Origin of the sequence: Lachnoanaerobaculum sanguinis (assembly GCF_033242365.1) — a bacterium.
Classification (GTDB): domain Bacteria; phylum Bacillota; class Clostridia; order Lachnospirales; family Lachnospiraceae; genus Lachnoanaerobaculum; species Lachnoanaerobaculum sanguinis.
Genome location: NZ_BTHK01000001.1, coordinates 57,672 through 243,122 on the forward strand (window position 1 = coordinate 57,672; position 185,451 = coordinate 243,122).

Annotated in this window: 190 protein-coding genes, 9 tRNA genes, 1 rRNA gene, 6 pseudogenes, 3 riboswitches and 1 other annotated feature; of the genes and pseudogenes, 21 read left to right on the plus strand and 185 right to left on the minus strand. The window is 35.4% G+C overall.

Annotated elements, in window-relative coordinates:
- Positions 1 to 91: 91 nt before the first annotated feature.
- From rplL to SBH76_RS00345, 18 genes are all read right to left on the minus strand, one after another.
- Positions 92 to 466 carry a 50S ribosomal protein L7/L12 gene (gene rplL, locus SBH76_RS00260; protein WP_007592057.1) on the minus strand — a complete coding sequence of 125 codons (375 nt, stop codon included), beginning with the start codon at positions 464 to 466 and terminating at the stop codon, positions 92 to 94.
- A gap of 26 nt (positions 467 to 492) precedes the next feature.
- Entirely contained in the window at positions 493 to 981 is a 489-nt protein-coding gene (rplJ, locus tag SBH76_RS00265; protein WP_007592058.1) for a 50S ribosomal protein L10, read from the minus strand.
- A 45-nt stretch (positions 982 to 1,026) separates the two neighbouring features.
- Positions 1,027 to 1,157 (minus strand) — a sequence feature (ribosomal protein L10 leader region).
- 102 nt (positions 1,158 to 1,259) lie between these two features.
- Entirely contained in the window at positions 1,260 to 1,457 is a 198-nt protein-coding gene (locus tag SBH76_RS00270) for a TraX family protein (protein WP_331678054.1), read from the minus strand.
- A 44-nt stretch (positions 1,458 to 1,501) separates the two neighbouring features.
- The gene (locus tag SBH76_RS00275; RefSeq protein WP_007592062.1) at positions 1,502 to 2,134 is read right to left on the minus strand and encodes a DUF421 domain-containing protein; all 633 of its coding nucleotides are present in this window, start codon (positions 2,132 to 2,134) and stop codon (positions 1,502 to 1,504) included.
- 108 nt (positions 2,135 to 2,242) lie between these two features.
- Entirely contained in the window at positions 2,243 to 3,502 is a 1,260-nt protein-coding gene (locus tag SBH76_RS00280; RefSeq protein WP_317976367.1) for a sensor histidine kinase, read from the minus strand.
- Between the two features lies 1 nt (position 3,503).
- Positions 3,504 to 4,175 (minus strand): response regulator transcription factor, encoded by a 672-nt coding sequence (locus SBH76_RS00285; protein ID WP_007592066.1) that lies wholly within the window; start codon positions 4,173 to 4,175, stop codon positions 3,504 to 3,506.
- Complete coding sequence (locus SBH76_RS00290) at positions 4,156 to 4,788, minus strand: GTP pyrophosphokinase (RefSeq protein ID WP_007592068.1); 633 nt, start codon at positions 4,786 to 4,788, stop codon at positions 4,156 to 4,158. Before SBH76_RS00290 ends, SBH76_RS00285 begins: the two co-directional genes overlap by 20 nt.
- A 107-nt stretch (positions 4,789 to 4,895) precedes the next feature.
- A complete protein-coding gene (gene mgtE / locus SBH76_RS00295; protein WP_317976368.1) occupies positions 4,896 to 6,245 on the minus strand; it encodes a magnesium transporter in 1,350 nt (449 codons plus the stop codon).
- Between the two features lie 29 nt (positions 6,246 to 6,274).
- Positions 6,275 to 8,377: a polyribonucleotide nucleotidyltransferase gene (locus tag SBH76_RS00300; protein ID WP_315035585.1), complete on the minus strand. Its 2,103-nt coding sequence runs from the start codon at positions 8,375 to 8,377 to the stop codon at positions 6,275 to 6,277.
- Between the two features lie 172 nt (positions 8,378 to 8,549).
- Positions 8,550 to 8,816: a 30S ribosomal protein S15 gene (rpsO, locus tag SBH76_RS00305; RefSeq protein ID WP_007592075.1), complete on the minus strand. Its 267-nt coding sequence runs from the start codon at positions 8,814 to 8,816 to the stop codon at positions 8,550 to 8,552.
- 144 nt (positions 8,817 to 8,960) lie between these two features.
- Positions 8,961 to 11,918 (minus strand): FMN-binding protein, encoded by a 2,958-nt coding sequence (locus SBH76_RS00310; protein WP_317976369.1) that lies wholly within the window; start codon positions 11,916 to 11,918, stop codon positions 8,961 to 8,963.
- A gap of 379 nt (positions 11,919 to 12,297) precedes the next feature.
- Positions 12,298 to 13,281, minus strand: a complete 984-nt coding sequence (locus SBH76_RS00315; RefSeq protein WP_317976494.1) for a diaminopimelate dehydrogenase — start codon at positions 13,279 to 13,281, stop codon at positions 12,298 to 12,300.
- Positions 13,282 to 13,509: 228 nt separating this feature from the next.
- Entirely contained in the window at positions 13,510 to 13,827 is a 318-nt protein-coding gene (locus SBH76_RS00320; protein ID WP_007592086.1) for an energy-coupling factor ABC transporter substrate-binding protein, read from the minus strand.
- Positions 13,827 to 14,579, minus strand: a complete 753-nt coding sequence (locus SBH76_RS00325; protein ID WP_317976370.1) for an energy-coupling factor ABC transporter permease — start codon at positions 14,577 to 14,579, stop codon at positions 13,827 to 13,829. The genes SBH76_RS00320 and SBH76_RS00325 overlap by 1 nt, the downstream gene beginning before the upstream one ends.
- 38 nt (positions 14,580 to 14,617) lie before the next feature.
- Complete coding sequence (locus SBH76_RS00330; protein ID WP_317976371.1) at positions 14,618 to 15,451, minus strand: energy-coupling factor ABC transporter ATP-binding protein; 834 nt, start codon at positions 15,449 to 15,451, stop codon at positions 14,618 to 14,620.
- 28 nt (positions 15,452 to 15,479) lie between these two features.
- Positions 15,480 to 16,280 (minus strand): cobalt ECF transporter T component CbiQ, encoded by an 801-nt coding sequence (gene cbiQ / locus SBH76_RS00335; protein ID WP_317976372.1) that lies wholly within the window; start codon positions 16,278 to 16,280, stop codon positions 15,480 to 15,482.
- Positions 16,281 to 16,509: 229 nt separating this feature from the next.
- Positions 16,510 to 16,693: riboswitch (cobalamin riboswitch) on the minus strand.
- Positions 16,694 to 16,779: 86 nt separating this feature from the next.
- Positions 16,780 to 18,120 (minus strand): FAD-dependent oxidoreductase, encoded by a 1,341-nt coding sequence (locus tag SBH76_RS00340; protein ID WP_317976373.1) that lies wholly within the window; start codon positions 18,118 to 18,120, stop codon positions 16,780 to 16,782.
- A 79-nt stretch (positions 18,121 to 18,199) separates the two neighbouring features.
- Positions 18,200 to 18,640, minus strand: a complete 441-nt coding sequence (locus tag SBH76_RS00345) for a hypothetical protein (protein WP_317976374.1) — start codon at positions 18,638 to 18,640, stop codon at positions 18,200 to 18,202.
- A gap of 174 nt (positions 18,641 to 18,814) precedes the next feature.
- On the opposite strand from SBH76_RS00345, the gene SBH76_RS00350 reads away from it, so the two are divergent.
- The 3 genes and pseudogenes from SBH76_RS00350 to SBH76_RS00360 form a co-directional block, all read left to right on the plus strand.
- Complete coding sequence (locus SBH76_RS00350) at positions 18,815 to 19,846, plus strand: DUF3137 domain-containing protein (protein WP_317976375.1); 1,032 nt, start codon at positions 18,815 to 18,817, stop codon at positions 19,844 to 19,846.
- A gap of 105 nt (positions 19,847 to 19,951) precedes the next feature.
- Positions 19,952 to 20,212, plus strand: coding sequence for a type II toxin-antitoxin system RelB/DinJ family antitoxin (locus SBH76_RS00355; RefSeq protein WP_317976376.1), 261 nt, complete (start codon positions 19,952 to 19,954; stop codon positions 20,210 to 20,212).
- A pseudogene (locus SBH76_RS00360) lies at positions 20,205 to 20,369 on the plus strand (type II toxin-antitoxin system YafQ family toxin); the annotation flags it as partial. The gene SBH76_RS00355 and the pseudogene SBH76_RS00360, both read left to right, overlap by 8 nt.
- A gap of 26 nt (positions 20,370 to 20,395) precedes the next feature.
- Here the strand turns inward: SBH76_RS00360 and SBH76_RS13715 are convergent.
- The 12 genes from SBH76_RS13715 to SBH76_RS00420 form a co-directional block, all read right to left on the minus strand.
- Positions 20,396 to 20,521, minus strand: coding sequence for a hypothetical protein (locus SBH76_RS13715; protein ID WP_331619616.1), 126 nt, complete (start codon positions 20,519 to 20,521; stop codon positions 20,396 to 20,398).
- Between the two features lie 212 nt (positions 20,522 to 20,733).
- Positions 20,734 to 21,189, minus strand: a complete 456-nt coding sequence (locus SBH76_RS00370) for a GNAT family N-acetyltransferase (RefSeq protein ID WP_317976495.1) — start codon at positions 21,187 to 21,189, stop codon at positions 20,734 to 20,736.
- 15 nt (positions 21,190 to 21,204) lie between these two features.
- Complete coding sequence (locus SBH76_RS00375; RefSeq protein WP_317976378.1) at positions 21,205 to 21,699, minus strand: imm68 putative immunity domain-containing protein; 495 nt, start codon at positions 21,697 to 21,699, stop codon at positions 21,205 to 21,207.
- A gap of 26 nt (positions 21,700 to 21,725) precedes the next feature.
- Positions 21,726 to 22,205 (minus strand): riboflavin biosynthesis intermediates N-glycosidase, encoded by a 480-nt coding sequence (gene ybiA, locus SBH76_RS00380; protein ID WP_317976379.1) that lies wholly within the window; start codon positions 22,203 to 22,205, stop codon positions 21,726 to 21,728.
- A gap of 101 nt (positions 22,206 to 22,306) precedes the next feature.
- Positions 22,307 to 23,422, minus strand: a complete 1,116-nt coding sequence (locus tag SBH76_RS00385) for a PDDEXK nuclease domain-containing protein (protein ID WP_317976380.1) — start codon at positions 23,420 to 23,422, stop codon at positions 22,307 to 22,309.
- 408 nt (positions 23,423 to 23,830) lie between these two features.
- On the minus strand, positions 23,831 to 25,297 hold the full coding sequence (gene malQ / locus SBH76_RS00390; RefSeq protein ID WP_317976381.1) for a 4-alpha-glucanotransferase: 1,467 nt from the start codon (positions 25,295 to 25,297) through the stop codon (positions 23,831 to 23,833).
- Between the two features lie 10 nt (positions 25,298 to 25,307).
- Positions 25,308 to 27,566 carry a glycogen/starch/alpha-glucan phosphorylase gene (locus SBH76_RS00395; protein ID WP_317976382.1) on the minus strand — a complete coding sequence of 753 codons (2,259 nt, stop codon included), beginning with the start codon at positions 27,564 to 27,566 and terminating at the stop codon, positions 25,308 to 25,310.
- A 17-nt stretch (positions 27,567 to 27,583) separates the two neighbouring features.
- Positions 27,584 to 29,338: a glycoside hydrolase family 13 protein gene (locus tag SBH76_RS00400; protein WP_317976383.1), complete on the minus strand. Its 1,755-nt coding sequence runs from the start codon at positions 29,336 to 29,338 to the stop codon at positions 27,584 to 27,586.
- The gene (pulA, locus tag SBH76_RS00405; protein ID WP_317976384.1) at positions 29,338 to 31,281 is read right to left on the minus strand and encodes a type I pullulanase; all 1,944 of its coding nucleotides are present in this window, start codon (positions 31,279 to 31,281) and stop codon (positions 29,338 to 29,340) included. Before pulA ends, SBH76_RS00400 begins: the two co-directional genes overlap by 1 nt.
- 2 nt (positions 31,282 to 31,283) lie before the next feature.
- On the minus strand, positions 31,284 to 32,153 hold the full coding sequence (locus SBH76_RS00410) for a sugar ABC transporter permease (protein ID WP_009663462.1): 870 nt from the start codon (positions 32,151 to 32,153) through the stop codon (positions 31,284 to 31,286).
- Positions 32,154 to 32,155: 2 nt separating this feature from the next.
- Positions 32,156 to 33,535 (minus strand): carbohydrate ABC transporter permease, encoded by a 1,380-nt coding sequence (locus SBH76_RS00415; protein WP_009663510.1) that lies wholly within the window; start codon positions 33,533 to 33,535, stop codon positions 32,156 to 32,158.
- Positions 33,536 to 33,547: 12 nt separating this feature from the next.
- Complete coding sequence (locus SBH76_RS00420; protein WP_317976385.1) at positions 33,548 to 34,786, minus strand: extracellular solute-binding protein; 1,239 nt, start codon at positions 34,784 to 34,786, stop codon at positions 33,548 to 33,550.
- A gap of 262 nt (positions 34,787 to 35,048) precedes the next feature.
- On the opposite strand from SBH76_RS00420, the gene SBH76_RS00425 reads away from it, so the two are divergent.
- A complete protein-coding gene (locus tag SBH76_RS00425) occupies positions 35,049 to 36,071 on the plus strand; it encodes a LacI family DNA-binding transcriptional regulator (protein WP_317976386.1) in 1,023 nt (340 codons plus the stop codon).
- Positions 36,072 to 36,096: 25 nt separating this feature from the next.
- Here SBH76_RS00425 and pflA read toward each other — a convergent pair whose 3' ends face one another.
- The 15 genes from pflA to SBH76_RS00500 form a co-directional block, all read right to left on the minus strand.
- Positions 36,097 to 36,837 (minus strand): pyruvate formate-lyase-activating protein, encoded by a 741-nt coding sequence (gene pflA, locus SBH76_RS00430; protein WP_317976387.1) that lies wholly within the window; start codon positions 36,835 to 36,837, stop codon positions 36,097 to 36,099.
- A 67-nt stretch (positions 36,838 to 36,904) separates the two neighbouring features.
- Positions 36,905 to 39,145: a formate C-acetyltransferase gene (pflB, locus tag SBH76_RS00435; protein WP_317976388.1), complete on the minus strand. Its 2,241-nt coding sequence runs from the start codon at positions 39,143 to 39,145 to the stop codon at positions 36,905 to 36,907.
- A gap of 193 nt (positions 39,146 to 39,338) precedes the next feature.
- On the minus strand, positions 39,339 to 40,505 hold the full coding sequence (gene cytX / locus SBH76_RS00440) for a putative hydroxymethylpyrimidine transporter CytX (RefSeq protein WP_317976389.1): 1,167 nt from the start codon (positions 40,503 to 40,505) through the stop codon (positions 39,339 to 39,341).
- A complete protein-coding gene (thiD, locus tag SBH76_RS00445; RefSeq protein WP_317976390.1) occupies positions 40,498 to 41,310 on the minus strand; it encodes a bifunctional hydroxymethylpyrimidine kinase/phosphomethylpyrimidine kinase in 813 nt (270 codons plus the stop codon). Before thiD ends, cytX begins: the two co-directional genes overlap by 8 nt.
- Before the next feature lies 1 nt (position 41,311).
- Positions 41,312 to 41,956 carry a thiamine phosphate synthase gene (gene thiE / locus SBH76_RS00450; RefSeq protein WP_317976391.1) on the minus strand — a complete coding sequence of 215 codons (645 nt, stop codon included), beginning with the start codon at positions 41,954 to 41,956 and terminating at the stop codon, positions 41,312 to 41,314.
- Positions 41,943 to 42,758 (minus strand): hydroxyethylthiazole kinase, encoded by an 816-nt coding sequence (thiM, locus tag SBH76_RS00455; protein WP_317976392.1) that lies wholly within the window; start codon positions 42,756 to 42,758, stop codon positions 41,943 to 41,945. The genes thiE and thiM overlap by 14 nt, the downstream gene beginning before the upstream one ends.
- Positions 42,759 to 42,938: 180 nt before the next feature.
- Positions 42,939 to 43,042: riboswitch (TPP riboswitch) on the minus strand.
- Positions 43,043 to 43,083: 41 nt separating this feature from the next.
- Entirely contained in the window at positions 43,084 to 43,377 is a 294-nt protein-coding gene (locus tag SBH76_RS00460) for a Dabb family protein (protein WP_317976393.1), read from the minus strand.
- A gap of 19 nt (positions 43,378 to 43,396) precedes the next feature.
- Complete coding sequence (gene uvrC, locus SBH76_RS00465) at positions 43,397 to 45,238, minus strand: excinuclease ABC subunit UvrC (RefSeq protein WP_317976394.1); 1,842 nt, start codon at positions 45,236 to 45,238, stop codon at positions 43,397 to 43,399.
- A gap of 3 nt (positions 45,239 to 45,241) precedes the next feature.
- Positions 45,242 to 45,784: a DUF1653 domain-containing protein gene (locus tag SBH76_RS00470; RefSeq protein WP_317976395.1), complete on the minus strand. Its 543-nt coding sequence runs from the start codon at positions 45,782 to 45,784 to the stop codon at positions 45,242 to 45,244.
- Between the two features lie 15 nt (positions 45,785 to 45,799).
- Entirely contained in the window at positions 45,800 to 46,405 is a 606-nt protein-coding gene (locus tag SBH76_RS00475) for an SMI1/KNR4 family protein (protein WP_317976396.1), read from the minus strand.
- Between the two features lie 171 nt (positions 46,406 to 46,576).
- Positions 46,577 to 47,989, minus strand: coding sequence for a glycoside hydrolase family 32 protein (locus tag SBH76_RS00480; RefSeq protein ID WP_432706857.1), 1,413 nt, complete (start codon positions 47,987 to 47,989; stop codon positions 46,577 to 46,579).
- Complete coding sequence (locus tag SBH76_RS00485) at positions 47,986 to 48,813, minus strand: carbohydrate ABC transporter permease (protein WP_315035103.1); 828 nt, start codon at positions 48,811 to 48,813, stop codon at positions 47,986 to 47,988. Before SBH76_RS00485 ends, SBH76_RS00480 begins: the two co-directional genes overlap by 4 nt.
- Before the next feature lie 8 nt (positions 48,814 to 48,821).
- Positions 48,822 to 49,691: a carbohydrate ABC transporter permease gene (locus tag SBH76_RS00490; protein WP_007592196.1), complete on the minus strand. Its 870-nt coding sequence runs from the start codon at positions 49,689 to 49,691 to the stop codon at positions 48,822 to 48,824.
- Positions 49,692 to 49,697: 6 nt separating this feature from the next.
- On the minus strand, positions 49,698 to 50,999 hold the full coding sequence (locus SBH76_RS00495; RefSeq protein WP_317976398.1) for an ABC transporter substrate-binding protein: 1,302 nt from the start codon (positions 50,997 to 50,999) through the stop codon (positions 49,698 to 49,700).
- Between the two features lie 12 nt (positions 51,000 to 51,011).
- On the minus strand, positions 51,012 to 52,457 hold the full coding sequence (locus tag SBH76_RS00500) for a glycoside hydrolase family 32 protein (RefSeq protein ID WP_317976399.1): 1,446 nt from the start codon (positions 52,455 to 52,457) through the stop codon (positions 51,012 to 51,014).
- A 230-nt stretch (positions 52,458 to 52,687) separates the two neighbouring features.
- Here SBH76_RS00500 and SBH76_RS00505 point away from each other — a divergent pair, with 230 nt between their 5' ends.
- A complete protein-coding gene (locus tag SBH76_RS00505; RefSeq protein ID WP_317976400.1) occupies positions 52,688 to 53,707 on the plus strand; it encodes a LacI family DNA-binding transcriptional regulator in 1,020 nt (339 codons plus the stop codon).
- A gap of 34 nt (positions 53,708 to 53,741) precedes the next feature.
- On the opposite strand, the gene SBH76_RS00510 is transcribed toward SBH76_RS00505, so the two are convergent.
- A complete protein-coding gene (locus tag SBH76_RS00510) occupies positions 53,742 to 54,461 on the minus strand; it encodes a DUF6882 domain-containing protein (protein ID WP_317976401.1) in 720 nt (239 codons plus the stop codon).
- A 61-nt stretch (positions 54,462 to 54,522) separates the two neighbouring features.
- Positions 54,523 to 55,488 (minus strand): DUF4300 family protein, encoded by a 966-nt coding sequence (locus SBH76_RS00515; protein ID WP_317976402.1) that lies wholly within the window; start codon positions 55,486 to 55,488, stop codon positions 54,523 to 54,525.
- A gap of 240 nt (positions 55,489 to 55,728) precedes the next feature.
- On the opposite strand from SBH76_RS00515, the gene SBH76_RS00520 reads away from it, so the two are divergent.
- Positions 55,729 to 57,204: a DUF1846 domain-containing protein gene (locus tag SBH76_RS00520; protein WP_317976403.1), complete on the plus strand. Its 1,476-nt coding sequence runs from the start codon at positions 55,729 to 55,731 to the stop codon at positions 57,202 to 57,204.
- Positions 57,205 to 57,251: 47 nt separating this feature from the next.
- On the opposite strand, the gene SBH76_RS00525 is transcribed toward SBH76_RS00520, so the two are convergent.
- The 7 genes from SBH76_RS00525 to SBH76_RS00555 all read right to left on the minus strand — a co-directional run bounded on the left by SBH76_RS00525 (position 57,252) and on the right by SBH76_RS00555 (position 64,715).
- The gene (locus SBH76_RS00525; protein ID WP_317976404.1) at positions 57,252 to 59,057 is read right to left on the minus strand and encodes a cadherin-like beta sandwich domain-containing protein; all 1,806 of its coding nucleotides are present in this window, start codon (positions 59,055 to 59,057) and stop codon (positions 57,252 to 57,254) included.
- Between the two features lie 44 nt (positions 59,058 to 59,101).
- The gene (locus SBH76_RS00530) at positions 59,102 to 61,033 is read right to left on the minus strand and encodes an SH3 domain-containing protein (RefSeq protein WP_317976405.1); all 1,932 of its coding nucleotides are present in this window, start codon (positions 61,031 to 61,033) and stop codon (positions 59,102 to 59,104) included.
- 43 nt (positions 61,034 to 61,076) lie between these two features.
- Positions 61,077 to 61,487 (minus strand): cytidine deaminase, encoded by a 411-nt coding sequence (cdd, locus tag SBH76_RS00535; protein ID WP_007592213.1) that lies wholly within the window; start codon positions 61,485 to 61,487, stop codon positions 61,077 to 61,079.
- A gap of 7 nt (positions 61,488 to 61,494) precedes the next feature.
- The gene (locus SBH76_RS00540; protein ID WP_007592215.1) at positions 61,495 to 62,436 is read right to left on the minus strand and encodes a TIGR03943 family putative permease subunit; all 942 of its coding nucleotides are present in this window, start codon (positions 62,434 to 62,436) and stop codon (positions 61,495 to 61,497) included.
- Positions 62,437 to 62,457: 21 nt separating this feature from the next.
- On the minus strand, positions 62,458 to 63,687 hold the full coding sequence (locus SBH76_RS00545; protein WP_317976406.1) for a CobW family GTP-binding protein: 1,230 nt from the start codon (positions 63,685 to 63,687) through the stop codon (positions 62,458 to 62,460).
- Positions 63,688 to 63,804: 117 nt separating this feature from the next.
- On the minus strand, positions 63,805 to 64,320 hold the full coding sequence (locus SBH76_RS00550) for a Gx transporter family protein (RefSeq protein WP_007592218.1): 516 nt from the start codon (positions 64,318 to 64,320) through the stop codon (positions 63,805 to 63,807).
- Positions 64,320 to 64,715, minus strand: coding sequence for an Asp23/Gls24 family envelope stress response protein (locus tag SBH76_RS00555; RefSeq protein ID WP_317976407.1), 396 nt, complete (start codon positions 64,713 to 64,715; stop codon positions 64,320 to 64,322). Before SBH76_RS00555 ends, SBH76_RS00550 begins: the two co-directional genes overlap by 1 nt.
- A 346-nt stretch (positions 64,716 to 65,061) precedes the next feature.
- Between SBH76_RS00555 and SBH76_RS00565 the strand changes: the two genes are divergently transcribed.
- Positions 65,062 to 65,373 (plus strand): hypothetical protein, encoded by a 312-nt coding sequence (locus SBH76_RS00565; protein ID WP_317976408.1) that lies wholly within the window; start codon positions 65,062 to 65,064, stop codon positions 65,371 to 65,373.
- 393 nt (positions 65,374 to 65,766) lie between these two features.
- Here the strand turns inward: SBH76_RS00565 and SBH76_RS00570 are convergent, their stop codons facing one another.
- The 6 genes from SBH76_RS00570 to SBH76_RS00595 form a co-directional block, all read right to left on the minus strand.
- On the minus strand, positions 65,767 to 66,255 hold the full coding sequence (locus tag SBH76_RS00570; protein ID WP_317976409.1) for a hypothetical protein: 489 nt from the start codon (positions 66,253 to 66,255) through the stop codon (positions 65,767 to 65,769).
- A 194-nt stretch (positions 66,256 to 66,449) separates the two neighbouring features.
- Positions 66,450 to 66,713 carry a Txe/YoeB family addiction module toxin gene (locus SBH76_RS00575; RefSeq protein WP_317976410.1) on the minus strand — a complete coding sequence of 88 codons (264 nt, stop codon included), beginning with the start codon at positions 66,711 to 66,713 and terminating at the stop codon, positions 66,450 to 66,452.
- Positions 66,713 to 66,850, minus strand: coding sequence for a hypothetical protein (locus tag SBH76_RS00580; RefSeq protein ID WP_317976411.1), 138 nt, complete (start codon positions 66,848 to 66,850; stop codon positions 66,713 to 66,715). Before SBH76_RS00580 ends, SBH76_RS00575 begins: the two co-directional genes overlap by 1 nt.
- A 71-nt stretch (positions 66,851 to 66,921) precedes the next feature.
- Positions 66,922 to 67,908 (minus strand): galactose/methyl galactoside ABC transporter permease MglC, encoded by a 987-nt coding sequence (locus SBH76_RS00585; protein WP_007592242.1) that lies wholly within the window; start codon positions 67,906 to 67,908, stop codon positions 66,922 to 66,924.
- 11 nt (positions 67,909 to 67,919) lie between these two features.
- Positions 67,920 to 69,428, minus strand: coding sequence for a sugar ABC transporter ATP-binding protein (locus SBH76_RS00590; protein ID WP_007592244.1), 1,509 nt, complete (start codon positions 69,426 to 69,428; stop codon positions 67,920 to 67,922).
- Between the two features lie 70 nt (positions 69,429 to 69,498).
- Complete coding sequence (locus SBH76_RS00595) at positions 69,499 to 70,608, minus strand: galactose ABC transporter substrate-binding protein (RefSeq protein WP_007592247.1); 1,110 nt, start codon at positions 70,606 to 70,608, stop codon at positions 69,499 to 69,501.
- A gap of 360 nt (positions 70,609 to 70,968) precedes the next feature.
- Here SBH76_RS00595 and SBH76_RS00600 point away from each other — a divergent pair, with 360 nt between their 5' ends.
- The gene (locus tag SBH76_RS00600; protein WP_317976412.1) at positions 70,969 to 72,327 is read left to right on the plus strand and encodes a citrate/2-methylcitrate synthase; all 1,359 of its coding nucleotides are present in this window, start codon (positions 70,969 to 70,971) and stop codon (positions 72,325 to 72,327) included.
- Positions 72,328 to 72,380: 53 nt separating this feature from the next.
- Here SBH76_RS00600 and SBH76_RS00605 read toward each other — a convergent pair whose 3' ends face one another.
- The 10 genes from SBH76_RS00605 to ung all read right to left on the minus strand — a co-directional run bounded on the left by SBH76_RS00605 (position 72,381) and on the right by ung (position 84,797).
- Positions 72,381 to 73,175 carry an SseB family protein gene (locus SBH76_RS00605; RefSeq protein WP_007592250.1) on the minus strand — a complete coding sequence of 265 codons (795 nt, stop codon included), beginning with the start codon at positions 73,173 to 73,175 and terminating at the stop codon, positions 72,381 to 72,383.
- An 86-nt stretch (positions 73,176 to 73,261) separates the two neighbouring features.
- The gene (locus SBH76_RS00610) at positions 73,262 to 74,329 is read right to left on the minus strand and encodes an FAD:protein FMN transferase (RefSeq protein WP_317976413.1); all 1,068 of its coding nucleotides are present in this window, start codon (positions 74,327 to 74,329) and stop codon (positions 73,262 to 73,264) included.
- A gap of 12 nt (positions 74,330 to 74,341) precedes the next feature.
- Positions 74,342 to 75,940 carry an MBL fold metallo-hydrolase RNA specificity domain-containing protein gene (locus tag SBH76_RS00615; RefSeq protein WP_317976414.1) on the minus strand — a complete coding sequence of 533 codons (1,599 nt, stop codon included), beginning with the start codon at positions 75,938 to 75,940 and terminating at the stop codon, positions 74,342 to 74,344.
- A 174-nt stretch (positions 75,941 to 76,114) separates the two neighbouring features.
- The gene (locus SBH76_RS00620) at positions 76,115 to 77,116 is read right to left on the minus strand and encodes a ribonuclease E/G (protein WP_317976415.1); all 1,002 of its coding nucleotides are present in this window, start codon (positions 77,114 to 77,116) and stop codon (positions 76,115 to 76,117) included.
- Entirely contained in the window at positions 77,097 to 77,831 is a 735-nt protein-coding gene (locus tag SBH76_RS00625; protein WP_317976496.1) for a TIGR03936 family radical SAM-associated protein, read from the minus strand. Before SBH76_RS00625 ends, SBH76_RS00620 begins: the two co-directional genes overlap by 20 nt.
- Entirely contained in the window at positions 77,806 to 79,671 is a 1,866-nt protein-coding gene (locus tag SBH76_RS00630; protein WP_317976416.1) for a TIGR03960 family B12-binding radical SAM protein, read from the minus strand. The genes SBH76_RS00625 and SBH76_RS00630 overlap by 26 nt, the downstream gene beginning before the upstream one ends.
- An 18-nt stretch (positions 79,672 to 79,689) precedes the next feature.
- Positions 79,690 to 81,420 carry an ABC transporter ATP-binding protein gene (locus SBH76_RS00635; RefSeq protein WP_317976417.1) on the minus strand — a complete coding sequence of 577 codons (1,731 nt, stop codon included), beginning with the start codon at positions 81,418 to 81,420 and terminating at the stop codon, positions 79,690 to 79,692.
- A 1-nt stretch (position 81,421) separates the two neighbouring features.
- Positions 81,422 to 83,146: an ABC transporter ATP-binding protein gene (locus SBH76_RS00640; protein WP_317976418.1), complete on the minus strand. Its 1,725-nt coding sequence runs from the start codon at positions 83,144 to 83,146 to the stop codon at positions 81,422 to 81,424.
- Positions 83,147 to 83,261: 115 nt separating this feature from the next.
- Positions 83,262 to 84,095, minus strand: a complete 834-nt coding sequence (locus tag SBH76_RS00645; RefSeq protein WP_317976497.1) for an undecaprenyl-diphosphate phosphatase — start codon at positions 84,093 to 84,095, stop codon at positions 83,262 to 83,264.
- Between the two features lie 24 nt (positions 84,096 to 84,119).
- Entirely contained in the window at positions 84,120 to 84,797 is a 678-nt protein-coding gene (gene ung, locus SBH76_RS00650) for a uracil-DNA glycosylase (RefSeq protein ID WP_317976419.1), read from the minus strand.
- Positions 84,798 to 85,041: 244 nt separating this feature from the next.
- Between ung and SBH76_RS00655 the strand changes: the two genes are divergently transcribed.
- Positions 85,042 to 85,893: a Rossmann-like domain-containing protein gene (locus SBH76_RS00655; RefSeq protein WP_317976420.1), complete on the plus strand. Its 852-nt coding sequence runs from the start codon at positions 85,042 to 85,044 to the stop codon at positions 85,891 to 85,893.
- Between the two features lie 46 nt (positions 85,894 to 85,939).
- Here the strand turns inward: SBH76_RS00655 and SBH76_RS00660 are convergent, their stop codons facing one another.
- The 4 genes from SBH76_RS00660 to SBH76_RS00675 are packed head-to-tail and all read right to left on the minus strand — an operon-like array spanning position 85,940 to position 88,729.
- Positions 85,940 to 86,701 carry an ABC transporter ATP-binding protein gene (locus SBH76_RS00660; RefSeq protein WP_317976421.1) on the minus strand — a complete coding sequence of 254 codons (762 nt, stop codon included), beginning with the start codon at positions 86,699 to 86,701 and terminating at the stop codon, positions 85,940 to 85,942.
- Complete coding sequence (locus tag SBH76_RS00665; protein ID WP_007592280.1) at positions 86,682 to 87,686, minus strand: ABC transporter substrate-binding protein; 1,005 nt, start codon at positions 87,684 to 87,686, stop codon at positions 86,682 to 86,684. The genes SBH76_RS00660 and SBH76_RS00665 overlap by 20 nt, the downstream gene beginning before the upstream one ends.
- The gene (locus tag SBH76_RS00670) at positions 87,670 to 88,434 is read right to left on the minus strand and encodes an ABC transporter permease (protein ID WP_317976422.1); all 765 of its coding nucleotides are present in this window, start codon (positions 88,432 to 88,434) and stop codon (positions 87,670 to 87,672) included. The genes SBH76_RS00665 and SBH76_RS00670 overlap by 17 nt, the downstream gene beginning before the upstream one ends.
- Positions 88,424 to 88,729: a thiamine-binding protein gene (locus SBH76_RS00675; protein ID WP_317976423.1), complete on the minus strand. Its 306-nt coding sequence runs from the start codon at positions 88,727 to 88,729 to the stop codon at positions 88,424 to 88,426. The genes SBH76_RS00670 and SBH76_RS00675 overlap by 11 nt, the downstream gene beginning before the upstream one ends.
- A gap of 25 nt (positions 88,730 to 88,754) precedes the next feature.
- A riboswitch (TPP riboswitch) is annotated at positions 88,755 to 88,854 on the minus strand.
- Between the two features lie 112 nt (positions 88,855 to 88,966).
- Here SBH76_RS00675 and SBH76_RS00680 point away from each other — a divergent pair.
- From SBH76_RS00680 to SBH76_RS00700, 5 genes are all read left to right on the plus strand, one after another.
- Positions 88,967 to 89,037, plus strand: a tRNA-Trp gene (locus SBH76_RS00680).
- Positions 89,038 to 89,047: 10 nt separating this feature from the next.
- Positions 89,048 to 89,121, plus strand: a tRNA-Pro gene (locus tag SBH76_RS00685).
- Between the two features lie 7 nt (positions 89,122 to 89,128).
- Positions 89,129 to 89,200: transfer RNA gene (locus tag SBH76_RS00690), tRNA-Glu, on the plus strand.
- Between the two features lie 25 nt (positions 89,201 to 89,225).
- Positions 89,226 to 89,297 (plus strand) — tRNA-Glu (locus tag SBH76_RS00695).
- A 39-nt stretch (positions 89,298 to 89,336) separates the two neighbouring features.
- Positions 89,337 to 89,409, plus strand: a tRNA-Thr gene (locus SBH76_RS00700).
- Positions 89,410 to 89,436: 27 nt separating this feature from the next.
- Here the strand turns inward: SBH76_RS00700 and rsfS are convergent.
- From rsfS to SBH76_RS00745, 9 genes are all read right to left on the minus strand, one after another.
- Complete coding sequence (gene rsfS / locus SBH76_RS00705) at positions 89,437 to 89,775, minus strand: ribosome silencing factor (protein ID WP_007592288.1); 339 nt, start codon at positions 89,773 to 89,775, stop codon at positions 89,437 to 89,439.
- Entirely contained in the window at positions 89,776 to 90,369 is a 594-nt protein-coding gene (yqeK, locus tag SBH76_RS00710; protein WP_007592291.1) for a bis(5'-nucleosyl)-tetraphosphatase (symmetrical) YqeK, read from the minus strand. It abuts the gene before it with no gap.
- A complete protein-coding gene (gene nadD / locus SBH76_RS00715) occupies positions 90,362 to 90,970 on the minus strand; it encodes a nicotinate-nucleotide adenylyltransferase (protein ID WP_317976424.1) in 609 nt (202 codons plus the stop codon). The genes yqeK and nadD overlap by 8 nt, the downstream gene beginning before the upstream one ends.
- Position 90,971: 1 nt before the next feature.
- Complete coding sequence (yhbY, locus tag SBH76_RS00720) at positions 90,972 to 91,268, minus strand: ribosome assembly RNA-binding protein YhbY (protein ID WP_009663480.1); 297 nt, start codon at positions 91,266 to 91,268, stop codon at positions 90,972 to 90,974.
- A gap of 11 nt (positions 91,269 to 91,279) precedes the next feature.
- Entirely contained in the window at positions 91,280 to 92,557 is a 1,278-nt protein-coding gene (gene obgE, locus SBH76_RS00725) for a GTPase ObgE (RefSeq protein WP_317976425.1), read from the minus strand.
- Between the two features lie 61 nt (positions 92,558 to 92,618).
- Positions 92,619 to 92,909, minus strand: coding sequence for a 50S ribosomal protein L27 (rpmA, locus tag SBH76_RS00730; protein ID WP_007592297.1), 291 nt, complete (start codon positions 92,907 to 92,909; stop codon positions 92,619 to 92,621).
- On the minus strand, positions 92,910 to 93,227 hold the full coding sequence (locus SBH76_RS00735) for a ribosomal-processing cysteine protease Prp (RefSeq protein WP_034213612.1): 318 nt from the start codon (positions 93,225 to 93,227) through the stop codon (positions 92,910 to 92,912). It abuts the gene before it with no gap.
- Between the two features lie 5 nt (positions 93,228 to 93,232).
- On the minus strand, positions 93,233 to 93,541 hold the full coding sequence (gene rplU / locus SBH76_RS00740; protein WP_007592302.1) for a 50S ribosomal protein L21: 309 nt from the start codon (positions 93,539 to 93,541) through the stop codon (positions 93,233 to 93,235).
- Positions 93,542 to 93,649: 108 nt separating this feature from the next.
- Positions 93,650 to 94,057, minus strand: a complete 408-nt coding sequence (locus SBH76_RS00745) for a GerW family sporulation protein (protein ID WP_034213615.1) — start codon at positions 94,055 to 94,057, stop codon at positions 93,650 to 93,652.
- Positions 94,058 to 94,303: 246 nt separating this feature from the next.
- On the opposite strand from SBH76_RS00745, the gene SBH76_RS00750 reads away from it, so the two are divergent.
- Positions 94,304 to 94,771 (plus strand): RrF2 family transcriptional regulator, encoded by a 468-nt coding sequence (locus tag SBH76_RS00750; protein ID WP_317976426.1) that lies wholly within the window; start codon positions 94,304 to 94,306, stop codon positions 94,769 to 94,771.
- 316 nt (positions 94,772 to 95,087) lie between these two features.
- Here the strand turns inward: SBH76_RS00750 and SBH76_RS00755 are convergent, their stop codons facing one another.
- Positions 95,088 to 95,354 carry a hypothetical protein gene (locus tag SBH76_RS00755; protein ID WP_317976427.1) on the minus strand — a complete coding sequence of 89 codons (267 nt, stop codon included), beginning with the start codon at positions 95,352 to 95,354 and terminating at the stop codon, positions 95,088 to 95,090.
- 700 nt (positions 95,355 to 96,054) lie between these two features.
- Here SBH76_RS00755 and ymfI point away from each other — a divergent pair.
- Positions 96,055 to 96,774, plus strand: a complete 720-nt coding sequence (gene ymfI / locus SBH76_RS00760) for an elongation factor P 5-aminopentanone reductase (RefSeq protein ID WP_317976428.1) — start codon at positions 96,055 to 96,057, stop codon at positions 96,772 to 96,774.
- A gap of 439 nt (positions 96,775 to 97,213) precedes the next feature.
- Here the strand turns inward: ymfI and SBH76_RS00765 are convergent, their stop codons facing one another.
- The 24 genes from SBH76_RS00765 to SBH76_RS00880 form a co-directional block, all read right to left on the minus strand.
- Entirely contained in the window at positions 97,214 to 98,395 is a 1,182-nt protein-coding gene (locus tag SBH76_RS00765) for an electron transfer flavoprotein subunit alpha (RefSeq protein ID WP_315084950.1), read from the minus strand.
- Between the two features lie 10 nt (positions 98,396 to 98,405).
- A complete protein-coding gene (etfB, locus tag SBH76_RS00770; RefSeq protein WP_009663490.1) occupies positions 98,406 to 99,194 on the minus strand; it encodes an electron transfer flavoprotein subunit beta in 789 nt (262 codons plus the stop codon).
- A 12-nt stretch (positions 99,195 to 99,206) separates the two neighbouring features.
- Positions 99,207 to 100,355 carry an acyl-CoA dehydrogenase family protein gene (locus tag SBH76_RS00775; protein WP_009663489.1) on the minus strand — a complete coding sequence of 383 codons (1,149 nt, stop codon included), beginning with the start codon at positions 100,353 to 100,355 and terminating at the stop codon, positions 99,207 to 99,209.
- Positions 100,319 to 101,866: a class I adenylate-forming enzyme family protein gene (locus SBH76_RS00780; protein WP_317976429.1), complete on the minus strand. Its 1,548-nt coding sequence runs from the start codon at positions 101,864 to 101,866 to the stop codon at positions 100,319 to 100,321. Before SBH76_RS00780 ends, SBH76_RS00775 begins: the two co-directional genes overlap by 37 nt.
- Before the next feature lie 83 nt (positions 101,867 to 101,949).
- Positions 101,950 to 103,182, minus strand: a complete 1,233-nt coding sequence (locus SBH76_RS00785; RefSeq protein WP_274969643.1) for a CaiB/BaiF CoA transferase family protein — start codon at positions 103,180 to 103,182, stop codon at positions 101,950 to 101,952.
- A gap of 19 nt (positions 103,183 to 103,201) precedes the next feature.
- Positions 103,202 to 104,356 (minus strand): YkvI family membrane protein, encoded by a 1,155-nt coding sequence (locus tag SBH76_RS00790; protein WP_317976430.1) that lies wholly within the window; start codon positions 104,354 to 104,356, stop codon positions 103,202 to 103,204.
- A 10-nt stretch (positions 104,357 to 104,366) separates the two neighbouring features.
- Positions 104,367 to 105,473 carry a 2-hydroxyacyl-CoA dehydratase subunit D gene (locus tag SBH76_RS00795; protein ID WP_317976431.1) on the minus strand — a complete coding sequence of 369 codons (1,107 nt, stop codon included), beginning with the start codon at positions 105,471 to 105,473 and terminating at the stop codon, positions 104,367 to 104,369.
- 10 nt (positions 105,474 to 105,483) lie between these two features.
- Complete coding sequence (locus tag SBH76_RS00800) at positions 105,484 to 106,713, minus strand: 2-hydroxyacyl-CoA dehydratase subunit D (protein WP_009663420.1); 1,230 nt, start codon at positions 106,711 to 106,713, stop codon at positions 105,484 to 105,486.
- Between the two features lie 30 nt (positions 106,714 to 106,743).
- Complete coding sequence (locus SBH76_RS00805) at positions 106,744 to 107,514, minus strand: acyl-CoA dehydratase activase (protein ID WP_009663496.1); 771 nt, start codon at positions 107,512 to 107,514, stop codon at positions 106,744 to 106,746.
- A 318-nt stretch (positions 107,515 to 107,832) separates the two neighbouring features.
- Positions 107,833 to 108,519 carry a GntR family transcriptional regulator gene (locus SBH76_RS00810; RefSeq protein WP_007592335.1) on the minus strand — a complete coding sequence of 229 codons (687 nt, stop codon included), beginning with the start codon at positions 108,517 to 108,519 and terminating at the stop codon, positions 107,833 to 107,835.
- A gap of 129 nt (positions 108,520 to 108,648) precedes the next feature.
- Positions 108,649 to 109,101, minus strand: coding sequence for a DUF5684 domain-containing protein (locus SBH76_RS00815; protein WP_009663534.1), 453 nt, complete (start codon positions 109,099 to 109,101; stop codon positions 108,649 to 108,651).
- A 179-nt stretch (positions 109,102 to 109,280) separates the two neighbouring features.
- Positions 109,281 to 110,210, minus strand: a complete 930-nt coding sequence (locus tag SBH76_RS00820) for a tRNA dihydrouridine synthase (protein ID WP_317976432.1) — start codon at positions 110,208 to 110,210, stop codon at positions 109,281 to 109,283.
- Positions 110,211 to 110,293: 83 nt separating this feature from the next.
- The gene (locus tag SBH76_RS00825) at positions 110,294 to 111,859 is read right to left on the minus strand and encodes a carbohydrate-binding domain-containing protein (RefSeq protein ID WP_317976433.1); all 1,566 of its coding nucleotides are present in this window, start codon (positions 111,857 to 111,859) and stop codon (positions 110,294 to 110,296) included.
- A 172-nt stretch (positions 111,860 to 112,031) separates the two neighbouring features.
- On the minus strand, positions 112,032 to 112,610 hold the full coding sequence (locus SBH76_RS00830; protein ID WP_317976434.1) for a cell wall-binding protein: 579 nt from the start codon (positions 112,608 to 112,610) through the stop codon (positions 112,032 to 112,034).
- Between the two features lie 243 nt (positions 112,611 to 112,853).
- Complete coding sequence (gene uxuA, locus SBH76_RS00835) at positions 112,854 to 113,921, minus strand: mannonate dehydratase (protein WP_317976435.1); 1,068 nt, start codon at positions 113,919 to 113,921, stop codon at positions 112,854 to 112,856.
- 53 nt (positions 113,922 to 113,974) lie between these two features.
- Entirely contained in the window at positions 113,975 to 115,585 is a 1,611-nt protein-coding gene (locus tag SBH76_RS00840) for a mannitol dehydrogenase family protein (protein WP_317976436.1), read from the minus strand.
- A gap of 198 nt (positions 115,586 to 115,783) precedes the next feature.
- Positions 115,784 to 117,394: an FAD-dependent oxidoreductase gene (locus SBH76_RS00845; RefSeq protein ID WP_314100199.1), complete on the minus strand. Its 1,611-nt coding sequence runs from the start codon at positions 117,392 to 117,394 to the stop codon at positions 115,784 to 115,786.
- A gap of 14 nt (positions 117,395 to 117,408) precedes the next feature.
- Positions 117,409 to 117,972 (minus strand): alkyl hydroperoxide reductase subunit C, encoded by a 564-nt coding sequence (ahpC, locus tag SBH76_RS00850; RefSeq protein WP_007592352.1) that lies wholly within the window; start codon positions 117,970 to 117,972, stop codon positions 117,409 to 117,411.
- A 412-nt stretch (positions 117,973 to 118,384) separates the two neighbouring features.
- Positions 118,385 to 119,122 carry a tRNA pseudouridine(38-40) synthase TruA gene (gene truA / locus SBH76_RS00855; RefSeq protein ID WP_317976437.1) on the minus strand — a complete coding sequence of 246 codons (738 nt, stop codon included), beginning with the start codon at positions 119,120 to 119,122 and terminating at the stop codon, positions 118,385 to 118,387.
- Between the two features lie 4 nt (positions 119,123 to 119,126).
- A complete protein-coding gene (locus tag SBH76_RS00860) occupies positions 119,127 to 119,933 on the minus strand; it encodes an energy-coupling factor transporter transmembrane component T family protein (protein ID WP_315051563.1) in 807 nt (268 codons plus the stop codon).
- Positions 119,926 to 120,801 (minus strand): energy-coupling factor transporter ATPase, encoded by an 876-nt coding sequence (locus tag SBH76_RS00865; protein WP_317976438.1) that lies wholly within the window; start codon positions 120,799 to 120,801, stop codon positions 119,926 to 119,928. The genes SBH76_RS00860 and SBH76_RS00865 overlap by 8 nt, the downstream gene beginning before the upstream one ends.
- 18 nt (positions 120,802 to 120,819) lie before the next feature.
- Positions 120,820 to 121,674, minus strand: coding sequence for an energy-coupling factor transporter ATPase (locus SBH76_RS00870; RefSeq protein WP_317976439.1), 855 nt, complete (start codon positions 121,672 to 121,674; stop codon positions 120,820 to 120,822).
- 63 nt (positions 121,675 to 121,737) lie between these two features.
- Positions 121,738 to 121,811: transfer RNA gene (locus tag SBH76_RS00875), tRNA-Arg, on the minus strand.
- 48 nt (positions 121,812 to 121,859) lie between these two features.
- A complete protein-coding gene (locus SBH76_RS00880; protein ID WP_317976440.1) occupies positions 121,860 to 122,591 on the minus strand; it encodes a TraX family protein in 732 nt (243 codons plus the stop codon).
- A gap of 194 nt (positions 122,592 to 122,785) precedes the next feature.
- On the opposite strand from SBH76_RS00880, the gene SBH76_RS00885 reads away from it, so the two are divergent.
- The gene (locus tag SBH76_RS00885; RefSeq protein WP_317976441.1) at positions 122,786 to 124,144 is read left to right on the plus strand and encodes an MATE family efflux transporter; all 1,359 of its coding nucleotides are present in this window, start codon (positions 122,786 to 122,788) and stop codon (positions 124,142 to 124,144) included.
- Positions 124,145 to 124,172: 28 nt separating this feature from the next.
- On the opposite strand, the gene SBH76_RS00890 is transcribed toward SBH76_RS00885, so the two are convergent.
- The 17 genes from SBH76_RS00890 to alaS form a co-directional block, all read right to left on the minus strand.
- Entirely contained in the window at positions 124,173 to 124,583 is a 411-nt protein-coding gene (locus tag SBH76_RS00890; protein WP_317976442.1) for a hypothetical protein, read from the minus strand.
- 17 nt (positions 124,584 to 124,600) lie between these two features.
- Complete coding sequence (locus tag SBH76_RS00895) at positions 124,601 to 125,092, minus strand: SF0329 family protein (RefSeq protein WP_317976443.1); 492 nt, start codon at positions 125,090 to 125,092, stop codon at positions 124,601 to 124,603.
- A 12-nt stretch (positions 125,093 to 125,104) separates the two neighbouring features.
- Complete coding sequence (locus SBH76_RS00900; protein WP_317976444.1) at positions 125,105 to 125,344, minus strand: phosphohydrolase; 240 nt, start codon at positions 125,342 to 125,344, stop codon at positions 125,105 to 125,107.
- Position 125,345: 1 nt separating this feature from the next.
- On the minus strand, positions 125,346 to 125,699 hold the full coding sequence (locus tag SBH76_RS00905; protein WP_009663478.1) for a hypothetical protein: 354 nt from the start codon (positions 125,697 to 125,699) through the stop codon (positions 125,346 to 125,348).
- 10 nt (positions 125,700 to 125,709) lie between these two features.
- Positions 125,710 to 126,270, minus strand: coding sequence for a hypothetical protein (locus SBH76_RS00910; protein ID WP_317976445.1), 561 nt, complete (start codon positions 126,268 to 126,270; stop codon positions 125,710 to 125,712).
- On the minus strand, positions 126,248 to 126,751 hold the full coding sequence (locus tag SBH76_RS00915; protein ID WP_317976446.1) for a YfbM family protein: 504 nt from the start codon (positions 126,749 to 126,751) through the stop codon (positions 126,248 to 126,250). The genes SBH76_RS00910 and SBH76_RS00915 overlap by 23 nt, the downstream gene beginning before the upstream one ends.
- Before the next feature lie 13 nt (positions 126,752 to 126,764).
- Positions 126,765 to 127,205 (minus strand): GNAT family N-acetyltransferase, encoded by a 441-nt coding sequence (locus SBH76_RS00920; protein WP_317976447.1) that lies wholly within the window; start codon positions 127,203 to 127,205, stop codon positions 126,765 to 126,767.
- A gap of 7 nt (positions 127,206 to 127,212) precedes the next feature.
- Positions 127,213 to 128,070: a DUF2262 domain-containing protein gene (locus tag SBH76_RS00925; protein WP_317976448.1), complete on the minus strand. Its 858-nt coding sequence runs from the start codon at positions 128,068 to 128,070 to the stop codon at positions 127,213 to 127,215.
- 5 nt (positions 128,071 to 128,075) lie between these two features.
- Positions 128,076 to 128,627: a hypothetical protein gene (locus tag SBH76_RS00930; RefSeq protein WP_317976449.1), complete on the minus strand. Its 552-nt coding sequence runs from the start codon at positions 128,625 to 128,627 to the stop codon at positions 128,076 to 128,078.
- 9 nt (positions 128,628 to 128,636) lie between these two features.
- On the minus strand, positions 128,637 to 129,086 hold the full coding sequence (locus SBH76_RS00935; protein ID WP_317976450.1) for a hypothetical protein: 450 nt from the start codon (positions 129,084 to 129,086) through the stop codon (positions 128,637 to 128,639).
- 54 nt (positions 129,087 to 129,140) lie between these two features.
- Positions 129,141 to 129,992: a CbrC family protein gene (locus SBH76_RS00940; protein ID WP_317976451.1), complete on the minus strand. Its 852-nt coding sequence runs from the start codon at positions 129,990 to 129,992 to the stop codon at positions 129,141 to 129,143.
- 26 nt (positions 129,993 to 130,018) lie between these two features.
- On the minus strand, positions 130,019 to 130,345 hold the full coding sequence (locus tag SBH76_RS00945) for a hypothetical protein (RefSeq protein ID WP_317976452.1): 327 nt from the start codon (positions 130,343 to 130,345) through the stop codon (positions 130,019 to 130,021).
- A 46-nt stretch (positions 130,346 to 130,391) separates the two neighbouring features.
- Positions 130,392 to 130,709, minus strand: a complete 318-nt coding sequence (locus SBH76_RS00950) for a hypothetical protein (protein WP_317976453.1) — start codon at positions 130,707 to 130,709, stop codon at positions 130,392 to 130,394.
- Between the two features lie 112 nt (positions 130,710 to 130,821).
- Positions 130,822 to 131,607 (minus strand): GTP-sensing pleiotropic transcriptional regulator CodY, encoded by a 786-nt coding sequence (codY, locus tag SBH76_RS00955; RefSeq protein ID WP_034213709.1) that lies wholly within the window; start codon positions 131,605 to 131,607, stop codon positions 130,822 to 130,824.
- Positions 131,608 to 131,861: 254 nt separating this feature from the next.
- On the minus strand, positions 131,862 to 133,013 hold the full coding sequence (gene nagA / locus SBH76_RS00960; RefSeq protein WP_315035891.1) for an N-acetylglucosamine-6-phosphate deacetylase: 1,152 nt from the start codon (positions 133,011 to 133,013) through the stop codon (positions 131,862 to 131,864).
- Complete coding sequence (gene nagB, locus SBH76_RS00965) at positions 133,004 to 133,729, minus strand: glucosamine-6-phosphate deaminase (protein WP_009663456.1); 726 nt, start codon at positions 133,727 to 133,729, stop codon at positions 133,004 to 133,006. The genes nagA and nagB overlap by 10 nt, the downstream gene beginning before the upstream one ends.
- Positions 133,730 to 133,741: 12 nt before the next feature.
- Positions 133,742 to 136,399 (minus strand): alanine--tRNA ligase, encoded by a 2,658-nt coding sequence (alaS, locus tag SBH76_RS00970; RefSeq protein WP_317976454.1) that lies wholly within the window; start codon positions 136,397 to 136,399, stop codon positions 133,742 to 133,744.
- 393 nt (positions 136,400 to 136,792) lie between these two features.
- Here alaS and SBH76_RS00975 point away from each other — a divergent pair, with 393 nt between their 5' ends.
- On the plus strand, positions 136,793 to 138,535 hold the full coding sequence (locus SBH76_RS00975) for an Rqc2 family fibronectin-binding protein (protein ID WP_317976455.1): 1,743 nt from the start codon (positions 136,793 to 136,795) through the stop codon (positions 138,533 to 138,535).
- A 22-nt stretch (positions 138,536 to 138,557) separates the two neighbouring features.
- Here the strand turns inward: SBH76_RS00975 and mgtA are convergent, their stop codons facing one another.
- From mgtA to SBH76_RS01005, 6 genes are all read right to left on the minus strand, one after another.
- Positions 138,558 to 141,251 carry a magnesium-translocating P-type ATPase gene (gene mgtA, locus SBH76_RS00980; RefSeq protein WP_317976456.1) on the minus strand — a complete coding sequence of 898 codons (2,694 nt, stop codon included), beginning with the start codon at positions 141,249 to 141,251 and terminating at the stop codon, positions 138,558 to 138,560.
- Between the two features lies 1 nt (position 141,252).
- Positions 141,253 to 142,251, minus strand: a complete 999-nt coding sequence (locus SBH76_RS00985; protein ID WP_009663973.1) for an NAD(P)H-dependent glycerol-3-phosphate dehydrogenase — start codon at positions 142,249 to 142,251, stop codon at positions 141,253 to 141,255.
- A gap of 2 nt (positions 142,252 to 142,253) precedes the next feature.
- Entirely contained in the window at positions 142,254 to 142,886 is a 633-nt protein-coding gene (gene plsY, locus SBH76_RS00990) for a glycerol-3-phosphate 1-O-acyltransferase PlsY (protein WP_317976457.1), read from the minus strand.
- On the minus strand, positions 142,886 to 144,217 hold the full coding sequence (gene der / locus SBH76_RS00995; RefSeq protein ID WP_009663943.1) for a ribosome biogenesis GTPase Der: 1,332 nt from the start codon (positions 144,215 to 144,217) through the stop codon (positions 142,886 to 142,888). Before der ends, plsY begins: the two co-directional genes overlap by 1 nt.
- Positions 144,210 to 145,580, minus strand: coding sequence for a DUF512 domain-containing protein (locus SBH76_RS01000; protein WP_317976458.1), 1,371 nt, complete (start codon positions 145,578 to 145,580; stop codon positions 144,210 to 144,212). The genes der and SBH76_RS01000 overlap by 8 nt, the downstream gene beginning before the upstream one ends.
- Before the next feature lie 134 nt (positions 145,581 to 145,714).
- Entirely contained in the window at positions 145,715 to 148,003 is a 2,289-nt protein-coding gene (locus SBH76_RS01005) for a glycoside hydrolase family 2 protein (RefSeq protein ID WP_317976459.1), read from the minus strand.
- A gap of 305 nt (positions 148,004 to 148,308) precedes the next feature.
- Here SBH76_RS01005 and SBH76_RS01010 point away from each other — a divergent pair, with 305 nt between their 5' ends.
- Positions 148,309 to 149,484: a ribose-phosphate pyrophosphokinase gene (locus tag SBH76_RS01010; protein WP_317976460.1), complete on the plus strand. Its 1,176-nt coding sequence runs from the start codon at positions 148,309 to 148,311 to the stop codon at positions 149,482 to 149,484.
- 61 nt (positions 149,485 to 149,545) lie between these two features.
- Here SBH76_RS01010 and SBH76_RS01015 read toward each other — a convergent pair whose 3' ends face one another.
- The 26 genes and pseudogenes from SBH76_RS01015 to SBH76_RS01140 all read right to left on the minus strand — a co-directional run bounded on the left by SBH76_RS01015 (position 149,546) and on the right by SBH76_RS01140 (position 166,243).
- On the minus strand, positions 149,546 to 151,201 hold the full coding sequence (locus tag SBH76_RS01015; protein WP_331678061.1) for a nucleoside kinase: 1,656 nt from the start codon (positions 151,199 to 151,201) through the stop codon (positions 149,546 to 149,548).
- Complete coding sequence (locus tag SBH76_RS01020) at positions 151,180 to 152,205, minus strand: branched-chain amino acid aminotransferase (protein WP_282670294.1); 1,026 nt, start codon at positions 152,203 to 152,205, stop codon at positions 151,180 to 151,182. The genes SBH76_RS01015 and SBH76_RS01020 overlap by 22 nt, the downstream gene beginning before the upstream one ends.
- A gap of 9 nt (positions 152,206 to 152,214) precedes the next feature.
- Positions 152,215 to 153,285 carry a peptide chain release factor 1 gene (prfA, locus tag SBH76_RS01025; RefSeq protein WP_034211643.1) on the minus strand — a complete coding sequence of 357 codons (1,071 nt, stop codon included), beginning with the start codon at positions 153,283 to 153,285 and terminating at the stop codon, positions 152,215 to 152,217.
- Between the two features lie 25 nt (positions 153,286 to 153,310).
- The gene (prmC, locus tag SBH76_RS01030) at positions 153,311 to 154,144 is read right to left on the minus strand and encodes a peptide chain release factor N(5)-glutamine methyltransferase (RefSeq protein ID WP_317976461.1); all 834 of its coding nucleotides are present in this window, start codon (positions 154,142 to 154,144) and stop codon (positions 153,311 to 153,313) included.
- Position 154,145: 1 nt separating this feature from the next.
- Positions 154,146 to 155,072, minus strand: a complete 927-nt coding sequence (locus SBH76_RS01035) for a DUF1385 domain-containing protein (protein WP_034211645.1) — start codon at positions 155,070 to 155,072, stop codon at positions 154,146 to 154,148.
- A gap of 76 nt (positions 155,073 to 155,148) precedes the next feature.
- Positions 155,149 to 155,355 carry a 50S ribosomal protein L31 gene (gene rpmE / locus SBH76_RS01040; protein WP_007592480.1) on the minus strand — a complete coding sequence of 69 codons (207 nt, stop codon included), beginning with the start codon at positions 155,353 to 155,355 and terminating at the stop codon, positions 155,149 to 155,151.
- 99 nt (positions 155,356 to 155,454) lie between these two features.
- Positions 155,455 to 155,940, minus strand: coding sequence for a hypothetical protein (locus tag SBH76_RS01045; RefSeq protein ID WP_317976499.1), 486 nt, complete (start codon positions 155,938 to 155,940; stop codon positions 155,455 to 155,457).
- Positions 155,941 to 156,080: 140 nt separating this feature from the next.
- A complete protein-coding gene (locus tag SBH76_RS01050) occupies positions 156,081 to 157,097 on the minus strand; it encodes an ORF6N domain-containing protein (protein WP_317976462.1) in 1,017 nt (338 codons plus the stop codon).
- A gap of 109 nt (positions 157,098 to 157,206) precedes the next feature.
- Positions 157,207 to 157,509, minus strand: coding sequence for a hypothetical protein (locus SBH76_RS01055; protein WP_317976463.1), 303 nt, complete (start codon positions 157,507 to 157,509; stop codon positions 157,207 to 157,209).
- Between the two features lie 37 nt (positions 157,510 to 157,546).
- Positions 157,547 to 157,850 (minus strand): annotated as a pseudogene (locus SBH76_RS13785) (RNA 2'-phosphotransferase); the annotation flags it as partial.
- Between the two features lie 109 nt (positions 157,851 to 157,959).
- The gene (locus SBH76_RS01065) at positions 157,960 to 158,451 is read right to left on the minus strand and encodes a hypothetical protein (RefSeq protein ID WP_317976464.1); all 492 of its coding nucleotides are present in this window, start codon (positions 158,449 to 158,451) and stop codon (positions 157,960 to 157,962) included.
- A 21-nt stretch (positions 158,452 to 158,472) separates the two neighbouring features.
- A pseudogene (locus SBH76_RS01070) lies at positions 158,473 to 158,673 on the minus strand (hypothetical protein); the annotation flags it as partial.
- A 10-nt stretch (positions 158,674 to 158,683) separates the two neighbouring features.
- Complete coding sequence (locus SBH76_RS01075; RefSeq protein ID WP_317976465.1) at positions 158,684 to 159,100, minus strand: hypothetical protein; 417 nt, start codon at positions 159,098 to 159,100, stop codon at positions 158,684 to 158,686.
- 49 nt (positions 159,101 to 159,149) lie between these two features.
- Entirely contained in the window at positions 159,150 to 159,635 is a 486-nt protein-coding gene (locus SBH76_RS01080) for a hypothetical protein (RefSeq protein WP_317976500.1), read from the minus strand.
- Between the two features lie 42 nt (positions 159,636 to 159,677).
- On the minus strand, positions 159,678 to 160,358 hold the full coding sequence (locus tag SBH76_RS01085; RefSeq protein WP_317976466.1) for a hypothetical protein: 681 nt from the start codon (positions 160,356 to 160,358) through the stop codon (positions 159,678 to 159,680).
- 12 nt (positions 160,359 to 160,370) lie between these two features.
- Positions 160,371 to 160,721 carry a hypothetical protein gene (locus SBH76_RS13720; RefSeq protein ID WP_331678065.1) on the minus strand — a complete coding sequence of 117 codons (351 nt, stop codon included), beginning with the start codon at positions 160,719 to 160,721 and terminating at the stop codon, positions 160,371 to 160,373.
- 176 nt (positions 160,722 to 160,897) lie between these two features.
- Positions 160,898 to 161,386, minus strand: coding sequence for a hypothetical protein (locus SBH76_RS01095; protein WP_317976467.1), 489 nt, complete (start codon positions 161,384 to 161,386; stop codon positions 160,898 to 160,900).
- Between the two features lie 36 nt (positions 161,387 to 161,422).
- Complete coding sequence (locus SBH76_RS01100) at positions 161,423 to 161,887, minus strand: hypothetical protein (RefSeq protein WP_317976468.1); 465 nt, start codon at positions 161,885 to 161,887, stop codon at positions 161,423 to 161,425.
- Between the two features lie 33 nt (positions 161,888 to 161,920).
- A pseudogene (locus tag SBH76_RS01105) lies at positions 161,921 to 162,247 on the minus strand (RNA 2'-phosphotransferase); the annotation flags it as partial.
- A 110-nt stretch (positions 162,248 to 162,357) separates the two neighbouring features.
- A complete protein-coding gene (locus tag SBH76_RS01110; RefSeq protein ID WP_317976469.1) occupies positions 162,358 to 162,849 on the minus strand; it encodes a hypothetical protein in 492 nt (163 codons plus the stop codon).
- A 24-nt stretch (positions 162,850 to 162,873) separates the two neighbouring features.
- On the minus strand, positions 162,874 to 163,350 hold the full coding sequence (locus SBH76_RS01115; protein WP_317976470.1) for a hypothetical protein: 477 nt from the start codon (positions 163,348 to 163,350) through the stop codon (positions 162,874 to 162,876).
- Positions 163,351 to 163,415: 65 nt separating this feature from the next.
- Complete coding sequence (locus tag SBH76_RS01120) at positions 163,416 to 163,883, minus strand: hypothetical protein (RefSeq protein WP_317976471.1); 468 nt, start codon at positions 163,881 to 163,883, stop codon at positions 163,416 to 163,418.
- A 41-nt stretch (positions 163,884 to 163,924) separates the two neighbouring features.
- Positions 163,925 to 164,389, minus strand: a complete 465-nt coding sequence (locus tag SBH76_RS01125) for a hypothetical protein (RefSeq protein WP_317976472.1) — start codon at positions 164,387 to 164,389, stop codon at positions 163,925 to 163,927.
- Between the two features lie 230 nt (positions 164,390 to 164,619).
- Positions 164,620 to 165,018 (minus strand): annotated as a pseudogene (locus SBH76_RS13790) (hypothetical protein); the annotation flags it as partial.
- 45 nt (positions 165,019 to 165,063) lie between these two features.
- Entirely contained in the window at positions 165,064 to 166,107 is a 1,044-nt protein-coding gene (locus tag SBH76_RS01135; protein ID WP_317976501.1) for an ORF6N domain-containing protein, read from the minus strand.
- The gene (locus SBH76_RS01140; protein WP_158609907.1) at positions 166,100 to 166,243 is read right to left on the minus strand and encodes a hypothetical protein; all 144 of its coding nucleotides are present in this window, start codon (positions 166,241 to 166,243) and stop codon (positions 166,100 to 166,102) included. Before SBH76_RS01140 ends, SBH76_RS01135 begins: the two co-directional genes overlap by 8 nt.
- Before the next feature lie 94 nt (positions 166,244 to 166,337).
- On the opposite strand from SBH76_RS01140, the gene SBH76_RS01145 reads away from it, so the two are divergent.
- Positions 166,338 to 166,637 (plus strand): transposase, encoded by a 300-nt coding sequence (locus SBH76_RS01145; protein WP_060930492.1) that lies wholly within the window; start codon positions 166,338 to 166,340, stop codon positions 166,635 to 166,637.
- Positions 166,638 to 166,714: 77 nt separating this feature from the next.
- A pseudogene (locus tag SBH76_RS13795) lies at positions 166,715 to 166,948 on the plus strand (IS3 family transposase); the annotation flags it as partial.
- Positions 166,949 to 167,031: 83 nt separating this feature from the next.
- On the opposite strand, the gene SBH76_RS01155 reads toward SBH76_RS13795, so the two are convergent.
- The 28 genes from SBH76_RS01155 to SBH76_RS01290 all read right to left on the minus strand — a co-directional run.
- Complete coding sequence (locus SBH76_RS01155) at positions 167,032 to 167,379, minus strand: hypothetical protein (protein ID WP_156431765.1); 348 nt, start codon at positions 167,377 to 167,379, stop codon at positions 167,032 to 167,034.
- A gap of 59 nt (positions 167,380 to 167,438) precedes the next feature.
- Entirely contained in the window at positions 167,439 to 167,861 is a 423-nt protein-coding gene (locus SBH76_RS01160) for a hypothetical protein (protein WP_317976473.1), read from the minus strand.
- 121 nt (positions 167,862 to 167,982) lie between these two features.
- Positions 167,983 to 168,216, minus strand: coding sequence for an Imm74 family immunity protein (locus SBH76_RS01165; RefSeq protein WP_317976474.1), 234 nt, complete (start codon positions 168,214 to 168,216; stop codon positions 167,983 to 167,985).
- 2 nt (positions 168,217 to 168,218) lie between these two features.
- On the minus strand, positions 168,219 to 168,452 hold the full coding sequence (locus SBH76_RS01170) for a hypothetical protein (RefSeq protein WP_060930491.1): 234 nt from the start codon (positions 168,450 to 168,452) through the stop codon (positions 168,219 to 168,221).
- Between the two features lie 110 nt (positions 168,453 to 168,562).
- Entirely contained in the window at positions 168,563 to 169,030 is a 468-nt protein-coding gene (locus SBH76_RS01175) for a hypothetical protein (protein WP_317976475.1), read from the minus strand.
- A gap of 42 nt (positions 169,031 to 169,072) precedes the next feature.
- On the minus strand, positions 169,073 to 169,537 hold the full coding sequence (locus SBH76_RS01180) for a hypothetical protein (RefSeq protein ID WP_317976476.1): 465 nt from the start codon (positions 169,535 to 169,537) through the stop codon (positions 169,073 to 169,075).
- 230 nt (positions 169,538 to 169,767) lie between these two features.
- Positions 169,768 to 170,259: a hypothetical protein gene (locus SBH76_RS01185; RefSeq protein WP_317976477.1), complete on the minus strand. Its 492-nt coding sequence runs from the start codon at positions 170,257 to 170,259 to the stop codon at positions 169,768 to 169,770.
- Between the two features lie 33 nt (positions 170,260 to 170,292).
- Positions 170,293 to 170,766 carry a hypothetical protein gene (locus SBH76_RS01190; protein ID WP_317976478.1) on the minus strand — a complete coding sequence of 158 codons (474 nt, stop codon included), beginning with the start codon at positions 170,764 to 170,766 and terminating at the stop codon, positions 170,293 to 170,295.
- 17 nt (positions 170,767 to 170,783) lie between these two features.
- Positions 170,784 to 171,248: a hypothetical protein gene (locus SBH76_RS01195; protein WP_208100715.1), complete on the minus strand. Its 465-nt coding sequence runs from the start codon at positions 171,246 to 171,248 to the stop codon at positions 170,784 to 170,786.
- Positions 171,249 to 171,285: 37 nt separating this feature from the next.
- Positions 171,286 to 171,771: a hypothetical protein gene (locus SBH76_RS01200; RefSeq protein WP_317976479.1), complete on the minus strand. Its 486-nt coding sequence runs from the start codon at positions 171,769 to 171,771 to the stop codon at positions 171,286 to 171,288.
- A gap of 21 nt (positions 171,772 to 171,792) precedes the next feature.
- The gene (locus SBH76_RS01205) at positions 171,793 to 172,275 is read right to left on the minus strand and encodes a hypothetical protein (protein WP_317976480.1); all 483 of its coding nucleotides are present in this window, start codon (positions 172,273 to 172,275) and stop codon (positions 171,793 to 171,795) included.
- A gap of 65 nt (positions 172,276 to 172,340) precedes the next feature.
- Complete coding sequence (locus tag SBH76_RS01210; RefSeq protein ID WP_317976481.1) at positions 172,341 to 172,808, minus strand: hypothetical protein; 468 nt, start codon at positions 172,806 to 172,808, stop codon at positions 172,341 to 172,343.
- Between the two features lie 41 nt (positions 172,809 to 172,849).
- Positions 172,850 to 173,314 carry a hypothetical protein gene (locus tag SBH76_RS01215; protein ID WP_317976482.1) on the minus strand — a complete coding sequence of 155 codons (465 nt, stop codon included), beginning with the start codon at positions 173,312 to 173,314 and terminating at the stop codon, positions 172,850 to 172,852.
- A gap of 226 nt (positions 173,315 to 173,540) precedes the next feature.
- A complete protein-coding gene (locus SBH76_RS01220; RefSeq protein ID WP_317976483.1) occupies positions 173,541 to 174,023 on the minus strand; it encodes a hypothetical protein in 483 nt (160 codons plus the stop codon).
- 192 nt (positions 174,024 to 174,215) lie between these two features.
- Complete coding sequence (locus SBH76_RS01225; protein WP_317976484.1) at positions 174,216 to 174,755, minus strand: RNA 2'-phosphotransferase; 540 nt, start codon at positions 174,753 to 174,755, stop codon at positions 174,216 to 174,218.
- A gap of 130 nt (positions 174,756 to 174,885) precedes the next feature.
- Positions 174,886 to 175,371 carry a hypothetical protein gene (locus tag SBH76_RS01230; protein WP_317976485.1) on the minus strand — a complete coding sequence of 162 codons (486 nt, stop codon included), beginning with the start codon at positions 175,369 to 175,371 and terminating at the stop codon, positions 174,886 to 174,888.
- 432 nt (positions 175,372 to 175,803) lie between these two features.
- Complete coding sequence (locus tag SBH76_RS01235; RefSeq protein WP_317976486.1) at positions 175,804 to 176,166, minus strand: SMI1/KNR4 family protein; 363 nt, start codon at positions 176,164 to 176,166, stop codon at positions 175,804 to 175,806.
- An 82-nt stretch (positions 176,167 to 176,248) separates the two neighbouring features.
- Entirely contained in the window at positions 176,249 to 177,133 is an 885-nt protein-coding gene (locus SBH76_RS01240) for a YitT family protein (protein ID WP_317976487.1), read from the minus strand.
- 18 nt (positions 177,134 to 177,151) lie between these two features.
- A complete protein-coding gene (locus SBH76_RS01245) occupies positions 177,152 to 178,102 on the minus strand; it encodes an ABC transporter ATP-binding protein (protein WP_317976488.1) in 951 nt (316 codons plus the stop codon).
- Positions 178,065 to 179,072 (minus strand): ABC transporter ATP-binding protein, encoded by a 1,008-nt coding sequence (locus SBH76_RS01250; protein ID WP_317976489.1) that lies wholly within the window; start codon positions 179,070 to 179,072, stop codon positions 178,065 to 178,067. The genes SBH76_RS01245 and SBH76_RS01250 overlap by 38 nt, the downstream gene beginning before the upstream one ends.
- A gap of 1 nt (position 179,073) precedes the next feature.
- Positions 179,074 to 179,970 carry an ABC transporter permease gene (locus SBH76_RS01255; RefSeq protein WP_034243365.1) on the minus strand — a complete coding sequence of 299 codons (897 nt, stop codon included), beginning with the start codon at positions 179,968 to 179,970 and terminating at the stop codon, positions 179,074 to 179,076.
- Positions 179,971 to 179,996: 26 nt separating this feature from the next.
- A complete protein-coding gene (locus SBH76_RS01260) occupies positions 179,997 to 180,920 on the minus strand; it encodes an ABC transporter permease (protein WP_007592534.1) in 924 nt (307 codons plus the stop codon).
- A gap of 83 nt (positions 180,921 to 181,003) precedes the next feature.
- The gene (locus SBH76_RS01265; protein WP_317976490.1) at positions 181,004 to 182,632 is read right to left on the minus strand and encodes an ABC transporter substrate-binding protein; all 1,629 of its coding nucleotides are present in this window, start codon (positions 182,630 to 182,632) and stop codon (positions 181,004 to 181,006) included.
- 127 nt (positions 182,633 to 182,759) lie between these two features.
- A complete protein-coding gene (locus tag SBH76_RS01270; RefSeq protein ID WP_317976491.1) occupies positions 182,760 to 184,805 on the minus strand; it encodes a C40 family peptidase in 2,046 nt (681 codons plus the stop codon).
- 176 nt (positions 184,806 to 184,981) lie between these two features.
- A tRNA-Leu gene (locus SBH76_RS01275) sits at positions 184,982 to 185,065 on the minus strand.
- Positions 185,066 to 185,087: 22 nt separating this feature from the next.
- Positions 185,088 to 185,158, minus strand: a tRNA-Cys gene (locus SBH76_RS01280).
- A 21-nt stretch (positions 185,159 to 185,179) separates the two neighbouring features.
- Positions 185,180 to 185,252, minus strand: a tRNA-Asn gene (locus SBH76_RS01285).
- Positions 185,253 to 185,366: 114 nt separating this feature from the next.
- Positions 185,367 to 185,451 (minus strand): 23S ribosomal RNA (locus SBH76_RS01290); the annotation flags it as partial.

Sequence of the window (185,451 nt, forward strand, 5' to 3'; positions counted from 1 at the left end):
CATATAAAAGATTTTGATGGAAATTTTATATAGAAATTTGTATTAAAAAAGGTGATTGCTTTCACAATCACCTACGAAAAGTTTAATTAAATTACTTAAGAGTAACCTGTGCTCCAACTTCTTCAAGCTGCTTCTTGATACCCTCAGCCTCTTCCTTAGAAACCTCTGCCTTAAGAACCTTAGGAGCTCCGTCAACAAGATCCTTTGCTTCCTTAAGTCCAAGTCCTGTAACCTCACGAACAACCTTGATAACCTTAACCTTCTGGTCACCTGCTGCTGTAAGCTCTACGTCGAACTCTGTCTTCTCCTCAGCTGCTGCTGCGCCTGCACCTGCTGCTGCAACTACAACACCTGCTGCTGCTGATACGCCAAACTCTTCCTCACAAGCCTTTACAAGCTCATTTAATTCAAGAACTGATAATTCCTTAATTGCATCGATAAACTCTGCAGTTGTTAACTTTGCCATTTAATAATCCTCCATTATTTGTTTATTTACGCTTCCTTGCTCTCAGCGATCTGATTAAGCACACGAGCGAAGTTTGTAATTGGTGACTGAATGCTTCCAAGGAGCTTTCCAATCAACTCGTCTCTTGATGGTATTGTAGCTATAAGCTTAATTCCATCCTGGTCATATGTTACACCGTCTACTACTCCTGCCTTTAACTCAAGCTTTGGAGCAGTCTTAGAGAAATTGTGTAAGATTCTTGCAGGTGCAGTTGCATCTTCCTTTGAAACTGCAATCGCTGTAGGTCCTTCAAGTGAGCTGTCAAGTGTCTCAAATGCAGTTCCCTTAGCTGCTAAACGAATCATTGTGTTCTTATAAACTTTATAAGTTACACCTGCTTCTCTAAGTTCCTTACGAAGCTTTGTATCCTGATCGGCTGTAAGACCACGGTAGTCAACGACTACGGCTGCCTGTGCGCCATCTAAAAGCTCGGCAATTTCCTTAACTATAGGCTGTTTTAATTCGATTTTTGCCATTTCTAACCTCCTTTATAGTTTCAGTAAAACCCGTAAAAGCAATAAGTGTAAATCTAAAAAACTCTCTGACATGCAGACAGAGAGTGAGAATACATCAACGTACTTAGTCACTTCCTCGGTAGGCATTACTTTAAGCCATAAGCACCTACTGTCTACGGTCGTTTTACCTTGCCTAGGATACCAAATAAAAAAACATTTGTCAAGCGACTTTTTACTTTTTATTAAAATATTTTATATCATTTCATCCGTTTTCCGGCTGTACTTTTATAAGCAGTTTCCTAATGTAATAAGCTTGCTACTATATACAATATATAAATATGTACAGGATAGAATATATAAAAGAAATTTTTATCTCCTCTTCCCTTTTCTCCGTTATAAAAATATATCGGAATAATTGCAAATACCTGAGTAAGTACAGGTGATATTTCACCTTCACCTCCAAGCATTGTGCCTAAAAGTAATACCGGTATTGACAATATAACCGGTAAAATAATAATTCCGAGCCCTATAAAAAATGCTTTTATTTGTCAATTGTAAGTATTAGAGAATTATTAACATATTCTCCTAAAAATACATCACTGTATTTTTCTATACCTTGCTTTTTCAGTTCTTCAAGAAGCCAATCCTCGTCCTTACCTATTACCTCGAGTATATCAGATTGTACCTGACCGTCTGTAATAACAGGGAACTTAGGGTTTTCCTCACCTGACTGAATTAAAATCAATTGTCCGTTTTGCTCAAGTACGGCCCTCTTTACATCCTTTGTTGAATAAATTCCGTTTGTACGCAATTTAAAAGAAACATCATGAGCGGATAAGCCTGCCTTTTTACAATTTTCAACAATTATTTTTCCGCCATCTATTATTGTTAAGGCCTTACCGTCTATTAACTGTTTAGCCTTTACATTATGTGTCTTTATCCATTTTAAGCCCAGCACCAGAATGCACCATATACATAATATTGCAATAAAATCAAGTATACGTACACTGCTGTTATATATAACACCACCGATAATGCCACCAAGCACATAATTTACAATCTGGTCACTTGCTGATGAAGGTGCCAAGTTACCCTTACCTGATATGTTTATTATTATTACCAATGCAAAAAAGCCTATTAAAAGCTTTACAGCTACCAACAAAAACGGATTCATAAAAACCTCCTGTTTGAAAATAAATCATAAAGCTGTATTATATTATATACATTTTATAAAATCAATTCAAAAGTCTAAACAATATACTCTTTAAATGATTAGTAAATTTTATTCTGTATTCGTTACCATATTAAAATATACATTAAAATAAATAATATCATTCTTATATGTGACATGTATTTTACCCTTGTGCCTGTTTATAATATTTCTTGCAATGGAGAGTCCTACCCCATAACCCGAAATACTGCTGTTATGTGACTGATCTTCTCTGTAAAATCTTTCAAAAAACTTCGAATAATCTATATTTTTTCCTTCTTTATAGGTATTATATATAACAAGTTTCGCCTTTTTAAATGTAATACCATGCTGTGACAACCTAACGCCTATAGTGCCACCTTCATCACAGTACTTATTTGCATTATCTATAAGTATATTTATAAGTTCATACAATGCACCTTCATCTCCGGATATAAATATATCTTTTTGTATATCCGATTCAAAGTTTTTTCCTCCCTTTATTGCAATAGATTTAAAAGACTTTGAAGACTTTTCAACAATATTTGAAAAATCTATATTTAAAGCGGTCACATTTGCCTGCTCCTCAAATCTTGCAAGTACTACAAGTCTATTGATAAGTTCAGTCAGACGCTGTATCTGTTCTTTACTGCTTTGCGTCCATTCATTTTCACCGTATAGCATTTCACAAAGCTCATTATTTGCCGATATAATAGCTATGGGTGTTTTCAGCTCGTGACTTGCATTTGTAATAAAAGCCCTTTGATTTCTATAGTTTTCCATAAAAGGCATCATTACCTTACCCGAGAATATAACAAATATTATTATAAAGAAGACAAGATTTGAAAAGAAAATAAAAACCGATGTCTCTATCAAATCCGCTCTGTCTTCCGAATACCTTGTAGTATCCAAAACCACGATAAGCTTGCTGTTATCTTTTTCATTAATATTAAATTTATATGCAAACTTTTGTCCTTCTGTTGTAGTAAAACTTCCATACGTTTTGCCTCCGGAAAGAATTTTCTTTACATAAAAGACAACATCGGTATCGGATAAATTTGCAATATGCTCGGTGTTCATAGTAATTACCTTATTACTGCTGTCCACCTGTGCACTGAAATATCTGTATTGAATTATAATATCCGAGTTTGTTTTTCTGCCGAGAATTTTCTCCACAATATCTTCATCCGGGAGGACTCCGTTATTATCAGATAATAAATCCAATATTTTATTTATTCTGTTTTCACTTGTTGCATATTTTGATGCATTCAAAATACCTATTATTGAAATAAGCATTACAACAACTGCAACTGTAGCAACTATAATAAATTGTATACGAAGTCTCCTAAACAAATCACACCTCAACTAATTCAAACTCACGATTTTCTTCTCCCGTTATTTCTATATTGGCATTGATTGCTTTCAGCTTTTGCTTTAAATATGATATATAAATCCATACATAACCGGCATCACATTCATCGTCTTTTGACCATACATGATTATATATATACTCGGTTGACAACTTTTTGTTCTTATTTTTCATAAGTACTTCCATAAGTTTGGTTTCCTTACCGGCCAGAATAATAGAATTCTTTGCTGAAAGCTCCTGCTCTGCAACATTTAACTTAACACTTCCGAATGTAAGTACGTTTTCATTAAAACTTGTATCAATTCTTCTTTCCAAAGAACGAATCCTGGCTACAAGTTCTTTTAGCAAGATAGGCTTTGTAAGATATTCATCAGCACCCATATCAAGTCCCGATATCTTATCGTCAACCTCACTCATGGCTGTAAGCATAATAACATATGTTGTATTACCTGATGATCTGAGTTCTTTTAAAACCTCAAGGCCGGATCTTTTCGGCATCATTATATCTAAAATCATCATATCAAATATTTCACTATTTGCAAGTTCAAGTGCTCTTTCTCCGTCAAATGCCTGTTTCACTTCATAGCCCTGCATTTCCAGTGCTGTGGCATATGCTCTTGAAAGTGCTATTTCATCTTCAGCTAATAATATTCTCATTATTGTCCGACTCCTCAATCAAATTCTTTATGGTTTGCATATTCAAATCACAGGATGCCAACTCATCCGCGCATCTTTTAAGCTCCTTTGTGATTCTTTCATGATTTCTTATATTTTTCTTATACTTCATTTGATGCTCAAGTGATGCCCATGAATCCATAGCTATAGTTCTTAACTGAACCTCTATATAATACTTTCCGTTTTCATTCCCTTCACAATCGGGAAAATTTGTAACAATTTCAAGTATCATATGATAAGAGCGGTATCCGTTTGGCTTCACATTAAGAATATAGTCCTTTTCTTCAACAACATTTATATTTGGCATTTTCTTAAACATGCCCACCAGAGCATATATATCATCTACAAATCCGCATACTATTCTTACACCTATGGCATCTTTAATTTCCTTTAAAGCATTATATGTTGTAGGCTCAAACTCTCTTCTCTTACATTTTTCAATCATACTTTCATTTGTCTTTATCCTTGAAATAAAATGTTCAAATAGTTTGTATCCGGTTTTATTCTTATACTCATCATTCAGCTTATATACCTCTTTTGATAATGTTTCTAAAATCAGTTCAAGGTATTTTTCATAGTCACCATATATATTCATCAAGTAAAATCCTTTTATCTTTTATATATAGTTTAGCATAAATAAGTGTATAAAGAATGAAAAAAGGCTAAACTTTTTTCAAGTTTAGCCTAAGAAAATATTCATATTTATTTGATATGTAAAAGCTCTACAGCAATCTGGAAGTAAATAACCAAAGACACCGCATCAACTATTGTTGTAATAAGCGGAGCCGCCATAATAGCCGGGTCAAGCTTCAATCTTTTTGCAAGTATAGGAAGTATTCCACCTATAACTTTAGCTAAAAATACTGTGGCAAACAATGCCAAAACAACTGTAAGTGCTACAAGAGGCTGTCCCGGATACTGAATAATAAGTCTTATAAAGTTTACAAGGCCGAGTATCAAACCTACTATGAAAGATACTCTAGTTTCTTTCCAAACAACCTTAAATATATCAGAACTTGCAATCTCACCTATTGTCATACCACGGATTATCATTGTAGATGACTGTGAACCTGCATTACCACCTGTATCTGTAAGCATTGGAACAAATGAGACAAGCAGAGGCATTACCTCAAAAGCTTTCTCATATTTTGTAAGTATTCCTCCGGTAAGCATAGAGCTTAACATAAGCACTAATAGCCAAGTAATTCTGTTCTTAGCAAGCTCCACTACACTGGTCTTTAAATAAGGCTTTTCTGAAGGAAGCATAGCCGCCATCTTCTCAAAGTCCTCTGTAGCCTCTTCTTCCATAACATCCACAGCATCGTCAATTGTAACAATACCTACAAGTCTGTTTTCATGGTCGACAACCGGCAAAGATAACAAATCATATTTATTGAATAAATCCGCAATCTCTTCTTTATCGTCTGTAGTTACGGCTTTGATAACATTTGTATCCATTATATCTTCAATTTTGACTTCATAGTCATTCATTAAAAGATCCTTAACCGTAACAACTCCTTCAAGCATTCGCTTCGCATCCATAACATAGCAGGTATATATGGTTTCCTTATCATAACCATGCTTTCTGATATAGGCAAAGGCCTCCTGCACTGTCATACTCTTCTTTAAACCTATATACTCTGCAGTCATTATAGATCCTGCGGAATTTTCAGGATACTTAAGAAACTCGTTTATCTGTAATCTTGTACTTGGAGCGGCATTTTGTAAAACTCTCTTTACAACGGTTGCCGGAAGCTCCTCAAGCATATCTACAGCGTCATCCACATATAATTCTTCAATAATATATGCCAGCTCTTTATCTGTAATACTGTTTATTATATGTTCCTGAGTCTCTACCTCTAAACAAGCAAATACATCACTTGCAAGCTCCTTAGGGAGCATTCTGAAAATAATAATCTGCTTTTCGGAATCAAGCTCCTCTAAGAAAGATGCAATATCAAACTCATTCATCTCGCAGAGCTCATCTTTTAATTGTCGGAACTGTTTTCTTGATACAAGATCAAATAATACTTCTTTTACATTCTCTTCCATAGTCCCACCTTTCTCTGCAAAAAATATTTTTATTCAAGGTCTGAAGTCTTCATAGAAAGATCGATTCTTCCCTTGATAGGATCAACCTTAACTACCTTTACAGTAACCTCATCTCCTATTTTTACAACATCTTCAACTTTCTCCACTCTCTTGTCTGAAAGCTTTGAAATATGAACCATACCGTCCTTACCCGGTGCAAGCTCTACAAAAGCACCGAACTCAAGCATACGAACAACCGTACCCCTCATAATCATTCCGGTTTCAATTTCTATTGTTATGCCTCTGATTATATCAATAGCTTTATCAATCATAGCCTGATCCGTACCTGCAACAGAAACAAGTCCTTCTTCGCTTATGTCGATTTTTACTCCTGTATCCTCAATAATCTTATTAATGGTCTTACCCTGCTTACCTACAACATCACCGATCTTTGTAGGATTAATCTGAATCTGTGAAATCTTAGGTGCATATGGACTGAGTTCTTTTCTAGGCTCTGATATACACGGCTTCATACATGTATCCATAATGAAATCTCTTGCTTCATGGCATCTTGCAATGGCACCCTTTACAATATCCTTTGTAAGTCCGTGAATCTTGATATCCATCTGAATAGCTGTAATACCCGCGTCAGTTCCTGTTACCTTAAAGTCCATATCTCCGAAGAAATCTTCAAGTCCCTGAATATCTGTAAGAAGAACATAGTCATCATCAGAATCACCTGTTACAAGTCCGCATGATATACCTGCCACCATCTTCTTTATCGGTACTCCTGCAGCCATAAGCGCCATACATGAAGAACATGTAGATGCCATAGAAGTTGAACCGTTTGACTCAAAAGTCTCTGATACGGATCTTATAGCATATGGGAACTCCTCAGGAGTAGGAAGTACAGGTATAAGTGCACGCTCAGCCAATGCACCATGTCCTATTTCTCTTCTTCCCGGACCTCTTGAAGGTCTTGTCTCACCTACAGAATATGAAGGGAAATTGTACTGGTGAATATATCTCTTTGTAGTTTCCAAAAGATTAAGTCCGTCAATCTTTTGTGCCTCTGCCAAAGGTGCAAGTGTAACTATATTACAAATCTGAGTCTGTCCTCTTGTAAACATAGCTGAACCGTGTACTCTCGGTATAATATCCGTCTCAGCCGCAAGTGTACGAATCTGATTCATAGCTCTGCCGTCAGGTCTCTTCTGATCCTTTAGAATCATCTTTCTTACAGTCTTCTTCTGATACTGGTAAATAGCCTCACCAAGTAAAGGTAACCACTCTTCCTTGTCTGCAAATGCTTCTTCAAGTCTTTGTGTGATTGCCTTTATATTTTCTTCTCTGACCTGCTTTTCATCTGTGAAAACCGCTACTTCCATCTCCTGTGGAGGTACGATTTCCTTAATAGCTGCTGTAAGCTCCTCAGGAATGACAAATGCTGTGTAAGAATGTTTTTCCTTACCTACTTCCGCCACAATCTTATCGATAAATGCAATAATCTCCTTATTTACTGAATCGGCCTTATATATAGCCTCAATCATCTTCTCATCAGGTATCTCGTTTGCACCCGCTTCAATCATTATTACCTTATCTCTTGTAGATGCTACCGTAAGCTTAAGGTCGGAAACAGCCATCTGCTCTTCATTAGGGTTTACAACAAAGAAACCGCCTACCATACCGATCTGTGTAGTAGCACAAGGTCCGTCAAAAGGTATATCTGAAATAGCTGTTGCTATTGCAGAACCGAGCATAGCTGTAAGCTCAGGTGAACAATCGGGATCTACAGACATTACAAGATTGTTTAATGTAACATCATTTCTGTAATCCTTAGGGAAAAGCGGTCTCATAGGTCTGTCTATAACTCTTGATGTAAGTATAGCATTCTCACTTGCCTTTCCTTCTCTCTTATTAAATCCTCCAGGCATTTTACCTACCGCATACATCTTTTCCTCATATTCTACCGAAAGAGGGAAGAAATCAATACCGTCTCTTGGTTTATCCGATGCTGTAGCTGTAGATAAAACCGTTGTATCACCATAATGCATAAATGCGGCACCGTTAGCCTGTGCAGCCACTCTCCCGATATCAACTCTGAGAGTACGACCTGCAAGTTCCATTGAATAACTTTTAAATTCCTTACTCATTTCATCTCCTTTTGGCTTGCCGATATTCGAGAAGATTTCTTCTTGAAACATAAAAATATGAACTAGTGATAAAAACTAAAACAATGCTTTAGTGCTTATCACTAGCTTCGGCAACAAGCCATATTATTAATTATAAAAAAGGTGGAGAAAAACTCTCCACCAAAGACTTTTATTATTTTCTAAGTCCAAGCTTCTCTATAAGTGCACGATAACCCTCAAGATCCTTATTCTTAAGATACTGTAAAAGGTTTCTTCTCTTACCAACCATCTTTAAAAGACCTCTTCTTGAGTGATGATCCTTAGGATTTGCCTTTAAATGCTCTGTTAACTCAGTGATTCTTGCTGTAAGAACTGCTACCTGAACCTCAGGTGAACCTGTATCGCCTGCTTTTCTCGCATACTCTTCCATGATAGCTGTCTTTTTCTCTTTTGTAATCATATTATTTCTCCTTTAAAAAATCTTACCATATACATAAGGTAAGGTTGGAGTATCCAAATCTCATGTATAGGCGTTACTACCCAAAAATAATACCAAAACAGGCAGGCAATGTCAATGGCCAAATTCTATTTGCAGCTAAAAAATCTACTCTGAAAGAGCTTTTTTAACAGCCTCTTTAATAGCATCCGATGAAAGTGTGGCATGACTTATAGCATCCACACCGTCAACATTTGCTTTTGTCCTTCCGACAAGTTTTTCAAATATTTTCTGAGCTTTTCTCCAGAAAGGCTGATTTGAACCTGAATAGGTTTCATCATCTTCCACACTTATTATTTCACCTGTTTTTACATTGTAAACGACTTTTACTCTGGCATCATAATCATATAAATCTACCGGAGCACTTGCGGTTACGGTCTTTGTAACTATTTCAGGTGTTTTGTCATCAGTTTTTTCCGAGTCCGGCTTTTTTGTGTCCGGTTTCTCAGCATCAGGCTTTTTTACATCAGGTTTTTCAGCAACAGGTTTTTCAGAGTCCTTATATTTAAGCCTTAGTCCCACATAGCCTTTACCATAACGTGGACTCTTATATTTAGTAAGATTTATGCCAAGCGTATTATCACTCTTGGTAATAGTATTCTCAATTTCACCACCCTTTGAGTTCAATACTTTTACAGTGAATGTCGACTTTGTCCAGTTTTCATATTTCTTTGGAATCATCACATTGTATATCATATAATGTGCATTGCTGTTTTCAAACTGTTCTTTTGTTATAGTCTCCTTTTTTAGCAGTTCACTTCCGTCATAAAGCTCTACAGCAGAAGGGGTGTTCTCTGAAAGGATATCTGCAGCCTCTGTCTTAGGTTCCGTTTTAGGTTCTGTCTTAGTTTCTGTTTTTGGCTCATTATCTACATATTTGAAAGAAAACATAATATAGCCGCCACTACCATGAAGAGCCATATAATCAGGTAATTCGACATTTAAAAGTGCAGACCTTTTTTTCACGTTAATATTTAAAAGATTACCTGATGCGTTATATACCTTTACAGTAAATGTATCCTTATCCCATTTTCCCTCATATTTTTTCGGTATTTCTGTATTGAAAAATCTCATATAGCCACTATTGTTTGTAAATTCTTCAAAACCGATGTTCTTTGCTACTACAAGTTTATCTTTATCGTAAATCTCAATCTTGGCAGGAGCATCATTATGCGGATCCGAAACATTTACATCAAAGTTTTCTGTTACAGTCTTTCCGTCTATCTCACGGCTTACACTTATCTTTTTTGTGCCGATATCCGCAGTTGTAAAGATATACTTATTGTCAGGACTGAAACTGAACTTATTTTCCCTTACAACTTCGAATGTAGTAAATGTCTTATTATTTCCATTCTTAGTTATAGCCTTTATAGCAATCTCATCTAAATTCAGTACCTCTCCTACATAGAAGTTTTTCTTTACATTATCTGATATTATTTCAAAAGAAGCTATATCTGAAGAATCCTTGGAAGAATCAACTACTACGGCATAAGTCTCAAATCCCCAGAAATTATAACCCTCATGACTTATATTCTTCAGATTAAACTGCCACTGTGAAATATGGCTGTCATATACACCATCCGTAAGTTTATTTTCTCCGTCAAAAATAGACATACCAACGATTTTGCCTGCAGCCTCAATCTTATAACGGTACTCGTCATTGCTCAGTTCTATTTTCTTTGTTTCTCCGGACTCATAATTAACCAAAATATGACTCGCATACTTTTTGGTTATCTTCTTTTCAGTCTGTATATCAGTTTCAAGCTTAATAAGAGCCGCATTCTGTCTGAATGTAACACGTCTGAACTCACCTTCTTTTGGAAGTTCTGTACCGTTTGCCGGATCTGCAACTATTCCATAGTTTACAAACTCGTCAAAGTTTATATCCTTTGTCTCGCCTGACATATGAAGTCTTAATACCGTATGTGTTAAATCAAGAGTCTTACCCTTGGCAACTCCATCAGGTCTCTTTACAAACTCAATATAATCTATATCTGATTTCTTACCCTCTTTTTTAAACTTTCTTGACCTTTCAAGTGCATTTTCTACAGCACTTATATGTCCTTTTGCAGTTTCCGTTGCACCGCTTACCGCATCGTAGGCCTCTCCTGTACTGTTTTGAAGTTGCTTTGCAATCTCCTTGGTACTGTTAAGTCCTTCCAACATCTTTAAAATACGGTCTCTCTTTATTTCATAAGAACCGGCCTGTTTATCGTCATCAGTATAAACGACCGAATCAACTTTTTCTATTTTACCGTCCTTAATAGTTACTTTAACTACATTAGGACCTCTCTGAATACTATATCTGCTCCATGTAGCTGTTCCATACCATTCCCCGTCTACAAGCTCGCCGCTGTTATCAGGTCTTATTACTACCGTATCATCATTTCCGGTCTGCTCTTTTTCATTCTTTTTTTCAGATTCTGATGCTGTATCATTATTTTCCTTTTTGGTAGTATCAACCTTATCTTCAGACTTACTATTATCTTCATTCTTAGGAGTTTCAGGCTCTACCGCCTTATCAGGTGTTACCTGTTCCATATTTTTTTCAGGTAAATTCTCTTTAATATCTTCCTTTCCTGTATCAGGATTTACATTCTCTGTCTTTTTATCAGGTTGTACAGGTACTATCTTTTTAGTGTCGGAGCTTTTTGAACCGCCTTTAGTACTGTGAGAACTTCCTCCGGAATTACCGCCGTTTCTTTGCAGTCTTTTAGGTGAAACAGAATCAAGATAATAATATTCACCGTCAATATACTGCCATCCTCTCAGCATTTCTCCAAACTTAGGATTGGAAGGTACGGAATTAAAATAATACCATTTATCTTCAATATTCTTCCATCCTGTTACCATCATACCGTTGTCAGGATCTATATAATATGAACCGTTTTCGGTATTGATCCAACCTCTGACTTCATTATGACTTTCATCATAAAACTTCCAATTTCCATCAATCAGTTCCCAATTACCTGCCGTAACTGCGGCAAAAGAACTGAAGTTTCCAAAAAATACCGTTATTACAACGGCAAGCAATAATAAATATGCTTTATTTATTTTATTAATCACAATTTTTCCCCCAATTTATAATTTATATTAACGGAATACAGTTGAAAATATTGTCACCTCCCTCCTCAATTTATGAATTGATTTCAACATATTTTCCGATTTTTGGTATAAAAAATAAAAGTACTAACTTTATTTATAAATTAGTGCTTAACTTTATAAATTAAAATATAAAAATGTATTAAAATTTTACATATCTCTTAATGCTTGCTATTATATCATTATGTTATTTTGTTAGCAATCCCTAACTCATTTATAATATATAACAATTTTTCATAAATATGCGTTATAAACCTTAACCGTTAGTTATGCCTAATAATATAAAAAATCCCTATAAGTTGATACATAATCAACCTATAGGGAAAATTTATCATTTATTACTTTATAAAAGATGTGCTCTCATTTCTTCGGCAGACATATCAAGAAGATATGCAGGTGGAACATCAAATACTGTATGAGCTCCTATTTTACCTTCTTTATGCATACGATATACAGCTCTTGAATATGCAACAATTACAGAAGCTGTGAACTCAGGATTTGAATCAAGTTTTAAACTGTATTCAATCACATGATTGTTCTCATTATCCCAACCGGTCTTACCTGTTCTTATAACAAATCCTCCATGTGGAAGTTTTGAATGATTTTTCTTCATCTCTTCCATAGAAATAAAGTGTACTGTTGTATCATAATCTGCGAAGTAATTCGGCATTGTCTTTATTTCATTTTCAATTTTTGCCTTATCTGCACCTTCCTTTGCAACCACATAGCATTCTCTTGTATGCTTCTGTCTTGTGGTAAGTTCAGGATTGCTGCCGCTTCTTACAGCTTCAAGTGCGTCCTCAACAGGAACTGTATACTGTCTTGCATCAACAACGCCTTCAATTCTTCTTATGGCATCTGAATGTCCCTGACTTACACCCTTACCCCAGAAAGTATAATCTGCCCCTGTAGGAAGAACGGCATTTGCATAAACTCTGTTTAATGAAAACATACCCGGATCCCATCCTGCAGATATAAGTCCGAAATGATGACTTACCTTTGCGGCATCATCTACCTTTTCAAAATGCTCAGGAATATTTGCATGGGTATCAAAGCTGTCAACAACATTGAAATACTTCGCATACTCAGGGGTTTGCTTAGGTAAGTCTGTAGCACTTCCTCCGCAAAGTATCATTACATCAATTTTATCTTGATAATCCAAAACATTTTCAATATTTTCAACTTTAGCATCAGATGTAAGAATCTTTACACTTGAAGGATCTCTTCTTGTAAATACTGCGACAAGCTTCATGTCCTTTGTATGTTTGATAGCACACTCAATTCCTCTTCCAAGGTTACCATATCCCAAAATACCTATTCTTATCATTTTCTCACCAGCCATCAGCTAAATTAATCAACCGGGCAAATCCTTTCTTTATTGCTTTAATATACATAGATCGTAATGAAAAAGGATAGAACTACTCTAAGACTCCACTTTGAGCATTCTATCCTAAATATGTAAATCATTCACAACGAACTATGTTGTTTGCTGTATATATAATAATACTTTTTTAAAAAATTGCAAGAACTTTTTCAAAACATTCTGTTATCTGTATTATTCTTTGCTTTTATCTTCGTGTTTTTTCCTTTCCACAAGCCTTCCCATATAGAATGCAATTATTCCTACACCTATACCCGTCTGAACACAAAAAAGCAGACTTTCAACCTCACCCGGAAGTTCCTTTCCCAGTGCGGTTTCTATAATAGGATTAAACCAAGGCTCGTATTCTCCGCCCTGTATCTCCGATACAACTTCACTTCCGGCATCATCAGAGCCTCCGAACTCGGCATTCTTTAACATAAACAAAGGTACAACAGCCATCAGTACAACTATTACAAGCAAACTTATAACAATTTTTTTATTCTTTGACATTAATTACTACCTCCCTCAATAAATCCGATTTCCTTAAGCTCCGGTTGTGCATATGTCTTAAGTCCGATTACTATAATAACTGTAAGCATACCTTCTATAATCGCAAGCGGTACCTGTGTAGGTGCAAATACCAACAAGAACTTACCTGCAGAAGCCATAACTCCACCTTCTTTCATAGGATATGCAAATGCAAGCTGGAACGCCGTTACGACATAGGTAAGTAAATCACCTATAAATGCAGCAAGAAAAATAGAAACATTGTCATTTACTTTTGATTTTTTACAAATCTTATAAACTATAAATGATACAAAAGGTCCGGCAATTGCCATTGAAAAAGTATTTGCTCCAAGTGTGGTAAATCCACCATGTGCCAAGAGCAGCGCCTGAAATATAAGTACTATAATACCAAGTATACTTACGGCACTTGGTCCGAATAAAATAGCCGCAAGCCCTGTACCCGTCATATGTGAACAAGATCCTGTTACTGACGGAATCTTAAGTGATGAAAGTACAAACACAAAAGCACCCGACATTGCTAAAAGTGTAATTGCCTTCCTGTCTTTTGCCACTGTCTTTTTAATTGAAAGATAACCTGTAATTAAAAACGGAAGTGAAATAAGACTCCAGGCTATTACATGTCCTACAGGTAAATACCCCTCCATAATGTGCATGGCATTGGCTGTAAACGGCAGTGCAAAACTGAACGCAAACATTATTGCCAATGTCATTAAAATTTTCTCTTGTTTCTTCATGAAATCCTCCTAAAAAATATTTTTTATTAACTCAAGCTTCAGTCTTGAGGAATAAACATCTTTTTAAACTCATCTATATTTCTTGCAGGTTTATCTCCTGACTTCAGTACCTTGTTTTCTACAAGTGATTCAAAAACTTCCAAAAGTATAGGCTTTTTAAGATTAGCCTTTCTTAAAACCGCTTCATCACTGAGTACTGTGACCGGGTCTGAATCAGCTATTATATTGCCTTCACAAAATACCACTATTCTGTCAGCCCAGCGAAAAGCAAACTCCAAATCATGAGTGGAAATCACCAAAGTCTTTCCATCCACACTTAATTTGTCCAAGACATCTTCAAAAATAGATATATTTTGCGGATCAAGTGAAGCTGTCGGTTCATCAAATATTATTATTTCGGAATCCATTGCTATGATATCCGCTATGCTTACTCTTTTTTTCTCACCACCGCTTAAATAATGTGGCGGCCTGTCTATAAGATGCAAAATATCCATATAATTCAAAGAATTGTTAACTCTTTTTTCAACCTCATCCCTGCTTAAGCCAAGATTCATAGGCCCGAAGCTTACCTCCGCTCTTACAGTTGAGGCAATTATTTGATTATCGGCGTCTTGAAAAACAATTCCAACATTTTTTCTAAGCTCTTTTACCGAAGATTTATTTATAAGTTTATCTCTGTAATACAGTGCTCCACTTTCAGGCTTTAAAACACCGTTTATATTCAAAAAGAAAGTAGACTTTCCCGATCCGTTGGCGCCAAGAATTGCGAGTCTTTCACCTTCATATACATCTAAAGAAACACCTTTTAAAACCTCATGTTCTTTTGTGTATGAATAGTGCAGGTTTTCTGCCCTTAAGATAACTTTATTCATATAACATTCCCCATTCTGATATATACTGTTAAATATTGATTCCTGATGTAAAAAGCCATATAACAAACATAAATAAAATACTTATAAAAACAACAAAAATATGATTTATATTCAAGCTCTTCTTATCTTCAAGAAAATTCAAATCACCGTCAAAGCATCTGGCTTCCATTGCGGTATAGTAAGCATTAGCCTTTTTTAACGATACAACTAAAATATTGCTTGCTATATTTCCGAATGTAGAGATTGAGGTCTTAAAATTATAATATCCCATCCTGGACATTGCGGAGTTTTTCATATTGGAATAGCTTTCAATAAGTATAAAAATAAATCTGTATATAAGATTCATAAGCTCAATTATAAGCTTCGGAACATGAAGTTTTCTTAGAGCATTAATTATTTCATATGGCATGGTCGAAAGAATCAACCCTTGCATAACACTTACACATGCTAAAACTTTAATAATCAGTTTGGCAGTTTCAATCAGCTGATTCTTTGAAGTATAAATATAGAAAACACCTATCTTTATATGGAATTCTCCCATATATTCAGATGAAATCCCCAAGGCAATTCCTATACTCGCCAAGATAATAAAGCTTAGAGGTGTAAGAAGTATTGAAATATATTCTTTAAAATCCATCCCTCCAAGATTTACACTTATAAAAAACATTAAAAACAGTACATATCCGGATACAAAAATATTATTGAATATTATTGTTAAAATAAGAGTTAATAAAGCAGATATAAGTTTAAACTCCGGATTGATACTTCTAAGCTTTGATTTAAAAGCGTATAAATCTATTGAGAAATATCCGCCATGTTGATGTGCCATATAATTTTCCTCAAAAAAAGCTGCCTACATGAGATAGCAGGTTCCGCTCTAAATAAACCTGTTGATCCCTTGTAAGCAGCTAATATAAATAAATTAACTACATTTTTAGAAAATCAAATTACGAGTAAACATAAAAAAGTCATAAAACAAGTAAAATGGTGTCCTAAAACAATAAATCATTATAGATGAAGGCTTATGGGATCGTAAAACCGCTCAATACTTATACAAAATAAGCATATATTACATAGATGTATCCTGACTTAAATCCTAATAAAAAATTATTAGACGACTCGGCCTTCCCATTTATAAAACAGTGGCAAAAGAGTCTTTTAATTATTACAGTAGCGTCCCTGTGCGGGATTTTCACCCGACTTCCTATGCAAAGCATAAAATCTATGTACTTGTTAAAGATTATCATAAGATTTTATTAAAATCAAGATTTTTAAATAAAAAACGGTAGCAAGTAACAAAAGTGTCTACTTGATACCGTTTTATTATATTACATTGCAAATAAGTCGTTTAGACTCTCTGACATTGTAGGATGTGTAAATATAAAGTTTGCAATGTTCTTTGCTTTAATACCATGATCCATTGCCAGCTTTATAAAGTTAATCATCTCATAAGACTCTTCACAGAAAAGCTCTGCACCTAAAATTGTGCCGTCAGCTGTAACCAAAGCTTTTAACAGTCCGTCTGTCTTTCTTAAGACCTTAGCCTTCGGAATAGCATTTGCACTGAGGCTTAAAACTTTGTATTCCACTCCTGCAGCCTTAGCATCCTTTTCACTCATTCCCACTCTTGAGAACGGAGGATTTATAAATACAGAATAAGAGAATGCTCCTCTGTTCTCAGTAGTTCTCTTATCCTCTCCCATTATTTCATCCCAGATGATTCTGCTGTCATCAAGTGAAATATATGTAAACTGAAGCTTACCGCAAACATCGCCTGCAGCCCAGATATTATCTGCACTTGTCTTTAAATGCTCGTCAGTAACTACGCCACCTCTGTCGGTGAGCTTAACCCCTGCATTTTCGCATCCAAGACCGTCAGTATTCGGTCTACGACCTACAGCAAGTAAAATCGCATCAGATTCCAAAGTCTTTGCCTCTCCTGCAACCTCATAATATAATTTGCCTTCTTCGGCTTTGGTCACCTTTGCGCCTGTAACTATCTCTACAGACTTCGCCTCCAATACTTCACGGATTGCCTTAGCAATATCCTCATCTTCTCTAGGTAAGAATACATCACCGTCTTGAACTACCGTTACCTTGCTTCCGAAATCTGCATACATAGATGCAAACTCAAGTCCTATATAACCACCACCTACAATAGTAAGTCTTTTCGGTAACTCCTCAAGATTCATAATAGACTCTGATGTATATACGCCTTTACTGTCGACTCCTTCAATCTTCGGTATTACAGTAACAGAACCTGTATTGATAATAAACTTCTCAGCCTCAATTTCCACATTTCCGTCTTTAGTTGGAACAATAATATGGTGATTATCTTTAAATGATGCCGTTCCGTCAATGATCTCCACACCTGTGCTTGCTACCTTATCGTAATTTGCCTTATTAAGAGCGGCTGTAAGTTTCTTCTTTTCAGCAACTGTCTCCTTATAATGCTGTGCTTTTTCCTCAAACTCTCCTTTTGGAGTTTTTAATGCATCTGTTATAAGTCGTTTTGAAGGAATACAACCTACATTAATGCAGGTACCTCCATACATATTTTTATCTTTCTCAATTAAAGCAACACTTTTACCGGATTTACTAAACTTCGCAGCAAGAGTCTTTCCCGCTTTACCGAAACCGATAACAACTATATCATAATTAGCCTTCATAAGCTTTACTTCCTTTCAATTTGATTTTATACTATTATACACCTGATTTTATACAATTGAAATACTTAAAATCAAATAATTATAATTCTTCAATAACACTATACTCCATATCCCCACTGTTCCAAATATACATAATAGCTGATACGGGGTTTTTCCCTTCTTTCCAAAGCCATCCTGAGTAAGTAGTTGAATTTCCAAAGTAGCCTTCTGTAATAATTTCAAACTCACAATTTTTATGAACATCCATAAATTCCTCTAAAGAAACAGCATCTCCGATAAAATGACCTTTACCTAAGGTTTTATTAAAAATCAACACACTGCAAAGCCTTAAATCACAATCTTTAAAACAGACTTCACCCTCGTGTTCTACTTCTTCATTGTTTACATATTGAAATAATGAATCAACCTTTAGAGTAAGCATTTTATTATGGAATTTAAGTTCCTTTACTCTGCTGCCGTTAAGGCTGCAAATGATATTAGCGTGTCTGTCATATATAAATTTATTTATATTTTTGTCCATGATTTACTCCTGAATGAATCTATAGCAGCAGAATTTTTTAACTCTACTGTCTACTTATCTTGAATCTGCAATTTATTATAATTATTATACATTATTCTATTATATATTGGGCTTCTATTTGTTATAATATGAGCTGGAAAATGAAATTATCTTATAAAAAGAAGGGAAACACTAATGGAAATGAATTTAAACCCTGAAGAAATACAGAAAATAAATAATCTATGGAAAACCTCACGCTTTCAGCGTAGTTGGAGATCCGTACAAAATATAGTAAATTGTAAAGATAATGTTACGAATTATTTTGTTCGAAATATTATTCTGATATTTATAAGCATTATTGTCGGTATAGGCTTTTTCTTTTTGGAAGAACAAGGCATTCTTCCGGACAGTGTTTTGATAGATAAGCTTATGAAGTTTATCGCAAGACTGATTCTATTTCTTATAGCACTACAAATTATAAGTGTTCTGGTTTATAGCCTATTGGGTCCGGGCTTTGAAGAAAAGCAAAGAAGCAAACTGCGCGTAGTTTACGAAAGTGAAATTCTTGAACCGATACTGCAAGCACTTTATCCTTTGGCCAAAATTGATACTGAACATGATATTTCACCAAGTAATGTAGAAGAGGTAGTCCCTGCTGCAAAATACTATATCCAATCAGGGATACTTAAGCTTAACAATGAAAAAGATATTGAAATAGTTGATTTATATGCATATACTGTCACAAAAGGATTGGCAACAGGAAAGGATGAGATAAAGAACCTTCGTGAGATTACGGGCTTTATCGGACAAGTTTACTCTATTAAGAATACACACTCTTTAAAAGGAAATTTGCGAATTATTCCGACAAAGCATTTCCTTAATATCAAGACTCAAGGGGGATATCTTGGTAATATGTCAGGCGGAAAGAAGGTTAATGTAGACGATTTATGGCAAGGCGAGCACTACAACATCTACTGTACTGACGAACAATCAGCAAGGATGTTCTTAACTCCTGCAGTTATCGACCTGTTTAACAACAGTACTTCGGACTGCGGACTTTCTCTATACAGCACCGAATCTCGCATTTATATTGCAGCTTATAATAATAAACGTCTTTTTGCAGCACCGAGAAACAAAGATAGCCTTCACTCATGGAGTATAGAAAAAGCTGCAAGGAATATAAAATATGCCTTATTCTTTGCAGACAAAATAGCTGAGATTATGTAAGCATAAAAAAACATAACAATAATTTGTATTTATCATCATTGCACATACGCTGTATTTATACTATAATTGTAATACAACTAATTACATAATTATTGGAGGTGTAATATGTCAACACTACAAATTCGTATAGACGATCAACTAAAGAAAGACGCCGACTCACTATTTTCAAGTCTGGGTTTGGATACATCTACAGCAATAAGAATTTTCTTAAATGCTTCACTTGAGCACAATGGATTACCGTTTCCGGTCGCACATAATAAGCAATATAATGAAAGTTTTACTGCAATTCAAGATGCAAGATTACATAGAAACTTAAATGGGCCGTATAAATCTGCTAAGGAAGCTGTTTCGGATATAACCACTTGAATCTAAATATAGAGACCATCAACTTTCCGGTAATATGTCAGACTTTAGAGAATATCACATAGAACCGGATTGGCTACCGGTATATCGTATTGAAGATGATAGACTTATTATCATTGCGACTGAAACCGGTACTCATTCCGACCTTTTCGGTATGTAGTTTTATAATATTTATAAACTCAGGATTTATATGCCTATTCCCTGTAAGCTGATATGTCTTCCATTTAAATCTGTAATCTCAGCCTTTTCATCATCAGTAAGGCTATCAATAAAAATACACCATTCATTAGGATATCCACCGACAAATTCCATTTTGGGAATTTGAATTTGGCTTGGGTTTTTCGCGAATAAACATAATCTGTTATCACCCCAAAATCTTGTGAGTGTTAAAATCTGTTTCTTGTATATAACATCTATACCTTTCAATTTTATCTCCGTAAATTCTTTATTTTCATACCGTATTCTAAGTGTTCTTAAAATACTTGAGTTAATGCCACTATCTTATCTTTGATAAGTTCCTTATATTACCTGAACTTTTTCATAATATACTTTAACTTTGGAATTTCAATCACTTCATAAATTTCAAAGCCAAGCTTATCATAAACTCTCTTTGCACTTTTATTAAAGTCAAATACAGTCAAAGAGATACTTTGAATATTCTTATCTTTAAAGATAAAATCTATAAATTCTTTCAAAGCCTTTGTTCCAAGACCGGCTCCTGTTTTTGTAGGATTTAAGACAAATCTACCTATGTGAATGTTATCCTCTTGTATTCGCACTTCTTGTATCATTCCGATAAACTCTTCACCATTAAAAATCGAAAATTTGTTTTCCAATTTTTCTATTTTTTCATAAGTTAGCGGAAAAGAAACTTCTGTCCCCATCCATTGCTCTTGAAATATCTCTCCTCTTTCATTTGACCACTTGCATAAAAGTAAAATATTATCTTTATCGATGCCTTTAGTAAATTTAATGCTCATAGCAATCTCCAAAACTTACTGTATCTCATATTGCAGCAACTCTTTTCTCAGCTCTTTTACAATTTCCGCCATCTCTATGATATCATCACCTATCATTTCATATAAATCATATGATTTCGGATCTTTTACAAAGTCTTCCAACGCAACTTTTATAGCTGTATATTCTTCTTCTGTTACTACAACTCGTATGCATCGATTTTGTTCATCTTCATTGCCGTATAATTCTCCAATGTTTACGTGTCCGTTATTTTTACATTCCAACAAAATAGCAGCAAGATCTGTAACAATATCTATCGCATAATTAAAGTATATTTCCAGTCTAATCGAATTGGTAAACTTGAGATTATCGACTGTTTGCCTAAAATCCATATTCTGCCTATCAAGTCCTATACCTGTAAATATTTCTTTAAGAGTAATTTCTTCTTTATTCAGGCCTTCTAAAAACTCTACGAGACTCAAGCTGTCATCAGAACCACCGATAAAGTCTCCCCAATATTTTAAAATATACATACTTCACCTCTCTTCGATTTTTATTTTCAAATCTGTAGTTCTTCTCTCACCATCATCAATGCAAATCCCAAAAGATTTTCACCTCTCCACTTTTCCATATCCCATCTGTTTACATCTTTCATGGAAAGACCTATTCCCCAGATTTTATCCTGTACGGCACATTCTGCAAGTAAGTCATTACCTGTATTCAGAAGTCTTTTCTTTAAATCTTTATTCTGAGAAAACTTCTCAAGCAAGCCCTTGTATATAATAATCTGTCTTACTCCGTTCCAATATGTATCATTATAATTTGAAACCTGCCTTCCAAGAGCTTTTATTTTTGAAACATCTTTAGTTTCTAAAATTTCCTTTGCAATTTTGGTATTATTAAAAACAATAGCCTTTTTATACATCATATACTGTTCCATTGATGAAAACTGTATCGAATCTACTTTAAAATCTGAAAGATACCAATTACTTAAATATCCGTTTTCCTCTTCAGGATTATGAAAACATCTTATGTTCATTTTCCTCACCTATTATCAGTTATTTTATACAATACTTTCACAAAAATGACGATTAGTGAGTTTTCCTAATTGTCATTAATCAATATATATTTCATTCTTTTTTAATTATCAGAGTCTATTTCTTTGACCTTTTTCTCTATTTCTTCAATACTTGGCAAACTGCTTCTATATTCTGCTTCAAACAACTTAGTAATCTCGTATTTGCTTATACCTATAGGCTGTGATATTTGTTCTAATGAATATTCGCAAACAATATCATTTTTATCTTTACAAATCAGAAGTCCAATAGTAGCATTATCTCTATCTGTTTTCAATTCTCTATTCACAGCCGTTACATAGAAATTAAGTTGTCCTAGATGTTCCGGCTTAAACTTTTCTGCTTTCAGCTCTATAACAATGTAAGAATGAAGATTTAAATTGTAGAAAAGCAAATCTATATAAAAATCATCTCCATTTATATTTAAGTGATACTCTTTACCGATATAAGCAAATCCCTCACCAAGTTCAAGCAAAAAATCAGAAATTTTATCAACCAGTTCTTTTTGTAATTCTCTCTCATCGTATCCTTCACGGATTGTAAGAAAGTCAAAATTATATGGATCTTTTAATGTCTGTCTTGCAAGATCTGATTGTAAAGCAGGTAACCTTTTTTCAAAGTTTGTTATAGATTTTCCTTCTCTAACATATAATCCACTTTCTATTTGATGTTCAAGTACATTCCTGCTCCACCCGTTATCAATGGTTTTATTAACATAATAGATGGCTTCATCAATGGTTTTGCACTTATTTATTATTCTTTGATTATGCCCCCATGGTATCTGTTTGATATTGTTAATAACTCTTTCATCAAATTTGGCTACAGGCTGTAGACCTTTTGAATTGCTGTCATTATTTTCTATTTCAACTACACCTTGCAAACCTTTCATATAAAATGAATACCATCTTCTGATATACTTAATATTTGTTTCGGAAAAACCTTTCATATCAGGAAACTCTTTTTGTAAATCTTTAGCTAGCGATTTTATAAAGGCATCTCCCCATGAATGTTGTTCTTGTTTTTTTACAATGTATTCTCCCAAAGTCCAATACAAATCTAATAACTCGTAATTTACCTTAATTGCAGCTTTGAGTTGACTACTTCTTACTTTCTCTTTTAACTCTAACAATAGCTTTTTATACTCACTATCACTTTTGATAGATATATTTTTATTATCCAAAGGTCGTACCTCCTTATTTGTAATGTTTAATTATACCAAATTTAGTGATATTTTTCATCTTCAGGTTTTCGTTAAATTGCTTTTACAAATTGTTATTGTATTATTTTTAATTTAAGAATTACTTCTGCCCCATTATCTGTATTAGAAATAATTAATTTTCCTGAATGTAACTCTGCTACACATTTTACAAATGCTAACCCAATTCCATAATGTACGCCATCACTACTTCTCTCTTTATTTTGCCTTTAAAAAAGTTCTCCAAATTTATCAAGTGATTCTTCAGTAAAACGAGAGCCTTTATTCCATACAGAAATATTCAGAGAATCCTAATTCCCCTCTCATCCATTTTATAATCTAATTAAAAAAGTGTCAAAACCCTTCAACTTCATAGAGTCTTGACACTTTCTATTATCTGTTCATTATCAAATTTTTATATCTTGCCAGTTCTTCCTTGGCCTTGTTAAAATCTACCATATGCCATCCCCAGTTCGGGCTGCCGACTGTTCCCGGTGTATTGATATGACCTTCTTTACCAAGTCCTATGATATCCGCCAAAGGTATGATGGCATACTCTGCCTTGCTCTTTAACACATAGGTCAAAAGTCTGTCCTTTATATTGCCTGCCTTTATACCCTGTTTCTTTAAAAACTCTCTGACCTTTCTTTTTGCAGCCACAGTCAGGCTTTCATACCACTGCATCAAAGTATCATTATCATGAGTTCCTGTATAGAAAATAACATTCTCTATATCATTTGATATATCTTTTGCATACTTTCCTTTTGTATCAATGGAGAATAGAAGTATTCTCATTCCCTTTAAGTGATAGTGATCCTTCAGTTCCAATACCTCAGGACGCAATTCTCCCAAATCCTCAGCCACAAGATTTACACCCGGAAGCTCCTTATTTAGGGTATCTATCACTTCATATCCCGGAGCCTCAATCCACTCTCCGTCAATAGCTGTAGGACATGAAGCCGGTATCTTCCAGAAGGTATCAAATGCACGGAAGTGGTCGATACGGATGATATCAAATAACTTATTGCTGTATCCTATTCTGTCTACCCAGAACTTATATTTATTTTTCTTTAAATAGTCCCAATCATATATAGGATTTCCCCATCTTTGTCCTGTAGCACTGAAATAATCAGGTGGAACTCCTGCAATAAATATAGGTCTTCCGTCAGTATCAAGTAAGAAATTGTCCTTACCTGACCATACATCTACAGAATCAAGTCCGACATAGAAAGGCACATCACCCATGACTTCAATGCCTGCATCATTGGCATATCTTTTTACATCCATCCACTGAGTATAGAAAATATATTGAATAAAGCATTGGTATCTTGCTTCTTTTTCTACATTCTCGGGAAGTACACTCTTATCTCCCGTCCAATTTTTGTAATCAGCCTTCCAATCGTTCCAGCAATCGCCGTTGTTGTCAAGCTTTAGAGCGCGAAATACAGCATATGTATATACCCAATCCTGTGACATAAAGTCTACATATGCAGGATATTTTTGTCCTTCTTTAGATACAAACTTTTCAAAGGCTTCTCTTAAGTAACTCTCTTTAAAAGCTCTTACGGCTGTATAATCAACTCTTTTGGCATTTTCTCTAAATTTATCAGGTTTCTTATCAAGCAATCTGTCTTCAAAAAGTAAGTCAAGACTGATATAAAGCTCATCACCGGCACATGATGAGTATGGTTGATAAGGAGAGTTTCCAAATCCTACAGGGTTTAAAGGTAAAATTTGCCAGATCTTTACTCCATTTTCCTTCATTATATCAATCCACTGATAGGAAGCCCATCCAAGCTCTCCCACGCCTGTTGTGGAAGGGAGAGCTGAAACCGGCATTAAAATTCCTGTTTTTTTCATTAAATTCTCCTTATAAATGCCAGATATCCTTGTTATATTCTGCAATAGTTCTATCTGATGAGAAGAATCCTGCTTTTGCTATATTTACAAGAGCCTTCTTTGACCAAGACATCTCGTCTTCATAGTCATTTAACATCTGCTCTTTTGTCTTTATATAATCCTTTACATCAAGGAGTGCCATAAACCAGTCTTTACCTACAATTTCCTTATAAAGTCTGCAAAGATTCATCGGATCTCCGATGCGGATAAGTTCTTTGCTGATAATGAAGTCTACCAACTCCTCCACCTCAGAGTCGTTGTCATAGATATCGGCAGAACGATATGAAGCTGTTTCATAAAGCTTTATTACATCTTCGGACTTCTTACCGAAGATATAGATATTTTCATCACCTACAAGCTCATGAATTTCCACATTGGCACCGTCCTCTGTACCAAGAGTTACAGCACCGTTTAGCATAAACTTCATATTTCCTGTTCCTGAAGCTTCCTTTGATGCAAGTGAAATCTGCTCGGAAATATCACAAGCAGGGATAAGCTTTTCAGCCTTTGTAACATTGTAGTTTTCCACCATAACTATCTTAAGATATGGACTTACAGCCGGATCATTCTCCACCAACTGCTGTAAACAAAGAATCAAATGAATTATATCCTTTGCAATAGTGTAAGCAGGTGCAGCCTTTGCTCCGAAAATCATTGTAATCGGACGCTTTGGTAGATGTCCCTTCTTGATCTCTTTATATTTGTAAATAGCATAGAGTGCATTCATCTGCTGTCTCTTATACTCATGTAAACGCTTTATCTGAATATCAAATACAGAGTTCTCATCAATATCAATATTCTGAGTCTGCTTTAAATACTTCTTAAGCTCGATCTTAGCATCCTTTTTAATCTCTCTAAGCTTCTTTAATACATTCTCATCATCTTTATAAGCTAAAAGCTTTTCAAGATTTTCGGCATTGTCCATATACTCAGGTCCTATAAGCTCGTTTAAATACTCTGAAAGCTCATGATTGCAATGAACAAGCCATCTGCGGAATGTAATACCGTTTGTCTTGTTGTTGAACTTCTCAGGATAGATATCATAGAAAGGCTTAAGCTCGGAGTTTTTCAAAATCTCTGTATGTAGAGCCGCAACACCGTTTACTGCATAACCGTAGTGAATATCAATATGCGCCATATGTACACGGTTCTGATTGTCTATGATGTATACTCTCTCATCAGCAAACTCTTTTCTTACCCTTGCATCAAGCTCATAAATAATAGGCAATAACTGTGGAACTACCTTCTCCAAGTAGCTGATTGGCCACTTCTCAAGTGCCTCTGCAAGTATTGTATGATTGGTATAAGCACATGTCTTTCTTACAACATCAATAGCAGTATCCATATTGAAGCCCTTTTGCTGTGTCAAGATACGGATAAGCTCAGGAATAACCATAGTCGGGTGAGTATCATTGATCTGAACACATACATGCTCATGAAGTCTGTAAAGATCTACACCTCTTTCTTCAGCTTCTCTTATAATCAGTTGTGCAGCATTGCTTACCATAAAGTACTGCTGATAAATTCTGAGCAGATGTCCTGCCTCATCACTGTCATCAGGATATAAGAACAATGTAAGGTTCTTACCGATATCATGTTTATCAAAATTTATTCCGTCTCTTATAATAGACTCATCCACACTGTCAATATCAAAAAGATGTAATTTATTGCATTTGCTCTGATGATATCCCGGAACATCTATATCATACATTGTAGATTTCAAAGTAAAGTCTTTGAAAGGAACTTCAAAACTCACATCTGTTCTTGTAAGCCAGCTGTTATCTGTAATCCATGGATTCTTCTCTTCATACTGCTTATTGTCTACAAACTTTTGTAAGAAAAGTCCGTCATGATAGTTTAATCCTACACCGTCACCGTTTAATCCAAGTGTTGCGATAGAATCAAGGAAGCATGCAGCCAAACGTCCAAGACCACCGTTTCCAAGTGAAGGCTCAGGCTCCACCTCTTCAACCGCAGTTATATCATGACCATTCTTTGCTAAAATATCTCTTACTTCATCAAACATTCCAAGATTTATAAGATTGTTTGATAAAAGCTTTCCAATCAGGAACTCTGCTGAAATGTAATATAGCTTTCTGTTCCCTGTATTATGCTCCATGCCTTCCATCTTCTCTTTTGTAATGTTCAAGAGTGCTGTGTAAATTTCCGCATCTGAAGCTGCTGAAATTTCCTTACCAAGTTTGTTCTTTAAAATTTCTTCTAATGACATACCTTTTTCTCCTTTTTTCAAATCCTACGGATTAAAGTTCCGTTTGCTTCAAGTACTTCTCCGTCAAACTTTCGTGAAAATAAAATCTCTTTCCCCATATCTATTTTGATCGGATTTTCCGAAGCATTTATTAAGACTTCCATACTGTTTCCGTCTTCATCAATCTTGATATATTCCACACATCTGTCATTATCATAGTTATGTGGAAAGTGGAAATGTGGACTCCTACACATTTTCTCATTACGCCTTAGCATTATAAGACTTCTCATTGTAGCAATTTTTTCTACATTTTCACTGCTGTCAATCTTACTCCACGGCATACATCTCCTGCAATCCGGATCATGTGCACCTTCTATGGCTATCTCCGTACCGTAGTAGATACAAGGGCTTCCCGGAAGTGTGAAAAGAATTGCAAGCTGCTGATAAAACTTATCCAAATCATGGAATCTGTTTATAAGTCTTTCCGTGTCATGCGAATCAAGCAGATTGAATAATACATTATTACTCTGCTGCATGTACATTGTATAACAACGGTTGACCATATACTCAAACTCATGCTTTTTCATTGTCTTATCAAGGAAAAAATCATGAATTCCACTAAGCAGAGGATAATTCATCACAGAGTCGTATTCATCTCCCTGAAGCCACTGTATTGCATCATGCCAGATTTCTCCAAGCAGATATATATCAGTCTTTATAGCTTTTAGATGTTCTCTTATCTTTTTTAAAAACCTGTGTGACACCTCATTGCCCACATCAAAACGGATACCGTCTATATCAAACTCTCTTATCCAATCTTCACAGATTTTACAAAAATAGTCTATAACCTCATCATTGTTGGTGTTTAGTTTCGGCATACCGTCCGTAAAAGCGAAAGTATAATACCTTTTATCCCTTGTATCTCCTCTTTTTGCAATATCTTCCCAGTTTTCCACCATAAACCATTCCGCATACTTTGAGGATTTACCTTTTTCAAGCACATCAAGCCATGGCTTAAATTTTCTTCCGCAATGATTAAAGACCGCATCCACCATGATACGAATACCCTTATTATGAGCCTCTTTGCAAAGTGACTTCATTGTATCACTGTCTCCAAAAGAAGGGTCTATCTTTGTATAATCGGTTGTATCATACTTATGATTTGATTCTGCCTCCATTATAGGATTCAGATAAATGCCTGTTATTCCAAGGTTTTGGAGGTAGTCAAGCTTACTTTTGATTCCTTCCAAATTTCCACCGAATTTCTCATAATTATTAACACTTCCATGATCTCTCCAAGGCAGAATATCATCTGTATTTTTTTCCGGAGTACCGTTACAAAATCTGTCCGGGAATATCTGATACCATATGGTGTCATTTACCCATGCAGGTGTAATATTTATATCCGACGGATTCATCCACGGCATAATGAAGCACTGCAACATTCTTCCGTCCATGTGGAACTGTTCCTTGGTTAAAAATCCGTCTTCAAAATAATACCAGACACTGTCATCTGTATGCAGTTCAAAGAAATACTTACATCTTTTATATATCGGAGTAAGAGTTGTAGTCCACCACAACTGATTTGATAATCGTTTTTTGTATACTATTTCTTCTCTTTTTCCGGTCCACTTCTCGCTTCCGCCAAGTATTCCGGCTTCAAACGGGTCACCATAGTGGATAAAGACCTGTTTAACATCATATCCTGTTTTTAAATTTATAATAAGTCTGTCCTTATCAAGAGCATAACTCATCTGTTCTGATGTTCTATGGTATACACCGGTAAATTCCATTATATCTCCTCTATTCTTTTCTTACCAAGTATCAATACACTTTGTTTTCCTACTTTTATAGGAGCCTTTGCGCTTATATTCTTTTTCCAAAGCATACTGTCATTGCCGTCACAAAGTACTTCAAAATCTCCGTCTAAAGACTCAACTTCAAAGTCCTTCTTTGAAGCATTATAAATGACTTTGATCTGACTCCATAAAGAATCCTTATCACTGTTTACACTAAATCCTACTACCTGCTTTTGTTTCCACATATCGGTGATATGTTTATAGCTATTTTCAGATTTATCGCAAAGCCCCGAAATTTGCTTTCTAAGTGCAATCAGACCTTTATAGTAGTCGACAAGGTCCTTATTCTTATATGCAAGTCTCCAGTCAAGCATGTTTACAGAAATAGGCATATTGTAGGTATTGTCATGTCCGGCCTTTGTTCTGCAAAACTCCTCACCCGATAAGAAAAACAAAGTACCCTGACAAGTCATATAAATTGCGGCTGCCAGCTTGTTTAATCTCATTGCCTCTTCTTCCGTGACTGTATAATCTAATTTATCCCAAAGTGTCTGATTGTCATGTGCCGAAACATATGTGACTATCTGTGACGGTGCTTTCACACCTTTAAACTCTTTGTTGTATTTAGGATCACACCATGCGCTTATACTTGCAAGTATATCGTCCTCTTTATCCTTGCCTCCGTTTACAAATCCTGCTTCTCTTATTCTGAGAGCCGAACCTTTTATAGCATCTCTGGTGTTGTCACAAAATACTCCTATGTTTTCATCTAAAAGAGCTATATTGTATTTGTTTGCAAGTTTTTTATTATACTCTATTGCGGTATCTGTTGCAGACCAAGGCTCACCATAGATTATCTTTTCACCCTTACCGTATATGATATCAAGCTCTTTTCTGATATTGTTCATCAAATCAGTATCCAGAAGTCCCATCAAATCAAAGCGAAATCCGTCAATATGATATTCCCTTGCCCAGTAAAGTACAGACTCCAAAATATATTTTGAACACATGGCTCTCTCACTTGCCACATCATTTCCGCAGGCGGAACCGTCAGATACCTTACCGTCACTAAATACTCTGTAAAAATACCAAGGCAGAGTTCTTTGAAACCATGAATCAAGTGAGTAAGTATGATTGTATACCACATCCATAATTACTCCAAATCCGGCTTCATGGATTGATTGTATCATCTCCTTCATTTCAGTGATACGAACCTCTCCATGAAATGCATCTGTAGCATATGAACCTTCAGGTACATTGTAGTTGACCGGGTCATATCCCCAGTTGAACTCATAGTCTTTTGTTTCATCCACAGAACCGTAATCATACATCGGCATTATTTGAATATGTGTAACACCGAGTTCTTTCAGATAATCAAGTCCTGTAGGATGAATACCGTCATTATTTAGTGTTGTATGCTTACAGGTAAAAGCTTTATATTTTTTGCGATACTCCGGAGGGAAACCTCCCGACTTGGCAAAGGAAAATTCTTTTACATGAAGCTCATACACAACTCTTTCTTTATCCTTTTGCGGTGCCTTATCATTCTCCCATCCCTTAGGGTCGGTTTTTTTTAAGTTTACCGCCATACTTCTTATACCGTTGACTCCGGATGCTTTTGCATACGGGTCCGCAGTTAGTACTTCTTTAGAGTCTCTTTTTATCAAATAGTCATAGTACACTTTATGAAGCTCTTTGTGTGAGTGAAAGCTCCAAACTCCCTTATCCTCTTTTTCCATAGGAATCTGCTCATAAGCCTTACAGCCGTCTCCTGCTTCATAAAGGTTTAGTACTACGCTCTTTGCACCCGGTGACCACAGTTTGAATGTGGTCCCGTTTTCATTACATTCCACACCTAGGTCGTTTCCTTCATAAATATAGTTTTCAAGAAACTCCTTTGAAGAGTAATATTTTTTGATTTCAATTATATTTTCCATTATTATCCCTTAACAGCACCTGAGATGCCGTCTACATAGTATTTCTGCATGAATAAGAATAAGAGTGCAATCGGAATGGAAATAAGAACTGCACCGGCAGCAAAGCTTGTGTACCAGCTGTCGATATATTCTTTTTCAAGCATCTTCCAAAGTCCTATAGCTATCGTATATTGGTCCGAGTTTGCTCTGCATATAACTCTCGCAAAGATAAAGTCAAGCCATGGTCCCATAAATGATGTTAAGACAGTATATACAATAATAGGTTTACTAAGCGGTAATGTAATCTTATAAAAAATCTGCCATCTGGTACATCCGTCCAAAAGCGCCGCCTCATCTATAGCTGCAGGAATTGTATCAAAAAATCCCTTTGCAATCTGGAATCCAAGCCCTGCACCTCCGGAGTAACATAGAATAAGTGCCAATTTAATAAGATTTCCCTCTGTAAGTCCCATTGCCTTTAATATAAAATACACAGCAATCATTGACATAAATCCCGGGAATAGTCCTAGTACCATTGCCATGTTCATATAAGGCTTTCTTAATTTAAACTTTATTCTTGAAAGACAGTATGAAACTGCAAGTACATAAAATGCCGACAATATACATGAACATATTGCGATAAACAAGGTGTTCATAAACATCTGCGGAAAGTTTAATATAGTTGTATCACTGAACAGCTTTGCATAGTTGTCAAGTGTAAATGCCTTTGGGAAGAAGGTTGATACATATGATCCTTTTTCCGCTCTGAAGCTTGTTAAAACTACCCAGAATATAGGGAAAAGCCAAATAACGGCCAATATAGCAAGAACGATATGTACAATAGTGTTGTTTATCATTCTCTTTTTCTTTGCAGATTGAAATTGCTTTGCCATAATTAGAATCCTCCCTCTTCCTTATATGATTTACTGTTTCTGTATGTGAACAGTGCACCGATTGCCAAAATAACAAATGTCATAATACCGATAACCGCACCGATATTGTAATACTGTTTGTCAATTGTCAACTTATAAAGCCATGTAACCAAAAGGTCTGTCTTACCTGCTGTTGAAGAGAGATCTGTGACAGGATCTCCTCCCGACAAGAGGTAGATAACATTGAAGTTGTTGATATTACCTGTAAATGTAACTATCAAATAAGGTGTTGTAACATAGAGCATGTACGGCAATGTAATCTTTGTAAATGTCTGTATTGCATTTGCTCCGTCAACTCTTGCCGCCTCATAAAGATCCTCAGGAATATTTTGCAATACACCTGTAAGCTGAAGCAAGGTATACGGTACACCAACCCAGATATTTATTATAATAACGGTCACTCTTGCCCAAGTAGGATCAGTAAAGAAAGGAAGACTCTTATCACTTGCTATAAGGCCAATGTTTCTAAGAAGTACATTTACCGCACCTTCAGGCTGTAACATTGTACGCATGATAAGAAGTGATACGAACATAGGTACCGCACATGAAAGTACAAAACAAAATCTCCAAAATCCCTTTGCTCTTGTTCCTTTTCTGTTTATAAGGAGTGATAAAATCATACCGAAAATATAGTTACTGAATGTTGCAAAAAACGCCCAAATAACTGTCCATCCAAGCACCGACCAGAATGTACTTCCAAGGATACTTTTTGAATCAAACAAAGTCTTGAAATTATCAAGTCCCACCCAATCAAACAGCATTAAATGATTATCTATACGGCTGTAGTTTGTAAATGCCATACAGATCATAAATACTAAAGGAAGTATTGTAAATATAAATACAAATGCTGTAGGCGGTGTCATAAACAGACGATACAAATTTTCATTTAAAAGTGTTTTCAAATCTTCCGCAAAGTTATTTACATGCTTACCTTCTTTGCGAAGACATTCAGCTTTGTATGCACTCTTTAATGTACCTCTCCAGATAACTACCATAAGAACGGTAATTAAAATTGCGGCCACACCGTACAGCAATATAAGTATGGACTGGTCGCCCTTTGTATAGGTATAAATCTGCTTTGCCTCATCCCATACTTCCTGCTGCTCTATACTTCCAAGTGTTCGTAGGCCTGCTATAAAGCCGATTCCGTTTACAAACATAAAGACAAGATATGCGATCTCTATAAAAAGATATATGAGTCCTTTTATAACCTGTCCGTTTACTATATTTCCAAATCCCATCAGGATCATGGAAAGCTTAGTTGATAATCCGCCCTCTTTTATTGCATTGGTGCAAGTGTATGGAGTCGGAAATTCATTAACTCTTTTTTTAAATAAACCCATAACATTTACCCCTTAATTTATTCCGTTACTGTTCATTGCCGCATTCATTGCTTCTGTCTGTTCTTTGGCATTATCATGTGTCACGCTCTTGTTTCTGATTCCCTTGCCCATGTTTTCAACAGGACTCCAACAATTACTCATAGCCGATACGAAAGGCTGAAGAATTGATGTATTGTTAAAGGTATTGTTCTGTGCCAAAACAAGTGCATCAGATGCTATCTCAGGATCCTTTAAAAGTTCGGTATTACAAGGAATAACATTTCTCAACTCATAGTGTGCTTTCTGTGCTTCCATTCCTCCAAGGTATACTGCAAGTGCAACCGCCTGTTCCATATGCTCACTGTGAGAATTTACTCCGATTGCCTTTGAACCTGCATATGCGAGCATCTGCTTTTGTTCACCTTTAATACTGTATGTAGGAAGTGAAGCTGCACCCATATTTTCTCCAAGTGCTTCCTTAATTGCATTTGCATCCCATGAACCTGTAAACATTGCATTTACACTTCCGTCACGAAGCCCTGCAAGTGCAGAACCGTCAGCATCAATTTTGAAATTAGGATTTGCTGCAAGGTCTATAACATAATTTGTGGCATCTACAGCCTTGTCGCCTCCGAAGTCAACACCCTTTGATTCATCGTTTTCATTTCCGAACAATGTACATCCGTTTCCCAGATAGAATGAAGGCAGATACCATGAATTTACAAGCGGAAAAGATACCGTACCCTTCTTCAACATTGTATCAAGATTTTTTATGTCATCATCTGAAAATACGGACTTGTCATAAAACATATACCATGTGTTAGTTGTAAATGGTACACCGTAAAGCTCATTATTTACAGTAAGTGAATCCAAAAGCTCTTTTGAGTTGGTTGACTCAATAGTCTCTTTATACTTTCCTCCAAACTTTGCTATTGCCTTTGCATCGATAAGATTACTTATACGATCGTTTGCATACATAAATACATCGGCGCTCGCTTCCGGATCCTGTGATACCTGATCTGCAGCAGTCGCTTCATCTGCAACTCCGTAGACAAATGTGATATCCCATTCCGGATGTTCATTCGCAAAATTTTTACACATTGTCTGAAGCCACTCACCACTGTCTTTTGACTGATCTTCAGACGGCGACCAAACCATCAGCCTGACTTTCTCTACTCCGGCTGAGCTTTTACTGTCGGCACATGCGGTCAGCCCTACTCCCAGAGTCAAAGCCATGATTCCTGTTAGAAATCTTTTAAGACTTCCTACCATAATCTTACTACCTCCTGATTAAATTTTCGTATTGTTTCGTTAATGTAAATATATATCTTTTTTAATTCCCAGTCAATAAATTTTCATGTTTTCTTTATGTTTTTAAAGCCCGAAAATAAAGCTGTATACAGTATTCAAGAAATTTCGTTTTGTTTCCAAAATTCTTGAAAAATGCCGTATTATGTTCTTTGTTGCTTTTTACCATTTTATTCTATATAATAATATAAAAATGATTTTCTTTTATATGAAAGGATATTAAATTATGACCACAATACAGGATATTGCTGATAAATTAGGCATTTCCAAGAGTACTGTGTCTAAGGCATTAAATGATGCACCTGATGTTAGCGAAACTTTACGCAAACAAGTTCTTGAAACTGCTGTTGCATTGGATTATACAAAATTGAGGCGATATAAAAAGCCGGTAAAAAAAATCTGTATTTTAATAGAAAGAGAAAATATAGAGTACTTGGAACCACATCACTTTGCTTATGATATTATCATCGGTTTTCGTCAGCTTGCAGAGCCTGCAGGCTTTGAGGTAGAAACAGTGCCTGTTGATACCGATTTTCAAAAAAATACGACATATGATATCTTTATGCTTGAACATGATTATGCAGGTTCATTTGTACTTGGATTCTCACTACATGATCCTTGGATTAATGATTTTAAAGACAGTCATACTCCTGCTGTGCTTTTTGATAACTATGTTACCGGAAATCCGTCTACAGCATATGTCGGCATTGACAATAGTGAAGGAATGGAGCTGATTCTTGATCATCTTACAAATCTCGGTCATAAAAAAATAGCTTATCTTAGCGGTTCACTTGGATCCTATGTACTTCAAATGAGACATGCGGCTTTTTTACATGCTATGGATAGACATGGCCATAAAACTACACCCGAGAACACAGGCTGTTCTTACTATCTGTCTGAGTGTATAGAAAAGCATCTACCAAGATTTTTGGAAGCCGGAATGACTGCTATAATCTGCAGCCATGATAATATTGCAGCCGCATCAATAACTCAGTGCCACCAGCTTGGCTATAAAGTGCCTGAAGATATAAGTATTATCGGATTTGACGATTTGCCTATAGCGGCCTACACATCACCGCCCCTTACTACAATAAAACAGGACAGAATAGAGCTTGGAAAAAGCGGATTCTTTGCCCTCTCAAGTCTTTTAAGCAATATACCAATCAGTACTTTTTTACTTCATGCAAAGCTTATTGAAAGAAAAACAACATCAAAAGTCTGTACAGGCAAAAAAAGCGACAATCTGTGATAATACGGAAGGTCGCTTTTTTATTTTAATTATTTTTTTTCGTATCAAGTATCCTGTTGGCATTATCTATCCTTTCCTTCGTAGGCGGATCAATGCCTTCAAGCTTATACTCAATTCCAAGATTATCCCATTTATGTCTTCCCAATGTGTGGTATGGCAATACTTCCACCTTCTCCACATTTTTTAAAGAAGAAATAAATTCCTTAAGTTTAATAAGATCCTCATCATAATCACTTCTTTCAGGTACCAAAACATGACGAATCCACATCCTTTTTCCCATTTCGTCCATTGTTTTTGCCATTTCAAGAATATGATCGTTTTTCATGCCTGTTATAATTTCATGTCTTTTATTGTTTATCTCCTTTATATCAAGCATAATAAGATCCGTATATTGCATCAAGATTTTGAACTTTTCAAAAAACTTTGAATCTTTACTGAAAGGTCCTCCGGCAGTATCAAGACAGGTATTTACACCATTTTCTTTACACAGTTTAAAAAGCTCTATTACAAAATCTATCTGTAGTAAGGGTTCTCCACCACTTACGGTAATCCCGCCGTTCTCCTTCCAATACGGCTTATATCTTATTGCCTTGTCAAACACTTCCTGAGCGCTGAATATCTGATTTTCCTTTGTAGACCAGGTGTCCGGATTGTGACAGAACTGACACCTCATAGGACAGCCTTGTACAAATACAACAAATCTGACCCCCGGACCGTCCACCAGCCCGAATGTCTCAAATGAGTGTATATTTCCTCTTACTTCCATATTTCCTCCAAAAGCTAAAGGCTATGCAAAGTAAACTTCACATAGCCAAATATCAAATCAGTTTATATTATAGCTTATCGTGGCATGTTCTGGCGATAACATCAAGCTGCTGCTCTCTTGTGAGGTCGATAAACTTAACGGCATATCCTGAAACTCTTATTGTGAAGTTTGCATACTCCTCCTTCTCAGGATGTTCCATAGCATCTATAAGTTTTTCAGTACCGAAAACATTTACATTGAGGTGATGTGCACCCTGATCAAAATATCCGTCCATTACCTGAGTAAGGTTTTTCTTTTGTTCATCCTCACCATGTCCGAGAGCTGACGGGTTGATAGTCTGAGTATTTGAAATACCGTCAAGTGCATACTCATACGGCAACTTTGTAAGTGAATTAAGTGAAGCCAAAAGGCCGTTTTTTTCTGCACCGTAGCTTGGATTTGCTCCGGGAGCCAAAGGCTCTCCCGCCTTTCTTCCGTCAGGCATGCTTCCTGTCGCCTTACCGTATACTACATTTGAAGTAATTGTAAGTATGGATGTTGTCGCTTCCGAATTTCTGTATGTATGTCTTTTCTTAACCTTTTTAAGGAAAGTCTTTAAAAGCCATACCGCAATATCATCGGCTCTGTCATCATCATTTCCGTATCTTGGGAAATCACCTGTTGTCTCATAGTCAACCACTATTCCGTTTTCATCACGTATTGTCTTTACCTTGGCATATTTGATTGCACAAAGTGAATCTACTACATGTGAAAATCCTGCAATACCTGTTGCAAACGTTCTTCTGACATCGGTATCTATGAGTGCCATTTCGGCAGCCTCATAATAATACTTATCATGCATATATTGAATAAGATTTAATGTATTTACATAAAGTCCTGCCAGCCAGTCCATCATTACATCATATTTCTCCATTACCTCATCATAATCAAGGTATTCAGATGTTATAGGTCTGTAAGCCGGTCCGACCTGCTCTTTTGACTTTGCATCCACACCGCCGTTTATAGCATAAAGCAGGCATTTTGCAAGATTTGCTCTTGCTCCGAAGAACTGCATTTCCTTTCCTGTTTCTGTCGCCGATACACAGCAACATATAGAATAATCATCACCCCATACCGGACGCATTACATCATCATTTTCATACTGTACGGAACTTGTTCTTATAGAAATAGCTGATGAATACTCTTTAAATGCCTTTGGCAGTCTGCTTGAATAAAGTACGGTAAGGTTCGGCTCCGGTGAAGGTCCCATATTCTCAAGTGTATGTAAGAACCTGAAATCATTCTTTGTAACCATCGATCTTCCGTCCATACCGAGTCCTGCCATCTCAAGTGTAGCCCAAACCGGATCGCCTGAGAAAAGCTGATTGTAAGAAGGTATTCTGGCAAATTTTACCATTCTGAACTTCATTACAAGGTGATCTATCAACTCCTGTGCTTCACTTTCTGTAAGTTTTCCTGCCTTTAAATCTCTTTCAATGTAGATATCAAGAAATGTTGAAATTCGTCCGACACTCATTGCCGCACCGTTTTGTGTCTTTATAGCCGCAAGGTATCCGAAGTATAACCACTGTACAGCCTCTCTTGCATCCTTTGCAGGTTTTGAAATATCAAATCCGTATGCTGCAGCCATTTCCTTCATCTGTTTAAGAGCCTCTATCTGCATTCCAAGTTCGTCTCTTTGACGGATTATTTCATCAAACATTGTACCGTCGCCACAATTTTCCAAATCTTCCTGTTTCTTTTCTATAAGAAAATCTATTCCATAGAGTGCAACCCTTCTGTAATCTCCTACAATTCTTCCCCTACCATATGTATCAGGAAGTCCTGTAATTATTTTATTATGCCTTGCCGCATGCATTTCAGGTGTATAAGCCTCAAACACTGCCTGATTATGAGTCCTGTGATATTCTGTAAATATCTTATGAAACTTCTCATTTGTCTGATAGCCGTAAGTACTTGCAGCCTGCTCTGCCATCTTGATACCACCGAAAGGCATAAAAGCTCTCTTTAAAGGTTTATCTGTTTGAAGTCCTACAATCTTTTCAAGATCTTTCATATCTTCATTGATATATCCCGGTCCATAGGCAGTTAGAGTCGAAACAACTTCAGTCTCCATATCAAGGACTCCGCCTTTAGCTCTCTCCTCTTTTTGGAGTCTTGAAAGCTCACCCCAAAGCTTGTTTGTAGCTTCTGTAGGACCCTCAAGGAAACTCTCGTCTCCATCGTATATTGTATAATTATTTTGTATAAAATCACGGACATCTATATCGTCACGCCATTTTCTTCCCTTAAAACCATCCCAGCACATAAGTACCTCCTTTTAAAATAAACAAATTAGTTAGTCTTTACTAACCTCTTTATATCCTGATAATATCACCATTAAATTTATTATTCAAGCCATATTTGTTAAATTTTTCTCATGTTTCCAATAAAAAACAATTCCTAGCTGTTTACTGGGAATTGTTCTGATATTTATACATTATTCTATTATACTTTTATCTTTATTTATCTATTTTAAAGACATTACTAACTGCAACCGATATAAAAATTGTGATAAGCATACTCGGTATTGTACTTCCTATCGGTATATCAAACTTCATCAAGATTCTGTATATTATAAAGCCTGTCACCCAGAAAATAATATTTTTTATTGAAAACAATTTTTTATCATTACTTATTTTTAATATAAAGAAATCCGCTATTTGTATTGCAATCATCGGTGCAAACACCGACCCTATAAGATATAAAAATCCTGTAATATCATCCATAGGTAATACAATTGCTCCCAAAGTTCCTATTACGGTAACAGCTACCGCCACCCACTTTGACTTTATTTTGGAAAATATTGATTCTGTAGATACTCCTGCTGAATACACATCTAAAAATGTTGTAGTCACTGTCGAGAGTACAACTATAAAAAGTCCCATTATGCCAAGTCCGGCTTTCAGTAAAATCTTAGCTATATCCGACTCCATTGTAAATAAGGCAGCACTCATTCCTATAATGTACATCCAGATACTTACAAAGCCGTAAACAATACTGCTTGCAGCAGTTGCTTTAACAGGCTCTTTTGCCTCTTTTGTATAATCACTGATAAGAGGCAACCATGACAGAGGCATAGCTATTGAGAGCTCCATTGCGGCACCGAAACTCATACTGTTATCTCCTTTATCGAATGCTGTCCCACCTTTAAATATGATAAAGCTTAAAATTATTGTCATTAAAAATAATGCCGACATGGCAATTACATTCAACTTACCTAAATTTTTAACCCCTATAAGTATCCACACCAAAACCAGTCCGCCGATAACAATGCACCATATAAAATGTCCTATAGGCAGTATACCTTGCGTAGCTGAGGCACCGTCATAAATCATTATACCTGTCCAACCGAAAAGCTGTAAGATGTTCAATATTGCAAAGAAAATCCCACCTTTTGTTCCGAAACTTATCTTTACGGTGTCCATTGCGCTTTTTTGAGTCTTTGCACCTATCATTCCGGCTAGAAAAAGTAAAATACAACCTACTATATGTCCAAGTACTATGGCAAGTAATCCTTTTAAAAATCCTAAAGATGCAAAGTATGTACCTGTTAAAATCTCTGCTATAGATACTGCGGCTCCAAACCAGATCAAACCGTTTTCAAATACTGATGTTTTCTTATTCATTATCCGCCTCCTTTGCATACTCTCCGTTTATATTAAATGCATGATTTAGAGGGCCACTCCCCTTTCCTATATCAAGCATTGCAAGTAAAGCATCGGATATATAGTTCTTTGCCCTTTCTACGGATTCTTCAAGTGTATATCCCTTTGCAAGATTTGATGCTATTGCCGATGAAAGGCTACATCCGGTACCGTGAGTATTTTTATTATCTATACGTTTTCCTAAGAACCACTTTGCTTTTTTATTCTCATACAATAAATCATTGGCATCATTTATACTGTGTCCCCCTTTTAACAGTACCGCACAATGATAATTTTCATAAATTATTTTTGCCGCCTCCAACATGTCTTTATCATCTTTAATACTTATACCGGAAAGTACTTCCGCCTCAGGTATATTCGGCGTTATCACGCTTGCCAAAGGAAAAAGTTTTTCTTTTATTGATTTTATTGCACTGTTCTCCACAAGATTTGATCCGCTTGTAGCTACCATTACCGGGTCAAGTACAATATTTTTCGCCTTATATTTTAGAAGTTCGTATTCAATAGCTTCCACTATTTCCGGCGAAGATACCATGCCTATTTTTATGGCATCAGGAAAAATATCATCAAAAATCATCTCCAACTGGCTCTTTATAAATTCAGGAGCAATATTTAGAATTCCCTTTACCCCTGTAGTATTCTGTGCTGTAAGTGCCGTTATGGCACTCATTGCATATACATTGTTTGCAGTCATTGTTTTTATATCAGCCTGTATACCTGCCCCTCCGCTTGAATCACTTCCGGCTATTGTCAATACTTTTTTCATATCATGTCCCCTCGATTAATTCACTTGCCAAATTATAAAGTTCCTTTGTCGCCTTTTTTATATCGGCGGCTCCAAATATTGCAGAGACTACTGCAACACCGTCTATACCGCTTCCTTTAAGTTTTAATATGTTTTTAGAATTTATTCCGCCTATTGCCACTTTAGGTATATTTACAGCTTCACATATGGATTTTAATGTTTCATATGTGAGAATACCTACATCATTTTTTGTAGAAGTTTCAAATACCGCACCTAAACCTATATAATCTGCACCGTTTCTTTGTGCCGAGACAGCCTCATCTACCGTATGTACGGAAACTCCTATTATCATATCTTCTCCTACAATCCTGCGGACATCTTTAAGTTCCATATCATCCTGCCCTATATGTATTCCGTCGGCATTTGAAGCAATAGCCACATTCAGATTGTCGTTTACAATAAATGGAATATTATACTGTTTACACAGTTGCGATATCTTTTTTGCCTCCTCTATAAAGCTGTCTTCATCCAGATTTTTTTCTCTAAGCTGCACGCAGGTTACACCGCTTTCAAGTGCCTCTTTTAGTTGCTCATATAAAGTTTTATTCTCTGTCCATGCTCTGTCTGTAACTGCATAAAGATGCATGTATTTCTTATCTAATCTCATACCTTGCTCCTTTTTCAAGTTCATCAGGAGTAAGATTATAAACCGCATCTATTAAATAATTTCTATAGCTGCTGTTACCGTCTTTATCTGTCATACGCTTCTTTGCTATTTCTCCACATAATCCCATTGCACTTACACAGGCAAAAGCGGCTTCTAAAATGTTGTCAGGATTTGCACTTATATATGCTGCCGTCATAGCTGAAAGCTGACATCCGCTTCCGGTAATTTTACTCATTATACTGTCGCCGTTATATACACAGTATGCAATTTTACCGTCCGTAACTATATCAATAGCAGATGTGATAACTGTTACACAGGAGTTTTTCAATGCAAAATCCTTTGCGAACTCAACAACATTATCAAGATTTTTTCCATTGATAAAATCAACGGAATCAACCCCCCTCGTATTACCTCTTCCTGCAGCAAGACATTTTATCTCTGATAAATTCCCACGTACAACGCTGAATTTTACCTTTTCAAGCAGTATTTTTGCAGTATCCGTTCTTAATTTGGATGCTCCTGCTCCCACAGGATCAAGTACTATAGGATGATTCAATTCATTTGCCTTTTCACCTGCCGCAATCATTGAAAGAATCGTTCGTTTATTTAATGTACCTATATTTATATTAAGGCCTGAACATATTGATGTTATCTCTGCAACTTCATCCAAATCGTCAGCCATTATAGGACTTGCTCCACAAGCAAGAATTATATTTGCACAGTCATTTACTGTCACATAATTTGTTATATTATGTACCAGAGGTGATTTTTTTTTGACATTTTCAAGCATTTCTTTTATCATATTCTCACCTCTCTTCCCACAATTTTAAACAACAAAAATGAAACAGCCGTCTTTTTGACATTACTTTTACTCATAAGTAACCCTCCTAAATTAAAGTTTTAACCATAAAACTTATATACTTATATTCAGGTAAATTTTTGCAATAAAAAATGAGATACAAGAACCTGTATCTCCTGAAAAGAAAGTCAAAAAAACATCTCCCTACGTTGGCATTATCCAAATCAGGTAAACGGTCGAAAGTCACACTTCCCTCTCAGCCTATATATAAGCTCCCAAGTTTATATCGTTATATTTTACAAAAAGTATATCACTGCAATTAAAAATGTCAATAAAAAAAGTCAATTGCAACTCTTGAATTTGTATTCGTCTTAATTAAGCTTTCAACAATTGCCACATGCTCTTTTGATGTTGCATACTTATTAAGAGCATCCTCGTCATTTACATCAAGTATCAAAACCAAATCATGAGTACTTGTAGGTAAAACATTATAAAAAACATCTGCCTTTACTACCTCATCCATACTTTTGCATAAATCAAGCAGACTGCTTTTTATTTCTTCGCCTATAATTTGCTTATCCACACCCTCATTAAACTTCCACATTACGATATGTCTTAACATAAATTCTCCTTTACATATATTACTCTTTTTTTAATTTTGAAAAGAATTCACATACTGCCGTAGCGGACTTTTTATTCATTCCCTCCACCGACATAAGTTCTTCAAAACTTGCATTTTTAATATTTTCAATTTCTTTAAAATGCTTCATAAGTGCTTTTCGCCTTACAACTCCTATTCCCTCTATATCATCAAGTATCGACTTTACCTGAGTTTTTGATCTTAGACTTCTGTGATACTCTATTGCAAATCTATGCGCCTCATCCTGTATTCTTGTAATCAGCAAAAATCCTTGAGAATGAGTATCTATAGGAATTTCTACATTGTTGTAATACAATCCTCTGGTCCTGTGGTTATCATCTTTTACCATTCCGCACACCGGAATATTAAGTCCGAATTCCTCCAAAACCTGTAAGCAGATGTTTACCTGACCTCTTCCACCGTCCATTAGTATTATATCAGGCAGTTTATTAAATCCGGTATCCTTTTCATCAACACCTCGGTCAAATCTTCTCGTAAGTACTTCCTTCATTGAAGCATAGTCATTTGGACCTATTACGGTTTTTATTTTGAATTTTCTGTAATCACTTTTTTTCGGCATTCCATTCTCATAAACCACCATGGAACCTACAGATTGAACACCTGAAATATTGGAAATATCATAGGCCTCCATTCTTTTTAAATTAGGCAATGATAATAGCTCTTCAATTTCCTTTACAGCTCCAACACTTCTTGCTTCCTGTCTTTGAAGCTTTTCTCTGTCTTTTGTGAGAACAATTTCAGCATTTTTCTTTGCAAGTTCTACCAGCTTTTCCTTAGAACCTTTCTTTGGAACAATTATATTTACCTTTGAACCTCTTTTAGCGGAGAGCCATTCCGAAATAAGGTTTTCATCCTTTAACTCATACTGTGACATGATTTGACTCGGTACAAAAGGTGTTCCTGCATAAAACTGCTTTATGAAACTTTCCAGAATATCCACTTTTTCATCATCCATTGCCACTTGTATATAATGATGTTCTCTACCGACCATCTTTCCTTCCCTGATAAAGAATACCTGTACAACGGCATCTCTCTCATCTCTAGCCATTGCAATAATATCCCTGTCTTTGGAATCATCCGAAGTAATTTTCTGTTTTTGTGTAATATGAAGTACTGAGTTTAATAAATCTCTTTGCTTTGCCGCATCTTCAAATTTCAGCTCAGCTGAAAGCTTTTCCATTTCAGTTCTTATTTTATTTATAATAGGATCAAAATCACCACTCAAAAAGCGAAGTGCTTCGGCCGCATTTTTATTATATTCATCTTTTGATATATAATTTTGGCATGGAGCATCACACTGGTGTATAAAATAATCCAGACATGGACGCTCCGCTCCTATATCCTTTGGGAGATTTCTACTGCAAGTCCTTAGCTTATAGACTCTGTTTAAAAGATTTATCGTATCTCGTACCGCATTACCGCTTGAAAATGGCCCGAAATATCTGTTTTTGTCCTTCTTTATCTGCCTTACCATCTGCAGTCTTGGGTATTCCTCTTTCACTGTAAGTTTTATATAGGGATAGGTTTTATCATCCCTAAGCATTGTATTATATCTTGGTCTATGTTCTTTTATCAGATTATTCTCAAGTACCAATGCCTCAAGCTCGGAATCTGTTACAATATATTCAAATCTTTCAATCTTTGAGACCATTTGTTTTATCTTAGGACTCTTATCCTTACTTGATTGAAAATATTGCCTTACTCTGTTTCTCAATGAAATAGCCTTGCCGACATATATAATATCATCCTTTTTGTCATGCATTATATAAACGCCGGGCTGGCGTGGCAGCTTCTTTAATTCATCTTCTATTACAAATGCCATCTGTTACCTTAGTCTTTTCCCCTCAAAATGTATTTGCATATCAAGATATGCAATAAAATCTGCAATATCTATTGTCTTATCAATGCCGTTTCTCTTTAAGCCGTAAATATCAAATATAGCATCCAACTGCTTATCTGTTATATTTTCCTTGTTGGCCAAGATTATTTTCTTTTTCGTATAATAATCATCCGCATCCAAAAAGTCTATAAAGAAATTTTCAGGCTCATCTGCACTTTCTTCCTTCAGCGTTTTGTTAATTGTCTCTATATTAATTTCACTATTTCTATCTGTAATTTGTTTAGATGTCTCAGATATATTTTCCAACTTTTCAAAGCGATACTTTTGTTCTGTCTCAGGATATTTTTCTCTGTCCACTTCACTTAAGAACATATCAAGCGGTCTTGCATATACTCCGAAATCTCCGTAAAGTGCCTGATATATTACCAGATTTTCCTTACTTTCAGAATGTGTGGCAACAGCAATTATCTGATAAAGCTTATTTTTAAAATGTCTGTAAAACTCTCCCGGCCTTGGATTCTCTCTCATTATATCACCCTCTTTTTAGTCAAAATTTTCTTTTAGAAATTTCCATACATTATCTATAAGTTCCTCTACACTTGATGCGGTATAGATTATCTCATCCGGATCATGTATATAAAAAATAACCTGACCGACTTTTCCTTCCTTATCCGGATCAAAATCAAGCATCAGATATCCGCAATTGAGATATGTTGCAAAAGCAAACCAATCTTTATGGAATAGATATGGTTTTATTCTGCTGTCTCTCATTTGTTCTATAACATCATCGGTAAAATAGTCCGGATAATCTGTTAAAAGAGCATCCCTGTCTTGAAAATAGCTCTTTACCTTTTTCATCTCTTCAAGGCTGAATAATGTAAAGTTGATTTCTCTGTCGTCTATGTCACATTGCAACAATTCAAAATATCCGCTGCCGTTTTTGTATGAATAAAGTTCTTTAAAATCCTCTGGCAATTTTATTCCGAAAGTTTTTTCAAGATCTTCAAACTCACTTTCACTTGCTCCGCCTATTTGTTCATACTCTTCAAAGTACCCTTCTTCTACAGGATCATCTATTCCCAATTCCTCAAAATTCTCACAGATATATTTTTCAGCTTCTTTTAACTTTTCTCTTATTGTCTTCCTCATTGACAACCACCTTCTTATTAAGTTCATTTAGAATAGCTTTATTATATCACATTGATAGGTAGTTGCCACTGATAAGATGAATATTATAAAATTATATATTTCAAAATTGAATATAGTATTTTTACCATAAAACAGACGAGTGAAAATTTATAATTTCACTCGTCTGTTTTATTATCCTTCAATATTTATTTTTCTATACCTTATAATGGCATCTTTTGACCTTATTCCAATACCAACTTTTCCTTCATGTGGATAAATCATAGAGGTAAAGTTATACTTACCTCCAAGCAAATAAACTTCCAGAACATTTCCGTCTTTTATTATACTGAAATCTATATCGTACTCTTTTTGTATACTTGCCTTATATATTCTTATTCCACTTCGTATATTATCATCAGCTTCTGTAAAATCCGTAATAATATTACCAAAAAGAAAATCAAGTTTTATTATTATTTTTTTCTCTTCACTGTCAAAAAACTCAAGATTTAATTCCGAAATGTTTTTATCTCTTGTTATTACACCTGATATATAAATCCTTTCACACATTTTATCCAATATATTTGAAATATTTTTGTCGTTTCCTTTAGTCTTTTGGCTGTATTCAACGTCACTTTTTAAATCTAAGTCATGACTGTAAGGTAGCATTTTCAAAATGTTTTCTTCCATATCAATTAGTCTTGGATATGACATTATTCCACGATACCCGCCTTCTTCCACCGGACCATGATCATTAATCCATGGCATCCATTCCCAACCTCCAAGCCAGGCCATTGAAATATTTTTTCCATACTTATCCTTATATGTTTGTGATGCGTAATAATGAGGACCAAAATCCAATGTTCCGCTATACTCATGGAAGAAAATACAATTTTTAAAGTTAATATTTCCAACCATATATACAGTAGGTAGAAAATCGGTTCGATTCATAGGTGATGCTGTTATAACCCACTTTCCACCTATTTCAAATATATCAGGACATTCAAACATTGTCCCTTCACCGGCTTTTGCTTCATACAGTATTCCGCTATAGCTCCAGTCAAACAAATTCTTAGAATGAAAAAGATAAATTCTTCCATGGCTTTCAAGATCAGACGCGTTTTTGTCAGATCCTCCAACTACCATTTGCCATGTTCCATCATGAAAAATTACTTTAGGGTCTCTAAAGTCTTTTCCGATAGATTCAATAATCGGATTTTTCTCATATTTTATAAAATTATATCCGTCAAAAGAATATGCCATACATTGTCTTTGACAAACTTCACCTTCTACCAATGAAACAGCCGTATAAAAAGCATATATTTTATCTTCATTAACAACTACAGAGCCTGAAAAGCATCCACCTTTGATATAATCCTCATATTCCTCTTCCGGAATAAGAACAGGATTACACTCTTCCCAATGTATTAAATCAGGGCTCACGGCATGACCCCAATGCATTTTATCCCAGTTATTGCTGTATGGATTACATTGAAAGTACAGATGATATTTACCCTGAAACCACACGAGACCGTTCGGATCATTTATCCACCCTCTTTTTAGAGCGAAATGATATTTCGGTCTGAAAATATTTTGCTTCATACTCATGACTTTACTGCCCCCAACGTCATTCCGGCTGTCATCTTTTTATTTAATGAAAAATATATAACCAGTGTTGGTAATACGGACATTGCAATGGCCGCATAGGTTGCCCCCCAATCCTTTAATCCTCTCGGCCCTATAAAGTCGGCAAGGCCTATAGATATTGTTTTCAGTTCTGTACTGTTTATAAATACAAGACTGAATGTATAGTCATTCCACACCGTTATAAAGTTCATAGCAAGCACTGTCATTATTGTATTTAACGACAACGGTATAATTACTTTTGTATAAATACCGTAGATACTTGCCCCGTCAATCACTGCAGCCTCTATAATTTCATCAGGAATAAATGAATAAAAATTTACAAACAACATTATCGATACAGGTAATTGAAATGCCAACAGAGGCAATATAACACTTATCCTTGTATTTATAAGTCCAATTTTTGCAAACATTGTAAATAATGGTATCAATGTAACTGCATATGGGATTGTAAGTCCTATAAGAAAATATCTGTATATCTTCTTCCTCCCCGTGAATTTCATCTTGGCAATAGCAAATGATGCCATTGAACTGATTAATACAATAAACACTAATGACACTACAGAAATTATAGCACTGTTTTTTATATAGGTAACTATATTGCTTTCAGTGAATATTCTAATAAAATTTTCTAAAGTAAAGCTCTTTGGAAAGCTGAACGGTTCTGTCAACAACTCTATATTCGGTCTAAATCCGGCTACAATAAGCCATATAACAGGATAGCCCTGAATTATAAGGAACAGAATCATAACAGACCAATATATTATTTTTCTGATATTTCTTTTCATATATCCTCCTATTCGTTTTCGCCATCCATATATTTACTGATTAATAAAACTCCAATAATACTGAGTATTACAATTATTACAGCAATTGCACTTCCATATCCGTAGTCTCTGCTCGTAAAAGCTTTTTTATACATATATGTTGCAAGTATTTCAGATCTGTGATTCGGACCTCCCTTAGTCATATTCATAGGTGCCGCAAAACCTCTAAGCGCACCCACCAGACTCAATATACATGAAAGCATAATTACATTTGCTATAGCAGGTATTCTGATTTTTACCAGAATCTGCAACTCCGTAGCTCCGTCTATTCTTGCCGCTTCCAATATATCAGGTGATACTGAAACCAACGCAGAATAGAAAATAATCATATAAATACCTATATATTGCCAGCCTTCCACAGAAGCAACCGCCCATAAAACAGTTTTATAATCACTTAAAAATGCAATAGGCTCCATACCAAGCATTTTTCTGAAGATATTGAATAACCCCAAAGGCTCATACGAATAAAATCCTGTAAACAATTGTGATATTGCAATAACCGTAATAACAGAAGGTATGTAATATACAGTTTGTATAAAGCCTCTTCCTTTTTTAAGATATGTAAGTAAAACTGCAATGCTAAAACCGAAACCAAGCTGCAGTACCATTACAATAACTATATATATTATATTGTTTCCAAACGCTTGTCTGAATACGCTGTCTCCAAAAAGTTTTATGTAGTTATTAAAACCTACAAAACTCTTTTTCCCTATACCGTTCCAATCTAAACAGCTATAATAAATTGAAACGAGTATAGGAACCATAACTATAACAGAATAGACAATAAAAGCAGGTAGCAAAAATACAGCAATCGCTTTCTTATCTCTCAAAATTTTCATAAAATTCTATTTATTTGCCTCCAAGGCCTCATCCACCGCCTTTATAAAGTCATCCGTTGTTTCTTCACCCATACAAAGTCCCGGTAGATTATCATTAATTGTTGCTATTACATCTTCATTCAATACTACATCCCAAGGCCTTGCTGCAGTTGAACCTATATTATTTGTATCTTCCATTACCTTTAAAAACAAAGGATCAAAGCTGCTGTTGTCACTCATATCCACCTTTTGCGGTGCCAAATGCTCATGTGCAAAATATGCAGGGCTGTAGTTTTTAACTATAAATGTCAGGTAATCTTTGTACTGATCATCAAAAGTCTTAGGATTAACTGCTAAACCTATGCCACCAAATGCCCAGTAGTCATTTTCATTTGTTTTTCCGTCCTTTATTGTAGGCATATAAAAATAATCGACATTCAATCCTTCCGGTCTATTCTTATCTGTAAAATAATTCAACTCCCAAGTACCTGTCGGATACATTGCACTCTTTCCACTAAGAAATAAATTTAATCCTGTAGCTACATCGGTTGTTGAAAATCCCGGCTGAAAATACTGTCCTATTTCAGACATAAAAGTTGCAGCCTTAACGCCCGGTTCATCAGACATCTTAGCTTCTCCTAAAGATAATTTATTTAAATACTCATTACCTGTCATTCTGAACGGATATGTTGCAAGAAGTCGAAGCAATGGCCATCCGTCTCCTCCACCGATTCCAAATGCAGTATACCCTTTTTCTTTTAAAACCTTGCAATCTTCTAAAAGCTCATCCAATGTCTTTGGTGCTTCGATTCCGGCATCTTTAAACATATCAACATTATACCATATCATTTCTGTTGAAAGCTCTAAAGGTAATGTATACAACTTACCGTCAGAAGTCCTTCCATAGTTTAATGCCAATGGAATATAGCTGTCTTTTTCACCTATTTCATCAAGAAAGGCATCCATATCTGTGAGCATACCCTGTTCTCCAAGTTCTGTAGCATACGGTGTCGCATCAAGGTCAAACATATCAGGCATCTGCCCACCTGCAATCATTGTTCTAAGTTTCTGATCATACGACGTTCTGTCTGCATTACTGTCAATAACAAGCTTTATATTTCCACCCTGCTCATTATATTTTTTTGTTATCTCCTGCAATGTTACCATTGTATCATCCGATGCGGATCTTGAAGAAAAATAATGAATCTCTCTTACGTTACCGTCTTTGTTTTCAGCCTCTGTAGAATTTGTGTTGGTTTGTGCTTTATTTCCGCAACCCATTAATACCATTCCGGCTATAAGGCATATAGTTCCTATCTTCTTGTACATAATAATCTCCTTTTAAACTTCATACAAATGAATATCAGAAACCCTGATACTTCCGTCTTTTACAAAAAATCCCCAATTTGTTCTTTTCATGTTATAGGCTCTCATTGTCAGAGCGGTAGTATTATTCACATAAAGACATATTATACTTCCGTCTGCCACAACCCTTATATGTACTTTATTATCCTTTAAACTTTTATAATCAAAAGGTCTTTCAAGTTCAATCATAAAGGGCTTGTCCCCGTCAACATACCACTGATTTACGCCGCTTATACGTCTTGGCCACATATCCGCCACAATCCTGTTATAAAACGGCTCAAATCTAAGATAATACCCGTTTGCAAGAGCTGAATCCTGTCTCAAACCTATTCCGAAAGATCTAACTCCTTCACTGAATTCTATTACCGCTTCTATCATACATGTTTCTTTCATTCCGTTGATTACATATGACTTCTCCCCCTCAAAATTTTCTATTTCAACTTTATTTATTTTTTCATTTACGGCTTCCTTATTAAACATATTGATCAATCCGTCAGCAGGTTTTACAGTAAGCTTATTATCAGTTGTTTGGTCAATCTCATGTGCAATAAAATTTCCGCCCCATTCATACTGTCCGAAATCACTTTCACCACGCTTAGTAGGAACCCAAGCAAACGCCATTCTTTTATCACCGACCTGTGCTGTTTTTGCAGCATAAAACGCTCTTCCGTCAAAGGTATCTTCTATAGGAGAGGTCCACGGTCCGCTCAGCTTATCAGACATCCTATAATGAGTTACAAATTTTTCTGAAAAAGTTGAATACACAAGATACCATTTGTTTCCAAGTTTAAACAAATCCGGACATTCATGTGTCATATAAGATTCCGGATTGTAAAACGGCTCTTTTGCCTCCCAGTGAAGTAAATCATAAGATCTGCATAAGCCTACACATCCTCCGTTCTTTTCACTTGCTCCACGCAATCTTGCAGCCAAAAGCATATCAAAACATTTCTCATCTTCATTATAAAAAACAAACGGATCACGCCAATCAAAAGGCTCGTAAATACTTTCATCTGCACCGAATGTAAGCTCAGGCAGTTTTTCCCAATTTATCAGATCTGTACTTATTGCATGTGCAACATATTGTAAAGGTTTTCCGTCCCTGTGATACTTGGGATTATAATTATTCTGTGCGGTATAAAACATATGAAATTGACCGTCATTACCTTCTATTACAGACCCTGTATAACAGGCATAGTCCGCATCGTCATACTCCCCGACAGGTAATACAACCTTACAATCTTTTATATTAACCCCGTCTTCCGTTATCAACAGATTCCAGCTTGTACGATATCCATACTCATCCTGCGTATTTCCTTTTCTTTCATCATGAAGATAATAAATATAAAATTTACCATCATGCGCAAATGGAATAGTATCTCCAACCCAACCGTCTTTCGGTTTATAAAAAATATTTTTCATATATAACCTCTTATCTGATATAACTATTTTTTATGAATGCTTTTAAAATTCTGTTTTTATACTAAACTATTTTAGATAAATATCCTATTCGCAAATGCTCCAAAGTTTTTATAAATGATTATGCAAGTGTATGTTTTCTTGCATTTTTCATGCAAATATGCTATTGTTTTCATAGTTTTTCAAGATATACTCTTGTCTTTTCATAATTATTTTCATAAAGGAGGTCTTATATGGTTACTATTAATGATGTTGCAAGTGCTGCAGGTGTATCAATTTCAACGGTTTCAAGAGTTATAAACCAAAGTAATACTGTATCTGTTGCTACAAGAAATAGAGTTATGGAAGTAATAAGAGAGCTTAGTTATTCACCTGTTCCGACAATAAAAAAAGAAAATCGTAAATCTAATAAATTGATAGGTGTTCTTTTTCCTGATATATCTAATAATGTTTTCGGCAGAATATTACAGGGTATAAATAGTGTTGTAACACCTCTTGGTTATAATACCGTAATATGTGAGACAAATGGTGAACTTGATAAAGAAATACACTTTTTGGATGTCTTAAAAAATAAGCAAGTTGAAGGTATTATTATGGCAAATGTTCATATACCTAAAGAACATATGATGTGGATACATAGAAACAATAAGCCTGTTATATATGTATGTCAGGATATTCCTGATTTTGAGCTGAAAATCCCTGTAAGTTCTGTAAATATGGATAATCAACAGGCAATTTGTGATATGGTACATTTTCTTTACAACATGGGACATCGAAATATCGCATTTATTGGAGGACCGCTTCATGATTTATCAGCCGGAAAGAAAAGATATGATGGGTATATGAAAGGTATTAGGGAATGTTCTTTAAATACTTCCCAAGACCTTATAAGCCTTCAGGATTCCTTTACCATAGAAGACGGCTATACAGGAATGAATCAAATATATGAAAAAGCATCTATACTTCCTACCGCAGTTCTTTGTGCCTGTGACAATATTGCTGTAGGAGCAATAGATTTTATGTATGATAATAATATACAAGTACCGGGTCATATTTCAGTTACAGGTGTAGACGACAGTAATCTGGCAACTGCTATCAGACCGTCACTTACTACAATACGTCATGCCACTTTTGATACAGGAGTAAAATCTGCCCAACTTTTACTGGAATACTTCTCTTCAAATTCTTTCAAAGGAAGTGCATTTAAAATGCCTTATCAGCTTTTAAGAAGACAGAGTGTAAAGCATCTATAAGAAATAGGACTCCCCTTTTGGGAAGTCCTTATCTTTATTTCAATCCGTCGATTGACTCTATTCTTTTTTTATCTCCGATATCCTCAAATCTTATCAGAAGTTGCCCGTCATTTTCTGCAAATCTGGCATAAATATTATTGTTTTCCCAATGATAATCTGTGCCGTTCCATGCAAGGAAGCCTTCTACAAGAATCTTATGATCAAGCTCATACTGACTGATAGCACTCATTATAGTCTTTATAAATAACTTAGTATCCACAGGTGAAAAGAATTTCTCGGGTAAATCATAAAGCGCCACAAATGCAATACCGCCCGAATGTTTACATGGATAATATCCGTAGTTCTTTTCACTTATGCCACATGAAATCATTGAAAGTATATATCCGGTTACTTTCTCTGTCAAAGGAAGATTTGGATTTGTTAAGGCTGCAAAACCTACCTTTTCTCCAAATTCTCTTGCTTCTCCAACAAGTTCAAGTAAGCTCTCATCAAATCCGTTTATATTCTCCCAGCCCCATAGCCAGTCATTTGATTCGATTGCTTCACTTCCTATGTATTGTATCGGATACGTGCTCTTTCCGATTTTGATTTTCTTTGTATGAAAATCCACATTCCAAGCCTGTCCTTTGGCTACATACATCTCAATAGCCTCCTGTACACGAAGCATACCTCCAAATACTGCCGATACTACCTCTGTCCAGTCTGTACGATTCATTTCATAATCTGTTTTTAATATATTAACTCTCTCTGCCATAATACTTCTTTCCTGTTTTTGATACTATAATTCAACCAAAAATGAGCAAAAAATGCAAGCATTATTTTAAGACTCTGTACTCGTTCATTACTTTTCCGTCTTCAAAAATAACAGGCTTTGCAGTAAGTCCTTCAGCTTCATTGTCATAGTATCCCATCAGATAATCATTTACATCCTGTAAACTGTCAAACTCTTCTACCTGATACGGTAACTCAAATGCCAGCTTCTCAATAAAGAGATATTTATCACCGTCTTCTACCAAAATACCTGTATGCCCTATGAACTCCTGTACCTTATTCATACCGTCGTCCATGGTCATAAATACTGAAATCATATGCATCTTATCATTGTTAAACGAAATCTGCTTCTCTTCCCATGATTTTATTATTTCATCTGACAAAACATTTGTATCATGTGTATTTGTTACATCAATATATGAAAATAATGTATCAAATTTCTTCTTATCTTCACCTTCAAAAATATTTTTATCTTTTATAGAATCAAAATCGTTGAAAAGCATTGTTGTATCACCCGGTGTAGGATTTCCGACTTTTATAAAATCTCCCATCAAAGAATATGATGTGATTCTGCAATTTCTGCCTACATATCCTCCCTTGGCAAGCCATGCATCTATAAGCTTATCCTGATCGAATGTTGGGAAAGCGGCATCTATGGTTGTCATACTCTGAACCAGATTCTTAGTGCCTACCGCATTATTATACTCATCTACCGCATCAAAAAAGTTCTTTATCTTTTCATCACTAAGACCGGCATTCTTTAGAGCATTTTTTACTCTGTTTCTGGTATCTTCATCTACAAGATTTGAATACTTTAATTTTATATCCGCCTTACTTACCGCTGTGCTTGGCTCATCTGCCACACTTTCAGTGTCTTCAACGGTTTCAACACTTGTCTCATTGTGTTCTATAGTCACCGTAATGTCTTCATTTTTATCTGTTCCTTTACTTCCACATGCCGCCAAAACAATAGCTGCACCCATAACTGTCATTAAAAATTGCTTTTTCATATAAAAACCTGCTTTCTTTTTTAGTCGCTTTAGTATATCACTTTAATTATATTTATAATATATAAGTTTGCAGATTTCTTTTTTAATAATAAATGAAAAAATATTATAATCGTGTTCAAATATTTGAAAATTAATTTAATTACTAAACTATGTTGTTCCCCCTTTAATACGGTTTTAAAAAGTGATATAATTCTATTTTAATTTTATATAACAGTTCATACTAAAGAAGGAAGGCGTATTATGAAAATCGGTTTCGATAATCAGATGTATTTAAAAACACAATCTGAGCATATAAGAGAAAGAATAGCAAGTTTTGGTGATAAACTCTATCTTGAATTTGGCGGAAAGCTCTTTGATGATTACCATGCATCCAGAGTACTTCCGGGCTTTGAACCTGATTCAAAGCTTAGAATGCTTCTTCAACTAAAAGATCAGGCCGAAATAATTATCTCAATCTCTGCATCGGATATTGAAAAAAACAAGATTAGAGAAGATCATGGTATTACCTATGATGCCGATGTAATCAGACTTATAGATGAATTTCGAAGAAAAGGATTGTTTGTAGGCAGTGTATGTATTACACAGTATTCGGGACAAAAGAGTGCGGACAAATTTAAGGAAAGACTTGAAAATCTCGGTATAAAAGTATACAAGCTTTATTTGATTGACGGGTATCCAAGCAATGTGGCACATATCGTGAGTGAAGAAGGTTATGGAAAAAATGATTATATCGTCACTTCAAGACCTCTTGTAATAGTTACCGCTCCGGGACCCGGATCCGGAAAGATGGCTACATGTCTTTCTCAGCTCTACCATGAGAATAAAAGGGGAATTAAAGCAGGTTATGCAAAGTTTGAGACATTTCCTATCTGGAATTTGCCGCTGAAGCACCCTGTAAACCTTGCATACGAAGCTGCTACAGCTGACTTAAACGATGTAAATATGATTGATCCTTTCCATTTGGAAGCATATGGAACAACAACTGTAAACTACAACAGAGATATAGAGATATATCCTGTTTTGATGGCAATTTTTGAGGGAATATTTGGAGAATGTCCATATAAATCTCCTACAGATATGGGAGTAAATATGGCCGGTAACTGTATTATTGACGATGAGGTATGCAGAGAGGCAAGTAAACAGGAAATCATAAGAAGATACTATAATTCACTTGCAAGATTTGTTAAAGGAGAATGCAAAGCTGATGAAATTTATAAACTTGAGCTTATAATGCAGCAAGCAAAAACAAGTGTTAATGACAGAAAAGCTGTTTCTGCAGCACTATTAAAAGCTGAAGCCACAAATACCCCTGCAGCAGCTATTGAACTTGAAACCGGTGAACTTATTACAGGTAAGACTTCCGAGCTTCTCGGTGCAAGTGCCGCACTTATTTTAAATGCATTAAAAGCTCTCAGCGGTGTGGATGATGAAATAAAGCTTATTTCACCTACAGTTATTGCACCTGTACAGGAATTAAAAACCACATATCTTGGTGGTAATAATCCGAGACTTCATACAGATGAAGCTCTTATAGCTCTCTCTATTTCAGCCGCTACCGATGAGAATGCAAGAAAAGCCTTAAATGCCATCCCGAAACTTAAAGGTTTACAAATGCATTCTTCCGTAATGCTTTCAGAAGCAGATGTAAAGACTCTAAACAAACTTGGAATAGGACTTACCGCCGAGCCGAAATACGGTAAGAAAAAGAAGTTCTAAATTATAATCCATAAAAAATACCACCCGACTTACCGGGTGGTTATTTTTTAAATATCTAAATCTTCAAAATCATCATCTTCATCATCAGAATCGTTTTTAAGTTCTTCTACTACTTCAAAATCCTCTTCTTCTATAACTTCACCGTTTGATAGGTCTATTACATCAAAATCATCCGATTCATCTTCCGACTTTACAGGCTCTTCTTCCTTTTTCTTACTTAAAGGCATATATTCAAGAGTAGTTTCATCATTCATCTCTTCTTCAGGTATCAAATCCACTTTTGAAGTAATGTTACTCTTGTTCTTCTTCTTGGCAGGTTTTTGTGCCGTCTTTGCAGCCTTCTTTTTATTTGAAGCTCTTGACAAAAGTAAAATTATTATAAAAATAATCAATATAACCGCAAGTGCAATTAAATTTCTTACCCACTCATTACTCTTCTCATATTTCTTTTCAAGTGCATTATATTCTTCAGTCGATACACCTGTGTCTACATTTGGATCGGCAAAGTACCTTTGTATTGTATGCTCTTCCATATCATATCTGTAGAAGTCTTTTTTACCTTCCGAATTCATGGCATAAACAACACAATATCTCTTTTCATTGTCACTGCCCCAAATCCATCCACGAATCTTTTTACCGTTTATATTTATAATACTTTCAATAAATCCCTTAGGTACCTCTACACCTTTATCAATAGGCATTACGGTAATGCTCTTGGTATTTGTGGTAAGCTGTGTATATACAGCCCATGTATCCGCAGCATCATCATATATGTAGAAATCTCCTGAGCCGTCATTGCCTACAAGATAAAGGATATATACATCCTGACCCTTCATTTTTCCGGCCTTGACATCTCTACCTTTATATGTGAATGTAGACTCTTCAAAACCTTCAGGCAGGATATTTTTATCAAATGAATCCGATACCTGATAATCAATTCCGCCTAAGGTAAGCCCGTTATCTGTGGAAACCAGATCCAAAACATCTGCACTGCTCTCGCTCTCTTCGATAACTTCTTCTGCTGAAGTTTCTGAAGAAGACTCTGAGGCTTCCTCTTTTTTTACCGCACTTTTATTTACATTTATAATATAACTTTCTACAGCCGAACCGTCAGGTGATGTTACCTTTACATTAATAGCATTCACTCCGACCACAAGATTATCATTTCCTGTTATAACTACTTTTGCCCCGTCCTGTCTTGCCTTTGCGTTGACTGCAATGTTGGATATATTTCCTGCTACATTCATGTCGTAATTTTTCACAGTACTGCTAAAATCAGGTGAAAGCTTACCCGGACTGACTTTCAAAGAAGAAAGCATTGCATCCTTTTTATCTACCGCAACTGTAGTTGCCGCTTCCTTATTCTTTTCAACAGTAGACTCTTCGGCAGTAGTCTGTTCTGCAGATTTTATCTTTATTCTTCCGCTGCCTTGTGACTGCATTGTAGCCATCTTTGAGTTTGTATCATATACTTCCCATGTACTTACAACGACTGTAGTTTCCCCGGCTGTCTTGGCTTTAAATTTCAGGGAATAGTTTTGATTGTTACTGCTGCTTCCGGTATTGGATGTGACTTTTATACTACCTGCCCCACCCTGTGCATTTGTTCCTCCGACAAAATCCAAAATGCTGTCATCATAACTGAGCATTATATTTGCGCTGTCAATGTTTCCGTCTGTTGACGATAAACTCATTACCAAATTTACTTCATCACCCACTGTTGCATTGACATCTGCAAAGCTTATACTGATACCCATAGCAAAAGCATTAAAAGCTATTACTGCTGAAAATATCAATGTAAGTATAAATGAAGGTATGACGATATTTACATTAGGCTTTTTTAAATATTTCATCTTAATCCTCTGACATTAACCCTACATAAAATGTAGAAACAGTATTAATTTCCTCTCTTTATATTTATGCTGTACTTCTCTTTAGTTCCGTTTTGAGCTGTAACAATTATGTCAACTGTGGAGTTGGAAGAGTTCAGTTCAATATCACCGCTTCCTGATACAGTTGCACTTGCATCGGCCACGTTTGCTTTAATATTAACATTATTTACATTGGATGGCAATTCAACCGTATAAGAATAATTGTCACTACTAAAGCTCGGTGTAATATTATATCCGCTTATACTTAGTGATGACAATCTGTTATTCGGACTACCGTCTCCTGTCGGCATTGCCTCAGGTACTTCAGGCATATCTTTATAAACAGGTATATGGAATGTGAAAACTCCCTTTTTGTCCTCCTCCGAATATGCTCTTGAGAGCATAGCTCCCTCATTCTTTGCGCCTTCAATATTTGTCATATATTGGTGCTTATATTTGTTTTCACCAAGAACGTTAAATTTCTTTAAGTAGAATGTGTTCTGTCCGGCTTTTGAATAAGTACTTCCATAGAACATGGCACCGCCTATTATTGCTTTAGCCTTTGTATTCCATGGACGAAGGTATGTATTTCCGCTTCCTGCCCACGCCAAACCTCTGCTTGTTGCACTCTGGTTTCCCGACTGATAAGCCTCTATATTGAAGAAATTATAAATACCTGTTGCTCCGCTTATAAGCCCTGATGTGCCTTTAACTCCCTGTTCCTGTATAAGCATTGCGGCTATAACATAAGGATTAACACCTGAACTCTTGGCGGCATCCATAATCATATCAACATATGTAGTACCGTTTGAAAGTGCATTTTCACCGGCTGAACTTGCTGATGTTGATGCATATGTGCTGTTTGAAGCACTTACACTCTCTTTAATACTGTCACTGTTTACCACTCCCGGTCCGTGCTCCGTATCATTGAACTCCGTAGTTGATTCAAAAACCGGAGCAGGTGCAGGTTCGGTATATCCCGGACCGTTATCTTTATCTTCCACTGTAGGAAGTTCTTCTTTAGGTAGTGTTGCGGCGGTTACACTTTCTGCCGTCGGCCCTACAAGTTCTACCTTCTCATTCGGGTCTGCAACCGGTCCGACATTCTGCGCTTGTGTTGTAGAAGCCGCTGTAGTTGCCGCAGTTGTAGCTGAAGTTGTCGGTGCAGTTGTTGCAGACGGTACAGTGCTCTTAACACTTGATTTACTTTCCATGAAAGTACCTTTAAGCATCTTCTCAACACCTTCTTCAGTCTGTTCACCTGTAGTATATCCATGGTTTAAAAACTGAAATATATTGGTTGAATCCAAAAAGTTTCTTGGATCCATATAGTATCTTATAATACTTTCACTTGCGGCAACCCATTCATTTGAGTCAAATCCCGGCCAAGTTCCGTTACTCCAGTTATACGCACCTCTTGCAGTTGATTTCCAAGATGACTTTGCATTCTTTTTTACAAGATTAACTCCGACTATCGATTCATTCCTTATAACTTCATCCCAGGAAATATCTACATTTTGTACAACAAACTTCCAGTTGGGATACTCGGCATGTAAAGCCCTTAATCTGTTCTTATAACTCTCAGGAAATCCCGCTATCTCAGATTCAAAAGTCTTGTCTGTTGTATACTTTGCAGTACTTTCCGTCTTTATATAATTCTTTGCAACATATCCTTCTCTGTCACCTGAGCCGGTATTAAAACTTATTTTATACCAATACATTCCGTCACTGTTTACTTCATCAAGTACTGTAACACTTGTATCTCTTTCCAGTGTGGCAATAGTATTATTTCCGGTACCGGCATTTGATCTTACATTAAGTGCACTTACATCTACTGTACCCTTCTTTGTAGTAAATGCATTGATATCTTTTATAAAAATATTTCTTCCGACACCTGTGACAAGTATCGTACCCATTGTCGTTACCAGAATAAATTTATTTAATAATGTTTTCTTCATTAAACCTTCCTATATCTGTTTTTTATATGTACATTTTTAACTGTCATTTTAGATTATCAGGTCCAAATCCGAACGGTAGCAACTCTTCCAATTTCATGGTTTTCACCTTTGCACCGTCAGACATTACGATTTCAAATTCCTTAGGGTTACAAAACTCCTGCATGACCTGTCTGCAAACTCCACATGGAGTACATAAAGCATCCGCATCAGAGTCTTCAAAGCCTCCGACAACGGCTATCTTACAAAAATCATATATTCCTTCAGATACCGCTTTAAAAAAAGCTGTTCTCTCCGCACAATTACACGGAGTATATGCCGCATTCTCTATATTACAACCATGTATAATCTTTCCCGATTTGGTCATAAGTGCAGCACCTACTTTATATTTTGAATATGGAACATAGGCCATTTTTCTGGCCTTTTTTGCTTCTTCCAGTAATTCTAAATCAGACATATTTCTCCTAAAACTGTACTAATCCGTCTATAGGTCCTGTAAGTAAAATATCATTTGCATATATTACAGGCCCTTTAGCACGGTATTGTGGGCTCATCTCATACTTTATTTTTCCCTTTACCTTCACCCAGTCCTTGTTCTTAAAATTCTTTGCACCTTTGTAATGACACACGAAGCCAAGGAACTGAATATCGGCCTCACAACAAGTCATTGCTCTTCTACCCGGAATCAATATATCATCACCGATTCCGTCAGGTCTTACCACCTGAGCAACAAACTCAACTTCTTTTCCGTCATACTTTTCGGTTCTGTCCATAGCATCCACATAGAAGATACCGTATTCCTCAGGCTTAATAATAAGCTTCGGATCATCAAGATTATATGGGAGATTTATACTGAAATCTCCGGTAATCTCTCCTTCTTCGCCCTCAAAAATGATTTCCGCATTTGGTGCCATAGCCTTTATTTGAAGATGATATGTACTTAAAATCTCCTCATCAATATCATCGGCTCTGTTACATATAACAAGTTCTGAATCCTTCAGCATCTTACCCATATATGCCTTTAAATCCTTGTTTTTTATATAGAGGTCCAATGTAGATGTATCATAAATTGTAATCATCTGATTTACATACCAGATGTCAGGTATTTGTATCTTGTCCTGTTCCCACAACCCGTTCCATTCTATAAGAATTCTCTCAGGATCTACCTCTTTGGTAAACTCTATCATCTTTTCTTTTGTAAAATCCGATATATCATCTATGTACTTTACGGTTGTGTGAGTAGATTCCAATAATTCCTTATCGTATTCCTCCTCACCTTCTTCACATACAATCAACAAGGTGTTGCCTTCAGTTTGAAAATATTCCTGCTGCATTGTGAATTTCATAAATTGTGTTTTACCGGCTTCTAAAAAACCATTGATGACAAAAATAGGTAATCTTTCCATAACTTCTCCAATCAATAAGCTTTAAGCTCTAAAACACTTCTCTATTTCTTCAGTCTTTAATCCTGCGCCGATTACACATACCTTACCTGTATACTCCGCATCACCTCTTCTGATGTCGCTCTCTCCCGGAACAAGGTCAAAGTAGAACCAATCATCACTGTTTGCATCCTTTAACATTCCCTTAGCTCTGAGAACCACTCCGAATCTTTCCTCATCAGCAAAGCTATCAAGTACACTCTTTAACTTTTCTTCGCTTATTGCAGGTACCTGCTCCATTCCCCAACTGTCAAATACATCATCTGCATGATGGTGATCATGATGGTCATGCCCACATCCACAGTGATCATGGTGATGTTCGTGATCGTGATGATGTTCGTGATCATGCTCGTGGTCATGGTGATGCTCGTGGTCGTGATCATGACATCCGCAGTGCTCGTCATGCTCATGGTGATGGTCGTGATCGTGGTGATGCTCATGGTCGTGATCATGGCATCCACAGTGCTCATCATGTTCGTGATGGTGCTCATGTTCATGGCATCCGCAATCCTCATCGTGTTCATGGTGATGGTCGTGATCGTGGTGATGCTCATGCTCATAATGATGTTCATGCTCCCTTGCCAATTCATCAAGCAATTCAGCCTTTAAATCTATAGGACTTGATAAGAGCTCTTCTATTTTTTCATTGCTTAATTTATCAAGAGGTGTTGTAACTATTGTCGCATCAGGATTTACATTTTTAATAAGTGCAACGGCTTCCTCAATTTTAGTGTTATCCACCAAATCCGTTCTTGATAAGATTATAGTATTTGCAAACTGAATCTGGTTGTTAAAGAACTCACCGAAATTCTTCATATACATCTTGCACTTTTTAACATCAACAACCGTTACGGCAGAATTTGACTCTACAGGCAAATCTTTTTCAACATCTGAAACAGCTTTCAATACATCTGAAAGCTTTCCTACTCCGCTCGGCTCTATAATAACTCTGTTCGGCTCATAAGTTGATAAAAGTTCTCTTAAAGATGCCTCAAAATCTCCTGCCAAAGAACAGCAAATGCATCCTGAGTTCATCTCTCTGATTTCGATACCTGAATTCTTTAAAAATCCTCCGTCTATACCGATCTCACCGAACTCATTTTCTATTATTATTGTTTTTCCCTTGTCCTTATTTCCTTCAACAAGTCTCTTTATAAAAGTGGTTTTTCCTGCACCTAAAAAACCTGATACTACATCAATCTTTGTATTTGCCATTTTATCTCCATTCTAAAATCTCTAAAAAGCAAGCCTGATTATAAAATCAAACTTGCAATGAATCTCTGTTTAATAATATATTTAAATTATGAATGCTTAACATCTGCTTATAATAAGCTATTTGCGTATATAGGGTTTTACTCTCACTATAACAAGTGATGCCGCTATTCCTATAAGCATTCCGCTGACCACTCCTGCAATCATCAGTACCGGTAAGTATGTGAATACTCCGTTTGTTCTTACCACAAATGCCGCACAGATTATCTGTCCCACATTGTGCATTATACCACCGATGATACTTATTCCCACCATAGAAAAGCCTTTGATTTGTTTTGCTAAAATCATACAAAGCAAACTGAGTGCTGCTCCTGATATAGAATAAAACATCATTGAAATATTTCCGAATGTCATAGCTATCAAAACAATTCTAAGCAGTGAAACTATTACCCCTGTTTTTATATCAAATAAATAAAAAGCAATAATCACAATCAGATTTGCAAGACCTAACTTCATACCCGGTATACCTAAATTTATAGGTATCAATGTTTCAACAAAGCCAAGTACCATTGCCAAAGCCGTCAGCATTCCTAAAGTTGCTATCTTTCTAATATAAGTACTTGAAAATGTTCTCATTAATTTGCTACAACATATGCTATCTTAATATTTACTTCAAGCACTGTAAGCCCTGTCATATTCTCGATAGCATTCTTAACTCTCTCCTGTACTTTTTCACTTACTTCAGGAATATTGTAGTTGTAGCTTACATTGATTGCAAGGTCAACACAAACCTTATCGTCATTTACCTCTACCTTAACTCCCCTCATACTCTTTGCAGTCTTACTTCCTGAAAGTTTACCTACTATTTCTTTTGTAGGATTCCCTGCCATTGAATCTACACCTTCTACCTCTGTAGCGGCAATACCTGCAATAACGGCTACAACTTCATCGGCAATCTTTACTTCGCCAAGTCTTCCGTTTTCATTTGTCACTACTTCGTAATTATCTTTTATATTCATTGTATCAGCCATAAAAGCCTCCTTATTTTCTATAATTATTGATTATATCAAATATTGTGTAAAATTAAAAGAGAGGAGGAAAAAATAGCGATTAAGTATATACTGTTATATGACTCTTTGGAATTCGGAGCTTAAACTGTCTGGAATATTCTTCAAGACTGTTAGGTTCGTTTATATGTATTCATTCTTCCGGTGCCTCCTCAAACCCAACGTCCTTAGCTGATACTTATAAAAATCCGGCAAATACAAGGCGTTTTTACTTTGTGACTTTGTCAGGATATTTTGTTATAATACTTTATAAAAGGATTATAAGCTTTCTTCTATGACAGAGATTTTGGGATTAGTACAGGAGAACATTATGGATCAATACATTTTTAATTATCGGACTATCGGAGATATATCTACTACAGATAGCAATTTTTTGACATCGATTTATAACTTTTATAAAAATGATATTATTATGCCAAAGAAATCTCATGATGATATGATTTTACTGCTTAGCAAAGTATATGGCCTAAATAAGGTATTATATAGTAAACTTGACAGTATGACAGCTCACTCCGCTATCTCATTGATTAATTATAATAAACCTGAAAATACCCAAAATATCACTACTCAAGATATTTGGCAACTTCCCTCTACTATAAAGATTTTTATGAAAGATTTGTAAAAATTGGAGATTCTCCTAAGATTATATTGGTTTATATACCGGATAAAGATTATATTATGTCTAATTCGTCCTTTTTTGAAACCGCAATTTATGTATATAGAGGAATAAATGAGTCTGATTTTAATAAAAAAGGCCCTGAATATAAACATTATCTCAACAATATGTTTCTACTGAGTGAAGCACTGAAAAGCTAATAAAAATGGCTGCCGTTTTGTGTATCAACCCTATATGACTGTACAAAATCATATATCTCAGAGCAAATTTATGTCTGAGCTTGAAAAATATTATGAAGAGAATTTTAAAGAATGCTATTTTTTTAATTTAAAATAAGTCACTGTATACAAAAAGCCATCAATGCAGTATATCATCGGTGGCTTTCTTATGTCTTTATATCTATATATCTATTGTTATATTCTTACTACAATCCCAAAAGAACAACTCTACACTTCCTCCGACTTTCTTTAACTCCTTAACAAATTCACCCGGAAGACTTTCAGCAACTTTAAAATTGTAAGATTCAGTATCTTTTATCTCCTTTAAAGTATTATATATCCATCTTTTTTTGCTACTTACATTTTCAGTACATTTAGTATTATTTAGTATAGCCGTCAAATCATTGTAAAACACTTCATAATCCATATCATCCGGAAAATAATGCGAATGCCACCTATAATAGCTCAATGTAAACTCACCGTAATACTCTAAATCTATATATAATTTATACTGACAAGTAGGGTTAAGTACAGTTATGCAGATATTACCTTCTTCTAAATAATCATACTCCTCACTCATTTCACCAAAAGCATGAATTTCATATTCAACTTCTAAGTCATCTAATAATTTACATATTTCATTCTTTTTATCAATGGGATTTATGTCCATACTTATTTACATGCCTTTCGCTTTGCTCAAGGCACAAAACATTATAAAAATATTTCCTTGAGCCTTTTTTATTTATAATTCTTCTTGTAGGGGACTCGGTATACTACAAATCACAGCTTTCAAAAAATCTAAATAACATAAATATATTGTCATTATTTTATTCAATATAAATACGCTTTATAAAAGTAGACTAATTAAAAATCATAATGACTCCATAAAGTAATAATTTTAATAATTTTATCTTCCTCATAAACTTCGTAAACAAGCCTATGCTTTATGTTTATCCTACGTAAATAAGCCCCTTTCAAATTTCCTTGTAATTTCTCATACGAAGGTGGAGTTTTATATGGATTATTTCTTATCAGCTCTATCAAAATCTTCGCCTTATTATCAAGTTTTGCAGACTTTAAATCAGCAATATCACCTACCACTTTTTTAGTGTAAACAATAGAGTACATTACCACTCCACCTGATTTTCAGGTATACAATCTTCTAAAGAAGTATTCAATCCTTCAACAATCTTTTCTTTCATACCGGGAATTGATGACAAGTATAATGTTTCCACCAATCCGCTATAGTCTTCCATATCAATCAAAAAATCACCCCCTATATGTATCATTATATCATACATATAAAGGGTGTAAATGGAGTTTTATATTTAATCAATTACTTCTTCTGTATATACTTTCTGATATCAAGTGCAATAGCAACTACGATAATGATACCCTGTACTATAAACTGGAAGTCCGGCTTGATTCCGAGGAATTGCATTGAGGATTTCAATAACTCGAACACCAAAACACCGATTACACAACCTGATATTCTACCGATACCACCGTTTACAGATACACCACCGATTGTACAAGCCGCAATAGCCTCAAGTTCGTATGATGCACCCATGTTTACAGATGAACCGCCTGATTTAGCTCCCAAAAGGAAACCTGCAATTGCATAGAGAACTGCTGCTGATGTGTAGATAAGTATCTTTGTCTTCTTTACATTAACACCTGATACTTCTGCTGCCGCCTCATTTCCACCAATTGCATACATATACTTACCATGTCTTGTTTTATTGAAAACAAACCACATGATGAGTCCGATAACAAGTGCATAGATGAAAAGATACGGAATCTTTAAGAAGTTTCCTGTAGCAACTGTTGTATATGCTGTTCTGTATCCACCGATAGGCTCTGCCTTTGTATAAACAAGACATACACCATATACTATAAGCTGCATTCCAAGTGTTCCGATAAATGCAGGAACATTCAAATGAGCTATAACAATACCGTTGATACATCCGAATACAGCACAAATAGCTATAGCTATTAAAAGTACTCCAAGGATATTCATATCACCAAGATTTGGGAACATCTTACCTGCATAGTCTTTATTCTGTAAAAGTGTACCTGCTATACAAGCTGATAAACCTACCAAACGACCTGCTGAAAGATCGGTACCCTTTGTTATAAGACATGCCGATACACCGAAGGCAATGATTACTCTTGGTGCCACATTTACCAAAACATTTCTTAAGTTACTTGCTGAAAAGAAATTGTCCTTCATTATACCTGTAAACAGTACAAGCAAAAGTAAAACTATTATGATACCGTTATCCAGTAACAATTTCTTTATATCTAAAGATTTTGTGTTCATAAGTATCCCTCCTAAAATTTTGTAGCCAATGCCATGATATTTTCCTGTGTAGCATCATCTTTTGATACTTCACCGGTGATTTCACCATTGCACATAACGATTATTCTGTCAGACATTCCAATAAGTTCAGGCATCTCGGAAGAAATCATTATGATGCCCTTTCCCTGCTTTGCCAGGTTTATCATTATCTGGTATATTTCATACTTTGCACCTACGTCAATACCTCTTGTAGGCTCATCCATTATCAATACATCCGGGTTGTTTGCAAGCCACCTTGCTATAATAACCTTTTGCTGATTACCTCCTGACAAAGACTGAATCAATGTCTTATTACTTGGAGTCTTTATACTTAGCTTGCTTACATTTTCATCTACGACCTGTTTGATTTTACCGTCATCCAATGCAATACCTGCTACAAGATAATTATTGAGTGAAGAAATAGCCACATTGTCCGCTATTGAAAGGCATCCGAGAATTCCGGTACCTCTTCTGTCCTCTGTAATCATTCCAAGTCCGTCTTTTATAGCATCTCTTGGTCTTGCTATATTTTGCTCTTTGCCCTTCATGTATACTTTTCCGGATTTTACACTTCTAAGTCCAAATATGGCTTCCATAAGTTCGCTTCTACCTGCACCCACAAGTCCGCCAAATCCGAGTATCTCACCTTTTCTAAGTTCAAATGAGCAGTTTCTGAATATATTTTCATGTATACTTGTAAGGCCGTCGACCTTAAGTATAACTTCACCTTTTTCTATGTTATCTTTTGGCGGATAGATATTTGAAAGCTCTCTACCAACCATTTGTCTTATGATTTCACCGTCGCTGATATCTTTTACTTCCCATGTACCAACATAGGTTCCGTCTCTCATTATGGTGATATCATCGGCAATCTCTCTTATCTCCGCCATCTTATGTGAGATATATATAAGAGATACACCTTTTTCTTTTAATTCTCTTATTATTTTAAATAATCCGCTTACTTCATTTTCAGTAAGTGATGATGTAGGCTCATCCAAAATGATGATCTTTGCTCCCATCGAAACAGCTTTTGCTATTTCTACAGACTGCATCTGTGATATAGATAATGTCTGCAATAATGCATTGGGATTTACATTAAGTTTTACTTCTTTTAGCCATTTGGTAGCTTCATTTTCCATCTTCTTATGGTCTATTACTTTTAGAGGGCCTATATTTATTGTAGGATATCTGCCCAAAAACATATTTTCAGCAATAGATCTTGCAGGTACAGGCTGTAACTCCTGATGAACCATTGCCAATCCCTTATGAAGTGCATCATCAGGGTTTAATATATTCATTTTTTCTCCGTCTACATAGACCTCACCGGTATCCATTGTATATATTCCGAACAGACATTTCATAAGTGTAGACTTGCCTGCTCCGTTTTCACCCATAAGAGCATGTACGCTGCCCGGTCTGACATTAAGATGGATATTGTCCAGTGCTTTTACACCGGGGAAACTTTTAGAAACCCCTTTCATTTCCAATCTGTACTCTGACATCCATTGCTCCTTTCAAAAATCGGGTGTGCACCGGCACACCCGAAAGATGTTTACTTAAGTTAATTTTTGATTATTTTACAAGCTCTAAGATCTCTGCTGCGTTATCCTTTGTAACCTTTACATAGTCTACAGGAATCTTTGTGTCAACCTTCTCACCACCGGCAAATGATACAGCTGCCTTTGCTGCTGCCTGTGCCTGGCTGATGAAATCGTTAAATACTGTACCTGTCATCTTGCCTTCTGATACGTTCTGAACTGCCTCTGCAAGTGCATCAACACCTACGATGTAGATATCTTCGCCAACTTTTCTTCCTGCCGCATTGATAGCCTGAAGTGCGCCAAGTGCCATAGCGTCATTGTTACAGAAAATAACTTCGATGTCGTTTCCATACTGTGTAAGAGCATCCTGTGCAATCTGCTGTCCCTTAGCCTGATCCCAGTCACCTCTCTGAATTAAGAGCTGCTCAGCCTTTAATCCGCTCTTCTCTGTAAGAGCCTTAACTGAATACTCTGTTCTGTACTGTGCGTCAATGTTCTCAGGGTCACCCTGGATCATGATGTACTTAACTGTTCCGTCACCGTTGATGTCACCCTTATTCTCAAGTTCTGCGATTTCCTCACCCTGGAATGTTCCTGACTGACGAGCATCTGCACCTACATATGTTGCGCTGATACCGTCTGCTGCCCATCTTGACTCCTCAGCCTCATCAGGCTCACGGTTGATGTATACTACAGGTATTCCTGCTTCCTTAGCAAGATCTGTAACTGTTGGAGCTGAAGATGACTGTACAAGGTTAAGAATCATAACGTCAACCTTAGTTGCGATAAAGTTGTTGATCTGGTTTGTCTGCTCAGCCTGATCGTTCTTACCGTCCTGAACTACTACGTTCTCTTTTGGAATACCAACTTCCTCTGTAAGATATCTAACAAGCTCGTTACGATATAATGTCATGAAGTTATCATCAAACTTATAAATTGAGATACCTACTTTGATATCCTTTGCATCCTTACCTGTAGCTGCAACTGCCTCTGAAACACTCTCAGCCGCCTTGCTTTCTTCCTTTGACTCTGTAGCTGCTGCAGTTGTCTCTGCCGGCTTGCTTCCACCTCCACATGCTGCTAATGAAAGAGCACACACAGATGCTACTGATACTGCTAAAACTTTTTTGAACAATTTCATTGTTTTTCCTCCCTTAGGTTTGTTCGTTTATTTGTAAGCTTATTTTAATATTACTTACGATTATTTTACAGAGAATATTTTTACTCTTTTTATTGAATTTTTTTCACAGCTGTAAACAGGAAAATTTCCTATATAATTTAAATTTTTCTATATATTTCTTACCTTACAAATGTATAATAATAATTAATTGTGTAGATTAACACACTTTAACTTATGTTACGCTGTCTAAAATCATTATTTATTCACCAACTGTACATAATTTCTTAATTTAAATATGCTATAAAATAATGTATAATTATTACAACTGTATAATTAATATAAGTAACTTTGTACATGTATGATTTTTTAAAGGAGGAATATATGAGCTACAACCAAAAGATTACAAAAGAAATAGAGGATTTGACCTCAAAATGCCTTACAAATTTAACTATAAACCAATCCTTGTATAAAGAATTTGATGTGCAAAGAGGATTGCGCAATCTTCAAGGTGAAGGTGTAAGAGCCGGCCTTACTCGCATTTCCGAGATAACCTCATTTAGAAGGGAAAACGGTGAGAAGATACCATGTGACGGTGAACTTAGATATCAAGGCATTGATATACATGAACTCACAGACGGATTTTTAAAAGAAAACAGATTCGGATTTGAAGAGGTAGCATATTTAATGCTTTTCGGCAATCTGCCTACTTCAAATGAGCTTAACAATTTCAAACGTTTACTTGGTGAACAGAGATCTCTGCCCAAAAACTTTACAAGAGATATCATTATGAAAGCACCAAGTAAGGATATGATGAACACACTTTCAAGATCTGTACTTACATTGTATGCATATGACTCAAAGGCTGATGATACCTCTCTTCCAAATGTATTACGCCAGTGTATAAATCTTATAGCTACCTTCCCTATGATGTGCGTATACGGTTACCATGCCTACAATCACTATATCAGAGATAAAAGTATGTATATTCATCGTCCGTCAAACGAGCTTTCTACTGCCGAGAATATTTTACTGATGCTTAGAGAGGATAAGAAATACTCAGACCTTGAAGCCAAAGTGCTTGACCTTGCCATGGTCTTACATATGGAACATGGCGGCGGTAACAATTCCACTTTTACTACTCATGTGGTAACATCCTCAGGCACAGATACCTATTCGGCTATAGCGGCAGCTCTCGGCTCTTTGAAAGGTCCGAAACATGGCGGCGCCAATATAAAAGTTGTTGAAATGTTTAAGGATATGAAAAAACATATAAAGGATATCAATGATGATGAAGAAATAAAAACTTACCTTTTAAAGCTGTTAAGAAAAGAGGCCTTTGATAAAGCCGGATTAATATATGGTATGGGACATGCGGTATATTCGCTTTCAGATCCACGTGCCAATATATTTAAAAAATATGTTGAACAGCTTGCAAATGCAAAGCATAAAAATAATGACTTTAAACTTTACAGTGCAGTTGAAAGGCTTGCACCCGAAGTAATAGGAGCTGAAAGGCATATATATAAAGGTGTAAGTGCAAATATTGACTTCTACAGCGGTTTTGTTTACGGAATGCTTGATTTACCTACCGAGCTTTATACCCCTATATTTGCCTGTTCAAGAATTGTCGGATGGAGCGCTCACAGAATTGAAGAGCTTATCAATACCGATAAGATTATAAGACCTGCTTATATGGCTGTTAAGGAGCACGAAAACTATATCGAAATGAAGAACAGATAATTTTTATATAAAAAAAAGTGTGAAAAATGAATTCTCATCTTTCACACTTTTTTTTATTCTTTATTTGCAGGTGTTATTTCCATATTTCTGAGATTATTTAATATAGTGGCATTAAGCGGAATACTTACACCCATAGGATTTATAAGGAATCCGTCACACTCAGGTGTCATAGGGAAGTTTATAAGATGCTTAGCCTCTATTATTGTTTTCTTTACAGTTGCATCACCCGGCATTTTGTCAAACTCTATATTGTCTGTAAATATAGGTATCATATTTCCTCCGTTATCACTTATCCTTAACATAAGCATCTGCATCTGTGTTTCTCCGTCTACCTGTGCCTCTCTAACCGGTACAAGGAATCTTGCCTTTAAAATATTTACAAGCATCTCCTCTTCCAATTCACGAATCTCAGGTGTATTAGGATTGTCAAGGTTTGCTCTTATCTCCTGTCCGAAATAGAGCATTGTAAGCTGTAATGATCTGTTCTCCACAGGTCTTTTTTCAGGTGGTAACTCGCTGAAATCCGAGAGTTTCACTATTTCTTCAAGCTGAATTGTAAATTCATTACCCTGATAATTGTACTTAACAGCATTCACACCGGCTATTGCCATATGTGTAAAGGCTCTTAAAATACCTTCCTGATTAAGTTCCAATACAGTATTCTTCTGCTTATTGGCTGCCAACTCCGCCGATTTCTTCAAAGCATTTTCTTTTTCATCAAACAAAAACGCCACATCATCAAAACTCTCATCATCACAATAAACAAATGGCAGTCTGGTAAAGTCTGACTGAATTAAATATAGATTTACTGCCTTTGGAATACTTGCAAGTACTTCTCTTCTCTCCATTTTTATCTCCCAAAATTTTATTTGTTATGAAACTACTATATACTCTTTGACTATCAAAGTCAAATTAATAATATCTTTACAAAAATTTATGGTTGCACAAGCTGCTCTTTTGCACCTTCAGAATAAACTATGGAGTAATCTGAAAGGATAAAATAACCATAGGTATCAGGTATACTGTCAAGAAGCTTTACACCCTCTTCAACTCCCAGCGAAAAGCATGTAGTTGAAAGTGCGTCCGCTTCTGTTGATGATTTTGTAAGTATACTTACTTCCACAAGCCCGTTATCATAAGGATAACCTGTTTTCGGGTCCAGAATATGATGATAGTTTTTACCGTCTATAACAAAATGTCTCTCATAAACACCTGATGAAACAACCGATTCATCATCCACCGTAAGTAAAGCGACCGTTTCATTTCTATCCGCATAAGGTTTTTGAAGTCCTATTGTAAAGTTGTCCCCATTTGGCTTTTTACCCACGCATAAAACATTGCCTCCAAGATTAATAATCGCACTGTCAACACCTTTACTCAGAAGATATTCCTTTGTCTTATCCGCTATATATCCCTTTGCAATAGCACCTAGATCTATTCTTGTATCATCTGAAGTAAACTTTACTGTATTTCCATCCACACTTACCTTATTATAATCTACTTTCGGCAATGCTTCCTTAATACTTTCATCACTCGGAAGCTCAGGCTCCTCTGCATTAAAATCCCATAATTCCTTTAAAGGCTCTGTGGTAATATCAAATGCACCATGTGAGATTTTACTGTAATACAATGCCTTATCTATAAGATAAGCAAGTTCATCACTTACTTCCACACTCATAGTACCTTTTTCTCTATGGTTTAATTTATACAATTCCGCAGATTCGCTTGTTGCCGAAAAGATATTCTCATAGTTTCTTATAAACTGCATTGACTCTTTTAATACATTCTCATCTCCTCCATTATATATGGATACAGTAATAAATGTATCAAGAGCAAATGTTGTATCTGTCAAAGGCTCGTTATTTTTGTTCTTATCTATAGAAAAATCAAAATTATTGGCTATAGACTTAGGGCTTGTACGATTTCCCAAAATTGCAATTATCAGCAGAACAAATAATACTATTGCAACAGCTATTATATTTTTTTTATTAAATTGTTTCAAAATATACTCCTACTAAATTTCCCATTTTTTTGCCAAATCATTTATCTGATCTGCAAACTTAGCCAAATCCTTGTTGGCTCCGTGTTTATTTTCTTTTATAATTTTTAAGAGTCTCTCACCTGCTCCAAGAAGTCTTAAGTAAACGCTGCTTTCCGGCTCCTTTACTTCCTTAACTGCAACGGCAACTCCCTTGGTCTGCTTTATCCACTCTCCGCTTATCAAATCAAAAACAGAGCCTGAAAAAGGTGCGGATGAATTTATTCCGTATTTACTCTTAAGTTCATTTGAAAAGCTTTCGCATACTTTATCATCACCATGTACTATAAATACTTCCTTCGGCTTTTCTTCAAAAGATGTTACCCATTTTATAAGTCCGTTTTTATCGGCATGTGAACTTATACTCTTTAAAGTTTCAATATGCGCATTTACAGAAATATTTTCTCCAAACAGTCTGACCTCTGAAACATTGTCCTGAAGAGTTCTTCCCAAAGTTCCAAAAGCCTGATATCCTGCAAATACTACGCTGCATTCACTTCTCCATAAATTATGCTTCAAATGATGTCTGATTCTTCCTGCATCACACATTCCGGAAGCTGATATTATAACTTTTGGTGATTTGTCAATATTTATAGCCATCGACTCATCAGAGCTTACCGTCATCTTAAGATTTGGAAAAGCAATCGGGTTTATTCCGTTTTCAACAAGCGCCTTAGTTTCCTCATCATAACATTCAAGCAAGTTATCTTTAAATACATTGGTCGCCTCTATTGCAAGAGGACTGTCTACATATACAGGAAAGTTCGGAAAATTTTTCACAAGATTATTTTGCTTTATCTGTCTCATAAAATAAAGCAGTTCCTGTGTTCTTCCGACTGCAAATGCAGGTATTACAACATTTCCGCCTCTTTCAAATGTTTCTTCAAGAATTCTTGCCAGATCCGACACATGATCTGCACCTTCCTCATGATATCTGTCACCGTAGGTTGATTCCATCAAAACATAGTCGGCGTCTTTTATATACTCCGGATCTCTGATCAATGGCTTATTGAAATTACCGATATCACCTGAAAATACTATTTTTCTGTTCTCATTTCCTTCTTTAAGCCAAACTTCTATTGATGCTGAACCCAGAATATGTCCTGCATCTATAAATCTGATACTGATATTTTCATCAATATCTATTTTTTTATTATATTCAACACCTCTAAAGAGTTTAATGCTTGCTTCAACATCTGAAAGTTCATATACCGCTGCTTCCTTTTGTCTGCCTGCTCTTTCAGCTTTTCTGTTTTTCCACTTTATCTCTTCAGCCTGTATATGCGCACAGTCTCGAAGCATTATGGTGCAAAGCTCCATTGTGGCATTTGATGAATATATTTCTCCCTTAAAGCCTCTTGCTACAAGCTGTGGAATCATACCTGTATGGTCGATATGAGCATGCGTTACAAAAAGATAATCTATCTCTGCCGGTGAAACAGGCAGCGGTGCATTTTCATACACATTTATTCCCTGCTCCATACCATAATCCACTAAAAACTTTTTCTCCCCGACTTCAACATAATGGCAACTTCCTGTAACCTCGTGATCTGCGCCTATAAATTCCAGTTTCATATTTTCCCCTTTTTAATCAAACAACTGAGCATGTAAGTTATTAGAGCCTAACTCTATTATAACTATACAAAATATTTTTAGTCAACTTAAAATTATTATATAATAGTATTGTAATATAATCTACAAAATATAAAATATACCCATCCTATGTTTTATAGAACGGGTATATTTTTATCATTTCATAATCTCTTCAAGGCTTGGCTTTCTCTTTCTTCTGGTTATCTCAAACAGGCATAATTTTGTGATATCTATTGCCACCGTATTTAATCTGTCCTCTTTAAGATGTTCTTTCATCGTATGATATATCAAATCTATTTCGGATTTATCCGTGGTATTTATTAAATCTATAATTATAATACCCGAAATATTTCTAAGTCTTAGCTGCCTTGCAGTCTCTTTTATTGCTTCAAGATTTGTATTTAATTTAATTATTCCGGCTTCTTTTTTACGGACATTTTTTCCGGTATTTACATCAACCACTGTAAGAGCTTCAGTGGATTCTATATAAAGATAGCCTCCATCCTTTAACCACACCTTTTTGCTTAATGAATCGCTAAAAAGAGTATCTATGGAATAAAGCTTATTTAGACTTATCATATTATCTTCGTAGAATCTGACTCTGCCAAGCAGATCTTCTCGCTCTTCTTTAAAAAATTCAACTATTCCTTCGTATATATCCTTGATATCCGTTACTATATCAAACTCGGCATATTTTAATCTGTCTTTAACGATATCTATATAGTCTTTAGAGCCGGCATAAAGCATTGCAGGTGCCTTTATATAGTTTTTCTTTTCAAGAATTTGATCAAGCACTTCACAATCCGAAAGATTTGCAGTAGTACCCGGCAGTTTATTTTTAATAGGAAGCTTTGAAATCTTTATTACAATATCATCACCCTCGTGTAAAACCGTATGCTCTTTTTCATCGGCAAATATAAGATGATTAAGTTCAGCCATATCAAAATATACCATTTGACGTTTTAAATTGTACTCAATCTCAACAAAGGCGGCATTTATATTTTGAGCTATTTTTTTCACTTTTCCTATATGAATACTGCCAAGTAAAGATGTATCCTCGATATACTCTATCTCATTTGCCCTACTGTCATCATATGATATTACAAAATTTTTATTCTTATAACTTGTAATTAGAAGCTTAGATAATTTCACACCCATACTCATCAAGGGCCTTTCCTTCATCTGTATACATATCTAATCTGTATAAATAATATTCATTCTTTTTAGCTGCAGCTAATCCTTCTTCATATAAAAATTCCATAACGGCCGCAGGCTTTATATTATTTGTACTTCCCTGTGAGAGATGCATGTATACACCGTTTTTTATAGCTTCAAGCTTATATATAAAAGGCTTTATATCCACAACTGAAGTTGTCTCCACCTCTACAAACTTGCCATACTGATTTTTCTTTTTCTTTTTTGATACCTTTGTCAGTAATATAGACTCTTTAGACATGAGCTTCTCTATAGCGGCATTAATTTCTGCTTCTTTTACTTCAGTTTTAAATTCCGCCTTAAAATCGGCTGTATCCATCAAGGCCATAGCAGGTTTGGAATTATCGGGAATCTGTAAAAACTTAGTAACCTTCATTCCGGTGCACATCATCTCATTAAGTCTTTTTATTGCTTCTTTAGATGAAATATGACTCCCGTCCTTTAACTCTATATCCATATATTCACCAAGCCCCGATACTCCCATACTTAGAGGAGCGCCAAATGACATTATCTGATGAGGTGAAAATCCTTCACTGTATTTTATCGGAATGTCTGCCCTTCTAATAGCTTTTTGAAAATATCTCATTATATCCAAATGGCCTATAAAACGCATTTGCTCGGTTTTTTCAAACTTAATTCTTACCTTCAAAGCAAACACCTCCATTATATTTTCTTGCACCGCAACCTAAACACTGCTGTCTGCAGTTTGGTGAGATCTTATCTTCATGCGCTGTTTTCCACTCTCTGATAAGAAATTCCTTTGTAACTCCGGAATCTATAAAATCCCAAGGGAATATCTCATCCAAATCTCTTTGCCTTAATGTATAAAAGCCGGGATCTATACCGGTTTGCTCGTATGCCTTAAGCCAATATTCCATATTGAACTGATCCGACCATGAATCATACATTGCACCGTTTTGATAAGCATTAACTATGACATCCGCAATTTTTCTGTCACCTCTTGCCATAAGTCCCTCAAGCAGTGTTACCTCCGCATCATGGTACTGATACTTCATACTCTTTTGATTAAGCTGTTCTCTGAAAGTATCCTTTACAAGATGCGCTCTTCTAAGATACTCATCTTCCGTTTCCATCTTTGCCCACTGGAAAGGTGTAAAAGGCTTCGGCACAAAGAATGATGAACTTGCGGTAATAGATACCTTACCGATTCTTTGATCCTTTGGAATAGAGTAATAATTTTCAGCTATTTTTTCACAAAGCAAAGGTATACCTTTAATATCCTCCTCAGTCTCTGTAGGAAGTCCAAGCATAAAATAAAGTTTTACCTTATTCCAGCCACCTTTAAATGCCTCCATTGAGCCGCTTAATATATCTTCCTCTGTAATTCCCTTATTTATTACATCCCTTAGTCTTTGTGTTCCGGCTTCAGGTGCAAATGTCAAAGAACTCTTTTTTACATCCTGGACCTTGCTCATTACATCCAGTGAAAACGCATCAATACGTAAAGAAGGCAAAGATATGTTTATTCCTCTATCCTTTGTATATTCCAAAAGAAAATCAAGAAGCTTATCAAGCTGACTGTAATCACTTGAACTGAGTGAACTGAGTGAAATCTCTTCCGCTCCGGTAATATCAAGCATTGTTTTAGCATAATTTATAAGATATTCAAGTGAATGTTCTCTTTGCGGTCTGTATACATTTCCCGCCTGACAGAATCTGCATCCTCTGATACATCCTCTCATTATCTCAAGCACCACTCTGTCTTGTGTAACCTTAATAAAAGGAACTACAGGCTTTGAAAGATATGATACAGTGTCCATATTTTGAACCACTACTCTGTGTACAACACTTGGAACATCTTCATACTTAGGTGTAAATGATGCTATAGTACCGTCTTCCTTATAGCTTAATTCATAGAACTCAGGTACATACATACCTTCAAGTTTTGCCGCTTTTCTCAAAAACTCATGTTTTGAAAGATTATTCTTTTTGCATTCCTTATAAAGGTCAAGCAGCTTGTCATAAACAACTTCACCCTCACCTATATAGAATATGTCAAAGAAAGGTGCCAAAGGCTCCGGATTATAAGAACATGGACCACCACCTATTACTATAGGATATTCCTCTCCTCTGTCTTTTGCATACATCGGAATCTGTGAAAGTTCTAAAACCTGCAAAATATTTGTGTAGCACATCTCATACTGTAAGGTAATGCCCAAAATATCGGCATCCTTTACATTTTCCTGGCTTTCCAAAGAAAACAGCGGTATATTCTTTTCTCTAAGTATCTTATCAAGGTCTACCCATGGAGAAAATAATCTCTCACAGAATATGTCTTCTCTTTTATTGAGCATATCATATATGATCTGCATTCCTATATGACTCATTCCTATTTCATAGACATCAGGAAAACACATAACAAATCTGATATCAACATCTTCTAATCTTTTATCTCTTGAATTTAACTCACCGCCGATATATCTTGCCGGCTTGTCTACGCTAAGCAGTATATCATCGCTTAGTGCCAATTTTCTCATATATTCCTCTTTCTAATTTTAAACTGCATTATTTAATTCATAATAGAAGCCCTTCATCTCCATAAGCTCATTATGATTTCCCTGTTCTATAATATGGCCGTCTTTAAGTACCAGAATCACATCGGCATTTTTGATGGTTGAAAGTCTGTGAGCAACTACAAAACTTGTTCTACCTGTCATCATCTTATCAAATGCCTTACTTATTCTTGCTTCAGTCATTGTATCTATACTTGAGGTAGCCTCATCAAGTATAAGCATAGGTGGCAACACAAGCATTATTCTTGCAATACATAGAAGCTGTCTTTGTCCTGCCGAAAGATTTTCACCACCCTCGGTTACTATTGTATCATATCCGTCAGGTAATCTTTTTATAAAGCTGTCGGCATAGGCTTCCTTAGCTGCCGCCTCTATCTCTTCAAATGTAGCATCGGGTTTTCCGAATGCAATATTATCCCTTATTGACGCATTCTTTAACCATGTCTCCTGCAAAACCATACCGAAGTTTTCTCTGATGGATTTTCTTGTAATATCATTGATATTCTTTCCCTCTATCTTAATAGAGCCGCTGTCTATATCATAAAAGCGCATCAAAAGATTTATTATAGTGGACTTTCCGCTACCTGTAGGTCCCACTATTGCAATTCTTTGTCCGGCTTTTACATCCAGATTCAAATCTTCTATAAGCTTCTTTGATTTATCATAGGAGAAGTAAACATGTGATATTTCCACATTTCCGTCTACATTCTCAATCTTATTATTTACATCCTTATCCGGAAGTATCTCTTCTTCATCTATAAGTGCAAATACTCTCGCGGCACATGCAAATGAATTTTGAAGTTCAGTAACAACTCCCGATATTTCATTAAATGGCTTTGTATACTGAGTTGCATAACTGAGTACGGAAGTGAGCTGTCCCACACTCATTTTTCCGGTAATTGCAAGCAATGCTCCTGAAATGGCAACACCTGCATATACTAACGAGTTTACAAATCTTGTGGCAGGGAATGCTATAGCTGAAATAAATATCGCATTTTGACTTGCAACCCTAAGTGCCTCATCAGATTCTTTAAACTCGTTTTCTATCTTATTTTCCATGTTGAAGTTTTTTACAGTTCCAAGGCCTGCAATCATTTCATCCACTATACCGGTCATCCTTGCTCTTCTTTCCGATTGTGACTTGAAATGTTTGTAAGTATTCTTTGCAATAAGCCCTGCAACCAACATTGCAATCGGAGTGACGAGAAGAACTACCAATGTAACATATACATTTATTTTAAACAGTATAATAATAGTAAGTATAATAGTAAGTATTCCTGTAAAGAACTGAGCAAATCCCATCAAAAGTCCTTCGGAAAACTGATCCACATCATTTATAACTCTGTTTATTATCTCACCATGACTTGTAGAATCCACATATGATATAGGCAGTTTCATTATCTTTGCAAATGCCTGATTTCTGATATCCCTTACCATATGATATGCGACTCCGTTATTTATTGCAGTCATACACCATTGTGCCATAGCTGTAATACACATCATAATAATCATCAATAAAATCACTTTTATGAGCTTTTCAAAGTCTACATTTCCCTTTGAAACAATTGTATCCACAGCTCTACCTGTAAGTATCGGTAAATATAAAGTTGTAAGTACAATAACCACAGCAAGTATCAGACTGACAAACATCCTGAATCTGTATGGATGAAGCAGGTTTAAAATTCTTTTTAAAGTATTTTTATTTTTCTTCATTTTAATCCTCCTCAGTCATTATCTGTGAACTGTATATTTCCTTGTAAATAGGATTATTCTCCAAAAGTTCATCATGAGTGCCTATTCCCACAATTTTTCCGTCATCCAGTACAATTATTCTGTCGGCACTTTTTATTGAGACTATTCTTTGGCTGACTATAAGAGTGGTAATATTTTCAATCTCTCTGATTGCTTTTCGAAGCCTTGAGTCTGTAGCATAGTCAAGCGCTGAAGATGAATCGTCAAGTATAAGTATTCCGGCTCTTTTCACAAGACTTCTTGCAATGGAAAGCCTCTGTTTTTGGCCTCCGGAAAAATTATTTCCATACATTGCAACCTCAGAATCAAGTTTACCTTCTTTGGAATTGATTACATCTGCAGCCTGAGCGATATCTGCGGCTTTATACAATTCTTCATCAGTTGCACTCTCATCTCCCCAAAGCAGATTGTTTCTTATATTTCCTCTAAACAGCCTTGACTTTTGCTCAACCAAAGCCACATTCTTTCTTATAGACTCTAAAGTGTATTCCTTTATATCTCTACCCGCAATTTTTATACTACCTCTGCTTATATCATAAAATCTTGGAATCAAATTTATAAGAGAGCTCTTTCCTGAACCTGTACCACCGATGATACCTATAGTTTCTCCCTTTCTTACTGAGAATGTTATATCTGAAATAGCCTCTTCTTTTGACTTGGGATATGCAAAACCCACATTTTCAAAAGTTATTATATCTCCTTCAAAATCATTTAAGACAAGCTCACTGTTGCCGCCTTTTATCCACGATTTAATATCAAATATTTCATTTATTCTCTTTGCACAGGCGCTGGCCTTTGCTAAAAGTATTATAAGATTTGCAAACTTTACAAGCTCAACAAGGATCTGTGACATGTAATTTATAAGAGCCACTACCTGACCGGTAGTAAGATTACCTATATTTACCTGTATTCCTCCTGCCTGAAGTATTGCTACTATTCCTAAGTTAACTACAACATATGTAAGAGGGTTTAAAAGTGCGGATATATTTCCTACTCTTACTTGATCTTTGTACAGATCCTCTGTAGCAGTATCATACTCACTTATTTCACTTTTTTCTTTTGAAAAGGCACGAATCACTCTGATACCTGTAAGATTTTCTCCTGTTTTTCCAAGTACCTTATCAAGTTTTCTTTGAACATTTCTATAGAGGCCTATACTCTTGGACATTATGAGCGCAACAATTATTGATAATATTAATATTACAACAAATGCAATAAATGACATCTTGGCATCTATATTAAAAGACATTATAAATGCACCTGCAACTATAAATGGTGATCTGAGGACCAGTCTGAAAAATCTGTTTACACCGTTTTGTACCTGGTCACTGTCATTTGTAATTCTTGTTACAAGAGTTTCTCTTCCAAGTATATCAGTCTCGGCATGTGAAAACTTTAAAATATGAGCAAACAAATCATCTCTAAGCTTTGTTCCGAATCCGGTTGCAGCCTTTGCACTGAAATACTGTGCAACTATTGCTGATGTAAGCCCTATTACAGCTAATGTCACAAGCAGGATACCCATCTTTATAATATAATTTGAATCTTTATTTCCAATACCTATATCAATAATCTTTGCTATAACAAGCGGTACCAAAAGTTCAAATGCCGCCTCCAAAAATTTAAATAATGGTGCAAGAACAGACTCTACTTTATAATCTTTTAAATATCTAACCAGTCTAAGCATAATCCTCCTATCTGTTTGCATACAATTTCTTTATGATAATGCTTTTTTAACAGATTGTCAAAGTAAAAGGCATATATTTATAATGAAAAACACATTATAAATATATGCCTGAAATTTATCCCATCAAAGATGATACAAAATACCATACAAGCACTACAAGTCCAAGACCGATTCTGTAGTAACCGAAGAATTTAAAATCATTTTTCTTTATCCAGTTCAATAAGAAACTTATAGAGAAAACGGATACCAAAAATGCAACAATCATTCCAAGTAAAAGATATACAACTTCCGCTGCAGTATAGTGGAAACCGAATTTAACCAATTTCAAAAGGCTTGCACCGAACATTATCGGTATGCTTAAGAAGAAAGAAAACTCAGCCGATACAGCTCTTGAAGCTCCTAAAATCATACCGCCTATAATAGTCGCACCTGACCTTGATGTTCCCGGTATAAGTGCAAGCACCTGAAAGAATCCGATAAATAAAGCTGTCTGATAATCTATTGCATGAACGCTTCTGATGCTGTCCACTCTCTTCTTATTGGAATTTTCTATCATTATAAATAAAATACCATATATAATCAATGCCATAGATACCACAAATCCGTTATAGAGATGTGCATCCAGCCAATCATCAATTAAAAATCCCAACATAGCGGCCGGCAAACATGCAATAATAATCTTCTTCCACAGTTCGATAGTAAGCCTTCTCATCTTTGAACTTTTACCCCTGCTAAACGGATTCAGCTTTTTAAAATATAAAACCACAACAGCCAAAATGGCACCAAGCTGTATAACCACCATAAACATTGATTTGAATTCTGTGCTTGCATTAAGTCTGATAAGCTCATCAATCAAAATCATATGACCTGTGGAACTTATAGGCAACCATTCCGTTATACCCTCTACAATACCGATAATTATGACCTTGAGTATCTCCAGTATATTCATACTAATCCTTTCCATATTTATCTTCTAAATATTCTCTATCTGCCAATCAATCGGCGATATATTATTTTTTACCAAAAATTCATTTGCTTTTGAAAAATGTTTACATCCGAAAAAACCTCTATATGCGGAAAGTGGACTTGGATGCACAGTCTTTAATACCAAATGCTTAGGATTATTTAACATCTTAGCTTTTGATATTGCAGCACTTCCCCATAACATAAACACAATAGGTCTGTCCGTCTCATTTATAATATTTATTATCGCATCTGTAAAATTCTCCCAGCCCTTTCCCTGATGTGAAAAGGCTTTATGAGCTCTTACTGTCAGTATGGTATTAAGTAAAAGCACGCCCTGTTCAGTCCATTTTAACAAATTTCCGTTATTAGGTATATATGTACCTACATCATCATGAAGCTCTTTATATATGTTTACAAGAGATGGCGGAATTTTCTTTTGGGACTTAGGTACTGAAAAAGATAAACCATGTGCCTGATTTTCTCCATGATAAGGGTCCTGTCCCAAAATCACAACTTTAATATTTGATAAAGGTGTAAGATGTAATGCCTCAAATATCTTATCTGCCGGCGGAAATACCGTATGTGTACTGTACTCCTCTTTTACAAATTCATACAAACTTCTGTAGTATGGTTTTTTAAACTCTCCGCTAAGTACTTCCTTCCACTCTCCGGTCAATTCACTCATATAGAATACCCCGATTACTTCGTTTTTTAAAGTATATAGTTTATTCTATCATAGCTAATTGTCCTATACAAGGTTTTAAATAATGTCAATTATGCTAATTTAATGTTAAACAAATAAAATTTATTAACTTCTATTAAGTTAGTCTTACATATTTACAAGCAATATACTTTGCCTTATAATTATTTTGCAGCAGTAAATTGTATACATTTTAATATTAATGTATTTGCTTTAATAAAGGAGATTTATGAAGGATATTAGAAGAATACTTGAGCTTAATCTTGCTCTGTATAAGAAATATGATATTCCCATAGCCAATTTGGAAGAATTTGTCTTCGGGTTTAAATGGGCAATGGCTATTGATAATAATAAAAAAATAAGTTTTGCACTCAGAATAGGTAATGAAAAGCCTATAGCTGAATATGAGTCTATAATAAGAGAGCTAATAGGCAAGCCTTTAGATCAATGTATTGTTGAACTTTTACTTAAAGAAGATGAAACACTTCGTAATATACTTGTAGTGCTAAGCAATTTGATGAGTAAGCCGTTAAATACCGTAGAGCTTCTAAAAGACAGAGGTATTGAGCGTAGCGAAGGTCTTAATTTTAAATATGATGTAAAGGATATGAAAGTAGGACTTATAGGATATGGTGTTTATATCAGATTTTTCCTTAACAAATGTAAGGAATTCCATGCATTTGATCTGCTTCCTGAAAAACAGATTCTAAGCTATCATATATCAAAGGACAGTACTGAAGTTTATCCTAAAAATATTTATTTCCACCTTGGAGAAGATGCTCTAAAGCACAAGGACGTGCTTAAGAATCTCGATATAATTATTATGTCAGGTTCCACTCTTGTAAATAACTCATACCTTGATATATTAAATGCCTGTACAAATGCAAAAATAAAAGGAATATACGGTCCAAGCAGTGAGCTTTCACCTGATTACCTTTTTGAAGCAGGTTATAATTATATTTTCAGTATGAATGCAAAAGACTCTAAGACATATCTTGACTGCTCATTTGCAGCTATTCCAAACTTTGAAACATTTGAAGTTATGGATCTTTATGAATTGAAAAAGATAAATCAAACCTGAAAACACCCCGGATAACTTAATATTCGGGGTGTTTTTATATCTATTTTTATGTATTACCGCTTTCAAGGCAACCTATTACAGACTTTTTATAGTCCAAAAACTCTTTTGTAAGCTTAAAAGAATTATCTCTTACCGAGGTTTCTATTTTTATCTCCGTTTTTATACCTCCGTCTCCAAGAATATAAATTCTGTCCGACAGAAGTATCGCTTCATCCACATCATGAGTTATAAATATGGTGGAAGTTTTATATTTTCTTCTCATATTCATATACCAGTCATGCATCTCATCCTTTGTAATGGCATCCAGCGCAGAAAATGGCTCATCAAGTAAAGAAACATCTTTTGAAAAAAGATATGTCCTTAAAAGCGCAATCCTTTGCCTCATACCTCCTGAGAGTTCTTTAGGATATTTTTTTGCATAGGCATCCAGCTTAAACTCTTTTAACATTTCATTTGCCTTTACCAATGCATTCGATTTCTTTTCCTTTTTTATCAAAAGAGGAAGTGCCACATTCTCTTCTATCGTCATATAAGGCAACAAAAGGTCTTTTTGAAATGAATAACTTATAATACCTGATTTACCTGTGATATCCTCTCCTCTATATATTACCTTTCCTGCGTCGGGCTTTAACAGTCCTGCTATTATATTAAATAAAGTACTCTTTCCGCTTCCGCTTACTCCAAGAAGTGAAACCAACTCATTATCTTTAAGTTCGATATCTACATTTGAAATAATCTGTCTTTCATCATATCCGAAGCTTACATTTCTTACTTCTAAAATAACCTCACTATTTTGTGATGAATTCATTATCAAGTCCCGCTCCCTCATCTATAGGGTTTTCTAAAAGGTTGTTCTCATTAAGCCATTTGTAAAATTCTCCCCATCTGTCGGCATCAATATATCCCCATGGTGTACCTTCGTCTATGTATTGAGCTGATAAATACTCCTGAGAAGCCATTGCAAGATTTTTATCTATCTCAGGTGCATACTTTAAGAGTATTTCCGCAGACTCCTTAGGATTTCCTGCAGCAAACTCGTATCCTTTTTTTGTAGCCTCAAGAAAGCTCTTAACTGTATCCTTATCATTTTTTATCATATCATCATTTGTAAAAATCACAGGTGTATAATAGTCAAATGTTGGATTTATATCTTTAAAAGCAAAATAATCAAATTCAAAACCTTTGACATTGGCTGCAATACCTGCCCATCCATAATATACCCAGATAGCGTCTACCTGTTTGCTGCTAAGTGCAGATACCTCATCTGTAACTGTTGAGGGTATAAGATTTACCTTGCTGAAATCTCCTCCGTCCTTTTCAACTACATTTTTTAACATAGCTTTTTCTATAGGCATATCCCATGTAGCATAATTTTTACCTTCAAGACCCTTAGGTGATGTAATTCCGTCATCTTTTCTTGACATTATTCCTGAAGTATTATGCTGTGTTATAGCTGCAACCGCCTTTATAGGAAGCGCATTGTCTCCTGAAAGCGCTCCTGCCATAGTATCCTGAAAGGATACTCCAAAGTTTGCCTTGCCGCTTGCAACAAGTACTTCCGCACCGTCCTCAGGCGGTTGAACTATTTCAAGCTCAATTCCTGCATCCTTATAGTATCCCTTTTCCATTGCAACATAAAATCCTGTATGATTTGTATTCGGCGTCCAATCAAGTACCAAAGTCAGCTTTTTACTGCCGGTTTCTGTATTCTTTTTACTCCCGCAGGCAGTACTTCCCAAAACCAAAGCACCGACACTTAATGCAACAAATAAATTCTTAATTACTTTTTTCATGTTTCTCCTCCCATGGCATGGATATCTTCTCCAAAATATCCACCGCCTTTAATAATAATAAACTAAGTATAGATATAATAATTATAACTGCAAACATCTTGTCAAAGGCATATGCCTTTCTAACCCTTGTCATATATACGCCAAGTCCTCTAAATCCACCAAGCCATTCAGATATTACACCTCCTACTACAGAGTATGAAGCTGAAATCTTCAATGCCGCAAAAAATTTCCCCATAGATGAAGGCAGCTTTATAAATTTATAAATATCAATTTCGCTTGCACCCATAGACTTTAAAAGGTTTATCTCATCTTTGTCCGTACTCTTAAAACTTTCAAGTACACCTATTGTAATAGGGAAAAAAGTCACAAGTACTATCAGTATAATTTTAGGCAAAAGATCATATCCGAACCATAATACCAAAAGCGGTGCAATTGCTATTGTAGGAATCGTTTGGCTGATAATAATAATCGGATAAAAGGTTTTATACAGTTTTGAAAATCTATCCATTAACAATGCAAATAAAAGTCCCAGTAGCACTCCTACTGTCAGTCCAAGCATACTTTCAAGCAGTGTATATAAAAGATGATACATGAGTAATAAAAAATCTTCTGCCAATGCACTTACTATCTGCACAGGTGAAGGCATAAGATATCCCGGTATTATTTGTAGGCTGCAAAGCATCTGCCAAATTAATAAAAATAAAACACCAAATCCGATCGGGTATATACTGTCTCTTTTATTTTTCATCTGTATGGTGCTTTGTCACCTTTCTGTCTATTGTAAGCAAGTCTCCGTCAGGTTTAAAGCTTACTTTAATATAAGCCATTACCCCCGGTGCACCTGCCCTTATCGCCACATGTTGACATTCCTTTACAATATCCATCAGTTCGTCATATTCGCCCTCAATTGTTGTTTCAAAAGGACCGACATAATATTTCAAACCTGTACTCTTTATATATGCTATTACCTCATCTACAATTCTTACTATTTCTTCATTGTCATATATTTCAGGTAATGTCTGTATAGCTACACTCGCATTCATATTTACCTCCAAAAAAAGACTGCTCTACGGCAGTCTTTTTCTTTCCTACGCCGGCATTACCCGGATCAGGTTATGGGTTAAGGTAAAAACCTCTCTCAGCCGTATTAGCACCCCTTCAAATATTTACTTTGATTATAATACGAATCCAAAAAAATTCAATCAAATTTTTTATAAAAAATAAAAACTTTTAGTTGACAGATTAGAGCTTAACTGGTATAGTATCAAAGTACCTTACAGAGGGGAATAGTTCAATGGTAGAGCAACGGTCTCCAAAACCGTAAATGGGGGTTCGAGCCCCTCTTCCCCTGCTTTAAATCTCGAGGTGTGGCTCAGTTTGGTGGAGTGCAGCGTTCGGGACGCTGAGGTCGCAAGTTCGAATCTTGTCACCTCGATTTATAAGGCCAATTGGTCAAGCGGCTAAGACGGCGCCCTCTCACGGCGCAAACCCGGGTTCGATTCCCGGATTGGTCATCAAAAAGTAAATATCCCGTTAAAGGGCCAATTGGTCAAGCGGCTAAGACGGCGCCCTCTCACGGCGCAAACCCGGGTTCGATTCCCGGATTGGTCATTAAAGGAAGAGTGAAGCTCTTCCTTTATTCATATATAGGCTTGTGTAGCACAGTTGGTAGTGCAACTCATTCGTAATGAGTAGGTCGTCGGTTCGAGTCCGATCGCGAGCTTAAAAAAGCTGCCTTTCGGCAGCTTTTTTACATCTCCACTTCTATTCCGTCTCTCCAGATTCTGTCAAGATCATAGAAAGCTCTGTCTTCTCTAAGAAAAATATGAACAACAATATCCCTATAGTCAAGTAACATCCAAGTTGCATTCTTATTTCCTTCTATAGCATGAGGAACAATTCCTTCTCTACCTAAAATAAAATCAATCTCATCAGATATAGCCTGAACCTGATTTACATTATTTGCACTGGCTATTATAAAATAATCCGCTACGGAACTTACTTTTGTTATATCAATAACCTTGATATCTTCGCCTTTTTTGTCATCAATTATATTATAAATCTTTTTTACAATTTCTTTTATTTCCATCTACACCTCTTCATCTCTCAATTCATATGTAAATTTATCTATATACATATCCTGACTGCTCAAATACTCAATAGTTGAATTTGCAATTCTTCCTATCGCTTTAGTTATATCCTCAAATGCAAGTTTTCTTATCTCATCAAGGCCCGGTAATTGTTTTCTGTTAGGTTCTATATAGTCTGCAACAAATACAATTTTTTCCAACATACTCATATCTTTTTTACCTGTTGTATGCCATCTTATAGCCGACAAGATATCTTTATCTTTAATATTGTAGTTTTTTCTTGCCAAGTAAGGTGCGTATATTGCATGAAGAATTTGAGGCGCTTTATCTGCCACCAATGCAACATAAGTTTTATCGGTATAAGGATCGTCAAATCCTTTCATATCCTCTTTGAGTTTTGAAACCTTCTCTCCTTTTGCAACATCATGCAAAATACCTGCAAGTTCCGCCTTTACAATATCCTCTCCATAGCGCATAGCCAAAGCGGCCGATGTATAAGCCACTCCAAGAGTATGCTCATATCTTTTTTTCGGCAATTTATCTTTCAAATCAGCCTTTATAAGGTCTATATTTTCTCGACTAAAATCAAACATATATTTTATTCTCTTCTATATATCTGCAAACACTCTCAGGAACATACTTTGTAATACTTTCTCCGCCTCCGGCCAATTCCCTTATCTGAGTTGAAGAAATATCAATATCCATAGTATCCAAAAAGTAAATACCTTTAATTTCATATTTACTTTTCAGATGCTCAAAATGATTTTTTAAGGTAAGATTTTCATTGCTGTAATCCCTTGATGCCACTATCAATTTTACTATCTTTAATATGATATCGGGATTTTTCCAGGTTTCTATCTCATAAAACGAATCCGCACCCATAATAAAGTAAAACTCATCGTCAATATACTTACTCTGAAGTTTTTCCAAAGTATTGAAAGTGTATGAATTACCTTCTAAAGTATTTTCAAAATCCGAACAATAAAGTCCGCCATGCCCCTGTATCGCCAATTCAATCATGGATTTTCTGATAGAGAATTCACTGATCTTTTTACCAAGCTTATGTGGCGGTGTCTTTGCGGGCATAAACCATACTTCATCAAGATTACACAACTCTTTTGCTTCCTCTGCCAGTATCAAATGTCCTAAATGTATCGGATCAAATGTACCGCCAAGAATACCGATTCTTTTCATATTACTTCGGAAGGTTTATCTTTCTGTTCTTAGGCTCATCAGCCTGTTTATAAAGTACTATCTTCTTTCCTATAACCTGCACAACCTCACTTCTTGTAAGCTTTGCAATTTCGGCTGCAATTATCTTAGGATCGTCGGCACAGTTTTTCAAAACAGATATCTTTATTAACTCTCTTGGCTCCATAGCCTCTGCAATAGCGGCAGCATTCTCCTCTGTAAGAGAAGCTTTACCTATTTGCATTATAGGGTCAAGGTTCATAGCCAGTCCCTTTAAATATGCTCTTTGTCTACTATTCATTTCTCTCCTATTTACTTATAATAGTCAAACTCATGGCCATACATACGAACAGTATTTCCATCAACTATTCCTGCCTCTTCCAGCTTTTCCAAAACACCTGAAGCCTTTAAGAATTTCTGGAAGAAATCAAATCCCTTCTCAGAATCAAGATTTGTATATCCAAGCATCTTTTCAATTCTTGGACCTTCTACCACAAATACTCCGTCCTCATCGATTTCAACTGTAAACGGAAGATTCTTATCACTTGAATAATCTACTTCAAATTCTTTCTCAAAAACTTTAACAGTTCTGTCGATTGTACTTAAAACATTTACAAGTTCATAAAGAAGCTCCTGTATACCTTTTCCGCTTACACCCGAAATAGGGAATACCTTAATGTCGGGAAAAGCCTCCTTTATTCTCTCTATTTGACTGTTCTCTTCATCATAGATTGCATCTATTTTATTTGCAGCAATAAGCTGTGGTCTTTCAAGCAGGCTCTCATCATAACTCTTAAGCTCATTCATGATGGTTTTTATATCCTCTACAGGATCTCTGCCTTCAGTAGAAGCCGCATCTACCACATGTACAAGTACCTTGGTTCTTTCAATATGTCTTAGGAAATCATGTCCAAGGCCTACACCTTCACTGGCACCCTCTATAAGTCCCGGAATATCCGCCATAACAAAACCGCCTGCTCCCTTGACATCCACCACTCCCAGATGAGGATCAAGTGTTGTAAAGTGATAATTAGCAATCTTAGGCTTTGCATTACTTACTCTGGAGAGCAGTGTTGACTTACCTACATTAGGGAATCCTACAAGACCTACATCAGCTATAACCTTCAGCTCCAAGAGAACAAACATCTCTTTTCCGGGCTGACCGGGCTTTGCAAACTTAGGTACCTGCATGGTAGCGGTGGCAAAATTCATATTTCCGAAACCGCCTTTACCGCCTCTAAGGATAACCTCTCTCTTATTTTCTCCGGACATATCGGCAATTACTTTGCCTGTTTCAAAGTCCTTTATTACCGTACCCTCAGGTACTTTAAGCGTCAGACTCTTGGCATCAGCACCATGGCATTTTCTCTTACCACCCGGCTCGCCGTCTCCCGCCACATATTTTCTCTTCATTCTAAAATCGGTGAGTGTATTCAGACCTTCATCCACTTCAAAAATGATATCTCCGCCTTTTCCACCGTCACCACCGTCAGGACCGCCGGCTGCCACAAAAAGCTCTCTTCTAAAGCTTACATGACCATCTCCGCCCTTACCCGATTTTATAAAAATTTTTGCACTGTCAGCAAACATAAATACCTCTTTGTATTAAAGAAGGCCTCATACATCTGTATGAAGCCTCCCGTCTCAACTCTTATTCAGCAATAGCTCTTGGGTAAACAGAAACCTGCTTTTTGTCTCTGCCCTTTCTTTCAAAACGAACTACACCGTCAACTGTAGCGAACAAAGTATCATCACCACCACGACCTACGTTAAGTCCCGGATGAATCTTTGTACCTCTCTGTCTGTATAGTATATTTCCAGCTAAAACAAACTGTCCGTCTGCTCTCTTAGCACCAAGTCTTTTTGACTCAGAGTCTCGACCGTTCTTTGTAGATCCAACTCCCTTTTTATGAGCGAAAAGCTGAAGGTTCATTTTTAACATTTACTTGACCTCCTGTAAATTAATCTTGATAAAATCTCCGTACTCTTCTCCTATATCCATAAGACCAAGAATACATGAATCCAGTAATAGTCCCGATTTTTCACTTCTATCATGCAAAACAAACGAAAAGAAGCCGTCATCAGAATCGACCGTAAAGTCGTCATCACAAAAATGTTCAATAGAATTTGCCAGATTCAGTGTAAGCACCGAAACCGCCGCACATACTATATCCTTGCCTTCTTCATCAAAGTTTGCATGTCCTGAAACTTTCAAACCGGTGTATTTGCCATCTTTAGCAAATGCAATAACGTCAATCATAAAGATTATGCATTAATCTTTTCAATCTTAACTTCTGTAAACTGCTGTCTGTGACCGTTCTTCTTGTGGTGACCTTTTTTAGGCTTGTACTTGTATACAATAACCTTCTTAGCCTTGCCTTCTTTAAGAACAGATGCACTAACACTTGCCCCTGTTACAGTAGGTGTTCCAACTTTAAGTTCTCCATCGTTTAGTGCAAGAACCTGATCGAATGTAACAGCCTCACCGTCTGCTTTTCCAAGTTTCTCTACTCTAATGATATCTCCTTCAGAAACCTTATACTGCTTACCACCTGTAGCAATAATTGCGTACATAAGGATACCTCCTATTATCATTACTCGCCAAAATTGGTGCCTGACACAGGCTTGAAACCAACATTGAGCGGCATACCTACTAAGTATACACCAAAAATATAGTGATTGTCAATCAATATATTTACTTTCACTTTCATTTAATATTGTCTCAGCCTGCTTTGTAGCATCCTTGTCTACATCAGACTTATTTGTAACCTTATTTATAAGCTCAGGAATCATATCAAGGATTTTAGTGAATGCATCCTGATTTTTTATATTCACAACCTTAGTTCTTCCATCTTGAATAATAAGCATTGCACTCGGTGTTATCTTGGCGCTCATTCCGCCGCCACCCTTTGACTTTGAGGTTTCTTCAAATGTACCCGTTGCCATTCCGCAACTTACATCCACCAATGGTATTATTGTAGTATCACCTACAACAATAGGTTCTCCCACTACAGTCTTTGTTGTAAGAAAAGTATTCATACCGTTAAATATAGCTTCGGCATTATCAAAAAATCGACTGTTCTTCTCCATCTTCGCCCTTTCTATCGTAAAACATAATATATGTAAATTAATAAGCTCTCTTAAAGTCTTCATTATACCACATATTTATAATAATATCACCATACTTAGTTTACATTTATTTCCATATTTGATATGATAGTATCAATTCCTAGTTATACACTAGGTATTAAATTAAATCAAGCTGATGATTTCGCTCAAACTCCAAAGGCTCTCAGCTGAAATAAATCATCAGATTACATAGAAAAGAGGAATCAAATGAAAATTTCTACTAGAGGTAGATATGCTTTAAAAATGATGGTCGAGTTTGCAATAAACTCCGATACACCCACAAAAATAAATCAGGTTTCCAAATCCTACGGAATTTCAGAAAAATACTTGGAGCAGATAGTTTCCATTCTTTCAAAGGCTAAGCTTGTAAAAAGTATTCGTGGCGCTCAAGGCGGATATTTACTCATCAAACCTGTAGAAGAATATACTGTTGGTGAAATACTGAGACTTACCGAAGGCTCACTCTCTCCGGTTGACTGTCTTGACGGCAACGGTTCTTGTGTCCATTCCGATTTCTGTGTGACACAGAATCTGTTTAAAAAAGTTGAAGATGCTATTAACAATGTAGTTGACAATATATCACTGCAAGACCTTGTTGATGATGAACTTGATATAAGAAAAAGAGAAAAAGAACTTGAGTTAAATGATAAAAACGGTTGCCATAAAATCACATAAAAGTGATATAAGGCAACCGTTTCATCTTACATATTATAATGAAAAAAAATTATACAGCATAAATATTATCGTTAAACTAAGTATAGCTATAAGTACAATCTTTAAAATACTATTACTTTTTTTATCTTTAAAATAATCTGAACATACTGTACTGCCAAGCATTGCTACTGTTTGAATCAGAAACAACAAGGCCCTATACTTTTCACTTAAATCAAAATATTTTGTAAAAGAATTTAAAAGCAACACTGATGCACATATTATCAATATAGAATCAAATATAAAATGTAAATTCCTTCTCATATAACACCTCAATATTTTATTTGGTTAAAAACATATACAACGAAAGTACTGAAAATATCCCCGACAGTATTATTATAGCAATCCTTGCCGCCCTAAATTTTATCCTGCCGGTTAAAATATTTGAAAATACCATTGTCCCGAATATTCCAAACACCATCATGAAAATAATGAATTCAAAAGCTTTATCACTTAATTTAACAATATCGGTAGAGCTGTTTAATGCAAGCAATATAATACAAATACACCAAACCGCTACAAATATATAAGACAATATCTTCTTCATATCTTCTCCTTAATTATGTCCGATTCTATTATACCATTTATATATCTCATATTCTACCTTTGACAGTGCAAAAATAAAAGGCATGGCGCCTTACATCACCATGCCTTTTATTTTACTCTAACATTTTTACTCTAACATTTTTATATAACTCTAACCCTTGCGTAAATATATCACTCTAACTATGTTATATCACTCTAACTATATAACACACTCTAAAATCACCCTTAAAACACTCCTACTATCACTCAGCCTTTGCTATATCACTGTAACAATCACTCTAAAATAAAACATTGATATTTATGAAAAGTTTGACTTCTCAAACATTTCTTGGCTTTGACAATTATGATTATAGCAACAAAAATATACTTTTTATAAAAAAAGTATAAACTGCAGTTTTTAAGGTACAAACTGCAGTAAATCTATTTGTTTTAATTTTTAACGTAAAAAAGCTATCTAAATGATAGCTTTTTTACTGTGATCTCCTATATACTCCAAACAAATTCACTCAAGATTGGATGGAACTCCCGTATCACTCTTTAACATCTGATTTCTCTAACAATTGCCATTATACATGAATTTCTATATAATCTACATGAAAGGTATAAAATACGGTTTTTAAGGTATAAACTGCATTATTCATTTTAATTATATCGTTTTCTTTACCTTAATGTAAAATAAAATATACAAAAAGAGGAACATTATGAATGTACTTATAACAGGTGCTTCCGGCGGTATCGGCAGAGCCGTCGCAATAGAATTCGCAAAACATAAATGTAATATAATCGGCTGTGCAAAAACAAACGCCAAAGGACTTGAAGAAACAAAAAAGATAATTGAAGATACAGGTGTAAAATGTTATACAGAACTCTGTGATATCACGAATGAAAAAGCTGTAATAGATTTTATATCATCTTCAACAAAAGAAATAGGACCTACAGAAATACTGGTAAATAATGCAGGTATATCCTTTATCGGTTTGATACAGGATATGTCAATAGATGAGTGGAACAATGTAATTAATACCAATCTCACATCAGTTTTTTTAATGTCAAAGCATATAATTCCATATATGTTAAAAGAACAAAAAGGGCATATTATAAATATTTCGTCTGTCTGGGGAAATATAGGTGCATCCATGGAGGTGGCATATTCAGCCTCCAAGGGAGGTTTAAACAGTTTTACAAAAGCACTGGCAAAAGAGCTTGCACCAAGTAATATTTTGGTAAATGCGATCTCTCCCGGATTTATTAATACTGAAATGAATAAATGCTTTTATAATGATGAAATAAACTCTATATTTGATGAAATACCGCTTGGAAGAGGCGGCGAAACCGATGAAGTTGCCGATCTTGTCTACAAAATTGCAACATCCAAATATCTTACAGGACAAATAATCACAATAGACGGCGGATGGACATAAAATGAAGGCTATCATACACTGCAGGATTAATTATAAGTCATTCAAATCAAGTCTTTCCTGTAGCATTTATGATAGCCCTTTATATATAAAGATATAATATCTTTATATCAATATTTGAATATATCAAATACTACCGATATATTCATAGTTACTTCAACAATCTATTAATGATTTAATTATAAATAGCAACTAATTTTATGTCAATATCCCCTTTATAACTTTGTGAATATTGACCTTATAATATTTTTTATTATATTAATCTCGCACAAATATATGTGTACTTTCTGTTGATAATATGTCAATAGAAACATTAATTTGAGAGTTTTTCTTGGTAAGTTTCGGCGCACTTTATCTTGCTAATCCATCAAACAATAAACTATTTATATTATTAAAAAGGATTATCACCATATTATTATGTGATAATCCCCCTTAGTATATATTACATTCCCATCTCTTCTAATATATCAGGAATAATTTTATATAAATCTCCTGTCATTCCTATATCTGCAATATCAAAAATAGGAGCATTCTCATTAGTATTTATTGCTATAATAAGATCCGAGTTTTGCATACCGGCTACATGCTGTATAGCACCTGAAATTCCACATGCAAAATATATACTTGGCTTTACTGTAGTTCCTGTCTGACCAACCTGGTAAGCATGATCAATCCAACCTGCATCTACCGCAGCTCTTGAAGCAGCAACAGTACCACCGAAAGCTTTTGCCAGTCTTTCCAGTAACTTGAATCCTTCAGCATTTCCAAGGCCCATTCCACCTGAAACAATTACCTTCGCATCTGTAAGTGAAACTTTTTCCTGTACAGTTTTTATTACTTCCAATACCTTTGTTCTAATATCTTCGTCTTTTAACTTTGTCTGTACTCTTATAAGTTCTCCCTTTGCACCATCTACTCTTTCAGCCTTTTCCATTACTCCCGGTCTTACTGTAGACATTTGCGGTCTATGATTGGGGCAAACTATAGTTGCCATCAAATTACCGCCGAATGCCGGTCTTGTCTGCATAATTCCTTTAGTTTCTTCATTTATTTCAAGCTTTGTGCAGTCTGCTGTAAGACCTGTATTACAGTTTACAGCCAAGCATGGACCTAAGTCTCTACCGATGTGAGTCGCGCCGAGTAAAACTATTTCCGGCTTATATTGTTCTATTGCATCACCTATTGCTATTGAATATCCGTCTGTAGTATATTGGTTCAGTCTTTCATCCTCAATATAATATACTTTTTGGGCACCATGTGCAAAGAGCTCATCAACAATATTTGTAAGATTCGATCCGCAAACAACAGCACATAACTGACAACCTCTTGCATCTGCCAGCTTTTTTCCTTCTCCCAAAAGTTCTAAAGCTACATCCTGTAATTGTCCCTGTCTTTGTTCAGCAAATACCCAAATGTCATGATATAATGATAAATCATGCTCTTCTTTTTCAACTTCATCTTTTACTATAGCATCAAACGGGCATACTTCTATACATGTTCCACAGCTTGTACATGCGATTCCGATAACTGCCTTTTTATTTTCCATAGTAATAGCATCAAATGGACAAGATTTAACGCATTTAGTACATCCTCGACAATCTTTTTCGATAACTACAACTGACATATTCTCCCCCTTAAATCAAATGTTTTTCCTTAAGTTTAACAACGAGCTGCTTTGCCATATCTTTATTACTTCCTTGAAGCATTTCACCTTTTCCCTTAACAGGGGGTGTAAAAGATCTAAATACCTGTGTTGGAGAAGCATTCAGTCCACAATCCTTAGGATCAAGTTTTACATCTTCATGATTATATATTTTAATATCTTTTTTATAAGCATCAACAATCGCACCGACACTCATATATCTTGGCTCATTTAATTCTTTTACGCAAGTAAGGAAGCAAGGTAATTTCACTTCTATAACTTCATAACCGTCTTCCAATTGTCTTTGTACTTTTATTTTATCTCCTGTGTATTCTACAATTTTCTGTACATATGTAACTACAGGAATTCCAAGTCTCATAGCAACCTGTGGTCCAACTTGAGCAGTATCTCCGTCAATAGCCTGTCTGCCTCCAAATATAATATCCACATCACCAAGCATCTTAATACCTGCTGCAATTGTTGTAGATGTAGCACAGGTATCGGCACCACCAAATGCTCTGTCACTCAAAAGAACTGCTTCATCTGCACCCATAGCAAGACATTCTCTCAGCATATATGTTGCTTGTGGAGGTCCCATGCTTATAACTGATATTGTAGTATCTTTATATTCATCTTTTAGTTGAAGTGCGGCTTCCAAAGCATTTGCATCATCCGGATTTAATATTGAAGGCACTCCTTCTCTTATCAATGTTCCCTTAACAGGATCAATTCTTACTTCATTTGTATCAGGAACCTGTTTAGCACATACACATATTTTCATTTGTATCCTCCATTATTTCCTTAGTAGTTTTGAGCTGATAACAATCTGTTGAACCTGACTTGTTCCTTCATATATAGTAAATACTCTACAATCACGATACATTCTTTCAACCTTATAATCTTTGATATATCCGTATCCACCATGTATCTGTACAGCCTTTGCAGCTATTTCATTACAAATTTCTGTTGCATAGAGTTTTGCCATACTGGCAGCCATACCCGAATCCTGTTTTGTATCCATCATATATGCAGCTCTATATGTCAATTGCTTTGCCGCTTCAAGTTTTGTTGCCATATCCGCTATTGTAAATCCTATAGCCTGGAATGCGCCTATGTTCTTTCCGAACTGTTTTCTTTCTTTTGCGTATTTACACGCCTCTTCCAAACATGCTTCAGCAACACCGATTGCCTGTGATGCAACACCAAGTCTACCTGTATCAAGTGTAGCCATAGCAAGATTAAATCCTTTGCCCTCTTCTCCAAGCATGTCTGATTTATGCACTCTGACATTTTCCATAACGATATCAGATGTTGCACATCCTATAAGTCCCATCTTGTCTTCGTGCTTTCCGCAACTGACACCTTCCTGTTTCATATCAATTACAAATGCACTTACACCTCTTGTTCCCTTTGTCATATCTGTTTTTGCAAAAACAACTGCATAATCTGATAAAGGAGCCATTGTTATAAAGCATTTTCTTCCGTTTAAGATATAATAATCTCCGTCTTTTACCGCTGTTGTAGTCATACCTGCAGCATCAGATCCTGCACCCGGCTCAGTTAAAGCAAACGCAAGTTTCTTTTCACCTTTAACAACCGGAGTTAGATACTTTTTCTTTTGCTCATCATTTCCTGCTATCAACAACGGCCCACCTGAGAGCGAATTAGGGCTTGATACATATATGCTGGCAACACCTGATGCCTTTGCTATTTCCGACATTACAAGGACATAGCTTCTTGCATCCGCTCCTTGTCCACCAAGTTCTTTCGGAATCTTTATTCCAAAGAATCCGGCCTTAGCCATCTTCTGCAATACTTCCTCCGGAAATACCCCTGTCTCTTCCACTTCATCGAGTAATTCCTTCGTAAGTTCTTTCTCAGCAAAATCTTTTGCAAGCTTTCTAATCAATTCATGTTGTTCTGTAAAATAGCATTCTGACATTGATTTTCTCCTTTGTCTAATATTCTATTAATCTTATTTTTTAATGCGGCAATATCTATCTTTCCATTTGAGGTAGAAGGGAAACTATCGAATCTAAAAATTTTTTTTGGTAATTTATATTCCGATAAATATTGTTTCAAATAATCAATAATATATTCATCTGAAATCTCCCTGTCTGTAACAATACAAAGAGCTACCTCTTCCTGCACTATTTTTTCAGGAATACCACATACCTTTGCATGTTTTATGCCGTCTATCTTGTATACAACTTCTTCTATTTCCATTGGTGATATTTTTTCACCAAGTTTTATAATAACATCCTTTTTTCTGGCCTTTATGTATAGATTACCGTCACTGTCTAAATATCCCAAATCTCCGGTCCTTAGCCATCCGTCATTCGTAAATATCTTTTCGTTTTCAACAGGATTATTATAATATCCCTGCATAACATTGACACCTTTGACCAATACCTCGCCACAGAGTATATTTTCTCCCTCTTTAAGAACGAAATCACTGTCAATTTTTACGCTTACACCCTCTATCGCTTTTCCGCAATGAATAGGCATATTTTCTATATCAGTATCCCAATCAGATACTGTTACACATGGTGATGTCTCGGACTGACCGTATGAAGTTAACAGTTTCATCTTTGGAAACATAGCAAGAATTTTTCTGTAATCATTCAATAGTATAGGTGATCCGGCAATAATCCCGCTCTTCAAACCGAAAAATTTTCTGTCTCCGTATTTTTCATAGAAAATTAGAAACATACTTGGAACACCACTGAGAATATTACACTTTTTAGTTGTTATTGCTTCAAATACCTTTTTATTTCTAAAATCACCAATTATATATACACCGGCCTTACTTACTATTCCTGAGATTAATCCTGCTGTAAGCCCAAAGCAGTGAAACATAGGTACACATATACACATCTTATCTTCACTGTTCCAATGCAATGCCTTAACAATAGAGCTTGAGTTGCTCAATATATTCTCATGGCTTAACATTACCGCCTTTGGCATGGAAGTAGAACCTGATGTGAAAATTATACATGCAGTATCTTTTGCATTAATATCAGCATTACAAGCCTTAATATCACTTGAAAATATTATATTATCCTTAACTTCACTGAAACAAATACACTTAACCTTGTCACTACATAATTTATTCATAGTAGTGATATTATTATCATATATAATACATTCAATATCACAGTGTTCTATAATTTTTTTAAGTTCACATGTTTTCCATTGAGTATTTAATAATACAGGTATACCGCCAAACTTTAAAATCCCCAGAAAAATCTCAGCCCATTCAATACTGTTCTTACCGGATACCCCAATGTGACAGCCTTTTTCATATCCCATTTTTAGAAAAATTTGTGCAATGCTATCTGAACTTTTATCCAATTCTTTCCAGGATAAACTCTTATTCTCATCCTCGAGTGCTACATTATCAGCATATTTAATCGCATTATTTTTTAATACTTCAATAATATTTACAAACATTTTCCTACCTTTAAAATCAATGAGATACTTGTATACAAGTTAAATTGAGCTAAAAAAGGACTATAAAGTCCTTTTTTGCTTTTTTACTTTTTTTCCCAGATGTACAGAGCATTAGTATCTATGAGCTTATCTACATCAGAATCGCTATAGCCTATTTCTTTCAGTACCTCTCTTCCGTTCTCACCGATAAGCGGACCTCTCTTATAATCAGGTACTCCCATCTCTGTAAACTTTACAGGAAGTCTAACCAATCGTCTTGTATTTCCATTTTCATATGTCATATCATAGAAACAATTGTTTGCCTCAGCCTGCTTATCATTTCTGATTTCCATCCAGTTTTGTGCTAAAGCAAACGGAATATCAGCCTCTGTAAATACTGTTCTCCAATACTCCATGTCCTTCTTATTTATAGCTTCCATTACAATATCATATACTTCTGTTCCAAGTTTATTAGCCTGTAAGCTTTGAACCGGGAAATACTTATCACTTTCTACCAGATCTTCTCTGCCGATAGCTGCCATAAATTTCTTATAGTAAGTATTGTAGTCAGGCATACATGTTTGTATAAATCTTTCATCCTTTGTTCTCCAGGCTGCATTAAAAGGATTCGCACTTTCCCTTACATCTATAGGATAGTTTTGTGCTATTCCTTCATAGTTCGATGCTTGAATCATCATTCCGAAATTGAATATTGCACTCTCAAATAATGATGTCTCTACTTTTTCACCGACACCCTTCACCTTTGCCTGATACAGTGCTGCAAGAATTCCTGCAACCAGGTTCATTCCGACATTATGGTCTCCAAGTCCCGGTACAACATTCATAGGAACACTTCCCTTTTGTCTTAAGGAATCAAGGTATCCGCCTCTTGCAAAAAATGCTGTGAAGTCAAATCCCGGAAGATCCTTATCCGGTCCGAATTCTCCATATCCTGTACAAATAGCATATACAAGCTTAGGATATCTCTTCTTAAGTGTTTCATAGTCTAAACCGGCTCTCTCAAGTGCCTGTACTCTCCAGTTTGTTATAAGTACATCGGCAGTATCAAGAAGTTTAAAGAATGCTTCCTTTGCCTCAGGATTTCTCATGTCCAAAGAAATACATCTTTTATTTCCGTTTTCAAGATCCCATGTTGTGTTCTCATACATATCAAGAGGTCTACCCTCACTTGGTGCTGTATATCTTAGCGGATCTCCTTTTGCTGATTCGATTTTTATAACATCAGCACCCAAATCAGCCATAAATCTTCCCGATGTAGAAGCGGCAATAAATGTTGCCAACTCAACTACTTTTACGCCCTCTAAAGGTTTACTCATATCTCTTCTCCCTTTTAATTTATTCTTTGTCAAACTTTGTAACAGCCATATGAATAAGATAAGGTATCATGATTACAGGTATTGTAAGATAACCTAAATACTTATATCCAACGGCAACGATCTTGTTTAAACCTAACTGTGCAATAAAGAATGCAAGTAATGTACATACTAATGTAACAACAATAACATTTACGCCCGGTTTATTATTAGGATCAAAATTCTTATCAATAGATGAACAAATTCTGTTGCTCATTCCGGCAATCATATTTACTGCAGTTGATACAGAACCTAAAACAATAAGTATTGAAATCATAGGTCTTAAGATGTCAGGTGCAAATCCTTTATTTACGAGTATAATGAGCGGAATAGATTCCTTTGCAAAATCAGGCTCATTGATAATAGCTGTAAGTCCAAGAACTGCAAGTAAACATATAAAACCGTTTACAAAAAATCCATATACCATTGATGACTTTGCCATATCAGGAGAATCAAAAGGTTTAGCATGCTGTACAAGTAAGCCTATTGCACCCAACTGGAATGCGGCATATACAATACCCTTTATCATAGCAGGACCGACAGGTGCAGGATTTGCAATCTCTGCTGAAAGATTTGACATAATGTCTCCCCACTGCATAACAATATTAGGTATATAAACAAGGAATAATCCTGCAACTATTAAAACTGAAAGTGTTGATGCCACTTTTCTAACAACATTTGTACCGTAAACAGCAACAATAAAGATAAATAAGCCTGTAAATATTGTTCCGATCCAATGATTAATTCCAAATGATTTTTCCATTGTAGCCACACCGGTTGCAAAAGCTGCTGCAGGTGCCACACAAATAGTTACTAAATAAACCAACTCATATAATGTACTGAAAACTACAGCCAAAACATCTCCGGCCTTTTTTCCGAACTTATCATTAAATCTATAGAAGCTCTTATTGAAACTTGCATAGTTGTATAATTCATGTTTCTTAGCATATTTAAGTGCATACCACTGATAGAATGCACCGATTGCTTGAGTAAGAATACAGGTTACAAATGCCCATATTCCGAAGTTCAAAAAGAACGCTCTCAACTGGTTTCCTGATGCAAAACCGCCACCAAACTGAGTTGTAAACCATACGAATGCTACGCCTATCACCACAGGCATTTTGTCCTTATTAATCATGATGTTCCTCCTAAATCAACATATCTGCAAATGTTTGTAACATAGTATTTGCTTGCTGATAATTTTTCATTTGTCTGTCCACTTCTATATTTATATGTGGAATACCTGCCTCGTCTGCCGCTCTCTTTATCGGCACATAATCAAACTCCTCAGGATCGCAGAATTTAGTCATAAGAACAACTATACCATCTGCTTTTTTCTTCTTTGCTTCTTCAATTATAAAGCTTACTCTTTTTTTATCTCTGTCATACAGTAGTGAGCAATTATCCATTTCCGAGAATTTCTTTGCTAAAGCATATAAATCATTTCCGCTTGTAATGTCTGTTCTATATTGTCTTGATTCATAAGCTATATCATCACCTACTATCTGCAGATTATTACTGTCAAATATATTAAGTAAATCCGGTGCATCAGCCAATATTCCTGTTGTATAAACTCTCAGCTTCTTAGAAATCTTTCCTTCTTTTTTAATAAGCTCGATAAGTTCCTTAACAAGTTCTGTATGCTCTTCTTTAAGCATAAACCATGCACTCTTAAATACTGCACTTCTGTCTGCTGCAGATACTTCATAATCTTCTGAAATCTTTGAGAATTCTCTCATTACCCTATTATGTTCATTATAGATTTCATATGTTTTTTTAAGTTTACTCTCATCAAACTTTTCACCTGTGATATCCTCCAGGTCATTTATTACTCTCTTATACATTTCAACAGTAAAATCAACCGCATAATCAGTTTTTCTGTTTTGTGGATAAGTCATCGGTATAAACGGAATATCTTTTACGGCATATTTCCAGTTCTGACCTAAAGTTTTAAGCGAATCACAAAGTGACGGAACTACTATTGCACTTACTCCGGAATAATTTCCCTTTATTCCAAGCTCCAATATAGTCTGCATTATTGAGCAAATAAATGCAGGATAATATTTCTTTGACTCGTTTATTTCAATATCTGCTCCCCATACTCCCATCGGTACAAATCCAAAAGCATGAATTATCTCCTCAGGTGTATATACAGGTGCAACAGCTATAACTTTCTTTCCTTCTGAGAGGTATTTATCGAGCTGTTCCTTTGGAGACACACTAACCTTTTTTAAAGTTTCTAAACAATGCCACATAGTCTCCCCCTTAAATTTCCTTATTTACTTCCATAATTTCTGTCAGACCTTGAACTCTTGTATCATATTGAGCTTCAGAGAAGTTTCTTGGATCAGCCTGATCTCCGTCAAAACTTACAACGGGAATTCCACACTCCTCACCGATTTGTCTGCTCATCTCAGACATAAATCCCGACCAAAGTTTACAAGATCTGTTTGTATGTACAAGAAGTCCTTCAACACTGTTATCTTTACAAAGCTTTGTTCTCTTATCTCTTGCATGTTCTATATTCATACAATTAGGAACATTTGCATATGCCCTGCACATTCCGTCAAAGTCATCATAAATAAATCCGAAAGCATCAGCATATATAGTTGTAACCATATTTATTCCACGACTCTTAAGTCCGGTTGCTGTAGCACGAAGCCATGGCCAACATGCTATACCTTCAAACATAATTCTGTATTTTTCTTCACCCTTAAATGTAGACTCACCTTTTTCATGATTTTCTTTATACTCTTTAAGCAAAGTCTCCATTGCCTCCGCTGCTTCAAGCTTTCCTCGGGCTGTAACCATAACAGCCATATGATTTAATAAATCAAATCCGTTAAATGGTGACGGTGAATACTTAGCTGTAGCAGTTGCCTCAAGCCATGCTCTGGAGCTTCTGCCTGATATCTTTCTTACCTCTTCGTATCTTTCATTACTCCACTTTTTACCTGTAATCTCCTCTAATTGATGTATTGCATCCCAGAATTGATTTCTGATATAAGCTGTCATTGCCTCTGAAACTTCATAATCAGGGTTAAAAGGAATATCTATCATAATCATAGGAATATTCAATTCTTTAGCAATGTTCTCATACCATTTAATCATACAGTTACATATATTATTACAACATAGAACGAAATCCGGTTGTGGCATATCTTGTTCCGGTGCTTCCTTAAGCTTCATATATGCAAGAGATATTCTGGCATATGCACATATATCATTAGAATATCCATCGCCTTCACTCTCACTACACATTCGTTCTCCACCACCTCTGGCTGCAATTCCGGCTGCCTGATTTTCAGGATAACATACATATAATCCTAATGTTTCAGGAATCTCTACCGGAAAGTTACTTGCGCACCATCCTACCAATTCGCCTCGCTTTTTAGCCTCTACGCAGTCACTGTATGCCTTTGCTGCTATCTTACCCAATCTGGCTTTTGCACTGTTTGGATCTATAGTAGGCTTTTGTTTTTTAGCTTCTTCCACTGGTTTCCTCCTACTTTTTAATATAAAAATTTATGACTTTTTAAAGCCGTATATTGCGGCTCCAAGTGCTCCCATAAGTTGAGCGTTCTTACTAAACACTATATCTACACCAAGTTCTTTACTCATAGCATTTCTAACACCTGAGTTTTTAGCTACACCGCCACTCATACATACTTCTTCAACTATTCCGACTCTCTTAGCTAAAGCGGCAACTCTTATCGCAACAGATTTACATATTCCGGCTACCAAGTCCGGGATATTCCTTCCTGTAGCAAGCTGAGATATAACCTCCGACTCCGCAAAAACTGTACATGTACTTGATATATTTGCAGGATTATCAGATTTTAACGCCTCAATCTCCAATTCGTCTATTTGGAGATTAAGAATATTAGCCATCACATCAAGAAATCTTCCGGTTCCTGCAGCGCATTTATCATTCATAACAAAATTTGTCATTTTACCGTTAGCTGCAAGTGATATTACTTTCGCATCCTGTCCACCGATATCTATTACCGTTCTGACATTAGGAAACTCTTTATGTACTCCAAGCGCGTGGCACGTCAACTCACTGACTTTATAATCAGCCAAATCGTAGTTCATTCTTCCATAACCTGTAGCAACTACCGACTTAATATCTTTTAATTCCAGTTTTGAAGAGTTTAGTACATTTTTTACAGCTTCTTCTACACCGGCTGTTCCCACAGTTGCTACAACTATTGAAGAAGCTACTATGTTTTCTCCATCCTCCAATATTACAGCCTTTGAAGTGGTTGATCCGATATCAACACCTAATGTGTACATAAATTTCTCCTTTATATCTTGTCTACTAGTATACAAGTAATCCCAAAAAATAAATGTGTTAATAATATAACCAACATCTATGTTATAATATTATCAATTCTTAATATTTTTGTAAATATGCATTTTTACTATATTTACATGTGAATTTTCATTTATTTTTTTATCTATTTATTATTTCATCTTATTTTTTGTATGTTTAGCATATTATTGTAATTTTTCATTATAATATTGCACTATAATATTAATACACTTCAGATCCATGTAGTAAACTTTACTATATTGATAAAGATTGCAAAACTTAAGCTTTTTTTGCATTTTTTATGATATGAAATATTTGGGATATTGCTTTATTGCACTTTCATATATATCTGTAATTGTTTCTAAGTGTGCAGCCATGCACTCCTGTGCTTTATAAAGGTCGTTACTCTTTATCCCTTTTACTATATTCTTATGTTCCTCTACAAGCTCATGTATACGATCTGCAAACTTAACATCAAAGTTTCTCCACCTGGAAATGTGAAGCATGATATCACTCAGAATTACAACTAACGCATATCTGTTCACACTGTCTATCATAGTTTTATGAAATTCGCTATCAAGTATTCCAAATCTACGCGAATATGTCTTCTCATCTATATACTTCTCTTCTTCTTCAATATTCTTCTCAAGCTTTTTTACCAATTCCAATCTCGCAGACTCATCCAGCTTGGTAAACATCTCATATATAACTTCTTTTTCTACCGCTGTTCTAAGCATTAACAGATCTGATATATAATTTAAATCAATTTGTGTTACATAGGTACCTCTCTGAGGTCTTACTTCTACAAATTTCAGTTGTGCCAATTTTGTAAAAGCATTTCTTATTATTGATCTTGATACACCGTAATCTATACACATTTGATTTTCACTGATAAGCTGTCCCGGTTCAAGTTCAAGTCGTATTATTCTTTTTAAAATACTCTTATAAACTTCTTCTGCTGTATATACTTTTTTCTCTTCTGTCATTATATTTATTCCTTAAATCTATTTTCTAATCGATTGATTAAGTTTCTAAGTAAATTATACTACAAAAATCATTTTTTTCTCAAACAAAAAAAGAAAGACCGAAGTCTTTCTTTACAATCATTAAACTTATTAATACTGTGATCCGCTCTCTGCGAACACATTTCCCTGATACTGTGCATCACCGAAACCGAGAATAATCTCAAACACGAACGGTAAAAAGAATAAGCCTACTGCAAATCCTACATCATATCCGAAAGCTTTTGCTTTCCAATAGCAGAATCTTGCTCTTGCAACAATGAAGAGTACCAAGAACGCAAAGCTTACCAGACCGAATAGGAAACCGATAAATCCACCGATTTCTGCTATCAATGCTACTATTCTTGAAAGAATGAATGCACACCAAAAGTAAATAATATACTTCTGATCCCATGTCTTTCCTGCGTAAAGATAATCATTATAAAATGGAATAATTGATTTCCATCCTTCAATATTCATCTTCTCAAAGGCCTTGAACATTCCTACAACTGCAAGTGCGTAGAAAATAAACCAAAAACAATTAACAAAGAACTGCAATACACCCATAATTTTGCCTCCTAAAACAGTTTCTTGTAGTGATAAAACGCATTAAATTTTTATCAATACTTTTTAAAGTATATAGTAATTTTTATTATTCCGCAACAAATTTATATTCTAAATTTTCTTACTTTTTTATAACATTATTCTTATTCATAAATAATTTCATCTTGAATTCCGGCTTTACTTTAATACAATTCATTTATAGCCATTTTATATTCTTTCAGTCCACCGGATTTTCTTATCTTTTTCAGTATTTTTACATATCTGTCATCATCACCCATTATCATTCCCCAGATTTCTTTGAGTTTAAATAAAGTATTTCTTTCTCCGAAACCCAAAGACATATACTCTTCAACTATATCATCCAAAAATTCTATCGTCCTTCTAATACAGATAGTTTCTATGTTTTCCTTTATGGACTCGGCCAGTAGAGGATTTCTTACCAAACCCCTTCCAATCATAATTCCTGTAACTTTCTCATCAAATATTTTTGTTTTCAAATCATTAACATCGTCTAATGTCTTTATATCACCGTTATATATAATATTCTGTTTAAAAGTTTTACAGGCTTCTGTAAATGAAGGCAAGTGTATATTATTTTTATAAAAATCACTTCGTAGTCTCGGATGAATTATTATTTCATTAAAATCATATTTTTTATATACTTTTAGTAAATCATCCCATTCTCCATAATCCGAAAAACCTATTCTTGTTTTTACAGAAATTGTTATATTATTTTTCTTCTCAAATATTTCATAAAAGAATCTGTCTAAAGCTTCAGGATCCTGTAAAAAACCTGAGCCACGCCCCTTTGATGTTACAGTTCCTGAAGGACAACCAAGGTTTATATTGAATTCACTATAACCCATCTCCTCTATTTCATCTACAAGCTTTAAAAAATCTTCTGCACTGTTTGTAAGTATTTGCGGTATCAGATATTGTCCCTTATTGTATTCTGAATTCAGTTCCATCAATTCGGATTTTGAAAATCCTTTTTTCATATGTGGTGTAATGAAAGGTGTAAAGAATTTGTCCACTCCGCTAAAATGCTTTATATATACCTTCCTGAAAACATAGTTTGTTACACCTTCCATAGGTGCCATGTATATCTTCATAAATCTCCTCAAATCAAAAAATAGAGGGCAAACAACCCTCTATCTAAGTTTATCATTTTATATGCATTTATCAAATATTATTTTTAATTTTTTTCTGTCTGTGATGAATTACTGCTTGGTGGCTCCGGCATTTCAAGTTCATTACCGTTTGCATCGGTAGGCTTTTGTGGCGGCTCTCCTGTAGGATGATTTCCTCCCGGACCTCCGTTTCCATCAGGGGCACCCATGCCTCCTTGACCTCCGGGTCCTCCACCGGTACTTTCTCCGATAGTATTTCCACCTGCTGTTATAGTAACTTCACTGCTGTTATCTCCTGCAGTTACTGTATATGTTTCTCCTGTAGTTAACTTATCTGAAGATATAACTGCAAAGCTGAATGACTTGGCTGCTGTATAGCTTACAACAACATTACCGCTCTTATCGGTTACCTTTATCTCCGTTCCTGCTTCAAGAGCACTTGAATAGTACGCAGTTATAAAGTTCTGTGTTGAATTACTTGAAAATGTCTGTGACATCTCCTGAACACCGGTACTTACAAATGTACCGCTTGTAATTGTCGCTTCACCATTGTAATCAAGTGCAACGTCCGGACCTGAAGTTGCTCCCGATATATATACAGTTCCTCCTTCAATATATACCTGACCGTTTGAATCAATACCGTCTGCTCCGGCGTCTACATTCACCACACCACCTGTAATCTTTAAGTAAGTATCAGCCTGGTTCTCCTCTCCATATGCTTCCTTTTCTTCATCTGAGGCACTGTCATCTAGAAGACCTCTTGCATTCAGACCGTCATCTGTTGCAACAATATCAATATTTCCACCGTTAATATCAATAGTAATAGCCTCAAGACCTTCTCCGGCCTTTTCTATATTGATATTTCCGCTGTTTATTACCAACGCACCGTCTGTTGTGATACCGTCATCTTCTGCATTTATAGTTATATTTGCATTTTCTATGGTAACAGAATCTTTACCCTTTATAGCCTTATCTACTGAATCAATATATATATTTCCACCAAGTATAATAAGATTATCTTTTGATTTTATTGCCGCCGCAAAATTTGAATCTATATTAAGACTGCCGTTTCCGTTTATCGTTAAATTATTTTTTACAAATAATGTTGCATCAGGTTCATCTTCACCATCCGCATACTCATAGCTTGTTCCGTCGCTGAGAGTGTTTGTTGTTCCGTCTACAAGTGTAATTACAACTTTCTTCCCTGTAGCTGCATTAATAGCTGCAGATTTTGTATTTGTAATATTAATGCCGTTGAATACCAGGTGTACTACATCCTCATCACCAACTTCAGTTATTATCTGTCCGTCAAAGTCTCCGCTGAGAACATATGTACCCGCCTTTGTTATTTTAATATTTCCATCTTCAAATGTAGCACCGTCTCCCGTTATATTGGCACTACCGACACTGAGTTCAATCTTTGTATCTGAGTCTGAGTATGAAGTATTAAGATCTTCATCTGAATATTCACCAACTGTTGTTATACTTGAAGTATTGGTTGCAGTAGTTTTATTCTGCTGTATTGTTGTTTCTGTTGTAGTTGTTGTCTTTTTATTTGAACAACCTACTATTGCTAATCCAAGCGCCATAGTTATAAGCCAAACACACATTTTCTTTTTATTCTTTTTCATATTGTACCTCGTTTCTAAAATGGGGTTTTTTTTATGCGCTGTATTATCTAATAAAGATATGTTCAAAATGTGTGCTTCAAGTGTAAAGTTTGTGTTTTCCTCTTATTGAATTTAAAAATTCTATAAAAAAGCAGATAGGCAACAACCTATCTGCTTAAATCTTTTTCTTAAATTATCTTGCTACATAAACTCCATCATTATTTACATAGTAACCGTCAGGAGTTGTTGCATTGTACCACATAGCGCCGTTAGCATCGAAATAGTACCAAAGATGTGTATTCTCTGTGAGTAACCATCCGATGTTCATATGTCCGTCATCATGTAAGTAGTACCAGTTGTTATTGATATGTAACCATGAAGTATACATATAACCGTCTGCATTGAAATAATACCATTTAGAATCCTTGAATACCCAAGTATTCTTTGCATAATTTCCTGCACCATAGTTTAACCACCAGCCGTTAGCATCCTTCACCCATGTACCTGCTGAAGAGCTTAAAGTTGATACTGAGCTGCTTCTTCTGTTGCTTGAACCTGAACCACCTGACGATGAAGAACCGCCTCTTCCTCTTCCTGAACTTGAAGGTGTTGCAACAGATGGTGTTGAAGGTGTTGCTGTTGATGATGTTGCCACTACTGCAGTAGTACTTCTTGACGGTATAATAATTGTTGATGGAGCTGCATTAGCTGCAAAAACTGCTCCAAATGTTAAACCTAATCCTAATGTAAGTGTCGCTATTAAACGTTTCATATATCCCTCCATATATCAAATTAATTTAATATTTCTTAACGAAACATTTAGGATAATAACATCATTCAACAAATAATGCAATGTAAATTACCTTTCTAAAAAATTACAACTTTCTTACATAATTAATTGTAATCTGTGAAACACATATATTAACAGATACAAGCAATTAACATATGTTAATTATTTTAATTAAAAAAGTTTTCACATAACATAAAAGGGAAGGCATAACCTCACCTTAAAACCTTATTTCTTATCAAATTTTTCAAGTGCGTCCCATACACCAAGAATATACATTACACCAAGTGCTCTGTCATACAGACCGTATCCAGGTCTACACTTTTCATCCCAGATATGTCTTCCATGGTCAGGACGAATATATCCTGTATATCCACAGTCGTGATAAGCCTTTATAATATCAAGGATTCCTACATCTCCGTCACAATCTCTATGTGAAACTTCCGAGAAATCTCCTCCTTCATAGTGCTTTACATTTCTTATATGTGCAAAGTAGATTCTGTCACAGTGCTTCCTTACTATATTTGCAACTCTGTTTTTCTCATTTGCTCCCAATGAACCTGAACAAAGTGTAAGTCCTGAATAAGGATTGTCTACAAGCTTTAAAAACTTATCGATTGCAGCTTCATCAACCAAAAGTCTTGGAAGTCCGAAAATATCCCATGGCGGATCATCCTGGTGAATAGCCATTTTGATATTACATTCCTCACAAGTAGGCATTATTGCCTCCAAGAAATACTTTAAGTTTTCCCAAAGCTTTTCTTTTGTAACAGGCTTATATGCCTCAAAAAGCTCCTTCAGATGCTCAAGTCTCTCAGGTTCCCAACCGGGCATTGTGTATCCCTTTGACCCTTCTATGATATATTTTGCCATCTCAATAGGATCTTCTCTGATAACTTTCTTTTCATAAAAAAGTGCATTTGAACCGTCAGGCAACTCATGATGTAAATCAGTTCTTGTCCAGTCAAATACAGGCATAAAGTTGTAACATACAACTTTTACACCGAATTTTGCAAGATTTTTTAGAGTTGTTTTATAGTTCTCTATAAGTGCATCTCTACTTGGTAAACCTATCTTTATATCATCATGAACATTTACTGATTCAACAACATCCATATTGAAACCATATGGCTCCAGTTGCTTTCTTACTTCTTCTATCTCAGCCACTTCCCAAACTTCTCCTGCAGCCTTATTATGTAGTGCCCAAACAATGCCCTCTACACCCGGAATCTGCTTGATTTGCTTTAAGGTAACGGAGTCATTTCCTTCACCGTACCAGCGCCAAGTCATTTGCATAAATTTCTCCTTCTATAATATCTATACAGTAAAAGTAACCAAAGTTACCGATATTATCCCACATATTTCTTCAATGTCTCCCTTACAGCTCCTTTTCCTGCTATAAGTTCAACAAAGTATTTTTCTGCAAGCTCTCCAAGACCTACTTCATAAAGATTTACTCCAAATATAGAAGCATCGCTAAAGAGCTTTTCCAGTCTTGAATGTACATCAGTATCACCGATCTTAATATCTTCCACCATAGGAACTACCTTATCAAGTAAAGGATCCGGACTGAGCTCAAATTTATTTAAATTGTCATCGATACCCATAAGATATCTTGCCCAACCTGCAAATACAAGTGGTATAAGCTTAAGGTCTGATACCTTTAAACTTTCACTCTTCTCATATGCCTTTATCGTCTCACCGAATCTTATTGCAAGCTTTTGTGATGTATCACAGGCAATTCTCTGCGGTGTATCAGGCATAAACGGATTTGGAAGTCTTACCTCTACTACTGTATCTATGAAATCTTTAGGATTTATAATTCCCGGATCTGTAACTACAGGAAGTCCCTCTTTGTATCCGATAGTCTGAATAAGTTTTGTGAGCTCTGTATCTTTCATCTCGTCACTGATTTTTTCATATCCCAAGAGACATCCATATATTGCAAGAGTTGTATGTAAAGGATTAAGGCATGTACATACCTTCATTCTCTCTACCATATCTACAACTTCACGCTTTGTAAACATTACTCCACCATCTTCAAGCTTAGGTCTGCCGTTCGGGAAATTGTCCTCAATTACAAGGTATTCAGCCTCTTCTGCATTTACAAACGGTGCCACAAATGTATTCTTGCTTGTCTTAACAAAACCAACATCCTCTATACCGTCTTTAACAAGCATATTCATTACGGAGTCAGCCGGTCTCGGTGTTATTTTATCAATCATAGACCATGGGAAACTTACCTTTTTTTCATCTTCTACATATGATAAAAATCCTTTGTCACAGACATTGTTATCAGACCAATTCTTTGCAAATGCTGTTACAGCGCCTTTAAGCTTATCACCGTTATGTGAGCAGTTATCCATACTTACCATGGCAACCGGAAGTGCACATGCCTTAAATCTCTCATAGAGCATAGCACATACCTTACCCATATAGCTGTTTGCTTTTTCAGGTCCTACTTTAAAATCAGCCTCAATACCTGCAGGAGTATTGCCGTTTCCATCCACTACAGCGTATCCCTTTTCAGTAATTGTAAAACTTACCATTTGAAGCGAAGGTTTTCTGAAAAGCTCCTTTAACGTTTCATAATCCGTATTTTTAGGATCTACTCTCAAAGACTCTACGACTGATCCTACAATATTTTTCTCAACCGTACCGTCACAACATAGTTTCATATATATTGTTAAATCATCAAATGACTTGAATGCCTTATCTATTATTTCATAATCAAAACCTTCTGCAACAACAAGACCTATATCTGTTTTCTTTTCATTTAAGAGATTGTTTAAAACATTTGCCTGGAATGCTCTGAAAATATTCCCGGCACCGAAATGTATCCAGTTCGGATTTGCAAGTGTATTATTTTTCACCTGCTCTCTGTCATACTTTGGTAGAGAGTATCCAAGTTTTTCCCATGCCGCTGCATTTTCTAAAATACTTATTTGATTAAGTTTCATTATTCTTCTCCTAATTTTTACCTAAAAGCTTAAAAACTATATTTATAAGCCACAACTTCGACCATAAATATATTACAATTTACGTTGTAAGACATTCAATATTTTATCATCTTTTCCAAATAAAAAGCAAGGCTGAACCGTTACAAAACTTCACTTTTATAACACGGTTCAGCCTACTGAATTCAATAGTTTTAATATTTAATTATTTATATACTCAAGAACTTCTTCTATACTCTTCTTACCGAAGAAAACTTTATCTTCATTCATTACCAAACACGGCACACTCATTACATGATACTTTTCTCTGAGATCTCCGAAATGATTTATATCATAAACCTGTGCATCAATATTCGTATTTAACGAAGCAATTCTTTGTACCGCTACAACAAGATCAGGACACATTGTACAGCTGAGTGATACTAAGATTTTAAACGATACTTTATCCTTTATATTAAGTATCTTCTCTCTTATATCATCACTTAATCCCTGTCCCGGACCTGATACATTGTATATACCAAGAATAAATGAAGTAAATTCATGTCCTCCCGGAACACCGTGGAATGCCAGACCACTGTATTCTCCGTCTCTATGTATTTCTACAACAGGGGCTTTTGCTTCATCTTTTACCTCTTCAACAGAAATCTTGTCTGTAAGTTTACCAAGCTCTGTCATATATGAAAGAAGTTCTTTTGATACATCATCATCCTTCACATATACCTTAAGTAAAATATCATTTTCCATCTTACCGAATACAGTATTTAACTGTGCCAGCATATCTGATGAGAATAATCCTTCTTCCTTGACTTCTTCCTTAGGTAAACTTCCCTTTCCTGCACCTGATTGCCTTATAGGAACTACAGGCTTGATACCTGTCTTTTTATGCATTACAGAGATATACTTTTCAAGTTCCGTTGCCGCAATACCTGCATCTCCTACAGTTGTTACCACCTGTCTGAGAGGCTTTATACAAACATCTCCTGCAGCATACAATCCGTCAATTGCAGTTTTCTTTGAGGCGTCTGTAATTACATATCCTCTTTCATCAAGTATTCCGAAGTCCTTTACCAAAGAGGTTGCCGGCTCATATCCTGCAAATACGAATACACCGAAACCTTCCTTATCTTCAAATACTTCTTCTTTACCTGTTTCATTGTTCTTATAAACAATTCTCTCAAGAACGTCTCCACCCTCTACTTTAACCACTTCAGTATGTGTAAGTACGGTTATGTTCTCGTTATCATAGGCATGCTGCGCAGTAGTCTTTGCGCAAGTAAAGTCAGGTTCTCTTATAAGAATGGTTACATGCTTTGCATACTTGGTCAAAAATACACTTTCTTCCGCTGCGGCAAATCCACCACCAACAACAAAAACCTCTTTTCCTTTAAAGAATTCTCCATCACATGTAGCACAATATGCAACTCCATGTCCTTTGAATTCAGCTTCACCCTGAAATCCTATCATTCTCGGCGATGCACCTGTTGCAAGTATTACTCCGAAACACTCAATATCTCCCTTTGATGTATGTACCTTTTTGATATCACCGTCCATATCAATGGAGTCAACTGTAGCAAGTAAGAATTCGGCACCAAAGTTTTCCGCCTGCTTTCTCATCTGCTCGCCTAACTTTGCTCCTGAGATATGCTCTATTCCCGGATAATTTACAACTTCAGCGGTCAGACTGATCTGACCGCCAAATTTCTCTTTTTCTATAACGAGTACACGATAATATGCTCTGGCTAAGTAAATAGCCGCTGTCAGACCTGCAGGACCTCCGCCCACAATGACTGCATCATACATGTTTTTACTCATAATGTCCCCTAATATTATAACTGACCTACAAGATCAAGACTTGGCTTTAATGTCTCAGCACCCGGCTGCCACTTAGCAGGGCAAACCTGATCGCCATGCTCATGAACAAACTGGCAAGCACGAAGCTTTCTTAAAAGTTCTTCCGCATTTCTTCCTACGCCACCTGCGTTTACTTCATAAGAAACGATCTTTCCGTCAGGATTGATGATGAAAGAACCTCTCTCTGCCAAACCGTTCTCCTCGATATATACTTCAAAATCTCTTGAAAGTACATGTGTAGGATCTGCAAGCATCGGATACTCGATCTTTGAAATACGCTCTGAATGATCATGCCATGCCTTATGTGTGAAATGTGTATCTGTTGAAACTGAATAAATCTCACATCCTGCCTCTTTAAACTCCTTGTAGTTCTTCTGTAAATCCTCTAACTCTGTAGGACATACAAATGTGAAATCTGCAGGATAGAAGAAGAATACACTCCACTTTCCTAAGATATCCTTCTTGGATACCTCAACGAAATCTCCCTTATGAAATCCCTGTACGCTAAACTCTCCAACTTCCTTGTTAATTAATGACATAATTGCCTCCTTATATAAATAAAATATTTTTAGTTCTAAATCAGTATAGGAAATATCTTTACTCGAAAAGTAAATGATAGGTTTTCCTAACCTGTTGTTATTATATTTAACATAAAATTATTGTATACACAATAGCATTTTTGTAATTTCAGCATTTTAACTAATAATAATTCCTATTATTACCAATTATATACACTAATTTTTTATATGGAGTTATGAGATTCTATACTCTGCTTAAGTTCTGATTCTGAATAAAATTATAGAAGTTTCATTCAAAATAAAAAAGGGGCGTTGCTCCGGATACCAATAAACTCAATATAGCTTAAATTCTATATATTTATATTATATTCCGAGCAGCAGCCCTCTTATTATTCATTATCTAAAAAAAGGATGCGATCATCTCGCATCCTGCTTAAATATATTCAATTTCAACCAAAGTCAGTCCCTTTGCAGGCATTGTCTGCCCTGCAAGTTTTCTGTTTTTTGCTTTCATTATCTCTGTTATATAACTTGGCGGATAAACACCCATACCTACCTTTATCAGAGTACCTGCTATAATACGAATCATATTGTAGAGGAATCCATCACCTCGTATTACTATTGTAATCATATCTTCATCCTGTAATACTTCTAAAGAGAATATAGTTCTTACAGGTGATGAGGCCTGAGATTTTTGTGAACAAAAGCTTGTAAAATCATGTGTTCCTATAAAGTATCCGCTTGCCTCTCTCATTTTATCAACATCCAGATTGAAGTAACAAAAATGTGCATAAAGTCTCTCTGTAGGTATATCAATCTTTCGATTCAAGATTCTATAGGTATATGTCTTTATACAGTCATTCTTTCTCGGATGCCAACCTGCTTCCACCTCGTCAGAATATTGTATTCTGATATCATCAGGAAGTCTTTGATTTATGGCAAATGCAAACTTATCTGCCGCCATTCTGGCATTGGTATCAAATACGGCTACATTTCCATAGGCATGTACTCCCGAGTCTGTTCTGGAGGCACCTATTATCTCTATTTCTTCACCTGTAAGTTTTGAAATGGCATTATTTAATACTTCTTCTATAGTTATTCCGTTAGGCTGCTTTTGCCAGCCGCAATAATTTGTACCGTCATAGGATACTATAAGTCTTATTCTTCTCATTACCCTACTTCCTAAAAACAAAAACCAAAGCAATACATATAAGCATATATATCAAATAATATAAATATGCAATTATATCAATCTTCTTATATTTTAAAGGTTTGAGCTTGGTTCTGCCCTCACCTCCGTGATAACATCTGGCTTCCATCGCCATGGCAAGATCTGTGGCTCTTCTCATTGCAGAAATAAAAAGCGGTACCAAAAGCGGTACCATCGCCTTTGCTTTTTGTATTATATTTCCCGACTCAAAATCGGCACCTCTTGCCATCTGAGCCTTCATTATTTTATCAGTTTCCTCTATCAATATGGGAATAAATCTAAGTGCAATCGACATCATCATTGATATCTCATGCACCGGTATCTTTATAACTTTCAAAAAGCCCATGCTTTTTTCAAGACCGTCTGTAAGTGCATTAGGAGTTGTAGTCAAGGTCATTACAGATGATCCCACTATAAGGAAGATCAATCTCAGTCCCATGAATATTGAAACTCTGATACCTTCTTTTGTTATTTTAATTATCCACAGTTTGAATACTACTTCTCCGTCAGTCAAAAATAAATTAAAGCTGACACTGATAATCAAAAGTATTAGGACAGCTTTCAGCCCCTTTATCATGAATTTTACAGGAACCTTTGAAAGCGAAATAGCAACCACTAAAAAGAGTGTTGCCAAAGCGTATCCCGGCCATGAATTCGCTATAAACAGAGAAACAATAAAAATCATGGTTCCAAAAAGCTTTGTTCTCGGATCAAGTCTATGTATTACAGAATCTATTGGGTAATATTGTCCCAATGTAATATCTCTAAGCATTTTTATCCTTTCTCTTTATATATTCTAATATTTTATCCCTGGCTTCTTCTATTGTAGTAATATCGTCCCCCAGGTCTACACCTTCTTTTTTCAGTCTCTCCACTATATAAGTTATTCCCGGCGCACTAAGTCCTATGCTCTCAAGATATTTATACTTCTTGAAAACTTCCTTAGGTGTTCCGTCTAAAACAAGCTCACCGGCATTCATAACAAGCAATCTGTCGACATACTTTGCTACGTCCTCCATACTGTGTGAAACTAAAATGACTGTCATATCCCTTGATTTTTTCAATTCTATAATTTCATCAAAGAGCTCATCTCTTCCCTTAGGATCAAGTCCTGCTGTAGGCTCATCTAAGATAAGCACTTCCGGATTCATAGCTAAAACTCCGGCTATGGCTACTCTTCTTTTTTGTCCTCCGGAAAGTTCAAAAGGTGATTTTTTATAATAACTTTCATCAAGACCTACCAAAGCAAGGCTTTCCTTTGCTCTTGCTTCCACCACATCTTCAGGAAGCTTTTGATTTCTCGGACCGAATTCCACATCTGAAAGTACATCCACCTCAAAAAGCTGATGTTCGGGATATTGGAAAACCAAACCTACCTTCTGCCTTAAAAGTTTCATATCATACTTTGCTGTATATATATTTTCTCCGTTAAAGAAAAGCTCGCCTGAGGTCGCTTTAATCAGTCCGTTCAGATGCTGTATCAAAGTGGATTTACCCGAGCCTGTATGTCCAATAATACCTACAAACTCACCCCTTTTGATGGTAAATGATACATCCTTTATGGCGTACTGTTCAAATGCGGTTCCTTCTCCATATATAAAGTTTAATTTCTTTGCTTCTATTTGCACATTATCTTGCATTATTATCTCCAAATGTGTTTATTTTAATATCGGTAAAAGGCTGTCTACAAGCTCATCCAATGTAAGTATGCCGTCCGGTAAATCAAGTCCTGATTGTTTCAGTTCAAATGCAAGCTCTGTAGTACTTGGTACGTCAAGTCGAAGTTTCTTTAATTCCTCCACATGTGAGAAAACCTCTTTCGGTGTGCCGTCCATAACTATCTTACCCTCATCCATAACTATAACTCTGTCGGCTTCTATAACCTCTTCCATATAGTGAGTAATCAGTATTACCGTGATATTTTCTTTTTTATTTAATTCAAGAACCGTCTTTATAACTTCTTTTCTTCCGTTCGGATCAAGCATCGCTGTAGGCTCGTCAAGAACAATACATTTCGGCTTCATTGCCATAATACCCGCTATAGCCACTCTCTGCTTTTGTCCGCCTGAAAGTTTATTCGGAGATTTATATCTGTAAGCAGTCATTCCTACCGCTTCCAGAGCGGCATCTACCCTCTTCCACATATCATCTGTCGGAATACCGATATTTTCAGGCCCGAATGCCACATCTTCTTCCACTACATTTCCTATGATCTGATTATCCGGATTTTGGAATACCATTCCTACCATCTTTCTCAAATCAAGAAGTGTTTCATCATTTGCCGTATCCAAATCAGAGATAAATACGGTACCTTCTGTAGGTAATAATATACCATTTAAATGTTTTGCAAATGTAGATTTTCCCGAGCCGTTATGTCCTAAAATCGCCACAAAATCGCCTTGTGTAATATCAATATTTAAATTATTGATAGCTCTTTTTACATCCTCTACTTTATCTTCTTCATCTCTGGTTATATAATCAAATATAAGCTTTGTTGCTTTTACTATTCCCATATTTTCCTTTTACTTACTTTTTATAAAACAAAAACCTCAGCAAGGTTGCTGAGGTTCTAATAACGTGCGTGAGAAGATTCGAACTCCCGACACCTTGGTCCGTAGCCAAGTGCTCTATCCAGCTGAGCTACACACACATTGCAAGTACATATTCTACATTAGTGTTTTGTGTTTGTCAATAGGATTTAAATATTTAAATAAAAACGTAAAATACCCAAAATAAGTATATGTACCGGATAAAAAAGATAATTGAACCACTTATATTGTTTACCTCTTTTTCCGTTATAGGTTAGAGTCAGAAAAAATCCAAAGCATGAGTATAACTCTTTTATAATAGATAAATATCCAAGCCCTGCTCCAAGTAAAGGTTTATCATAAAAAATATAGAAAATATACGCCGCTACTACCGCGTGGTAATCATAGTCAAGGCTAAGTTCCATTGCTGACAGTCCTGAAAATATAACTATTATAATAGAAACTGTATACCATAAAATTTTACTCTTAATCTTCCCTTTTAAGGTATCTATTATCCATATAGTTATTAGACATAGTGCCAGAGTAAACATCATATTGTTCCAATACGGATTAAAGAATGTTTTCGATGTAAACATATCAAAGGGTACTTCAGATATCACTCCGAATACTGTCAAAGTAATCAGATACTTCTTCCTGTTTTTTGTTTTATAAAATCCTTCCACTATAAAAAACACAAAAATAGGGAAAGCAATTCTCCCCAATATTGAAAATATATTTGACAAATACAATAAAAATCCACTGCCATCAAGCATCGGTGTTATAAGAGCATTGTTTACATGATCAATAAGCATTGAAATAAATGCTATGTATTTTAGCTGTGCTCCTGAAAAGATTTGAATTCTTTTTAATTTATCAGATTCAAATCGTTTATTTAATTCCATAGTTTCCCTCATATTTTTATATATTTATAAATCAAATTATACTTAATGGAATCTTATTATATCATATCAAAAGAAATATTTTATAAAATGAATTTTAACATATTCTTTGTAATCATTTGACTTGTAAGTACACTGCACATATAATGGTAAAATCACGCTCTTAAATAAGAGATTTATCAGTATGGAGGATTATTATGTACACCGCTACAAAAGGCAGCTCATCTTTTAATAAAGATATTTTAAGGCTTGCCATTCCGATAGTTTTACAAAATATTGTTACAACCGCTGTAAATTCTGCTGACGTAATAATGCTGGGCTTTGTAGGACAAGACGCACTTTCAGCCGGATCACTGGCAAATCAGGTTATGTTTATATTAAACCTTGTATATACAGGTATTTCATCCGGTGTCATAATGCTTGCCGCACAATACTGGGGGAAAAAGGATACAAAGACAATTGAACATATAATGGGCATAGGTATGCAGCTGTCCATGTTTATATCAAGTATGTTTTTTATTATGGCATTCTTTTTTCCACATATTTTAATGAGGATTTTTACAAATGATATCAACTTGATTACTTCAGGCATACCTTATCTTAGAATGGTAAGTTTCTCATATCTTTTTATGAGTTTTTCTCAAGTATATCTATGTGCAATGAGAAGTATAGAAAGAGTTCATTTCTCTACTGTTACAAATGCAGTTGCACTGATTTTAAACATTATCTTTAATGCAGTTTTTATTTTCGGACTGTTCGGTGCACCGAAGCTTGGAATACTTGGTGTTGCACTGGCAACCGTAATTGCAAGAGGTGTGGAATTTGCAATATGTGTTATAGATAATTTTATACCTAAAGCCATTCATTTTCATATAAAGAATATTTTGGAAGTAAATAAAATATTATTTTTTGATTTTATGAAATATTCTCTTCCTGCATTCGGAAATGAGATAGTTTGGGGAGTGGCCTTTTCAATGTACTCTGTTATTATGGGGCATCTTGACAGTGATATAGTGGCGGCAAATGCAGTAGTTGTGGTCGCAAGAAACCTTGGTACTGTGGCATGTTTCGGTATAGCTGATGCAGGAGCAATCATCCTTGGAAAGTCAATAGGTTCCGGAAATACAGATACTATAAAGTCCGATTCTTCACACTTTGTTAAAATAACAAGTATGTCTGCAGTTGTAGGTGGAATAGTTATATTTCTTTTACGACCTGTATTTTTCACTATGGCTGATTTAACTCCTACTGCAAAAGCGTATCTTAGTATAATGCTTTTTATAAATATGTATTATATAGTAGGCCAGGCATTCAATACGGCAATGATTTGTGGTGTTTTCAGGTCGGGTGGTGATTCAAAATGGGGATTTTTCTGTGACATAGTAGATATGTGGTGCTATTCGGTTCCGCTTGGCTTTATATCGGCTTTTGTTCTTAAGCTTCCGCCAATGTGGGTATACTTCCTTATTTGTACCGATGAGTTTGTAAAGATTCCTTTTGTATACAAGCATTATAAGAGCTATAAATGGCTGAAAAATATTACAAGAGATTTTTAAAATAAGGGGCGATAATCGCCCCTTATAACTATAATTGTATCCATTCCAATCCGTCTACATCCTTTAATATAAATGTACTTTTCTCATACCTATTTTTAAGCACAACTTCATCTTCTACTGATATATCGGTATACCAATGATTAAGACTTGCATATTTTCCTCTGTGAATATCAACGACTACAGTAGTTATAGGATCCCAGGTTTTCTTTTTAACACTCTCTACAATCACATAATATGCGTCTAAGAATACAAGATTTCTTCCATACATCCAAAACGGTAGTTCTTTATCCAACAGTGGAAGCTTTGCAGAGAAAATAAAATCCCCCATCGGCGGCTCAGTCTCATAGTTTAATACAATCTCACTTCCATAATACGCTATTTCCGCTCCATATGCACCTACACTTACAGGCACACCCTCTTCGGCTATTATAAAATCCATATATTTCCTTTCAAAGTCTATACTATACCCTCTGCACTCATTCGAATTGCAAAAAACTCTTTAAATGTATCGGGTTCATTTTCTATAGTTTCTTTCATGGATATAAGTTTTCTTTTACCGACTCTTCTATCCAAAACAGCAAATATCCTTACCAGCAGATTTTCACTGCATAGACTCTTCTCAATACTTTGGTTATCAAACTCATCAAATGCCCTATAAAAGCATGTTTGATCGAACACTCCAAGCTTTATAGCTGTATCATCCATATAGGCAAATTCTTGGCTCATGCGTCTTTCATACTTTTCATCTTTTGGAAAAGATTCCGACTTTGTCCAATTCTGATAATACCCACCTTTTATTACTTCTTTTCCGTCATATCTTATAGCAGCTCTTCCTTCATGATCAGGGGATTTGCTGTAGGATGTCGCAAAATAGCTGATATGTCCACGTAGGCTCTCCGCCAGATATTCACTTTCCATTCGTTTTCTTATGCCGCTCCAAGTAGACATTTTGCCTCCAAACTATAAATTTGTGTTATCATCAAGCTTCTCAAAATATTCATCTAAGCAACGATATATTTTCATATCCTCTTTATTATCGTCTCTTAAAACCACACAAATATTTTTATTTTCCATATCTGTAAACACAAAATTATATTCACCGAAGTAAGCCTGGTAACCGCATCTTTTTAGTGTCAATATCTGACCGACCCTACATTTAAAAATATTCTTTCTAACAATATAAGCCTTACCTATCTCCATGTCAGTCCTTCTTATAAAAATACAAATATGGGTAGTTTACAATCTCTTCATGCCAGTTATCATCATGCTTTATTATAACCTTTCCATTTTCATCATAATACCTTGTAACTATCGGTGCGCTCTCTCCGGATTTTATTTTCCAAACCAATATTCCGTCCTCAAGCCCTGAATCAGGTGAATCGGTCTTTATATATTTTCCCAGATAGCAATCCCACCTTCCAAAAGGCAACTTATCATACACAATATTTACAAACTCTGCCAAGGTATCAGGCAAAATAAATGTATCGGGATTAGGTGCGTTTACATCATCTCCCATGCACATACTGCTCCTGCCCATATAGACTTTTATTTGCATACTCTTCTCCTTAAAATTTATATAAAAGAGGGAATATCAATCCTACATCAATAGCCATAAATCCAAATATAATACACAAAGAACCCACGAATATAGTTAGCCCCTTAACATTTTCACGAATCTGTATGGAGAACTTCTTATAATCAATAACCCTGTTATTTATAATATTTTCTCTTTCTTCTACACTGTCCGTTAATGAGATATTATAGCTTCCTCTATCCGCATCAAATGTATACAGTTTGACTCTGGCATCCTTAATACTGCTTGTCGTAGTCCTAAAAAAGTCCGGATATAATTGTACAAACTCTCCTGTAGCATTATTTTTAAGTTTAATATCTAAATTATATATAGGAGATACTGAATACTTTTTTCCCGAAAGCCATATATCATATTTACCGCCATCCTCAAGTCTAAAGCTTCCGTCTATTAAGCTTACAGGCATTTCATATATCATCTTAGCCTTGGCAAATAATCTGACTTTTTTTATGCCGATAACCACCAGATATATTCCCACAGGTACAAGAAGAAACAATAAATATTTTAAATCCTTAATAGATTGTAACCAAGACATTTCCGTCCGCCTCCAAAACTTCCTTATAAAAATCTTTCATTCTTTCAAAACAGTCAAGAAGATCTTCTTTTATTTCATCTTCTTCATCGTCATAATCCCAGATATCCGGATAAAGCTCCGCCTCTTTACCTTCTTCCAAAGCAAAGCTTTCCAAAGCGGTTTCCATATCAAAATCTTCAAGTACTTTTAATATATCCGCAACTCTGTCTTTTTTTGTATAGGCTATAAAATCATCTATTTCCTCTATAGATGTTACTCCTACTACAGCTTCACTGAGAGGATCTTCCCATATAGGGTCTGACGCACTTACTCCTGTTAACATATAGTGAAGAAGATCCCAATTCTTATCTATATCAAGAAGTATTTCCGCCTTCTCATTCCAATCTTCCACTGTTTCAAAGATATCTTCCTCATTGTCCAGGTTTTTAAGTGTTTCCAAATCTTCATCACTTAAATATTGATAGTTTGCTCTAAGTCCCATTTTTATTTTCTCCTTAAAATTTAAATATTTTTATAAATCTTTTTTGTAACTTATCGGATTTGTATCCTATATTCTCATAAAATTTATGTGCTTCTACACGATGATTTGCCGAATTGAGTCTGATAAATGAAATACCGTTATCTATAGCATATTTTTCAATATAACGCATTAATTTTTTTCCAACTCCATTGCCTCGGAAATCAGGATCCACAGCCAAACCCAATATATTAAGTCCGGTATCGCTATACACACTTTCATACACCTGTGCATGAACAAATCCGATAACCTTTTTTGTATTCTCATCTTCATATACTGCAATAATATGATTTTTATTATCGCATGACAATTTCTTTATCTGATTCTCAACTGTACTTATATCAACATCATAGCCCAATGATGTTTTACATATTTTTTGTATAGATTCTGCATCGGATATATTCATTTCTCTTATCATATGTATCTCATCCTCCCATACTTGCAGATGTAATACCTTTTTTCAGGCTTCCGCCAACTGTAATGCAATGTCCTGCAAAAATATCATCATCATTAAAATATGCTGTGAATGAACCGCCTGATGTCATAGAAATTGATTCAATACCGATTCTTTTTGCAAAGCTCTCTTCTGTGATTTTTAGTGCTTCTTCCTCAGATTCGCACCAATCTCTTGCAAGGTCTACAAGCTTTTTCGCTGCAAATGTTCTCATTTCAGCATCCCGTTTTTCAGCACTTAAGTACAATTCTTTCATAGCTTTTCTTGCCTTTGTGATTCCGGATTTGTTGTCTTTATCAACATCCAAGGAAATATCAATATTTTTATCAAGCCAAGGAATATGCCCTTCAAAGCTGTTTATAGTTCTATCATACAAAAGCTCACCCAATATATCATCCTCTATGATTATAGGCTTTTTGTACTCTGCAAGGATTTCTTCAAGTTCCGGACTTTGTGCATTTTTTTCTATTACATCCACTAAAAGAAAATCAAGTCTTTTTATCATAATCTCCGGCAATTCCTCAGGTAATTTCTTACGTACCTTTAAATGATAAACAGTTTCTTTATCAAATTCCGGTATCAAATGATTATCATACTCTTTTTCACTTGCTGCAAATACAAATCTACATTCTTCTTTATGTAGCTCTCCGGTTTCACAATCTATATAGGCCAGGCAGCAAACCGCCACTTCCCAAAATCCGTTTCTCTTACTTGTAACATCACCTTCATGCCTAAGTACAAGAATTTCCTGCTCTTTTTCTTCAAAAGAGTTTTCCCATTCGTTTTCAGTCATTTGGTTTCTTTTTCTCATATAATCAATGAGTTCCATTAAGATCACCCCCCTATAAGCTCTGATAGCTCCTTTTCACTCAACTCACCATTATTATATAACTTTTCAAGCAAATTTTCATCAAAATCCATTTCATAGTAGTCTGTTACAAATTCCTTGAAGTCATCATATGTTTCACATATATATCCAAGCATCCATTTGCTTCCGTCATCTTCAGACAATTTATTTTGATGAATTTTTCCGTCATACCAAATGAAAAATGTTGTTTCATCTATTTCCCGGTCATCAAAGAGCGAAATATATTTTTCATCAACACCGTCATATATCTTTTGTATAACACTTTTGTCGAACTTCTCTTTAGCAAACTGACTCAAACTGCTTTCATGTGCAAATCCCTTTATTAAGACAATATCTTCTGTAAAAATAACATATAGAGTATCGCCTGAGCCGTTATCAACAATATACTTTAGATAAGCTTCATTTTCTTCTTTATCAATTATTCTAAGATATTCCTCAGAAGGGTCAGTCAAGGCATTGTCAAGAAAATATAACGCCTCAAGTCCGGTTCGCATATTACCCCAATCCATATATTTCATTCCATACTCCTATTTTAAATCCGCTTTTTTATATCTTCCGGAAACATATCCTAAAATACAAATCTGAGCTATATTCCATTCATTTGCAAGATAGATGCTGCATCTGACTTCATCACCTAAAGTATTTTTTGCAATAAACTCATATCTTCCCAGTTCTTCATTATTTGAAATTCTTTCAATATCTGCTACATATGTTTCCGTAAAAAACCTGTTAAATTCATCCCAAGCGGTTAGTGCATCCGCTTTTGTAATTTCCACCTTTAGACAATATCCGATACTGACCTTGCACCTTTTCTTTCTTCCGGTTTCATCAGCCTTAAATACTTTTGTACTGCCCTTATCAAATACCCATTCCTTATCCTTCAGTGCGGCTACCTTTTCTGTCAATATATCCTTAAATTTGACGATATTATCCGAAAAGTAATTACAGGCATTTTCAAAAATCTCTAAATTGTCCATTTTGATTATTCCTTTTATGATATTAAATCTGCTCTAATCTTACGATCAAAAATATCAGTCGACATCCACCCACAAATGATGTTTTCCACAGTGTAAACATCTAAATAAATATCCACAAATCGATCCGTCTTTTTCCAGATAGCCTTCTATATCATTAAACTCGTTTCGCTTATTGTACTCTTCAAAGACTTCTTCTGCAATTCCCATTTCTTTTAATTCATTTGTTCCTACGCTGCCAAGATATGCACAGTAATCATTACAACAATAAAGCCAATACTCACCCTGCCAACTCAAATACCCCGGTGTTCTATAAAAGAGTTCATCTCTCTTTTCCTTATCCGGTACAAAGTCATCATCAACATCTTGAATGAAATCGGCATCATATTTCTTTGCGGCTTCTCCGTTTGAGATACATACAGGGCAAAGATAATCCACATCATCTACAGCATATGGCCTTTTTACATAGTAGGTGTTACTTTCTTTACCGCAACAAGGACATATTTTTGCTTCACCTTCTATAAACGAACCTGTCTCCAAAGGATCGGGATGATATCTGAATTTCGGCAATAATTTTTTACGCTCTTCCCTTTTGAGCCTTTCCTCTTTATTTAACGGCCTTGGTGTTGCAAATCTGTCACCATGACTCTCATTTAAGTCTTTTAACCCCAAAAACTTTTTAATCTGTTCTCTGTCTGTTTTATCATATATACTTTCATACAGTTTATATGCACTTTCCATCTTATAGAGCAGTTGATAGACATCAACCAGTACTTCCATTGCCTCTTTTTCGGTTCTAACTTTCAGTCTGTCAGCAAATTCATATAATGCCAATACACTTGCCTCATTTTCATGCTGCTTTACAAAGTTTTCTTTTAAGCTGATATATTCTTTTAAAAATTCGTTCATATTTTATCCTTATATAATCAAAGCATCTAATAATGTTCTTTTACATACTCTATAAATTCATATATGTCAGAAGATACCTCTTCCATTTCAAGTGATCCGAGTGCACCCAAATCATTTTTATATATGGTATCGTCAGAGTCCTTTTTGATAAAGAAAGCCAAATCTCCGTCCTGACCGATCATGAAAAAATCAGGCTCATATTCAAAAACCTCATATGTCAGATTTCTTTCCGGCAAATCTTTTTCTTCATAAAGTATCACACCTGTATCTTCTATTGCAAACCCTTCACTTCCTTTTATTTCCTCTAAAAACTTTTCATACATTTTGGGAAGTTTAAAATTTATATTGTCCATGGTATCTCCTAATATTTTATACTGTTTTGTAGTTTAATTATAATTTCTATTCTAACCTTTCATCAAACTCAATTCCGATATTTGGCCACTTTTTCAGAAATATCCAGTTTTTATCTGTTACTACTTTAAGTATATCTGTATCAAACTTCTTAACTTCTTCTATATTTCTTATCTCACCGCTGTAAACTGTACCCCTTTTATATGAGATATCTATACTCATATAGTCTTCATAACATGATAAAGAAACATGTATTCTAAAATTATCTTTTTCATATGAATAACTGCAAAACCCCGCCTCTTTTTCAAAAAGATAGAAAGGCTCACTTTCAAAGAATTCAAAAAAATCAAGTTCATCATATTTCATACAAATTCACCTCACACATACCTACTCTAATATATCACTAATATACAATCTGTATCTACTGTACTTTTTATAAAAAAAGAACCGACAAATGCCGGTCCTTAGTATGTTAACTTTATTTGATACCCTGATCCTTCTTTACCTCTTCCAGCTCTGCAAATACCACATCGTTTATTACCTTGATGTAAGTACCCTTCATGCCGGATGACCTGCTTTCTATTACACCTGCACTTTCAAATTTTCTTAGTGCATTTACTATCACCGATCTGGTGATTCCTACTCTGTCAGCTATCTTACTTGCTACAAGCACACCTTCATTACCGCTAAGCTCTTCAAAGATATGTATTATAGCTTCAAGTTCTGAAAAGCTTAATGTTGATATAGCAGACTTTACAATAGCAATCTTTCTATTCTCCTCCGCATTCTCCTCATTAACACTTCTCATCATTTCAAGTCCTACCACTGTTGTGCCGTATTCACTTAATATTATGTCATCTATATCAAAGCCCTTTTCCTCTTTGTAAATGAATACAGTACCAAGTCTTGAACCTGCAATATCAATCGGGCTGATAATAGCCTGAAATCTGTTTACATTTTCTTCGTCAAATCCAAGTGTTGCAAGATTAACATTTTCTTTTGTGGACAATATTGAGAGTAGTCTTTCATTCAGCATTTCATCTATAAAGCCGCCTACTTTATCAGCAATCAGCTCTGTAATCTCAGATGTACCATTATGTGTTCCAACTCCTAATACCTTTCCCTTTTTACTAATAACAAGACTATTTGCCTCGAGTATTTCTGATAATACGTCACATATATCATTAAATACTACTTTCTGTGAATTATTATTGTGTAATAACCTGTTAATCTTTCTAGTCTTATCCAATAATTGTACACTCATTCAAGAAAACCTCCCCTTAGAAAACAACGTATTTTCAATAAAGCTCACACTTAAATTTTAGCACAATTTGAATAAATGTACAACTTTTTTATATTATAATTCATATTATTTACTTATCTAAACTTATGTAATCTAAATGATATATTATTCCAATATAACACTTTATTTAAAATAACTGAATAAACTTGTCAATTTTATATATAATCTGATAATAATATTCAAAAAGGCGAAGTTTTCACCTCGCCTCACACAATTTATAATTCACTATATATTTCCTTGCCATGTACATACACAGCTTTTATATTTAATGACTTATCCATCAGTACCAGATCCGCATATTTTCCTTCTTCAATACTTCCGACTTTATCGTAGATTCCGATTTGTTTTGCAGGATTTATCGTTGCGGCCGCTATAGCATCCTCAAGTCTGATATGCATATCCTGTACAGCCCTCTTCATACATTCAAAAAGATTTGTAACCGAACCTGCAATGGTTCCATCGTCAAGTACAGCTTTTCTTCCGGTAACAAATACCTTCTGTCCGCCAAGAGTATACTCTCCGTCACTGAGTCCGCATGCTCTCATACTGTCACTTATAAGTATAACCCTCTCGTCTCCGAACATCTTAAATGTAGCTCTTACTACAGCCGGATGAATATGAATACCGTCACAAATAAGCTCCACACACACTCTGTCATTGTCAATAGCCGCACCTATTACTCCCGGTTCTCTGTGTGTAAATGGCGGCATGGCATTGTAAAGATGTGTAACATGAGATGCACCCTCTTCAAAAGCCTTTACCGCTGTATCATAATTTGCCATAGTATGTGCAATGGAAACTACAACATTGTCCTTTACACCTGCTATAAAATCCATGGCACCTTCACCCTCAGGAGCGATATCTACAAGCTTAATAAGATTTCCAGACAACTCATTCAATTCATTGAAGAACTCAATATCGGTATTTAATATATACTTTGATGACTGAGCACCTTTTTTTGCCTCACTTATAAAAGGACCTTCCATATTTATGCCCACAAGCTTGGCACCTGTATCGCCGTCATACGCGGCAGCCTTTTTCATGATTTCTTTAAGTTCATCTTTAGAAATAGTCATGGTGGCAGGACAAATACTTGTCACACCAACTTTAGCCTCGTATTCCGCTATATTCTTTATCGTATCTTCCTTTGCATCACAAAAATCATCACCCATACAGCCGTGAAAATGTATATCTATAAGTCCCGGTATTGCATAAAGTCCTGTGGCATCCACCTGCTTCTTGTCATCTTCCGGTGAAAATCCTAGATTCATAAATGAGCTTTCTGAAAACTTCTCACCCGAGATATGAATCTCTCTGTTTCTGAACACTCTGTCCGGATCAAACACTATCGCATTTTTTATAAGCATGACAAAGCCTCCGTATCACCTATCAGAATAAAATCATTGTGTAACTGCAATATAGATGCAGGTACCTTAGGTGTAATAGGTCCGAAGAATGCTTCTTTTACAATTTCAGCCTTTCCCTTACCGTTTACTACCATCAGCACACGCTTTGCTCTCATAATGCTTCCTATACCCATAGTATATGCCTGCTTAGGAACATCATCTATACTTGCAAAGAATCTCTTATTGGCCTCTATTGTACTCTCTGTCAAATCTACCACATGAGTCTTGTCGATAAATTCATCACCCGGCTCATTAAAACCGATATGTCCGTTATTGCCAAGTCCGAGAAGCTGTAAATCTATTCCACCGTAATTTTTTATAATATTTTCATAATCCTGACCTGCTTTAAGTGCATCAGGCTCCATACCGTCAGGTACCTTTGTATTATTTTTATTTATATTTATATGGTCAAAAAGATGTGAATGCATAAAATAATAATAACTTTGATCATTATCCTTTGTAAGACCTCTGTACTCGTCAAGGTTTACAGTCTTAATTTTACTGAAATCAAGTCTGCCTGCCTCATATCTTCTTACCAATTCTTCATAAGTACCTATAGGTGTTGAACCTGTAGCAAGTCCAAGTACGGCATCAGGCTTTAAAAGTACCTGCGCACCTATTATGTCTGCCGCCATTTCACTCATTTCTTTATAATCTTTTGCGCATATAATTCGCATATTGCTGTCCCCCTATGCTAACTGTGATTTAAACTCTTCCTTTGCCTTATCAAGCGCATCCTTGATACCTGCGGGGTTCTTTCCGCCGGCCTGAGCGATATTCGGTCTACCGCCACCGCCGCCGCCTACAAGTGTAGCGATTGCTTTGATAATATTTCCTGCATGTGCTCCTGCCTTAAGTGCATTATCACCTGCCATACATAAAAGATTTACCTTACCGTCAACATCTGATGCAAGTACAACCATACCTTCATCAACATCATTCTTAAGCTTGTCACCAAGATTTCTAAGCTCGTTCATTTCAACACCGCTTACCTGCATTGCAATGAATTTGATTCCGTTTATTGTTTCAATATTTTCGGTGCTGTCTCCAAGTGCCTCACTTGCAAGCTTCGCTTTAAGCTTCTCATTCTCAGACTTAAGAGCTTTCATCTCATCAAGCAAGCTCTCAGCCTTTGCAACAAGTTCAGATTCACCTGTTTTTAAAAGCTCGGCCATTTTCTGCATTCTGTTTTCTATATCCTGATAGAATTCGATAACACCGTCACCTGTAAGAGCTTCTATTCTTCTTACACCTGCAGCAATACCGTTTTCTGAAAGAATCTTGAAAAGCTTAATATCCGATGTATTGTGTACATGAGTACCGCCGCAAAGTTCCTTTGAGAAGTCTCCCATGCTTACAACTCTTACATCGCCCTGATATTTTTCACCGAAAAGTGCCATAGCACCGCTCTTTTTAGCCGACTCCACATCCATTACATCTGTAACTACCGGAAGAGCTTTATTTATCTCTGCATTTACAAGCGCCTCTACCTCTGCAATCTCTTCTCTTGAAAGGCTCTTAAAATGTGTAAAGTCAAATCTCAGTCTGTCTGCGGCAACATAGCTTCCTGCCTGTTCCACATGGTTTCCAAGCACCTCTCTAAGTGCCTTATGTAAAAGGTGAGTTGCAGAGTGGTTTGCGGCTGTTTTCTTTCTGTTTTCAGAATCTACAACAGTTTCCACAGTATCGCCAAGTTTAAACATTCCCTGACTTACAAATCCCACATGACCGATCTTATCACCTGCAAGCTTGATAACATCCACTACATTAAATACCGCGTCATCTTTCTTTATCACACCGATATCCGCATTCTGACCACCCATGGTGGCATAGAATGAAGTCTTATCAAGGATAATTGTTCCATGATCACCCTCTGCAATAGCCTCAACTATTTCATCCTCTGTAGTAAGTGCGGTTATCTTACCTGTATCAAGAAGGCTGTCATAACCTTCAAATACTGTAGTAAGCTTCGGATCAAGTGACTGATATATGGTAACATCGGCTCCCATATAGTTTGTAGCTTTTCTGGCCGCTCTTGCCTGATTTCTCTGAGCCTCCATAGCCTTATTAAAGCCAGCATCATCTACGGTGAATCCCTTTTCCTCAATTATCTCTTTTGTAAGATCGAGAGGGAAACCGTAAGTATCATACAGTCTGAATGCATCCTCTCCTGATATTACCTTTTCACCGCTCTTTGTAAGATTCTCTTCTATTTCTGCGAGGATTGAAAGTCCCTGATCTATGGTCTTATCAAACTTGTTCTCTTCCTCGGTAAGAACCTTAAGGATCATCTCCTTCTTTTCTTCAAGCTCAGGATAACCGTCCTTTGAAAGCTCTATTGCCGTATTTGCAAGAGAAGCCAAGAAAGTATCCTTTATTCCAAGCATTCTTCCATGTCTTGCAGCTCTTCTTAAAAGTCTTCTGAGTACATATCCTCTACCCTCATTACTTGGCATAATACCGTCTGAGATCATAAATGTACATGATCTGATATGGTCTGCAATAAGACGGAGTGATATATCCTTTTTTGCATCCTCTTTATATGATGTCTTTGCCAAATCTGCAACTCTGTCAAGCAGATTCTTTATAGTATCAACCTCAAATATGGACTCTACATCCTGAAGCGCTACCGCAAGTCTTTCAAGCCCCATACCTGTATCTATATTCTTTTGAATGAGCTCTGTATAATTGCCCTTTCCGTCTGAGTTAAACTGTGAGAATACATTGTTCCATACTTCCATATATCTGTCACAATCACAGCCTACAGTACAGCTTTCCTTACCACAGCCGTACTTCTCACCTCTGTCATAGTATACTTCCGAGCAAGGTCCACAAGGTCCCTCTCCATGCTCCCAGAAGTTATCCTCTTTTCCGAACTTAAATATTCTATCGGCCGGAATTCCTATTTCTTTATTCCAGATTTCAAATGCCTCATCATCCTCTAAATATACTGAAGGATAAAGTCTATCGGCATCAAGACCTGCGACCTCTGTTAAAAACTCCCATGTCCAAGCTATAGCCTCATGCTTAAAATAATCTCCAAATGAGAAGTTTCCGAGCATTTCAAAGAATGTACCATGTCTTGCTGTCTTTCCTACATTCTCAATATCTCCTGTACGAATACATTTCTGACATGTACATACTCTTCTTCTTGGCGGTATCTCCTGACCTGTAAAGTACGGCTTGAGCGGTGCCATACCTGAATTGATTAGTAATAGTGAATTATCATTGTGAGGAACCAAAGAGAAGCTCTTCATTACCAAATGTCCCTTGCTCTCAAAAAAGTCAAGGAATTTCTTCCTTATCTTGTTTACCCCGTTTTCACTGTTAAAATTTTTGTTACTCATATATCTGTTATTTTCCTTTTCTCATATCTCTTGCTTTTTTGCCCAGCTTTATACCTATAAAAGCTAAAATTCCAAAAATGATAGCCTTAATTAAACTTCCTATAAATGATGATAAAAAAACAGCCATAATACACCTCACTTATTCTTAGGCAATGCCTTCTATTTTTATAGACAAAACTGCTTTTATAATATCACAATAATGCCTAAAACTCAATGTCCTTATTATATACCCTATGTCTGAACTTATTATATACCCTATGTCTGAACCTACTCTAAAAGCAAAGTTGAAATTTAAAGCATAAATATATATACTGTAATATATCATATTTGCCCTATAAATGTAGGCGATACAAATAAAGAATACTTAAATACAGTTAAGAATAGAGGTATACAATGGCTTTTGACGGTATAGTCATATCAAATTTATCATACGAGCTTAATACAAATCTTGTTGGCGGAAGAATATCAAAGATATCAATGCCTGAGGAGAATGAGCTTATTTTTACAATAAAGAACAATGCAAAGACATACAGACTTTTAATCTCTGCAAGTGCTTCACTTCCGCTGGTTTATCTTACCGATGTAAATAAACCGGCTCCAAAGGTTGCTCCGGCCTTTTTAATGTTGCTTAGAAAGTATATAGGAACGGCAAAAATAACCGATATATTTCAGATGGGCCTTGAGAGAATACTCTGCTTTAAGCTTGAACATTTAAATGAACTGGGTGATCTTAGTCATAAACGCATGTATGTGGAGATAATGGGTAAGCATTCCAATATAATCTTTACCGATGAAAACAATAAAATAATTGATTCTATCAAAAGAATCTCCGCAAATATGAGTTCTTTAAGGGAAGTACTTCCGGGAAGGGAATATTTCCTGCCTGATGAATTAAAGAAAAAAGATTTATTAAATACGGAACTTGAGGAGTTTATAGAGATTTTAAAATCAAAGGAATATGCTCTGTCAAAGTCAATTTATATGAACTTTGCAGGTATCAGTCCGCTTATAGCTGAGGAAATAGTTTTAAGAGCTTCGCTCCCCTCACAGGCTCCTTCCACATCTCTTAGTGAACTTGAGTATACTCATCTTTTTCATACAATAAGGAATTTACTTGATGATATAAGCTCTCACAACTTCTCACCGAATATAGTATACAGAAAAGAAGAAGCGCTTGAGTTTTCTTGTGTTGAGCTGTATTCATATGACAGTGAGGAATATAAAAAGGAATCATATGATTCTGTCAGCAAGATGCTATATGATTTCTACTCTTCCAGAGAAGCCTTTGTGCTTAACAGGCAAAAGAGTTCGGATCTGCGACGTATTGTAAATACCGCACTTGAAAGAGCAAGTAAAAAGTATGATTTACAGGAAAAACAGCTTCAAGATGCAGATAAAAAGGATATCTACAGAGTATACGGAGACCTTTTAAATACTTACGGATACAGCCTTAAAGGAGGAGAGAGCTCCTTTACAACAGAGAATTTCTACGATGATAATAAAGAAATCACTATTCCGCTTGATAAAAACAAATCGGCAAAGGAAAATGCAAAGAAATACTATGATAAGTATGCAAAGCTTAGCAGGACTACAAAGGCGCTCAGCGAAGAGATTTTAAATACAAAAAATGATATTGAGCATCTTCTCTCCATACAGACCGCACTTGATGTTTCAAGTGATGATGAGAGTCTTTCACAGATTCGTCAGGAGCTTGTAGACTTCGGTTATATAAAAAAACATTCTTCCGGTAAACAAAAAAAGAGTACATCTCATCCATATCACTATATTTCAACTGACGGTTATGATATATATGTGGGTAAAAATAATTATCAGAATGAAGAGCTTACCTTTAAAGTAGCTATCGGAAATGACTGGTGGTTTCATGCCAAAGGAATACCCGGTTCTCATGTAATTTTAAAATCAAACAATGAAGAGGAACTTCCTGACAGAGCTTATGAAGAAGCCGCCGCACTTGCCGCTTTTTATTCAAAGGCAAAAGATGCAGATAAAGTGGAAGTAGACTATATTCAAAAGAAAAACATAAAAAAAGTTGCAGGTGCCGCTCCCGGCTTTGTGATTTACCATTCCAACTGGTCAATGGTAGCCACACCGAAGGCGGATCTACAACAAAAATAATTTTTAACGGCTTTGTTCACTGTTACAACCACTCTTTGTGATAGTGAATATAAGCCTTTTTTACTGCTGTTACAAGTATCATGTATGCCAGTACACATGGCAAAAGAAATAAAAAGAATGATAAAGGCAATGATGAAAATCCCAGTACTTTACCAAGCAGAGTAAACGGAATAATTGTAATAAAAATTATTCCGAAGAAGTTCAGTAATGTAAGCTGTGCGGAGGCACGACTTTGTATAAACGGAAGCTTCACAGTACGAATCATATGTATAACCAATGACTGGCTCCACATCGACTCTACAAACCATCCTGCCTGAAACATTGCCACATAAGAAGCTCTTATCATATTAAGCTCATCACCGGTAAAATGACTTGCAAGATTATTATATGTCACTCCATGGCTTACAAAATGCGGGCAGAAAACAAAATACATAAATGCAAATGTTGCAAAGTCAAAGATTGAACTTGTAGGCCCTATCCATACCATAAATTTGCCTATACTTGAAGCGTCCCATTTTTTCGGTAACTTAATAAATTCTTCATCAACATTATCCCATGGAATAGCACTGCAACATGAGTCATAAATCAGATTCAACAAAATAAGATGCATACTCTCCATAGGCAGGAAAGGCAAAAGTGCACTGGCACCCAAAACTGAGAACATATTTCCGAAGTTTGATGAAGCCGTCATCTTAATGTACTTTATCATGTTTGCAAATGTCTTTCGTCCTTCTATGATTCCGGACTCTAAAACCATAAGATCCTTTTCAAGAAGTATAATATCTGCAGACTCCTTTGCCACATCCACAGCCGTATCCACAGAAATTCCGATATCCGCAACCTTCATTGCCGCCGCATCATTTATTCCGTCACCCATAAAGCCTACCGTATGTCCGTTATCTCTAAGTACCGATACCACTCTTGATTTCTGACTTGGAGTAAGCTTTGCAAATACGTCTGTTATCTCTGCCGTTTTCTTAAGCTCTTCATCGTCCATCTTTTCAATATCACTGCCAAGCAGCATATTTCTTACTTCAAGGCCGACCTGCTTACATATTGTTTTTGTAACTTTTTCATTATCACCTGTAAGAATCTTTGTTCTGACTCCATGCTCTTTCAGCGCTTTTATGGCATTTGCGGCCGACTCCTTAGGCGGATCAAGAAATGCCAGATAGCCCATAAGAATCATTTCAGTTTCATCTTCAACATTACAACTTTGCTTTTTTATATCTTTTCTGGCAATTGCAAGCACTCTGAATCCTTTTTCATTAAGTGTGTCTGCTGTTTCCAGAATTCTTTGTCTAAAGTCATTTGTTATAGGCTGAACATTTCCGTTGTATTCCGCAAAAGAACATATAGAAAGCATTTCTTCAAACGCTCCCTTTGTAACCATTTTTATAGTACCTGCATTATTTTGTACTACAGTAGTTAATCTTCTTCTATTAAAGTCAAAAGGTATCTCATCAATTTTTTTGTAGTTTTCCGACAAATCAATAAGTTGTGAGTCGTTTTCCTCTTCTTCCTCAGTCCTTTGAATTATGGCAAGGTCCATAAGATTCTTATAACCTGTCTGAAAGTAGCTGTTAAGATATCCGTATCTGAGTACTCTTGAATCCTCATCTCCCTTTATATTCAAATGATACTCAAGTACTACTCTGTCCTGAGTCAATGTGCCTGTTTTGTCTGTACACAGAATATCCATAGCTCCGAAGTTTTGTATAGAATTCAGATTCTTTACAATAGTCTTCTTTTTACTCATTGATACAGCACCTTTTGCAAGGCAACTTGTTACAATCATAGGAAGCATTTCAGGTGTCAATCCTACCGCAACCGATATGGCAAATAAAAATGCCGATATCCAGTTGCCCTTTGTTACTCCGTTGATAACAAAGACTAAGGGTACCATTACAAGCATAAACCTGATAAGTACCCATGAAACCGCATTGACTCCCTTTGTAAAGTTTGTTTCCACAGACTCACCGGATATTGCCAAAGTCATTGAACCGAAAAGCGTATTGTCTCCGACCGCTATAACAACTGCAGCGGCACTTCCCGATATAACACTGCTTCCCATAAAAGCTATATTTGTATATTCTGTGATATTGTCCTTCTTTTCACAGACACCGGCAAGCTTTTCTATAGGTTCGCTCTCACCGCTTAAGCTTGATTGACTGACAAAAAGATCCTTTGCTTCTATTATCCTTACATCGGCAGGAATCATATCACCTGCCGAAAGGTAAACTATATCACCTACTACAGCTTCATCCAAAGGAATTTCTATATGATTTTTATTCTTTCTTGTCACGGTACATGTGGTTTTAATCATAGCAAGCAGCTTCTCTGCGGCATCACCGCTTCTGCCCTCCTGAATGAACCTAAGTACACCGGACACAAATACCATTGTTAAAATAATAATTACGGTAATAGGATTAAAATCCTTTTTTGTATTTCCGAACATATGCAGTAACGGAAATACAATATCCGTTACTGTAGATACAACAGCTAAACAAACAAGTACGACTGTAAAAGGATTTATAAAAGCTTCCTCCAGCTTTTTGGCAAGTGACTTTTTCTTTTCCTTTTTTACCTTATTTGCTCCATACTTCTCCCTGTTTTTTTGAACAGCTTCTTCACTGAGTCCTTCTAAATCCGTACCAAGGTAGGATTTTATATCCTCAAGCGAGTTAGTTGCCATGTAATCTATATTTTTATTCATCTTACATCCCCTTGATACTCTCCGATATCCTGTCTCTAAGCATCAGTGCATCCACCGCCTGCTTAGGATCCTTATTTTCAAAAAGTACGGCATTTACCTCATCAACAATAGGCATACAGATATTATATTTATCTGCCAGTGCCTTGGCAGCTTTTGCGGAATATACGCCTTCCACCACCATTGCCACTTCTTTCATAGCCTCATCCATGGTCTTTCCCTGTCCCATAAGCATACCGGCTTTTCTGTTTCTGCTGTGCTTACTTGCACAGGTAACTATCAGATCACCGATACCTGACAACCCGTAGAATGTCTCTATTCTGGCTCCCATAGCTGTACCGAGTCTGCTTATTTCAACAATTCCTCTGGTAATAAGAGCAGCCTTGGCATTGTCACCATAGCCAAGTCCGTCTGAGATACCTGCCGCCAATGCTATAACATTTTTTAGTGAACCGCCAAGCTCAATACCCAACATATCTGTAGAAGTATATACTCTGAATACCGGACTCATAAATACAGACTGAATCAGCTCAGCAGTCTTTAAATCATTTGCTCCGGCTACACATGTAGTAGGCAGAAGTCTTACCACCTCTTCAGCATGGCTTGGCCCTGAAAGTACTGCTACATTTGCATTCTTTATTTCATCCAAAATCTGCTCTGTAAGTATTTCAAGAGTATTTTCTTCAATACCCTTTGCAACATTTACAATGATTTGTCCTTCTTCATAAAACGGTGCCATTCTTTTCGCAGTACTTCTTGTGAAAATTGAAGGTACTGAAAGCACACAAATCTTGGAGCCTTCCATAGCAACTTCCAAATCAGTCTCAAATCGAATCGCTTCATCAAATACAACACCCGGAAGATTTTTATGTGTACGGGTTTCTCTAAGTTCCTTTATCTCGCTTTCAATTGCAGACCATACCTTTATACTATGCCCGTTATCAAATAGGAGTCTTGCAAGTGCCATACCCCAAGTACCTGAACCAATAACTGAAATATTCATTTTCACACCTTTTTCCCTATTTTATTCTCAGTCCCACTAAGTAATCTTTTAATATTTGCCCTATGCATAAATATTGATAAAAATCCGATAATAACTATCAAAAGTCTAAACTCCATAGGAGAACTTCCATCTGTAAATCCATAGCTTGTCTTTACCAACATATGTGACATACCTATAAAAATAATCATTACAACTATCGATGCAAGTGATACATATCTTGTTATAGCAACTATCAAGATAAATACAGCCAGACAAACAAAAGCAATTCTATAGTCAAGAGCCATTATTATACCTGCTGTGGAAGCGACTCCCTTTCCACCCTTAAATCCAAGATAGAAAGGGAAGTTGTGACCAAGTACCACACCAAGTCCAATATAAAGCATGTATACATAACTTAAACTTACATTATCTCTAAAAATATATCTTACAACCAAACATGGGATCAAAGATTTACAAAAATCTCCAAAAAAAACTATAAGTCCCGCTTTTGGACCAAGTACCCTAAGAGTATTTGTAGCACCTGCATTTCCTGAACCGTAATTTCTTATATCCATCTTATTGAGCTTTCCGAATATATATCCCGTCTCAATATTTCCGATAAAATAACCTATTATTAACAGAAGAATTCTAAGCATTATTTGGCGTCCTCTCCTCTTTCTCTGATAATAAATCTTATAGATGTACCCTTAAATCCGAAGGCCTCTCTAATCTTGTTCTCCAAATATCTTTGATAGGAGAAATGCATAAGTTGCTTTATATTTACAAAAATAACAAATGTAGGCGGCTTTACCGCTACCTGTGTGGTATAGAATATTTTTAATCTCTTACCCTTATCAGACGGCGGCTGCTGCATTACTGTAGCTTCTGAGATTATCTCATTTAATACACCTGTCTGTATTCTAAGTGTCTGATTCTCTCTGACAATATCTATCATTTCAAAGAGCTTTTGAAGTCTCTGACCGCTTAGTGCAGATATAAAGACAAACTCCGCATATGGCATAAATGAAAGTATTCTCTTTATATTATTTGTATACTCATAAATAGTCTTATTATCCTTTTCAACAAGATCCCATTTATTTACAGCAACAATAATACCCTTACCCTTGTCATGTGCAATTCCTGCAATCTTTGCATCCTGTTCTGTAACACCCTCATTTGCATCAATGACAAGTATTACCACATCAGCTCTGTCTACAGCTGTTACAGTTCTGATTATTGAATATCTTTCAATATCCTCTTTTACCTTTGATTTTCTTCTAAGACCTGCTGTATCTATAAAAACATACTCCTGTTTATTATTTACAACCACAGTGTCTATGGCATCTCTGGTAGTACCCGCAATATCCGATACGATTACTCTGTTTTGACCTGTAAGTCTGTTTATAATAGATGATTTACCTACATTCGGCTTTCCGACTATGGCAATTCTAGGTCTGTCATCATCCTCCTCATCCTCAGTGTCCTTATGTTTAAAATGTGCCGCCACAGCCTCAAGCAAATCACCTATTCCAAGTCTGGATGCGGCTGATACCGGTATCGGATCTCCTATTCCAAGATTGTAAAACTCATATACATCATTTCCGAATTTAGCCATTGAATCAACTTTGTTTACAGCAAGTACAACAGGCTTTCTTGATTTTCTAAGCATATCACAAACCTTAGAATCGGAATCCACCAGTCCTTGACGCACATCTGTAATAAATACAATTACATCTGCCGTCTCAATAGCTATCTCAGCCTGTTCTCTCATCTGTGAAAGTATAATATCACTGCTGTCCGGCTCTATACCGCCTGTATCTATAAGTGTAAAATTCATATTTAGCCATGTACAATCAGCATATATTCTGTCTCTTGTCACTCCCGGGGTGTCCTTTACTATGGAAATCGGCTCCCCTGCTATGGCGTTAAACAATGTAGATTTTCCTACATTCGGCCTGCCTATAATGGCAACTACGGGTTTACTCATTATTAACTCCTTTTTCATATGCCTTATAGGCATTTTCTTCTATATACTTATCGGAAACTATTGCATTAACCAGATCATATCCTGACTGACCGACAATAACCGTTTTGACATTTAATTCTCTTTCAATATCGGTTCTGGTCAAATCATCCAGCAATACCTCTTCTCCGCTTCTAAACATATTTACCGACAATAATAATCTGTCACCAAGTTCCTTACCCTTTAACTGATTTATTATATCAACTCCGGTTAAAAGTCCTGCCACAGTGATTCTTTCTCCAAAGAAATCATTTCTTATAGTATAGAAATTTATCTTCTTCGCAGGGAACCTTTTTTCAATCTTTTTTGCAAGCTCCTTCATGGAATGTGCAGGCAAAATGGCTGTTGCAATACTTATAACTTCTTTCTTTTGTATATCTTCTTTATCTATTTGCAAGGTTTCTATCGCATCTTGTACTTCCTCACTCAGAAGTCTAAGCATCCCTACTCCGTTTTCAAGCTGTATATATCCGTCATAGGTATCTTCACCCGGCATTTCTCTTTCTGCAATCAGATAAAATTCATCACTTGCCTGTGCAAAATGCATATTACATTTTTCCATAGCTTTTCTTTGAATATCCTCTATGATTTCTATAGTCTCTATTGCTTTTGCTTTATCGACAAGCGACAGTCTGGGTAAATCGTCTCTAAATTTTGTAATACCTACCGGCACTACGGATACACTCTCCATTGTAGGAGCATATTTTAATAAATCGTTTAATGTGCGCTTTAACTCTTTGCCGTCATTATAACCCGGACACATAACCACCTGTCCGTTCATAGGAACATTCTTCTCATATAACTTATCTATATATCTGAGTGATTCTCCGGCAAAGCGATTGTGAAGCATTTTTTTTCTAAGTTCAGGATTTGTTGTATGTACGGATATATTTATAGGGGCAAGATTAAATCTGATTATTCTGTCTATATCTGCATCCTTCATATTTGTGAGTGTTACATAATTGCCCTGTAAAAAGGAAAGTCTGGAATCATCATCTTTAAAATAAAGCGTCTCTCTCATTCCCTGTGGCATCTGATCTATAAAGCAGAATATACAGTTGTTTGTACAGGATTTATAATCGCTCATAAGTCCCTCTTCAAACTCAAGTCCTATATCTTCATAGTCATTTTCAATATCCAGCTCCCACTCTTCACCGTTTGCCTTTTCAATCACCATGGTGAACTCTTCGGCATTTATATAATATCTATAATCTAATACATCTTTTATTTCATTGCCGTCGATAGATATAAGCTTATCTCCCGGCTCTATTTCCATCTCCTCGGCTATAGACCCTTTGGCAACGCTCTTTATTATATGAAAATTCATCTTACTCCATTCATTTGTAAATAGTAAATGACCATAATCATTACTCTTGCTCTCTTATAATAACAATCTCACATATGTTTGTAAAGTAAAGAAAGCTACTACTTTTTACGGTAACAGCCCTCTTAAACAAATATTTATTTCTTTATTCTCTGCAAATTCTTATTTATAAGTGCAAGTACCTGTTCAGGATCCACCTTATCAGGACTGAAGAATGAAGACTTTTCTTCTACAAGCATGCCACCCATTATACCAAGCATGCTCTTTTTAACCTTCATTGTTCCAAATTGATTTACAATAGATACCAATATATCTCCTGCTTTTTCATTTCTGACTACATCTTCCACAGTATCCTTTATGCTGAAATATTCAGGATTGTACTCAATCTTTTTAACATCAAGACTTTCCTTGTCCATATCCTCAAACCGGTTCTTAACTTCTTCAGCTTCTTCTTCATCCGCAGGTCTTACATATCCGGCAAAAGGCTTCTTTTCTCTGACAAATGTGGTTCTGTCTGATATTTCTTCATCATCACTTATGCCTACCGCCTTTATATAATTTGCACCCATATTAAGGCTTACATTCTCAAATATAAAAGTCTTTTTCCCTTCTTTTTCGCCAAGGTCAGTGCCGTTTACAAACAACTTTACCTTTTCCATATTTGAATAGATCTTTATATTTATCTTTTCATCACTTCTGATGGCAAATCTCTTGCTTGCGATGTGAACAAATTTCTCATCTGACCAATATGCCTTATATACATAGAAAGCGTCTTTTTTTATTTTTCTGTCTATGGTTACAAGACCTTTATTGTTTCTGCCCTTAACACCACCTTCATCTCTCATATCACAGCCGAAGTCAAACATATTCCAAACATATGAGCCCCATATCTCAGGTCTTTCAGCAAGAAGCTTTGCCATATGCTCATGATACTGTGCCTGATACTCCTCACTATAATCCTTACATTCAGGTGTATTGGAATGCCAGCTTATAATACCCTCACAACCATACTCTGAAAGTCCTACAGCTCTGTTTGGATGCATAGCTCTAAATTTATCAAACCATACTTCATTATCTGTATACTTTCCGCCATACCATCCAAAGTATAGATTGTATGCCAGTATATCTGTGATCTGATTGTGATCTGAATCCATAGGAAGCATTGATACCTGAGCCATTGTTGTAAGTCTTGTTTTATCAATACTCTTTACAAGTTCATCCAGCTCTCTCAAATTATCTGCAAGTCCGGGAATATCTCCCGCAATCGTTATCTCATTTGAAATTCCCCAGAAGCATATACTGCTATGATTGTAGTTTTGATAAATAAGCTCTTTCATCTGCTCCATAGCATTCTCATGTGCCTTTGGATCCTTATTCATTCCGGATATAAAAGGAATCTCAGCCCATACTACAAGTCCGTATCTGTCACAAAGCTCATAAAAGTAATCATCCTGCTGATAATGTGCCAGTCTTACACTGTTGGCACCTACGTCCATTATCAGGTCATAATCGTCAAAATGGTCAAGCTCTGCAAGTGCATTACCCTTTCCAAGTCTGTCCTGATGTCTGCTCACACCTCTAAGAGGTAGACTCTTTCCATTTAAGAAAAATCCCTTTTCAGGGTCTACATAGTACTCTCTGATACCATGATTTACCTCTACATTATCAAGTACTTCATTATGTCTTACAAGCTTTACACTCAATTTATAGAGGAACGGATCTTCTACACCGTTCCAAAGATGAGCATCATCTATCTTCATGCTCAGCTTTGTTATCTTCTTTGCAGGTGCGACAACAAAACCTACATCCTCATAACTGTCACCATCTTTTACCTCAACCGTTACCATATCCGATTCGTCCGGATCTTTTACATAGGCGGTAATGTCAATTATTGCATCATCACCGTCTATCTTTGAAGTAACAGAAACTCCGCTTCCTGCATAATATTCTATATCAAATCTTGTCTTAGGCACCGATATAAGACTTACATTTCTGTATATACCACCATAGAATGTAAAATCAGCCATCTGAGGATATACATCGGAATGATTGGCATTATCCACTTCTACAGCCAGCATAAGAGCGTCTTTTTTTTCAAAGAATCTCGTGATATTAACTCTGAATCTTGAATATCCGCCTCTATGCTCCTGTACAAACTCACCGTCAATATATACTCTTGCTATAGAATTTACGCCTTCAAAATTTAAGATAAAATCACTCTCAGGTGATACAAGCGGTCTGATAAGCTTCTTTACATATACAGCTTTTCCTTTATAGTAGTCATTTCCGCCGTCCTGTCCGTCAAAACCGTTATAGGTATGGGGAACATTGATCATATCAAAGCTCTCATCTATTATAAGTTTGTCGGTGACTTCAATATTCTTTTTGAAAAGCCAGTCCTTATTTAAATCATCTATGACTCTCATATATTTCCCTCCCAATTATAGTATCATTATTTTATAGATGAATTATAACAAGAAAATTCATTAAAAAATACTCTCTTTCAGCAAGAAATCATTCTTTCAATTTTTGAAATAAATTGTATACATAACATTGTTAGTTTTTAAACAATTTCTATTTAAAAATCAAATTTTTATAGTCAAGAGATTGAAAGTTATATTGTTGACTTCATATTTTTAATAGTGTATAGTATCTTCGTAAATGAATAATAATATTTGTAATAGTTTATTTTTTATAACTCTTACAAGTCTTAAGTACCTAGGAGAAAGAAATGCCAAACGATTTTGTTTTTAGAGATCAATTGCCTATAGCGCCTCTAAAGATTGCCGCTCTTGAAAGCTGCTATGATTTTGCCAAGAAAGTCAATGATTATATTGTTGAGTTCAGAAGAAATGATACTACTGAGCTTATGAACAGTAAAATGGACTTGCATTACAGGGGCTATGACTGTGATAATTATCTTCTTGATATTGCCTGTCCAAGATTCGGTTCAGGTGAAGCCAAGGGCATAATAAAAGAGTCAGTTCGTGGTACAGATGTATTTGTAATGGTGGATGTATTAAACCACTCTCTCAGCTATAAGCTGAACGGTTTTACAAATTATATGTCACCTGACGATCACTATCAGGATCTTAAGAGAATTATCAGTGCAAGTATTGCCAATGCAAAAAGAGTCAATGTTATCATGCCTTTCTTATATGAGAGCAGACAGCACAAAAAGACAAAAAGAGAATCCCTTGACTGTGCTCTGGCACTTGCGGAACTTGTGGATATGGGCGTAAGTAATATTATCACATTTGATGCTCATGATCCGAGAGTACAAAACTCTATTCCTCTTACAGGATTTGACAATTTCATGCCTACATATCAGTTTGTAAAAGCATTATTTGCAAATGTACCGGATTTAAAGGTAAATAAAGACGATATGATGATCATAAGCCCGGATGAGGGTGCTATGAACAGAGCTGTATATCTGGCAAATAACCTTGGTGTAGATATGGGTATGTTCTATAAGAGACGTGATTATTCAAAGGTAATCGACGGCAGAAACCCTATAGTTGCTCATGAATTCCTTGGAAGCAGTGTGGACGGCAAGGATGTTATTATCATGGATGATATGATTTCTTCCGGTGAAAGTATGCTTGATACTGCAAAAGAGCTTAAGAAGAGAAACGCAAAGAGAATAATTATCTGTGCTACATTCGGACTTTTCACAAACGGTCTTGATAAATTTGATGAGTTCCATAATCTAGGACTTATAGACTATGTTTGTACTACAAATGTACATTACAGAAATCCGGAGCTTCTTACAAAGCCATGGTATCTTGAAGCAGATATGACAAAGTATCTAGCCGCTATTATAAACTCATATAACCATGATGTTTCAATAGGTAAGAGTCTCTCACCTACAATGAAAATACAAAATTTTGTATCAAAATTTAAATAATGATAAGGGGATGCCCGGAAATAAGCGATTTTACTTCCGGACATCCCCTTTTGAATTTTTTTTATACGTTAAATGTACTTCCACCTATAAATTCTCTTAAAATAGAATTCGAAGGTACATTATCACTTGGTATACCGAGGAAATAGTCAAGGAACTTTAAAAGTCTCTTTGCCTCAGGGTATTCCTTGCTGTCTTTTTGTACACTGAATAATACCGGCTCAACATATTGCTTTATAACCGCAATCTCGTAGTTTAGAGCCGAATTGAAAGTGGCATCCGCACTGCTTTGATATGGGAAAATATACTTTTCTTCCCCTCTTCTTACAGAATCCCACATTGAAATTGTCTTTGTAGGTGAAGTGCCTCTCTTTCTGACATCTCTTATCATTCTTCTGAGTAATCTGCCGTCTGTAGTAGGTATACGATTGTGCTCGTCTATATTTAATTGAGTCAGTGCACTTATATATATCTTATATCTGCTGTCCTTAGGCAATCTGTATGAAAGTTCATCATTCAAACAGTGTATACCCTCTATAACGAGAATATCATCCTTGCCAAGCTTCAAGAAGTTTCCGTTGTATTCTCTCTGCCCGATTTTGAAATTAAAGCTTGGAATCTCCACTTCTTCCCCGTTCAAAAGAGCCAACATATCTTCATTAAACTTTTCAATATCCATTGCACCCAGACATTCAAAGTCAAGCTCACCATGTTCATCTCTCGGTGTATCTTCTCTGTTCTTAAAGTAATTGTCCACCTCAAGCGGGTGAGGTTTTAATCCGTGAGATCTTAATTGTATACTGAGTCTATGTGAAAATGAAGTCTTTCCTGATGAAGACGGACCTGCAATCATAACAAGTTTTACATTGCCTCTTTTTACGATATCATCCGCAATATCTCCAATCTTCTTTTCCATATATGCTTCAGAAATAAGGATCATTTCATTAGTCATACCGTTTGCAATCATCTCATTTAGAGAACCTACATCGGCAACTCCCATATCTTCAGCATTCTTACTGGCATTATTAAGCTCATTAAAGATTTTTTCTTCAGGTACAAACTCTTCCACCACTTCGGGATTATCCTTCTTAGGTATGATAAGAACAAGACCGTCCTTGTATTTTGTCAGGCTGAATTTATTTACAAATCCTGTCGAATAAACAATATAGCCGTAATTATAGTCTATATAGTCCTCAAGCTTATATATATTTACTCTGGACACTCTTCTAAACTTAAAAAGTTTTTCCTTTTCAAAAAAACCTGCATCATGAAATATCCTTATCGCAGTATCGGTATGAACACTCATCTTCTCTATTCTGATATTTTCATCGACAATTTCTCTCATCCTGCTGTCTATCTTTTCAATATCAAACTCAGATTCACCGTTCATTCTGATAAACAGTCCGTTTCCGGTAGAAAATTCCACAATAGGTTTTATATTCTCACCATATATATCTTTAATAGACTTTAAAAGTATAAGTACAGCACTTCTTTCATATGTGGAACGCCCGATAGCATCACTTAAAGTAACAAATTCAAGTTTTATATCGGATTTTAAGGTCTTATGCAGCTCCTGCAATTTAGAGTCTACCTTGACTAAAAGTGCCTTTTTCTTATGCTCCGTTACTATATCAAAATAACTTGTATTCTCTTCATATTCAAATACTTCGTTGTTTATATTTACTTTAAACTTTTTCATTATTTTATTTTTCTTATCCATCCCTGTGGTGCTTCTATTTCGCCCATCTGTATTCCTGTAAGGGTGTCATAGAGTTTCTTTGTAATCTCACCCATTCCTTCCATACCGGCAGGTAAGCTTATTACTTCTTCTCCTCTGTAGATTCTTCCTACAGGTGAAATAACTGCTGCAGTACCGCAAAGTCCCGCCTCTTTGAATTCCTTTATTTCGTCAAAGGCAACCGGTCTTTCCTCTGTCTTAAGTCCAAGATAATGCTCTGCAACATAAAGAAGTGATCTTCTTGTAATTGAAGGCAATATTGAATTTGACTTCGGTGTAACTACCGTATTATCTTTTGTAATAAAGATAAAGTTTGCGCCTCCTGTCTCTTCGACATAAGTTCTTGTAGCCGCATCCAGATACATATTCTCATCAAATCCGTTTCTATGAGCTTCCATAAGAGGATGTATGCTCATAGCATAATTAAGCCCTGCCTTGATATGTCCCGTACCTCTCGGTGCTGCTCTGTCAAACTCACTTACAGTAATTGTGATAGGCTTTGCACCGCCCTTAAAATAAGGGCCTACAGGTGTTACAAACATTCTGAACTGATACTCTGCAGCCGGCTTAACTCCGATTACAGGTGATGAAGCAAACATATAAGGTCTTATATAAAGTGTTGCTCCCGAACCGAAAGGAGGTACCCACGCTTCATTTGCAAGTACTACCTTGTCCACCGCTTCAAGGAATCTCTCCTCATCAAACGGCGGCATCTCAAGCCTTTTAGCTGAATCATGCATTCTCTTTGCATTTAGATCAGGTCTGAATGTAACTATATGTCCGTCCTTTGTTCTGTATGCCTTTAAACCTTCAAAAACTTCCTGACAATACTGTAAAATACCTGCCGACTCATTTATCGTAACATTTGAGTCTGTCAGAAGCTCTCCATCATCCCATTTTCCGTCTTTAAAATTGCTGACATATCTGTAATCAGTAATTCTGTAGTTGAAACCTATATTTCCCCAATCTAAATCCTTTATTTCCATGATAGCCTCCTATTGTTCATTAAGTTTTGCAAGTTTTGCAGCCTGATCCGCCGCAATACAGCCGTCTATAAGTTCCTGAATGTCTCCATTCATTATCTTATCAAGTTTATATAAGGTAAGATTTATTCTGTGATCTGTTACTCTTCCCTGTGGGAAGTTGTAAGTTCTGATTTTTTCCGATCTGTCACCTGTACCGATCTGGCTTCTTCTGTCAGCCGCTTCCGCACTTTGCTTTTTCTCAAGCTCTATCTCATAAAGCTTTGATCTAAGAAGTGCAAATGCCTTTTCCTTGTTTTGTAACTGGCTCTTTTCTGTCTGAGAGTAGATAACAATACCTGTGGGATAGTGAGTAAGACGAACTGCAGAGTCTGTAGTATTGACACACTGTCCACCGTTTCCGCTGGCTCTCATAACGTCTATTCTGACATCATTCATATCAATCTGTACATCAACTTCCTCAGCCTCAGGCATTACAGCAACAGATGCTGTAGAAGTATGTATTCTTCCGCCCGACTCTGTCTCAGGTACTCTTTGTACTCTGTGAACTCCCGACTCATACTTAAGCTTTGAATAAGCACCCTTACCGCTTACCATTGCCACTACTTCCTTATATCCGCCTATACCGTTCTCATTAACATCAATCATCTCGACCTTCCAGTTTTGAGATTCCGCATAATGAGTGTACATACGATACAATTGCATAGCAAACAATGCCGCCTCGTCACCGCCTGCTCCGGCTCTGACTTCCAGCATTATATTCTTATCATCATTAGGATCTTTTGGCAAAAGCAAAATCTTTAACTTTTCGGAAAGTTCCTCTTCCAGTCTCTTACCCTCGGCAAGCTCTTCCTTTGCCATCTCCTTCATTTCTTCATCATTCATCTCAAGCATTTCAAGTGCATCCACCTGTAATTGCTTTGCTTTTTTATATTCTCCGTAAGTTTCCACCAGCGGCGCAAGATCCGATTGCTCCTTCATCAGCTTTCTGAATCTGTTCTGATCATTTGCCACATCGCCGCTTGCAAGCTCCGCCATGATTTCATCATAATGTACTACTATATCTTCTAAATTATCAAACATCTTTTCCTCTTATGATTTATTTTATTTAACTGTATATTATCGCTACCCTGTCTAAATTTGCCAGGTCCTTTTTTATCACTACATTTTTGCCTTCAAACAAAGCTCTTATATCATCCGCTTCATCATAGCCTATTTCAAGAGCCAATACTCCGTTGTCTGCCAAATAGTCCTCATAGTTTTCGGCAATTATTTTATAAAATTTCATGCCGTCAGCATCTCCGTCAAGCGCAAGCCTAGGCTCAAAATCCTTTACTTCATTTTCTAAAGTATCTACAACATCGCTCTGTATGTACGGCGGATTGGATACTATGATATCATATTTAATTTCAGATGTTAAGCTTGAAAACATATCGCTCTTTAAAAAATTGATATCCAAATCCAGCTCTTTTGCATTTCTTTTTGCAACTTCAAGTGCCTTATCCGATATATCCAGAGCATCAACTCTGTCAAATTCTCCAAGCTTTTTCAATGCAATAGCTATAGCTCCCGAACCGGTACACATATCAAGTATTCTTTTACTCTTATCTTTTTTTGAAAGCGCTAAAACTTCTTCAACCAGTACTTCCGTATCAAATCTCGGAATAAGTACATTCTCATTGACATAGAGTGGAAGTCCGCAAAAATATGCCTTATTTAAAATATACTGTATAGGCATATGACCAAGCCTTTTTTCCACATATTCATTCAATTTATCAAGCTTTGATATATCCTCTATCTCATCATACTTATACATCGTCCATTTTGAAAAATCAAAATCGAATATCTCGTATATAAGCAGGAGTATATTCGATTTTGCATCCTTGAAGTTTTTTTCTTCCAACAGCTTTACATATTTATCAAAAACTTCAATATATTTCATATCAGAAGTTTTCCTCCAGGTACTCTCTCCAGTCAAATACCCTTTCAACTGCTGCAATAGCTACCTCAACCATATCAGGTGTAGGTTCCTTAGTGGTAAGTCCCTGCATCCAAAGTCCCGGTTTACTTATAAGATTTACAAGCCAGAAATCACTTCTTCCTGCAATTCTTAAAAACTCATAGCTTACTCCGGCTATAACAGGTACAAGAACAATTCTGGATAACGCTCTAAGCCATATGGTATCAACTCTGATTACCATAAAGAAAAGTATACTTATCATCATTACGATGATAATAAAGCTTGTACCGCATCTCTTATGCTCTTTTGAGCTCTTCATAACATTTTCCACATTAAGCTCAAGACCATGTTCAATACAGTTTATACATTTATGCTCCGCTCCATGGTACATAAACGTTCTTTTAATATCTTCCATTCTTGATATCATTTTTATATAGAAGATAAATATTGCAATTCTTATTATTCCCTCAAAAATTGCAATTACATAGTAATTATCAATTTTCAACTTGATAATATTACTGAGAAGCATCGGCAGGACCATAAAAATAGCTATGGATGCTATTACTGAAATAAACATCGTAACACCCATTATCACTTTATCCAGCTTATCTCCAAAAATTGCTATCAGCTTTTCTTCAAACTTTGAAGGCTTTGAATCCTCATCATCTTCAAAAAAGCTTGCTGAATATGACAGTGTTTTCATTCCCAAAACCAATGAGTCTATAAATGAAAATATACCTCTAAGGAACGGAAGTCCCAATATCGGCATTCTTGTAGTTAAGCTCTCATATTTATCTTCCATTACCGCAATTGTTTTATCCGGCTTTCTTACAGCTGTAGAATATCTGTCACCGTTTTTCATCATGATGCCTTCTATAACAGCCTGTCCGCCTATTCCTGAATATTTCATATTTACTCCGTAATCTATTTAAAAAGAGCCAGACACCTGCCTGACTCCCCCTAATAAATAGTATTTCTTTATCTTATTATTCAGCCTTAACACCATATCTACGGTTAAACTGCTCGATACGACCACGTGCCTGAGCTGATTTCTGCTGACCTGTATAGAAAGAATGGCACTTAGAACAAATTTCTACGTGGATATCTTCCTTTGTTGAACCTGTTACAAATGTGTTACCACAGTTGCAAGTTACTGTTGCCTGATAATAATTTGGATGTATTCCCTGTTTCATAATTCACCTCTTTTAAAAATTTAACGGTTACATAAAGTAGACTCGTTACAAAGTACATCTTAGGATAGCATAAATGAAGATAAATTGCAAGAGTGTAATTTAGAATGTTTTAGGATCCTCATACATCCAAGTCTCATTCCATGGTACCTTCGCATATAACTTATCTATATCATCCTTTGTATAAAAATATTTCTCCATAAACACATCTTCCGGAAACAATTTAAAATATCTATGCAGGAATTCCAGTAATAATCTGCCTCTACCTGAAATATCTTCAAAGTAAAGGTAATCAGGTACTTCTTCTCCCATACTTGGAATATATTCTCCAAGCTCTATTTCCACATTAGGAAAGAAGTAAATTATAATATTGTCATTATCATCTAATGAATCAAATTCGTTCTCATCCCACTTTCTTATCGACTCATCATTAAAAAAACTCACAGTTGAATATACTCTTTCACCTGAAGTAATATTCAACTTATTACTTGAATAAAATCCCATTTCTGTAAATATATCAATTATTATATCCAAGTCTTTTTCTGTTACATATTTACCTTTTCTAAACAGTGATCCTGATGCTCCCATTATCTTAATATCCTCCCTAATTCTCATTGTCTCGGAATAATTTTATTCCAGCCTATCTTGTACAGAAATTTGTGACTGGTGTTAGATTTTTACTTCTACCGCCCTTGTAAGTGTATGTGACTATTTATTATGCACCTATATTAAATTTTCAAATCTGTATTTTTTAGTAATTCATCGAACATGGAATGATACATATACAAATTTAATTCTTCTATCTTGGTAATACTTGATATTTTGTTTCCTGCATCTTTTGATGATGAACCGCAATGATAAACCATCTCATTTTTCGTGTCATAGTCTATTGCAATATACCTATCATGATACTTTTTACCCGCCACTTTCATCTTGAGCTTAATATTAGGGTAATCTTTTCTAAAATCATTTAGGATATTTTTTGTCAGCATATCCTTGTTTTTCACATTATCGCTAAATATTATGATTTCTACACCATCTTTTGCAGCTCTAAGAAGTTCTAATGTTTTTAGACCGATATAGTTATCTACAACATAAATACTTTTCTTTGCAGATTTATATATCTTAGTATAGGCAAGGTCAGCTTCTATCTTATCTCCATTCATCAGCAGGAAGTGCTTGTATGTGTCCGGATCGATGAAATTATCCATCACATTTTTCAAATCTTCCTTTGTTGCTAAAGTATTAATTTTATCCCCTAACTTTGTTATTTCCTTTGAATGCTGCATAATGTCATTTGTATTTTGGTTTGTCTGTACTGCTATTTGCAATAATTCTTTTGAAGCAATAAAGTCTTGATTTTCGATAATAAAATCTTTCATCTGCTTAAACATTCGTATTAAAGCCTTACTTTGCTTAACAGCAAGTTCTCCTCTTAATACAGTCATGAGCATGTAAATTCCCTGTTCCGTAAAGGCATAAGGTAATTTTCTACGACCGCCCCAACTTGATGTCGATTTTTTCGATATCAAGTTTTCAAACTCTGCCTTAGTCAATTGGAACATAAAATCTTCATCAAATTTTTCAGCATTGTTTTTTACTTGTTCGTTAAATCTTGTAGTTGTATAACCATATATTTCAGCAAGTTCAAAATCAAGCATAACCTTTTGATTTCGAATATAATAAATCTTGCTTTTTATTGTATTTTCGTCTATAACTACAATCTCTCTATTTTGTTCGGCCACAAAATAATACCTCCAGTATATTTTTAAGTCAACAGCCTGTAACCACATGTCTTTAGCATATTCAACACATTCTAATTGATATAATTATACCAAAAATATAGGCTTTTTTCTATCTCTCAGTTTCCCTATGGCTATTGTCTTTCTTTTTGTAATGATCCTTTGTCCATGATTTTTGCCTATCTTCTTTGGCAATCTGCTTTTGAAATTCTTTAGTGGCAAGTCTGGTACTTGGATTTTCTCCTCTTGCGATTGCCTTTTGATAGACTATCTCTATTTCAATATTGATGTCTATATCAAACTCTTTGTTTACTTCTCCTACCACATATTTGATATGGTTAATCCGGTCTACTTCTTTTTTAATATCTTTCTGATAAAAACTTAAGTGAGATATTTCTGTTTGTAAATCCACCATACATTAGGCTCAGGCATATTATATATTGCGTCAATACTTATAATTTCCTTATATAACACGTTGGTATTTTATCTGCCAGCCATACTTTTTCATTGCCATGATAAAATACCACTCCATCATCATATGCTCTCTTAGAATCAATTTCCAATATACATGGACTCTTGTCACGCCTAAGTCCTACTTTTTTTGCTGTATCTACATCGGCTGACAGATGTACATATTGTCTGCTTTTTTATACTTTCAATAAATCTCCTTGCAGTACCATGATATAATTTATCAGGCGGAATCTTCGTTTACTTTACTATATGCATCGGTATGGAATGACCGTACATAGCTCTTATATATCATCTATAGCTTCTTTAAACCAATCTATAAGTTTATCAACTTTTTTAGTAAAGAAGAGCTGTTAGATATAAAACAGCTCCTCTTAAAAAATATCAATAGTATAATTTAGAATGTTTTAGGATCTTCATATGCCCATATTTCATTCCATGGTAGTTTTGCATATAACTTATCTATATCATCCTTTGTATAAAAGTACTCCTCCATAAATACGTCCTCAGGAAAAAGCTTAAAATATCTATGAAAAAACTCCAACAAAAGTCTTTCTCTACCGGATATATCATCAAAAATAATATAACTTGGCACTGTTTCTCCCATGCTTGGAATATAGTATTTATGTGATTCTTTTGGCTTCGGGAAAAAATAAATTATAATATGATCATTATCATCCAGCGAATCCCATTGATAATCGTTATCATCCCATCTTCTTCTCCAATGTTCATTAGTGAAGCTGATACTAAAACTTTCGCCTGTACTTAATTTTTCTTTATCTTTACCACCTGCATAAAACTTCATCTTTCTAAATATATCAATTATTATATCCAAGTCTTTTTCTGTTGGATATTCACCTTTCCTGAACAGTGATGCTGACGCTCCCATTATCTTAATGTACTCCCTAAATTATTTTTTAGTATTTACTCTTCTTTTGTATGTATCAGGATTTTTGTAAATCCACCCTGCATCCGGTTCAGGCATATTATATATTGCATCAATATTATGTTTCCTGAATGTATAACCGTTATCCACATAGAATGCGGTATTTGGGTATTCCTCCATATATCTGTGTACTATTTCCAATATGATAAGTTCTTTTCCAATCATACTTCTTGATTTAGGATATGATATCAAACTCCAAAGATCCGACAACATATATCCTATCATTAACACCATATTTTACTTTACTTTCAAACTCAACCAATATTTCCTCATCGCATATATTTGTTTTGGCATAAAGTGAAAATTCATTTACAATCTTTTTTACTTCTACTGTCGCTCTTATATCTGAGGAATGTCTATGTGGCTGTTCAAACATAAGTTCACCATTTTTAATATAAGAGCCTGTTACTAAATCTATTCTGATTTTACCTTTTATTATATTTCCAACAAACCTTAGTTCAGATTTCTTGCCATCATCTATATATTCTTCATATTCCAAAAAATGTACTATAATCTTATTTTTGTCCTCCATTTCAGTATCAACAAATCTATCATAGCCGAACGTACAGATATTAATAATTTTCAAATTCATAATACTTTCTATTCCTCATACCTTTTTATAAATTTACTCTTTGATTACTTTAAAAAGTTTTAGGATCCTCATACATCCAAGTCTCATTCCATGGTACCTTCGCATATAACTTATCTATATCATCCTTTATATAAAAGTGACTTCGCCTAAATACATCTTCCGGAAACAATTTAAAATATCTATGCAAAAATTCCAGTAATAATCTGCCTCTACCTGAAATATCTTCAAAGTTAAGGTAATCCGGTACTTCTTCTCCCATACTTGGAATATATTCTCCAAGCTCTATTTCCACATTAGGAAAGAAGTAAATTATAATATTGTCATTATCATCTAATGAATCAAATTCGTTCTCATCCCACTTTCTTATCGACTCATCATTAAAAAAACTCACAGTTGAATATACTCTTTCACCTGAAGTAATATTCAACTTATTACTTGAATAAAATCCCATTTCTGTAAATATATCAATTATTATATCCAAGTCTTTTTCTGTTACATATTTACCTTTTCTAAACATTGACGCTGATGCTCCCATTACCTTAATATCCTCCCTAATTCTCATTGTCTCGGAATAATTTTATTCCGGCCTATCTTCAACTTGTACAGAAATTTGTGACCACTTTCTTACAATTATCCACTTATCCTCTGTTATCATTCTTAGTGTATCGGCATCCACTTTTCTAATCTCTTCAACCGAGTTGAACTGCTCACTATACACTATATTATTATTGTGAGAAATTGATATGTTGACTTTATGTTCATATATCGATAAATCAAAAATCATTTTAAAATCTTCTGTTTGATAGAAATACTGTAATCTACCATCTTTCTCAGTCCCAATGACTGTAGGATCTGATTCAAAAAATTCAAAAAAATCAAATTCATCAAATAATATAGATATTATTGAAGTCTTAGTATCACTATTATGGTTAGTTTCCTTATTCTCTATAATAGCAGATATCTGTGGAAACTTATTTAAAACTATATTTTCTAAAAGTCCAACTATTCTAAGTGTTGCTTCATCTATTTTGATAATTTCTACAATATTATCAATTTTCTCCCTATACAAAACATTATTATTATATCCAATGTATACAGAAACACACATCTCATAAATAGATATGAAAATAGAAATTTTAAAGTTATCTCTAACATAAATATATCTACACTCACCAGCATCTTCTTCACCAATAAATGATGGATTGCTTTCAAAAAAACTTAATAAATCAAATTCGTTTACAAGTATGCTTGTATACATATCTTATCTCTCCTATTGTTTCATAACCGTAATAACTTTACCCGAAAAATCTGTAATCACCTTTATATCATCCGTTATGTATGTAAGAGTGCCTGGTTTATTTCCTATAAATGGTTTTGTTGATAATATTGCATTTTCAACAACACTTGGAGGTATATCTCTTGGTTGCACATAGGCTATAATTTCATCAATATATTCATCGCTTCCCACTACATAACCTTTAGATTTAGCCCTTTCAAAATAATACTTTCTCTGTTCCCATCCTGAACTTGCAAAATCATGGATTCTTTGTACCCTTCCGTCTTTGTCGATATCACAGTAAACTATATCATCATTGTCACCTCTTCTTGCAAAGGGAACCAACTTTCTGTCCGGATATCTTTCTTGTAATCCAAACGGATTATTATTTCTGAAAGAAGCTTTTCAATTGTAAATGAATGAATTACTACAATTTATAAATTTATCAACTTTCTTAGTAAAGAGGAGCTATATGATATAAAGCAGCTCTTCTTTAAAAAACTTATACTACGAAGTATAATCTAAAATGTGCCGGGATCCTCATAGCACCAATTTTCATTCCATGGTACTTTTGCATATACCTTATCTATATCATCCTTTGTATAAAAATAATCTCCCCAAAATACATCTTCAGGAAACAGTATGAAATATCTATACAAAAACTCTAATAATGTTTTTTCCCTTCTGAGCATATTGTCAACTAAAAGATAATATGGTGTATATTGTTTCATACTTGGAATATATTCAAAAAATGAATCCCTTGCATTTTTGTAAAAATAAATTATTATATGATCATTATAATCCATACAATTTTCTTGATAATAGTATCCTTCCCACCTTTTTATCCAGTCATCATTTACAAAACTTAAAACCCAACCACTATCTTTTTCATCTAACTCACTTTTCCCACGGGCAACAAAATTCATATCCTTAAATATGTTTATGATTATATCTAAGTCTTTTTCTGTTACATATCTACCTTTTCTAAATATAGCTGCTGATTCACTCATTATTTTAATAACCTTTCTAACTCATTTAAATCTTTTTTACAAAGTATCCGGACTGTAATATATCCAATTTGAGTCTTTATTACAGTATACTTTTTCAATGTCTTCTTTTGTATAAACATATCCTGACTTGTTCAATAAAATATCCTCAGGAAAGAGTTTAAAATATCTATATAAAAACTCCGATATTATCAATTCTCTTCCTTTAATGTCATCAAAGTAAATATATGCATAATAATGGCAGTTTTCTCTTGGATAAAAAAACTTAAAACTCCCTTCTATATCTATCTCCACCAGGAACATACTTAAGTACATATTGTAGACTCTTTTTCTTGTATTACTTTCATCATCCTCTTCAAGTATACTTGCAGACAAACTGTAATAATCATTTGAGTCAATAATTGAACAATGTGTATATCCTATTGACATTAAAATGTTTATGACTTTTTCCATGTCTTCTTTATTAGCTGTTACTTTTTTCCTTAATATACCTGCACTCCACATTATTTAAAAACTCCTTTATCTCCTCAAATCTTATCAATATAATTCTTTTATATAACACGTTGGTATTTTATCTGCCAGCCATACTTTTTCATTTCCGTGATAGAATACCACTCCGTCCTCATATGCTCTCTTAGAATCAATTTCCAATATACAGGGGCTGTCATCACGCCTACGCCCTACTTTTTTTGCTTTATCTATATCAGTTGACAGATGCACGTATTGTCTACTCATAGGTAAAAGCCCGTTCTTTTTTATGCTCTCAATAAATCTCCTTGCAGTACCATGATATAATTTATCAGGCGGAATCTTCTTTTCCTTTACTATATGCATCGGTACGGAATGCCCGTACATAGCTCTTATATCTCGCCTATCGCTTCTCTAAACCAATCTATAAGTTTATCAACTTTTTTAGTAAAAAAGAGCTGTTAAGATATAAAACAGCTCCTCTTAAAAAACATCAATAGTATAATTTAGAATGTTTTAGGATCCTCATACATCCAAGTTTCATTCCATGGTAACTTCGCATATAACTTATCTATATCATCCTTTGTATAAAAGTGCATTTCCATAAATACATCTTCCGGAAACAATTTAAAATATCTATGCAAAAATTCCAGTAATAATCTGCCTCTACCTGAAATATCTTCAAAGTAAATAAAAGCAGGTACTTTTTCTCCCATGCTTGGAATATATTTGCCATACTTCATTTCCACATTAGGATAGAAGTAAATTATAATATGATCATTATCATCCAACGAATCCCATTGATAATCGTCATCATCCCATCTTCTTCTCCAATGATCATTAGTAAAGCTAATACTAAAACATTCGCCTTTACTTAATTTTTCTTTATCTATGCCACTTGAATAAAACTTCATCTTGGTAAATATATCAATTATTATATCCAAGTCTTTTTCTGTTACATATTTACCTTTTCTAAACAACGATGCTGATGCTCCCATATCTTAATGTACTCCCTGATTTTTTTAATGTTTACTTTTCTCTTTATATGTATCAGGACCTTTGTAAATCCACCCTACATCAGGCTCAGGCATATTATATATTGCGTCAATATTATGTTTCCTGAATGTATAACCATTATCAACATAGAATGCGGTATTTGGATATTCTTCCATATATCTGTGTACTATTTCCAATATGATAAGTTCTTTTCCAATCATATCCGGAAAACGAAAGAAGGTCTCAAGCCCCTGTTTCCTTGACTTTCTTATGAAAATCTCTTTTATATCTACATAAGAATAAATCTGAATCAATGGTGCAGGATCCTTTTTATCAAAAAAATCATACTCACTGTCTTCTTTAGACAGTATAATATCATAATCTCTTTTACCTATCATCAATCTTCTATTGTAGTTCATAGCATCAAGTATTTTCCACATGCTGACACCGATAGATGTTTTTCTGCCCTCAGATTTTTGTAATATTCTTCCCTCACATATCATATATAATTCTCCCTTTTATACTGCTGCCACAAAAATAGTCCTGTTAAGCATATAACTTATCTACATTATCCTTTTATATACGTATCCGGGCTTTTATAAATCCACTCCGCATCCGGTTCAGGCATTTTATATATTGCATCAATATGATGTTTTCTGAATGTATAACCGTTATCAACATAGAATGCGGTATTTGGGTATTCTTCCATATATCTGTGTACTATTTCCAATATGATAAGTTCTTTTCCAATCATATCCGGAAAGCGAAAAAAGGTAACAAGCTCATTTTTTCTTGATTTTCTTGTGAAAACCTCCTTTATATCTACATAAGCAATAATTTGAATCATTGGTGCGGGATCTTCTTCATCAAAAAATTCATATTCATTATCTTCCTTAGACAATATAAGATCACAATCTCTTTTACCTATCATCACTCTTCTATGATAGTTCATAGCATCAAGTATTTTCCACATCCTGCACTCAAGAGTTATACTTCTGCCCTCAAATTTTTCTAATATTCTTCCCTCACATATCATATATACATCCCCTTCTTATACTGCTGCCACAAGAGATCTTTTTACAAAGCATCCGGACTGTTATATATCCAATTTGAGTCTTTATTACAGTATGCTTTTTCAATGTCTTCTTTTGTATAAACATATCCTGACTCATTTAAGAAAATATCCTCAGGAAAGAGTTTAAAATATCTATATAAAAACTCCGATATTTTCAATTCTCTTCCTTTAATGTCATCAAAGTAAATATATGCATAATAATAGCAATTTTCTCTTGGATAAAAAAACTTATACACCCCTTCTCTATCTCTCTCCACCAGGAACATACTTAAATGCATATTATAAACTCTTTTTCTTATATTACTTTCATCATCCTCTTCAAGTATACTTGCAGACAAACTGTAAAAATCATTTGAGTCATAAATCGAACAATGTGTATATCCTATTGACATTAAAATGTTTATGACTTTTTCCATGTCTTCTTTATTAGCTGTTACTTTTTTCCTTAATATACCTGTATCTAACATTATTTAAAAAACTCCTTTAGCTCCTCAAATCTATTTATCAATTTAATTTCCTTACATAGCAAGGCGTTATTTTGTCTGCCGGCCATACTTTTTCATTTCCATGTATTCCCCTTCTTCTATCACCTCGTCTATAGCTTCTCTAAACCAATCTATAAGTTTATCAACTTTTTAGTAAAGAAGAGCTGCTAGATATAAAACAGCTCCTCTTAAAAAAATATCAATAGTATAATTTAGAATGTTTTAGGGTCTTCATACGCCCATAATTCATTCCATGGTAGTTTTGCATATAACTTATCTATATCATCCTTCGTATAAAGGTACTCCTCCATAAAAACATCCTCAGGAAAAAGCTTAAAATATCTACGAAAAAATTCCAACAAAAGTCTTTCTCTACCTGATATATCCTCAAAAATAATATAACTTGGCACTGTTTCTCCCATACTTGGAATATAGTATTCATGTGATTCTTTTGGCTTCGGATAAAAATAAATTATAATATTATCATTATAATCAAACGAATCCCATTGATAATCGTCATCATCCCATTTTCTTTTCCAATGATCATTAATAAAACTAATACTAAAACTTTCGCCTGTACTTAATTTATCTTTTTCTTTACTGCCCTTGTGTCAAGTATTGGATACATTTTATTAAATTTCCAATCTGCTTCACTTCTATCTTAACTTCAACACCGGATTTTTCAATAGGTTATTGATAAGGTCTGTATAAATCATCTGATCGACCACTTCCGTTATGCTTGTGATTCTTTGCCCTGCATCTTTGGAAGATGCTCCACAATGATAGATTCTCTGATGTTCGGTATTCCAGTCGATAATAATGTATCTGTCATGAAACTCTCCACCGGATTTTTGGAATGTTATCTTTCTAAACGGATACTCCTTACAAAAATCCTGATATTCAAGGGTATGAAGTCCTTTGCCGATGTTATCACTGAATATAATGACCTTTACCGATGAAGGGACATCTTTTAACAAGACCAAGGTTTTCACTCCGATGTAGTTATCGACGATATAAATACTCTTTTTCGCTATGCTGTAAATGTCCTTATAAGCAAGATTCGCTTCGACCGGCTGTCCATTCAAAAGTAAAAATCCATATTTGAGCTGTGGATTGCTAAGGTCGAGAATCAAATCAGACAGCTCAGATTTATGCACCACGTTATTTAAGGTGTCCATCACTTCTGCTACCTGATCTTCCACATCTCTTAAATCTCGTCTTAAATCCTGCATTTCCACGACATTACTTGTGATCTGCATCGAAAGCTGTAAAAACTCTCTTTTCCCAATCAACCCTTGATTTTCTACGATGTAGTCTTTCATCTTCTTAAAGGTACTAATCAGAGCTTTACTCTGCTTGACCGCAAGCTCTCCTTTGAGAACTGTCATCAGCATATAGATTCCCTGCTCGGTAAAAGCATGAGGATTGTACTTAATATTACTACCTCTTCCTGCACTCTTATTCAAGGTCACATTTTGTGACCTTGAAAGTTCAGATACTTCCTCGTCAGTTAATCGGAACATAAAATCTTCATCAAATTTTTCAATATTCCTTTTTACTTGCTGATTAAAAGCTTTTGTTTCATACCCATAAATCTCTGCCAGTTCAAAATCAAGCATAACTTTCTGTCCCCTAATAATATAAATCTTTTTTACAAGGGATTCATGATTTACAAGCATCATCTCGTCTTTTTTATCCATCTTTTTCATCACCTTCCTCAAATCTCCAAACAATCTCAACCGTATTCTTATCATAAACATAGATTTTGTCTATGACTTCGTTTATCCAATCTAAAACAAGTCCTCCTTTTGCTACCTCTTCTCTTAGCTTATCCACATTCAGATGATGTTGGTGTTAGAATATATTTAGTACAAAACAAAATGAGATATTTCCTTATTTGTTATATAATAAACCTTAGGAGGAACTCATTATGTCAAGTAAAAGAAACCATCACTCAAAACAGTTTAAGCTGGATGCTATCAACTATCGAAATGAACATCCGGATCTTACTCAAGTTGAATGTGCCAAGAATCTTGGCATTGGTGTTAGTACACTTGCCAAATGGGAAAGTCAATTTCGTAATAATGATGGTGACATTCCCGTTCGTGGCTCAGGTAACTATCAATCTGATGATGCAAAAGAAATAGCTCTCCTCAAACGTGAGCTACGTGATGCTCAGGATGCTCTTGATGTACTAAAAAAAGCCATAAGCATTCTGGGGAAAAGTTAACTATTGCTATCTATACAGAGGTTTCTGCAAAGGTAGAGGCAGCTAAAGTAAATGGGCACCGTGTCTCTACTTCCGGAATGCTTAAATTTTTGGGTGTGTCTCGATCCGGATATCGTTCTTTTCTTAATAGAAAAATATCTTCTGCTATTCAGAGGAAGGAAGCTATTAAGAAGAATATCCGGCTTATTTATGATGCTTCAAAACAAAACTATGGTGCTCCTAAAATAACCAAAGAACTTCGTAAGTCAGGTGAAACTATTACTGAGCGCACTGTAGGCAAATATATGCGTGAAATGGGTATTAAAGCCCAATGGATTAAGCCTTTTACTACCACTACCAGAGACTCTGATTTCAGTACTGAACTTACAAACATACTTGATAAACAATTACTCTTCTACTCAAAATATTTATCTACCAATTTTTGTAGTTTCCCTTCTTTAGCCGCAGGGATGGTATCTTCTAGAACAAAGTTCTTTCTACTAATATCTCGAGAAAGATTTCCAAAGATAAAATTAGTGGAAATATTATAGATAAATGGTGAAGGCACAAATCCACAAACTTGATTTTCTAGGATACGTTTTAAACGTTCTTCAAAATTTGGAAATGTATTTTTCAGACATTTGCTATTATATAATCGCTTAACGAGTTCTGCGATATAGAAGCCTGATTTCATGTACAAATCAATAAACGTCTTAGATGGATTATAAAAAAATCCTGGGTTATCTTTTTCAAAATCATCCACCATCCTCTTCACCACTCGTTTAAGAGTGAAGATCTCGTTGGTATCATTGTATATATCTGTTACTTAAGTGGTGATACATAATAATCTGGAAGTTTGCCTCTCCAGTCAATCCACATTTGCTCAGCAATTGGAATTAATCTTTCAAGCTCTTCCTTAGTAAATAACTCTGTAGTTTCAGGTAAATCAATTAATGATGTAGGACTCTCTTCTATGAATCGTTTCTCACTAGCTTTCTTTCCTTCTTCCGTCGGTGGCCAACGATCGTTCTCCGCTTTAAAATCAATTTCACGTGCCGTTCTCCTACCTAATAAATATTCGTTAAAATCAGAAGGATTAATCTCAAAGATACGACGAACTGAAGCTACTCCAAACTCACCAAAAGTGTAGTATTTTCCTTCATGTGTTCGAAAATCATATCCTTTTGGTGATTCAATCTTTTCAAAGGTATCAAACTCCTCCCAAGTTATTTTAGTTAAACTCATTTTAATTGCCTCCTAATTTTCTAATTGTAAATTCTCCCCATGGAACTTTCAAATTCTTAATTGAATCATAAGGGATATCTATTGCCACAGGTTTACTTAGAATATATAGAGTTCAACATAATTATATAAAGTTCAATCGAATAGTTTGATCGCTCTCCATTTTTTTAGCCATGTTAATAATATTGTCTATTTCTCTTGGAGTTATCGGAAGATTTTCATGAGGGGGTTCCCAATGTGTCATACTATCTTTATAAACAACAAATTTTTTATTAATCAACAATTCTCCTTGTGCTTTTAAGAGGAAACCATTCTCTAAATCAAAAGTAATTGTTGATCTTGTTCCTGTAATTTTCATTTCTACCTCTCGAATATAATTTTTTCTACCCCTGTTTTAGGATCTATTGTTGTAATCTTAGTAACATTTGGATTGGCCTTCAATCTTGGTAATTCGATATTTTCCCAAATATTTCCTGGTCTTAGTTCGCTACCAACTACAGCTCTTATTTCACCAGATACTTGCTCTGCGTAAACATTCGAAGCTTCCTCCCAAGCTGTTACACTTGAAGGAGCATTAAAATCCCATTCAGGCATTACAATATTCGTATCATCAATCGTAGATTCTAATGTAACTCCTCCTTTATTTTTTGCTATTTTTTCGCAACATCCATTCCTCCAATACTATCTGTTTGTCCTGACCAGAATCATCCTTTTTTATACATATCCGGGCTTTTATAAATCCACCCTACATCAGGCTCAAGCATATTATATATTGCGTCAATATGATGTTTTCTGAATGTGTAACCGTTATCAACATAGAATGCGCTATTTGGGTATTCTTCCATATATCTGTGTACTATCTCCAATATGGTAAGTTCTATTCCAATCATATCCGGAAAGCGAAAGAAGGTAACAAGCTCATTTTTTCTTGATTTTCTTGTGAAAACCTCCTTTATATCTACATAAGCATAAATTTGAATCATTGGTGCATGATCTTCTTCATCAAAAAAATCGTATTCATTATCTTCCTTAGACAATATAAGATCACAATCTCTTTTACCTATCATCACTCTTCTATGATAGTTCATAGCATCAAGTATTTTCCACATCCTGCACTCAAGAGTTATACTTCTGCCCTCAAATTTTTCTAATATTCTTCCCTCACATATCATATATACATCCCCTTCTTATACTGCTGTCACAAGAGAGCTTTTTTACAAAGCATCCGGACTGTAATATATCCAATTTGAGTCTTTATTACAGTATACTTTTTCAATGTCTTCTTTTCTATAAACATATCCTGACTCATTTAAGAAAATATCCTCAGTAAAGAGTTTAAAATATCTATATAAAAACTCCGATATTATCAATTCTCTTCCTTTAATGTCATCAAAGTGAATATATGCATAATAATAGCAATTTTCTCTTGGATAAAAAAACTTATACACCCCTTCTCTATCTCTCTCCACCAGGAACATACTTACATCCGGATAATAAACTCTTTTTTTCATATTACTTTCATCATCATCTTCAAGTATACTTGCAGACAACCAGTAAAGATCATTTGAATCATGAATCGAACAATGTGTATATCCCATTGACATTAAAATGTTTATAACTTTTTCCATGTCTTTTTTATCAGCTCTTATTCTTTTTCTTAATATACCTGCACGCCACATTATTAAAAATCTCCTTTATCTCCTCAAATCTATTTATCAATTTAATTCCCTTACATAGCAATGCGTTATTTTGTCTGCCGGCCAGACTTTTTCATTTCCATGTATTCCCCTTCTTCTATCATTCTCGTCTATAGCTTCTCTAAACCAATCTATAGGTTTATCAACTTTTTAGTAAAGAAGAGCTGTTAGATATAAAACAGCTCCTCTTAAAAAAATATCAATAGTATAATTTAGAATGTTTTAGGGTCTTCATACGCCCATAATTCATTCCATGGTAGTTTTGCATATAACTTATCTATATCATCCTTTGTATAAAAGTACTCCTCCATAAATACATCCTCAGGAAAAAGCTTAAAATATCTACGAAAAAATTCCAACAAAAGTCTTTCTCTACCTGATATATCCTCGAAAATAATATAACTTGGCACTGTTTCTCCCATACTTGGAATATAATATTCATGTGATTCCTTCGGCTTTGGATAAAAATAAATTATAATGTTATCATTATCATCCAGTGAATCCCATTGATACTCGTCATCATCCCACTTTCTGCTCCAATGATCATTGATAAAGCTGATACTGAAACTTTCGCCTGTACTTAATTTTTCTTTATCTTTGCCACCTGCATAAAACTTCATCTTTGTAAATATATCAATTATTATATCCAAGTCTTTTTCTGTTGGATATTCACCTTTTCTAAATAACGATGCTGGCACCCCCATTATCTTAGTATCCTCCCTAAATTAATATTTTTATTATTTACTTTTCTCTTTATATGTATCAGGATCTTTGTAAATCCATTCTGAATCCGGTTCTTTTAAATTATAAATTCTATCTATATCTTGCTTTGTAAAATAAAGTCCATTATCTACATAAAATATAGCATCGCTATACTTTTCCATATATTTATGTAATATTTCAAGTATAACTAACTCTCTGCCAATTATATCTGTAAATCTGAAAAAAGTTTCAAGTTCTGCACTCTCTGCTTTTTCAGTCGGAATCTCTTTACATTCTTTGTATGCATATACATTTAATAAAGATGAAGTATCATTCTTATTAAAAAAAAATTTATCATTTCCTTTCTTTATATATATCAGATCTGTAGTTTCCTTTTTAAGAACTATATATTTAATATATCCAAGTTCTCTCAATATATCTACAAATTTATACGCAATAAATCTTTTCTCTATACAGCTTTTATTTAATATCCTACCCTCATATATCATTATCTGCTCCCTCTAACTTAAAAACTATCCGGACTAATATATAACCAATTAGGATCATAAGTTTTTGAATATATTTTATCTATGTATTTTTTAGTATAAAAAAACTTATCACAGTCCCAAAATATATCATCCGGATAAAGTTCAAAATATCTATGTAAAAATTCCAATATTATTATTTCTATAGAGCTAACATTTTCAAAAAATAAATAAGAGTAATATTTTTTACAAGTTTTGGGACAATAAAACATTTCCTTATCATTCTCTATTAAATCGATATAAATAATTGTACTCTTTTTAAAGTTCTCTGAATTAACCAACTCATCATCAGTAATCGGCATAGCTATTGTTAATATATAAACATCTGTTTCATCCTGTATACTAAATCTTGCATAACCTAACGACACAAAAATATTTATTATCTCTTCTATTCTTATATAATCAGGGTGAATTTCACTTCTTAAAAGTCTCATTGATGTTGCCATCACTTTAATATCTCCTCAAGTTCTTCAAAAATATTTGTTAAAATGTAGCGGGATCCTCATACATCCAAGTCTCATTCCATGGTACCTTCACATATAACTTATCTATATCATCCTTTGTATAAAAGTGCATTTCCATAAATACATCTTCCGGAAACAATTTAAAATATCTATGCAAAAATTCCAGTAATAATCTGCCTCTACCTGAAATATCTTCAAAGTAAATAAAAGCAGGTACTTTTTCTCCCATGCTTGGAATATATTTGCCATACTTCATTTCCATATTAGGAAAGAAGTAAATTCTAATATGGTCATTATCATCTAAAGAATCAAGTTCGTCCTCATCCCACTTTCTTACCAACTCATCATTAAAAAAACTCACAGTTGTATGTACTCTTTCACCTGAACTAATATTCAACTTATTACTTGAATAAAATACCATTTCAGTAAATATATCAATTATTATATCCAAGTCTTTTTCTGTTACATATTCACCTTTCCTAAACATCCATCCTGATGCTCCCATTACCTTAATATCCTCCCTAAATTATTTTTTAGTATTTACTCTTCTTTTGTATTTATTAGGATTTTTGTAAATCCACCCTGCATCAGGCTCAGGCATATTATATATTGCATCAATATTATGTTTCCTGAATGTATAACCGTTATCAACATAGAATGCGGTATTTGGATATTCCTCCATATATCTGTGTACTATTTCCAATATGATAAGTTCTTTTCCAATCATATCCGGAAAACGAAAGAAGGTCTCAAGCCCCTGTTTCCTTGACTTTCTTATGAAAATCTCTTTTATATCTACATAAGAATAAATCTGAATCATTGGTGCAGGATCTTTTTTATCAAAAAAATCATATTCACTGTCTTCTTTAGACAGTATAATATCATAATCTCTTTTACCTATCATCAATCTTCTATTGTAGTTCATAGCATCAAGTATTTTCCACATGCTGACACCGATAGATGTTTTTCTGCCCTCAGATTTTTGTAATATTCTTCCCTCACATATCATATATAATTCTCCCTTTTATACTGCTGCCACAAAAATAGTCCTGTTAAGCATATAACTTATCTACATTATCCTTTTATATACGTATCCGGGCTTTTATAAATCCACTCCGCATCCGGTTCAGGCATATTATATATTGCATCAATATGATGTTTTCTGAATGTATAACCGTTATCAACATAGAATGCGGTATTTGGGTATTCTTCCATATATCTGTGTACTATTTCCAATATGATAAGTTCTTTTCCAATCATATCCGGAAAGCGAAAAAAGGTAACAAGCTCATTTTTTCTTGATTTTCTTGTGAAAACCTCCTTTATACCTAAATAAGCATAAATTTGAATAATTGGCGCAGGATCTTTTTCATCAAAAAAATCGTATTCATTATCTTCCTTAAACAGTATAAGACTACCATCACTTTTATCTATTGTCACTATTCTATGGTAGTTCATAGCATCAAGTATCTTTAGCATCCTGCAATCAACAGTTATACTTTTTCTCTCAAATTTTTCTAATATTCTTCCCTCACATATCATATATACATCCCCTTCTTATACTGCTGCCACAAGAGATCTTTTTACAAAGCATCCGGACTGTAATATATCCAATTTGAGTCTTTATTACAGTATGCTTTTTCAATATCTTCTTTTGTATAAAAACATCCTGACTCACTTAAGAAAATATCCTCCGGAAAGAGTTTAAAATATCTATATAAAAACTCCGATATTATCAATTCTGTTCCTTTAATGTAATCAAAGTAAATATATGCATAATAATAGCAATTTTCTCTTGGATAAAAAAACTTATAACGCCCTTCTATATCTATCTCCACCATAGACATACTTAAATGCATGTTGTAGACTCTTTTTTTTATATTACTTTCATCATCCTCTTCAAGTGTACTTGCAGACAAACTGTAATTATCATTTAAGTCATAAATCGAACAATGTGTATATCCTATTGACATTAAAATGTTTATGACCTTTTCCATGTCTTCTTTATTAGCTCTTATTCTTTTTCTTAATATACCTGCACGCCACATTATAAAAAATCTCCTTTATCTCCTCAAATCTTATCAATATAATTCCCTTATATAGCAAGGCGGTATTTTGTCTGCCGGCCATACTTTTTCATTTCTATGTATTCCCCTTCTTCTATCATCTCATCTATAGCTTCTCTAAACCAATCTACAAGTTTATCAACTTTTTTAGTAAAGAAGAGCTGTTAGATATAAAACAGCTCCTCATAAAAAATATCAATAGTATAATTTAGAATGTTTTAGGATCCTCATACGCCCATAATTCATTCCATGGCAGTTTTGCATATACCTTATCTATATCACTCTTTGTATAAAAATAATCTACCCAAAATATATCTTCAGGAAACACACTAAAGTATCTATGTAAAAATTCAAGCATCATAATTTCTCTATATGCTATATTCTCAAAAATCAAAAAACATGTTGATACCTTACCCAAAATCGGAACATAACTATTTAATGCCTCTTTTGAGTCCTCGTAAAAATATATTATTGCACTATCATTTCTAAACTCATCATATACATATTTTGGCCTATCCCACACCTCTCTCCAATGATCATTTACAAAGCTAACGCTCCATACATTACTTTCTTTATCTTTAGATTTACCACTAGCATAAAATTCCATTTCAACAAATATGTCAATTATTGCATCTAAATCTCTTTCCGTTACATATTCGTCTTTTCTAAATATAGCAGCAGAAATTCCCATTATTTTATTAACCTCACTAAACCTTCTGAGTTCTTCTTCTAAAACTTTTTTTACAGGTTTGTATTTTGTCTTATATTTTACTTTCCTAATCCTCAGCCTGCATTCTTTGACTTTGGTTGCTTAAGAAATACCTTCCTTATAGATTTTAAAATATTTATGTAAAAACTACAGTATTATTAACTCTATTACTCACTATAATTCCGTTATATAACACCAAGGTATATTGTCTGCCAACCAAACTTTTTCATTTCCATGATAGAATGCCACTCCGTCCTCATACGCTCTCTTAGAATCAATTTCCAATATACATGGACTCTTGTCACGTCTAAGCCCTACTTTTTTTGCTGTATCTATATCAGCTGACAGGTGTACATATTGTCTGCTCATAGGTAAAAGTCCGTTCTTTTTTATGCTCTCAATAAATCTCCTTGCAGTACCATGATATAATTTATCAGGCGGAGTCTTCTCTTCCTTTACTATATGCATCGGTATGGAATGCCCGTACATAGCTCTTATTTTTCCTGCATTTATTTCATGTCTTTTCTTTTCAGACTTATCAATCATAACAGCCAAATCGTTTTGAGTTATATTTCCAAACTTACCTTCTGTATTCAGCGCATTCAAAAGCTGCTCTATACTTACCCAGCCTTCTTCATCCATTTCAAGTTCATACTCCCAAGGTGCATGTCGAAGTGCGTATGAAACTTCCTTGCTTAATTCCTCATATTTCATCGTATTCCCCTTCCTCTATCATCTCATCTATAGCTTCTCTAAACCAATCTATAAGTTTATCAACTTTTTTAGTAAAGAAGAGCTGTTAAGATATAAAACAGCTCCTCTTAAAAAATATCAATAGTATAATTTAGAATGTTTTAGGATCCTCATACATCCAAGTCTCATTCCATGGTACCTTCGCATATAACTTATCTATATCATCCTTTATATAAAAGTGACTTCGCCTAAATACATCTTCCGGAAACAATTTAAAATATCTATGCAAAAATTCCAGTAATAATCTGCCTCTACCTGAAACATCTTTAAAGTTAAGATAATACGGTACTTCTTCTCCCATACTTGGAATATATTCTCCGAGCTCTATTTCCAAATTAGGAAAGAAGTAAATTATAATATGGTCATTATCATCTAATGAATCAAGTTCGTCCTCATCCCACTTTCTTACCCACTCATCATTAAAAAAACTCACACTTAAACACACGCTTTCATCTGAACTCATATCCACTTTATTACTTGAATAAAATCCCATTTCAGTAAATATATCAATTATTATATCCAAGTCTTTTTCTGTTACATATTTACCTTTTCTAAACATTGACGCTGATGCTCCCATTACCTTAATATCCTCCCTAATTCTTCTAAATCTGTAACTATTTGTAGCTCCAAGAAATCTTCCAAATCCATTTGATATTATAGGTATATTTACAGCATATACAGAATTTCCTGCTTTTGTACTCTCCCTTATAATGGTATTCCTTAGATTGTCATAGTGTATACCTATATTCGGTAATTTTATAAATCCGGCTTCTTCAAGTGCTTTAAGGTTCTTTATATTTGTATTTAGTGAATCTATTGCTCCATAAGTTGAATACAGATAAAGTGTCGGATTATTCTTTACTCTTTATTCTGTTTTTCATCCTATTCACCCATCTTTTTCTAATTTTTTATTTAATCCATTTTATACCACAGATTATACATTAGTGTCAATTACTATTGCTATTAACCTTTAACTATATTGTTTTAACAAGCTTCCTTACTTAATTCCTCATATTTCATCATACTCCCCTTCTTCTATCATCTCATCTATAGCTTCTCTAAACCAATCCCAAAAGCTTTCATAGTCCTTTCTCTGTTCCCATCCTGAACTTGCAAAATCGTGTATTTTTTGAACCCTTCCTCCTCTGTTGATATCAAAGCAAACTATATCATCATTGTCATCTCTTCTTGCAAAGGGTACCAACTTTCTGTCGGGGTATCTTTCTTGTAATCCCTTTATTCTCCACACAGCCTGTTCATAATCCATCAAATACCAAAAATCAAAATCCGTCAAACCCAAATGAACAATTTTCAAAAATTCTTTCGGATATTCAAATCCTTTATATATACTACCGGCATCTAATAATTTCATTTCTATACCTCTTTCTTAAAACAAAAAGCGACCAAATTTCTTTACTTATAAGAATTTGACCGCTTTTAAACAAATATATTTTCTAATCCGCTCTTCTTCTGTAAAATCTTCCAAGGAGCTGTTGTGTCTTTATAAGATTTATAAATGCGGCCTTATCTATTTCTTTGATTGCCTTTACCACTTTATCAGCTTCGGCACTTGATACTATTGAGTATACAAGCGTTCTCTCACAATGATTGTAATGTCCCTCTCCCTTCCATGTTGTGGCACCATGGTGACTGATTTCTGAAATTATTTCACAAACCTCATTAGGATGATCTGTAACAATGAACAATGTAATCTGTTGGTACTTTCTATACAATACATGTATAACAGTTGTTGTAACGTATTGAAAAATAATCGAATAGAGCGCTCTGTCCCAGCCGAATAAAAGTCCCGCAATCAAAAGTACTACCGCATTTCCTACAAGGATGATATTAAATGCATCCATTCCTTTTTTCTCTGATAAGAAAATAGAAATAAAGTCGGTTCCTCCTGTAGTGGCATTCATAAGAAGACAAACACTTATAGCAAGGCCGTTTATCATTCCTCCGAAAATTGTTATAAGCAATATATCCTCTGTTATCACATATCCCGGAATAATATCCACCAAAAAGCCTGCAAGCAATATAACCCAGCAGGAAAAAAGTGTAAATTTCTTTCCGATAAATCTGAAACCTATATATACAGGTATGGCATTTAATATAATATTTACCACTGTATACGGTAATTCCACATTAAAAATCATTCTTGCAGATCTGGTAATAAGCAGAGTAATACCTGTCGCACCTCCCGGGAAAAGGTCTCCGGTTCTTACAAAGGTCTTGATATTGACAGCCATCAAAACAGCCGCCAAAGTTATAACGAAAAATCTTTTTATATCATTTTTTATAATATTATTTTTATTGTTTTTTTTACTTTCTTCCATTAAACCATCTCACAAAACTTATTTTACCCTGTGACAGGCTACACTTCTGCCGTTCTTTTCGCTCAAAACAGGCTCATCCGTTCTGCAAACTTCCATGCAATACGGACATCTGGTATGAAATCTGCAGCCGCTTGGAACATCTATAGGACTTGGTATTTCACCCTTAAGCATTTCTTTTTGCCTTCCCGCATTTTCAATGCTTGGAATGGCATCAAGTAAAAGCTTTGTATACGGATGAAGAGGATTTTCAAAAATATCATCCGTATTTCCTATTTCACATATCTTTCCCAAAAACATCACACACACTCTGTCGGCAATAAAATTTACCACCGATAAATCATGTGATATAAATAAATACGATGCTTTGCTCTTCTCCTGTAAATCCTTAAGTAAGTTTAAAACCTGTGACTGTATTGATACATCCAGCGCCGATACAGGCTCGTCACATACTATAAGTTTGGGATTTAGGGCTATTGCTCTGGCAATTCCTATTCTTTGTCTTTGCCCTCCTGAAAACTGATGCGGATATCTGTTATAGTATTCTTTTCTGATACCGACATCTTCCATCAAATCAAGGACTTTTAGCTTTACATCTTTCTTTTTCATCCCCTTATTATGTGTGATAATTGGCTCTGCAATAATCTCCCCTACCGTCATTCTGGGATTTAAAGAAGCATACGGATCCTGAAAAATTATTTGAAGATTTTTCTTAATCTGCTTTAATTCTTCGCCCTTTTTTTCATAAATATTTTCATTAAGAAAGATACTCTCACCGCTGTTCGGACTTATAAGTCCTATAGCACATTTACCAAGAGTCGATTTACCGCATCCGCTCTCACCAACCAAAGCCAATGTCTCATTCTCATATATATCAAGGCTTACGTTACTTATGGCATGTACTTTTTTATTTTTCTTTGATGTAGGAAATTCCTTAACTATGTTTTTTAAACTTAATACTACATTTTTCATCTTCTATCCTTTTATGTAGGAAACATGAAACCATATGATTATCCTTTATGTACTCGTCTGCCGGTCTTGAAGAAAAACAGATGTCCTGTGCATAATCGCATCTGTCTACAAATCTGCATCCCTCCGGCAAATTTAAGATATTCGGTACATTTCCCTTTATAGTATACAATCTGTCCTGCTTTTTTCCGATAGTAGGAATAGACTTTAAAAGTCCGTTTGTATATGGATGTGCAGTCTCGTTAAAAAGTGTTTTTGTCAGAGTTGACTCCACCACTCTGCCTGCATACATTACATATACATAGTCACATATTTCGGCAACAACTCCCATATTGTGGGTAATCATTATAATTGATGTTCCGACAGATTCACACAGTTTTTTCATTAGCTTTAAAATCTGTGCTTCTATGGTAACATCCAAAGCTGTCGTAGGCTCATCGGCAATTAACAGTTTAGGTTTACATATCATTGCCATACCTATCATTACTCTCTGTCTTAGACCGCCTGAAAGCTCATGAGGGTATGAGTTGAATCTTTTTTCCGCTTCCGGAATTCCGACCTCATTAAATATTTCAATGACACGCATTTTTGCTTCTTCTTTTGAAATCTTTTCATGCAAAATAATGGCTTCCATTACCTGCTTTCCCACCTTTACCACAGGATTAAGTGATGTCATAGGCTCCTGAAAGATCATAGAAATATCCTTGCCTCTGATTTTTGCATAATCTCTTACACTCATTTTTGTAAGTTCAGTGCCGCAAAAGTCTATACTTCCTCCGACTATCTTTCCGGGATTTTTTATAAGTCCCATAATACTCATAGCGGTCATAGACTTTCCACATCCGCTTTCCCCTACTATTCCAACTATCTTACCCCTTGGTATATCTATATTTATGCCGTCAAGTGCATAGGCAAGTTTACCCTTTACTTGGAAAGCAACTTTTAAATCTCTTATAGTCAAAATATTGTCCATATTACTGCTCCTTAAGATATGGATCTAATACATCTCTTAGTCCATCACCCAAAAAATTGAATGCTAAAACTACAATCATTATAGCCATAGCCGGCGCCAGTACAAGTACAGGCTGTGTAAACAGATATTTTTTTGCACTCACGACCATAAGTCCCCAGCTTGCCGTAGGCGGCTGTGCACCGACACCGAGGAAGCTTAAAGAACTCTCCGAAAGTATGGCTGAAGGTATACTTAAGGTAAATAATACCACCAATGTAGGTATACAGTTTGGCAATATATGTCTGAAAATAATTGTAGCATTACTTACACCCATACTTTTTGCCGCCTCAACATATTCTTTCTTTGAAAGTGACAATGTTTCCGAACGTATTACTCTGGATGTGGATGCCCAGTTTACCAAAGACAGTGCTATAAATATATTTATAAGTCCTCCGCCCATGGTATACATTACAACCATCGCAAGTAAAAGTGAAGGGAATGCCAGCATTATATCTGCAAGCCTCATTATAGCAAAATCAATCTTTCCGCCAAAGTAACCTGCGATAAGTCCCAGTATTGTGCCTATTGTCATTGAAATAAATGTCGGTAAAAGTCCTATGGTCAGTGAAATTCTTGCTCCGTAAATAACTCTGGTCAATGTATCTCTTCCGAGTTCATCTGTACCCAGAGGATGTGCAAATGAAGGTGCCAAAAGTCTGTCCTTTAAACTCTGTGCATTCGGTCCGTATGCGCATATCACATTTGCGAATATGGCGCAAAATATAATTATAAAAATAACTATAAGAGAAAAGAATGCCAGCTTGTTTTGTTTAATTACAGTATTCAGCTTTTCAATAAGGCTCTCTTCCATTAGAATTTCCTTGTCAACAACCGACTTTTTATCAATATTTTTACTCATATTATTGTTTTTCTTCACCACTCTTTCTATATCTCCTTTCTAATTCTCGGATCTAGAATAGAGTACAATGAATCCGCTATCAAATTTCCTAATATAACCAGTATTGTAGTAAATATAACCGTTCCCTGTAAAAGCGGCATATCTCTGGTCTCTATTGCATTTACCGCAAGTCTGCCTATCCCCGGTATACCGAAAATATTCTCTGTAATAACCGCACCCGAAAGCATGGAAGATATCTGCAGTGCCATCATTGTAACTACAGGAAGCATGGCATTTTTTAAAGCATGTGATTTCATAACCGCAAATTCCAAAAGTCCCTTGGCTCTTGCAGTTCTGATATAGTCCTCCTGCATTACTTCCAAAATATTCGATCTTGTCATTCTTGCAATACTTCCTGCGGAATTCCATCCAAGTACTATAGAAGGTAATACCATTGATGCCGCTGTCTCATATCCCGATACGGGAAATATTTTCAGCTTATAGGCAAAAAGATACTGCAATACAAGTGCTATCATAAATACAGGCATGGATACACCAAGAAGTGCAGTGCCCATAAACAGCCTGTCTAAAATATTATTTTTATTTACTGCCGCAAATATTCCGCTTACAATGCCGACTATCCATGAAACTATTGCGGCACATACTGCAAGTCTTACCGTATTCGGGAATGCATCCAGTATTATACCTGTTACATTTCTGTTCAGTCTGTAGCTTGTCCCGAAATCTCCTCTTACAGCATGTGAAATATATGTAAAGAATTGCATATACAGAGGTTTATCAAGTCCCATCTCTTTACTTATCTTATCTATTACAACCTGGTTTACATGTTCACCAAGCATTGTGGTTACAGGGTCTCCCGGTACTACTCTTAACATTATAAATATTATCAAAACCACGCCAATCAAAACAGGTATGGAAATCAAAATTCTTTTTAATATATTTTTAAACAAAACTGCCTCCAAAAAGCTCCGATATAAAAAAATGGAGCGATATCTCGCTCCATTATACCAATTATCTATTTTAAGTGCTATAGCTATTTTTTTGAAAAGCCTACAAATCTCATATCTGAAATTCCGGCCCAGTTAGGCTCGAATCCCTCGATATTCTTGCTTACACCATAATAGTGCTCTTTTGAGAACATAGGTAACCATGCAAAATCTTCTGTAACAATTTTCTTTTCAAGATCATTATACTCAGATAATCTCTCTTCAGAATTTACTATTGTTCTTGCCGCACTTACTCTGTCCATTACAGCCTTGTCAGGATAATTAAGTGACCTTTGCTTTGTATTATTCTCATTTCCGAAGAATGTATAAATAAAGTTGTCGGGATCGTTATAATCAGCAGTCCATGTTGACATAAATGAACCGAGTGTACCGTCTTTTCTTGTTGCAAGCCATGTAGACTCGTCATAATTCTTTATCTCCGCATTTATACCGACTTCACTTAGCTGTGATGATATTACTTCAAGTATAGTCTTTGTAGTATCTGATGATGATGAATCAACTGAAATCTCCATATCAAATCCGTTCGAATAACCTGCCTCAGCAAGTAAAGCTTTTGCTCCGTCCGGATCATACTTAAGCTCAGGTAATGTAGAATTATATCCTATAAGTCCTCTTGGGAAAATACCGTTTTCAATTGTTGCCACACCGCCAAGTAATGAATCAATGATTTCCTGACGATTGATTGCCATAGAAATTGCTTTTCTTACATTTACATTGTTTAAAGGCTCAATATTCTCATTGAATGTAAAGTATGTAATACCTACTCTTGGAGTATGGTAAAGTACATCAGGCATCTCCTTCTTATATGTATCAATATAGTCAAGCATGTAATCAAAATCAAGTATATCAAGCTCACCGTTCTTGAACATCATATTTCTTGTTTCTGAGTCAGGTATAACTCTTATAAGAACACCGGGAAGTGATACATCTCCACCCCAATATGTGTCATTCTTTGTAAGTACAATAGAATCATTCACTGTCCACTCCGCCATCTTGAAAGCGCCTGTTCCAACAGTCACTGAAGGGTCGATACCGAACTTGTCGCCTGCAGCCTCTGTAGTCTCCTTATCAAGCATACATACAGGTGATGATGACAGACATGCCAAAAATCCTGAATAAGGCTCAGATAAAGTGATCTCTACAGTATAATCGTCCACAGCTTTTACACCTGTAAGTTCTTTACTGCTTCCGTCCATAACTTTATCCGCACCTTCAATCTGGCTTACAAAGTCACCGTTTACAGCGCCTGTAACTCCCAGAATTCTTGTGAGTGAATACACTACGTCATCAGCTTTAAAATCGGCACCGTTTGAATATTTTACACCTTCCTGTAAATGCAAAGTGTAAATTTTTCCGTCCTCAGATATGTCCCAACTCTTTGCCAATGAAGGTACGAGTTCACTTGAACCGTCGCTCTTTATCTTTGCTTCCACCAATCTGTCAAAGATATTTAAAGGTACCATATAATCCTTTGATGTCTTATGCGGATCTGCAGTCTGAATATCCGCATTAATTGATGTTACAAGAAATCCTTTAGTATCAATATTTGTTGTTGCTTTGCTCTCCTGTGTAGAGCCTGTTTCCGTTTTCTTAGAAACGCATGCACTAAGAGTTAATGCTAAAACAGCTCCTAACAATATAATTCTTTTTTTCATTTTCCTCTCCCGTTTCTTATTACTACATGACATTATAATACTTTTTATAATCAATGCCAAATAATTTTTATATCCGATATATAAAAAAGTCGGGCAAATAATCGCAACCCAACTTTTTTTATAAAATCTATCTCAGGAATGTAACCGCTTTTATAGGGGTTCTGTAATCACTTCTTCCTATTGTAATTCCAAGATTCTTATTTGCAGCATGAACTATCTTTCCGTCGCCCATATATATACCTACATGGCTTATCTCTCCGCCACTTCCGTAAAAGAGCAAATCTCCCGGCTGAACTTCCGATACACTTATTTCTCTTCCGTTATTAGCCTGCTGTCTTGTATTTCTTCCGGTACTGATTCCGAATTTTTCATAAACTCTCATAACAAATCCTGAGCAGTCTGCACCGTTTGTCAATGATGTACCACCGTAAACATACGGATTTCCCACATACTGCTTAGCATAAGCAACTATTGCCGACCTTGAAGCCTTTTCCTTGGCTGCCGCTTTTGTGCTTTCAGTAGTAGCTGCTGTGGTTGCCTTTGATTTGCTTACGCCCGGTCCACCGTTCTCACCTGTTACGACTGAACTTTCTTTCTGAACCTTCTTTGCCTTGGTCTCAGTTTCCTTAGGCTTTTCGGTATTTCCACCCGGTCCGTATCCTGCCGCTGTTGTGGCTTGTGTGCTGATTTCAACCTTAGATTCCGCAGGCTTAGTCTGTGGCTGCTCGGCTACAGTTGTGGCCTCCGTCTGCTTTGTTGTATCTTCTACAGCGCTGATTGTTTCAGGTGCCTGTACGGCATCTATCTTTTCCTGAACTGTTTCAGTTTGCTTGGTTGTTTCAGGAATCTTTGTTTCCTCAGGCTCTTTAACAGTTTCTATGGTGACTTTAGACGATTCCGTTTCTTTTTTAGTGTCCTCTATAGCCTTTATAGTTTCCGAAACTTTCTTCTCCTCGGAATTCTTTGTGGCTTCAACCGTATCGACATTTGTTTCCGCCTTAGTTGACTGCTTTGTGGCATCTTCCGTAAGCTTTGATGTAGGTTTCAGTGTTGTTTCAGGCTGTTTTGTCGTCTCCTTCGGAGTCTCCGATTTTTCTTCATTAGCCTTTGATGTTCCTTTTATTGTATCCGGAACATTGATATTCACCTCTTTGCTTGCAGGTGTTTCTCTTTTTTCGGCTGCAGGTGACTTTATAGTCTTAGGCTCTGTGCCTGTTTTTTCTGAAGTTGTCTTCTCGGTTGTCTCCGTAGACTTCTTTGTCTCTTTGGCTTTTGTAGTATCTTCAACTACCGTATCTTTCTTTGCCGCTATAGTTTTATCACCGTCTGCATCTACCAGATTTTGATAAATATCCATAGCCTCTTTGGCTTCTGTTTCAAGCTTAGCCTTTTCGAGAGCCTCTATAGTACTCTCTTCCGTGGTCTTAGCTGTTTTATAAGATATATCCGTCTTTATAAAGTCCTTATAAACATATCCTGTGAGATCGTCATCTACCTGAACCTTTACAAAGTTGTTATCCTGTCCTACGACTACAAACTTCTCTCCGCCTCCAAGCATAGTGAGTGTATTTGAAGTTATATTAGGTGTTGTTCTCAATCTTACATTATCTATGTCTACAACGGTTGCATATGTGACGATTGCATCTTTCGCCATTTTTTTGGCTTTTTCTCCTGTAGCCACTTCTGAAGCCTTTACATAACCTTCAACACTTCCGGAGTTTATTTTTAACCACTCTCCGCTTTCATTCACCTCGGTTCCTACAACAGTCGCAACTGAACTGTAAGATATACTTCCTACAGCTTCACCGGTCTCTTTGGCACTTGAATGAACAACCGTGTCTTTTTTTCGATTGGCTACAACGATATCATCTTTTATGATATCCTCTTTGAGTTTGTCTTGTATTGACGGCGCTTCGTATTTCACCGTATCATTTACAAGTTTTGTTCGTGCATCGTCAGCTCCCGTTATCTCTATAGTATTGGTAGTCGCTTCTTTTAATGACTCACCAAGAGCCGTCTGTGGAGATATAGAGCTTGCCTTATAATTGTTTAAGGCTACGGCCATACCGGAGACTGCGTTACTTGTCTCCAAATCCATATCTGCATAGGCGTTGAAACTACATAATGAAACAAGGGTTAGAGCGGATGCCAATGTTAGAATTTTCCTTTTCATGAGCACTCCTTGCTTTATTTTAGAGTACTTAAATTATACCAAAATTTGTAAGATTGAACAATTACTTTACGCCTGTTTACTTATTACAATATTTTAAACTTTTGATTACGGTTAGCGTTATAAATTCATTTAAAAAGTGTTACACAAAAAAAGAACAACCTAAGTTGTTCTTTAAGTGCGGGAAAAGGGACTTGAACCCTCACGTCTATACAGACACAAGATCCTTAGTCTTGCCTGTCTGCCAATTCCAGCATTCCCGCATAGGATTAGATTTTCTAATCAAGGCGACAACCAGATTTGAACTGGTGATCAGGGTGTTGCAGACCCACGCCTTACCGCTTGGCTATGTCGCCGTGTCTAGTTGCCTAAACAAGCGCCCCGAACAGGGCTCGAACCTGTGACACTGCGGTTAACAGCCGCATGCTCTACCTACTGAGCTATCAGGGCAAATACTCGTGTATTATATCAGATAATCACTGATTATGCAAGTATTTTTTTGAAGAAATGTATCTTCAAAACTGCCTACCAAATTCCGAGCTATTATAAATTTTTTCCTATCTTTTGGTTAAACCCTCGACCTATTAGTAACCATCAACTCAATACATTACTGTACTTACATCTTGGCCCTATCTACCTCGTAGTCTTC

What these genes read in the sequence shown, in the direction of transcription:
- SBH76_RS00920 (WP_317976447.1), bottom strand. Translation starts at nt 127,205, where the DNA reads ATGATAAGAGAAATGAATATATCCGATGCAGAATCTATACAAAAAATA.
- SBH76_RS01005 (WP_317976459.1), bottom strand. Translation starts at nt 148,003, where the DNA reads ATGAGAGTCATAGATGATTTAAATAAGGACTGGCTTTTCAAAAAGAAT.
- SBH76_RS00665 (WP_007592280.1), bottom strand. Translation starts at nt 87,686, where the DNA reads ATGAAAAAAGTAATTAAGAATTTATTTGTTGCATTAAGTGTCGGTGCT.
- rplL (WP_007592057.1), bottom strand. Translation starts at nt 466, where the DNA reads ATGGCAAAGTTAACAACTGCAGAGTTTATCGATGCAATTAAGGAATTA.
- der (WP_009663943.1), bottom strand. Translation starts at nt 144,217, where the DNA reads ATGAGTAAACCCGTAGTTGCCATTATAGGCAGGCCGAATGTAGGAAAA.
- SBH76_RS01100 (WP_317976468.1), bottom strand. Translation starts at nt 161,887, where the DNA reads ATGTGGAGTGCAGGTATATTAAGGAAAAAAGTAACAGCTAATAAAGAA.
- SBH76_RS00505 (WP_317976400.1), top strand. Translation starts at nt 52,688, where the DNA reads ATGGTTACTATTAATGATGTTGCAAGTGCTGCAGGTGTATCAATTTCA.
- SBH76_RS00565 (WP_317976408.1), top strand. Translation starts at nt 65,062, where the DNA reads ATGGATCAATACATTTTTAATTATCGGACTATCGGAGATATATCTACT.
- SBH76_RS00315 (WP_317976494.1), bottom strand. Translation starts at nt 13,281, where the DNA reads ATGATAAGAATAGGTATTTTGGGATATGGTAACCTTGGAAGAGGAATT.
- SBH76_RS01065 (WP_317976464.1), bottom strand. Translation starts at nt 158,451, where the DNA reads ATGGGAGCGTCAGCATCACTGTTCAGGAAAGGTGAATATCCAACAGAA.
- SBH76_RS00950 (WP_317976453.1), bottom strand. Translation starts at nt 130,709, where the DNA reads ATGAAATATGATGAACTTGATTTTTTTGAATTCTTTGAAAGTGAGCCT.
- SBH76_RS00985 (WP_009663973.1), bottom strand. Translation starts at nt 142,251, where the DNA reads ATGAATATTTCAGTTATTGGTTCAGGTACTTGGGGTATGGCACTTGCA.
- SBH76_RS00510 (WP_317976401.1), bottom strand. Translation starts at nt 54,461, where the DNA reads ATGGCAGAGAGAGTTAATATATTAAAAACAGATTATGAAATGAATCGT.
- uvrC (WP_317976394.1), bottom strand. Translation starts at nt 45,238, where the DNA reads ATGGCATTTGTAATAGAAGATGAATTAAAGAAGCTGCCACGCCAGCCC.
- SBH76_RS01135 (WP_317976501.1), bottom strand. Translation starts at nt 166,107, where the DNA reads ATGGATAAAAAAGACGAGATGATGCTTGTAAATCATGAATCCCTTGTA.
- SBH76_RS01245 (WP_317976488.1), bottom strand. Translation starts at nt 178,102, where the DNA reads ATGAAAAATGTAGTATTAAGTTTAAAAAACATAGTTAAGGAATTTCCT.
- cytX (WP_317976389.1), bottom strand. Translation starts at nt 40,505, where the DNA reads ATGAATAAGAAAACATCAGTATTTGAAAACGGTTTGATCTGGTTTGGA.
- uxuA (WP_317976435.1), bottom strand. Translation starts at nt 113,921, where the DNA reads ATGCAAATGACTTGGCGCTGGTACGGTGAAGGAAATGACTCCGTTACC.
- prmC (WP_317976461.1), bottom strand. Translation starts at nt 154,144, where the DNA reads ATGAAATATATTGAAGTTTTTGATAAATATGTAAAGCTGTTGGAAGAA.
- SBH76_RS00285 (WP_007592066.1), bottom strand. Translation starts at nt 4,175, where the DNA reads ATGAGAATATTATTAGCTGAAGATGAAATAGCACTTTCAAGAGCATAT.
- SBH76_RS00470 (WP_317976395.1), bottom strand. Translation starts at nt 45,784, where the DNA reads ATGAGAGAGAATCCAAGGCCGGGAGAGTTTTACAGACATTTTAAAAAT.
- SBH76_RS01235 (WP_317976486.1), bottom strand. Translation starts at nt 176,166, where the DNA reads ATGAAATTATTAGATGCCGGTAGTATATATAAAGGATTTGAATATCCG.
- SBH76_RS00780 (WP_317976429.1), bottom strand. Translation starts at nt 101,866, where the DNA reads ATGTTTGTAAATATTATTGAAGTATTAAAAAATAATGCGATTAAATAT.
- SBH76_RS00575 (WP_317976410.1), bottom strand. Translation starts at nt 66,713, where the DNA reads ATGTACTCTATTGTTTACACTAAAAAAGTGGTAGGTGATATTGCTGAT.
- SBH76_RS00870 (WP_317976439.1), bottom strand. Translation starts at nt 121,674, where the DNA reads ATGGGAATAGTAAAAGCAACAAAGCTTATATTTGATTATATAACCAGA.
- malQ (WP_317976381.1), bottom strand. Translation starts at nt 25,297, where the DNA reads ATGAAAAAAACAGGAATTTTAATGCCGGTTTCAGCTCTCCCTTCCACA.
- SBH76_RS01190 (WP_317976478.1), bottom strand. Translation starts at nt 170,766, where the DNA reads ATGATATATGAGGGTAGGATATTAAATAAAAGCTGTATAGAGAAAAGA.
- etfB (WP_009663490.1), bottom strand. Translation starts at nt 99,194, where the DNA reads ATGAAAATATGTGTATGTGCTAAACAGGTTCCTGATACAAATGAAGTA.
- SBH76_RS00330 (WP_317976371.1), bottom strand. Translation starts at nt 15,451, where the DNA reads ATGAATAAAGTTATCTTAAGGGCAGAAAACCTGCACTATTCATACACA.
- SBH76_RS00845 (WP_314100199.1), bottom strand. Translation starts at nt 117,394, where the DNA reads ATGAGTAAAAACATGTATGATGCAGTCATTGTGGGCGGAGGTCCTGCA.
- SBH76_RS00585 (WP_007592242.1), bottom strand. Translation starts at nt 67,908, where the DNA reads ATGAACACAAAATCTTTAGATATAAAGAAATTGTTACTGGATAACGGT.
- nadD (WP_317976424.1), bottom strand. Translation starts at nt 90,970, where the DNA reads ATGAAAAGAATCGGTATTCTTGGCGGTACATTTGATCCGATACATTTA.
- SBH76_RS01265 (WP_317976490.1), bottom strand. Translation starts at nt 182,632, where the DNA reads ATGAAAAAAAGAATTATATTGTTAGGAGCTGTTTTAGCATTAACTCTT.
- prfA (WP_034211643.1), bottom strand. Translation starts at nt 153,285, where the DNA reads ATGTTTGATAATTTAGAAGATATAGTAGTACATTATGATGAAATCATG.
- SBH76_RS00350 (WP_317976375.1), top strand. Translation starts at nt 18,815, where the DNA reads ATGGAAATGAATTTAAACCCTGAAGAAATACAGAAAATAAATAATCTA.
- SBH76_RS00355 (WP_317976376.1), top strand. Translation starts at nt 19,952, where the DNA reads ATGTCAACACTACAAATTCGTATAGACGATCAACTAAAGAAAGACGCC.
- SBH76_RS01160 (WP_317976473.1), bottom strand. Translation starts at nt 167,861, where the DNA reads ATGAGTTTAACTAAAATAACTTGGGAGGAGTTTGATACCTTTGAAAAG.
- SBH76_RS01115 (WP_317976470.1), bottom strand. Translation starts at nt 163,350, where the DNA reads ATGATATGTGAGGGAAGAATATTACAAAAATCTGAGGGCAGAAAAACA.
- SBH76_RS01180 (WP_317976476.1), bottom strand. Translation starts at nt 169,537, where the DNA reads ATGTGGCGTGCAGGTATATTAAGAAAAAGAATAAGAGCTGATAAAAAA.
- SBH76_RS00810 (WP_007592335.1), bottom strand. Translation starts at nt 108,519, where the DNA reads ATGACAGAAGAGAAAAAAGTATATACAGCAGAAGAAGTTTATAAGAGT.
- SBH76_RS00915 (WP_317976446.1), bottom strand. Translation starts at nt 126,751, where the DNA reads ATGGGACTTAGAGCAAACTATCAATATTTAAGTGATGAAGATTTGGAA.
- SBH76_RS01215 (WP_317976482.1), bottom strand. Translation starts at nt 173,314, where the DNA reads ATGTGGCGTGCAGGTATATTAAGAAAAAGAATAAGAGCTAATAAAGAA.
- ymfI (WP_317976428.1), top strand. Translation starts at nt 96,055, where the DNA reads ATGAATGTACTTATAACAGGTGCTTCCGGCGGTATCGGCAGAGCCGTC.
- SBH76_RS01045 (WP_317976499.1), bottom strand. Translation starts at nt 155,940, where the DNA reads ATGGGAGCATCAGGATCACTGTTTAGAAAAGGTAAATATGTAACAGAA.
- alaS (WP_317976454.1), bottom strand. Translation starts at nt 136,399, where the DNA reads ATGAGTAACAAAAATTTTAACAGTGAAAACGGGGTAAACAAGATAAGG.
- SBH76_RS00660 (WP_317976421.1), bottom strand. Translation starts at nt 86,701, where the DNA reads ATGAATTCATCACAAAATAGTGAGGTTATTTTAGAAGTAAGAAATGTA.
- SBH76_RS00765 (WP_315084950.1), bottom strand. Translation starts at nt 98,395, where the DNA reads ATGTCAGTTGTAGTTATCGAAAAAGATTGTCGAGGATGTACTAAATGC.
- rpmE (WP_007592480.1), bottom strand. Translation starts at nt 155,355, where the DNA reads ATGAAACAGGGAATACATCCAAATTATTATCAGGCAACAGTAACTTGC.
- SBH76_RS00860 (WP_315051563.1), bottom strand. Translation starts at nt 119,933, where the DNA reads ATGCTTAGAGATATTACATTGGGACAATATTACCCAATAGATTCTGTA.
- SBH76_RS00570 (WP_317976409.1), bottom strand. Translation starts at nt 66,255, where the DNA reads ATGGACATAAATCCCATTGATAAAAAGAATGAAATATGTAAATTATTA.
- SBH76_RS00595 (WP_007592247.1), bottom strand. Translation starts at nt 70,608, where the DNA reads ATGAAATTGTTCAAAAAAGTTTTAGCAGTATCAGTAGCATCTGTGTGT.
- SBH76_RS01185 (WP_317976477.1), bottom strand. Translation starts at nt 170,259, where the DNA reads ATGGGGGTGCCAGCATCGTTATTTAGAAAAGGTGAATATCCAACAGAA.
- rsfS (WP_007592288.1), bottom strand. Translation starts at nt 89,775, where the DNA reads ATGGAAATAAAAGAAATTGTAAAAAAGATTTATAATATAATTGATGAC.
- SBH76_RS01095 (WP_317976467.1), bottom strand. Translation starts at nt 161,386, where the DNA reads ATGAGTGAATCAGCAGCTATATTTAGAAAAGGTAGATATGTAACAGAA.
- SBH76_RS01125 (WP_317976472.1), bottom strand. Translation starts at nt 164,389, where the DNA reads ATGTTAGATACAGGTATATTAAGGAAAAAAGTAACAGCTAATAAAGAA.
- SBH76_RS00480 (WP_432706857.1), bottom strand. Translation starts at nt 47,989, where the DNA reads ATGAGTATGAAGCAAAATATTTTCAGACCGAAATATCATTTCGCTCTA.
- SBH76_RS01165 (WP_317976474.1), bottom strand. Translation starts at nt 168,216, where the DNA reads ATGAAAATTACAGGAACAAGATCAACAATTACTTTTGATTTAGAGAAT.
- SBH76_RS00825 (WP_317976433.1), bottom strand. Translation starts at nt 111,859, where the DNA reads ATGAAAAAGAATAAAAAGAAAATGTGTGTTTGGCTTATAACTATGGCG.
- pflA (WP_317976387.1), bottom strand. Translation starts at nt 36,837, where the DNA reads ATGGAAGTAAGAGGAAATATACACTCATTTGAGACATTCGGGCTGGTG.
- SBH76_RS00425 (WP_317976386.1), top strand. Translation starts at nt 35,049, where the DNA reads ATGACCACAATACAGGATATTGCTGATAAATTAGGCATTTCCAAGAGT.
- nagA (WP_315035891.1), bottom strand. Translation starts at nt 133,013, where the DNA reads ATGCTTATAAAAAATGCGATAGTGTTTGATCCGGACAGAGTGTTCAGA.
- SBH76_RS00605 (WP_007592250.1), bottom strand. Translation starts at nt 73,175, where the DNA reads ATGGAGAGAAGAGAAGTACTTGCAAGTATTCCAAAGGCAGTAAATCTA.
- truA (WP_317976437.1), bottom strand. Translation starts at nt 119,122, where the DNA reads ATGAGAAGAATAAGACTTATAGTATCCTATGACGGTACAAATTATTGC.
- SBH76_RS00370 (WP_317976495.1), bottom strand. Translation starts at nt 21,189, where the DNA reads ATGAGCATTAAATTTACTAAAGGCATCGATAAAGATAATATTTTACTT.
- SBH76_RS00670 (WP_317976422.1), bottom strand. Translation starts at nt 88,434, where the DNA reads ATGAAAAATAAAAGAGACAGTATATACCCGATCGGATTTGGTGTTTTA.
- SBH76_RS01240 (WP_317976487.1), bottom strand. Translation starts at nt 177,133, where the DNA reads ATGGAAGAAAGTAAAAAAAACAATAAAAATAATATTATAAAAAATGAT.
- cdd (WP_007592213.1), bottom strand. Translation starts at nt 61,487, where the DNA reads ATGTCTGATTTAGAATTACTGGAAGAAGCAAAAAAGGCCAGAAAAATG.
- SBH76_RS00655 (WP_317976420.1), top strand. Translation starts at nt 85,042, where the DNA reads ATGAAGGATATTAGAAGAATACTTGAGCTTAATCTTGCTCTGTATAAG.
- SBH76_RS01085 (WP_317976466.1), bottom strand. Translation starts at nt 160,358, where the DNA reads ATGTATACAAGCATACTTGTAAACGAATTTGATTTATTAAGTTTTTTT.
- SBH76_RS00840 (WP_317976436.1), bottom strand. Translation starts at nt 115,585, where the DNA reads ATGAAACTTAATCAAATAAGTATTTTAGAAAATGCAGCGGCATGGGAA.
- SBH76_RS00775 (WP_009663489.1), bottom strand. Translation starts at nt 100,355, where the DNA reads ATGTCAGAATGCTATTTTACAGAACAACATGAATTGATTAGAAAGCTT.
- SBH76_RS00900 (WP_317976444.1), bottom strand. Translation starts at nt 125,344, where the DNA reads ATGGAGATAGGTAAGGCTTATATTGTTAGAAAGAATATTTTTAAATGT.
- SBH76_RS00945 (WP_317976452.1), bottom strand. Translation starts at nt 130,345, where the DNA reads ATGGACAATATAAATTTTAAACTTCCCAAAATGTATGAAAAGTTTTTA.
- SBH76_RS00620 (WP_317976415.1), bottom strand. Translation starts at nt 77,116, where the DNA reads ATGGGTGTGAAATTATCTAAGCTTCTAATTACAAGTTATAAGAATAAA.
- SBH76_RS01110 (WP_317976469.1), bottom strand. Translation starts at nt 162,849, where the DNA reads ATGGGAGCATCAGCATCGTTGTTTAGAAAAGGTAAATATGTAACAGAA.
- SBH76_RS00500 (WP_317976399.1), bottom strand. Translation starts at nt 52,457, where the DNA reads ATGAAAAATATTTTTTATAAACCGAAAGACGGTTGGGTTGGAGATACT.
- SBH76_RS00345 (WP_317976374.1), bottom strand. Translation starts at nt 18,640, where the DNA reads ATGGACAAAAATATAAATAAATTTATATATGACAGACACGCTAATATC.
- SBH76_RS00540 (WP_007592215.1), bottom strand. Translation starts at nt 62,436, where the DNA reads ATGGAAAGATTACCTATTTTTGTCATCAATGGTTTTTTAGAAGCCGGT.
- SBH76_RS00475 (WP_317976396.1), bottom strand. Translation starts at nt 46,405, where the DNA reads ATGAGGAAGACAATAAGAGAAAAGTTAAAAGAAGCTGAAAAATATATC.
- nagB (WP_009663456.1), bottom strand. Translation starts at nt 133,729, where the DNA reads ATGCGAATTATATGCGCAAAAGATTATAAAGAAATGAGTGAAATGGCG.
- rpmA (WP_007592297.1), bottom strand. Translation starts at nt 92,909, where the DNA reads ATGTTAAAAATGAACCTTCAGCTTTTCGCTCATAAAAAGGGAGTTGGA.
- SBH76_RS00890 (WP_317976442.1), bottom strand. Translation starts at nt 124,583, where the DNA reads ATGGATTTTATAATAGCCGAAGAGGGTGTGCCTGTAAGTGTAGGTGCA.
- plsY (WP_317976457.1), bottom strand. Translation starts at nt 142,886, where the DNA reads ATGCTTAGAATTCTTCTGTTAATAATAGGTTATTTTATCGGAAATATT.
- SBH76_RS00745 (WP_034213615.1), bottom strand. Translation starts at nt 94,057, where the DNA reads ATGGAGAAGAACAGTCGATTTTTTGATAATGCCGAAGCTATATTTAAC.
- thiD (WP_317976390.1), bottom strand. Translation starts at nt 41,310, where the DNA reads ATGAAAAAAGTATTGACAATAGCCGGAAGTGATTCAAGCGGAGGGGCA.
- SBH76_RS00590 (WP_007592244.1), bottom strand. Translation starts at nt 69,428, where the DNA reads ATGTCAGAGTACAGATTGGAAATGAAAGGGGTTTCTAAAAGTTTCCCC.
- SBH76_RS00905 (WP_009663478.1), bottom strand. Translation starts at nt 125,699, where the DNA reads ATGCAAATAAAAGTCTATATGGGCAGGAGCAGTATGTGCATGGGAGAT.
- SBH76_RS00320 (WP_007592086.1), bottom strand. Translation starts at nt 13,827, where the DNA reads ATGTCAAAGAATAAAAAAATTGTTATAAGTTTGCTTGTAATAGTTGTA.
- SBH76_RS00410 (WP_009663462.1), bottom strand. Translation starts at nt 32,153, where the DNA reads ATGGCAAAGCAATTTCAATCTGCAAAGAAAAAGAGAATGATAAACAAC.
- ung (WP_317976419.1), bottom strand. Translation starts at nt 84,797, where the DNA reads ATGAGTGAATTGACCGGAGAGTGGAAGGAAGTACTTAGCGGAGAGTTT.
- SBH76_RS00550 (WP_007592218.1), bottom strand. Translation starts at nt 64,320, where the DNA reads ATGAGAACATTTTCAAGTACTTATATTAGAAAGATAGCAACTTTAGGA.
- SBH76_RS00930 (WP_317976449.1), bottom strand. Translation starts at nt 128,627, where the DNA reads ATGAAATATATGGATTGGGGTAATATGCGAACCGGACTTGAGGCGTTA.
- SBH76_RS01055 (WP_317976463.1), bottom strand. Translation starts at nt 157,509, where the DNA reads ATGGTGGATTTACAAACAGAAATATCTCACTTAAGTTTTTATCAGAAA.
- SBH76_RS00340 (WP_317976373.1), bottom strand. Translation starts at nt 18,120, where the DNA reads ATGAAGGCTAATTATGATATAGTTGTTATCGGTTTCGGTAAAGCGGGA.
- SBH76_RS00325 (WP_317976370.1), bottom strand. Translation starts at nt 14,579, where the DNA reads ATGAAGAAACAAGAGAAAATTTTAATGACATTGGCAATAATGTTTGCG.
- SBH76_RS00515 (WP_317976402.1), bottom strand. Translation starts at nt 55,488, where the DNA reads ATGAAAAAGCAATTTTTAATGACAGTTATGGGTGCAGCTATTGTTTTG.
- rplJ (WP_007592058.1), bottom strand. Translation starts at nt 981, where the DNA reads ATGGCAAAAATCGAATTAAAACAGCCTATAGTTAAGGAAATTGCCGAG.
- rpsO (WP_007592075.1), bottom strand. Translation starts at nt 8,816, where the DNA reads ATGATTACAAAAGAGAAAAAGACAGCTATCATGGAAGAGTATGCGAGA.
- SBH76_RS00630 (WP_317976416.1), bottom strand. Translation starts at nt 79,671, where the DNA reads ATGAGAAAATTGGCACTAAGCGATGATATACTGCTTAGCGTAGACAAG.
- SBH76_RS00925 (WP_317976448.1), bottom strand. Translation starts at nt 128,070, where the DNA reads ATGGAACTCATTGATTATATGAGAAAAAGAAACCAAATGACTGAAAAC.
- SBH76_RS00790 (WP_317976430.1), bottom strand. Translation starts at nt 104,356, where the DNA reads ATGATTAATAAGGACAAAATGCCTGTGGTGATAGGCGTAGCATTCGTA.
- SBH76_RS01175 (WP_317976475.1), bottom strand. Translation starts at nt 169,030, where the DNA reads ATGATATGTGAGGGAAGAATATTAGAAAAATTTGAGGGCAGAAGTATA.
- SBH76_RS00865 (WP_317976438.1), bottom strand. Translation starts at nt 120,801, where the DNA reads ATGCAAGATAATGTGCAAATAGAAGCAAAGAAATTAAACTTTATATAT.
- codY (WP_034213709.1), bottom strand. Translation starts at nt 131,607, where the DNA reads ATGAGTGTACAATTATTGGATAAGACTAGAAAGATTAACAGGTTATTA.
- SBH76_RS00880 (WP_317976440.1), bottom strand. Translation starts at nt 122,591, where the DNA reads ATGGAATTAAATAAACGATTTGAATCTGATAAATTAAAAAGAATTCAA.
- SBH76_RS00755 (WP_317976427.1), bottom strand. Translation starts at nt 95,354, where the DNA reads ATGAAGAAGATATTGTCTTATATATTTGTAGCGGTTTGGTGTATTTGT.
- SBH76_RS00885 (WP_317976441.1), top strand. Translation starts at nt 122,786, where the DNA reads ATGTACACCGCTACAAAAGGCAGCTCATCTTTTAATAAAGATATTTTA.
- SBH76_RS01210 (WP_317976481.1), bottom strand. Translation starts at nt 172,808, where the DNA reads ATGATATGTGAGGGAAGAATATTAGAAAAATTTGAGAGAAAAAGTATA.
- SBH76_RS00420 (WP_317976385.1), bottom strand. Translation starts at nt 34,786, where the DNA reads ATGGTAGGAAGTCTTAAAAGATTTCTAACAGGAATCATGGCTTTGACT.
- ahpC (WP_007592352.1), bottom strand. Translation starts at nt 117,972, where the DNA reads ATGTCATTAATTAACAAGGAAGTTGGAGAGTTTAGCGTACAGGGATTT.
- SBH76_RS00275 (WP_007592062.1), bottom strand. Translation starts at nt 2,134, where the DNA reads ATGAATCCGTTTTTGTTGGTAGCTGTAAAGCTTTTAATAGGCTTTTTT.
- SBH76_RS01080 (WP_317976500.1), bottom strand. Translation starts at nt 159,635, where the DNA reads ATGGGAGCATCAGCGTCAATGTTTAGAAAAGGTAAATATGTAACAGAA.
- SBH76_RS01220 (WP_317976483.1), bottom strand. Translation starts at nt 174,023, where the DNA reads ATGGGAATTTCTGCTGCTATATTTAGAAAAGACGAATATGTAACGGAA.
- SBH76_RS00400 (WP_317976383.1), bottom strand. Translation starts at nt 29,338, where the DNA reads ATGGAATTTACCGGTGTATACCATAGAACATCAGAACAGATGAGTTAT.
- SBH76_RS00895 (WP_317976443.1), bottom strand. Translation starts at nt 125,092, where the DNA reads ATGTCTACTTGGAGCGGCATAAGAAAACGAATGGAAAGTGAATATCTG.
- SBH76_RS01020 (WP_282670294.1), bottom strand. Translation starts at nt 152,205, where the DNA reads ATGGAAATAAAGGATTTAGATTGGGGAAATATAGGTTTCAACTACAGA.
- SBH76_RS00910 (WP_317976445.1), bottom strand. Translation starts at nt 126,270, where the DNA reads ATGTCTTGGTTACAATCTATTAAGGATTTAAAATATTTATTGTTTCTT.
- SBH76_RS01230 (WP_317976485.1), bottom strand. Translation starts at nt 175,371, where the DNA reads ATGGGAGCATCAGCGTCAATGTTTAGAAAAGGTAAATATGTAACAGAA.
- SBH76_RS00815 (WP_009663534.1), bottom strand. Translation starts at nt 109,101, where the DNA reads ATGGGTGTATTGCAGTTCTTTGTTAATTGTTTTTGGTTTATTTTCTAC.
- SBH76_RS00795 (WP_317976431.1), bottom strand. Translation starts at nt 105,473, where the DNA reads ATGTGGCATTGTTTAGAAACTTTAAAAAAGGTTAGTGTGTCTCCAAAG.
- SBH76_RS01255 (WP_034243365.1), bottom strand. Translation starts at nt 179,970, where the DNA reads ATGAGTAAAAATATTGATAAAAAGTCGGTTGTTGACAAGGAAATTCTA.
- SBH76_RS13715 (WP_331619616.1), bottom strand. Translation starts at nt 20,521, where the DNA reads ATGGAATTTGTCGGTGGATATCCTAATGAATGGTGTATTTTTATTGAT.
- obgE (WP_317976425.1), bottom strand. Translation starts at nt 92,557, where the DNA reads ATGTTTGCTGACAGTGCAAAAATTTTTATAAAATCGGGTAAGGGCGGA.
- SBH76_RS00735 (WP_034213612.1), bottom strand. Translation starts at nt 93,227, where the DNA reads ATGATTGACGTTATTGCATTTGCTAAAGATGGCAAATACACCGGTTTG.
- mgtE (WP_317976368.1), bottom strand. Translation starts at nt 6,245, where the DNA reads ATGGAAGAGAATGTAAAAGAAGTATTATTTGATCTTGTATCAAGAAAA.
- rplU (WP_007592302.1), bottom strand. Translation starts at nt 93,541, where the DNA reads ATGTACGCAATTATTGCTACAGGTGGTAAGCAGTATAAGGTTTCTGAA.
- SBH76_RS00975 (WP_317976455.1), top strand. Translation starts at nt 136,793, where the DNA reads ATGGCTTTTGACGGTATAGTCATATCAAATTTATCATACGAGCTTAAT.
- SBH76_RS00490 (WP_007592196.1), bottom strand. Translation starts at nt 49,691, where the DNA reads ATGAAAATTTTGAGAGATAAGAAAGCGATTGCTGTATTTTTGCTACCT.
- SBH76_RS01195 (WP_208100715.1), bottom strand. Translation starts at nt 171,248, where the DNA reads ATGGCAACATCAATGAGACTTTTAAGAAGTGAAATTCACCCTGATTAT.
- SBH76_RS00940 (WP_317976451.1), bottom strand. Translation starts at nt 129,992, where the DNA reads ATGAACGAATTTTTAAAAGAATATATCAGCTTAAAAGAAAACTTTGTA.
- SBH76_RS01200 (WP_317976479.1), bottom strand. Translation starts at nt 171,771, where the DNA reads ATGGGAGCATCAGGATGGATGTTTAGGAAAGGTGAATATGTAACAGAA.
- SBH76_RS00600 (WP_317976412.1), top strand. Translation starts at nt 70,969, where the DNA reads ATGAGCTACAACCAAAAGATTACAAAAGAAATAGAGGATTTGACCTCA.
- SBH76_RS00820 (WP_317976432.1), bottom strand. Translation starts at nt 110,210, where the DNA reads ATGAAGATATACATGGCACCTATGGAAGGTGTAACAAACTATGTTTTC.
- SBH76_RS00640 (WP_317976418.1), bottom strand. Translation starts at nt 83,146, where the DNA reads ATGCTTAGACTGGTTAGATATTTAAAAGATTATAAAGTAGAGTCTGTT.
- SBH76_RS00645 (WP_317976497.1), bottom strand. Translation starts at nt 84,095, where the DNA reads ATGAATATACTGGAGATACTCAAGGTCATAATTATCGGTATTGTAGAG.
- SBH76_RS00485 (WP_315035103.1), bottom strand. Translation starts at nt 48,813, where the DNA reads ATGAAAAGAAATATCAGAAAAATAATATATTGGTCTGTTATGATTCTG.
- SBH76_RS00290 (WP_007592068.1), bottom strand. Translation starts at nt 4,788, where the DNA reads ATGAATATATATGGTGACTATGAAAAATACCTTGAACTGATTTTAGAA.
- SBH76_RS00300 (WP_315035585.1), bottom strand. Translation starts at nt 8,377, where the DNA reads ATGAGTAAGGAATTTAAAAGTTATTCAATGGAACTTGCAGGTCGTACT.
- SBH76_RS01015 (WP_331678061.1), bottom strand. Translation starts at nt 151,201, where the DNA reads ATGGATAAGAAAAATAAAATAATGAAAAAGTTTAAAGTAAATATAAAC.
- cbiQ (WP_317976372.1), bottom strand. Translation starts at nt 16,280, where the DNA reads ATGGCACATCAACATGGCGGATATTTCTCAATAGATTTATACGCTTTT.
- SBH76_RS01145 (WP_060930492.1), top strand. Translation starts at nt 166,338, where the DNA reads ATGTCAAGTAAAAGAAACCATCACTCAAAACAGTTTAAGCTGGATGCT.
- SBH76_RS01120 (WP_317976471.1), bottom strand. Translation starts at nt 163,883, where the DNA reads ATGATATGTGAGGGAAGAATATTAGAAAAATTTGAGGGCAGAAGTATA.
- pulA (WP_317976384.1), bottom strand. Translation starts at nt 31,281, where the DNA reads ATGGAAAATATAATTGAAATCAAAAAATATTACTCTTCAAAGGAGTTT.
- SBH76_RS00750 (WP_317976426.1), top strand. Translation starts at nt 94,304, where the DNA reads ATGAAAATTTCTACTAGAGGTAGATATGCTTTAAAAATGATGGTCGAG.
- SBH76_RS00615 (WP_317976414.1), bottom strand. Translation starts at nt 75,940, where the DNA reads ATGAAACTGGAATTTATAGGCGCAGATCACGAGGTTACAGGAAGTTGC.
- SBH76_RS00375 (WP_317976378.1), bottom strand. Translation starts at nt 21,699, where the DNA reads ATGTATATTTTAAAATATTGGGGAGACTTTATCGGTGGTTCTGATGAC.
- SBH76_RS00785 (WP_274969643.1), bottom strand. Translation starts at nt 103,182, where the DNA reads ATGAGTAAACCTTTAGAGGGCGTAAAAGTAGTTGAGTTGGCAACATTT.
- SBH76_RS00830 (WP_317976434.1), bottom strand. Translation starts at nt 112,610, where the DNA reads ATGAAACGTTTAATAGCGACACTTACATTAGGATTAGGTTTAACATTT.
- SBH76_RS00520 (WP_317976403.1), top strand. Translation starts at nt 55,729, where the DNA reads ATGAAAATCGGTTTCGATAATCAGATGTATTTAAAAACACAATCTGAG.
- SBH76_RS00545 (WP_317976406.1), bottom strand. Translation starts at nt 63,687, where the DNA reads ATGGCAAATACAAAGATTGATGTAGTATCAGGTTTTTTAGGTGCAGGA.
- SBH76_RS00530 (WP_317976405.1), bottom strand. Translation starts at nt 61,033, where the DNA reads ATGAAGAAAACATTATTAAATAAATTTATTCTGGTAACGACAATGGGT.
- SBH76_RS00805 (WP_009663496.1), bottom strand. Translation starts at nt 107,514, where the DNA reads ATGTACACATTAGGTGTTGATATCGGATCAACCACTTCAAAGGCTGTA.
- yhbY (WP_009663480.1), bottom strand. Translation starts at nt 91,268, where the DNA reads ATGAATAGTAGACAAAGAGCATATTTAAAGGGACTGGCTATGAACCTT.
- pflB (WP_317976388.1), bottom strand. Translation starts at nt 39,145, where the DNA reads ATGTGCTGGGATGGTTTTAAGGGAAGAAAATGGCGTGACGATATAGAT.
- mgtA (WP_317976456.1), bottom strand. Translation starts at nt 141,251, where the DNA reads ATGAATAAAAATATAGATTACATGGCAACTAACTCGCTTGAGGATATA.
- SBH76_RS01000 (WP_317976458.1), bottom strand. Translation starts at nt 145,580, where the DNA reads ATGAATTTTCATATAATAAAGAGCGTTGCCAAAGGGTCTATAGCCGAG.
- ybiA (WP_317976379.1), bottom strand. Translation starts at nt 22,205, where the DNA reads ATGAACATAAGATGTTTTCATAATCCTGAAGAGGAAAACGGATATTTA.
- thiE (WP_317976391.1), bottom strand. Translation starts at nt 41,956, where the DNA reads ATGAGATTAGATAAGAAATACATGCATCTTTATGCAGTTACAGACAGA.
- SBH76_RS01170 (WP_060930491.1), bottom strand. Translation starts at nt 168,452, where the DNA reads ATGCCTGAATGGGATTTTAATGCTCCTTCAAGTGTAACAGCTTGGGAG.
- SBH76_RS01250 (WP_317976489.1), bottom strand. Translation starts at nt 179,072, where the DNA reads ATGGACAATATTTTGACTATAAGAGATTTAAAAGTTGCTTTCCAAGTA.
- SBH76_RS00525 (WP_317976404.1), bottom strand. Translation starts at nt 59,057, where the DNA reads ATGAAATATTTAAAAAAGCCTAATGTAAATATCGTCATACCTTCATTT.
- SBH76_RS00935 (WP_317976450.1), bottom strand. Translation starts at nt 129,086, where the DNA reads ATGGACAATTTAGAGATTTTTGAAAATGCCTGTAATTACTTTTCGGAT.
- thiM (WP_317976392.1), bottom strand. Translation starts at nt 42,758, where the DNA reads ATGATAAAAGAAATGCTTGAAAATGTCAAAAAAAAATCACCTCTGGTA.
- yqeK (WP_007592291.1), bottom strand. Translation starts at nt 90,369, where the DNA reads ATGTTTGATTTTAGTCGAGAAAATATAGACCTTATAAAGGCTGATTTG.
- SBH76_RS00460 (WP_317976393.1), bottom strand. Translation starts at nt 43,377, where the DNA reads ATGTTAAGACATATCGTAATGTGGAAGTTTAATGAGGGTGTGGATAAG.
- SBH76_RS01205 (WP_317976480.1), bottom strand. Translation starts at nt 172,275, where the DNA reads ATGATATGTGAGGGAAGAATATTACAAAAATCTGAGGGCAGAAAAACA.
- SBH76_RS01035 (WP_034211645.1), bottom strand. Translation starts at nt 155,072, where the DNA reads ATGAAATATTCAGGAATAGGCGGACAGGCTGTTATAGAAGGCATCATG.
- SBH76_RS00675 (WP_317976423.1), bottom strand. Translation starts at nt 88,729, where the DNA reads ATGAATGCGAGTGTAGCTATACAGACATTACCTGAAATATATGACAAT.
- SBH76_RS01270 (WP_317976491.1), bottom strand. Translation starts at nt 184,805, where the DNA reads ATGAAAAGGAAAATTCTAACATTGGCATCCGCTCTAACCCTTGTTTCA.
- SBH76_RS00395 (WP_317976382.1), bottom strand. Translation starts at nt 27,566, where the DNA reads ATGTCATTAGAAGAAATTTTAAAGAACAAACTTGGTAAGGAAATTTCA.
- SBH76_RS01010 (WP_317976460.1), top strand. Translation starts at nt 148,309, where the DNA reads ATGCCAAACGATTTTGTTTTTAGAGATCAATTGCCTATAGCGCCTCTA.
- SBH76_RS00635 (WP_317976417.1), bottom strand. Translation starts at nt 81,420, where the DNA reads ATGAAGAAAAATAAAAATACTTTAAAAAGAATTTTAAACCTGCTTCAT.
- SBH76_RS00495 (WP_317976398.1), bottom strand. Translation starts at nt 50,999, where the DNA reads ATGTACAAGAAGATAGGAACTATATGCCTTATAGCCGGAATGGTATTA.
- SBH76_RS00555 (WP_317976407.1), bottom strand. Translation starts at nt 64,715, where the DNA reads ATGGCTGATACAATGAATATAAAAGATAATTACGAAGTAGTGACAAAT.
- SBH76_RS00415 (WP_009663510.1), bottom strand. Translation starts at nt 33,535, where the DNA reads ATGGGTTTATTTAAAAAAAGAGTTAATGAATTTCCGACTCCATACACT.
- SBH76_RS01225 (WP_317976484.1), bottom strand. Translation starts at nt 174,755, where the DNA reads ATGAAATATGAGGAATTAAGCAAGGAAGTTTCATACGCACTTCGACAT.
- SBH76_RS01075 (WP_317976465.1), bottom strand. Translation starts at nt 159,100, where the DNA reads ATGAATTTGAAAATTATTAATATCTGTACGTTCGGCTATGATAGATTT.